This is a genomic window from Spongisporangium articulatum (assembly GCF_044465595.1).
Classification (GTDB): domain Bacteria; phylum Actinomycetota; class Actinomycetes; order Actinomycetales; family Kineosporiaceae; genus Spongisporangium; species Spongisporangium articulatum.
Map to the genome: position 1 here is coordinate 336816 of NZ_JBITLV010000001.1, position 227333 is coordinate 564148.

Here is a 227333-nt window from a genome sequence, read left to right on the forward strand (position 1 = left end):
GAACTGCTCCGCCCGTGGACGGCGCTGGTGATCGTCCCGGTGTTCGCGCTGGCCAACGCCGGGGTCGGGCTGGACGGTGCGGCGCTGCGGGCCGCGGTGCACTCCCCCGTGATGTGGGGCGTGGTGGCGGGTCTCGTGCTCGGCAAGCCGCTGGGCATCGGGCTGACGACGAGTCTGGGCGCCCGGCTGCGGCCCGAGACGATCCCGCCCGGGGTGTCGATGCTGCAGCTGTGGGGCGGCGCGGCGCTCGGCGGGATCGGGTTCACCGTCTCGCTGTTCGTGATCGACCTGGCCTTCGACGGCTCCGAGGCCGCGGACGACGCCAAGATCGGCGTGCTGGCGGCGGTTCTCGCGTCCACGGTGATGAGCTGGGCACTGTTCCGGCTCAGCGCGTGGCGGCACCCCGAGCAGGACGGCGCCCGCCCGATCATCCTGGACCTGCCGGTCGACCCGTCACGCGACCACATCCGCGGCCCGGTCGACGCGCTCGTGACGCTCGTCGAGTACGGCGACTTCGAGTGCCCGTTCTGCGGTCGCGCCACCGGCACCGTGGCGGAGGTCCGGGCCCGGTTCGGCGACCGGCTGCGCTACGTGTTCCGGCACCTGCCGCTGTCCGACGTCCACCCCAACGCGCAGCTGGCCGCCGAGGCGGCGGAGGCGGCCGGTGCGCAGGGCGCGTTCTGGGAGATGCACGACCGGCTGTTCGAACACCAGGGCCAACTGACCGCGGGCGACCTGGTCCAGCATGCGGCCGCGCTCGGGCTCGACGTGCCGCGGTTCGCGCGGGAACTCGGCTCCGGCGTCTACGCCGAGCGGGTCGCGCAGGACCGGGCCAGCGCCGCGGCGAGCGGGGCCGACGGCACGCCGACGTTCTTCGTCGGTGACCGCCGGGTCGTCGGGCAGTACGACGCCGAGACCCTGACCAACCTGTTGCACGAGGCGAAAATGGCCGCGGGGTACCGGATGCCGGCCCGCCCGCCGCACGCCGACGTGGACGACGCCCTCTGGGAGACGTCGCAGCTGACCCCCGGCACGCGCAGCCGGTCGTGGCGCCCGCTGACCCGGGCCGACATGGACGAGCCGATCGCCGAGACGCCCGACCTGCTGGGCTCCTACCCGCGGTTGGACGCCGAGCAGCTGCGCATCCTGGAACGCTACGGGGCCCGCCGACGGGCGGAGGCGGCCGAGGTGCTGGCCCACATCGGCGAAGCCGGCTACGCGCTGTTCGTGGTGCTGTCGGGCATGGCCATCGTGGTCGGCGGCGACAAGAACGACCACCGGCTGGTCTCCGCGCACGGCCCCGGCCGGTTCCTCGGCGAGCTCAGCCTGTTGACCGGTGAGCCGCCGGTCCTGGCCCTGAAGATGCACGACCCGGGCGAGGTGCTCGTCGTCCCCCGGGACCGGCTGCCGCAGCTGTTCGCCGATCACCCGGACCTGGCCGCGCTGATCAACCGGGCGATGCTGCTGCGCCGGGGCCTGCTGCTCGGCGTCGAGGGCGAAGAACCCGCGGCGGAACCGGTTACGCGCTGACCAGCGACTCCAGCACCGAGGTGAAGAACCGCAGGCCGTCGATGCCGGACCCCTCCGGGCCGAACAGCGCCTCGACGGCGTGCTCGGGGTGCGGCATCAGCCCGACGACGGTGCCGGCGGCGTTGCTGATCCCCGCGATGTCGCGGTAGGAGCCGTTGGGGTTGAAACCCTGGTAGCGGAACACCACCCGGCCCTCGCCCTCCAGCTGGTCGAGGGTGCGCTCGTCGGCGACGAACCCGCCCTCGCCGTTCTTCAGCGGGATCGTGATCCGCTCGCCGGGGGCGTACCCGCTCGTCCACACCGTGTCGGTGCGCTCGACGCTCAGCTCCTGGTCACGGCAGATGAAGTGCCGGTGGTCGTTGCGGATCAACGCGCCCGGCAGCAGGTGGCTCTCGCAGAGGATCTGGAAGCCGTTGCAGATGCCCAGCACCGGCAAGCCGCCGCTCGCGGGCGAGGCCGCCTTGACGATCTCGTCCATCACCGGCGCGAACCGGGCGATCGCGCCGCAGCGCAGGTAGTCGCCGTAGGAGAACCCGCCCGGCACGACGACCGCGTCGACGCCCTTCAGGTCGGCGTCGCCGTGCCACAGCGGGACGGCGGTGCCGCCGGCGATCCGGACCGCGCGGGCGGCGTCCCGGTCGTCCAGGCTGCCCGGGAAGGTGACGACCCCGACGCGCATCAGGCCGGGACCTCCGTAGCGGCCCGGACGCTGACGACATCCTCGATCACCAGGTTGGCCAGCAGGGTCTCGGCGGCCTCCCGCGCCTTGGCCAGCATGGCGTCGTCCACCTCGCCCTCGACCTCGAGCTCGAACCGCTTGCCCTGCCGGGCCCCGGCGAACCCGTCGAAGCCGAGCCGGGCCAGCGCACCGGCGACGGCCTTGCCCTGCGGGTCGAGGATCTCCGGCTTCGGCATGACGTCGATGACGACGCGACCCATGACGCTCCAGTCGTTCGGCGGTCGGTAGGCGGGGTTACCCCGCAAAACTACCGGACGCTCAGTACTCGACCTTGTCGGCCTTGTCGTTCCAGTGCTGGAAGGGCAGCGTCGCGCCCGGGCCCCCCAGGTGCTGGACCTGGACCGGCCACTGCTCGACCGGGGTGGTGAACACCTCGTAGAAGGCCCGGTCGTCGAACCCGGCCTCGGCGGCGTCGTGCCGGTCGGCGGCGAAGATCACCCGGTCCATCCGGGCCCAGAGCGCGGCCGACAGGCACAGCGGGCACGGCTCGCACGAGGCGACCAGCAGGCAGCCGTCCAGCTTGAACGTCTGCAGCTTCTGGCAGGCGTCGCGGATGGCGACCACCTCGGCGTGCGCGGTCGGGTCCAGGGTCGGGGTCACGCGGTTCACCCCGACGCTGATCAGCTCGTCGCCCTTGACCACGAGCGCGCCGAACGGGCCCCCGCCGTCCAGCACGTTCTGCGCGGCGGCCGCGACCGCCCGCTCGAGCCATGCCTTGTCGTCCATCGCTCTCCCTTTCCAGGCTCCCGTTCAGAGGTCCCACAGCCGGCGGGCCAGGCGGGCCAGGTCGGCGCGCGCCGCAGCCAGGTCGACACCCAGCAGTTCGCCGTCCTGGACGACGAACTCGCCGTCCACGAGCAGGTGCTTCACCCGCTTGTCCGGGCCCAGCACCAGGGCGGCCACCGGATCGGGGACGTCCTGGACGTCCTCCCCGGCCCAGATCGCGAGGTCGGCCTTGAGACCGACCGCCACCGCGCCCACGTCGTCCCGGCCCAGGGCCCGAGCCCCGCCCCGGGTGGCCAGGTCGAGCACCTGGGCGCAGGTCATCGAGGTGGCGTCGCCGGTGCGCTGGCGCCCGGTGAACAGGGCCTGGCGCAGCTCGGTGAAGAGCGAGCCCGACTCGTTGCTGGCCACGCCGTCCACGCCCAGCCCCACGGGCGCACCGGCGGCGACCAGGTCGCTCACCCGGCAGAAGCCGGAGGCCAGCCGGGCGTTGCTGCTCGGGCAGTGCGCGACCCCGGTGCCGGTGGCGCCGAGCCGGGCGACCTCGGCGTCGTCGAAGTGGATGCCGTGCGCGAACCAGACGTCGTCGCCGATCCAGCCCCACTCCGCGACCAGGTCGAGCGGGCGTCGCCCGTAGCGGGCGAGGGTGTCGCGCTCCTCGTCGAGGGTCTCGCAGAGGTGCGTGTGCAGCTGCGTGCCGAGCCGGCGGGCCAGGTCGGCGCTCTCCTGCATCAGGCGCGGGGTGACCGTGAAGGGCGAGCAGGGGGCGACGGTGACGACGATCCGGTCACCGTCGTGCAGCCGCTCGAAGACCGACTGCGTGCTGGCCAGGATGGCGTCGGTCTCCTCGACCACGCCGTCGGGCGGCAGGCCGCCCTGGGACTCGCCCAGGTCCATCGACCCGCGGGCCACATGGGCGCGGATGCCGACCTGGCGGGCCGCCGCGGCGATCCGGTCGAACACCGAGTCGTCGCCGCGGGGCACCAGGTAGTGGTGATCGGCGGCGGTGGTGCAGCCGGTCATGGCCAACTCGGCGAGACCGACGAGCGCGGCCGCGTGGACGTCGTCCGGGTCGAGCGAGTTCCAGACCGGGTACAGCGTGGTGAGCCACCCGAACAGGCCGTCGTCCACCGCCCGGCCGCGGGTGGCCCATTGGTACAGGTGGTGGTGGGTGTTCACGAACCCGGCGGTGAGGATGTCGCCGTCGGCGTCCAGCACCCGGTCGCCCGGTTCGGCGGGCACGTCGCCGACCGCGGTGATCACGCCGTCCTCGACGGCCACGTCGCCGTACGTGCGGGCGCCGCGGATCACCAGTCGGGAGGTCATGTCCGGGACGGTAACCGGCGGCTGTTGCGAGGACGTGACAGGCTGGGCCGCGTGATCGTCACCCACATCGGCCATTCCTGCCTGCTGGTCGAGGTCGCCGGGGCGCGCCTCCTGATCGACCCGGGCGCCTTCTCGCACGGCTGGGTCGAACTGACCGACCTGGACGCCGTGCTGGTCACCCACCAGCACCCCGACCATCTGGACGTCGAACGGCTGCCGGCCCTGCTGGAGGCCAACCCGCAGGCGTCGCTGCTGACGGAGCCGGAGGCGGCGGCCGAGCTGGAGAAGGTCGGCATCGACGCGGCGGCCCTGCACGTCGACCAGTCGCTGACGCTGGGCTCGGTGACCGTGACCGGCGTCGGTGGGGTGCACGCCGAGATCGACCCGGCCATCCCGCGGGTGGGCAACGTGGGGCTGCTGGTGTCGGCGGCCGGCGAACCGACCCTGTTCCACCCGGGCGACACCTACGAGTACACGCCGGCCGGGGTCGACGTGCTGGCCTTCCCCCTGCAGGCGCCCTGGACGAAGTTCAGCGAGACCTCCGCGTTCGTGCAGGCCGTGGGCGCCTCGTCGCTGTTCCCGATCCACGACGCGCTGCTGCAGCCGTTCGCGCGCAACGTCTACCTGGGCAACCTGGGCCGGGTCGCGCCCGAGCTGTCGGTGACCGACCTGAACGGCGCCGGGCCGAGCGAGTTCTGACCATCCTGGTACGTTCTCGTACCAGCTCGTACCAGGACCGGAGGCGTCGATGGGTTCATTCCAGGGCAAGGTGGCCGTGGTGACCGGCGCCGGGTCGGGCATCGGCCGCGCCCTCGCGCTCGGTCTGGCCGACCGGGGCGCCCGGCTGGCGCTGAGTGACGTGGACGACTCCGGGCTGGCCGCGACGGTCGAGGCGGCCCGCGCGCAGCGGGCCGAGGTGCACTCCGCACACCTGGACGTGGGCGACCGAGTCGCGTTCGAGGCCTACGCCGAGGCGGTGGCCGGGCACTACGGGGTGGTCCACCAGATCTACAACAACGCCGGGATCAGCGGCTCGGGCTCGTCGATCCTCGAGGCCACGTTGGCGGACTACGACCGCCTGCTCGCCGTGAACCTCTGGGGCGTGCTGCACGGCACGAAGATCTTCCTGCCGCACCTGATCGCCTCCGGTGACGGGCACGTCGTGAACATCTCCAGCCTGAACGGCTTCATGGCTCAGCCGATGCTCGGCGAGTACGTGACCGCCAAGTTCGCCGTGCGCGGCTTCACCGAGACGCTGGCCGCCGAGCTGGCGGTCAGCGGCGCGCCGGTGCGGGCGACCGTCGTGCACCCCGGCGGGGTGCACACCAACATCGCCACCGCGGCGCTGGAGGCCCGCGAGGCGCGCGGGGGCACCGTGACGGACGCCGACCGGGCCCGGGTCCGGATGTACAACGAGAAGCTGCTGGTCATGCCGCCGGAGAAGGCCGCCGCGATCATCCTGGACGGCGTGGCCGCCGGCCGGCCGCGGGTGCTGGTCGGGCGCGACGCGAAGGCCGTCGACCTCCTGGTCCGCACGCTGCCGCGGTTCTACCCGCGCCTCGTCGCGCGGGTCACCCGGCGCATGCTGTCGCGGACCGGTTGATCGGCGCCGCAGCCGGGTTCGCGCGAGTTCCGCTCGGCCGTTCCCGGCCGGGTCCGTGATCTTCGCCGAACGTCAGGCGTGCGCGGCGGCCTCGGCGGCGATGTCCGTGCGGTGGTGACCGCCGGGCAGGTCGATCCGGGCGACGGCGGCGTAGGCGGCGTCGCGTGCGGCCGCCAGCGTGGGGCCCGTGCCCACGACCGACAGGACGCGACCGCCGGCGCTGACCAGGGCACCGTCGGCGTTGCGGGCCACCCCGGCCGCCACGACCCAGCTGTTCTCCCCCTCAGCCGCACCGATGCCGGTGATGACGTCGCCGGCCTTCGGGTCCGCCGGGTACCCGGCCGCCGCGAGAACCACCGTCACCGCGGCGGTCTCGCGCCAGATCAGGGGCGGGTGCGCGGCCAGGGTGCCGTTCGCGGCGGCCAGCAGCAGGCCGCCCAGAGGCGTGGCCAGGCGGGGCAGGACGACCTGCGTCTCGGGGTCGCCGAACCGGGCGTTGAACTCGATCACCTTGACGCCGCGCTTGGTCAGCACCAGCCCGCAGTACAGCAGGCCCGCGAAAGGCGTTCCCCGGCGAGCCATCTCGTCGACGGTCGGCTGTGCGACGCCGCGCACGACGTCGTCCACCAGTGAGGCCGGGGCCCACGGCAGCGGCGAGTACGCGCCCATCCCACCGGTGTTCGGGCCGGCGTCGCCGTCCAGCGCGCGCTTGAAGTCCTGGGCCGGGGCCAGCGGGACGACGGTCGAACCGTCGGTGACGCAGAACAGCGAGATCTCCGGCCCGGCCAGGAACTCCTCGACGACGACCCGCCCGCCCGGCTTGGCCAGACACTGCGCGGCGTGGCCCAGCGCCGCGGCCATGTCGTCGGTGACGACGACCCCCTTGCCCGCCGCCAGCCCGTCGTCCTTCACCACGTGCGGAGCGCCGAGCTCGGTGAGGGCGGAGGCCACCTCGTCGATCGACGTGCACACCCGCGCCTCCGCCGTGGGTACCCCGGCGGCGGCCATGACGTCCTTGGCGAAGGCCTTCGACCCCTCCAGCTGCGCGGCGGCCCCGGTCGGCCCGAAGCAGGCGATCCCGGCCGCGCGCACGGCGTCCCCGACCCCGGCGACGAGCGGCGCCTCCGGGCCGACGACCACCAGGTCGACGCCGAGGGAGGTGGCCAGCGCCCCGACGGCCTCGGGGTCGGTGGCCTGGACGGCGTGGCAGTGGGCCAACGCCGCGATCCCCGGGTTGCCCGGAGCGGCGTGCAGCTCGGTGACCTCGGGGTCGGCGGCCAGGGCGCGGGTCAGGGCGTGCTCGCGCGCGCCGTTGCCGATCAGCAGAACCTTCACGCCCCGACCCTACCGACCTCCAGGACCCGGCCGGACGCCCTCGAAGATGACGTTGGCGTCGTACTGGCGGGCCAGCTCCAGGTGCCGCTCGGTCGTGACGGTCCACAGCAGCACCGGGACTTCGAGCAGCCGCCGCCACAGCGCCAGCGAGGCGTCGCGGACGGCCTCGATGTCGTAGCCGATGAACTGGGGGCGGGTCAGTGGGCTGGCGACCATGCTGCGCAGCAGCCACTTCTGTGCGGCCGGTACCGATACGCCGGCGAAGTCACCGGACAGCTGGCCGCGCGGGACGTCGGGGGCGTGCGCCCGCAGCCACAGCAGCACCCGCGGGTCGAACGACTGGACGGCGGTCGGCGCGGACCGGCCGGCCAGCGCCGCCATCACGGCCGGGCCGATCACGTCGGCCGGGATGTTCGGCTTGACCTCGACCAGCAGCGGCGCCGACCCGGCGGCCGCCACGGCCTCAGCCAGGGTCGGGATGCCGAAGTCCGTTCCGTCGAGGCGCAGGTCGCGCAGCACCGAGGCGGGCTCCTCGGCGACCACGAGCCGCTTGCCGGTGACCCGTTCGGTGTCGAGGTCGTGAATCACGACCGGCACCCCGTCGGCACTCAGCCGCACGTCGAACTCGATCGCGTACCCGGCCTCGGCGGCGGCCGCGAACGCACCGAGGCTGTTCTCCGGGAGCTGCGCGTCGTGCAGCCCCCGGTGCGCGACGGGTAACTCCCGCAACCACGTCACAGCGAGGCCTCCACCTCCGCGAGCGCCTCGGCGAGCAGGCCGATGCCGTACCGGGCCTCGTCGTCGGTGATGTTCAGCGCCGGGACGACGTGGGTGCGGCTGCCGTTGATGAACGGCAGCAGCCCGAGCCGCTTGCAGGCGGCGGCCAGAACGCCCATGGCGGGCGAGGTGCCGAACCCGCCGGGGGTCAGCGGTTCCCGGGAGTCCTTGTCCCGCACGAGTTCCAGCGCCCAGAAGCAGCCGAGGCCGCGCACCTCCCCGACGATCCCGCTGTCGGCGGCCAGCTTCACCAGCTCGGGCCCGATCACCTCCCGGCCGAGCCGGTCGGCGTTCTCGATCAGCCGCTCGTCGGTGAGCACGCCGATGTTGGCGACCGCCGCCGCGCAGCCCAGCGGGTGCCCGCTGTACGTGAGACCACCCGGGAACGCACGGGTCTTGAAGGAGTTCGCGATGTCCTCGCTGATCAGCACCCCGCCCAGCGGCACGTACCCGGAGTTCACGCCCTTGGCGAAGGTGATCAGGTCGGGCGCCGTGACCGCGCCGCCGACCGGCTTCCACTCCCCGGGCGTCCCGGTCGGGGCCTCGTCGGCCAGCTCGCACGCGAACCAGCGGCCCGACCGGCCGAACCCGGACATCACCTCGTCGGCGATCCAGACGATGCCGTGCCGGTCGCACAGCTCACGCACCCCGCGCAGGTACCCGGCGGGCGGGACCATGATGCCCGCCGTCCCCGGGATCGACTCCAGGACGAGCGCCGCGATGGTCGACGGGCCCTCCAGGGCGATCGTCTGCTCCAGGTGCTCCAGCGCCCGCGCGCACTCCTCCTCCTCGGAGGTGGCGTGGAACGCCGACCGGTACGGGTAGGGCCCGAAGAAGTGGACGACGCCCTCGGCGCCGTAGTCGTTCGGCCAGCGCCGCGCGTCCCCGGTCAGGTTGATCGCCGTGGTCGTGTTGCCGTGGTAGCTGCGGTAGCGGCTGAGCACCTTGCGGCGGCCGGTGTGCAGCCGGGCCATGCGCACCGCGTTCTCGATCGCGTCGGCGCCGCCGTTGGTGAAGAACACCTGCCGGAACGCATCGCCCGGGGCGCGCTCGACGATCAGCCGGGCCGCCTCGGAACGCGACTCGACCGCGTGCTGCGGGGCGATGGTCCCCAGCGTCGCGGCCTGCTCGGTGATCGCCGCGACCACCCGCGGGTGGTTGAACCCGAGCTGGGTGAACACCAGCTGCCCGGAGAAGTCGAGATGGGCCCGCCCCTCGCCGTCCAGCACCCACGAGCCCTGCGCCCCGGTGGCGACGAACGGGTCACGCCCGTCCTGCGCCAGCCACGAGTGGAAGACGTACTGCAGGTCCAGCTCCTTGGTCCGGGCGGGGGAGCCGGGGCCGGACGACGGGAGCGGCTGCGGGTGCGCCGGTGCGGTGGAGGGGAGGGTGCGTCCGTCGTCCAGGCTCGTCATGTCATCCAGCCTACTTTCGCGGCGTGCGCGAGTCTGTACCCGTGAAGCCGGCGGTCGAGCGGTACGTGCAGGAGCATCTGCGAGCCGGCTTGGGGCGGGTCCGCGACGCCCGCTGGAGCGTGATGCAGTGCGCGCTCGCGGCGATGCTGGCCTGGTCCCTGGCCAGCGACGTGATCGGTCACGCGCAGGCGTTCTACGCCCCCGTCGCGGCGGTCGTCTGCCTCGGGGTGTCGAACGGGCAGCGGATTCGCCGGGTGCTCGAACTGGCCGTCGGGGTCACCGTGGGGGTGGGGATCGCGGACCTGCTCTACAGCCAGGTCGGGTCCGGGACGTGGCAGATCGGGCTGGTCGTGGCGGTGGCGCTGCTGGCCGCCCAGTTCCTGGGCGGCGGGCCGCTGGCCACCAACCAGGCCGCCGTCCAGGCCTCGTTCCTGATCGCCCTGCCGGCGGCGGCCGGGCACGGGCTCGGCCGCTGGGAGGACGCCCTGATCGGCGGGGTCTGCGCCCTGCTGGTCGCGGCGGTGCTGCCGCCCGACCCGATCCCGCCGGTCCGCCGGCACGCCCGCGCGCTGATCACCGAGCTGGCCGAGGTCGTCGAGGCCGCGGCCGCGGCGATCCGGACCGGCGACCCGGCCCTGGCCGACGCCACCCTCGACCGGGCCCGGCGCACCCAGGCCGACGTCGAGCGCTGGACCGACGCCCTGCGCGGGGCCGACGAGATCACCACCCTGTCGCCGCTGCGCCGCCGTCATCGGGCCGAGCTGCGCCGGTACCGGCTGGCCCTGGTCGGGCTGGACCGGGCGACCCGGAACATGCGGGTCGCCGTCCGCCGCGTGGCCGCCGACCTCGACCAGGGGCACCCGCTGCCCGAGCCGCTGGCCGGCGTCCTGCACGACCTGGGCCGCGTCCTGCACGCCCTGCACGACGAGGTGGGCCGCGACCCGAGCCTGGGCCGCACCAGCGACGAACTCGTCGGCCTGGCCGCCCGGCTCGACCCGGCCCGGCTGGAGGCGACGTCGTTCTCGGCGACCGTCGTCCTCGGCCAGGTGCGCTCGGCGGTGGTCGACCTGCTCGGGGCCGTCGGGTTCGGGCTCGCCGACGCCCGGGCCAAGCTGGCCGGGTGAGCCGCGCGACATCGGCGAGGCTGCGTCCGAAATGCGGTTACGTCACACTGGTGATCGGCCGCAACGCTGCGGGACCGACCCACCCGACCGCCGCACCCCGGCAGGTGAGTACCCGTGAGCAGCACGTGAGCAGCCCCCTCGACGGCTTCAGCGTGCTCGTGACGGCCAGCCGGCGGACCGCGGAGTGGGCCGCCGCCTTCGCCCGCCAGGGTGCCCACGTGACGCTGGCTCCGACGCTGTCGATCGAACCGCTGCCCGACCTCGAGGCGATGCTGGCGGCCACCCGCGAACTGATCGCCGACCCGCCCCAGGACGTCGTGGTGACCACGGCGATCGGCTGGCGCGGCTGGCAGGAGGCGGCCGAGACACACGGGCTGGAACCGCAGCTGAGCGAGCTGGTGGGGGCCGCGCGGGTGTGGGCCCGCGGGCCGAAGGTGCGTGGGGCGCTGCACGGCGCCGGGCTGGCCGACTCGGTCGTCGAACCACCCGCCGGCGTGGTCGCGGAGACCGGCGCCGGGGTGGTCAGCCGGCTGCTGGCCGAGGGGGTGCAGGGCCGGCGGATCGCCGTCCAGCTGTACGGCAGCGCCGACCTCGACGCGCTGGAGGCGTTGCGCGGGGCCGGCGCGGACGTCGTCCCCGTGCCCGTCTACCGGTGGGGGCCGGCGCCCGACCCGGCCGCCGTCGACCGGGCGGTCGGGCAGGTCTGCACGGGCGGGTACGACGCGGCGGTGTTCGCGAGTGCGCCGGGCGTACGGGCCTTCCTGGACGCCGCCCGCCGCCTCGAGCGGTACGCGGAGGTCCTCGAGGCCCTGCGCGGGCCGGTGGTGCCCGCCGCCGTCGGTCCGGTCACGGCTGCCCCGCTGCGCGAGGTCGGGCTGGAACCCGTCGTGCCCGAACGGTTCCGGCTGGGGGCCACGGTCCGGGTGCTGGCCGCCCGGCTGGCCGAAGGCGTGCGCTCGCTGGCGTTGCCGGACGGCGGGTGCCTGGAACTGCGCGGCCGGGTCGCCTCCGTGGACGGCGAGAGCGTCACCCTGACACCCGCGCAGCTGGCGCTGCTGCGCCGGCTGTCCGACCGCCCGGGTGAGGTGGTGGCCCGCGAGCAGTTGCTGGACGCCCTGCCGGGCACCTCGGGGGACGGGCACGCGGTGGAGGTGACGGTGGCCCGGTTGCGGGCGGCGTTACCCCGGGCCGAGCTGATCCAGACCGTGGTGAAGCGGGGCTACCGGTTGGCGGTTTCGCGGGGCTGACCCGTAGTCGGGGTCAGCACTCGATCACCAGTTCACCGCCCTCGACCCGGACGTCGTAGGTCGTCAACGGTTCCTGACCGGACGTCGAGCAGCCGGTGGCCAGGTCGAAGGCGTGCAGGTGCAGCGGACAGACCACGACGTGCTCGTCGGCCTGCCCGTCGGCGATCGGACCGCCCGAGTGCGTGCAGCGGGCCGACACGGCCCGCACGGCACCGGATCTCAGGCGGAACACGGCGACCTGCTCGGCGCCCACCGCAAACGCGCGGCCCTCGCCGGGCGGGATCTGGTCCAGCGGACCGAGCCGGTAGGTGGACGTCGTGGCGGTCACTGCTGCCCCGCCGGTTCCTCGGCCCGGACCGGCGCGACGGCCGGCCGGGGCGCCCGAGGGTCGCCGTCCAGGGACTCGGCCGCCCGGCCGCCGAGCGCGGTGGATCCGTCCCGGACCGGCACCTGGGGCAGCGAGATCAACGGCAGCGACGGGCGGAACTGCCCGGGGACCGCCGGGTCCTGGCCCTCCTTCCACGGGTCCCGGTAGGCGTCGACGGCTTCCTGGATGCGCGCGTCGAGACCGGCGGCCGTGCCCTCGGCGTCGTCGACCACGACCGCCTGCACGGTCTGGAGACCGACCCGCGGGACGAAGGCGTACGTGCGCTCCAGCCACTTGGCGTTCTCGCGGTAGTACTGGATGAACCGGCCGACCAGCGTGATCACCTCCTCCGGTGTGTCGACGGTGGTGAGCAGGTCACCCTTGCGGATGTGCGCTCCCGCCGCCCCACCGACGTAGATCTCCCAGCGGCCGCCCGCGACGGCGACCACTCCGACGTCCTTCACGTAGCTCTCGGCGCAGTTGCGGGAGCAGCCGCTGACCGCCAGCTTCAGCTTGCCCGGCCCCTCGATGCCCTGGAACCGGGTCTCCAGCGCCACCCCGAGGGCGGTCGAGTCGCCGAGGCCGAACCGGCAGAAGTCCGCCCCCACACAGGTCTTCACGGTGCGGAAGCTCTTCCCGTACGCGTAGCCCGACGGCATGTCGAGGTCGGCCCACACCTTCGGCAGGTCCTCCTTGCGCAGGCCGAGCAGGTCGATCCGCTGCCCGCCCGTGAGCTTCACCATCGGCACGTCGTACTTCTCCGCCACGTCGGCGATCCGGCGCAGCTGGTCGGGTGAGGTGATGCCGCCCTTCATCTGCGGCACCACCGAGAACGTGCCGTCGCGCTGGATGTTCGCGTGCACCCGGTCGTTGATGAACCGCCCGTCGCGCTCGTCGACGAAGTCGTCGGGCCACATCATCCGCAGCAGCGAGGTGAGGCCCATCTTGCTCTTCGCATCCTCCTCGCCACCGGGGGCCAGGGCGGCGAACACGGCCGACACCGAGTACAGCCGCAGCTCCCGGATACGTTCCATCAGTTCGGGTTTGGCCAGCGGGATGCCGGGCACGTAGTAGTGCTCGGCCGGATCGACCTCCATGTCGTCGCCGGCCGCCCACTCGACGATCTGCGCCACGAGCGACTTGCACGACCCGCAGCCCTTACCGGCCCGGGTCGTGTCCATCACGCCGCCGACCGTCTTGCAGCCGCTCTGCACGCACGCGACCAGATCCCCCTTGCTGACCCCGTTGCAGTTGCAGACCTGCTGCGCGTCGGGCATCTCGGCCGGGCCGACCTCCTCCGTCGGGCCGCCGATGTCGAACATCAGCGCGGCCCGCTGCTCGGGCAGCGGCTGGGAGCCGTCGAAGGCCTGCATGAGGAAGGAGACCTTGGCGCTCTCGCCGACCACGGTCGCACCGATCAGCCGGTCGTCGCGGATCACGATGCTCTTGTAGACCCCCCGCCGGGGTTCGGAGAACACGATGTGCTCGTCGTCGTCGCGCTCGGGGGCCGTGACGCCCATCGAGGCGACGTCGACCCCGGCCACCTTCAGCTTGGTGGCGATCCGCGAACCGTGGTACTCCGCCCCGGGATTCGCGCCCGTCACCACGTCGGCCAGCACGCGGGCCTGGTCCCACAGCGGGGCGACCAGCCCGTAGACCTGGTCGCGGTGCTGCACGCACTCACCGACCGCGAAGACGTGCTCGTCGTCGACGGAACGCATCTGGTCGTCCACGACGATGGCCCGCTCGACCGTGAACCCGCTGGTCTCGGCGACCGCCACGTTGGGGCGCACGCCGGCGGCCACGACCACCATGTCGCACGGGATGGTCCGGCCGTCGGCCAGTTTCACGCCCTCCACCCGCTCGTCACCGTAGATCTCGGTGGTCATCGCGTCGGTGAGCACCGTGATGCCGAGCTTCTCCACGCTGGCCTGGAGGATCTCGCCACCGGCCGGGTCGAGCTGCATGTTCATCAGGTGGCCCATGGCGTGCAGCAGCGTGATCTGCAGGCCGTGCCCTTGCAACCCGCGGGCCGCCTCGAGCCCGAGCAGGCCGCCGCCGATCACGACGGCGCGCTCGTGGTCGCGCGCGTAGGCGACCATGCGACGCGTGTCGTCGATCGTCCGGAATGCGAAGACGCCCTGGTGGAAGCCGCGTTTCGGGTTGCGCGCGCCCGGGATGGGCGGGACGAACGCGTGCGACCCGGTCGCCAGTACCAGCGTGTCGTATGACGTCACCGACCCGTCGTCGGCGTGCACCTGCCGGGCGTGCCGGTCGATCCGGACGATGCGGCGCGGGGCGTGCAGCGTGACACCGTTGTGCTCGTACCAGGCCAGGTCGTTGAGGAAGATGCCGTCCTCGGTCTCCTCACCGGACAGCACGTGGGAGAGCATGATCCGGTTGTAGTTGCCGTACGGCTCGTCGCCGAACATCGTGATGTCGAACTGGTCGCCGCCGCCGCGGGCCAGGATCTCCTCGACCGTGCGGGCGCCGGCCATCCCGTTGCCGACCACCACCAGCCGGCGCTTCATACCTCCACCAGCCCCAGGTCGATCACCACGGTGCCCGAGACACCCTCGGGCGCCGCCAGGTACAGCTCGATGACGGTTCCGCCGGGCAGGTCCTCGACCACCCGCAGCGGCACGTGCACATCGCCCTTGGCGCTGATCGGGAAGTAGCGCATCGGCACCCCGTCGCGGGTCAGCACGAGGGTGACGAGCTCGTCGCTGGAGTTGCCGCCCCGGAAGTACAGGGCCTGGGCCACGACGCCGGGGGCCACGACGTGGCGCAACGACTCGTGCAGCGGTTCGGCCTTCTCGAGACCGGCCCCACTGAACGGGAAGACGCCTTGCAGGAAGCGGGGTCTGGTGTACACGAAGGGCTCCTCGGAGTGGGTCACGGGCACGGGCCGGCGGTCATGCGGGGTCGAGTTCGCGGGAGGGGTCGTCGTCGGACGGCTCGATCGGGGTGACCGCCACGGCACAGACCTCGGGGGCCCGTATCCGCGAGAACCGTTCGGGGGCGCGGTCAGTCAGGGCGTCGACGCTCGAGGCGTCCTCCCAGTGGGCCGGCGCGAACACCGTGTCGGGCCGCACGGCGTCAGTCAGGCGGGCCCGGAAGACGGCCGACCCACGCCGGGTGGTCAGCCGGACGAGGCCGTGGTGGGCCACTCCCTCCCGCCCGGCCAGGTCGGGGTGCAGTTCGGCGAAGGCGTGCCGCTGAGCGTGAGTCGGCGACGCGACCCGGTGGATCTGGGCGCCGCCGTGGTCCGGCTGCATCCCCCCGCCCGTGGTCAGCAGGTAGGGGTATTCGCGGTCGGGTCGCTCGGCGGGTCCGCTGTGCTCCACCCCACCCGGTGCCGCTGCCGTCGTCTCACCCATGCCCTCCAGCCTGGACGTCGGTCCGCACGGACCGGTTTCGCCGACGTGATACTCCGGTTAGCAGTTCCTCTCCTCGCCCCGGCGCGGTTGTGAGGTCGCCGCAGAATTCGGTCCAGCCCCAGCGATATCTCTGACCCACAGTGTCTTTCAGCACCTCTTCGACTTACGGCGAGGGGCCACGGGCGCGCCGGCCGGGCGGGCCCGCGGGAGTCCCGCGGGCCCGCCCGTTGCGATGCGGCGCGTTCAGACGCCGGCCTCCCCCATCCGGGTCCCCCGGCGGACGTAGGAGATCCAGGTCACCGCGAGGAGCACCACGAAGAAGGCGATGTAGAACTTCAACGCCGGCTGGATGTTCCCGTAGTGGTCCTTCGACCAGGCGTAGGCCAGAGGTACGACGAAGCCACCGAAGGCGCCGACCGAGGAGATGATGCCCAGCGCACCGGCCGCCTGGCGGCGCATCTGCACCATCGTCTCCGGGGCCCCACCGGCGTCCTGACCCTTGATCTGGAAGATCCGGGAGATCATCCGGTAGGTCGAACCGTTGCCGATGCCGGTGGCGACGAAGAGAAACATGAAGCTGACGAAGAAGACCGTCAGGCTCTTGTTCTGCACCGACCACAGTGCCGCCGAGGCGCCGAGCGCCAGCATCAGGAAACTGACCAGCGTGACGCGGGCGCCACCGATCACATCGGACAGTCGACCACCGAGGGGGCGGGCCACCGAGCCGATCCCGGCACCGAGAAAGGCCCAGGTCAGGGCGATGTCACCGCGATCGAAGACGGCCTTCAGCAGCGAGGGGAACGCCGCGGAGTAGCCGATGAACGAGCCGAAGGTACCGATGTACAGCAGCGACATGATCCACGTGTCGCGGTGACGCAGGGACTGCAGGACCGGCTTCACGTCGGCCTTCGCCTCGGACAGGTTGTCCATGAACAGCCAGGCCCCGACCGCCGCCAGGATCGCGAAGGGGATGTAGAGGTACCCCGCACGGGCCAGGGCCAGGCCACCTCCCGCAGCCACCACCAGCGGCACGACCTTCTGGGCCACCGCGACGCCGACGTTGCCGCCGGCCGCGTTCAACCCCAGGGCCCACCCCTTCTCCTTCTCCGGGTAGAAGAACGAGATGTTGGCCATCGAGGAGGCGAAGTTGCCCCCGCCGAAGCCCGCGGTGGCGGCCACCAGGACCAGCGCCCAGAAGGGGGTGTCCGGGTTGCCGACCGCCCAGGCCATCAGACCGCACGGGATGAGCAGAAGCAGCGCGGAGACGACCGTCCAGTTGCGCCCCCCGAAGATCGGTACGGCGAAGGTGTACGGCAGACGCAGGAAGGCCCCCACCCCGGAGGCCACCGCGGTCAGGGTCAGCGCCTGCGAGGTGCTGAGGGCGAAACCGGACGGGGCGGCGGCACCGGTGGCGGACACGGTCATCTGGACGACGACGATGCTCCAGAGCAGCCAGACCGAGAAGCCGATGTGCTCGGCGAAGATGGAGAAGACGAGGTTTCGGGTCGCGATGCCCTTGCCCTGCTCCTTCCAGAAGGTCGGATCCTCCGGCTCCCAGTGTTCGATCCAGTGCGAACCATGATGGCTGGCAACGATTCTCGACTCTGTCGCGGCGTCGCTCTCGGAAGTGGTCGCGGTGTCGGCCATTTCAGGCTCCAGGTGTGGTCGGGGCGCCGGCCCTCGCCGGACGCTGCCCCACGACCGTAGGAACGCTCCGTTACCCGACCGCTAGGGCCCAGTTACCCGACCGCAACGTTGTCCGCACAGAGCTCGCCGGGCCTTGTGAGAACTTCGGCGATCAGCGCGTCGGGACCTCCGGACCCCGGCCGGGTTCGTCGTCCCCCGGCAGCAGGTGAGCCAGCGGGTCGCCGAGCTCGGCCACCCGGTCGAGCACCTCGTAGAACTGCAGCTGGCGTAGGCCGCCCGCCTCCAACTCCGCCCAGGTCCGCGGGGCCGCCACCGTCGGCAGCTCGCGGCCCCGGGGGGAGAACGGGCAGATCGTGGTCTTGGCGCCGTTGTTCTGCGACCAGTCCAGGAACACCTTGCCGTGCCGCAACGTCTTGGTCATCCGGCTGACCACCAGCCTGGGCAGCCGCTTCTCGAGTTCCGCCGCGACCCGGTGCACGTACCCGCTGACCACCTCGGAGCCCTGCGTCCCGGCGATCGCCGCGTACAGCTGCATGCCCTTTCCCCCGCTGGTCACCGGTAACGGTTCCAGGCCGTCGTCGGCCAGCAGGTCACGGACGGCGAACGCCGCCTCCGTGCACTCCTCCAGCCCGGCCGGCGGCCCCGGGTCGAGGTCGATCACCAGCAGGTCGGGGTCGCGGGCCACGTCGTCCGGCCCGACCCGCCACTGCGGGACGTGCAGTTCCAGCGCGGCCAGGTTCGCGGCCCACACGAGCGAGGCGACGTCGTCCAGGAACGGGAAGTCGATCGTCTCGCGGTTCTTCGTGCTGCCCGGCACCGGCAGGGTGACCCGGCGCAGCCACGCGGGCGCCCCGCGCGGGGTGTTCTTCTCGAAGAAGACCGTCTCGGCCTCGACGCCGTCGGGCCAGCGCTTCCGCGTCACCGGGCGGTTGCGCAGGTGGGGCAGGATCAGGTCGGCGACCCCGGTCAGGTAGTGCAGCAGCTCGCCCTTGGTGGTGTCTGTGGCCGGGTAGAGGACCTTGTCGAGGTTGCGCAGGGTGATCCGGTGCCCGTCCACCTCCACCCGCTGGTCCACGTCGCTCAGGCTGCCACACCTGCGATGATGCGCCGCGTGACCCACACGGACGTGACCCTCCAGACCGCCCGCCGCTGCTGGGGGATGACCGAACCCGTGCACGTGGTCGTCTACCTGACGCCGAAGCCGTGGGAGGCGCTGTCCGGCCTCGGCCTGGAGGGACCCGGTGTCTACGTGGCGTCCCGGTCGGCCCCGCTCGGGCCGGTGCCCGCCGAGACCGTGGAGGCGCTGTTCTACGTGTTCGCGCCGCGCCTGATCCGGGCCGCGGTCCCGGGCGCCTGGGACGTCACGACGCCCCAGAAGGTGATCACGACGCGGTATTCCGCGGTGTCGGAGGTGCTGCGCGGCGCGGTCGGCGACCTGGACGTCACCGAGCTGGCCGGGCTGGCCCGCACCGCCACCGAAGCGCTCACGGCCCCCGGCCGCCCCCTCTACGCCGCCCACGCCTCGCTGCCGTGGCCGGACGACCCCCTGATGCAGCTGTGGCACGCGGCCGTCCTGCTGCGCGAGCACCGCGGCGACGCGCACATGACCGCCCTGCTGCACGGCGGCTTCGACCCGGTCGAGGCGCTGATCACCGACGGCGTGGTGAGCGGCAACTGGACGTTCGGGAAGAACACCCGCGGGTGGACGGACGACGAGTGGCAGGCCGGGCTGGACCGGATGCAGTCCCGCGGCTGGCTGGTCCCGGACGCCGAGCGCCCCGGCCGCTGGCTGCTCACCGACCTGGGCCGCGAGAAGAAGCAGTGGGTCGAGACCGCCACCGACGCGGCCAGTCTCGAGGGGTGGGGCCGGCTGGGCGAGGACGGGTGCGCCCGCTACCTGGAGTTGATCCGGCCGGTCCGGGCGGCGATCCGGGACACCGGCACCCTGCCGGGCTGGATCTTCGGCCGGTAGCCGGCGCTACTCGATCCGCAGGTCGCCGGGGTCCAGGTCCGTCCGGATCCCCCGGTAGACCGGCTGCCGCAACCGGCCGTCCTCGGTGCGGCCCAGGTACCGGACCTCGACCACCACCTCGGGGCGTACCCAGTGGGTGCCGCGCGCGTCCTCCCGCGGGACGTCGTCCGCGAACGGGTGCACCTCGACGGCCAGGGGCGTCAGGAGGTCGCGCAGCGCGGTCTGCGCGGCACCCGCGGCCAGGCCCGAGCCGACCCGGCCCGCGAAGGCCAGGCTCCCGTCGTCCCTCGGCACGGCGAGCAGCAGCGCGCCGATCCGGTTGCGGTCCCCGGTCTCCGGTCGCCAGCCGGCCACCAGGCAGGCCTGGAGGTGCTTGAAGGGCAGTTTCAGCCAGTCGGGGCTGCGGGTACCGGGCCGGTAGCGGCTGGTCCGGCGCTTGGCGACCACCCCCTCGAGCCCGTGCTCGCGGGCCGCGGCGGTCAGAGCCGGCAGGTCGTCGTGCACCGGGGAGAGCTGCCAGGCGCCGCCGGCGTCGAGCCGTTCCAGCGTGTCCCGGCGCTCCTGCCAGGGGCGGGGCATCAGGTCGACGCCGTACATCCGCAGCGCGTCGAAGACGATCAGGGACGCCGGGGCGCGGGCCGCCAGCGCCGCCGCCTTCCGGGCGTCGCGCACGCTGAACCGCTCGGCCAGCGCGGCGAAGCTGGGCACCCCCTCGGCCAGGACGACGACCTCGCCGTCGAGCAGGAGGTCGGGGTGGGCCCGGGCCAGCCCGGCGAGTTCCGGGAAGGCGATGGTGACGTCACGCTCCGTTCGGCTGAACAGGTGAACGGCACCCTCGTGGATGTCGGCGAGGATGCGCATCCCATCCCATTTGACCTCGTAGGCCCAGGTGGCGGGATCGTCCGGGAGCCCCTGGTCGGGGTCCGCCGGTGTCGCAAGCATCGGTCGCACCCGGTAATGGTGACCCACCGTTAGCCCTACCGTCGCCTACCAGGCAGTAGCGAAGGACTGACGAAACGGGCTTCCCGTGACTAAGCTCACGGCTCATGGTCCACACCGAGCACGCACCGTCGCCCCTCGCCCAGGCCGGGCGCGCCGCGTGGGCCGCTCTCGAGCCGCTGCACAACTACATGTACTTCGTGCCCTATGCGGCCCAGCTCTACGCGACGGAGGGGGTCACCGACCCCCGGGACGCCTACTTCGCCGCCCGGGCGAGCGTTGTGGGCCACCTGGGCCCGACGCCGGTGACCGCCATGTTCTACAACTTCGCGCCGGCCTCGGTGAGCCGATCGATCCCACGGGTCTGGACGCTCATCTCTCCGGAGCGGGCCCGCGAGGTGCGCGCCCAGGCCGTCGAGGAGGCCCTAACCGAGGTGCTGGGCGAGTCCGCGGACTCCCCGCAGCTGCACGAGGCCCTGGCGCTGGCCCGCCGGGCGGCCGAGGCGGCCACCGAGCACGCGCAGGGGCGCCCGCTGTTCTCCGCGCACGCCGAACTCCCCTGGCCCGAGTCGCCGCACGCCCAGCTGTGGCACGCCCAGACGCTGCTGCGCGAGTTCCGCGGCGACGGGCACACGGCGACCCTGCTGCACAGCGGGGTCAGCGGCCTGGAGGCGCTGGTCCTCTACACGGCCACCGAGAAGGTCGACGGCGACCAGCTGCGGTTGACCCGCGGCGTCAACCGGAACGACTGGGACGCCTGCGTGGCCTCCCTGGTCGACCAGGGACTGCTCGAACCGGACACCCGGTGGGACGTCACGCCGGCGGGCGCCGCCCTGCGGAAGAAGATCGAGGACACCACCGACGTGCTGGCGGAGGTCGCCTACGCACCCCTCGGGGTGGCCGGCGCCCAGCGCCTGGCCGAACTGTCCACCGCGCTCAACAAGCCGGTCGTGGAGGCCGATGTGATCCCCTGGCTGCGCAAGCGGCCGATCGTCACCCGGCGGTCGCGGGTCCGCGGCCGCACGGTGTCACTCGGCGGCAACCTGGAGTCGCGCAGCGCCGTCTGAGCGGGCCATGCTTGCCTGAGACGACGGATCACGAGGACGAGCACGGTTCCACCGGGAGGCTGCGATGCCGGCGATGCGGGCGATCTGGAAGGGCGCGGTGTCCTTCGGGCTCGTCAACGTGCCCGTGCGGCTGTTCTCGGCCACGCAGGAGCACGACATCCGGTTCCACATGGTGCACCGGGCCGACGGCGGCCGGATCAAGATGAAGCGCACCTGCAGCCTGGACGGCGAGGAGATCAGCTACGACCAGATCGCCAAGGGCTACGAGTCCGAGGACGGCCGCCTCGTGGTGCTGACCGACGAGGACTTCGAGAACCTGCCCCTGGCCAGCGGGCACGAGATCGACGTCGTCGAGTTCGTCCCGTCGGAGCAGGTCGACCCGATCTGGCTCGGCCGCACCTACTACCTGGAGCCCGAGAACCGGGCCGCCAAGCCGTACTCCCTGCTGCGTGAGGCCCTCGCCTCGACCGACCGGGTCGCCGTCGTGAAGGTCGCGCTGCGGCAGCGGGAGTCGCTGGCCGTGCTGCGGGTGCGCGACAAGGTCATCGTGCTGCAGACGCTGCTGTGGCCCGACGAGGTGCGCCCGGCCGAGTTCCCGATCCTCGAGGAGGACGTCGAGCTGCGCCCGCAGGAGCTGCGGATGGCCGAGTCGCTGGTCGAGAGCATGGCCGCCGACTTCGACCCGGACGACTTCGAGGACCGCTACGCCGTGGCCGTGCGCGAGCTGGTCGAGGCCAAGCTCGAGGGCGCGGAGCCGGCCCCCGTCGAGGTCGAGGAGGCCGACACCGGCGAGGTCGTCGACCTGCTCTCGGCGCTGCAGGCCAGCGTCGACCGGGCCCGCGCCAACCGCGGCGAGGAAGCCCCCGCGAAGAAGGCCCCGGCGAAGAAGGCCGCAGCGAAGAAGACGGCGAAGAAGGCGGCGACGAAGGCGGCGACGAAGACCACCGCCAAGAAGACGGCGGCCAAGAAGTCCGCCTAACCCTCATACTCCCGTTGGCCACCGCCCAACGGGTCGCGGACGCCCCTTAACGGTGGACAACGGGAGCATCAGCGGTTGTCCACAGGGGCTCGACGCCCAGTTGGTCGATTTCAGCCATCCTGGCCGGCATGTCGAACGGTCCACCCCGTACTCGATCGGAGCATCTGCGCGATCCGCGGCTGCCATCCGTGTTCAGTCGTGCGGAGGCGCGTGAGGCGGGCATGTCCGATCGCCAGATCGACCGGCGACTCGCCGCCGGCGTGTGGAAGCGATTGCGCCGGGGTTGTTTCGAGCTCAACGCCGCGCCCGCGTCATCCGAACCTGCTCGCGCGCAAGATGACTCGGCCAAAGCCTCACTCGTCGCCACGGCCATGGCCTTGAAGGACCGCGAGGTCGCGGTAAGCCATCAGAGCGCCGCCCTGCTCTACGGCCTGCCCAACCCTCTAGGTGGCCGTCCCACGCCCACCTTCACCGGCGGCGACGGACCGGTTCGCCTGCGGACGGGCGCACATGTGCTGGTCGCCCCGTTGCCGGCCGTGGATCGGACGACGACAGCGGACGGTTTCGCGATCACGACCCCGGAACGCACGGTCGCCGATTGCCTGCGCGTGTCACCCCCGGCCGACGGTCTGGCGATTGCGGACGCCGCGCTGCGTCGTGGGATTCGACGCGAAGGACTTCTTCAAGTCCTGGACCGTCAGAAGGGTTGGCCGGGAATCGTTCTCGCCCGGAGACTGGCGCAGCTGGCCGATCCTCGGCGGGAGACACCACTCGAATCCTGGTCAGCCTGGACCTTCGACCAGGGCGCCGTGCCCAGACCGATCTGGCAGGCGGAGATCTACGGCTGGGACGGCGAGTTCTGCGGGCGGGTCGACTGCTGGTGGCAGGCCGGCCTGGTCGGTGAGGCCGACGGGCGCGCCAAGTACCTGTTGGCCGCCGCCGAACGAGGTGGGGCCGATGCGAAACGCCTGGGCCAGGTGTTGGACCTGGAACGCCGACGCGAGCAGAAGATCCGGTGGACGCGGGCGGACGTGGTCCGGTGGGGGCCCTGGCAGGTCCGAGGACACGCCTCGGGCGAACTCGCCAGCGAGGTGATCGGCCGGCTGGCGGAAGCCTCCCTGGCCCGACGCTTCCGCGGAACGATCGTCGTCCCGCCGCTCCCGCTCCCGCAAACCACGGTTAAGGCCGGTCCCTTGCTGCTCAAGCGGTAGCCGGCGGGAGTATGAGCGTTAGAGGAGCGAGTGCCGGACCACCGTCTGGTCGCGGGCCGGGCCCACGCCGATCGCGCTGATCCGGGCGCCCGAGATCTCCTCCAGGGCCAACACGTACGACTGGGCGTTCTTCGGCAGGTCGTCGAACCCGCGCACCCCCGAGAGGTCCTCGGTCCAGCCGTCGAAGTACTCGTACACCGGGCGCGCATGGTGGAAACCGGTCTGCGTCAAGGGCATCTCGTCGACCCGCTCGCCGTCGACCTCGTAGGCCACGCACACCGGGATGCGCTCGATGCCGGTCAGCACGTCGAGCTTGGTCAGCACGAAGTCGGTCACGCCGTTGATGCGGGCGGCGTAGCGGGCCACGGGTGCGTCGTACCAGCCGCAGCGGCGCGGACGGCCCGTGGTCGTGCCGAACTCACCCCCCACGGAGCGCAGCCGGTCGCCCCACTCGTCGTGCAGCTCGGTCGGGAACGGGCCCTCGCCGACCCGGGTCGCGTACGCCTTGACGACCGCGACGACGCGGTCGATGCGGGTCGGCGGCACCCCGGAGCCGGTGCAGGCGCCACCGGCCGTCGCGTTCGACGACGTGACGAACGGGTAGGTGCCGTGGTCGACGTCCAACAGGGTGGCCTGGCCACCCTCGAACAACACCGTCTCGCCGCGGTCGAGCGCGCGGCCCAGCTCCAGTGCCACGTCGGCCACCATGGGCCGCAGCCGCTCCGCGTGGGCCAGCAGCTCGTCGACGACCTCGTCGACCGTGCTGGCCCGGCGGTTGTACACCTTCACCAGCAGCTGGTTCTTCTGCTCCAGCGCGCCTTCGACCTTCTGCCGCAGGATGTTCTCGTCGAACAGGTCCTGGACGCGGATGCCGACCCGGTTCATCTTGTCCGCGTAGGTCGGGCCGATGCCGCGCCCCGTCGTGCCGATCCGGCGCGACCCCAGGAACCGCTCGATCACCCGGTCGAGCGTGCGGTTGTACGGGGCCACGACGTGCGCGTTGGCGCTGACCAGCAGCTTCGAGCAGTCGATCCCGCGGGCGGTGAGCCCGTCGATCTCCTGGAACAGGACCGACAGGTCGACCACGACGCCGTTGCCGATGACCGGGGTGCAGCCGGGCGTGAGGATGCCCGAGGGCAACAGGTGGAGGGCGTACTTCTCACCGTCGACCACGACGGTGTGCCCGGCGTTGTTGCCGCCGTTGTACTTGACGACGTACTCGACGTCCTTGCCCAGGGCGTCGGTCGCCTTGCCCTTGCCCTCGTCGCCCCACTGGGCACCGACCAGCACGATCGCGGGCATGCGTGTGCCACCTGCTTTCCCGACGATCCGATGACGTGCGAGAGCCAGCCTACCTGGCCAGATGCTCGACGAGCGCCGCGCCCAGCGAGTTCCCCGACATCCAGGCCTGCTCCACCCGGGAGCGCGGGCCCCAGGCGTCCCCGCACACCCCGACGGCCAGCCCGGCGCCCGTGGCGGCCAGCGCGAACGGCTTCGCATGGGGGTGCCGGGCCGAGGCCAGCGACCACCGGTGCACGCGCGTCCACTCCGGTTCGGGCATCGGTCCCGCCCCCAGCACGCCCGGCAGCGCGGCGAGCATCTGTCGCCCCGCCGCCTCGACGTCGTCCAGGTGCGCGGCCGCGAAGTCAGCCGTGCTGTGCACGACCAGGACCGGCGCCGAGTCACCGCGGCTGCGCCCGTCGTCCGACACCCAGGCCAGGCTCGGCGAGCCGTCGACGAACGCCCCGTCGAAGGCCGGCCACCAGCGCTCCCGCCACGCACCCCAGGCGGCGAGCACCGGCGTCCAGCCCTGCTCGGCCACGCCCAGTTCCGTGGCCAGCTCGGCGGGCAGCAGCCGGGCGGCCTGCGGGTCGGGCATGGCCAGGACGACGGCCGCGGCGTCCCCGAGATCCGGCGGAGCGTCGCCGACGTGCGGGACGCCGTCCGTCCCGAGCGTCACCGCGCCCACCTCGACCCGCAGCCGGACGTCGAGCCCGCGGGCCAGGTCGTCGACCAGGATCCGCTGCCCGTACGGCGAGGACCACCGGTCGGGGCTGGTGGTCGAGCCGATCCGCCCGTCGGGGCTGCACAGGATGAAGGTGTCGGTCCACGGCCGGGCCAGGCCGCGACGCCGCCACGACTCGACCACCTCGCCGAAGTCGTTCTCGCGCACCGTGAAGTACGGCGCGCCGACGTCGACCGGGTGCGACCCGGAGGTCAGGTGCTCGGTGCGCACCGCCATCCGACCACCCAGCCGGTGGCTGCGTTCGAGGACGACCACCCGGTGCCCCGCGTCGTGCAGCCGCCGCGCACACGCGACCCCGGAGATCCCGCCCCCGACGACGATGACGGCCTTCCCGGCCGCTGTGCCCACCATGCCCTCAGGCCTCGGTGGGCGGCACCGCCCAGACCTCGATCTTCTGCTCCGCCGCGGCCACCGGGTCGCAGTCGGTCACGAAGGCCGCGATGCGCCGCACCTCGACCTCCTCACCGATGCCCGCCGCCGCCCGGCCGAGCGCCGCGAGCGCCCGCAGGAACCCGCGGTTCGGCTCGTGCGACCACGGCACCGGGCCCTGACCGCGCCAGCCGGCCCGGCGTAGCGCGTCCAGACCCCGGTGGTACCCGGTACGCGCGTAGGCGTACCCCTCGACCGTGCGCCCGGCGTCCAGCGCGGCCTCGGCGAGCACCGCCCACGGTAGGCAGGCGGCCGGGTCGGTGGCGACGACCTGCTCGGGCGGGGTCCCGGACTCCAGAGCCTGGCGGACGACGGCGTCGTCCGGCAGCAGGGTCGGGGCCGGCCCGAGCAGGTTCTCCGGCGGCGTCATCGGGCGGCCGTCACTTGATCGCGGTGCCGGCGCTGCGCAGCTGCTGGCACGCCTCGACGACGCGGGCGGCCAGGCCGGCCTCCGCCTTCTTGCCCCAGGCGCGCGGGTCGTAGGCCTTCTTGTTGCCGACCTCACCGTCGATCTTCAGCACGCCGTCGTAGTTGGTGAACATGTGGTCGACGACCGGCCGGGTGAAGGCGTACTGGGTGTCGGTGTCGATGTTCATCTTGATCACGCCGAAGTCGACCGCCGCCGAGATCTCCTCGGGCAACGAGCCGGACCCGCCGTGGAAGACCAGGTCGAACGGCTTGTCCTGGCCGTACTGGGCACCGACCGCGTCCTGGATCTCCTTGAGGATCTCGGGGCGCAGCTTCACGTTGCCGGGCTTGTAGACGCCGTGCACGTTGCCGAAGGTGAGAGCCGTCATGTACCGGCCCTTCTCGCCGACGCCGAGCGCCGCGGCGGTCTTCAGGCCGTCCTCGACCGTCGTGTAGAGCTGGTCGTTGATCTCGTTCGCGACGCCGTCCTCCTCGCCACCCACGACGCCGATCTCGACCTCGAGGATGATCTTGGCGGCCGCGGCGCGGGCCAGCAGTTCCTGGGCGATCTCGAGGTTCTCGTCGAGCGGGACCGCCGAGCCGTCCCACATGTGGGACTGGAACAGCGGGTTCTCGCCGCGCGCGACCCGCTCCTCGGAGATGGCCAGCAGCGGCCGGACGAAGCCGTCGAGCTTGTCCTTCGGGCAGTGGTCGGTGTGCAGGGCGATGTTGATGCCGTAGTTCTTGGCCACCTCGTGCGCGTAGGCGGCCAGCGCCACCGCACCGGTGACCATGTTCTTCACGGTCGGCCCGGACAGGTACTCGCCACCACCGGTGGAGACCTGCACGATGCCGTCGCTGCCGGCCTCGGCGAAGCCCTGGATCGCGGCGTTCAGGGTCTGCGACGACGTGACGTTGATCGCCGGGTAGGCGAACGACCCCGCCTTGGCGCGGTCGATCATCTCGGCGTAGACCTCGGGCGTTGCGATCGGCATGGCTCTTCTCCTGGGGCGCGGACCGGTCCTCGCAGGCTCCTTACCCGGAACCTGCGAGGCCGATCCTTGCACGTCCGGATGCTGTACGTACCTCCGGACAGGTGTGACTCAGCAGCCCAGGGCGTCCCGGTAGGCGGACTCGACCGTCGGGCCGTCCGGGCCTCCGTACAGGACGTGGCTGCCGTTCACCGCGTCGGCCAGCTCCCAGAGCACCTCGGGGTAGTCGCCGTCGGGGTTCATCTTCAGCAGCACGGACCAGTCGTGGCTGCTCGCCAGCGCCTGCGCGGCCTGCTTCCGCTCGGCCTTGTCGCCGTCCCGGCCGGCGTCGATCCAGTCCTTGATCCATCCGCAGGCGACCTGACCGGCCACGTGGGCGCCGAACTGGTAGTAGTCGCGGTCGTAGCCCTCGGCCAGCTTCTTCGCGGTCAGCCCCTTCGGCAGGGGCACGCCGATCAGCATCTGCTGCGCGGTCTCGACCTCCGCGCCCGGGGTGACGAAGTCGTCGGGCAACTGCTTCTCCCACGTCGTCCGGTCGGCATACTTCAGCGCGGCGAGGATGTCGAGGGCGTCGGCCCGGCTCGCCCCTTCGACGTCGATGTACATGAACAGGCCCTGGACGGGCGGCAGGATCAGCTCGTACCGCTCGTTCTCCCCGTAGGTGTAGAGCGGCCCCTCCTGGCCGAGCGCGCTCGCCGTGGACGTCTCCATGTCGCCGGCCTCGCGGTCGTCGACGTAGCCCTGGTGGTCCTTGGCCGGGCCGCGGTTGATCTCCACGGACTGGGACCCCTTGGCGTACCGGGTGTCCTGGTAGCCGTTGCTCTCGCTGCGCATCGTGGTCCGCCACCCGGGTAGGTCGACGACGACGTAGTCACCCCCGAGCTCACCGGCCCCCGGGACGACGCTCGCCGGCTGGTCGCGGCCGGCCCACCAGGTGGGCACGGCGACCGCGGCCACTACCGCGGCGGCGGCGGCCAGCACGACGAGCGTCCGCCGGCGACGACCCACCACGGCGGTAACCACCTGCTCGGTGTCGAATTCCGTTTCAGCCAGGTCGTTCTCGGTGGCCGGCAACTTCATGATCCCCTCCATCAACTGGTGCTCGACCATCCGGAGGTCGCCGAGATCATCCGTCGCCTGACGGGGCTGCGCGGCGCGCAACAGAGCGTCGAGCCGGTCGTCGTTCATGAGACCTCCTTCGGGTCTCGCAGGTGCGTGACGGAGCGTTCATGTCCGGTCGGGGGGGCTCCGTTACCGGTTGCGGGAGAATCGAGTTCGGCGCGCAGTCGGGCGCGCGCCCGGGACAGTCGGGTGCGTACGACCCCCGGCTCGAGACCGAGCACCGCCGCGATCTCGCGGGGCTCGAGTTCTTCCCAGGCGCTGAGCGTGAGCAACTCGCGGTCGTCGTCCGACAGCCGCGCCAGCGCCGTCCGGACCTCCAGGACCCCGACCGCCTCGGCCGGGTCGCCCGCCCGGGCCGCGCTCGCGGCCCGGTGCTCGAGGGCCTGCCGGAGCCGGTCGGCCAGCCGTTCGCGGCGGGCCTCACCGCGGGCCCGGTTGGCCAGCACGTTGCGCGCGACGCCGTACAGCCACAGCCGGGCCTCGTTCCCCGGGGGGACGTCGCCGATCCGCCGCCAGGCGGTCAGGAACACCTCGGCGACGACGTCGGCCGCATCCTCCGGCGACGGCACCCTGCGCAGGGCGTACCGCAGGAGCGGCTCGACGTCCGCCGTGTACAACCGCCGGAACTCCTCGGCCGGCGACTCCCCTCCTGGCCCGCTCACGTCACCCCCATGTCCGGCCTCCCGCGCATCGTTACACCCCTCCCTTCGTCGTGATCATGCAGAAACGCCCCCTGGCGCACGACGACCGAGGGGCGTCAGACCTCGGAGGGGCGTTTCTGCATGATCACGACCGGAGCGGGGGCTGTCCGGACCAGGCGTCCTGCGGGCCGCGTGCCAGGCTGGGGGTCATGAGCACGCGCGAGATCCGTTGCTGGCTGACCGACATGGACGGCGTCCTGGTGCACGAGGGCCAAGCGCTGCCCGGGGCCGCCGAGTTCCTGGCCCGGCTGAAGGAGAAGGGCCGACCGTTCCTGGTCCTGACCAACAACTCGATCTTCACGGCGCGCGACCTGCGGGCCCGGCTCGCGTCGTCCGGGCTGGACATCCCGGAGGAGGCGATCTGGACGTCGGCCCTGGCCACCGCCCAGTTCCTGGCCGACCAGACGGACGAGCAGGCCACCGGGACGGCCTACGCGATCGGCGAGGCCGGGCTGACCACGGCCCTGCACGAGGTCGGGTACGTGCTGAGCGACACCAACCCGGACTTCGTGGTGCTCGGCGAGACCCGGACCTACTCGTTCGAGGCCATCACCAAGGCGATCCGGCTGATCGAGGGCGGCGCCCGGTTCATCGCCACCAACCCCGACCCGACCGGCCCCTCGGCCGAGGGCCCGCTGCCCGCGTGCGGGGCGGTCGCGGCCCTGATCGAACGGGCCACCGGCCGGGAGCCGTACTTCGTGGGGAAGCCGAACCCGATGATGTTCCGGTCCGCGCTGAACAAGATCGACGCGCACTCCGAGACGACCGCGATGATCGGCGACCGGATGGACACCGACGTCGTGGCCGGGATCGAGGCCGGGTTGGAGACCTACCTGGTGCTGACCGGAGTGATGACCCGCGCGGGCATCGGCCGGTACCCGTTCCGCCCCTCGCACGTGGTCGACTCGATCGCCGACCTCGTCGAACTCGTCTAGAGGAGCTGGTCTTTCGCTGCCGCCGCGACGGCGGCCGCGACCAGGTCGAGCGCCGGGGTGCGCAGCTTGGGCTGCTGCCAGTACAGCGGGACGTCGATCGCGGCCTGCTCGTCGAGCCGCACCAGGGCGCCGGGCACGGTGTCCTGCAGATCGGGCAGCATGCCCCAGCCGAGGCCCAGTCGCAGAGCCTCGGCGAAGTCCCACGAGCCGGGGACGTAGTGCTCGGGCGGCGTCGCGGCTGGGCCGGAAACCGAACGTAGATAACGGTTCTGGAGATCATCCTTGCGGTCGAAGTGGACGACGGGCGCCCGGGCCAACGAGGGGGCGTCCACCCCGTCGGGGAACCAACGGGCGACGAACGCGGGCGCGGCCCGGGGGCGGTAACGCATCCGGCCGAGCAGGGTGCTGGTGCAGCCGGGAACGGGTTCGGCCTGCGAGGTGACGGCGGCCGTGGCCGTCCCGTCGCGCAGCAGCTGGGCGCTGTGCGCCTGGTCCTCCCGGCGCAGCTCGAGCAGGACCCGATCGCCGAGGGCGGCCAGCGCCGGGAGCATCCAGGTGGCCAGCGAGTCCGCGTTGGCGACCACCACCAGGGGCACGGCCAGCGGGCCGGCGCCGGTGTCGGCGGCCAGCCCGGCGGCGGTGTCGGCGATCAGCACGTCGAGCTCGCGGGCCAGGCGGAGGACGGCGGCGCCCGACTCGGTGACCCGGGCCGGCTTGGTCCGCAGCAACAACACCCGGCCCACGGCCGTCTCGAGCGCCTTGATCCGCTGGCTGACCGCCGAAGGGGTGACCCGCAGCGAACGGGCCGCGGCGTCGAACGTGCCCTCGTCGACCACCGCGGCCAGGGCCCGGAGCTGGTCGAGCTGCAGATCCATGTTCAGAAATGCTAATGGTTCTTCACAATCATTAGCTGGACTGCTCGTCCCGCATGGCTGGATGGTGGCGGCCATGGAACTCTCGTCAGCCACGGCCGGGTTCGGCCTCGGTGCCTCGCTGATCCTGGCCATCGGCGCCCAGAACGCCTACGTCCTGCGCCAGGGCCTGCGCCGCGAGCACGTGCTGACCGTGGTGGGGATCTGCGCGGCCAGCGATGCCTTGCTGATCGCACTGGGTATCGCGGGGATGGGCGCGTTGGTCACGTCGCTGCCGGGGTTGATGACGGCCATCCGGTGGGTCGGCGCGGCCTTCCTGACCGGCTACGGGCTGCTGGCCCTGCGTCGCGCCGTCCGCCCGGACGCCCTGGTCGCGGACGACGCGGCGCACGGCAGCGCGTGGGCGGCGGTCGCGGGCACGACGGTGGCCCTGACCTGGCTCAACCCGCACGTGTACCTCGACACCGTCGTCCTGCTCGGATCGGTGGCCCGCTCGCACGGCGACCCGTTCGCGTTCGGGGTCGGCGCGGCGTGCGCCAGCCTGGTCTGGTTCACCGGGCTGGGTTTCGGCGCCCGCCTACTGCGCCCGCTGTTCGCCCGGCCCGCCGCGTGGCGGGTGCTCGACGTCGTGGTGGCCGCTGTGATGCTCACCCTCGCGGTGGGTCTGCTGGTGTGAGCCCGGTGGCCGGGTTCCCTCCGCCCGGCCACCGGGAGCCTTCACTCCCCCAGCCGGCGGACCGGCACCAGCCGCGACCGCACGGTGACGAACCCGAGAACCACAGCCAGCAGGGGAATTCCGAGGCCGAGGGCGGCGGCCTGGTCCCAGGGGATCCGTAACCGCCACAGGTCCGGGTCCTGCCAGTTAGCGTTGGCGGTCGCCTGGAGCCGGACCAGCACCCACGCGCCGGCCGTCCCGGAGACCAGCCCGAGCAGCGCCCCGGGGACGGTGATCGCGGAGGCCTGCGCCGCCCCGAGCCGCCGGCGGGTCGCCGGAGCCGCCCCGACCGAGGCCAGAGTGCCCAGGTCGGCACGGCTCTCGGCGGCCGCGAGGCCGACCGCGGTGAACGTCCCGATCAGGGCCACCAGGGCCGCGGCCGCCACGATGCAGAGGTAGATCCAAGCGTCCGGGGCCCGGTACCCCCGCTCGACGCCGACGTAACTGTCGGGATCGAACTGCTCCACGACGAACCGCACCCGCCCCGCCTGCGCGGGCGTGATCGGCTCGCGGGCGGTGACCGCCAGACCGGTCGGTTCCAGCCGGACGCCCAGTCGGTGCGCGACGGCCGTGGGCACCAGCGCGGCCTGCAACGGGTCACGGGCCCGCACCAGGACGGCGGGCACGTCGACCCGACGGCCGCCCTGGGCGTACTCGTCCTGCCCGACGGTGAGCGCCGCGCGCCCGTTGTGGACGTAGGCGGCGTCGAAGGCCACCACCCGCCCGGCGGCCAGGGCGGCCTGCACGGCGCCGGACCGGTCGGGCACGAGAACCGGGGCCGCCGACGGGTCCACGACCACCGGCTCGTACCCACCGATGCCGCACCCCAGCAGCGTCGCGGGCCGGTCCGGCCCCGAGCACTCCCCCCAGATTCCCAGATCACCGTCCGTCGGCCGGCTCTGCACGGCCGTGGCGGCGCCTGGCAACACCTCGCCGACGACCTTCTGCACCCGCTGCACACTCGCCGCCCGCTCGGCGTCCGTACGCCCGGGCGAGGTGATGCCGACGGACATCGAGCCGACCGGGATGCTCGAGGTGAAGGTGGCGTGGGACACCTCGGCGGAACTGTGGGCGAACACCAGGGCCGTCATCCCGCCGGCCACCGCGGCCAACACGGCGGCGAGCGCCGGGGCCGTACGCGACCGCTGCCGAGCGGCGTCGCGGAAGGCGAAGCGGGCGACGAACGACGCGCGGGCGGCGGCCCGCGCGGCCAGGCCGACGACGGCCGAGGAACCCAGCACCAGGCCGACCTCGGCCAGACCCAGACCGAGGACGGCCGTGAACTGCTGCCCCCACCCGGCGCCCGCCCAGGCCACCGAGAGACCACCGGCTACCAGGACGATTCCGAGCAACGGCACCCGTAGCCGCGGCGCGGTCATCGGACGCCGTCCGGTGAGCGCGGCGGTCACGTCGAGGCGCCCGACCCGCCGGGCCGGGAGCAGGGCGGCGAGCGTGGCCGTCCCGGTCCCGACCAGGACCAGGCCGAGCAGGTCGAGCGGGTGCACGTCGAGGCGGGGGATCGGCAGCTCGTACACGGCCCGCAGCACCGGGATCAGAGCGGCCGCCACCGCGACCCCGAGCGTCGCCGCCAGCGCGGAGGAGACCAGACCGACGACGGCGCTGCCGCACAGCACCACGGCGCGCAGGTGCCGGGGTTGCCCCCCGGAGGCCGCCACGATGGCCAGGGCCCGCTCGTTGCGCCTGGTCCCGACCGCGATGGCCGGACCGGCCATGAGCGCTATCTGGAGCAGCACCAAGCCCACGACCACCGCGGTGGTCCCGACGACCTCCCCGTCGACGATCGTGGGGTCGTGGAAATCGGCCGCCGCGGGCGGACGAGCCACCACGGCCCGACTCAGCACCGCGCCGCCGAAGGCGTTGATCTGCTGTACCTGCGCCCAGGTGACCGGCGTCGGACCGGTCACGAACCAGTTCAGGTCGACGGGCACATCGCCTTCCCGGTCGGCCGCGAAGGTCGAGCGCGGCAGCGTCGACCCGGGACGCGCCACGACCTCGGCCACCCCCAGCTCGGGCAGGCCACCGACCGTGCCCACGACCGTGACGACGCGATTGCCACCCGAGGCGTCGGGCACAGTCAACCGGTCACCGATCGACACGTGCTCCTGTCGGGCCAGCCACCGGGAGACCACCACCTCATCGTCCGTGGTCGGCGCCCGGCCGGTCAGCTGCTCGAGCGGACTGGCAGAACCCATTGCTGCGTAGTCGAACTCGGATACCTCGGCCATGAGTGTCCGGTCGCCCAGGCTGACGCGGGAGTCGCCCCACGCGCGGGCCCTCAGATGCAGCGCGGAACCGGGCAGGACTGCGGCCAGGCGGCGCTGGAACTCGTCGATGTCGAGCGTCCGGTCGTCGGAGGTCGAGCCGGAGGACGTCAGGTCGAAGTTCTGCTCGACGGGCCCTCCGTACGGCGAGGCCTCGACCAGAGCCTGGGCGCCCGGCCCGAGCTGCAGCGCGACCCGGTCCTGAGGGTCGGCCTGACCGGAGCGCAACAACACCCCCACCGTGGAGGCGGCGAGCACCGGCAGCGCCACCATCAGCGCGATCAGGGTGCTGCGCCCCTTGTTCCGCCAGGCGTCCCGGCGAGCGATCCGCAGCGCGGCCCGCCACGCCGTCCAGCGGGCCCTCATCGCTCGACCACCGCGCCGTCGCGCAGGAACACGACGCGGTCGGCCCAGGCGGCGTGCTGCGCGTCGTGCGTGACCATCAGCGCCGCGGCGCCCGAATCCACCCGGGCCCGAAGCAGTTTCATGATGGACTCGCCGGTGATCGAGTCGAGCGCCCCGGTCGGCTCGTCGGCCAGCACCAGGCGGCGGGGGCCGACCAGGGCCCGGGCGATGGCGACCCGCTGCTGCTGACCGCCGGACAGCTCGTCCGGGAACCGGTCGGCGACGTCGGACAGGTCGACGTCGGCCAACGCGGCCTCCGCCTCCCGCCGGGCCTGCCGGACCCGGACGCCGTCGAGTTCCCGCGGCAGCATGACGTTCTCGACCGCGGTCAGCGCCGGCACCAGGTTCAGGTCCTGGAACACGTAACCGACGCTGCGCCGCCGCAGGGCGGCGCGGGCCTTCACCGAGAGCCCGCTGAGGCTCACGCCGTCCAGCAGCACCTCCCCCTCGGTCGGGGTGTCGAGCCCCCCGGCCAGGTGCAGCAGGGTCGACTTGCCGGAGCCGGACGGCCCCATCACGGCGACCAGTTCGCCCGGCGCGACGCTCAGGTCGACCCCGCGCAGCGCGTGCACCGGGACGGGGCCGTCGGCGTTGTGCACCCGCCCGGCCGCCACCATGCTCAGCAATGGACCGCTCATCGTCTGGGTGCCCCCGTCGTGGTCGTGGCGAGCCGTTGCTCGCAGTGGTCGAGCCAACGGATCTCCGCTTCCGCGGAGAAGATCAGGTTGTCGAGCACGAGCAGCCGGGCCAGCTCGCCGTCGCGAGGCGGGTCGGCGAGGGCGGCCTTCTCCCGGGTCCAGGCCTGGAGCGCGGTCAGCACCTCGGAGCGCTGCACCTGGATCACGGCGGCGACGTCGACGCCGGGCGCGGTCAGGGCGAGCGCGAGCTTGATGGCCATCTCGTCGCGGGCCGGGGTCGACCGGTCCACCGGCGTGCGCCACCACCGGGTGACCTCGTCGCGCCCGGCATCGGTGACCCGGTAGACCACCGACCCGTCGTCCCTCTTGCCGACCTCGACCGCCAACCCGTCGCGGACCAGCCGGTTCAGGGTCGTGTAGACCTGCCCGATGTTGACCGGCCAGGTGCCGGCCGTGCGGGCCTCGAAGTCCTGCCGCAGCTGGTAGCCATGACGGTCGCCCTCGACGAGCAGGGTGAGCAGGCTCTGCCGGATCGACACGCTCCCACCCCTTACATACTCGGTATGCTCGGCGAGCAAGCTATACCGGGTATGCAGCGCTTGGCAAGTAGTGATCGTCTACTGATAACTGATATGTTCTCTCAGTGAATGGTTGGGAGCTGCGCGAGCGCCGACGCGCTGCCGGGCTCACTGCTGCCCAGGTGGCACGCGCCGCAGGGACGGCCGAGACGAATGTCGCCGCCTACGAGCGCGGGATCAAGAGGCCTTCGAGTCGCACCCTGTCCCGCCTGGTCGCCGTCATCGACAGCACTGCCGCAGGCGAGGTGCACGCCCATGACCTGCTCACCGTCCCGGCGGCGGCGGCGGCGATTCGCCGCGGACTCCGGGCGACCTGGAGCACTGCCGATCTGCTGAGACTCGTCCGGCAGATGCGCTCCGACTTCGGTCAGACGACGACCATGGCGGATCGGAGCGCCTTCCTCGCCGAACCGTCGACGACCGGTGATCAGCGCTGGGATGCCATGCTCGCCGGCAACGCCGAGGACCTGGCGCTTAGCGCGGGCCTGACCCCGCCGGGCTGGACCGCCGGCCATGGCCTGCCCACCTTCTGGTTCGTCGGGTCGACGCCGAGCCTCGGGGCCTACGCCTTCGCGCGTTCACCCTTCTCACTCCAGATCCGGGGCGTGATGGTCGACCCCGGTGACCTGGAGGCGGTGTGAGCGACCCACTCATCGGTGCCGACCGGATCCGCTCGCTGCTCGTCGAACTCGGTGAGCGACTCGACGCCCGCGGCCTGGAGGCGCGCCTCTTCCTCGTCGGCGGCGCCGCGATGGCGCTCGCCTACAGCCGTGATCGCGTGACCCGCGACCTGGACGCGGTCTTCGAGCCCAAGCGCGAGATCTACGACGAGGCCGAGCGCATGGCGCAAGAGCACCGCCTGCCGGACAACTGGCTGAACGACGCCGTCAAAGGCCTTCTGCCACCCAACGTTCCACCCACCGAGGGCAGCGCGAGCTTCGGTACCCGCGGCCTGCACGTCGGAGTGGCCTCAGCGGAGTACCTGTTCGTCATGAAGGCGGTCGCCGCCCGGCACGAGACCGACGGCGCCGATCTCCAACTGCTGGCCGACGTCCTAGGCATCACCTCGACGGAGGCCGCCCTCGACCTGGTCGAGAGGTACTACGGCAGCGCTCGCGTACCGCCCAAGACCCAGATCCTCCTGGAGGACCTGCTCGGCGGCTGAGGCCCGGCGACGGCGTCGGTCAGGCGTGGGCCCGGACCCAGGCGTGCATCGCGATCGCCGCCGCGGCCCCGGCGTTGATCGAACGGGTCGAGCCGAACTGGGCGATCGACAGCACCACCGAGCACGCCTGGCGGACCGGCTCCGACAGACCCGGCCCCTCCTGACCGAAGACCATCACGCACTCGCGGGGCAGGTCGTAGGTCTCCAACGGCAGGGACCCGGGCAGGTTGTCGACGCCCACGAGCGGCACCCCGGCCGCACCCGCCCACTCGACGAGCGCGGCGGCGTCCGGGTGGTGCTGCACGTGGAGGTAGCGGTCGGTGACCATCGCGCCCCGCCGGTTCCACCGGCGGCGGCCGACCACGTGGACGCCGGCCACGTTGAAGGCGTTGGCCGTGCGCACCACCGACCCGATGTTCAGGTCGTGCTCCCAGTTCTCGATCGCCACGTGCAACGGGTGCCGACGCGTGTCGAGATCGGCGACGATCGCCTCCACCCGCCAGTACCGGTACCGGTCGACGACGTTGCGCCGGTCGCCCTCGCGCAGCAGGTCCGGGTCGTAGCGGGGGTCGTCGGGCCAGGGGCCCGGCCACGGGCCGACGCCGACCACCGGCTCCACCCGGGTGCCCCCTTTCACACGACTCTCATACTTCTCGCAGGAAGGGCAGCCTAGGCTGGCCCTCGTGCTGACCTCGACGCTGGCCTCCGCCGCGCCCCTGGCCCTCGGCCCCGAATGGCTGAGCCCCGACACGATGCTCCACAACCTGGGCGGGTGGGCCCTCGCCGGCGCCGCCGCCGTGATCTTCGCGGAGTGCGGGCTGCTGCTCGGCTTCTTCCTGCCCGGCGACTCGCTGCTGTTCACCGTGGGCCTCTTCATCGGCTCGGGCGACATCACCACGCCGCTCTGGCTGGCCTGCCTGGTGCTGTTCGCGGCCGCCTTCGTGGGCAACGTGGTCGGCTACGAGATCGGCCGGTTCAGCGGGCCACGCATCTTCAACCGCGGCGACTCCCGGCTGTTCAAGCAGGAGTACGTCGACAAGACGATGGCGTTCTTCGAGAAGTACGGCGCGCGGGCCATCGTCATGGCCCGCTTCGTGCCGATCGTGCGCACGTTCATCACCGTCACCGCCGGCGTCGGCAAGATGGACCGGCGCGTCTACCTCACCTACTCGGCGATCGGCGCGGCCCTCTGGGCGGTCGGCGTCACGTTGCTCGGGCACTGGCTCGGCAAGTACGAGTTCGTGCACAAGAACATCGAGACGATGCTGATCCTCGTCGTGCTGGTCTCGGTCATCCCGATGATCGTCGAGTACTGGCGGCACCGTCGGGCCGTGGTCAGGCTCGCCAAGGAGGCCGGTGGGGACCCGGGCAAGGAGACCAAGGGCGGCGGCCGGCACGCCGCGGTGTGAGGTCGTTCGTGATCATGCAGAAAGGCCCCCTGCCCGAGCCGTGCGCCTGAGGGTGCACCAGCCGAGCAGGGGGCCTTTCTGCATGATCACGAACCGGGAGGATTGTTGCCGAAGCTGATCGTCGGGGCGGCGCGCACGGCCGGGTCGTCGGCCTCGAAGTACTCGGCGCGGGACACGTTGAACAGGCCCGCGATGATGTTCGACGGGATGGTCTCGACCTTGGTGTTCAGCTCGCGGACCGTCGCGTTGTAGTAGCGGCGGCCGTTGGCGATGCGGTCCTCCGTCTGGGACAGCTCGTTCTGCAGGGCCAGGAAGTTCTGGTTCGCCTTCAGGTCGGGGTAGGCCTCGGAGATGGCGAGCAGCCGACCCAGCGCCTGGGACAGCACGTTCTCCTGCGCGGCCTGCTCGGCCGGGCCCGCACCCGGCGCCACGGCGGCGGCCCGGGCCCGGGTGACGGCCTCGAGGGTCTCGCGCTCGTGCGAGGCGTACCCCTTGACGGTCTCGACCAGGTTCGGGATGAGGTCGTGCCGGCGGTTCAGCTCGACGTCGATCTGACGCCAGGCCTCCTGCACCAGGTTCCGGAGCTTGATCAGCCCGTTGTAGGACGTGACGACCCACAATCCGATCAGCACGACCAGGACGACGATGACGATCAACGCGATGACCACGCGCCGAACGTAGCAGCAGTTAGAACTGGGTCGGAAGGTTCAGGTCGGTCAACGAGTAGGCCCAGCGGTAGGGCAGGCCCACCGCCTCCACGGCCTCGGCCGCGCCGGTGCCGCGGTCGACGATGACGGCGACCCCCACCACCTCGGCCCCGGCCTCGCGCAACGCCTCGACGGCGGTCAGCACCGAACCGCCCGTGGTGGAGGTGTCCTCGACGGCCAGCACCCGTCGTCCGGCGACGTCGGGACCCTCGATCCGGCGCTGCAGGCCGTGCGCCTTGCCCTGCTTGCGGACGACGAAGGCGTCCAGCGAACCGCCCGACGCGTGCAGCATGGCCGCGGCCACCGGGTCGGCCCCCATGGTCAACCCGCCCACGGCGTCGAAGGACCAGTCGGCGACCAGGTCGAGCATCACGCGCCCGATCAGGGGGGCGGCCTCGCGGTGCAGTGAGACGCGGCGCAGGTCGACGTAGTAGTCGGCCTCGCGGCCACTGCTGAGGGTGACCCGCCCCGGGACGACGGCGAGCTCGCTGATCAGGCCCGACAACCGGGCCCGCGGGTCGGCTCCTGCGGAGGATCCGGCGGAGGATCCGGCGGAGGATCCGGCGGGGACTCCGTCGGAAGGGGTGCTCAGTACCTGCCCGGAGGCTGCTGCGTCGGCCACGCCTGCACCCTATCGACGTGCGGCGTGACGGTCGGCATGGCCGGTGCACCCACGGTCGGGCGGACCACCGGACGGGCGGGACCACCGGTCGGGCGGACCACCGGACGGGCGGGACCACCGGTCGGGGCCGCCGCGGGGGCGGGCGGGCGCTGGGCCACGGGCCAGCCGACCTTGCGGATCCGCTCCAGCAGTACCGGGACCTCCTCGACCGTGATCGGCCGGGAGAACAGGAAGCCCTGACCGATGCGGCAGCCCATCTCCAGCAGGATGCGCCGGGTCGCGGCGTCGCTGACCCCTTCGGCCACGACCTCCATGCCCAGGTTCGCCCCCAGGCCGAGGATCGAGGCCACGATGGCCTGGTCGCGCCCGGAACTGGACACCATCTCCACGAAGGACCGGTCGATCTTCACCTGGTCGACCGGCAGGCGGCTCAGGTAGGTCAACGACGAGTAGCCCGTCCCGAAGTCGTCGACCGACAGGTGGACGCCCATCGTGCGCAGCGCGGTCAGCACCTCCAGCGCGCGGGCCGGGTCGTCCATCACGCTGCCTTCCTTGATCTCCAGGCAGAGCAGCTCGGCCGGCACGCCGTGGCCGCGCAGGGCCCGCGCGATCTGGTCGGGCAGGGCCGAGTTGTTCAGCCAGCGGCTCTCCATGTTCACGCTGATCCGCAGCTCGGTGCCCTGTTCGGCCCAGTACCGGCAGGCGGCCAACGCGTGGTCGAGCACCCGCTGGGACAGCTGCAGCGTGAGCCCCGCGCGGTCGGCCGCGGCGAAGAACTCCTTGGGCGCGATGTCCCCCAGCACGGGGTGCCGCCAGCGGGCCAGGGCCTCCAGCGAGTGCACGTTGAGGGTGTGCAGGTCGACGATCGGCTGGACCAGGATCTCGATCTGGTCGTTCATCAGGGCCTCGCGCAGGTCCGTCGCGAGAGTCAGCACCTCGCTCGAACCGGGCGCGAACTCGGGCGAGTAGACGCGCGCGCCGCCCGCCCCGGACTTGGCCACGTACATCGCGACGTCGGCCATCCGCAACAGCTCGGCGCCCGTGCGCGCGTGCTGCGGGCCGAGTGCGATGCCGAGCGACCCGCCGACCCGCAGGCGGGTGCCGCCCAGCTCGATCGGCTCCTCGAAGCCGCCCATCACCAGATCGGCGATCTCGAGAGCGGCGGCCCGCCCGTCGACCCCGGTGGCCAGGACGGCGAACTCGTCACCACCCAGCCGGGCCACCGTGGCGCGTCCGGCCACGGCCTTCGCGAACCGCCCCGCGAGCACCTTCAGCAGCTCGTCGCCGGCCTGGTGCCCGAGGGTGTCGTTGATCGCCTTGAAGCCGTTGAAGTCGAGCACCATGACGGCGCAGGGCACCCCGGCCGCGAGGCCGGCCGCGGCCTCGTCGATCAGGGTCCGGAACCGCAGCCGGTTGGGCAGGCCGGTCAGTTCGTCGTGCCGGGCCTCGAAGTTCAGCTGCTCGATCAGCCGGCCGTTGCGCAGCGCCACGCCCGCGTGGTTGGCCACCGTCTCCAGCAGCCGCAGGTCGGGGCCGGTGAACCGGCCGTCGTCACCGACCCGGTCGCCGACCAGCAGGTGACCGGTCACCGGGCCGTCGATCCGGATGGGCACCACAGCCGCCTCGCGCAGCTTGCGGGCGATCAGGTACTCGCGCTCGGCCCGGCCGGTGCCGCGCACGACGCGGGGTTCGGGCGGCGGGAAGGGCAGCGTGCGGTGGTGGGCGCCGGGCTCGACCGGACCGTAGACCGGTTGTCCGGGCCGGACCGACCAGAGCTGGACGCCGGACTCCATGCCGGTGAGCATCACCTCGGCGTACTCGGCCCGCAGCAGCTTGGCCGACTCCTGCAGGACCGAGCGGACGACGTCCATCGACCCCTTGGTCACGGCGAGGCTGTCGGACAGCACGTAGAGCCGCTCCAGACTGGCGTGCCGCGAGGCGACCCGCGAGGACGCCCGGTAGATCAGCAGCACAACGGTCAGGAGGGCGGCGGCGGCGATCGCACCGCGGTCCCGGCCGAGGGCGTCCACCGCCCCGATGACGAGCAGCGCGCCGACCACGACGGCCGGCAGCACCTGGAGGAGGACCTGGCCGCTGTTCAGCCGGCTGGTCGACTCGTACCAGCCCTGGGTGCCGTGCAGCAGGAGGGCCTCGACGACGACGGCCAGCGCGGCGCACGCGGCGATGGTCGACATGGTGCCCAGGGCGGGGGTGGTGACCTGCCCGTCAGCGGAGAGGGCGTTGAGTGCGACGGCGGCCAGCGTGACGCCGAACAGGGCGGCAGCGGTCTGCAGCCAGGCCTTGATCAGTGGTTCGCGGCGCCAGAGCAGGGCGGGGACGGCCACCGAGACGACCCGGGCGACCAGCAGGGCCAGGGGGGCACCGGCCAGCAGGCCGATCATCACCGGCACGACGGTCAGGGTGAGGACGATCCTCGTGCGGCCCCGGCGCAGCGTCACCGGGCACGCGTCGGCGATCGCGAACAGCACCATCGGGATCAGCACGGTGGCGAGGGCCTCGACTCCCCCGCCGTGTCCGAGGGCGGCCAGCCGATCGGGGTCACCGGCGATGCCGAGGTGGGCGGCGAGCGCGGAGACGGCGGTCAACGCGGCGGACAGCGCGGAGACCTTGACGACCGCGGTCCGCTGCCAGGGGGTGACGGCGATCATCCGGTCTCACCCGCCGTCCGGGCAGCACGAAGAGCAGTCGTGACGACGGTGGTGGCGTCGCGCGGCTGCATCCCCTGGACCCTTCGCTTCGTAAAGTAATCGAGCATGCACTCGGAGCTACTAGTGCAGCGCAACGGGTGTTTCTTCGTCACGTACCGGGTGCCGAATGCACTCTCTCGGTGCCCGCGTCCCTCGATCGGCGCAAAGCAGGTCCCCCTTGAGGGTGGGGGGATCGTCCGGAGCGGCCCGGTTCGCCCGTGATCCGGGGCACGCGGCGTCGCCGCCCCCCGCCCGTCCGGCCGCACCGGTCCGGGTGATCGGGCCCGGCGCCGGTAACCTCCGGCGGGTGCGAATCGCCACCTGGAACGTCAATTCGGTACGAGCCAGGCACGACCGGGTGCTCGCCTGGCTGCGCCGCACCGACGTCGACGTGCTCGCGCTGCAGGAGACCAAGGCCCGCGACGCCCAGTTCCCGACCGCCTCCTTCGAGGAACTCGGCTACCAGGTCGCCCATCTGGGGCACTCGCAGTGGAACGGCGTGGCCCTGCTGTCGCGGGTCGGTCTGGACGACGTCCGCGCCGGTTTCGAGGGGATGCCCACCTGGGGCGACCCCCCGGTCGCCGAGGCCCGCGCCCTCTCGGCGGTGTGCGGCGGCGTCCGGGTCTGGAGCCTCTACGTGCCCAACGGGCGGACCCTCGACGACCCGCACCTGCAGTACAAGCTCGACTGGCTGGCCGCCCTGCGGGCCGCCGGGGCCGGCTGGCTGGCGGCCGACCCCGACGCCCAGGTCGCGCTGGTGGGGGACTGGAACATCGCCCCCCGCGACGAGGACGTCTGGGACATGCGCGCCTTCGCGGGCGCCACGCACGTCTCCGAGCCCGAGCGGGCGGCGTTCGCCGCCGTGGTCGACGCGGGGTTCGCGGACGTCGTCCGGCCGTTCACCCCGGCCCCCGGCAACTTCACGTACTGGGACTACACGCAGCTGCGGTTCCCGCGGCGCGAGGGCATGCGGATCGACTTCGTGCTCGCCTCCCCCGCCCTCGCCCGCCGGGTGAGGGGCGCGTCGATCGACCGGGAGGAGCGCAAGGGCAAGGGCGCCTCGGACCACGCCCCGGTCGTCGTCGAGCTGGATGACGCCGGAACAACTGGTTGAGCGGGGGCCCCTGGGACTGGTGAGCCGGTTGACCGGGTTGAGCCGGTTGACGGACTGACGGTGACCCGCCGCACGCCTATGCTTGCGGGTCGTGACTGCTCTTGGCCGACGCCGCCCCCTGCCCGCCCTGCTGCTCGCGCTCGGACTGGCGGTGGCGGGCCCGTCGGTCGCGCTCGCGACGCCCACCCCACGTACGCCGGCTCCGCTGCTGGCCTCCGCCGCCGGTGACGCGGTCCCCGGGCAGTACCTCGTCGTGCTCAAGGGGGACGGCGGGAGCGCCGGTTCGCAGCGGGTGGTCGCCGCCGCCGCCGCGCGCGGCCGCAACGCCGGGGCGACCGTGCGGCACCAGTTCCACTCGGCGCTGAACGCCTACTCGGCCGCGCTCAGCCCGGCCGAGCTCGACTCCGTGCGCCGCGACCCGGCCGTCGCCTACGTCCAGCCGAACTACCGGTACCGGGCGACCGGCACCTACACCGACGCGGAGAGCTGGGGGCTGGACCGGATCGACCAGCGGAGCCGGACGCTCGACGACACGTACTACTACACGAGCAACGGGGCCGGCGTGGACGCCTACGTCCTGGACACCGGGATCACCAACGGCCACCCCGACTTCGCCGGCCGGATCGGCAACGGCACCAACACCGTCGACGGCAGCGACACCGAGGACTGCGACGGGCACGGGACGCACGTGTCCGGGACGATCGGCGGCACGTACTTCGGGGTGGCGAAGAAGGTCACGCTGCACGCCGTCCGGGTGCTCGACTGCGACGGCGCGGGTTCCAGCGAGACCGTCATCGGCGGCCTGGAGTGGGTCGCCGCCCAGCACACGAGCGGGACGCCGGCCGTGGTCAACATGAGCCTCGGCAGCGACGAACCGGGCCGGGACACGACGCTGGAGGACGCCGTCCAGGACGTGATCGACGACGGTGTGACCGTGGTGCTCGCGGCCGGCAACTCCTCCGCCAACGCCTGCAACTACACGCCGGGCACGGTGAAGGCGGCCATCGTGGTGGGGGCCACGACGACGTCCGACAAGAAGGCCAGCTACTCCAACTACGGCTCCTGCGTGGACATCTGGGCGCCGGGCAGCGGCATCACGTCCGACTGGACGGCCGCCGCGGACGGCAGCGCGCAGATCGCCAAGGACTCGGGCACGTCCATGGCCGCGCCGCACGTGGCCGGAGCCGCGGCCCTGTACCTGCAGAAGCACCCGACCGCCAAGCCCTCGACCGTGGCGGCCGCCCTGGCCAAGGCCGCGACCGCGAACGCCGTGACGATCACCAGCTCGACCAAGGGGCCGCTGCTGTTCGCGGTGCAGCCGCAGGCCGCCCCGCCGGCCACGACGAGCTCATCCAAGATCCTGCCCGGCACGGCACTGCTGAAGGGCAAGAAGATCTGCAGCCCGAACGGGAAGTACTGCCTCACCCAGCGTTCCAGCGACGGCTACCTGGTGCTCTACAGGGTGTCGTCGAAGAAGACGATCTGGCAGGTGAAGAAGAAGGGTTCCTGGACCACGGCCAAGACCACCGGGAACTTCGCCGAGGTCAGCGGGTACGGCCGCAACCTGTGGTCGAGCGGGACCAGCGGCGTCGGCGCCGCCGAGCTGCGGGTGCGCGACCGCGGCTACCTGGCCCTCGTGCGCCAGGCCGACGGCAAGACGGTCTGGCACACCACCCCGGCTGAATAGCCCGGGGTGGTGGTCGTGATCATGGAAAGTTCTACCGGAGGCGCCCCAGCGCCGTAGGTAGAAGTTTCCATGATCACGACCAGTTGAGCACTTACGGCGCGTGCACGACCGCCCGCCGCACCACCAGCCCCGACCGCTCGCCCGTGACCTCGGCGATCAGGTCGTCACCGGCGACCCGGTCGACGAGAACCGTGTCCCCGTCGCGGATCTCACCGGCGAGCAGGGCCTTGGCCAGCTGGTCGCCGATCTCGCGCTGCACCAGCCGCCGCAAGGGTCGCGCCCCGTAGGCCGGCTCGTACCCGTTGAGCGCCAGCCACTCCCGCGCGGCCGGGGTGACGTCGAGCGTAAGCCGCCGGTCGGCCAGGCGCCGGGCCAGCTGCCCCACCTGGATGTCGACGATCCGCTTCAGCTCGTCCAGGTCGAGCGGGTCGAAGATCACGACGTCGTCGAGCCGGTTGATGAACTCCGGCTTGAAGGCGCTGCGTACCGCGGCCATCACCGCGTCGCGCTTGGCCTCGTCGGACAGCATCGGGTCGACCAGGAACTGCGAGCCCAGGTTCGAGGTGAGAACGAGGATGACGGAACGGAAGTCGACCGTGCGACCCTGCCCGTCGGTGAGGCGGCCGTCGTCCAGCACCTGCAGCAGGATGTCGAAGACCTCGGGGTGCGCCTTCTCGACCTCGTCGAGGAGCACGACGCTGTAGGGGCGCCGCCGGACGGCCTCGGTGAGCTGACCACCCTCCTCGTAGCCGACGTAGCCGGGCGGGGCGCCGACGAGCCGCGCCACCGAGTGCTTCTCGGAGTACTCGGACATGTCGATGCGGACCATGGCGCGCTCGTCGTCGAACAGGAAGTCGGCCAGGGCCTTCGCGAGCTCGGTCTTGCCGACGCCGGTCGGGCCCAGGAACAGGAACGAACCGGTCGGCCGGTCGGGGTCGGACACTCCGGCCCGGGCCCGGCGCACCGCATCGGAAACCGCCGACACGGCTGGCTTCTGGCCGATCAGCCGGGCGCCGAGGAACTCCTCCATGCGCAGCAGCTTCTCGGTCTCACCCTCCAGCAGGCGGCCGGCGGGGATGCCGGTCCAGGCGGCGACCACCTCGGCGATGTCGTCGGGGCCGACCTCCTCCTTGACCATCGGTTCGGAGCCGGCGCTGGCCACCGTGGCCTCGGCGGCCTGGGCCTCCGTGAGTTCCTTCTCCAGGGTGGGGATCTCGCCGTAGTTGAGCCGGCTGGCCCCGGCCAGGTCGCCGGTCTGCTGCAGCCGCTCGGCCTGCCTGCGCAGCGCGTCGATGCGCTCCTTCAGGTCACCGACCCGGTTCAGGCCGGCGCGCTCCTGCTCCCACCGGGCGGTCAGCCCGGCCAGCTGCTCGGACCGGTCGGCGAGGTCGGCGCGCAGCTTCTCCAGCCGGGACACGGAGTTCGGGTCGCTCTCGTGCTCGAGCGCCATCTCCTCCATCTTCAGCCGGTCGACCTGGCGGCGCAGGGCGTCGATCTCCTCGGGCGAGGAGTCGATCTCCATCCGCAGCCGGGAGGCGGCCTCGTCGATGAGGTCGATCGCCTTGTCGGGCAACTGGCGGCCGGTGATGTACCGGTGCGACAGCGTCGCGGCGGCGACCAGCGCCCCGTCGGTGATCTCCACCCGGTGGTGGGCCTCGTACCGCTCCTTCAGGCCGCGCAGGATCGCGACGGTGTCCTCCACGCTGGGCTCGCCGACGAAGACCTGCTGGAACCGGCGCTCCAGCGCCGCGTCCTTCTCGATGTGCTCGCGGTACTCGTCGAGCGTGGTCGCGCCGACCAGGCGCAGCTCGCCCCGGGCCAGCAACGGCTTGAGCATGTTGCCGGCGTCCATCGCCGAGTCGCCGGTCGCGCCCGCCCCGACCACGGTGTGCAGCTCGTCGATGAAGGTGACGACCTGACCCTCGCTGGAGCGGATCTCCTCGAGCACGGCCTTCAGCCGCTCCTCGAACTCGCCGCGGTACTTCGCGCCGGCCACCATGGCGCCCAGGTCGAGGCTGATCACCCGCTTCCCGCGCAGGCTCTCGGGCACGTCACCGGCCACGATGCGCTGGGCCAGCCCCTCGACGACGGCGGTCTTGCCGACGCCGGGCTCACCGATCAGCACGGGGTTGTTCTTCGTCCGCCGGGACAGCACCTGCACGACGCGGCGGATCTCGGCGTCGCGGCCGATGACCGGGTCGAGCCGACCGTCGCGGGCGGCGGCGGTCAGGTCGACGCCGTACTTCTCCAGCGACTTGTAGGTCGCCTCGGGGTTCTCGCTGGTCACCCGGGCGCCCCCGCGGACGGCGGGCAGCGCCTCGAGGAGGCGGGCGCGGTTCGCGCCGGCGGCGACCAGCGCGGCGGCGACGGAGCCCGGAGGAGCCGAGCGGTCGTCGTCCGCCGAGAGCCCGATGAGCAGGTGCTCGGTGGAGACGTACTCGTCACCGAGCTGCCGGGCGGACTCGCCCGCGGTGGACAGGGCCGCGAACGTGGCCCGGCCGAGCTGCGGCTGGGCGACCGAGCTGCCGGAGGCGCTGGGCAGGCCGGCCAGCGCGGCGTCGGCAGCCGTGCCGAGCGCGTTCAGGTCGGCGCCGACCGCGGCCAGCAGGGCGACGGCGACGCCGTCGGCCTGGTCGAGCAGGGCGGCGAGCAGGTGCGCGGGCTCGACCTGGGCGTGCCCGGCCTCCGTGGCGCGCCGGACGGCGTCGGCCATCGCCTCCTGGCTGCGGGTGGTGAGCTTCAGGTCCATGGGTGTCAGTGTCCTCCTGCCGGGGTGTTCTGCTACCAGCAACGCCGACAAACTTGAGTCTGTTCCGCTCAACTATAGATCCGAACCCCTTTTCCGGCAGGATCTGGCCTCATGACCTCACTGGGGGACGTCGACCGTTTCGGCGTGAAGCAGAAGATCACCATGATGGTGAACCGCTACGAGATCCGGGCCATCGCGCCGGACGGGTCGGACGGCGAACTGCTCGCCTTCGCCCAGCAGAAGCGGATGGCCTTCAAGGAGCAGGTGACGTTCTACGCCGACGAGGCCCGCACGGTGCCCCTCTTCGGCTTCAAGGCCCGCCAGCGCATCGACCTCGGGGCGACGTACGACGTCACGGACCCCTCCGGCGCGCCCATCGGCTGGTTCCGCAAGGAGTTCGGCAAATCGCTGCTGCGCTCGTCGTGGCAGCTCGGGACGACGGGCGGCCTGCTGCTGAGCGGCCAGGAACGCAACCCGAACGTGGCCATCGCGCGCCGGGTGTGGGAGTTCGTCCCGTTCCTCGGCGACCTGCCGTCGCCGTTCGTCTTCCACTTCGACTTCGTCGACCCGGCCGGGAGCGTCGTGCTGAGCTCCGTGCGCAAGCGCAGCCTGCGCGACCGGTACACGATCGAGTTGCCGGGACGGCGGATCGACCCGCGGCTGGCCGCCGCGATGGCGGTCGCGCTGGACGCGCTCCAGTCGCGCTGAGGGCTACGTGCCGAGGGCTACTTCAGGACGACGTCGCTCGCCGACGCCTTCAAGGTCACCCCGGTCGGGGCCACGGTGACCTTGTCGGGCGTGAAGCCGAACGGCAGGGGCGGCAGTTCGTAGCTGTCGCCGAGCAGGGCGATCAGCCGGCCGCGGATCACGGAGGGCACCTGGGCGAGCGAGTCCTCGGTGGGGGCGACCACCAGCGACCGGCCCCGGACCGAGATCTCGGCCTCGCCGTCCAGCTGCGCGCTGATGAACCCCGAGTAGGTGCCGGAGATCTTGATGTGCCCCTTCGTGCCCTGGGAGAACTTCACGGTCAGCCCCGGCAGCGTGATCCGTTGCGCCGCCGCTGCGTTCAGCGACGCGTACGAGACGGTGCCGGTCGCGCTCGCCTCGTCGACGGGCAGCTGGGTGACCGACTGGTTCAGCAGCGACGACAGGGGTAGGTGGACGCCGCTCAGGTGCACGTCGAGCCGGTCGATGGTCAGGCCGTCCCCGCCCTGCAGGTCGGTGAAGGTGGTGTCGACCTGGTCGTAGCGGCCGCGCAGGGCCTGGGTCAGCAGCGGGAAGCCGCCGATCGAGACCTCGGGCCGGTTCTTCAGCTTCTGCGCGTCCTGGAGCGTGACGGCGACGCCGCGCTCGGCGGCCACGAGGGCGATCCGGTCCGCTCCCAGGAGCAGCACCAGGACGACGACCACGACGATGATCAGGCGACGCATCTGCCCCACCTTGCCAGCCTCCGCCGGGTGCTGACGACTCCGGCCGACGGAGCGTGGCAGGCTGATCACTCATGGACACCAGACGCGTCGTACTGGTGGTGCTCTTCGCCGGTGCCGCCCTGGCGTTGACCGGGTGGCTGCTCGGGCTGGTCTCGAACGGGCTGGCTCTGCTCGTGTTCGGTCGCGAGGAGCACCTGACCGGGATCGCCGCCGTCCTGCGCACGGTGCTGACCTGCGTCGCGGCCTACCTGGTGACCCGCCGGCTGCAACAGCGCGTCGCCCGCGAGGTGGACACCGAGGAGGAGCCCGTCGGGCCGGTGCTGATCGGGTGCGTCCTGGGCTACGGGCTCGACCCGTTCGCCTGGAGCGGCAAGGCCCTGCTCGGCGAGGCCTTCCTGCATGCGGGCGTCGTGACCTGGGTCATCGACCTGGTGATCTGGACGGCGGTCGCCGGCGTCGCGGTGATGCGGCCGGAGACCGCCCGCTTCTGAGCGCCATCCTGACCGGCCGGCCCGTCAGCGATGCGGACGCCAGACGACGAGCGCCGTGGACGCCGCATCGCGGGAGGGTCGCCGACCGGGCGGCATCGAGACGATGTCCCCCTCCGGAGTGGCGGCAAAAACTCTCGTTCCCGAACGTATTTGAGCTCGAAGAGCGTCGACCTCCTCGAACAGCCGGACCGCCTGATCGCGCAGCCGGTCGACCTCCAGCTCGAGCTCGAGGATGCGCTTGATACCGGCCAGGTTCACGCCCTCCTCCTGGGAGAGACGCTGCACCTCGCGCAGGACCGCGACGTCCCGGGCCGAGTACCGGCGGCCCCGGCCGGTCGAGCGACCGGGCGTGACCAGGCCGAGCCGGTCGTACTGGCGCAGCGTCTGCGGGTGCATCCCGGCCAGCTGCGCGGCCACCGAGATGACGAAGATCGGCGCCTCGGGGTCGACTTCGTAACCGTGGTCAGCCATCCCGCTCACCCGTCGCCGGAGACCTGGTCGAACAGCCCGGCCCGCGGGTTCTCGTCGGCCGTCGCGTCGGCGAACGCCTGCAGCGCGTCCCGCGCGGCGCCGTCCACCCGCTGCGGCACCGCCACCTGGAGGGTGACGAGCAGGTCGCCGGTGCCCTTGGCGGTCTTGGCGCCGCGGCCCTTGGCCCGCAGAGTCCGGCCCGACGGCGTCCCGGCCGGGACCTTCAGCCGCACCCGCCCGCCGTCCGGCGTCGGCACCTCGAGCTGGGTACCGAACACGGCCTCGGGGAAGGTGACCGGCACGCTCACCCGCACGTCCTGGCCGTCGAGCGTGAACACCGGATGGGGCTCGACGTGGACCGTGACCACGAGGTCACCCGGCTCGCCGCCGTGCGTCGAGGGCGCGCCCTTGCCCTTGACCTTGAGCTTGGCCCCGTCCTTGACGCCGGCCGGAACCCGCGCGTTGACCGTCCGGGTGCGGCCGCGGCCCTCCTCGATGGGGACGTTCAGCAGCGCCCCCTCCATCGCCTGCTTGAACGTCAGGGTGACGCGGGCCGGGATGTCGGCGCCCTTGCCGGGCGCGCGAGTCGCACCGTAGTTCTCGTACCCGCCCGGCCCTCCGGCGCCGGTGAACATGCCGTTGAACATCTCCTCGAAGATCGGAGAGTTCTGACCGCCGCCGTACGCGCCGCCCCCGCCGTACGCGCCGGGGCCGCCGGTGCTGAACCGCACCCGGCGACCGCCGGCCCCGCCGGCCCCGGCACCGAACAGGTTCCCGAGGACGTCCTCGAACCCGCCCGCGCCGGCCCCGGCGCCCGGCGTGCCGCCCGCGGTGAACCGGGCGCCGCCGCGCGCCATCGATCGGATCGCGTCGTACTGCTCACGCTGCTCCGGGTCCGACAGCACCGCGTAGGCCTCACCGATCGCCTGGAACTTGCTGTCGGCGTTCGGGTCCGACGTGTTGGCGTCGGGGTGGTGGGTGCGCGCCAGCTTCCGGTAGGCCTTCTTGATGTCCGCCGCCGACGCGCTCTGGGGCACGCCGAGCACGGCGTAGAAGTCCTTCTCGAACCAGTCCTGGCCCGCCATCCCTGTTCTTCTTCCTTCTCAGTTGCTCAGGCCGGGTCCGCGACCGCCACGCGCGCCGCGCGCAGCACCCGCTCGCCCAGCCGGTACCCCGGCTGCAGCACCTGGACGACGGTCGTCACCTCGGTGCCCTCCGGCAGCTCGGCCTCGGTGTGCATGAGCGCCTCGTGCACCGCCGGGTCGAACGGCTCGCCGGGCTCGCCGTAGCGCGAGAGTCCGTACCGCTCCAGGGTCTTCTCGAGCTTCTCGGCGATGGCCGCGAACGGGCCGCCCTCGAGGTCGCCGTGCTGACGCGCGAGGTGCACGTCGTCCAGCACCGGCAGCAGCGACTCGAGCAGCCCCGCGGTGGCCAGCACCGCGGACTGCTCCCGGTCCCGCTCGACCCGACGCTTGTAGTTGACGAACTCCGCCTGCACCCGCTGGAGGTCGGCCAGCCGTTCGGCCGCCGACGACTGCGCCGCGTCGAGGTCGGCGAGAATACCGTCCAGCGAAGGGTTCTCGTCGGCGACCGGCTGCGCCGGGGCCGGGGCGGCGGTCTCGGCCGCCGCCCCGTCCCGGACCTCACCCGTCGCGGGGTCGAGCCGGCGCTTGTCCCGGATCACCGGTCCGGTCGGCTCTTCTCCGTGATTGATGGGTTCAGACATCACTTGCCCTCGTCGACGATCTCGGCGTCCACCACGTCGTCGTCCGCGCCGCTGGCCGAGGCGGAACCGCCGTCGGTGTCACCGGCCGGGGCGCCCTCGGCGTCCGGCGTGGCGTACAGCGTCGAGCCGACCCGCTGGCTGACCTCGGCCAGCGTCTGCTGCTTGGCCTTGACGTCGGCGACGTCGTCACCCTCGAGCGACTTCTTCAGATCGGCCAGGGCGGAGTCGATCTCGGCCTTGCCGTCCTCCGGGATCTTGTCGCCGCTGTCGGCCAGGAACTTCTCGGTCGAGTAGACGAGCTGCTCGGCGCCGTTGCGGACCTCGGCGTCCTCGCGACGCTTGCGGTCCTCCTCGGCGTGCGCCTCGGCGTCCTTGATCATCTGGTCGATGTCCTCCTTGGACAGCGCGCTGCCGCCCGTGATGCGCATCGACTGCTCCTTGCCCGTGCCGCGGTCCTTCGCGGAGACGTGGACGATGCCGTCCGCGTCGATGTCGAAGGTGACCTCGATCTGGGGGATGCCGCGCGGGGCCGGCGCGATGCCGGTGAGCTCGAAGTTGCCCAGCGGCTTGTTGTCCCGGGCCAGCTCGCGCTCGCCCTGGAACACCTGGATGAGCACCTGCGGCTGGTTGTCGTCGGCCGTGGTGAACACCTCGGAGGCCTTCGTCGGGATGGCCGTGTTCCGCTGGATCAGCTTGGTCATGATCCCGCCCTTGGTCTCGATGCCCAGGGACAGCGGGGTCACGTCGAGGAGCAGGACGTCCTTGCGGTCACCCTTGATGACCCCCGCCTGCAGCGCGGCGCCGACGGCGACGACCTCGTCGGGGTTGACCCCCTTGTTCGGCTCCTTGCCACCGGTCAGCTCGCGGACCAGGTCGGCCACGGCGGGCATCCGGGTGGAACCGCCGACCAGGACCACGTGGTCGATCTCGTCGACGGAGATGCCGGCGTCCTTGATGACGGCCAGGAACGGCGCCTTGGCCCGCTCGAGCAGGTCGGCGGTCATCTGCTGGAACTGCGCCCGGGTGAGCTTCTCGTCCAGGTGGACCGGACCGTTCTCGGTCATCGACAGGTACTGCAGCGAGATGTTGGTGCTGGTCGCGGACGACAGCTCCTTCTTCGCCTGCTCGGCCGCCTCGCGCAGGCGCTGGACGGCGATCTTGTCCTTGCTGAGGTCGGCGCCGGTGGTGTTCTTCACCGTGGTGATCAGGTGGTCGACGACGCGCTGGTCCCAGTCGTCGCCACCGAGGTGGTTGTCGCCGTTGGTGGCCACGACCTGGATGGCGGTCGCGCCCCCCTCCTCCACGTCGACCTCGAGCAGCGAGACGTCGAAGGTGCCGCCACCGAGGTCGAAGACGAGGATGCGCTCGTCGGACTTGCCCTTGTCGAGGCCGTAGGCCAGGGCGGCCGCGGTCGGCTCGTTGATGATGCGCAGGACGTTGAGGCCCGCGATCTCACCGGCCTCCTTGGTGGCCTGGCGCTGGGCGTCGTTGAAGTACGCCGGGACGGTGATGACCGCGTCGGTCACCTTGTCGCCCAGGTACTCCTCCGCGTCGCGCTTGAGCTTCTGCAGCACGCGGGCCGAGATCTCCTGCGCGGTGTACTTCTTGCCGTCGATGTCGATCGACCAGTCGGTGCCGATGTGCCGCTTGACGGAGCGGATGGTCCGCTCGACGTTCGTGACGGCCTGCCGCTTGGCGATCTCGCCGACGAGGACCTCGCCGGACTTGCCGAACGCCACGACGGACGGCGTGGTGCGCGCGCCCTCGGCGTTGGCGATGACGGTGGGCTCGCCGCCCTCCAGAACAGCCACGACGGAGTTCGTCGTGCCGAGGTCGATGCCGACCGCTCGTGCCATGAGTTGTTCCTCCTGCTGAGTGCGTCCGTTCCCGTCGACCCTGAGCCGACCGGACTCAAGTCTTAACGGACGACCGGCGCCTGTCAATTCCAGGATCGACAAACTTGAGTCTTGTCGACTCAACCCGTGCTGGAAACGCCCTGTTTCCCCTGGGGCGGATGGGCGGGACGGGTGGCGGGTCGCTACGCAATACCCCCGATACCCCTGCAACGGGTAACGTCCTGGCGTGGCGGTGATTCTGATCATCGAGGACGACTCGGGCATCCGAGGTGCCCTCTCGCGTGCTTTGACCGACCGCGGGCACGCCGTCCAGTGGCAACCGGCCGGTCTCCCCGGGCTGCAGTCCGTGATCGACGACCGGCCCGACGTCGTCCTGCTGGACCTCGGCCTGCCCGACGTGGACGGCGTCCAGGTGCTCACCATGCTGCGCGCGGTGAGCGAGGTGCCGGTCATCGTGGTGACCGCCCGGGACGACGACACCGACGTGGTGCGCGCCCTCGACGCGGGCGCCGACGACTTCGTCACCAAACCCTTCGGCGCCGACCAGTTGGACGCGCGGATCCGCGCGGTGCTGCGCCGCGGCGGCCCGACCAAGGTCGACGGCCCGCTCGTGGTCGGCGGGCTGGCGCTGGACGCCAAAACCCGGCTGGCCACCCTGGACGGCGAGGCGCTCGAGCTGTCCCGCAAGGAGTTCGACCTGCTGCTGGCCCTGGCCCAGCGGGCCGGCGAGGTGGTCAGCAAGCGCGAGCTACTGGCCGAGGTGTGGCAGCAGCCGTACGGGGGCGGCGACCGGACGATCGACGTCCACCTGTCCTGGCTGCGCCGTAAGCTCGGCGAGTCGGCCGCGGACCCCAGGTACCTGCACAGCACGCGCGGGGTCGGCATCCGACTCGTGGCACCCGGAGAAGGTTGATGGCTGAGTCGTGCGCTGGCGGTTGACCCTGCTCGTGGCCGCGACGACGTCGGCCGTCGTCCTGGCCTTCCTGGTCCCGCTGGCCCTGATCGTGCGTTCCCTCGCCGAGGAGCGCTCCCTCGCCGAGGCCAGCAGCCAGGCGCAGACGCTCGCGGTGATCGCCGCCGTCCAGGGCGCGCCCGGCGTCAAGGCCTGGCTCGACGACCCGGCCAAGCGCCCGACCGGCAAGGTCACCGTCTGGCTGCCCGAGAACCAGACCCTCGGCGACCAGGTCTCGGTGCCCCCGACCCCCGAGGCCAAGGCCGGGGTCGCCTCGGCCCAGAAGATCGATGGGCAGGGCGTCATCTACTCCGCGGCGGCCGGCGACGACGCCGACCGCCGGGTCGTCCGGATCGTCCTGTCGGGGGCGGAACTGCACGACGGGGTGGGCCGCCGGACGTTCATCCTGGCGCTGCTCGGCCTGCTCATGCTGGGGTTGTCGGTGGTCGCCGCCGACGCCCTGGCCCGGCGGGTCAGTCACCCGATCCGCGACCTGGCCGGGGCCGCGGACTCGCTGCACGAGGGCCGGTTGGAGACCCGTACCGAGGAGCGCGGGCCGCCCGAGGTCGTGGCCATGGCCCGCGCGCTGAACCGGCTCGCGGCGCGCATCGAACAGCTGCTGATCGCCGAGCGCGAGTCGGTGGCCGACCTGTCGCACCGGCTCCGCACGCCGGTCACGGCGCTGCGTCTGGACACCGAGTCGATCGATGACCCGGTGATCGCCGAGCGGCTTGAGTTGCACGTCGACAATCTTGAGAGAACCGTCGACGCAGTGCTGCGGGACGCCCGGCGTCCGGTCCGTCCGAACATGGCGGCCCGGTGCGACGCCGCCACGGTCATCGGCGAGCGGGTGGCGTTCTGGTCGGCACTGGCGGACGAGCAGGGACGCTCGCTGCGCACCAGACTGCCCGCGATCACCACGTGGGCGCAGATCGATGCCGTCGACCTCACGGACGTGGTGGACGCGCTGATCGACAACGTCTTCGCACACACCGAAGAGGGTGTGCCGCTGGAGGTTTCGGTCACGCTGGACCCGGCCGAGGGGGTGGTGCTGGTGGTCGAGGACGGTGGTCCCGGGCTGCCGGGGTCCGACGTGGTCAACCGCGGGCACAGCAACGCGGGCTCGTCGGGGCTCGGCCTCGACATCGTGCGCCGGGCCGCGATCGCCTCCGGCGGGCGGCTCGAGCTCGGCCGCTCGCGGCTCGGCGGCGCACAGGTGAAGGTCGTCCTCGGGTCGTCCGAACTGCGCCGCAGCGAGCCGACGTTGCGCCGCCGGCGGCAGCGCGGCGCGAAGCAACCGGGCGGGCTGCGGAGCCTTTTCCTGCGCTTAGGATTCCGATGAGTCTGCTGCGGCGGCCGGGGCGCGATATTTCTGCGCATGCTCCCGCCCGAACCCCCCTCGTCGTTTCCCTGTGCCGGGGCGTGAGCCGCCCATGAGCACCGCGGCCGACGCCCCCACCGCCTTCCAGTCGGGTGCGTCCGGCCGCCGTGCGCGCTCGAAGACGCGCGACCGGCCCGGCCCGCCCGACGGTGCCGGTCCGGGGTCCGCGAGCTGGCCGGCCTTCGGCGCCACCGCCCACCTGGTGGTCGCCGACCGCGCGCAGCTCGAGCGGGCGGCCGACGTGGCCCAGCACCTGCTCGCCGACGTCCAGCACCGGTGCGACCCGCGCCGCGGCGACTCCGACCTGAGCCGCGCCAACCGGGCCGCGGGCGAGTGGGTCGAGGTCGACGAACTGCTGATCGCCGCCGTCACCGCGGCCGTCCGGATCGGCGCGGCGACGGCCGGGCTGGCCGGCCTGCCCGACGGTCACCGGGTCGGCCTCGACACCGAGGGCAACCGGCTGCGGGTGCCCGCGGGCACCCGGCTCGACCTCGGGACGACGGTGCGCGCGTTCGGCGTCGACCTCGTCACCGCGCGCCTGCCCCAACAGGTCGGGACGCCGGCCCTCGTCTCGCTCGGCGCGGGCGCCGGCCTCGAGGACGTGGGCGTCGGCACCCTGCCCGACCAGCCGCAGCAGTGGCGGCTCACCCTGGGCGTCGCCCCGCCCGAGGGCTCGGTGCCGGACGGTCCGACCCCGGTGTGCGAGGAGGTGCTGCTGGAGGGCGGTGGGCTGGCGACCGCGTTGCTGCCGTCGCTGCCGCACGCCGATTCGGGCGTACCGCACCCGCTCGACCCGCGTACGGGGCTGCCCGTCGTCCCCCTCTGGCGTGAGGTCACGGTGAGCGCCGCGACCTGTCTCGAGGCTCACGGGGCCGCGGCCGCTGCGCTCCTGATGGGCGAGTTGGCCCCGGCCTGGTTGTGGGAGCACGGCCTGGCCGCTCGGCTGATCGGCACCGACGGCCACACCCTGCGCGTCGCCGGCTGGCCCGACCACCCGTGATCACCCGCGGAGGGCACTGATTCGCCGTTCCCCAGGGGATCGGCGCACTCCGTCGGCGATCCTGCTCAGAACAGGATTCCGGCGGTCGTAGCGGCGACCGCGATGAACAGGCCTCCCCCGATGACCACGGCGTCGGTGGGTTTCAGGACGCTGGGCCGGGCCCAGGTACGTTCGCCGGTCCCGAAACCGCGCGCCTCCATGGCGGTCGCGAGCACCGTGGCCCGGCGGATGGCCAGCACCAGGAGCGCGAACACCTGACCGCCGAGCAACCGCAGACCCGCCGGGGAGAACCCCGCTTGCAGCCCGCGGGCCCGCCGGGCGAGGGTCAGCGCCCACCACTCCTGACCGAGTACCCCGAGCAGACGCAGGGCGGCCAGGGCCGAGAGCACGAAACGTGCTGGGAGACGAGCGATCTGGGCCAGAGCGTCGGCCAGTTCGGTGGAGTCCGTGGTGGCCACCAGCACGACGCCGGGCAGCCCGATGGCCAGCACCCGCAGGGCGATCGAGCCCGCGTCGGTGGCCGACCCGGTGCTCACGCCGAGCACGCCGAGCGACTTCCCGGAGTCGGCGCCGAGCAGGGCCGTGACCAAACCCGCGGAGGTGGCCCCGAACAGCACCAGTCGCCCGGTGCGGACCAGCGCGGCCGGGCCGACCCCGCACCACGGCAGGGCCAGCAGCTCCAGGCCCAGCGCGACCCCGGCCGTCACCGGGTCGATCGTCAGCACCAGTGCGAGCGGGACCAGCAGTGCCACAGCCAGCTTGGCGATCGGGTTGGCCCGCGCGACGAACGCCCGGTGATCACCTTCGCTGCCGGGTTCCACCGAGTCCGACTCGGCCGTACCCGGCAGCCGCCGCGATCTCGCCATCAGGCCGCCGCCAGCCGCACCTGGGCGCCGCGCGTGGAGAGCACCCGAGCCAGTTCGAGGTCGTGGGTGGCGACGAGCAGCCCGGTGCCGCCGTCCAGCAGGTCGAGCAGGGCCGCGACCAACTCGGCCCAGGTGCGGGCGTCCTGACCGAAGGTCGGCTCGTCGAGCACCAGCAGGCCGGGGGCCGTCGCGAGCGCGGTGGCCACCGAGAGCCGACGCTGCTCGCCGCCGGACAGCGTGAACGGGTTGGCCCGGGCCAGGTGTCGCAGCCGGAGCCGGTCGAGCAACTCGTCGGCGCGGACCGGGTCGCGCGACGGCCCGACCAGCAGCTCGTCCCGGACGGTGGCGGCCACGAACTGGTGGCGCGGGTCCTGGAACACCGTGCCCACCCGGGCGGCCAGCTCGGGCGCCCGCCACCGGTAGGGGTCTTCGCCGAGGCCGCGGGCCAGCCCCGCAGCGGCCACGACCCGACCGGCAACCGGCGGCAGCAATCCGGCGAGAGTCAGCGCCAGGGTGGACTTCCCGGTCCCGTTGGGGCCGGTCAGGCAGGTCGCGGCGCCGGCCGACACGGACACGTCGACTCCGGCCAGGACGGGACGGCGGCGGTCGGGCCGGTCGGAGCGGATCCTGCGTTTGCGCATGATCGACGCGGAGAGTCTGCGTTTGCGCATGATCACGGCGGGGCTGACCGCCAGCGCCTCGGCCCGGATCAGCTCGGGGCCGGGCGTCGCCCCCGAGCCGCGCGCGAGCCGCGCGGCCAGGTCACCGGCCAGGCCCGGCGTCCAGACCCCGGATGCGTCGAGTTCGGCTGCGGCGGCGGTGAACACGGCCTCGGGAGCCCCGTCGGCCAGCACCCCGCCGCCCGGGTCCAACACGACCACCCGGTCGACCGACGGCAACCACGGCTCGACCCGGTGCTCCACGACGAGGCAGCCCGCCCCGGTCGCGGCCAGCACCTCGGCGACCGACCCGCGGACCAGCTCGGCCCCGTCCGGATCGAGCATCGCGGTCGGCTCGTCGAGCAGCAGCAGGTCGGGCCGCAGCGCCAGTGCGCCGGCCAGCGCCAGCCGCTGTCGTTCACCACCCGACAGCGACGCCGTGGAATGCGCTCGCCCGTAGGGGAACCCCACCAGCGCCAACGCCGCGTCCACGCGAGCCCAGATCTCGGAGCGCGGCACGCGGTGGTTCTCGCAACCGAACGCCACGTCGTCCCCGCACCGCTCGAGGACGGTCTGCGCGTACGGATCCTGCAGCAGCAACCCGGTCCGGGCGCTGCCCAGCCCGGTGGCGAGCCGCCGCGCCCGCCGCGCCGGGACGCCGTCCAGCAGCAGTTCCCCCTCCTCCTCACCGGAGTTCGCGGGGTCGAGCAACCCGGCGATCCCGGCCAGCAGGGTCGACTTCCCGGCCCCGGAGGCGCCCAGCAGCAGCACCCGTTCGCCGGGCTGCAGCACGAGGTCGACGCCGCGCACGGCCCACGCCTTACGCCCGGCGTGCCGCCAGCCCCAGCCGCGCAGCTCGACGGTGACGCCCATCGAGGGCCGTCAGACGCGTTCGGCGTCGCGCCCGGAGGCGAACGAGGCCAGCACCCCGGTGCGGGCCAGCGCCCGGACCAGGAGCCACGAGGCGAGCCCGGCGACGACCAGCCCGGACACGATCGTGAGGCCGACATACCCGAGCTTCGCCGCGGCCGTGATGGTCGGGTAGTAGACGAAGACGTCGAGCAGGCCGGCCGCGACACCCGCCCCGGCCCCGGCCAGCGCGGCGACGGTCACACCCCAGCGCCGGTACAGGAAGACCAGGAAGACGACCTCGGCGCCCAGCCCCTCGAGCAGGCCGTAGTAGACGGTCGAGAAGCCCCACGAGCTGCCGATCAGGGCCTCGACCGTGGCTGCGACCAGTTCGGTGTAGACCGCCGCGCCCGGCTTCCGGACGATCAGCGCGCCCAGCACGCCGGGGAACAGCCAGACCCCGACGTAGAACGCGGACAGCGGCGGGACCATGGCGTTCATCAGCGGCGCGGCCGCGGTGTTCCACACCGCGAACACCGCGCCGCCGGCCACGGCCACCACGCTGGCCACCAGGATGTCGACCACGCGCCAGCGCGGCCGACGGTCGGACTCTTCCAGCACTTCGGACTCGGACGCACGCGTCGTCACAGTCGACTCCCTACCGCCGGTATGACCCGGATCAGGTTCAAGGGTCTGCGGTCTCCCGCACTCTCAGCGCCCCGCTGGCGCTCCCCTGTCGTTGCCGACACCGTACACCGGGCAAAAGCCCCCCGACAGGGCCGGTGCCACGCGGGCTGCGCGAACCCCGTTCGGGATGCGACCCTGTGACGATGCTGCTGAGGATGCTGCGGGCGCCCGAGGGCGGCGGTCCGAGCCCGCTGGCCCGGCTGACCGCGCTCCTGCTCGTGATCGGGCTCGTCGGCCTCTCCGCGCCGATCATCGTGGTGCTGGCCCGGAAGCTTGCCGCTCTGCTCTGACGTGGGATGGTTGGGAACGTGAAGTCCGTGCTCTGGAAGCTGCTCGCCGCCCTGTCCGCCGTGGCCGCCGCCCGCGCCGCCGACCAGGCCCTGAACCTGACCTGGAAGGGTGTCACCGGCAACCAGCCCCCGACCGTCCCGGAGGACCCGGAGACGACGTGGGCCGAGGCGCTGGCCTGGGCTGCGCTGTCCGGTGCGGTGATCGGCGTGGCCCGGATGCTGTTCGTCCGGCAGGCCGCCGCCTACTACGTGAAGTCGACCGGCGAGATGCCGAAGGCGCTGGCCCGGGACCTGCCCGAGGACTGATGTATCAGTTCGCCGACGCGCTGGCGCGTGGGCCGGTGGTGCTGGACGGCGGGCTCGGTGTCGAGCTCGAACGCCGGGGGCACGACCTGTCCGGGGGCGACTGGTCGGCCCGGATCCTGCGCGACGACCCCGACGCGCTGGTCGAGCTGCACGCCGACTTCCTCGCCGCCGGCGCCCAGGTCACCTCCACCGCGACGTACCAGGCCGGCGACGGCGGGCTGATCCGCGCGGCCGTCGACGCGGCGCGGGCCGCGATCGAGAAGGCGGGCCGGCCGGCCTGGGTGGTCGGGGCGCTCGGTCCCTACGGCGCGCTGCTCGGCGACCTGTCGGAGTTCACGGGCACCTACCTGGACGACGTGAGCCCGGCCTCGCTCGCGGCCGTGCACCGGCCGCGGGTGGCGGCCCTCGTCGACGCCGGGGCGGACGTGATCGGGTTCGAGACCCTGCCCGCGCGGGCCGAGGCGGAGGTGGCGGCCGCGCTGCTGACCGAGACCGGGGTGCCGGGCTGGGTCTCGCTGACGACGGTGACGACGCCGGCCGGTGAGGTGCTGACCCGCCGCGGCGAACCGGCGGCCGAGGTGTACGCCGCGCTGGCCGCCGTCCCCGAGGTCGTGGCCGTCGGCGTGAACTGCACCGACCCGGCCGGGGTGCCCGCCGCGGTGCGGGTGGCGGCCGCGTCAGGGGTACCGGTGGTCGTGTACCCGAACGGCGGGCAGGACTGGACGGACGGCACCCCGCGGGGCGACGCCGGCGTCGCCGGGACCGCCGCCCGCGAGTGGTTGGCCGCGGGCGCCCGCGGGGTCGGCGGCTGCTGCGGGGTCGGGCCCGACCTGCTGGAGCTCATCGCCCGGGAGGTCAGCTGAACAGCAGGCCGGCGTCGTCCTTCGATGCGGTGTAGTCGTCGGTGCCGGCGAACGTGGCGGTGGCCTTCGACAGGGTGAACAGGTACGTCCGCGCACACGTCGCGACGCCCCGGCTGTTCGTCACCGCCGAGCACACCCGGCTGCCGCCCACCGTGAAGGTGACCGTCTGCCCGGCGATCCCGGCGCCGGTGTCGGTGCGGGTGAGGGTGGCCGTCGGGTGCAGGAAGCCGAACACCAGGGGGGTCATGTAGACCGAGGTCGTGGCCTTGTCGACGCTCAGGGTTCCGCCGACGTACTTGACGACGTAGTTCGGTCCCGCATCGGCCCCGGAGCAGGTGACCGCGTGGAGCCCGGCCAGGAGGCCACCGGCCACGCTGCAGGTGGGGGCCTGCAGCAGCTGGTCGTCGCCGACCAGACCGCTGACGCTGTAGGTGAGGGACGGCAGGCCGAGACCGAAGACGGCGGCCTTGTTGTCGGCGGTGACGGTCAGCGGCGCGGGTTTCACCGTGAGGCGGCCCGCGACGGTGGTCAGCGTGTAGTTCCCCCCCGCGTCGGCCCCGGCGCAGGTCACCGGGTAGGTACCGGCGTCCGCGTGCGCACCGGCGACCGCGCAGGTGGGCGCCGTGACCAGCGCGTCCCCGGGCTGCAGTCCGGAGACCCCGTAGGTGAACACCGGGTCCGCGTCGCCGTAGGTCGTGGCCCGGTTGTCGGCGGTGAGGGTGGCCGCCGCCCGGTTCACCGTCAGAGTCCCGGCGACGTAGGCGATGTCGCCGTTCCCGTCGTCGGTCGGGCCGGTGCAGGTGATCGGATAGTCGCCCGCGTCGGTGTGGGGACCGGCCACGCCGCAGGTCACCGGGCCACCCGTCGTGCCGTCCGCCAGCGTGCCGCCGGTGGTGTAGGTGAACTCCGGGTCGGGGTCGCCGTACGTGATGGTCTGGTTGTCGGCCGTCACGGTGGCGTGGGCCGCGGTGACGGTGAGCGTGCCCGGGACGGACGTCACGGTGTAGTCGGGCCCGGCCTCGGCGCCCGTGCAGACGATCGGGTACTCGCCCACGCCGTCGTGCGGCCCGGCGACGGCGCAGACCGGCTCCGCGGTGAGGGTGTCACCGCGCACGAGACCGCTCGTGCTGTACGTGAATCCGGGCAGTTCGGCGCCGAGGGTGACGGTCTGGTTGGCAGCCGCGACCACCACCGCCGACGGCTTCACGGTCAGCGTGCCGGGTACGTAGCTCACCGCGTAGTCCGGGCCGAGGTCGGCGCCGGTACAGGTGATGGCGTACGAGCCGGCGTGGGCATGGGCCGCGCTCACCCCGCAGGTCGGCTCCTGCACCGGCCGGTCCTGACCCAACAGCCCGGTGACCGTGCCCGCGAACGCCGGGTCGTCGTCCCCGTAGGTGACCGACCGGTTGTCGGCGCTCACCACCGCGACGGCCCGGCGCACCGTGAGAGTGCCTGCGGCGTAGGCGATCTGGTAGTTGCCTCCGGCATCGGCGCCGGTGCAGGTGATCGGGTAGGTGCCGGCGGCGGAGTGCTCGCCCGCGACCCCGCACACCGGGGCCTGCAGCAGGTGATCGGCGGCGCGCAGACCGGTCGTGGTGAACGTGAACGCCGGGTCGTCCTCGCCGTAGGTGACCGTCTGGCTGTCGGCCTGGACGGTGACGGGGGCCTGCGTGACCGTCAGCGTGCCGGGGGCGTAGTTCAGCACGTACTTCGGGTCGGCGGCGGCCCCGGCGCAGGTGATCGGGTAGCTGCCGACCGCGGTGTGCGGGGTGGGGACCGTGCACGTCGGTGCCGCGGTCAGCCCGTCGTCGCCGTCGAGGCCGGCCACGGTCCAGCGGGGCGCGGGCTGTTCGGCGCCGAAGGAGACGGTGTAGCTGGTGGCCGCCACCGTGACGTCCTTCAGCCAGTTCACCCCGGCCGAGGCGAACGCCACGCAGGCGTCGCCCTCGGCCGGGCGGTAGCAGGCCGACACCTGGTCGGCGCCACCGGCGGTGCCGCTCAGATTCACCGTGGCCAGCCCGGCCGGGTCGGTGGTGACGGTCGTCGTCTGCGGGTTGACCCCGGTCACCGTCGCCGAGACGGGCGCCCCGGCGACGGGCGCGTGGGTCTTCGCGTCGGTGAGCCGGAACTGGGCCGTGGCCGGCCGGCCGACCTTCACCGGGGCCGTCGGCGACGACACGAGGTCGAGCGTGGCCCCGGCGACCCGCGCCCCGGCCCGGCAGTTCGCCGCCGCATCGGCGACGTACCCGGTGCGCAGGTTGTCGACGAGCGCCGTGCTGTCGTACTGGCCGTCACCGTTGTCGAAGATCGAGAAGTAGACGGAGTGCTGGCCGGGCGTCACCGGCGTCGTGGCGCGCAGCAGGCCCGTCGCACCGTGGCCGCGGTACATCGTGCCGGCCGCATTCGCGGCGCTCATCCCACCGACACCGAGCGCGTTGACGCTGACCACATGGCCCGACGCGTCGAAGGCGAAGTTGTCGGGCGCGGCGATCGTGGTGCCGCTCGTCGTCCAGGTGGTGCGGTCGAGCTCCGCCACGAACCCGTCGTTGTAGGCCTGGCCGACGAAGTCGGGGTACTCCCCCGACAGGAACGTGAAGTCGAACGCCAGGCAGTTCGCCCCGGCGGGCACCGTCACGTCCGCGCGCAGGACGCTGACGTCGAAGGCCTTGTCGCCGCGCCCGGCCACGGGCGTGCTGCTGTAGAGCGTGCCCGGGCCCGGGTCGGCGTTGACGTTCGGGACGTTGAGCGCCGACCCGGTACTGAGCAGGGCGTAGCTCGGACCGTCGGACGGGAACCCGGCGAGCGGGGTGGTCGACGCGGCGTCGGCGTTACCCGCGGCCGGGCGGGTCAGCAACGTCGAGGAGGTGACCACCGTCCCGGGCCCGGCCAGGGCCGGTCCGAGGGTGGCGCCGGTGGGGTCGAGGGTCAGGACGGCGTGAGCGGTCGCGGCCGTGCCGACCACGAGACCGGCGACCAGGCCCGCGAGGACGGCGAGCCGGACCGGACGTAGCGGTCTGGAGGGCATGACGGGATTCCTCTCGGCGCAGCGGGAGCCGCGTTTCCTTGACGTCGCTGAGGGGAATCTGTCCCGATCGTGGCGGTTGAAACCTGATCGGCCGCGAATGTTCTGACGAGTTACCACCACCCGCCCCACGGATCACAGAGGGCCGCAGGTTCCCCAGATCAGCCGGCGTCGGAGCCCACCGGAGGCGGGCCGTCCGGGGCCGGGGTCCGGGCGGGCGCGCGCACCCCGAAGATCGCGAACGCGGCGAGGATGCACAGGCCGCCGGCCAGCCACCAGGCGTCGTCGTAGGAGCCGCTGACCTCGCGGCTCCAGCCCGCCACCTCGGCCGCCACCCCGGCGCCGACCATGTGGGCCGCGAACACCCAGCCGAACGCGATGCTCGAGCGTTCCAGGCCGAACACCTCCCGGCACAGCGCGACCGTCGGCGGCACGGTGGCCACCCAGTCGAGGCCGTAGAAGACGATGAACAGGCCGAGCGGCATGCTCAGGCCGGGGCCCATCAGGGTCGGACCGGCCAGCAGGGCCAGCCCGCGCAGGCCGTAGTACATGAACAGCAGCAGCCGCGGGTCGACGCGGTCGCTCAGCCAGCCCGAGCCGATCGTCCCGACGATGTCGAAGACGCCGACCACGGCCAGCAGCCCGGCCGCGGTGGTGGCGGGCATGCCGTGGTCGTGGGCCATGCCCACGAAGTGGGTCTGGATCAGCCCGTTGGTCGACCAGCCGCAGATGAAGAACGTCCCGGCCAGCAGCCAGAACGCCGGGCTGCGGGCGCCCAGCTTCAGCTCGTTCCAGGCGGCGCGGCCCGCGCCGAGCGCCGGTCCGGCCGGGACGGCGGGCGCCTCGCTCGCGCCGTAGGGCAGGGCCCCGACGTCGGCCGGTCTGTCGATCAACCAGGCCAGGGTGAGCGGGACGAGCACCAGCGCCAGGACGGCGGTCAGCGCGGCCGCCGCCCGCCACCCCTCGTGGGTGGCCAGCCAGGCGACGGCGGGCAGGACGACGAGCTGCCCGGTGGCGTTGGCCGCGGAGAACACGCCCATCACCAGGCCCCGCCGTTCGACGAACCAGGCGTTGGCCACGACCGCGCCGAGCACCAGCGCCATCGATCCGGTGGCGAACCCGATGACCAGCCCCCACAGGACGACGAGCTGCCAGACCTGGGTCATCAGCAGCGTCGCGCCCGACCCGACGGCCACGAAGCTCAGCGCGACGGCGACCACCCGGCCGACACCGAACCGGCCCATCAGGGCGGCGGCGAACGGCGCGGTCAGCCCGAACAGGACGAGGTTGATGCTGACCGCGCCGGAGATGGTGGTCAGGCTCCAGCCGAACTCCTCGTGCACCGGGTCGATCAGCACGCCCGTGCTCGACCGGAATGCGGCGCTGGCCACCAGGGCCAGCAGGGTCACCGCCGCGACCTTCCACGCCGGGTGCAACCCGGTGCGGCTCGGGGTCTCCTGGACGGCGGTCACGGGACGATCCCCGCGGCCAGGACGGCCGCGGCGCAGCCGCGGTCACCGCTGGAGGTGAGGCGGTCGTCGTCCAGCCCGATGCGGTTCCAGAGCAGCAGCAGGACGGCGTCGGGCGGGCCCTCGACGGCGGCCGCCGGCTCGCGGCCGACGGTCCACTCGTGGCCGGCGGTACGCACGGTCAGGCCCGGATCGGGTTCGGCGATGCGGCCGAGGCGGACCTGCCGCGGGTAGAACATCGTGAGGGCCTCGTCGACGGCGTCGAGGGCCGCGGCCGGGTCGAGTTCGTGCTCGAGGCCCTGCGAGTGCGCGGCGTCGTACAGGTGGACGGCGGTCTCGTGGGCCTGGCGACGCGACCAGAAGGCCGCCGTGCGCGGCTTGGGCCCGAAGTGCCAGACGGGGGCGTCCGGGTCGGTCGTGCGCAGCGTCTCGGCGAGGGCGCTCGCGTGCTGCGCGTACCAGGCCGCGAGGTCGCCGTCCGGCGGGGTGTACGGGCCGTCGGGAGAGCCGGCCAGGACGGCGTGCCGGGCCCACTGGTGGATCTCGCCGACGTGGGCGACCAGGTCGGCGAAGGTCCAGCCCGGACAGGCGGCCACGGGCGCGTCGAGGTCGGCCTCCGGGATCAGCGCGGTGAGCGCGGCGGCGTTGCGCTCGAACTGCGCGAGCCCCTGCGCAGGGGTGAGCAACGGGACGGTCGTCGGCATGCGCTCATGGTCGCCCATCGCGGTCCTGAGTTCGAAGCCGATTTCCTGCCACGCTCCCGTCGTCCAAAAGCCCCCGGCCCGGCCTCCCTGGTGAGGGAGACCGGGCCGGAGGGTTCTCGCGTGGTGCGGCTACCTGATCAGGGTGTCGATCAGAAGTTCGCCGCGGTGTAGGTGGCGCTGCGGGAGATCACCGTGGTGACACCGCCCGTGGCGACCTTCGCCAGGTCCGAACCCGCGGTGGTACCGCGCTTCAGGATCTGGATGCTGTAGGCACCGGACAGGTTGCTGGGCGTCCGGCAGGACAGCGTGGTGTCGTTCTCGATCACGATGTTGGTGCACAGCGCCGCCGAGATCGTGTCGGCCGCGGCGCGGGTGGTGCCACCGGGGACGAACTCGATCACGTAGTTGCTGTCGGCCGCACCGAAGGTCATCGAGGAGAAGCCCTTACCGACGAGCTCGACGCCCACGGCGGTGCTGGCCTTGCCGAAGCTCGGCGACGCCTTGAGGACCGACTGGTAGGTGACGGTCTGGTCGGCCGAGGTGACCCCGCCGTACTCGGTCGTGACCTTGATGGCCTTGCCGGAACCGGCGGCGCCCGCCGGGATCGACGCGGTCACCTTCGTGTCGCTGACGAACTTGGTCACCGCGGCGGTGCCGGCGACGCTGACCACCGTCTTCTTGGTGAAGTTGGTGCCCTCGACGGTCAGCGTCGTGCCACCGAACGTGGAGGTGGACACGGCCTGCGCGCCGCCACCCTCGGTGTTGCCGTTGACCTTGGTGATGGTCGGGGCGTCGCCGACCGTGTACTTGGCCGAGCCGACGATCGTGTTGGCCGAACCGACCGCGGCGTCACCCAGGCAGACGTAGCCGGCGCCCGCGGCCAGGCTCAGGCTGCCCGGGACGACGAGGACGGCCTTGGTCGCCGAGACGACGGTCAGGCCGGTGGTGAAGTTCGAGTAGCCCGCGGCGCTGGAGGGCGTGCCGTCCGCACAGGCGGCGGTCGTGTAGTAGGCGGAGACCGCGACGGCCGTGCCGTCGGCGTCCGTGAGGCCCTTGCCCTTGATGGTCAGGGTGTCGCCACCGGCGGTGGAGCCGGACGCGGGGGTGATGGTCATCGCGGGGACGGTCGCGGCCGACGAGTTGCCCGCGAGGGCGACGGTACCGGCGACGACGAGACCAGCGGCCAGGGTCGCACCCAGGACGCGCTTCGTGGTGATGCGAGGCTTGCGCATGAGGAACTCTCTTCCGTGAGATGGGCGGGCCGTTCCGTGGCCCTCGTACCGAGTCCGTATGGACCCATCGGGAGAGCCCATCGGCGGCCGCCCCCGGGTGTTGATGAAGGTCCCGGTGCCCTCACCCGGTTGGCTCACGCGGCGTGCGGGGCGGATTGCTGTGAGCGACTCAGGCACCCGTTCGAGGCCGCCACTCGCTCCGTTTCGTGTTGATCGGGGTAGATCTGCACCCCTCCAGGGGCCTGGAAACGACCCACTGTGGGTTATCCACAGGCGTCCTCCGGCCCGACGCTCCATCAGCGTCAAGCTGGACCTCGTGCTCAGACCGTGTGACCGCGCGCTCGGTCTGGCCTCCGACCAAGCAGGCGCCGTCAGCGCGAGCCAGCTGTACGCGGTCGGGGTCACGGCCAAGCAGGTTCGGGTAGCCGTGCGGGCCCGGCGATGGCGGCGGGTGCTGCCCGGCGTGTTCGTCGTATTCACCGGCCCCCTACCGGACCTGACCCGGGTGTGGTGCGCCCTGCTCTACGCAGGGGCCGGGGCGACGGCGTCCCACGGCACCGCCCTCTGGCTGCACGACGGCGCCGAACGCGGTACACCACTGCCCCGCCCGATCGAGCTGAGCGTGCCGCACGAGCGGAAGGTCAAAGCCCCGGCCGGCGTCGTCGTCCACCGTCGCCGGAAGCTGCCCGACTCATGGGGTTCGCCACCGCGGCTGCGAGTCGAGCCGACCGTTCTCGACCTCGCCGAGGCGGCCCACGGGGAAGATGCAGCCCTCGAGCCGGTGCTTCGCGCGATCCAGCGACGACTGACCAAAGCGTCCCGGCTCCGAACCGAACTCGGCCGCCGGGGCCGCCACCGCTGGCGAGGTCTGCTCACCGAGGTGCTCGCCGAGGAAAACGACGGGGTGACCACTCCCCTCGAACTGCGGTACGCCCGCGATGTCGAACGCGCCCACCGGTTACCGAAGGCGGAGCGCAACCGACCGGAGGGCGCGAACGGACGACGGCGGTATCGGGACAACCGGTACGTCGAGTTCGGACTGGTGGTCGAGTTGGACGGCGAGGAGGCTCATCCGCGCGACGACGCCCACCTCGACCGGCGCCGGGACAACGCGGTCACCGTGATGCAGCAGGGCACGCTGCGCTACGGATGGCGCGAGGTGACCGGTCTGCGCTGCGCGACGGCCGACGAGGTCGCCCGCGCGCTGCAGCACCGAGGCTGGACGGGTCGGGCGCATCCCTGCGGGCTGGGTTGCCGGCTACCGGGCACCTGGACACGTCTGGGGTAGTTCCGGGCCCCCATGAGGGCCCGGGCCTTCCCCACTCGCTCAGCGGGTACGGGGGAAGCCCAGGTCGACGGTGGACGTGGCCGGGTCGGGCCAGCGGGACGTGACGACCTTGCCGCGGGTGTAGAAGTTCATCCCCTCCGGCCCGTACATGTGGGTGTCACCGAACAGCGACGCCTTCCAGCCGCCGAACGAGTAGTAGGCGACCGGGACCGGGATCGGCACGTTGATGCCGACCATGCCGACCTCGATCTCGAACTGGAACCGGCGGGCCGCACCGCCGTCGCGGGTGAAGATCGCGACGCCGTTGGCGAACGGGTTCGAGTTCACCAGCTCCACAGCCTCGTCGTAGGTCTCGGCCCGCACCACGCTCAGCACGGGGCCGAAGATCTCGTCGGTGTACACGCTCATCGACGGCGTCACCCCGTCGACCAGCGTGGGCCCGACGAAGAAGCCGGACGACGGGAGGTCCCCCTCGCGGCCGTCGACCACCACGGTCGCGCCGGCCTGCGCCCCGGCCTCGATGTACGACAGGACCCGGTCGCGCGACTCGGCGGTGATCAGGGGGCCCATCTCGGAGTCGGGGTCGGTACCCGCACCGACGCGCAGCTTGGGCAGCCGGGCGGCGATCGCCTCGACCAGCGCGTCGCCGATGTCGCCGACCGCGACGGTCACCGAGACGGCCATGCAGCGCTCGCCCGCGGAACCGTAGGCGGCGCTGACCGCGGCGTCCGCGGCCAGGTCGACGTCGGCGTCGGGCAGCACGACCATGTGGTTCTTGGCGCCGCCGAGCGCCTGCACCCGCTTGCCGTGGGCGGTGCCGCGCTCGTAGATGTACCTCGCGATCGGGGTGGAGCCGACGAAACTGATCGCGGCGACGTCGGGGTGCTCGAGCAGGCCGTCGACGGCGACCTTGTCACCGTGCAGCACGGTGAACACGCCGTCGGGCAGGCCGGCCTTCTTCCACAGCTCGGCCAGGAAGAGCGACGCGCTCGGGTCCTTCTCGGACGGCTTGCAGATGAAGGCGTTCCCGCACGCGATGGCGTTGGCGCACATCCAGATCGGGACCATCGCGGGGAAGTTGAACGGGGTGATGCCGGCCACCACGCCGAGCGGCTGCCGGATCGAGTACACGTCGACGCCGGTCGCGGCCTGCTCGCTGAACCCGCCCTTCAGCAGCTGCGGGACGCCGCACGCGAACTCGACGTTCTCCAGCGCGCGGGCGATCTCGCCGGCCGCGTCGGACAGGACCTTGCCGTGCTCGGCCGTCACGATCCGCCCGAGTTCCTCGGCGTGATCGTGCAACAGCTGGCGGAACGCGAACAGGACGGCCGAGCGGGTCGAGAGGGACGACGTCCGCCAGGTCTTCGCCGCCGCCTTGGCCGAGGCGACGGCCGCGTCGACCTCGGACGGCGAGGCCAGGTCGACCGCGCCGGTCACCTCACCCGTGGCCGGGTCGTAGACATCGGCCGTACGGCCCGAGGTTCCCGCCACCGGGGCGCCGTCGATCCAGTGGGTGATGCGCGTGACCATGTCCTGCTCCTCGACCTTCGGTGCGTGGGTCCGGCCCGCCGCCCGCCCGGAGACGGGCGGCGGACCGGTCGTACTGCGCCTACCAGTGTGCGCCTCGAACCGAGGGGCGACTACGCCCCACCGGCCTCCAGGGTCACCGTCTCCGGCTTGTACGAGGAGCCGGTGGTGTCGACCCCGTCGGCCTTCAGCTCGGCCAGCGCCTTGGTGACGTAGTCGTTGGTGTAGGCGTCGGCGTCGGGGGCCTTGGTGAGAACCGTCTTGCCCTCGGCGTTCTTGGTGTCCTGGGCGATCTTCACGGTCTGGTCCCAGGCGGCGGTGTCGATCGTGCCCGCCCCGTTGGTGGCCGGCCAGATCAGCTTGTTGATCTCGTTCATCTGCCAGAGCTGGTGGCTGGCGCCCAGCTTCGAGCCCTTGGCCACGACGATGTCACGGCACTTCTCGACGTTGTCCCGGCAGTAGGCCCAGCCCTTGAGGCTCGCGGCGATGAACTTCACGGTCTGGTCCTGGTAGGCCGAGTCGCTCTTCAGCTTCTCCGTGTTCGCCCAGATGGCGTCCTGGAGCATCGCCGTGCCCTCGTCGTTCCAGTTGATCGCGTTGAAGTCGTCGGCGGTGTAGAGCTTTCCGGTCTTCGGGTTCTTCGCCTCGAGCACCTGGGCGTACTCGTTGTAGATCATCGCCTGGGCCGCGTCGATGTCGCCCTTCAGCAGGGCGTTCATGTCGAACTGCTGCTGCACGAGCTTGACGTCCTTGCCCGGGTTGAGCCCGGCCTTGGTCATGCCCGCGAACAGCTCGTACTCGTTGCCGAAGCCCCAGTTGCCGACCTTCTTGCCCTTCAGGTCGGCCGCGGTGGTGATGTTCTTGTCCTTGAACGAGACCTGCAGCGTCCCGGAGCGCTGGAAGACCTGCGCCACGTCGGTGATGCCCGCACCGGCCTCCCGCGAGGCGAGCGCCTTCGGCACCCACGCGATCGCGTAGTCGGCCTTGTTCTGGGCCAGGACGGTCTGCGGGACGATGTCGACGCCGCCCTCGAGGATGGTCACGTCGAGCCCGGCGTCCTTGTAGTAGCCCTGGTCGAGGGCCGCGAAGTACCCGGCGAACTGGGCCTGGGTGAACCACTGCAGCTGCAGCTTGACGTCGGTCAGGGCGCCCGGGTCGGTGGCGGCGGTGTCACCTCCCGAGGAGGTCGTGCTGCAGGCGGCGAGGCCCATCACGGTCAGGGTGGCCCCGAGACCCACGAGGGCCCGGCGGCGGAGACTGCTTCTCACGGATTTCCTCTTTCCGTAGAACGGTTTTCGTAGGAGAACTCAGGCCTGCTCGACCGCACGGCCCCGCGTCGCCAGTCGCTCGGCACCGAGCGAGACGACGTAGAACACCAGCCCCAGACCGATGGCGGCCACCACGTACGCCCAGGCGCGGGCGTAGGCGGTGTTCGACGCGGCGGAGGTGATCCTGCTGCCCAGGCCGTTCTGCAGGCCGCCGAAGTACTCGGCCACGACCGCGGAGATGACAGCAAGCGAGGAGGCCACGCGGACGCCGGTGAACAGGTACGGCACCGCACCCGGGAGCCGGACCACGCGGGTCGTCTCCCAGGCGCTCGCGGCGTAGCTGCGCAAGAGTTCGGCGTGCACGGGCTCGATCCGGGTCAGGCCGCGGACCGTGGTCACGAAGACCGGGAAGAAGGCCACGACGGTCACGACGATCCGCCGGGGCAGGTCGCTGTCGGCCGCGAACATGATGAACAGCACCGGGGCCAGCGCGACGATCGGCATCGCGGCGACCCCGGAGGCCAGCGGGGTGAGCAGGCGCTGCAGCACCGGCACCCACACGGCCAGGACCGCCACGACGACGGCCAGGACGATGCCCACCAGCAGCCCGATCAACGCGTTGAGCCCACTGGCGACGGTGACGTCGAGGATGTCGGATGCGTTCTCGTGCACCTGTTCCCAGATCGCGGTCGGGCTGGGCAGCAGGTAGCCGGGGATGTCCTGCAGGTCGACGGCCAACTGCCAGACCAGCAGGACGAGCGCGCCGAAGGCGACCGGCGTCAGGACCCTCCGCAGCAACGTCATCGCAGGTCCACCCCGCGCAACGGCGCATCCGGGTCGCTCGGATGCCCGCGCAGCGCCTCACGGACCGCGGTCACGGCGGCGAAGAAGTCGCCCGCCTCGCGGGTGTCCTCGGTGCGCTCGCCCAGGCTCACCGGCACGATCTCGGCGATCCGGCCCGGCCGCGGCGACATCACGACGACCCGGTCGGACAGGTAGACCGCCTCGGGGATGGAGTGGGTCACGAAGACGACCGCGCAGCCGGTCGCGGCGGCCAGCCGGAGCAGCTCGCCCTGCATGCGTTCCCGGGTCATCTCGTCGAGCGCGCCGAACGGCTCGTCCATCAGGAGGAGGCGTGGCTGCTCGGCGAGCGAGCGGGCGATGGCGACACGCTGCTGCATGCCGCCCGACAGCTGCTCGGGACGGTGGTTCGCGAAGTCGGTCAGGCCGACGGTCTCCAGCAGTTCGTCGGCGCGGGCCCGGCGCTGGGCCTTCTTCGTCCCGTGCAGTTCCAGCGGCAGCTCGATGTTCGCGCGCACGGTGCGCCAGGGCAGCAGGCCGGCGGCCTGGAAGGCGATGCCGTAGTCCTGGTCGACGCGGGCCTGCTTCGCGGTCTTGCCGAACACCGCGACCGTGCCGGACGTCGGCTGCTCGAGGTCGGCGACGATGCGCATCAGCGTGCTCTTGCCGCAGCCGGACGGCCCGATGAGCGAGACGAACTCACCCGGCGCCACCGTCAGGTCGATGCCCTCCAGCGCGGTGACCGATGCGCTCGTGCCGGCCCCGAACGTCTTGTCCACCGCGCTCAGGTGGACGGCGGGGATCGGGGCTTCCTCGGTCATCGGGCTCCTGCCGGCTGGAATCGGGAGAGGGAGAGGTCGAGCAGTCCGACCAGGCCCGCGACCACCAGACCGAGCACGGCCGCGCCGAGCAACGCCGTCCACGGCTTGGCCGGATCACCGGTCGCGGACTGGGCGTACTCGATGATGAGACGCCCGATGCCGCCCCGCGTCCCGGTCGAGATCTCGGCGACGATCGCGCCGATCACCGACGCGGCGGCGCCGAGCCTCAGGGCCGGGATCAGGTGCCCGACGCTGGCCGGCAGCCGCAGGTGCAGCAGGGTCTGCCAGTAGGAGGCCGCGTAGCTGTGCATCAACCCGAGCTGCGCGGCCTGGGGCGACTCCAACCCGCGCAGCAGGCCCACCGCGACCGGGAAGAAGGCCAGGTACCCGGAGATCACGGCCACCGACATCCACGGCTGCCACGGCTGCCCGAACACGGCGAGGTTGCCGCCCCAGCCGACGACGACCGGGGCGATGGCCACGAGCGGCACCGTCTGGCTGACGATCACGTAGGGCAGCAGGGCGTCCTGGGCGGTGCGGAACCGCTGCATCAGCAAGGCCAGCAGCCCACCGACGAGGACACCCCCGACCCACCCGGCGAAGGCCACGCGGAACGAGAACCAGCCGGCCAGCAGCACCGCCACGAACACGGAATGGCTGCCCGGGGTGGAGATCTCGGGCTGGGTGAAGCGGTCCAGGATCTGCCAGACGTGCGGCATGGAGACGTCGTCGGCGCGCGGCAGCAGCCGGACGTCGTGCACGGACCACCCGTCGGGCGAGCCCACGGCCTTGTACCCCTCCCACAGGAGGACGAGCAACGCCACCGCCAGCAGCCCGTACCCGAACGAGACCAGGGCGGGCAGGGCCCGACCCCGAAGGGTTCTCACGACTTGGCCGTCACGGTGTCGCGCACCGCCGGGATCACCGTCTCGCCGTACGCCTCGAGGGTCTGGGCCTTCCCGTCGTGCTGGAGGTAGACCGCGAACTGGTCCACGCCGAGGGCTTTCAGCTCCTCGAGCCGCTCGATGTGCGCCTTCGCGTCGCCCAGGATGCAGAACCGGTCGACCACCTCGTCGGGGACGAAGGCGGCGTGCGTGTTCCCGGCCTGACCGTGCTGGTTGTAGTCGTAGCCCTCCCGGGCCTTGATGTAGTCGGTCAGGGCGGTCGGCACGCCGCCGCCCTCGCCGTAGCGGGCCACGATGTCGGCCACGTGGTTGCCGACCATGCCGCCGAACCAGCGCGTCTGGTCGCGCATGTGCGCCATCGACTCGGGGCTGCCGTCCCCCACGTACGCCGGTGCGGCGACGCAGATCTTGACGGACGCCGGGTCGCGGCCCGCCGCTTCGGCGGCCCGGCGGACCGCGGAGATGGTCCACTCCGCGATCGCCGGGTCGGCCAGCTGCAGGATGAAGCCGTCGGCGACCTCACCGGTCAGGGCCAGCGCCTTCGGCCCGTACGCCGCCACCCACACGTCGAGCCGGGAGTCCCGACCCCACGGGAACTGCAACGTCGACCCGTTGATGTCGACCGCCCGCCCGTTGGCGAGTTCCCGGATCACGTGGATGCTCTCGCGCAGCGTCGCCAGCGTCGTGGGCTTGCCGTTCAGCACCCGCACGGCCGAGTCGCCCCGGCCGATCCCGCAGATCGTCCGGTTGCCGAACATCTCGTTCAGCGTGGCGTGCAACGACGCGGTCACCGACCAGTCCCGGGTGGCCGGGTTGGTCACCATCGGCCCGACCACCACCTTGCGGGTGGCGGCCAGGATCTGGCTGTAGATGACGTACGGCTCCTCCCAGAGCAGGTGGGAGTCGAACGTCCAGACGTGGCTGAACCCGAGAGTCTCCGCCTGCCGGGCGAGTTCGACCACCCGCGAGGCGGGCGGGTTGGTCTGCAGGACGACGCCGATATCCACTGTCGATGACCTCTCAGAGCAGGTTCTGCGAGAGGGCGCGCTTGACGAACCGGCCGTGCCCCTTCGTCCCCACGTAACCGGACTCGTCCTTGATCACCGTGCCGCGGGACAGCACGACGTCGACGTGACCGTCGATCTCGTACCCCTCCCAGGCCGAGTAGTCCATGTTCATGTGGTGCGTGTCGACGCTGATCGACGTATGGCCGTTCGGGTCGTACACCACGATGTCGGCGTCGGCGCCCGGGGCGATGACCCCCTTCGGGCCGTACAGCCCGAACATCCGCGCCGGGGTGGTGCAGCAGACGTCGACCCACTTCTCCAGGCTGATCTTGCCGTCCTTGACGCCCTGGAAGAGCAGGTCCATCCGGTGCTCGACCGACCCGATGCCGTTGGGGATCTTCGAGAAGTCGCCGATGCCCAGCTCCTTCTGGTCCTTCATGCAGAACGGGCAGTGGTCGGTGGAGACCGTGGTGACGTCGCCCGTGCGGATGTACTTCCACAGCTCGTCCTGGTGGCCCTCGGCCCGCGAGCGCAGCGGCGTCGAGCAGACCCACTTGGCGCCCTCGAAACCGGGGGCCCCGAGCTGCTCCTCGAGCGACAGGTACAGGTACTGCGGGCAGGTCTCACCGAACACGTTCATCCCGGCGTTGCGGGCCTCGGCGATGCGGGCGAGGGCCTGCTTGGCCGACACGTGCACGACGTACAGCGGGGCGCCGGTGATGTCGGCCAGCATCACCGCGCGGTGGGTGGCCTCCTGCTCGGTCTGCCAGGGCCGGGTGACGCCGTGGTAGTACGGGTCGGTCTCGCCGCGGGCCAGCGCCTGCTGGACGAGAACGTCGATGGCCGAACCATTCTCGGCGTGCATCATGATCAGGCCGCCGTTGCCGGCGGCGGTCTGCATGGCCCGTACGATCTGGCCGTCGCTGGACAGGAAGACCCCCGGGTAGGCCATGAACAGCTTGAAGCTGGTGACCCCCTCGCCGATCAGCTCGTCCATCGCCTTGAGCGACTCGTCGTTCACGTCGCCGATGATCTGGTGGAAGGCGTAGTCGACGGCGCAGTTGCCGGCCGCCTTCTCGTGCCAGACGGCCAGCTGGTCCTGGACGCTCTGGCCGTAGGTCTGCACCGCGAAGTCGACGATCGTCGTCGTCCCGCCCCAGGCCGCGGCCCGGCTGCCCGTCTCGAAGGTGTCGGAGGCGAAGGTGCCGCCGAAGGGCAGCTCCATGTGGGTGTGCGCGTCGATGCCGCCCGGGATCACGTACTTCCCGGTCGCGTCGATCACCTGCGCCGCGCCGGCCGCGACGTCACCCAGCACCGACGTCCCGGGGGCCAGCAGCGCGACGATGCGTTCGCCGTCCACCAGCACGTCCTGCAGGCTCGACCCGGTCGAGCTCACCACGGTGCCGCCGCGGATCAGTGTGGTGCTCATGCCTGTCAGCTCCTTCGCGTCACGGCTTGGGGATGGACGTGTAGCTCTCCGGACGGCGGTCGCGGTAGAACTGCCAGTCGTTGCGCACCCTACGGATCATGTCGAGGTCGAGGTCGCGCACCACCAGCTCCTCGGTCTCCGACGAACCCATCGGCCCGACGAGATTGCCCTGCGGGTCGACGAACTGGCTGGAGCCGTAGAACGTGACCGCCAGGTCGCCGTACTCGTTGTCCTCGGTGCCGACCCGGTTCGGCGCGGCCACGAAGTAGCCGTTGGCGGCCGCCGCGGCCGGCTGCTCGATCTCCCAGAGCCGGTTCGACAGGCCGGGTTTGGTGGCGTTGGGGTTGAACACGATCTGCGCGCCGTTGAGGCCCAGCTCGCGCCAGCCCTCGGGGAAGTGCCGGTCGTAGCAGATGTAGACGCCGACCTTGCCCACCGCGGTGTCGAACACCGGGTAGCCGAGGTTGCCGGGGCGGAAGTAGAACTTCTCCCAGAACTTGTCGAGGTTCGGGATGTGGTGCTTGCGGTACTTGCCGAGGATCGAGCCGTCGGCGTCGACCACCACCGCGGTGTTGTAGTAGACGCCGGGCATGTCCTCCTCGTAGATCGGGAGGATCATCACGATGCCCAGGTCCTTGGCCAGGGCCGCGAACCGCTGCACGATCGGGCCGTCGGCGGGTTCGGCGAAGTCGTAGTACTTCGCGTCCTCGGTGATGCCGAAGTACGGCCCGTAGAACAGCTCCTGGAAGCAGACGATCCGCGCCCCCTGCGACGCCGCGTCGCGTGCGAAGCCCTCGTGCTTGGCGATCATCGATTCCTTGTCGCCCGTCCACGTCGTCTGGCTGATCGCCGCCCGCACCACTGTCATGACCACTCCTCTCGCGAACGATGTGTGATTCTGCTGGCTGAACATTTCGGACTCATCAACGACGCACCGCTGCCGTGTCGACCTGGTTAACCCTTGCCGCCAGCTCTCGCCCAAGGCAAGGGCCCTGACCAAGACTGTCGTACGTGTCGATCGCCTCGGGGGGTTCAGCGACCGGCCCCTGGACGGCGGCCGCCCTGGCCGCGACCATCCCCGACCGCTCGGCCGCCGGGATCGCCGCGACCGTGAACCGCCTGATCAGCACGGGTCGTCTGGGCCACGGCGAGCGCCTGCCGACGGTCCGGGACCTGGCCGCCGCCCTGGGCACCAGCCCCGCCACGGTCGCCGAGGCGTGGCGGGCGCTGAAGCAGGCGGGCGCGATCGTGCCACGGGGTCGGGCCGGGTCGTTCGTCGACACCCCGACGCGTTGGATGTCCCGCTACCGCGAGATGCCGGCCGCGCCCCGGGCGCAGCTGACGCTCGACCTGAGCACCGGCGTCCCCGATCCCGCCCTGCTGCCGGACGTCGGTCCGGCCCTGGGCCGGGTGTCCCGCCGCGCCACGACGTCCAACTACCTGGACCCGGCCGTCCTGCCGCCGCTCGAGGCGCGCCTGCGCGCGGACTGGCCGTACGACGTCCAGGCCCTGACCGTCGTCGACGGGGCGCTCGACGGGCTCGAGCGGGTCCTGCGGCTGACCGTGCGGCTCGGCGACCACGTCCTGGTCGAGCACCCCGCCTTCCCGCCGCTGCTGGACCTGCTCGACGGGCTGGGGGCGGTCGTCGTCCCGGTGGAGCTGGACGCGCGGGGGCCGCGCCCGTCGTCCCTGACCGAACGGCTCGCGCAGCTGCGGCCCGCGCGTCCCGTCGCGATGGTCCTGCAGCCGCGCGCGCACAACCCGACGGGCGCCTCGCTGACCCCGGCCCGAGCCGGGGCGCTGGCCCGCATCCTGCGTCGCGACGGCGGTGACGTGCTGGTCGTCGAGGACGACCACTCCGGCGCGATCGCGGCGGCCCCCGACGTCAGCCTCGGCCGCTGGCTGCCGGAGCGCACCGTGCACGTGCGCAGCTTCTCGAAGTCGCACGGACCGGACCTGCGGCTGGCCGCGCTGGGCGGGCCGCGGGACGTCGTCACCGCGGTCGAGCGGCAGCGGCGCCTCGGGCCGGGCTGGACGTCGCGGATGCTCCAGGAGGTGCTGCTCGACCTGCTCACGGAAACCGTTGCGGTGGAGGCGGTCCGCAACGCCGGCCGGGTCTACGCACGGCGCCGGTCGGGACTGGCCCAGGCGCTGCTGGAGCACGGGGTGCGGGTGGCGCCGGGTGACGGGTTGGCGATGTGGCTGCCGGTCGCCGACGAGCGGCGCGCGGTCGTGACGCTGGCCGGGGCGGGCGTCGGGGTGACGCCCGGGGCTCCGTTCCACGCCTGCCCGGACGGCGGCTGCCTCGAGGTGGGCGGGCGGGTGCGGCTGACGATCGGGACGCTCCCGGACGACGCCGCGCAGGTCGGCGAGCTGGCTCGCCTGGTCGCCGCCGCGGCCTCCTGATTGGCATGCGGGAGCGAGCGCGCTGCGCCATGCTGGTGCGCCTATGACCACGGCATTCGTCTTCGGCGGCGGCGGGCTGCTCGGCGCCACCGAGGTGGGCATGGTCCGGGCCCTCATGGAGGCGGGGTACCGGCCCGACCTCGTGCTGGGCACCAGCATCGGGGCCATCAACGGGGCCGTCGTGGCCGCCGAGCCCACGCCGGCCGCCGTCGAGGCCCTCACCGAGACGTGGCAGAACCTGGGCGACAGCGAGATCTTCGCCAGCCCGTGGAAGCGGCTGCGGGTGGCGGCCTCGACCCGCACGCACCTGCACTCGATCGAACCGCTGCGCAGGCTGATGCTCGACGCACTCGGCCCCCTGAACATCGAGGAGCTGGTCACCCCCTTCCAGTGCTGCGCCGCGAGCATCGAGCGGGCGGCCGAGACCTGGTTCAGCACGGGCCCTCTGGCCGACGCGGTGGCGGCCAGCTGCGCCGTCCCGGGGCTCTTCCCCCCGGTGGCCATCAACGGCGAGCACTACCTGGACGGAGGTCTGGTCAACTCCATCCCGCTCAGCCGGGCCGTCTCGCTCGGCGCGACCCGGATCTTCGTCCTGCACGTCGGGCGTATCGACCAGCCGCTCAAACCACCGCGGCTGCCCTGGGACGTGGCGACGGTCGCCTTCGAGATCGCCCGGCGGCACCGCTTCTCGTCCGACCTGGCCGCGGTCCCCGAGGGGGTGAGCGTCCACGTGCTGCCCGCGGGCGACGTCCACAGCCCGAGCGCCAACCTGCGCTACCGCGAGGTGCGGCACGTGCGCGGGCGTATCGACGAGGCCTACCGGGCCTGCGTCGAGTACCTCGACGGGCTCGAATAGTGTTACCCCCGAAGCTCATCCGGCGCCTGGTGCTGTTACCGGGGATGGTCGTGTTCGCCCTCCTGGCGATCATCACGTTCCCGGTCACCGCCGCCCTGGCCGCGCTCGGCAGCCTGGTCTGGCCGCCGCCGACCGGCTGGCCGCCCGCCCGCCCCTACCTGCGCTCGTACCTGCGCGCGCTGGCCCAGCCGCGGCCCCGCAAGTGGCGGCTGCTGCGGGTCCTGCTGGTCGCCGTCGTCTACCTGGCCGCCGAGCTCGTCGCGCTGAGCGCGCTCGGCTGGCTGTGGGTCCGCTCCGGGTTCGGCCGGCACCTGCGCGAACCGGCCAGCGAGCGGCGCCACTACCTGCTCGTGGCCTGGCTCCTCGACACGGTCTACCGGCTCGCGGAAAGCGTCCTGCACGTGCGGGTCCGGATCGAGGGCCCGTCCCCCGACGAGTACCTCGGCCGACCCCTCGTGGTGTTCTGCCGGCACGCCGGGCCGGGCGACTCGCTGCTCATCGTGCACGCGCTGCTGAAGCGCTACGACCGCGAACCGCGCATCGTCCTGAAGGACCTGCTGCAGCTCGACCCGGCCATCGACATCGTGCTGAACCGGTTGCCCAACCGGTTCGTCCGGGCCGGGCGCGACCGGCCGGTGGAGGCCATCGCCGACCTGGCCACCCGGCTCGACGGGAACGACGCGCTGGTCCTGTTCCCCGAGGGGGGCAACTTCACGGCCCGCCGGCGGGCCCGGGCCATCCTCAAGCTGCGTCGCCGGGGGATGCTCGCGCAGGCCGAGAAGGCCGAGCGGATGCGGCACGTCCTGCCACCCCGCACCGCCGGGGTGGTGGCCGCGCTGGGGGCCCAGCGCGACAACCCGGACCCCCCGGACGTGGTCTGGGTCGCGCACACCGGCACCGACCACCTGTTCTCGGTCGGCGACGTGTGGCGGGCGCTGCCGATGGACGTCGAGATCACGATGCGCTGGTGGCGGGTGCCGTTCGACGAGATCCCGGCCGACCCGCAGGCCCAGGGCGACTGGCTGTACGCCTGGTGGCGGCTCATCGACGACTGGATCGAGCAGAACCGGCCCGTGTGATCGATGCGTGTTCAACCGTCGGCAACGCATGAGGCGCCCCGGCGGTCCATACTGGTATGCCGACTTTTCCAGTCGACAGCCAGTCCACGAGGAGGCCGCGGTAATGGGTGCGGGCGAGCCCGAGCGCCAGATCGCGCTCGAGCAGGCCGTGGTGGGGGGCCTGTACGCCAGGCTCGACGAGCTGCGGGAACGCGCGGCCGACTCCCTGGAGCGGCTGCGGCGCGCCCCCGTCGTCCCCACGCCGGCCGGGCGGGCCGAGCGCGACGCGTTCGACGCGCTCTACACCGAGCGCCTCACCACGCTGCGCGCGGTCGAGGAGCGGCTCTGCTTCGGGCGGATGGACATGGCCGCGGTCGACGGCGTCTCCGAGCGCCGCTACGTCGGGCGCCTGGGCATGTCGGACGACGACCAGCTCCAGCTGCTGATCGACTGGCGGGCGCCCGCCGCGGCCGCGTTCTACCAGGCCACGGCGGCCGCCCCGAACGGCGTGGCCCGGCGCCGGCAGATCGCCACCCGGGGCCGGTCCGTGACCGGGGTGGACGACGAGATCCTGGACGACTCGGGGCTGGACGACGACACCCGGCAGAGCGTGACCGGCGAGGGTGCGCTGATGAGCGCGCTGACGGCGCGGCGCACCGGGCAGATGCGCGACATCGTGGCCACGCTCCAGGCCGAGCAGGACGCCATCGTGCGGGCCCCCATGTCGGGCGTGCTGGTCGTGCAGGGCGGGCCGGGCACCGGCAAGACCGTCGTCGCGCTGCACCGGGCCGCGTACCTGCTCTACACCTACCGTGAGCGGATCGCCCGCAGTGGCGTCCTGGTGGTCGGGCCGTCGCCGGTCTTCCTGCGCTACATCGAGCAGGTGCTGCCCTCCCTGGGCGAGACCGGCGTCCTGCTGTCGACGCCCGGCCAGCTCTTCCCGGGGGTCGACGCGAGCGGGCCGGAACGGCCGGAGGTCGTGGCCGTGAAGGGTGACCTGCGGATGGCCCGGGTGCTGCGCAACGCCGTGCGCGACCGGCAGCTCGCGCTCGACGCCCCGGTCAAGCTGTCGCTGGACGGCGACGGCCTCACCCTCTCGCCACGGCTGGTGGCTGACGCCCGGGGCCGGGCCCGCCAGACCGGGCGGCCGCACAACGAGGCCCGGACGACGTTCGTCCGGCATGTGCTCGACGACCTCACCCGGCAGCTGGCCCGGGCCCGTCGGATCGACCCCGACGAGGAGACCCGGCTCGAGCTGCAGGCGGAGTTGCGGGAGAGTGTCGACGTCCGTCGCGAGATCAACCTGCGCTGGATGCCGTTGTCCGCCACGGGTTTCCTGGCCACGCTGCTGAGTTCCCCGACCCGGCTGCGCGCGGCGGCCGCGGGGGTGCTGAAGCCGGCCGAGATCGATGCGCTGGTGCGGCCCCCGGGCTCGCCGTGGACGCTGGCCGACGTGCCTCTGCTCGACGAGGTGGCCGAGCTGATCGGCGCCGACGTCACGTCGTCCGTGCGGGACGCCCGCGCCGCGGCGGCCGCGGCCGCGGAACGGCAGGAGGCCCTGGAGCACGCCCGGCGGGTGCTGGAGAGCGCCGGTGAGGCGGGTTCGATGATCAGCGCCGAGCAGCTGGCCGACCGGTTCGCGGGGTCGGGCCCGACGATGACCGTGGCCGAGCGGGCCCGCGACGACCGCACCTGGACGTTCGGGCACGTCGTCCTCGACGAGGCCCAGGAGGCCTCGCCGATGTTGTGGCGGCTGCTGGCCCGGCGGGTGCCGTCGCGTTCGATGACCGTGGTCGGAGACCTGGCCCAGACCGGCTCGGCGGCGGGCGCGTCGTCCTGGGAGGAGATGCTGGACGGCGTCGCGCGCGACCGCTGGGAGCTGCGCGAGTTGTCGGTCAACTACCGGACGCCCGGGCTGATCATCCGGCCGGCCACCGAGATGCTGCGCGCGGCCGGGGTGCCGGTGCGTCCGGCCCGGGCCGCCCGCGAGGGCGAATGGGCGCCGGTGCTCGTCGCCGTGCCGGATGCCGGTTACGCCCAGGCGGCCGCGCACGCCCTGCGCGACGACGACGCCCTGCTACCCGGGGGTCGCTTCGCCGTCGTCACGCCCCGAGGCCTGGACGGCTCGCTCGGTGCCGAGGTGCTGGCGCAGCTCGCGCCCGAGTTGGCGGAGCGGGTCTCGGTGCTCGACGTCGACGCGGCCAAGGGCCTGGAGTACGACACGGTCGTGGTGGTCGAGCCCGCGGCGATCGTGGAGGGCTCGGCGCGCGGCGTGAACGACCTGTACGTGGCGCTGACCCGGCCGACCCAGCGGCTGACCGTCCTGCACGCGCGTCCCTTGCCGCCGGGGCTGGCCTGATCACGACTATTGCCGGGATTCCTCGAGCGGAACTCGCCCGATCCCGGCATCCGCGGTGATCTCGGCCCGAGGCGGGGAATAGGCGTGGGGTCGCTGCCGCTCAGATAGTTGTGACTTCAACTACCTCGCGCCTCGCCGTCGTCATCGCCAGCGCCCGTCCCGGCCGCGTCGGGCACCCCGTCGGCACCTGGATCGCCGAGCAGGCCCGCGCCCACGGCGGCTTCGACGTGGACGTGGTCGACCTGGCCGAGCTCGACCTGCCGCTGATGAACGAGCCCAACCACCCCCGGCTGCGCGACTACGTGCACGACCACACCAAGGCCTGGAGCGCGACCGTCGACGCCGCCGACGCCTTCGTCTTCGTGTTCCCCGAGTACAACCACGGCATGACCGCCCCGCTGAAGAACGCGCTGGACTACCTGCACGAGGAGTGGGCGCACAAGCCGGCCGGGCTCGTCAGCTACGGCGGGGTCAGCGCCGGACTGCGGGCCGCCCAGCAGGTCAAGCAGGTGCTGGCCGCGCTGAAGATCACCCCGCTGACGGACGCGGTCATGATCCCGTTCGTGGGCGGCATGATCGACGGCGAGGGCGCCTTCGCGCCGAGCGACATGGTCGCCGGCAGTGCCAAGACCATGCTCGACGAGCTGGCCCGCCAGGCCCCGGTGCTGGCCCAGCTCCGCGCCTGACCCGATGCTGCGTTCGCGCATGATCACCGAGACATCGCGGTGATCATGCGCGAACGCATGATTGCCGCCGTGATCATGCACAAACGCATGATGGCGGTGGCAGGCTGAGCCGCATGGTCGAGCTGGTGACGGCGGCGGACGTCGAGGCCGCGAACGAACTGCTGGCGGGCATCGTCCGGCGCACGCCGACGGTGCACAGCCGGGCGCTGTCGGAGCGGCTCGGCGGCGACGTCTGGCTGAAGTGCGAGAACCTGCAGCGGGCCGGGTCTTTCAAGATCCGAGGGGCGTACACCCGAATGTCCCGCCTGGGCAACGCCGCCCGGCACGGCGTGGTCGCGGCCAGCGCCGGCAACCACGCCCAGGGGGTGGCCCTGGCCGCCCGGGAGCTCGGGCTGCCCGCCCGGGTGTTCATGCCGCACGGCGCCCCGCTGCCGAAGCTCGACGCCACCCGGGGCTACGGGGCCGAGATCGAACTCGCCGGGTACTCCGTGGACGACGCGCTCGTCCACGCCCAGGCCTACGCCGAACGCACCGGCGCGGTGCTCATCCACCCGTTCGACCACGCCGACGTCGTGGCCGGACAGGGCACGGCGGGCCTGGAGATCCTCGCGGCCCGACCCGATGTGCGGACCGTGCTGGTCCCGGCCGGGGGCGGTGGGCTGATCGCCGGCATCGCCACCTACCTCGCCGAGCGCGCGCCCCACGTGACCGTTCTCGGGGTCCAGGCCGAACAGGCGGCGGCCTACCCGACGTCGCTGGCCGCCGGACGTCCCGTGCCGCTGGAGACCGACGGCCGCCCGATGCCGACGATGGCCGACGGCATCGCGGTGGCCCGGCCCGGCGACGTCCCGTTCGCGCTGATCGAGCAGCACGTGGCCGAGGTGGTCACGGTCAGCGAGGAGCTCATCTCGCGGGCCATGCTCGTCCTGCTCGAGCGGCAGAAGCTGCTGGCCGAACCCGCCGGCGCGGTGGCGGTGGCCGCCCTGCTCGACGAGAAGATCGCCGACCGACTGGAAACCCCTGTGGTGGCGGTGGTCTCGGGCGGCAACGTCGACCCGCTGCTGCTGATGCGGCTGGTCCGGCACGGCATGGCGTCGGCCGGCCGGTACCTGCGGGTACAGGTGCGGGTCCCCGACCAGCCGGGCTCGCTGGCCGGGCTGCTGGCCACCCTGGCCGAGACCGACGCGAACGTGCTGGAGGTCGAACACGTCCGCACCGGGCCGCAGCTCGCGGTCAACGACGTCGAGATCGCCGTGTGGGTCGAGACCCGCGGCGACGCGCACTGCGCGACGGTCGTCGAGACCCTCCGCACCGCCGGGTACGAGCCGCGCACCGAGTGACCGTTCAGAGGTACTTCACCGCCTCGCGCCGCGTCACCCCCGACATGCGCTCCAGCCGCGGTTCCACCCAGGCCCGCACCAGGTCGGGCCGCCGCTTCGACGCCGAGCGCAGCACCCACCCGATCGCCTTGCGGATGAAGAACTCCCGCTCCTCGAGCATCGCGTCCGCGTAGCGGGTGAACCGGGCCCAGTCGCCCGCACCGGCCCGCAACGCCCGCTCGTGCACCAGCAGCGCGCAGCGCCGCACCCAGAAGTCCTCGTCGACCGCCCACCGGTCGAGCACCGGCGTCAGGTCGGCGCCGTCCGCCTCGAGCCGGGTGACCAGCGGCCCCGCGCAGTCCCCGGCCAGGACGTCGACCAGCGCCCACGTGTGCGACTCCCGCACCAGCCCCTCGACCACGGCGAGGTCGCGCGCCTCGAGCTGCGGGACGGCGTCCACCAGCACCAGCGCGGCGGCCAGCCGCAGCTCGAACACCGGCCGCGCCCACAGGCCCTCGACCAGCGCCAACGCCTCGGACCGGGTCGTCGCCTCGCGCCGGGCCCGGCGGGCGGCGGCGCGCACGGCGGCCACCGTCGCCCCGAAGAACTCCAGCTCGGAGTGCAGGTAGGCCTTCGAACCCTCGGCCCGCTCCGGCGTCCCGGCCGCGCGCAGCTCCGCGGCCACCTGGTCGACGGGCTCCAGCATGCGGACATCCTGCTGCAAGACTGGTCCTCGTGACCTCCCGACTCGGTGCTCGTGAACTGGTGGAGCGCGTGCTGGACGCCGGGAGCTGGGTCGCGTGGGACGAGCCACCGGTCGTCGTGGGCGAGATCTCCGACGGCTACGCCGCCGACCTGGCCAACGCCCGCGCGAAGACCGGGCTCGACGAGGCGCTGATCACCGGCGAGGGCCTGCTCGGCGGACGGCGGGTGGCCCTGGTGCTGGGCGAGTTCGACTTCCTGGCCGGGTCGATCGGGGTGGCCACGGCCGAGCGGTTCGTCCGCGCGGCCGAACGGGCCCGGGCCGAGGGCTTGCCGCTGATCGCCTCGCCGACGTCCGGCGGCACGCGCATGCAGGAGGGCACCGTCGCGTTCCTGCAGATGGTGAAGATCTCGGCCGCGGTCGCCGCGCACCGGGCCGCGGGCCTGCCGTACCTGGTCTACCTGCGCCACCCGACCACCGGTGGGGTGATGGCGTCGTGGGCGATGCTCGGGCACGTCAGCGCGGCGCAACCCGGTGCGCTGCTCGGCTTCCTCGGGCCGCGCGTCTACAAGGCGTTGCACGGGGAGGACTTCCCCGAGGGCGTGCAGACCGCCGAGAACCTGTTCGCCAACGGGTTGATCGATGCGGTCGTCGACCCGGAACACCTGCGGGAGATCGCGATCGAGGCCCTGGCCGTGCTGGCCCGGCCCGAGGGCGCCGCTGCGCAACCGCCGCCGCTGCCGCCCGGTGACACGGTCGACGACCCCGCCGAGCTGCCCGACGTCCCGGCCTGGGACTCGATCACCCGGACCCGGAACCCGCGCCGCCCCGGCGTGCGGGGCCTGCTGAAAGTCGCTGCCAGTGGCGTGGTTCCGCTGAACGGGACCGGGCGCGGCGAGAGCGACCCCCTCATGTTGCTGGCTCTGGCCCGGTTCGGCGCGGCCCGCTGCATCGTGCTCGGCCAGGACCGGCGCGGGGGTGCGGACCGGGCGATGGGGCCGGCCGGGCTGCGGGAGGCGCGGCGCGGCCAGCAGCTGGCCGCGGAGCTCGGCGTCCCACTGGTCTCCGTGGTCGACACGGCCGGGGCGGCCCTGTCGCGGGAGTCGGAGGAGGGTGGTCTGGCGGCCGAGATCGCCCGTTCGCTGGCCGGTCTCGTGATGCTGGACGCGCCGACGGTGTGCCTGCTGCTGGGCCAGGGCGCGGGCGGCGCGGCCCTGGCCCTGCTGCCCGCCGACCGGGTACTGGCCGCGCAGCACGCGTGGCTGTCGCCGCTGCCGCCCGAGGGTGCGTCGGTGATCGTGCACCGGACCACCGAGCACGCCGCCCAGGTGGCCGCCGACCAGGGGGTGCGCTCCCGGGACCTGCTGGCCCACGGCATCGTCGACCGGGTGGTGCTCGAGAAGCCTGACGCCGTCGACGAACCCGAGGACTTCCTCACCCGCGTCGGCGCCGTGCTCGAGCACGAGCTGCTCACCCTCACGGCCCAGGACGACGCCATGCGCCTCGCCGCCCGGCTGGGCCGCTACCGCACCCTCGGCCTCTGATGCTCATGCTGTCGAAATGCACAGCCCGGGGTCGGCTCCGGCCGCTCGGAATGTCCATTCCGACAGCATGAACGTAGATGCCTACTGTCGCACCGAGTCCCGGCCCGGACCGCCGGAGATCGTGTCCCGGCCCGGGCCACCGCTGATCGAATCGTCGCCCGAGTTGCCGAAGATGATGTCGTTGCTCGAGTTGCCGTAGATCACGTCGTCACCCGGGCCGCCAGCGATCTGGTCACCGCCGCGGCCGCCCGCGATCCGATCGGCGCCCTCATCACCCCGTAGGTAGTCCCGTTCCGGACTGCCCAGGAGCATGTCGGCGCCCGGGCCACCCACGAGCGTGCTGCCGTGCCCACGAGCGCCCAGGACGTCGTCACCCGCGCCGCCGCGCACCGTGGCCAGCGCCTCGGTGACGGCCAGGTCGTCCTCGTCACCCAGCTCCACCACGAGATCCGGCCCCCCGTCAGGGGACTCATAGGTGTCGCACACGACGACCGTCGGGTCAGCGGCGTCGGGGTGGGAACAGAGCCGCCCCGTTTCGATCGGCACCACGTCGTCGATGCGGTAGTGGGCGATCGAGAGGCCGGCGTCGGTCCAGGTTACGGTCACGGAGACGTCGTTCGCCTGACCGGGAGCCGCGCGGTAGGCCGCGACCGTGGCATCGTCCGACACTGCCGCGATGGCCGTGTCGTCGACCGCCTCCGCCCCTGGAACCGCGAAACAGCCGGCCAGGAACGACCCGGCGATCGCGCCCCACATCACCGCACCGGCTCGCACCGGCGTCGAGGTGATGGCCCGGCCCCGCCGCATGTCCATGACGTTAATCGCGTCAGGCACCGCAGGACACCCCTGCCGCCGACGTTCGCCGGATGTTCACCACGCCGAGCCACACGGGCCGGAGTCACCCGCCCCTACTGCTCATGCTGTCGGAATGCACACCCTTCAGGCCGTTTCCGCCCCTCGGAATGTGCATTCCGGCAGCATGGGCATTACTTGCGCAGGCTGAGCGACCCGCCGCGCATGACGGTGCGCATCTTGCGGTTCACGACCTCGAAACGGAGGTCGACGCCGCCTTCGGCCTCGTCGACGTCGTACTTCACGGTCAGCTTGTCCCCCGGGAACACCGGCCGGGTGAACTCGATCACCAGACCGGTCGAGTGCACGAACTCCGGGAACTTGGCCTCGAGCGCGTTCGCCGACATCGCCAACGTGCACATGCCGTGCAGGATGGTGCCCGGGAACCCCGCGTTGCGCGCGTAGGCGGCGTCGAGGTGGATCGGGTTGCGGTCGCCCGAGGCGTCCGCGTAGCGGGGCGCCAGGTCGCGGTCGATGGACAGCGGGATGCTGCCGGCCGGCGGCTTGCCCACCCCCGCGGGCGGCTCGCCCGGCGCGTACGCATCGTCGATGATGGGGTTCTCGCAGGTGGAACCGACCAGCAGGGCGGTGACCAGCTGGCTGTTGACCTCGACGCCGTCGGCCCGCACGGTGCTGGCCAGGATGGTGCACACGGTGCCGAACGGGCCGCCGCGCAGGTCCGCCACCGACGCGGTGACGGTCAGCTCGTCACCCGCCGCGATCGACTCGTGCACCGTGAACCTCTGGTGCGTGTGGACGACGCCGGTCGGGCCGACATCACCCGCGACCTCGTCGACGACCTCGAACAGCAGCGGCGTGAGCGGTACGAAACCGAAGGCGGGAGAGGCAACCTCACCGGCGATCCGGTCGGTGCGGGTGTCACCGGTGGCCGCCGCGTAGGCCGCCAGCTCCTCGGCCGACACGGAGTAGTGCCGGACCCGCGACTGCCCGCGGATCTCGTCGCCGTTCACCACGATGGGCTCCTGCCCGGTGGCCGAGGCGATCATCGACATTGCGTCACTCATCAGGTACTCAGTCCTTCCAGAAGCAGACGGCGGCGAACATGTGACCGTCCTGCGTCAGATAGCTTCCTGCACCGCGGATCTCACCCGGGCCCGGGAGCAGCCGGGCCGCCCGTTCGGCGCTGCGCCCGGCCAGCGTGCAGCTCACCTCCACGGCGAGTTGTGAGCCGGCCCCGACGTCGCGGACGAAGTCGTCGAGCAGGCGACGCGCCTCGGCGGGCACCGCGTGCGCGGGCGCGTCCGCCGTGCCGATCGACTGCCAGCGGAACCCCGCGGGCCGTCCACCCATCGCCTTGATGGCCGACTCCTTCAGCGCGAAGACGGCGGCCAGCCGGGCAGGTTCGAGCCCCACCCGGCCGATCTCCGCGTCGTCGCACACCCGACGCACGGCCGCCGCGCCGTACCGGTCGATCAGCTCGGCCACGCGACCGACCTCGGTCACGTCGACGCCGAGCAGCACCGGAACCTGCACGAGCGTGCCGATCACCGCCGCCTCACTGCCCGGTCGAACCCTGCTCGATCGCGTTGACCTCGGCCGCCGCCTGCTCGATGGCCTGCTTCTGGGCCTCGGCCTGAGCGAGCTGCTCGGGTGTCATGTTCGCGACCAGCTCGTTCAGGAAGGTGACCAGCTCCCGGTAGAAGTCGTCGGGCTTCTCGAACATCGGCGCGTGGCCGCACTCCTCGAACGAGACCAGGCGCGCGTTCTTCATCCGCGGCAGCGCCCGTTCCCAGTCCTCGACCGGGGTGATCTCGTCGTGCTTGCCCCAGATGAACAGCTTGGGAGTGTCGATCTCCATCACGATCTTGCGGGAGTTGTACCGACTGATCGCCCGCACCGCGCTCATCATCGAGGTCAGGTTGTCGGGCTCGGCGAGCTCCTCGACGACCTTCTCGTACCGCTCGGGGTCGATGTCGTGCGCGTTGGGGTCGTAGAGCAGCTTGCCGAGGAACTTGTCGGCGAACTCGGTCGGCGACGTGACGTCCTGCGCCAGGTTGCGCGCGAACTCCTGCACCTTCAGGTTCAGGCCGGGCGCACCGGAGGCGACCAGGCCGGCCGTCTCGTCGGGGAAGGACCGGGCGAACTCGAAGGCGATCAGCCCGCCCAACGAGTCACCCGCCACGACCAGCGGCTGCGAGGTGTGCTGCCGGGTGGCCTCGAGCAGTCGGGCCGCGACCCGGTTGATCGAGCGCGCGGTCTGCCGGTCGATCAGGGAGATCGACTCGGTGAACTGGATGACCGGCCAGCCCTCGGCGTTCAGCCGGTTGTAGATGCCCTCCCACATCCAGTCGCCGACGAACAGCGCCGGCAGCAGGACGACGGTCAGCGGCTTCGTGCCGGGCGTGTAGTTCCCGGTGAAGACCTGCGTCTCCTCGTTGACCGGGTTCTCGGCGTTCTGTTTGGCTGCCTGGTTGATCACCTGGTTGATCGCCTTGTCGCGACCGTAGGCCTGCCACCACGTCATGGGAGGTTCACCGTTCCTTCGCTGTACCTGGCGACGAGCGCCATGGCCCGACTCCGGGTGTGACTGATGCTGAGCTGCCAACGACCCTCCACCCCGGCGAACGCCGGAGACCCGAGGTGGAGTGCCGGTGGATGAGGACCCAGACAGCCGGGGCCGTCGGGGCAGTCCCCGCGGTCGGGGAGCACCTCGAGGTGCGCCAGACCGATGTCGCGCCGTTCCCGCAGTGCGGCAACGGGTTCCAGGTCGAGCAGGGTGGCGACGGCCAGTTTCGCGGCCAACCGGCCCGCCCACCCGGTCAGGTCGTCCCGCATGCCGCACAGCCGCTGCTCGGCGTTGGAGAAGACCAGGCCGGTCGGGCAGCCGTGCAGCAGGTCGCCGAGACTCTTGGCGCCGTCGACGGCGACCACCTCGGTCCGGGTGGCCAGCAACGAGCCGGCCGGGGCGAGCGCGCCCGCCAGGCCCCGGGCGTCGACGGCGGACGCCGTCATCGTGCCCATCAGCCGGCCCGCTCCGTGCGCAGCCGGCGCAACGCCCGCGGGTCGTGCATCGCGACGCACGACAGGTCGGGCTCGATCGCGCGCACGAGCGCGGTGAGCACCTTGCTGTCGCCGGCCTCGACCATCAGGTCCACGCCCTGCGCGACCGCCGCCCGCACGTCCTCGACCCAACGCACGGGGCCGGTGAGCTGGTCGACCAGGGCCTGCCGGGCGTCGTCCGCACCCGTCGCGACCGCGCCGGTGGTGTTCAGCACGACCGGGAACCGCGGCTCGTTCATGGTCGCCGCCGCGACCACCTGCTCCCACTCCGGCACGGCCTCGGCCATGAGCGGTGAGTGGAACGCACTGCTCACCGTCAGCCGGGTCGCCTTGCGGGCCCCGGCCTCCAGCGCCAGCTTCTCGACGGCCTCGACGCCGGCCACCTCGCCGGACACGACGATGTTCTCGGGGCCGTTCACCAACGCCGGGACGACGACGTGACCGGACCGCTCGCACAACGCGCGGACGTCGTCCGGCGCCAGCCCGAGGATCGAGGCCATCGTGCCGGGGGTCTCGATCAACCCCATCAGCCGCCCGCGGGCGGCGACCAGGCGCAGCCCGTCCTCCAGGCTCAGGACGCCGGCCGCCACCAGGGCGTTCAGCTCGCCGACGCTGTGGCCCATGGCCAGGACCGGTTCGTGCCCCTCCTCGCGCAGCGCGGCCAGGGCGGCCGCATTGCTGGTGAAGATGGCGACCTGGGCGTTCTGGGTGAGCGTGAGTTCGGGCGTCGGGCCGCGGAAGCACAGCCCGCGCACGTCACGCTCGAGCACGGCGTCCGCGGTGTCGAACACGGCCGACGCCGCCTTCGAGCCGCGTTCCAGCACGCGGCCCATCCCGACCTTCTGGGTGCCCTGGCCGGGGAACATCACGCCCAGCACAGTCATTCGCGCGTGCCCTCGAAGGTGTTGTACGACAGCTTCGACGCCAGGGGCTGGCGCAGGGCCGGCTTGAAGGTGCGCTTCGTCGTGTAGGCGACCGGCAGCAGACAGGCCTGCGTCACGCCGCCGGGCAGTTCCAGGATCTCCGCGGTGAGGTCCTCGTTGGCGAGGTGGTTCACGGTCAGGGTGCTGCCCAGACCGCGGGCCCGCAGGGCCAGCTGGAACTGCCACACGGCGGGGTAGATGGTGGCGAAGAAGCCGCTGTAGATCCACAGTGCGGAGGGCACCCGGCCCTCCAGCCCGGTGGCCGGCCCTCGGGCCGCGGCCTCCATCGCCTGCACCCACTGCCGCCCGACCATCGCATCGTCGTAGCGCACGCCGGTCACGCACGGCACGACCATCAGCGGGACGCGGTGCATGTTGTCCGCGAACCACTGCGTGGAGTCCTCGATCTTGCTGTACTTCGCGTTGCTCTCGGTGGACGCCTTGAACCGGCGGCCCGGCCGCTTCGCGCCGCGGGTCGTCTGCAGCCAGGTCCGGCGGTAGACGTCGGCGATGGCCTCGATCTTCTTCCGGTCGTCGACGACGATCCAGTGCCACCGCTGGGTGTTGTGTGCGGTGGGGGCCTGGAGGGAGATCTCCAGGCACTCCTCGATGACGTCGAGGGGCACCGGCCGGTCCATGTCGAGGGTCTTACGGTTCGACCGGGTGGTGGTCAGGAGCCAGTTCGTGACGTCGAGCTCCTCCGGGGTGGGGGTGCCGTCGTCCCAGATGCTTCCGCCCGGTGGGCGCGAAACGGCCGGCGGGCTGCTCGGCTCCTCGCCGGGCAGCACCAGCCGAGCGTTCGTGTCAGTACTCATGGAGAGTGAGCTCCTCCGATGTCCTCATCGAGAGCCGGTTGGTCAGACCGACGTGAACAGCGCCGCGCCGAACGCCGCGGACGGCGTGGTGGCGGTGGCGATCGCCTTGTTCACGTCGGCACCGGTCTTGGGCTCGGTGACGTGCGCGAACGGGTACTGCGACGAGGGGTTGGTGAGGTTGGCCGTGGCCGGCACGACGCCCTCGGCCACCGCGAGGATGGCCGTGAGCATGTTGATGCCGCCCGAGGCCGCCTCGCACTCGCCGGTCAGCGACTTCGGGGCGGTCAGGTTCAGCTCGGGGCCGAACACGGAGCTGAGGCCGGCCAGTTCGGCGTCGTCGCGGTCGGCACCGGTGCCCGAACCCGCGACCAGACCGATCTCCGCCGCGTCGGTGCCGCTGCGCGAGAGCAGGTTCTTCAGCACCCGCTCGGCGGTGGCGGCGTCCTGCTGGTGCGAGACGCCACCGTGGGCGACGCCGCCGACCTGCGCGTAGGCCTTGCCGCCCCGCGCCTCGACGATCTCCTCGGCCTCCAGCAGGATCGCGACGGCCGCCGAGCCCAGCACGGTGCCCGAACGGTCCTGGTCGTAGGGCCGCACGACGCCCTCGGCGGACAGCTGGTCGTGCTTGCTGCGCTCCATCATGACGGCCTCGCAGAAGTCGTCGATGGCCAGCAGCACCAGACGGTCGGCGTGGCCGGTCTTCAGCAACTGCAGGGCCGAGTCGAGCGCGATCAGCGCCGACGCACCGCCGGAGGCGATCGTCGTTGTCGGGCCGCGCAGGGTCAGGGCCTGGCAGACCGCACCGGCCGCGGCGTTCACCGTGGCGTTGGCGAAGCTCAGGGCGCTGGCCCCCTCGGGGCTCTGCATGCCGATCATCAGCTCGACCGCGGTCTCGATCGGGCCGTAGCCGGTCGCGAAGATCAGGCCGACGTTCTCGCGGCCCGGGCCGTTGGTCTTGAGACCGGCGTCCTGGAAAGCGAAGGTCGTCGCGGCCAGGGCCTGCCGGCCGTAGCCCGCCAGGTGTCGCCACAGGCTGGCGGCGGCCAGCGGCTTGGCCCCGAGCGGGAACGGCTCGACGCCGAACTCGGTGCCGTACTTCGCCGCGTCGAACGAGGTGATCTTGCCGATCGCGCTCTCGCCCTTGGCCACACCCTCACGCCAGGCGTCGACGCCGAGACCGAAGCCGGACACGACGCCCAGCCCGGTGACCAGGATCTTCCGGTCGGTCGTGGTCTCCTCGGCCCGGTTCAGCCGGCCCGGCTTGGCCAGCACCAGCGAGCAGTTGTTGCCGCCGAAGGCGTAGTTGTTCGACAGCGTGATCTGCACGTCGGCCGCGCGACCCTTGTGCGGGATGAAGTCGTAGTCCTCGGGAGCCTCGCCGTGGAAGTTCACCGTGGGCGGCACGACGCCGTTCTGGATCGCCATCACGCAGGTCACGGCCTCGATGGCCCCGGAGGCACCGAGGCTGTGGCCCAGCGCCGCCTTGGTCGCGCTCATCGGGACCTCGCGCACCCGCTCGCCGAAGAAGGAGCGCATCGCCTTGCGCTCCATCCGGTCGTTGGTCGGGGTGCCGGTGCCGTGGCCGTTGACGTACGAGACGTCCTCGGGGGTCAGGTCGGCCTCGACCAGCGCACGGCGCACGGCGCGCAGCGGGCCCTTGCCCGTCGGGTCCGGCGCGGTGGCGTGGTAGGCGTCGGCCGAGAGCCCGTACCCCGCGACCTCGGCGAGGATCTTGGCCCCGCGGGCCTCGGCGCTGGCCTTCGTCTCCAGCACCAGGAAGGCCGCGCCCTCGCCCAGGCTCAGGCCGTCGGAACGGCTGTACGGCGCGGTCGGCTCGTCGGAGATCGCGCCCAGCAGCTCGAAGCCGAGGTGCGAGCCCTTCTGCAGGTCGTCGACGCCACCGGCCAGCACGATGTCGGCGGTGCCGTCCCAGAGCATGTCGCGGCCGGTGCCGACGGCGTTGCCGCCCGCGGCGCAGGCGGTGGAGATGAGGACGCGCGGACCGGTCAGGCCGAAGTGGTTGGCCACCTTGTCGGTCGCCTCGTGGAAGGGCAGGTAGGTGCCGACGGTCGGCCCCGCCGTCGCCTGGCACTGACCGACGACCATGCCGAACTCCTTGTCGGCGATCGTCGACAGGTCGAGGCCGCTGTCCTCCAGCGCCTGCTTGGCAGCGACCAACGCGAGCGCGTTCATGCGCACGCCGCCGGTGTCGGCGCCCTCGGGGAGGCCCTCGGCCACCCATTCGTCCTCGACCTCGCCGAGGTACACGCCCTCCATGCCCACGAACTCGTGGTCCGTGGCCAGCCGGACGCCCGACTTGCCGTCGACGAGGTTCTGCCAGTACTCGTCCTTGTTACGGCCCAGCGCGTTGATCACGCCGATGCCGGTGATGACTACCGGGACCTTCTTCATCTCACGGACCTTCCTTGAGCCGCGGCGGCGGTGCCGTCAGAGGGGGGCTCTCGTCTGAAGCTGTGGAGGGGTGCGGTGCAGGGCCGGTGCGCCCGGCCGTCGTGGGGACGACGGCCGGGACGCCCCGGGGTGGATCAGCGCCGGTTCCAGCTCACGGGCAGGACGTACGGGGCCGCCAGCGTGGTGAGCTGCGCACCGCCCGCCGCGGTCAGGTTGAGGTGGGGGGCGACCAGGTCCTCGCGGAGCCGGACGAGACCCACGTAGTCCTTACGACCCGGGGAGTAGAGGGAGTTGACGACGGTGCCGACCTCGGTACCGCCGATGCTCACCGGGGTGCCGACCTCCTGCGGGGCGGAGGTGGCGTAACCGACCACGTCGGCCCGGCCGCCGGCCTCGAACGCCTCGAGGACGGCGTCGCGGCCGAAGAACTCCTCCTTGGTGATGTCGATCAGCCAGGCGTAGCCGTTGGCCAGCGCGGAGGCGGAGGTGTCCTCGATGTGGATGACCGGCTGGCGGATCTCGAACATCGCGGCCTCGAGGGCGGTCTGACCCGCCGCCTGGATCTCCAGGCCGTTCCAGACCGCGGCCACGTCGTCGACCGACACGAAGATCTTGTAGCCGTACTCGCCGGTGAAGCCGGAGCGGGAGACCAGGAGGTCGGCGCCCGCGAACTCGACCTCCATCAGGCCGGACAGCGGCAGCGCACCGAGGTCGGGCTCGATGGTCTCCTCCAGCGTCGCGGCGCCCTGCGGCCCCTCGACCAGGATGATGGTGAGCCGGTCGTTGATGACGCTGACCTCGGCGTCCAGGCCCTGCTCGTCCTTGAGGGCGGTCAGGTGCGCGGCGGTGGCCGGACCGGTACCCGTGCTGGTCTCGAGCCGGAAGCCCTCCTCCGCGTAGTAGGCCACGACCACGTCGATGGCCTTGCCGTCGGCGTCGAGCAGCAGGCTGGACAGCGACTGCTCGGGGGTGACGAACTCCAGGTCGCGGGCGAGCGCCATCTGCAGCAGGTCGTAGGCGTCGGCACCCGTGATCTCGAGCAGGCCCGCACCCGAGAGGTCGAACTTGGCGACGTTCTCGCGGATCGCGGCGTACTCGGCCTCGAGGTCACCGAAGGTGGTGGCCACCTCGGCGGCACCGATCGTGGCGTACTCGGTGGTGTCGGGGAACTGGTCCTTCAGCGGGGAAACCATGGGAAACCTCGTCGTTCTCGTGGAAAGGGTTCGGGGGGAAGGGGGGCTCAGGCCTGCAGGGCGCTGGCGTCGATGCCGGTCTTCTCGAGGATCATGGCCTTGATCCGCGCGGCCTCCTCGGGCGGGAGCTCCGACTGCTTCTCGAGCATGTAGCCGAGGAAGGCCGAGACGGAGCCGAAGAGGGCGGTGTTCTCCTCGTAGACGGGGGTACCGAACTCCTGGTCGATGGCCATCGACAGCTCGAGCGCGTCCAGGCTGTCCAGCTCCAGACCGCGGCCGAACAGGGCCTGGTCGTCGGTGATCCAGTTGGCCGGGATCGGCAGCTCCAGGCGGTCGACGAGGACCTCCTTGATGCGGTCGGTCATCTGTCGCCACTCCGCGGCCTTCGCGATCGCAGCGTCGAGCTCCGCGGTGGCGGGGGCTTCGGTGGAGGTGGTCATCGGACGTTCCCTTCAGTGGCTGATTCGGTGCTGGGGCTGCTGTCACCGGCGGGGGCGCCGGGTCGCTTCATGGGCTTGACCGGACGGCGGGTCGCTCCGCTGCCGCCGGACATCCGGCGCCGCTTGGTGTCGTCCTGACGGGCGAGCAGGCCGGTCTTGGGGATGACCATGCCGAGCGAGGCGCCGCCGTCGACGGCGATGTCGGCGCCGGTGATGAAGGACGCCTTGTCCGAGGCGAGGAAGGACACCACGTAGGCGACCTCCTCGGGCTCGGCCCCCCGGGCCAGCGCCGTCCCGTCGATGAAGGCCTTGCGGGCGTCGGGGACCATCTTCTTCGTCATCGCGGTCTCGATCAGCCCCGGCGACACGGTGTTCGCGCGCACGTTCCCGAGCGCCAGCTCGGTGGCGATGCTCTTGGTGAACGAGGCGATGGCCGCCTTCGACGCCGAGTAGTTCGAGACCGCCGGATAGCCCCGCGCGGTGATCGACGAGAGCGTGACGATGGAGCCCTTGCGGTTGAGCGCCATCAGGCGCGCCGCCTCCTTGCAGCACAGGAAGGTGCCCGTCACGTTCGTCTGCATGACGATCTCGAAGTCGGCGGTCGTCATCTGCAGCATCGCCTTGTCGACCGTGATGCCCGCGTTGGCGACGAGGACGTCGAGCCGGCCGTAATCACGACGGATGGCGCTGAACATGGCGCGCACGGAGGCCTCGTCGCCCACGTTGGCCTGGATCGCCACCGCCTTGCCACCGGCCGCCTCGATGGTGGCGACCACGGACTTGGCGCCGACCTCGTCGCTGTTGTAGTTCACGAGGACCGTGGCGCCCTCGGCCGCCAGGTCGATGGCGCACGCCGCACCGATGCCCTTGGAGGCACCCGTGACCAGCGCGATCGTCCCCTCAGAGAACAGCATCGGTCACACCTCCGACCTCGACCGGCCGCTCCGTCCACCCGGTCTGCGGGCAGGTTTCAGGGGCTGTCACAGAACCTCCGTTGGTCTGCAGCGGGCCTGCGGATGGTCACGGCGACGCTGCCGTGACGAGGCCCACCGGTGTGTGGCGTGGAACACTACGGTTCGGTAACTTAACCGCACCACGTGCTCCGCGTCACCCCTTTCCCCGGAACACCGCCCGGCGGCACCACGACTTGTTACCGGAACGCTGATTCGCATCTTCGTGCGCAACCGGCTGATTACACTCCGTAGCTATCAGGAAGCCCGCCGACCCGGCGACGGGCGGTCTCGTTACCGGCTAGTAGCATGCGGCCAGGTCCCGAGGCATGAGCCAGGCCACAGCGAGGCGACGACGGCACGGCGACGCATACTGCGACACTTGCGACTCGTTCACCTCGCCCGCGCGCGTACCGATAGATACGGCTACGACGACGTGGCCCCGAGCAGCAGGAGCACAGCATGCAAGCCGTTCGCATCACCATCGGCATGGCGATGGTCCTGGTCGCCTTCGCCGTCGCGGGCCGCCGCGTCGGCTGGCTGGTGCAACTGATCCGCTCCGGGCAGCCCGAGCCGGGCCGGCTCGAGAACCTGGGCAAGCTGATCCGCACCCAGACCGCCGAGGTCGTCGGTCAGAAGAAGCTGCTGCAGTGGAGCGTCCCGGGCCTCGCCCACGCCTTCACCTTCTGGGGCTTCAGCGTCCTCTTCCTCTGCATCATCGAGGCCTTCGGCGCGATCTTCGACGAGGACTTCGCGATCCCGGTCATCGGGCACTGGGCCGTCGTCGGCTTCATCGAGGACTTCTTCACCACGGCCGTCCTGCTGGCGCTCATCACGTTCGCGATCATCCGCGTCGTCAAGGCGCCCGACCGCCTGCACCGCGGCTCCCGCTTCTTCGGCTCCCACACCGGCCCGGCCTGGGTCATCCTCGGGATGATCAGCCTGGTCATGATCACGCAGACCCTGTTCCGGGCCGCGTCGGTCAACACGGGGGTCTTCCCGTACAACAAGGCGGCCTTCCTGTCGCACCTGACCGCGTGGCCGCTCGACCAGCTGAGCGAGCACACCAACGAGGTCCTCGAGACGGTCTTCCTGCTGAGCAACGTCGGCATCATCCTGGGCTTCCTCGTGCTCGTCGTGCACTCCAAGCACCTGCACATCGGCCTGGCCCCGATCAACGTCTCCGCCAAGCGCGAGCCCAAGGCCCTCGGCGCCCTGCTGCCGATCCAGATCAAGGGCGAGCCGCTCGACTTCGAGAAGGTCGACGAGCTCGACGAGGACGCGGCGCTGGGCGTCGGCAAGGTCGAGGACTTCACCTGGAAGGGCCTGCTCGACTTCGCCACCTGCACCGAGTGCGGCCGCTGCCAGTCGCAGTGCCCGGCCTGGAACACCGAGAAGCCGCTGTCCCCCAAGCTGCTGATCATGGGCCTGCGCGACCACCTGTTCGCGAAGGGTCCGTGGCTGCTGGCCGACGAGGCGCTGCGCGAGAAGGCCGAGAAGGGCGAGAAGACCGGAATCCCGGCGTCCGCCGTGGCCGCCGCCCAGACCCCGCTGGTCGGTGACACCGGCTACGCCTCCCACGGCGGCCCGGACGACCCGCACGGTGACGTGCTCGGCTCGCTGGCCGCGTACAACGCCGAGGGCGGCGCCATCGACCCGGACGTCCTGTGGTCCTGCGTGACCTGCGGCGCCTGCGTCGAGCAGTGCCCGGTCGACATCGAGCACGTCGACCACATCGTCGACATGCGCCGCTACCAGGTCCTGATCGAGTCGGCGTTCCCGAACGAGCTCAACGGCCTGTTCAAGAACCTGGAGAAGAACAGCAACCCGTGGGGCATGAGCCCTCGGCTGCGGATGGACTGGGCGAAGGACCTGCCGTTCGAGGTCAAGCAGGTCGGCACCGACATCGAGGACCTCAGCGAGGTCGAGTACCTGTTCTGGGTCGGCTGTGCCGGCGCCTACGAGGACCGCCAGAAGAAGACGACCCGGGCGATCGCCGAGCTGCTGAACACCGCGGGCGTCAGCTTCGCCGTCCTGGGCGACGGCGAGGCCTGCACCGGTGACTCGGCCCGCCGCTCCGGCAACGAGTTCCTGTTCCAGCAGCTGGCGATGCAGAACGTCGAGGTGCTGAACGAGGCCGGCGCGAAGAAGATCGTCGTCTCCTGCGCCCACTGCTTCAACACGTTGTCCAAGGAGTACCCGCAGGTCGGCGGCAACTACGAGGTCGTCCACCACACGCAGCTGCTGAACCGCCTGGTGCGGGACAAGAAGCTGATCCCGGTGGCCCCGGTCTCCGGCTCGGCCGACTCCACGGCCGGCAAGCTCACCACCGAGCCGGTCACGTACCACGACCCCTGCTACATCGGTCGGCACAACGGCATCTACGAGCCGCCCCGCGAACTCATCGGCGCGCTGCCGTACGTGGAGTTCAAGGAGATGCCGCGCAACCAGTCCCGCTCCTTCTGCTGCGGCGCCGGCGGCGCCCGCATGTGGATGGAGGAGACCATCGGCAAGCGGATCAACAACACCCGCGCCCAGGAGGCCATCGACACCGGGGCCGACAAGATCGCCGTCGGCTGCCCCTTCTGCAACGTGATGCTCTCCGACGGGCTGACCAACTCGCAGTCCGAGGGCAACGCCCGCCAGGAGGTCGAGGTCCTCGACGTCGCGCAGCTGCTGCTGGCTGCTGTGAAGCGAGGCTAAGCCCAGCGGTCGCTCGGGAGGAGGCGCCGCCAGGCGCCGACGGGCATGGAAGAAAGCGCGGCCCTCGTGCCTGTCACCGGAAGGTGACGGACACGAGGGCCGCGCTTTCTTCCATGATCACGACTAATTAGGGCGCAGGTCTCCGCGGCGGGACGTCGGCGGGCGTGATCCGGCCGGGCGGCCGGGGTTTCGGCGGGACGCCGCCCTCCGGGCTCGGCTTGGGCGCACCCGCGGGTTGCGGCACGGCTTCGGCTGCGGGCTCCCCGGACGGCGGTGCGCCCTTCTCGCCCGAGCCGGCCCCCCGCTCACCGGCAGGCTTGCTGGGGCGAGGGATGCGTCGTCCACCGACCGGCCGCGCGAACCGGCGCAGGCGCTCCGCGAGCTCCTCGGCGTCGGCCGGCGACGCGGCCGCGGCGTTGGCCGCCTGCACCTCCGCGTAGACCTCGGCGCGGTGCACCTGGATGCTGCGCGGAGCCTCGATGCCGAGGCGCACGGTGTCACCCCGCACGTCCAGCACGACGACGCGGACGTCGTCCCCGATCACGATGCTCTCGCCGGCACGCCGGGTGAGTACGAGCATTCGCAGGCTCCCTCCCTGGACCCCACCCGCCGGTCAGTCCGACGGAGGCAACACCGAGCCTAATAGCAGCCCGTGTCCAGAGAGTAGCGTTTAGTTACAAGGGATCAACCCAACGGCGCGTGAACCGGCCATTCCGACCCCGACAGGATCACCTGGGCGGCTGACCTGTTCTTGCCGTTCACGACGACCGGGGCCAGCAGGTTGGCCGTGGTCGAACCGATGTCCTGGCCCAGCGTGAGGATCACCAGCACCAGCGCGTCGGCCGCGTCGGTCAGAGCGAGGTTCTCGCAGACCTGGTCGTCGAGCTCGATGTTGTAGTCCGGGAAGAAGGCGTAGGCGGTGGCCACCATGAACCGGATGTCCGGCTGATCCAGGCTGCGCAGCTCGTGCAGCACCGGGTCGACGACGGCCGGGTGGCCGGTCGGTTCACCGTCGGCCCGTGGCGCCGGGACGCCGTCCCCCGCCTCGGGTGCCTCGCTCCCCTCGGTGTCGTCCTCGTCCAGGTCCAACCCGACCAGGGCGAACTTCCGCAGGCCGGGGAACCCGGGCACGGAGTGGACGAACGTGATCGAGGGAAACTCCTCGCCCACACCGTCGTCGGAGGAGTTCGCGCCGCGCTCGGCGACATCCACGGAAGAGTTCACGTCGGCCCCCACTGCACCTTTCGTCGAGCGACCACCAGGGGTCACTACCGCAAGTAGTCCAGCAACGACGTCTGCATGATCTTCCCGGCCGCCCCGAGGGCAGACTGGTAGGAGGTCTGCGCCGAGGTCAACTCCATGATCGTCTCGGCCAGGTCGATGTCCTCCAGGCCGGAGATCCGCGCAGTAAGGTCGGTCGTCTCGGCGGTGATCCGGGTCTTCGTGCTCTGGAGCTGGTTGACCCGGGCACCGATGTCGCCGAGCGACGTGGTGACCTTCTTCATGGCAGCGTCGAGCTGGTTCTGGTCGTCCGTGACGTCGGTGGATCCGGACCTGATGTCGGCCGCGGTCTTGGCCAGCAGGTCAGGAAGTACGTCGGCGCCCACGGTCGATCCCTTGACGTCCACGCGCACATTGACGTTGCGACCCGCGCGGACCGAGATGTCCTCGTCGTTGCCGACGTAGGCGCCCGTGTCCGGGTCGACGGCCTGGGAGCCCGCGATCGTCCCACCGAAGACCGGCCGGCCCTGGTACGTGGCGTTGAAGTTCGAGATCACGCTCTGCCGGATGGCGTCGAGCTCGGTCGCGATGGCGTTGCGACCGGCGTCGTCCAGCGAGGCGTTCTGCGAGTTCACGATCAGCGCCTTGGCGCGGTTCAGCAGGGAGCTGGTGTCCTGCAGCGCCGAGTCGGCGGCCTGCAGCCGGTCGGATGCGTCGCCGATGGTGTCCAGGTACTGGTTGTCCTGGGCCAGCTCGGTGCGCAGCTGCATGGTGTTGGCCAGGGCGGCCGGGTCGTCGCTGGGCTTGGTGAGCTTCTTGTTGGTGGACAGCTCGTTCTGCAGGTTCGCGGCCCGCAGCTGGCTGGCCTGCAACCCGCGCAGCGTCGAGTTGGTCATCGTCGTCTGGGTGACGCGCGAGAGTGCCATGACTGATCTCCCCTACCCCTAGATCCCGGTCCGGTTGATCAGCGTGTCCATCATCTCGTCGATGGCCGAGATGACCTTGGCCGCCGCCTGGTACGCGCGCTGGTACTGCAGGAGGTTGGTCATCTCCTCGTCGAGGTTCACACCCGCGTTGGACTCGATCGCCTGGTCCGCCGAGCTCAGGATCGACGACTGCACGTCGCTGGCCGTCTTCAGTCCGTTGATCTTGCTGCCCAGCGAGGTGGCCAGGGAGCGGTACTGCTGCAGCGCGCCCGGCCCACCGAGCACCGCCTCGGCGTCGGCGTCGTTGACCAGGTCACCGAGCTTCTGCGCGACCGAGCCGTCGACGCCCGCGGCCGAGTTGAGGGCCAGCTCGTCGGTGCCGGACACCGCGACCGACAGGTCGAGCGCGCTGGAGCCGGTGAAGAAGTCGCCACCGGGCGCCCCCGTGGCCGTGAAGCCGGTGGCGTGCAGAGCGTTCACCGAGTCGCGCAGGGCGGCGGCGATCGAGTCGAGCTGATTGGCGAACTGCGGCAGGTCGGCGGTGAGGCTCGACATCAGCCCGGCCGCCTTGCCGGACGTCACGCCCACAGCCTGGCCGCCGATCTCGATCCGCGGCGGGTTGCCCCCGTTGACGTCGGAGACCGCGCCACCGCCGGCCACCGACAACGCCAGCGACTGGTTGCCGAACACGATCGTCGCACCCCCGACGGCCACAGTGGCGGTGCCGTCGGTCTGGATCGCCGCCACCCCACCCGACAGCTCGGCGATGCTGCGGACCAGCTGGTCGCGCTTGTCGAGGAGCTCGTTCACGGGTGCGCCGTTGCCGGTGCTGGCCGCGCTGGTCACGATCTGCTGGTTCAGCTGGGCCAGCTGGGTCGCGTAGTCGTTGATCTGCCCGACCGTGGTCTTCAGGTCGGCGAGCTGGGTCTGGTACTGCTGGCTGACTCCCGCGGCCAGCGTGTTCAGCTGGGAGACCACGTTCTTGGCCTGGCCGATCACGTTGGAGCCGGAGGCCGCGGCGGCCTCGCTACCGGCCTTCGTGGACAGGCTGGACCAGGCGCCGAAGAAGTCGGTCAGCTTGGCCTGCAGCGCCGAGTCGCTCGGCTCGTTGACCAGCGTCTCGATGCCCTGCATGGCGGTGCTCTGCGCGTCCAGCGCCGCCTTGGCGCCGCCGGCCTGGGCCCGTGTCGACTCCAGGAACTGGTCCCGCACGCGAACCACCGACTCGACCGTCACGCCGCCGACCGTGGTCTCGTTGCCGCCCGTGTGGACGCTCGCCACCAGGGCCGGCGCGACCGCGCTCTGCTTGAGGATCTGCCGGCTGTAGCCCGGGGTGTTGGAGTTGACGATGTTCTGGCTGGTGATGTCCATGCCGCGCTGCGCGGCGGTGAGGCCGCTGACGGCCGTGCTGAGTACGGAGTAGCCGGTCATGCGTCTGCCCTCACAGTGCCCGGTCGACGAAGGCTCGACCTTCGCCGGCGATGATGTCGACGCGACCCCGGGCGTCATATCCCTGAGACGTGGTGCCGACCCGCCCCCCGAGCGAGGACAGCGTCGTCTCGACCGCGGCCAGACCCGCGGCGGTCATGCTCCGGCTCGCCTCGGCCATCATCGCGAGCTCCGCGGAGCTGGACAGCAGGGCGTTCCGGTGGTCGAGCAGGACGTCGGTCCACGGCGGCGAGGCCGCGGCGGCGACGTCCTCCAGCGTGGCCTCGGGAGGCAGCCCGAGCTCCCGTGTGACGACCTGGTTGGTGGCGGCCCGGTGGATCTCGGTGACCTGGAGCTCGTCGAGCAGGGCCTCGACCTCGGCGGTGGCCGAGGCGAGCCAGCGGGTGCGACCCCCGGCGAGCAGCAGCTGCTCGCACTCGAGGCGGTAGGTCAGGCGCTCCAGCAGCTCACGCTGGCGCCACAGGACGGCGGCGAGATCAGAGAGGCTCATGATCTTGCTCCTCGGGTCGCTGCGGATGCCGGGCTCTGGCACTGGATGCATCACCTGTCGGCAGGGGGCTGGGGAACCTGAGTGATTCACCGGTGCGAGTCGCGTGCCGGCCCCGTCGTCAAGCCCGCGACCATGATCCCGCGCCCGACCGGGTGAAATCCGCCTCCGGCGCCTAATCCCGCAGGTCAACGGCTTTCAGCCCGGTCGGGCCCGGGCCGATGACTGCACCGTGCTGGACTCCCGCGACGCGATCGCCACGCTGATCACCGAGCATCTCCCGTTGGTGGGCCACGTGGCCCGGGAGACCGCTGCCCGGTTGCCGCGCCACCTGGGTACCGACGACCTGATCGGCGCCGGTTCCCTGGCCCTGGTCCAGGCCGCGCACGCCTTCGACCCGGCGCTCGGCGTCCCGTTCGCGCGGTTCGCGAACACCCGGGTGCGCGGCGCCATGATCGACCAGATGCGCCAGCGCGACTGGGCCAGCCGCACGGTCCGCTCCCGCGCGAAGGCCATCGAGGCCGCGGCGGAGACCCTCACCTCCGGGCTGGGCCGCCGGCCCACCGACTCCGAACTGGCCGCCGCCTGCGGGTTCACCGAGGCGGAGATCCGGGAGGCGCGCAGCGGCGCCGACCGGGCCGTCCTGCTCAGCCTCGACCCGCTCACGGCGGACGACGAGGGGCTGGGGACCAGCGTCGCCGACAGCGCCCCGCGCCCCGAGGAGGCCCTGATCGCGGCCGAGCGCCTCGGCTACCTCCGCGACGCCGTGGCCGAGCTGCCCGAGCGGCTGCGCCTCGTCGTCACGCAGTACTACCTGGAGCAGCGGCCGCTGACCGAGATCGCGGAGACCCTCGGGGTGACCCAGTCCCGCGCCTCGCAGCTGCGCAGCGAGGGGCTCGACCTGCTGCGGGAGGCCCTGGAGCGGCTGTGGGTCTCCACGCCGGGCGTGCCGCGCCAGCGGGCGGGCGGGACGACGCCGGGCGCCGACGGCGCGGGGGCGCGGGCCCGGCGGCGCGAGGCCTACGTACAGGCCGTGGCCACCCGTTCGAGCGCCGGGCGGCGGGCCGACGTCCAGGCCTACCTGGACGGGCAACCCCTTCACTACACCAGTTACTAGGACGCCGGAAACAGCGGTTGACCTGCAGTTTCACGGACGATCAAGGTCAACCGGCCAGCTGCCGAAAAAGGCCCTGAAGAAACTTCTCAAGACCGTTCCTGACCGACCGAGAGGTAAGCCAACGCCGGTCCACGGACGGACCGGTACCGGACCCGAACCAAGGAGGAAATCATGGGTCTCTACGTCACCAGCAACGTCGCGGCACTCAACGCGTACCGCAACCTGAGCATGACCCAGTCGTCTCAGAACAGCTCGCTGGAGAAGCTGTCCAGCGGCTACCGGATCAACCGCGCGGCGGACGACGCCGCGGGGCTCGCGATCTCCCAGGGCCTGCAGGCTCAGATCGGTGGCCTCCAGGTCGCCGTGACGAACGCGCAGGACGCCATCTCGGTCGTCCAGACCGCCGACGGTGCCCTGACCGAGACGCAGTCGATCCTGCTGCGTATGCGCAACCTGGCCGTCCAGGCCGCCAACGGCGGTTCGCAGGACACCCAGGCGCAGGCCGCGTCGCAGACTGAGTTCTCTCAGCTGCAGTCGGAGCTGGACCGGATCTCGTCCTCGACGAAGTTCGGCAACCAGAACCTGCTGGACGGCACGTACACCGGCACCTTCCAGATCGGTGCCAACGCGGGTGAGACGATCAACGTCGACCTCACCGGCAGCAAGATGGACTCCGCCACCCTCGGGGTGGACTCCGGGACCATCAACGTCGGGGACACGGCGTCCGCCGCCGCGTCGATCTCGGCGATCGACACCGCCATCCAGTCGGTGTCGACCACCCGGGCGACTCTGGGTGCCTACCAGAACCGCTTCCAGCACACCGTCAACAACCTGAACGTCGCGGTCGAGAACCTGACCGCGTCGAACAGCCGGATCCAGTCGACGGACATGGCCAGCGAGATGGTCAAGTTCACCTCGGCGCAGATCCTGTCTCAGGCCGGTACCGCGATGCTGGCTCAGGCGAACCAGCAGCCGCAGTCCATCCTCAAGCTCCTCCAGTGAGCTAGACGCCGGGTGGCGGCCCTTCACCGGGCCGCCACACCGGCGCTCGAGACCTGACCGCAGGGCTCGAGAACGGCAGCGGGGGAACGCATTCCGGGCTTGTGCCGGCCAGGGCGCCGCTCGGTGACACGAAAGAGCATGGGGAGCCAGAGAAATGTCTTCCATCACCATCGGCGGCATCATGTCGGGGTTGGACACGACCTCGATCATCGACAAGCTCGTCGCGGTCGAGGGGAACTCCCAGACCCTGCTGAAGAACCAGCAGACCGCGCAGCAGTCGGCGGTCACGGCCTACACCGGGTTGCTGTCCAGCGTGGGCAACCTCGCCCAGCAGGTCGGTGACCTCGCCAAGACCTCGGCGTGGGCCACCGTCTCGGCCACGTCGACCTCCAGTTCGGTGACCGCCACCGCAACGGGTCGCACCGCATCGTCCCTGACCTTCGACGTGACCGGTCTGGCCGCCGCTCACACCCTCATCTCCGGCTCGACCTCCTCGTCGACGGGCGCCACGGTGGCCTCGTCCGGTTCGCTCACGCTGACCAACACGGCCACCGGTAAGGCCACCGCGATCGACGTCGGCAACGGCACGCTCGCCGAGGTCGTCTCCGCCATCAACGGCGCCGGCGCCGGCGTGACCGCGACCGCCGTGCAGACCTCGCCGGGCGTCTACCGGTTGCAGGTCGCCAGCTCGACCACCGGCGACGCGTCCAAGTTCTCGCTCAGTGGTTTCGACAACGGCTACGCCATGAACACGCTCACGGACGGTGCGAACGCCAAGATCCAGGTCGGGTCGGGTCAGTACGCCTACACCGTGGAGTCCTCGACCAACACGTTCAGCAACGTGGCCACGGGCATCAGCTTCACCGTCTCGAAGAAGGAGGACGGCGTCACCGTGTCCTCCACCGTGGACGGGTCATCGGTGGCGGACAAGATCAGCTCGATCGTGACCAACGCCAACAACCTGTTGGCCAGCATCGCGAAGAACACCGCCTGGGACTCGACCTCGAAGACCGGCGGACCGCTGCTGGGCAGCAGCACCGTCCGGTCGCTGCAGCAGAGCGTCCTGAGCATCGTCGCGGGCGCCGGCGCGCCCGGGCTGTCGGTGACCGCGCAGGGTCAGCTGAGCTTCGACGCCGACGCGTTCAAGACCGCCTTCGTCAAGGACCCGACGGGCACGGCCGCCTTGTACGGCCAGAGTTCCACCTTCGACGCCAACGGTCCGATCTCCTCGACGGCGACCGTCAGCAACGCGACCTCGAAGACCAGGGCCGGCACCTACGACGTCACCGTCAGCAGTTCGGCCAAGGCCGAGACGTGGCAGCTGGTGCAGCCCGGCACGGGCATCGTCGGCCGGCTGCTGACCCTGAACCAGGGTGCGAAGTCGGTCAGCTACACGGTCACCGCCGACGACACCGACATGGCCGGGGCGGCGGCGAGCTTCAACAAGAAGCTGGCCGAGGCCGGGATCAACGTCAGCGCGTCGGTCGACGGCAACGGGAACATGGTCCTGACCTCCACGGTGGCCGGCAGCCGGAACACCTTCACCGCCTCGATCGACGGCGGCGGGACGGCCACGCGGACCCTGGCGGGCGCCGACATCGCGGGCACGATCGACGGTCTCGAGGCGAGCGGGATCGGCAACATCCTGACCCTGCCCCCCGACGCCGACTCCGGCGCCGCCGGGCTGTCGATCGACGTCGAGGCGACGCAGGCGGACATCAACTCCGTGGGGGGCGCGATCGGCTCCATCACCTACAAGCCGGGCGTGGCCCAGCAGCTGGAGTCGCTCTTCGAGCAGATGAGTGACTCCTCCAACGGTGAGCTGGTGCAGGCCCAGAACACGGCCAACAGCGCCGTGAAGACCCTGCAGACCCAGATCGACAACTGGACGACCCGGCTCGACGCCTACAAGGAGACGCTGACGAAGAAGTTCACGGCGATGGAGACCGCGCTGGCCTCGCTGAAGGCCCAGTCCACGTCCCTGAGCCAGTACTTCAACTCCAGCAGCTCCAGCAGTTCCAGCAGCTCTTCGAGCTGATCCACCGGGTGTTTCCGCACCGGGTGACCTGACGAACAGTTCGAAGAAGCCGAGCTAAGGAGAGACGATGGCCTACGGAGTAGCGGTGGCGTACGCGAGCGTCACAGCCGAGACCGCCTCCCCCCAGCGGCTTCTCACGATGCTGTACGACCGGCTGATCACCGACCTCAGCGTGGCCGAGGCCGCGATGCGCACGAACGATCACGAGACGACGGGCAAGCGCCTGCAGCACGCGCAGGAGATCCTGCTGGAGCTGTGGGCCAGCCTCGACGTCTCCGTCTGGCCCGCAGGCGAGCAGTTGCGGGCCCTCTACCTGTGGATGGTGAACGAGCTGGTCAGCTGCCGGCTGCCCGCGCAGCCCGAACGCCTCGCCGCCGTACGTGAACTCGTGGAGCCGCTGCGGGACACGTGGAAGCAGGCCCTGGAGCTGCAGGCCCAGACCACCCCGACCGACCCGACCGTGACAGGTGCTGCGTGAGTCAGATGACCGGACCCGAGACCGACCAGCCCGTCGGCGACCTCGCCGAGTGGAGCCGCTACTTCGACCAGCTCGAGATCGCGATGCACGACTTCGAGGCGGCCCTGGCCCAGCGGGACGTCACCCCGCTGGCCGAGATCGCCGTGCCGTTCGGTGCCCCGCCGGAGGCCCTGCGCGACCGCTGGGCCGCCGACTACGCGCGCCTCGGCGAACTGGAGTTCCGGGCCCTCGCGCTGCGCGAGGACCTGCGGGCCGAGTTCTCCCGCCTGCACGGCCCACGCCGTCCGGACGGGTACGGCGGCTACGGCTCGTCGATCGACATCAGCGGCTAGACCTTTCGTTCGTGATCATGCAGAAACCTCGCGCCCTTCAGAAGCCGGTCAACGGCTTCCGGAGCCTGCGCGAGGTTTCTGCATGATCACGACTAGATGCCGAGTCTGACGACGATCGGCTCGACCACCCCGACGCTGGCGGCGAAGTTCTCCAACCGCAGCACGACCGCGTCCGTGATCCGGTCGCCCCGGCGCACCAGGGTCAGCCCGGTGCTGGTCAGCACGTCGTCCTCCAGCACCATGCCGGGGCGCACCGCGGCCAGCGGCAGCACCCGGCGCTCGCCCTGCTGGGCCAGGTCGACGGCGGCCTCGTCCAGCGCCTCGAGCACCTCGGGCGGGTACCCGCCGATCGTCTCCAGGCGGCGCAACGCCCGGGTGGGGCTGCCCAGCCGGTCCAGCTGTTCCAGGTAGGCCAGCACGGTCTCCAGGAGGCGCGCGGCGGGCTCGTCCGAGCCTCGGCCGCCGACCCAGGCGGCCACCTGCTCCAGCCGCGGGATGCGCTCCAGCAGGTGCTGGGCGACGTCCCGCCGGGCGTCGTAGGCGGCCTGCTCCTCGGGGCTCAGCCCAGCGCCGGTCCGCCCTCGCCGCAGTACCTCGGGAGGGACTGCGAGACAACCGATCTGGCTGAGCATCGCGGCCAGGGGCAGCCGCCAGTCCTCGATCTCGAGCAGCTCCGCCACCCGCTCCACGAGGGTCCGCAGCCGCTGCGTCCAGGCGAAGGCGTCGGGGTTGGCCATCGAGAGCAGCTCGGTCAGCACCTCGACCGCCCCGCCCAGCGTGCTCTCCAGCAGGTCGCGTTCGGCCCGCAGCAGCCGGTGCTGTTCCAGTGCGGCGCTCAGCGCCTGCGCAAGGTCGTCGGCCGCGCAGGGCTTGGTCAGCATCCGGAACAGGTTGCCGTCGTTGACGGCCGCGATCGTCGACTCCAGGTCGGCCTGGCCGGACAGCAACAGCTGGACGGCGTCGGGCTCCAGGGCGCGGACCGCACCGAGGAACTGCGCCCCGTCCATCTGCGGCATCTTCATGTCGGAGACGACCACCGCGAACGGCTCGCCCCGCGCGGCGGCCGCGCGCACGGCGTCCAGACCCTGTTCCCCGGAGCCGGCGGTGGCGATCTCGAACCGGCCGTGCAGCGCGCGGCGGTAGCCGGACAGGACGCTCGGGTCGTCGTCGACCATCAGGATCTGCGCCACGAGATTCACCCATTCGCCTGGTTCTCGGCGCTGCGGATCAACGCCGCCTCCCCACCGGCCGACGACACACTAACCATGGCACGGGTCCTGTTCGTCGACGACGAGCCGCACATGCTCGCCGGGCTGCGCCGCACGCTGCTCACGCAGCACAGGGTTCGCGGCGGCACCGGCGACCCGGCCACGCCCGATCTCGAGTACGCCTTCGCCGGCTCCGGCACGGAGGCCCTCGAGGCCATGGCGGCCGAGCCGGCCGACGTGATCGTCTCGGACATGCGGATGCCGGGAATGGACGGGGCCACGTTGCTCGGCCACGTGCAGCGCCGCTGGCCGGCCTGCCTGCGGATCGTGCTGTCCGGCGACGCGGACCGCGCCTCGGTGCTCTCGGCGGTGTCCACCGCTCAGCAGTTCCTGGCCAAGCCCTGCGATGCGGCGACCCTGCTGCGCGTCATCGACCGGGCGCTGGACGTCCGCAGCACCCTGACCGCCCCGGGGCTGCGCGAACTGATCGGCGGCACCGGCACCCTGCCCACCCTCCCCGACGTCTACGACCGGCTCGTCGCCGCGATCGACTCCCCCGACGTGCCGCTGGCCGACGTGGCCCGCATCCTGGCTCAGGACGTCGCGACCAGCGCGGACGTGCTCCGCCTCGTCAACTCCGCGTTCTTCGGGATGCCGCAGGAGGTCTCGCGGGTCCAGACGGCGGTCGCCCTGCTCGGCGCCGACAACATCCAGGCCCTGGTGCTGGCCGGCTCGGTCTTCCAGGTGGACGACGACCTCGCCACGGTGCTCGGCGGTGAGTTGGCCGGACCACGGCTGCGCGACCACGGTCTGCGCCGGGCCGCCTTGAGTCGGCGGCTGGCCCGGGCCGAGGGGTGGGACGAGAAGGTGGTCGACCAGGTCGGGTTGGCCGGGATGCTGCACGACGTGGGTCTTCTCGTGCTGGCGCGCGGCCGCCGGGCCGAGACGGCCACCCTCGTGGCCTCCCTCGCGGTCGACCCCGAGGCCGCGCTGGATCCCGTGCGCCGGTGCGCGCTCGAAGCGGAGGCCTTCGGCTGCACCGTGCCGCAGGCCGGCGCCTACCTGCTGGGACTGTGGGGTTTCGCGCCGGCCGTGGTGTTCTCGCTCGCCGCGCAGCCGAAGCCGACGACGCCGCGGGACCAGGTCGTCGACTTCGCCCACCGGCGCACCCTGGCGCCGACCCGACGGGTGGCGGTCGACGACGTCCCGCCGCTGGACGCGACCCAGGTGGAGCGCTGGAACCGGGTCTGCGACGAGTTCCTCGGCGCCGGCGAGACTCTCGACGAGGCAGCGTCGTGAGCGTCGCGCGGGAGGAGACGGCCTCGGCCGAACGGTGGCGCCGGACGTTGCTGCTCAACCGCGAGCTCGAGGACCGGGTACGGCAACTGGGCGAGGCCGAGGAGCTGATGCGGGCCGTCATCGACTCGCTGGACGCGCGGTTGGTCATCCTCGGCGTCGACGGCGTGATCATGGGCGCGAACCGGCACTGGGACACGTTGGCCCGCCAGTTCGGGTGGAGCGAGGCCGAGTCGGGCATCGGGGGCGACTTCTTCGCCCTGCTCACCCAGTTCGGACCGGCCCTCGACGGTCCGGTGGCCGCCGCCCTCACCCGGGCCCTGAACGGGACGCCGGGCGACCAGGCGGTGAAGGGGCCGACCGTGATCGGCACGCGGCACGAGCACGTGATCTTCCGGGTCCACCCCGTCCTCGACCACCACACGGCCCGGGCCGTGGTCGCCATCGTCGACATCACGTCCGCCGACCGGACCCGCCGGCAGCTCGACCTCATCACCGAGGAGGCCACCCTGCTGGCCATGGTCGCCCAGCACACCGACCACGGCGTGGTGATCACCGACCCCGAGGGCCGCATCGAGTGGGTCAACGAGTCGTTCTGCACCGGAACGGGTTACAGCCGGGCGGAGGCGCTGGGCCGGTTGCGCGGCGAGCTGATGAACATTCCCGGCGAGCCCGGGCCGGAGGTCGAGAGGTTCAGCGCCGACGTGGCCGCCGGACGCGACGCCGAGGTGCAGCTGCCGTCCCTGACGAAGGACGGCCGGTTGCGTTGGCTGCACGTGCAGGTGAAGACGATCCAGCGGCACGGCCGCCCGCCCCAGCGGGTCGGGATCGAGCTGGACGTGACGCAGCTGCGGCAGGCGGAACAGCAACTGGCGCAGGCGAACCGGCTGGAGTCGATCGGTCAGCTGGCCGCCGGCATCGCACACGAGATCAACACGCCGGTCCAGTTCGTCGCCGACAACACGCAGTTCCTGGCCGACAGCTTCGGGCACATCATGCGGGTGCTGAACGGCGACGAGCGGGTGGAGGACCTCGACCTCGACTTCCTGGCCGCCGAGATCCCCGACGCCCTCGCGCAGACGCAGGAGGGCCTGCAGCGGATCGCCCTGATCGTCCGGGCGATGAAGGACTTCGCGCATCCGGGCACCGGCCGGGCTCCGGCCGACGTGAACCGCGCGGTGGACACGACCGTCCAGGTCTGTCGCAACGAGTGGAAGTACGTCGCCGAGGTGACCCTCGACCTCGACCCCACGGTCGGGCTCGTCCCCTGCTACGAGGGCGAACTGAAGCAGGCCCTGCTGAACATCGTCGTCAACGCGGCCCAGGCGATCGGCGAGAGCCCGCGCGAACCGGGCGCTCTCGGGCACATCACGGTCTCTACGGAGCGCGGCGCCGACTCCGTGACCATCGAGGTGCGCGACGACGGCCCCGGCATCACCCCCGAGGTCCAGCAACGCATCTTCGACCCGTTCTTCACGACGAAGCCGGTCGGCAAGGGCACCGGGCAGGGCCTGAGCATGGCCTACGCGAGCATCGTGACCAAGCACGGCGGCTCGCTGCGGGTCGACTCCACGCCGGGGTCCGGCACCACCTTCACGATCGAGCTCCCGGTGGACCCGGACGCCGAGGCCTGAGGGAGCCCTAGAAGGGCATGCTCTCCAGCATTTGCAGGGCCTCGTCCATCCGGGTTCCGAGCTCGTTCATGTCCATCTGCGGATGGGTGTGGGCGTGCCGGGTCACCGACAGGGCGACGCCGATGATGGCCCCGGCCTGGGTGCGGGTGACCGGGTCCTCCGGGTCACCGCCCTTGCGCAGGGCGATCATGCCGGCCAGCTCGTCGACGCCGGAGGCCATCTGCTCCATGAGGGCCGAACGCAGCGCGGGCTCGGTGCGGTAGAGGGCCTGGCGCTTGTGCTCCTGCTCCCGGTCGGCCGCGTTGGCGGCGCCGAGGGTGTCGCGGACGGCGAGCCGGAAGGCGGTCACGGGGTGCACGTCGGGGGGTTGGGCCATGAAGGTCTCGAACACCCGGGGGTCGAACTCGTCGGTGATGACGGTGGCTTCCTTGGTCGGGAAGTACCGGAAGAAGGTGGACGGCGAGACGTCGGCCGCCGCCGCGATCTGCTCGACCGTGGTGGCCGCGAAGCCCTGCTCGGTGAACAGCCGGATCGCCTCCGACCGGATCGTCGCGCGGGTCCGGGCCTTCTTCCGCTCGCGAAGGCCCGGACCCTGGGGGGTCGCGGTCAGTTCCTCACGCGGGGACGACGTCATGCGCCGATTCTGTCTCAGCCGGCGTCGCCTCGGGCGTCGTGGTCCGGGCGGGCAGCAGCGCCACCGCGATCACGGCGCCGAGCAGGGCGACCGCCGCGCAGACCAGGTACATCGCGTCGCTGCCGTGCACGAACGCCGAGCGGACGGCGTCCACCAGCTCGGGCGAACCGGTGGCCCGGGCCACAGCGAGCCCGGTGGCCGGGCCGTCCTGCACCGCGGCGCGCGCCGGGCCGTCGAGCCCGAGCCGCGCCAGGTCGCCGTCCACCGCCCCGCGGTACCCGGCATTGAGCACGGCGCCCAGCACCGCGACGCCGATGGCCCCGCCGACGTTGCGCAGCGACATCAACAGCCCCGACCCCAGGCCCGAGCGGTCCTTCGGGATGCCGCCGAGGGCGGCGTCCATCGCGGTCGGCAGGCCGAACCCGAGCCCCAGCCCGAACACGGCCAGCCAGGTGGCGGCCAACCCGTACCCGTCGTCCAGATCGGTGGTCGCCGCGATGACCATGGCCACCGCCATCAGCGAGAAGCCCTTGGCGGCCACGATCTTGGCCCCGAACCGTTCCGCCAGGGTGCGGCCCAGGCGGCCGCCGACCAGCAGACCGCCGATCATCGGCAGCAAGCGGACGCCGGTGCCCAGCGCGTCGTGACCGAGCACGTTCTGGAAGTACTGCGGGGTGGCGAACAGCATGCCGAACATCGCGAACGTGCTGATCACGCCGAGGGCCGTCCCCCACGCGAACCCCGGCAACCGGAAGATCGACAGGTCGATCAGCGGGCTCTGCCCGGCGACCAGGCGACGCAGCTGCACACGCTGCCGGAGCGCGAAACCGGCCAGCAGAAGCGGGAACCCGACCAGCGCGGCGAGGACCACGCCGTCCGACCAGCCCCGCTCGCCGCCCTCGATCAGCCCGAAGGTGAGCGCGAGCAGCGCGCCCGCGAACAGGGTGAGGCCCCCGACGTCCAACCGCACCGGCTGGGGGCTGCGTGACTCGGGCACGAGCGAGGCGACCGCCGTGACGGCCACGACCACGACCGGCACGTTGATGAGAAAGACCGAACCCCACCAGAAGTGGTCGAGCAGCAGGCCGCCGACGATCGGGCCGAGAGGGAAGCTGGCGAACATGGCCGTCATCCAGGCGGTCAGCGCCCGGCTGCGTTCCGCCTCGCCGAACAGCCGGGGCAGGATCGCGGCGGGCAGCGTCATCAGGGCGGCGGCACCGAGCGCGAGCAGCACCCGGCCGGTGATCAGCACCTCGGCCGAGCCCGAGTAGGCGCACAGCGCGGAGGCCACGCCGAACAGTACGAGCGCGCCGAGCAGGAACCTCTTGTGACCGAAGCGGTCGCCGAGCAGGCCGACCGGCAGCAAGACGGCGGCCAGCACCAGGTTGTAGCTGTCGACGAACCACTGCAGCTGGCTGGTGGAGGCGTGCAGGTCGGTGGCGAGGGTGGGCAGGGCGACGCTGAGCACGGTCGCATCCAGGCCGACGGCCAGGGTGCTCATGACCAGCGCCGCCAGCGCCCACCACCGGGCGGGGTTGGGAGTCGTGTCCATAGCGGGCTCCATAAATATGAGAGTGACTGTCAGAAGTATGGAACTACTTTCTGACAGTCACTGTCAATAAGTTCTGCGACGGGGCCGGCCGAGGGGGCGATTCGTGATCACTGCGCCGAATGATTGAAGTCTCACGCCGCCACCCCCGGCATTCCTCAAGCACCCCCTCCCCCGGTCGAGAAGCCATGTGAGCCAGGAAGGCTCGGCATCGCCAGGGAATGGCGACCGGCACGTCGGTCAGCTACGGCCGCGGTCACCCGCGCCCGCCCGTAAAGGGGTTCCCTGAACATGCTCAACGATCTCTCGATCAGCGCGCTCCAGTCCGCACTCGACGGGCTGTCGCAGCGCCAGCAGGCCATCAGCGACGACATCGCCAACGTCAACACGCCGTACTACCGCGCGCGCTCGGTCGCCTTCGAGGGCAGCCTGAAGCAGGCCCTGGCCAACGGCGACGACCCGCTGTCCGCCAACGCGACGGTGACCTTCAGCAACGCCCAGCCCGGTCTCAACGGCAACAACGTCAACCTGACCCAGGAGACGGTGGACAGCGCCAAGACCGAGATGAGCTACGAGCTCGCGCTGCGCGCCGTCTCCGACCGGTTCTCCCTCACCCGCACCGCGATCAAGGGGGCCTGACCTAGATGTTCGACTCCCTCAACATCAGCGGTTCCGGGATGACCACCCACCAGACGTGGATGGACGCCATCTCGGACAACATCGCCAACATCAACACGGTCAAGTCGACGAACGAGAGCGCCTTCCAGGCGCGCTACGTCGTGGCCGTGGCCCAGGAGGACGGCAAGGTCGGCTCCGGGGTCGCCGTCGGCGGGGTCGAACTCGGCAGCGCCCAGGGCGTTCTCACGTACGACCCCGAGAACCCGTTGGCCGACGCCCGGGGCTACGTGCGCCGTCCGGACATCGACCTCGGTGACCAGATGTCGCAGATGATCATGGCCCAGCGCGGGTACCAGGCGAACATCTCCCAGATGGACCGGGTCCGGTCCGCCTACCAGGCCGCGATCCAGATGGGTCGTGGCTGATGGCGATCAGTGGCATCGGAGGTGTGGGCGGCATCAACCTGAACCAGCTGGCCCAGCAGTACCGCCAGCAGGTCCAGGGGGCCGACGCCACCTCGGGCGCCGGCGCCGCCACGCAGGTCACCGGCGGCGGGGCCGCGAACCAGGCCGCCGCCACCCGGGGGGCCGACTTCGCGAAGTCGATCGAGAGCAGCCTGAACAACGTCGCGCAGCTCGACCAGACCGCGCAGAACAAGGCGATCTCGGCCGCGACCGGTGACCTCACCGACGTCCACGACTACGTCATCGCCGCCACGCAGGCCCAGGTCGCGACCGAACTGACCACCACCGTGCGCAACAAGGCCCTGGACAGCTTCAACGAGATCATGAGGATGCCCCTGTGAACGCCCTGAACGCGGCCCTCGGCAAGGCCAAGACCATGCTGTCCGGTTTCACCACCGGGCAGCGTGCGGTCGTGGCCGTCGGCGTGATGCTCTTCCTGCTGGGCGCTTTCGCGCTCTCCCGGTGGGTGGCGCAGCCGACGATGACGCCGATGTACTCGGGCCTGTCGGGCACCGACGCGAGCGCCGTCGTCGACGAGCTGAACAGCGAGGGCGTCAAGTACGAGCTCGCCGACGGCGGGACGACGATCATGGTGCCGCAGTCGCAGGTCTACAACCTGCGGGTCGCGTTGGCGGGCAAGGGGATCCCCGCCAACGACGGCAACGGCGACAGCCCCGGCTGGTCGCTCCTGGACGACCAGGGCATCACCGCCACCGACTTCCAGCAAAACGTCGCCTACCAGCGCGCGCTGGAGGGTGAGCTGCAGAAGACCCTCAAGGCGATCAACGGTGTGAACTCCGCCGTCGTACACATCGCCGTCCCGACCAAGGACGTGTTCAGCGACGAGCAGGAGAAGACCACCGCCTCGGTGCTGGTCTCCACCCGGGCCGGCGCCACGCTGACCAACGACCAGGTCAACGCCATCACCAACCTGGTCGCGGGCAGCGTCACGGGCCTCGCCCCCGAAGACGTCACCATCACCGACCAGACCGGCAAGCTGCTGTCCGGCGGCACCGCCGGCGGGGCCGGCGGCGCGGCGCAGGCCAGCTCCGCCGACCAGCAGACCGCGCAGTACGAGCAGCGGCTCTCCGACGCGGCCCAGGACGTGCTCGACCGGGTCGTCGGCACCGGCAACAGCGTGGTCCGGGTCAACGCCCAGCTGAACTTCGACAGCAGCAACGTGACCAGCCAGAAGTTCACCGCCCCCTCGCCCAGCGTCCTGCCGCAGAGCGTGGCCACCGTGAGCGAGCAGTACTCCGGCGGCGGCAACACCGCCGGCGGCACCCTCGGCCAGGTGGCGCCGTCCGCCCTGGCCGGCAGCGGCGGCTCCGGCGCCTACAACCGGCAGCAGAGCACCGTGAACAACAACGTCGACCAGGAGGTGGCGCAGACCAAGACCGCGCCCGGCAAGGTCGAGCGGCTCACGGTCGCCGTGGTCCTGAACCAGGCCAAGGCCGCCAGCCTGAACAGCACCCAGATGCAGACCCTGGTCGCCAACGCGGTGGGCCTCGACCCGACCCGCGGCGACGCCGTCCAGGTCGACATCCTGCCCTTCGACAACACCGCCTCCGCGGCCGCCGCCAAGCAGCTGGCCGACGCGGACAAGGCGGCCAAGACCGCCTCGTACGTCGACATGGGCAAGAAGGCCGGCATCGGCCTGCTGGTGCTGATCGCGCTGATCATCGCCATGCGCCGCGGCAAGAAGGACAAGACCGTCGAGGGCACCGCCTCCGACCTGCCCGGCACGACCTCGGGTCTGGTGCTCCCGCCGTCCAACGCCCTGAGCGCCGGGCCCAGCGACGCCGCGATGGCCGAGCTGACCGCCCAGATGGCCGACCGCGGCCGGGTCCGGGACGACGTCGCGGCCCTGGTCGACAACCAGCCGGACGAGGTGGCCGCCATGTTGCAGGGCTGGCTCGGCGAGCGGAGCAAGTAGGCCATGCCGGCCGCGATCAGCGCCGGCCCGGAACTGACCGGGCTGCGCAAGGCTGCCATCTTCCTGGTCCAGATGGGCCGGGAGAAGGCCGCGAAGGTGATGGCCCTCCTGCCCGAGCCCCTCCTGGAGGAGCTCGTCGCGGAGATCGTGAAGCTGCGCGAGATCTCGCCCGAAGAGGCCGACGCGGTCCTCAACGACGCCCACGACAAGCTGGTGGCCGCCGAGGGCGCGCGCGGCGGTTTCGACCTGGCCCGTCAGCTGCTCTCGCAGAGCCTCGGCGCGTCCCGGGCCGGCGAGATCATGGAGCGGTTGGGCGCCAGCCTGGCCGACATCCCGTTCGAGGGCATCCGCCGGGCCGACGCCCGACAGCTGCTCACCTTCCTGGACGGCGAGCACCCGCAGATGATCGCCCTGGTGCTGGCCCACCTGGCCCCGCAGCAGTCGGCGACCGTGCTGTCCGGCCTCGACCAGGCCGTGCAGGCCGACATCGCCTACCGGATCGCCTCGATGGAACGCGCGTCGCCCGACGTGATCCGGCTCGTGGAGCGGGAACTCGAACGCCGGATGACGACGGTGCTCGGCCCGCAGGAGATGTCGAGCGTCGGTGGTGTCGCCCCGCTGGTCGCCATCATCAACCGGGCCGACCGTTCGACCGAGCGCATGATCCTCGAGGGTCTGGCCACGGTGAACGCCGAGCTGGCGGAGACCGTGCGCGCCCAGATGTTCATCTTCGAGGACATCCTCCAGCTGGACGACAAGGCCATTCAGATGGTGCTGCGCAACGTGCAGTCCGGCGACCTCGCCCTCGCCCTCAAGGGCGTCAGCGCGGAGGTCAAGGAGAAGATCACCCGCAACCTGTCCACCCGCGCCGCGGAGAATCTGGTCGAGGAGATCGAACTGCTCGGCGCCGTCCGGCTCGCACAGGTCGAGGAGGCCCAGGCCAAGGTCGTCCAGGAGATCCGGGCCCTCGAGCAGTCCGGCCAGATCATCATCCAGCGCGGCGGCGACGAGGAGATGGTCGTATGACGCCTCCCGCCAACGTGATCCGCGGCGGCGGCAGCCGGGTCGTCGCCCGGGGGGCCCGGCTCGGCACCCCGGTCGTCGACGCGTCCACCACCGAGGTACGCCCGGCGAACCTCGACCACCCGTTGCGCCGCACGGCGATCAACCCCACCTACAGCGACCCGGTGCTCGACGACATCGTCGCCGAATCGGCCCGGGCCGCCCGGGACGACGCGCGCGCGCAGGGGTACGCGGCGGGCTGGGCCCAGGGCCGGCAGGCCGCCGCCGTCGAGGCCGCCCAGGTCGCGGCCGCCACGGCCGCGGCCGAGCAGCAGCGTCGCGACAGCGAGACCGCTCAGTTCAACGGGCTTCTGGCCCGACTCGCCGACGCCGCCCGGGACGCCCGGACGGTCCAGGTCGCCGAGTGGCAGGACGTGGCCGCGGCTCTGGCCGAGACCGCGGTGCAGCTGGCCGTCGCCCTGCTGGACCGCGAGCTGGCCGCGACCGACGACGCCGTCCTGGAGGGCGTGCTCGCCGCCCTGGCCCGCGTCGCGGACCCGGACGCGGCCGTCGTCCACCTGAACCCGGCCGACCTGCGCCTGGTGACCGAGCCGCCCGCCGGCGTCCGGCTGGTGCCCGACGCCGCGGTGAACCCCGGCGACGTCCTGGTCCTGACCCCGGCCCAGCGACTGGTCCGCAGCCTGCCCGAGGCGCTGGCCGCCGCGCGGGAGGTGCTGGCCGAGTGACGATCTCGATCGCGGACGAGTTGCGCGGGCGCATGCACCGCGTGGTCGCCGCCGCCCGCCCGCGCCCGCAGGGTCTGGTCACCCAGGTGGTCGGGCTCGGCGTCGGCGTGCGCGGGGTACGCGCCGCGGTCGGCGAGCTGCTCACCCTGCACACTCCTTCCGGACCGCTTCCGGCCCAGGTGATCTCACTGCACTCCGAGGGGGTCACGTGCATGCCGCTGGGCACCACCACGGGGATCAGCGCGGGAGACCCGGTCTCGGCGTCCGGCGACGTGCTGCGCATCCCCGCCGGCCCCGGCCTGCTCGGGCGGGTCGTCGACCCGCTCGGGCGGCCCATCGACGGGCAGCCGCCGGCCCTCGACGTCGAGTACGTGCCCGCCGACGCCTCGGCGCCGAACCCCCTGCACCGCCGCCGGGTCGAGACCGCGCTGCCCACCGGCGTGCGGGCGATCGACACCCTGATCCCTGTCGGGGCCGGACAGCGCGTCGGCATCATGGCCGGTTCCGGCGTCGGCAAGTCGACCCTGCTCGGGATGTCCGTGCGCGGCACCTCGGCCCCCGTGCGGGTGGTGGCCCTGGTCGGCGAACGTGGCCGTGAGGTGCGGGAGTTCATCGAGGACACCCTCGACGCCGAGGCGCGCGCGCACACCGTCATCGTGGTCGCCACCGCCGACGACCCGGCCCTGCTGCGGGTGACCGCCGCCTTCACCGCGACCCGGATCGCCGAGTGGTTCCGCGACGCCGGCCACGACGTCCTGCTGGTCGTCGACTCGGTCACCCGGACGGCGATGGCCCAGCGCGAGGTCGCCCTCGCCGCGGGCGAGGCACCGGCCACGCGCGGCTACCCGGCGTCCGTGTTCGCCATGCTGCCGCGGCTCCTGGAGCGTTCCGGCCCCGGGGTGAACGGCAGCATCACCGCGATGTACACGGTGCTGGTCGAGGGCGACGACCTGAACGACCCGGTCGGCGACACGGTCCGGGGCATCCTCGACGGCCACATCGTGCTGTCCCGCGCACTGGCCACGTCCGGACACTTCCCGAGCATCGACGTCCTGGAGTCGGTCTCGCGCGTGGAGCGGGCCGTGCTCGGCGAACCGCAGCGGCAACTGGCGGGCGCCGCCCGACAGCTGCTGGCCGCCTGGCGCGACGTGCGTGAACTCGTCGAGGTCGGCGCCTACGCGGGCGGCAGCGACCCCATCACCGACCTCGCGATCCGGTTGCGCCCCCAGCTCGACGCCTTCCTACGGCAGGCCCCCGACGAGGTCGTCCCGTACGAGGAGTCCTGGCAGTCGTTGCAGGCCGTGCTGTCGCCGCCCGCCCCCGGCACCCCGGTCGCCGGCGGGCCCGTCGGCATGCTCGGGGGTGGCCAGGCATGAGCGCGACGTTCCGCCTGGGCACGCTCGAACGACTGCGCGAGGACCGCGTCGACGAGGCCGCGAAGGCCCTGGCCACCGCCGCCGCGGCCGTCGAGGAGGCCGTGGGCAGGCGCGACCTCCTGGCCGCGCAGCTCCAGCGAAGCAGCGGGCCCGCCGTCGGACAGCGGTACGCCAACGCGCACGACCTGGTCACCGGAGCCCTGTTCCGCGAGCGGCTGCGCGACATGGTCCGGGCCGCGGCCGGCGAGATCGCCCGGTTGGAGGAGGCCCGCGAGGCCGCCCGCACCGACTGGCTGGAGGCGCGGGCCCAGCTGCGCGCCGTCCAGATGCTGCACGACCGGCACCGGGCCACAGTGGCCAAGGAACGGATCCGCAAGGAGCAGATCGAGCTCGACGAGTTCGCCCTGCGGAACCGGGAACTCGTCGGACCGGGGGGTGACGACCGATGACCGACACCGGGTTCGCGGCGGTCCAGTCGCGCGTCGCCCAGTTGCAGGCCCTGCTCAGCCCGACCGGGACGTCGTCCGCGTCGAACTCCTCCAGCGCCTTCGACAAGGCACTGGCGGCGGCCGGCGCCACCGACGGCACCGACGTCCGCCAGCAGGCGATCGACATCGCCAAGAAGTACCTGGGCGTGCCGTACAAGTGGGGCGGCACCGACCCCAGGACCGGGCTCGACTGTTCGGGTTTCGCGCAGCTGGTGATGAAGCAGGTCGGCGTGAACCTGCCCCGGACCAGCGCCGAGCAGGCCAAGGTCGGCACCGAGGTGTCGTCACTGGACGACGCGCAGCCCGGCGACCTGGTGTTCTTCGGTTCGCCCGTGCACCACGTCGGCATCTACGTCGGGGACGGCAAGATGATCGACGCGCCGCACACCGGCAGCGAGGTGCGGATCGAGAAGGTCTGGGGCACGCCGAGTCACATCCGGCGGGTACTTCCCGAGAGCACCGGGACGGCGACGGCCTCCTCGGCCGCGTCGGTCTCCGGCCTGCTGGGCACGCAGTCCGTCGGATCCGCCGGTGGCACGGGAGCGCTGTCGGGTACCCCGTACGCCGACCTGTTCGCCCGCGCCGGCCGCAAGTACGGCGTCGACCCGTCGCTGCTGTCGGCCATCGCCAAGGCCGAGAGCAGCTACAACCCCTCGGCGGTCAGCCACGCCGGGGCCCGCGGCCTGATGCAGCTGATGCCCGGTACGGCCAGGGGCCTCGGTGTCGACCCCGACAACCCGACCCAGGCCGTCAACGGCGCCGCCAAGCTGATGGCCGACAACCTGCGCACCTTCAACGGACGGGTGGATCTGGCGCTGGCGGCTTACAACGCGGGCCCGGGTGCCGTCCGGAAGTACAACGGCATCCCGCCCTACGAGGAGACCCAGAACTACGTGAAGCGCGTCAGCAGCTACTGGAAGGACCTGCGATGAGCCCCGTTTCGAGCGTTCCTGCCGCGGCGCCGAGCCCGCAGAGCACGCCCGCCCCGGCGCCGGGCCCGAGCAGGGCCGGTCGGTCCGAGTTCGACGACGTGCTGGCCGGTGAGCAGCAGTCCGCGCGCGCCGAGCGTCGCGACCCCCCGGCCCGCAGCCGCCGTGCGGAGCGGCCCGAACGGGCGGAGCGGCCCGAACGTCCCGAGCGGGCCGAGCGCGTCGACCGTTCAGAGCGGGCCGGCCGGCCGGACGCCACCGACGGCGCCGACGCACGGGTGCAGGACGAGCAGCCTGCAGACGGCCCCGCCGACCAGTCGGCCACCACCGGCGCCGAGGTGGCGGTCGCGGCCCAGGTCGCCGGCCAGACGCCGGTCGCCGCGCCGGCTCCGACCACCGAGGGCACCACCGACGGCGCGACGGGCGTCGACAGTGCGCAGGCCACCATCCAGGACTCGCCCCGGCCCGGCGCTGCTCCCGTGCCCGGCGCGCAGGCCGGGCCGGGCGAGGCCCGGGCGGCCACTCAGCCGGGCACGCCGGGCACGTCGGGCACGCCGGGCACGGCACAGCTCGACGCGCAGGCTCTCCCACCCGTCGCCGAGAACCCCGCCACCACCGGTTCGGCGCCGGGCACGGCGTCCCCGGCGCAGCTCACCCAGGTCGAGCAGGCCCTACCCGGGTCGGGCGCGACGGCCGGCCCGGCGACCGAGGGCGAGCCGCGCACCCGCCGGGTGGCCGTCGTCCCCGGGGCACCGAAACCGGTGCTCTCCGCGGGCGACCGGGTCGCCGTGGACCGGGCCACCACCCCCGCCACGGCGGGCGGCGAGGCCACCGACCCGACCGCGGCGGGCGTCGTCCAGCCGACCCTGGCCGCGGACCTCGCCGTCCAGGGCGCTGCCCAGCAGAGCCTGCAGAACGCCCAGGTGCAGCCGGTGCCACCGACCTCGTCTGCGGGCCGGCCGGTTCCGGAAGTCGAGGCGGTCGCGGCCGGCGCACCGTCCCGGGTGGATGCTCAGGACTCGGGTGACGACCCCGGGTCGGGCATCGATCCGGCCGCGGGGCAGGCCTTCTCGGCCCTGTTGAACCAGCAGAGCACGGCCCTGACCCGGGCCGAGGCGGCGTCGTCCACGCAGGCCCAGCCGGCCACCCCCGCACCGCCGGTGACCGACCAGGTGGCCGCCCAGCTCGGGAAGCACCTGTCCGGGACGCGGCGCCTCGCCGACGGCTCGCACACCACGGTGATCAAGCTGTCCCCGGAGCAGCTGGGCGACGTGACGGTCAAGCTGGACGTGCGCGAGGGCGGCGTGCGGATGGAGCTGATCGCTGCGCCGCAGGCCCTCTCGGCCCTCCAGAACGACCTGAACCAGCTGCGCGACCAACTGGCGCAGTCGGGCCTCGACCTCGGCGACGTGACGTTCAGCCAGCCCGACCTGAGCCAGGGCGGCCCGCAGCAGGACGGCGCCGCGCAACAGCCCGCCGCCGACCGCGGCTCCGACGGCCCGCGCGGGCGCGAGACCGGTGCCCGGGAGCGTCGCCCCGAACCCGCCGCCCCGCTCGCCCCGCCGGTCCAGGGGGGTCGATTCGACGTCCGCGTCTGAGCCCTCGAACTGACCGACAATCCCCCCACGAGAGGCGAATCAGCACATGGCTACCGCACCCATCGGCTCGTTGACCAACACCACGCCGGCGAGCACGGCCGACAAGTCCACCGCCAAGACCAGCAATGACCAGATGAATCAGGACACGTTCCTGAAACTGCTCGTGGCCCAGCTCAAGTACCAGGACCCGAGCAACCCGACCGACAGCAGCCAGTTCATGGCGCAGACGGCTCAGTTCACCCTCGTCGAGAAGATGGAGGCGCTGGCCAAGTCTCAGGAGACGCTCGTGCAGAGCAGCCAGCTGTCATCCGCGACGTCCCTGGTGGGCGCCCAGATCACCTACCTCCAATCGGGTGTTTCGCAGACCGGGATAGTCACCGGGGTAAGCATTTCCGACGGCACGCCGACCTTGATGGTTGGAGACACGAAGGTGGATCTGAGCACGGTGCAGACCGTGACCCGCGCCGGTTCCTGACCCAGGCGCACCACCACAACTGAAGACCTACCAAGGACCGCGGGTCACGGACCAGAACCCGCCCTCCACGGCACGGATGCCGACCTCACGAAGCCCAGGAGGCTCCGGCATGCTCCGCTCCCTGTTCTCCGGCATTTCCGGCCTGAAGGCCCACCAGACGATGATGGACGTCGTCGGCAACAACATCGCCAACGTCAACACCAACGGCTTCAAGGCGAGCAACGTCGTCTTCGAGGACACCCTCAGCCAGATGGTGCGCGCCGCAGCCGCTCCGAGCAGCGCGGCCGGCGGCCTCAACCCGACCCAGATCGGTCTCGGGGTCCAGACGGGCACGATCCAGACCAACTTCCTGCAGGGGTCGGCGCAGACCACGAACAAGGCGACCGACCTGATGCTGCAGGGCGACGGCTTCTTCGTGCTGAAGGACGGCAACCAGGAGGTCTACTCCCGGGCCGGCTCGTTCACCTTCGACACCGACGGCTATCTGATCAACAGCGACGGCAACTACGTCCAGGGGTTCCCGGCGACCAACGGCGTGGTCGACCCGTACGGCAACCTGACCAGCATCCGGCTCCAGGTCGGGACCACCATCGCCGGCACCCCGAGCACCAACGCCGTGGTCTCCGGCAACATGAAGAACGGCGACGCCTCGACCCGGACCCTGAGCACCGAGGCGTTCGACACCCTCGGTGCCGCACACAATCTCACCATCTCGCTGGACGACGACGGCAGCGGCGGCTTCAACGTGACCGTCACCGACCAGAGCGACGGGACGACCGGCTCGGGCGCCGTCACGTTCACGGCGGCCGGCGCCAACGCCTCGGGCGCGGCGACGATCACGCTGGCCGACGGTACCCAGGTGGACATCGACCTGACCGGCATCACCAACTACGCCGGCGTCGAGTCGGTCGAGGTGAAGTCGCACGACGGTGCGGCCGCGGGCACCCTGCAGTCGTTCCAGATCGCGCCCGACGGAACCGTGATCGGCATCTACAGCAACGGTCAGAAGCGCAACGAGGCCCAGCTGGCCGTGGCCAACTTCAACAACCCTCAGGGTCTGGAGAAGGTCGGCGACAGCCTCTACCGCTCCAGCACCAACTCCGGCCTGGCCCAGGTCGGCGTCCCGGGGGCGGGCGGTCGCGGCACCGTCACCTCCGGCTCCCTGGAGATGAGCAACGTCGACCTCGGTGCCGAGTTCACCAACCTGATCATCGCCCAGCGCGGTTTCCAGGCGAACTCGAAGGTCATCACCGCCAGCGACGAGATGCTCCAGGACCTGGTCAACATCAAGCGCTGATGAGGCGTGACGCCTCGGCGTGAGGCTGCGCCCGTTCCGGGTCGGTCGGGGGACCGGAACGGGCGTCGCTTTGCCCACCGAAGGTGCCGCCGGGGTCGGTCAATGCTCCTCACCCGTTCGGCGCAGCGCTCCCCTCAACTTCACCCGGCAGCATCCGACCGGATCCGTGGGACCACGGACGGTCCTCTTCACCCCAGGGACGGAACACCGTGATCACTTTGACGAGATTGGGTGCGGGACAGGCCATAGCGGTCAATCCCGACCTCATCGAACGGATCGAGGCGACTCCTGACACGGTCGTCACGCTCGTCGACGGCCACAAGCTGGTCGTCGAGGAGCCGCTGGACGACGTGATCGAGCGGGTCCGTACCTGGCGCGCCTCCGTGGCGGCGCAGGCCGTCCAGATCTTCCGTCAGACCGAGTTCGACGACGACTCGCTGACCGAGCACGACATGTCAGAGGTGGCACTCGCGGACAAGGCCGGCGCGCATGCGCAGGTCGGCCGGGTGCTGCGGATGCCCACTCGGGAGGTATGAGCCGTGGATCCGGCAACCATAATCGGCCTGGTCGTCGCCTTCGGCGCGATCGTCGGGTCGATGGTCATGGAGGGCGGCAACCCGGCTGTCCTGTTCGCCCCGCCCGCCCTGGTCCTGATCTTCGTCGGCACCATGGGCGCCTGCATGGCGGGCAGCAACCTGCCCTCCACCATCGCCGCGATCAAGTGGCTGATCTTCGCCTTCACGGCCAAGAAGACCGACCCCGAGACGGTCGTCGAACCGCTGGTGAAGATGGCCGAGAAGGCGCGCAAGGAGGGCCTCCTGGCGCTGGAGTCCGAGATGGAGACCATCGAGGACCCGTTCATGCGCAAGGGCCTGCAGATGGCCGTCGACGGCACCGACCCGGACGACCTGTTCGAGATCCTGGCCGCCGAGGTGAAGGCCAAGAAGGCTTCCGGGGCCATCGGTTCCGGGTTCTGGACCGACGCCGGTGGCTACTCCCCGACGATCGGCATCATCGGCACCGTCATGGGTCTGATCCACGTGCTCGAGAACCTGTCCCAACCGGACAAGCTCGGTGAGCTCATCGCCGCGGCGTTCATCGCGACCCTGTGGGGCGTGCTCTCGGCGAACGTGATGTTCCTGCCCTGGGGCAAGCGGATCAAGTTCATGGTCGGCCAGGAGACGGCGAAGATGGAACTCATCATCGACGGCGTGCTGTCCATCCAGGCCGGGGCCAACCCGCGCGTGGTGGCCACCAAGCTGAAGTCGAAGATGACCCCGGCCGGCCCCGGTGAAGTCAAGGAAGCGGCATGAGCGACGGCGGCGGTGGGGGCGGCAAGAAGCGCCGCGCCATCGAGGAGGAGCACGAGGAGCACGAGAACCACGAGCGCTGGCTCGTCAGCTACGCCGACATGATGACGCTGCTGATGGTTCTGTTCATCGTCATGTTCGCCATCAGCCAGGTGGACACGCGGAAGTTCGCCGCGCTGAAGACCGGTCTGTCAGCGGGTTTCGGTGCACCGGTGGCCCTGCTGGCGGGCGGCGACACGATGCTCGACTCGGGGGGTGCGGTCGCGCCCGACAGCATCAACCTGGCCGGCAACGCGGGCAACGACCGGAGCAAGAGCTTCACGCCGAACACCACCGCCAGCGAGGAACAGGTCGCGAAGCTGGCCAAGGCCACCGAGCAGGCGCAGGTCAAGCGGGAGGTCGAGAACCTCCAGAAGGCCGAGCAGCAGCTGAAGGAGGCCCTGCAGAAGGCCGGCATGTCCAAGAAGGCTGAGTTCCGTTTCAACGAGCGCGGTCTCGTGGTCACGGTGGCCACCGACAACGTGCTGTTCCCCAGCGGCAGCGCCGACCTGCAGCCGCAGGGCCAGGCGGTGCTGAACGTGCTGGCGCCGACGTTGAAGAAGCTGCCCAACAACCTGAGTATCGAGGGGCACACCGACTCGAATCCGATCAGCACGGAACGCTTTCCGTCGAACTGGGAGCTGTCCGGCGACCGGGCGAGCGGCGTGCTGCGCTACCTGCACGCGCAGGACGGCATCCCCTACAGCCGGATGTCGGCCACCGGGTACGCGGACACCGAGCCCCGGGTGAAGGGGACCAGCGCCGCCGACGACGACAAGAACCGGCGCGTCGAGATCATCGTGCTGGCCCGGGTGGACAACTCCGCCGGGCGCGCCGTCGCCGAGCTCGGCAACGACGACTCGGGCACGTCGTCAAGCAGCTCCACGAGTGAAACCACCCAGGACACCGAATCTTCCGACTCGCCCTGACGACAGGAACGCGAGCGGTACCGGCAGGGAAGCCACCACCACGACACGGACGTAGAGAAGGAGCAAGGCCATGGCCAAGGACGACGAGAAGCCTGAAGAGGAGAAGAAGGGCGGCAAGGGCAAGCTCATCATCATCCTCGTCGCGGTCCTCGCGATCGCCGGCGGCGCGTACTTCTTCGTGCTGAAGCCGAAGGACTCGGCCGAGGCGACGACGAAGCTGCCCGAGCCGGTGCCGGGCGCCGTCGTCACCCTGGACTCGATCACGATCAACCTGGCCGGCGGGCACTTCCTGAAGCTCGGCCTGGCCCTGCAGCCGACCGCGTCGGCCGGCGAGGAGGTCAGCGGTTCCAAGGCCCTCGACCTGGCCATCGACGAGTTCAGCAACATGAGCATCGACGACCTGTCCACCACCGCGGGCCGCCGCGAGGCCAAGGACGAGCTCATCGCCCGGATCAAGCTGACCTACCTGCCCGAGGGCACGACCCTGGCCGACGCCACGGGTGCGAAGTCCGACTCGAAGGACTCCCACGCGGACTCCGAGTCCTCCGACAGCGAGTCGTCCGACTCCGAGTCCGCCGACAGCGAGTCGTCCTCCGACGAGGCCGACTCCGGCGGGGGCGGCACCTCCGAGGAGACCAGCGTGACCGAGCTCAGCGCCACCGAGGCCAAGAAGCTGGCCGCCAAGCTGACGGTGCAGCCGCTGGTCTACGACGTCTACTTCACCGAGTTCGTCATGCAGTGATCTGGACTGGAGGCGAAGTCCTCGCAACGACGCGAGTAGGACGGCCGCGGACCTTCGGGTCCGCGGCCGTCCGGCGTTGCGAGCCGGCTCGTCCGCGGTGCGGCGCCATCATGGAGCGGGAGGTGTGATGGGAGCCCAGGTACCCCGGCCCCGCTCGGCCGACGACGTGGCCCGGTGGCTACGCACCAAGCCGTCCCTCGCGGAGATGCGCGCGGCCTTCCCGCAGGAGTGGGCGCACGTGGAGGGTCAGGTCGGGCAGCTCGCCGTCCGGAACGACCCCGGGGCCGTGACCGCGCTCCTGGCCGAGGTCTCCCGCCCACGCCGGGCCACACCCGACCGGATGCGGACCCGCCCGGTGGTGGTGGCCGAGGCGGTCCGCCGTCAGATGCTGATCGAGGCGCTGCGCCAGACCCTCGTGTCGTCCCAGACCCGGACGGAAGGCACCACCCTCCGGCTCGGCCGGATCAACGGGACCGTGCTGCAGCGCCTGCTCTTCCACCGCGGCCTGCAGCGGAAGGCGGCCGGCTACCGACTCTTCCGGCTCGTCTGGCCCCTCCTGACCCAGCGCCGGCGGCTGATGCCGCTGGTCGCCGCACAGGGCATCTACTGCTTCTGGTCGGACCGGCTCGTGCGCGGCCTGGCCCGGCTCATCGACGACCGCCCCTGCATCGAGATCGCCGCCGGGGACGGAACTCTTGCCGCCCTGCTCACGGCCTGGGGGACGCCCGTCGTCGCCACGGACGACGGCAGCTGGGGCATCGAGGACCGCACCGGCGCCGAGGTCGAGCCCCTGGACGCGGCCCAGGCCCTGCGCCGCTACGACCCGGCGGTGGTCGTCTGCGCCTGGCCCCCACCGGGAAACTCGTTCGAACGGAAGGTGTTCGAGGCGCCCGGCGTGGAGATGTACATCCTGATCACCAGCCGGCACCGCTCGGCCGCCGGGAACTGGGCCGACTACGAGGCCCAGGCCGCCTTCGAGATGCGCGAGGAACCCCGGCTGAGCAAGGCCCTGCTGCCGCCCGGAGCCGACGGCATGGTGCTCGTGTTCCGGCGCCGCTGCGAGCCGGCCGAATAGCTCCGGCGGAGTCAAGGGACGCGGCGCTGCAGCCGACCGGTGAGGAGCAGCGATCGGCCCGACCACGAGTCCGGTACATCGGGACCCCGCGGAACCACCCGGACGGCCCTTGCCGGAACGGACTTCGCTGACCCTGGGTCACCGCGCCTAAAGAACAGCCCCCGAGGGTCCGATGAGGGCACGTGGGCTACTCCGATCAGGCTACCGAGCCCGCCGCCGGCACCGGCCGGACGGTCGGTGACGTCAGCGTGCCCGGGCCCCGCCCCGACGCCCGCAGCTACGACTTCCGCCGCCCCAGCCGGCTGACCCGCGAGGACGCCCACCTCCTAAAGGTCGCCTTCCAGACCTTCGGCCGCCAGGCCACCACCGTGCTCACCACGGGTCTGCGCGCGCTCAGCCACCTCAGCCTCCAGCAGGTCGAGGAGATGAGCTACGACGAGTACCTGTCGGGCATCCACGAGGGTGCGGTGTGCGCCGTCCTGAGCATGGAACCGCTGCAGGGCAAGGCCATGTTCACGACCAATCAGCAGGCCATGCTGGCCATGGTCGACCACCTCCTCGGCGGGCCGGGCGGGCAGAACCAGCCCGAGCGCCCGCTCAGCGAGATCGAGCACGCCCTCGTGCGGCACCTGTTCGTGCGGGTCCTGCGCGAGCTGGCCTACGCGCTGGAGCCGATCGCTCAGACCTCGCCCGAGCTGACCACTCTGGAGAACAACGCCCAGTTCGTGCAGGCGGCCGCGCCGACCGACCCGGTGGTCGTGGCCCGCATGCAGCTGACGGTCGGCGACGTCAGTTCGGCCACCGACCTGTGCTTCCCGTACGCGATGCTCGCGCCGGCCCTGCAGTTGTTGGCCAAGACCGAAGACCTGACCGAGAAGGACCGGCTGCGGGTGGCGGCCACCGCCCGGACCAGCCGCCGTCTCAACGACGTCGAGGTCGACGTCTCGGTCCGGTTCGACACCCAGAGGCTGCACTCCTCGGAGATCGGCCGCCTGAAGGTCGGGGACGTGCTCACCCTCGGCCACCGCACCACACACCCGTTGTCGGTGATGGCCGCCTCCAGCGTGTTCGCGCTCGCCGTGCCCGGGACCTCGGGCAAGCACCTCGCCGCACTGATCGTCGACGGCGGCTGACCGCCCGGCCGACCGCCGTCCAGTTCAGAACCCCACCTGCAGAGGAAGTTCCGATGTCGTTCTCAGCCTCACCGCTCATCCCGGGCCAGCGCACCGGGGAAGAAGGCGACTGGGCCGCCCTGGCCCAGCTCGCCGTCGAGGCCGTGACCCAGGCGATCCCGCAGATCCCGGCCGCCGGCGCACTCGAGGTGGGCGAGCCCGGCCAGGACCCGGCCGCGGTCACCGGCCCCGAGCCGGTGGGCGCCGCGATCGTCGCCTCGATCTCGGGCGGCCCCGAGGGCAGCGTGCTGCTGGTCGTCGGTCAGGAGTTGGTCGCCGCGCTGAAGGACACGCCGTTCGGCGACCTCGAACCGGCCAAGGCCATGCAGCCGGCCCTCGAGGCGATCGCCGCGAACCTCGGCGGCCGGCTCGACGGCGAGCCCACCGCGATCGAGGCGGCCGATGCCCACTCGGTGCTCGAGGCCGGGACGTCGGTCACGATGCAACTGAGCACGGCGGGCGCGGTCAGCGTGCTGGTCGGGATCTCCCTGCGGGCCATGCCCGAGTCGGGACCGTCCGGGACGCGCGGGAACTCGCGCAGCTGGGGCATCGAGATGCTGCGCGATGTCGAGATGGAGGTGACCTGCGAGCTGGGTCGCACCCGGATGTCCGTGCGCAGCCTGCTGGCGCTGGCCCCCGGTGACGTCGTGGAGCTCGACCGGCTCGCCGGGTCACCCGCCGACCTGCTGGTCAACGGCACGCTGCTGGCCCGCGGCGAGGTCGTCGTGGTGGACGAGAGCTTCGGCCTGCGGATCACCGAGATCGTCACCCGGGACGCGACATGAACACCGGTGACGGCCTGATGCTGGCCGCACGGACGGTCGGCGGGCTCGTCATCGTCCTGGTGCTGGTTGCCCTGAGCGCGCGGATCGCCCGGCGCAGCAGGCATTTCGGGCACGGCGACGGCCTGCGGGTGGTCGAGCGGGTCGGCCTGTCCCGCGACGCCCAGCTGGTCGTGGTCGAGGCTGCCGGTCGGCAGTTGCTGCTCGGCGTGGGCCCGTCGGGCGTGCGCCTGGTCACGCACCTGGACGACCGCCCGGACGACCGCCCGGACGACGGAGCGCGCGCGGCGCTCGACGCGGCGGTCGAGGCCGTGGAGACTCCCGCCCCCGAGCCGGTGCGGATCCCCGTGGTCGAGCAGATCTTCGGGCCGGTCCCGGCCCCCGAGCCTGCGCCGCAACCGGTCTTCGCACCCGAGGCGTACGAGGAACCTCAGGCCGAACCCGGCCCCTCCCCGGAGCCTTTCGAGGAACCGGTCACCGAGGCGTCGTCCCCACGGCGTGGCCGGCGGGCCAAGGACACCCCCGTCGACCAGGGTCGGCAACCGATGACCCGGGCCGAGCGTCGGGCCATGGAACGCGCCCTGGAGCAGGTGGACTCGCCCGAGCCGGCACCGCCCACCGAGGCGCCCGAGCCCTCCGACGACCGCGATCGCGTCCACGTCCCGGCCGCCGACTACAACGGCTATCCCGACCTCGCCTCGGCGTTGCGCGCGATGGGCCGGACCACGGACCGGCCGGCCGAGCCCACGGACGCCGACGCCCCGGCGTCCGCCGCAGGCTCGGCCGTGCAGGGTCTTCCGACCCAGCGGCGGTCGCCCGAGACGGACCTGAGCCACGCGACCAGCTCGGCCCCGCAGCCGCCCTCGGACGACGAGGCCGACGGGCCGGAGAGCCGGCGGGACCGGCGGCGCCGCCGCGTCGTCCAGCCCCGCCAGCAGCAGGCCTCGGGTTCGGTGCTGTCCCCCGCCACCTGGCGGCAGGGCATCGACGCGCTGCGCGACCTCACCGCGAGGCGCGGATGATGGTGCACGCGACGGCCGCCCTGCTGGCCGCGAACGACGTGACCGTGAGCGTGCCCGGCCAGCGCAGCCAGGTGCTCCAGATCATCCTGCTGATCACGGTTCTCGGTGTCGCGCCCGCAGTGCTGCTGCTGTGCACGAGCTTCACGAAGATCATCGTCGTACTGTCGCTGACCCGCAGCGCACTGGGTACGACGTCCATCCCGCCGAACCAGGTACTGGTCGGGCTGGCCCTGTTCCTGAGCCTGTTCATCATGGGCCCGACGATCGATCAGATGCAGCAGAAGGGGATCCAGCCGTACACCGCGGGCGACATCGACGCGACGCAGGCCTACCGGCAGGCGACCGTGCCGCTGCAGCAGTTCATGCTGAAGCACACCCGCGACGAGGAACTTGCGCTGATGACGAAGGCGGCGGGCAAACCGCTGCCCAAGAACCGCGAGGACGTCGACCTGCGCACCCTGGTCCCGGCTTTCACGCTCAGCGAGCTGCGCAGCGCGTTCATCATCGGGTTCGTCATCTTCATCCCGTTCCTGGTGATCGACATCGTGGTGAGCGCGATCCTGATGTCGCTGGGCATGGTCATGCTGCCGCCGTCGCTGATCTCGCTGCCGTTCAAACTGCTGCTGTTCGTGCTGGTCGACGGCTGGTCGCTGATCATCACGACCCTTATCGGCAGTTACAACACATGACGGGAAACCGGCTCAAGAGCACCCACGCGTCTGCCGAGGACTGACGCGTGGAGGACGGCATCATCCAGATCGTCGCCCAGGCCCTGCTGACCGCCACCAAGGTGTCCGGTCCCATCCTGGTGGCGACGCTCGCCATCGGTCTGATCCTCTCGATCCTCCAGTCGGCCACCCAGATCCAGGAGTCGACGCTGACCTTCGTGCCCAAGCTCGTGGTGGCGGCCGTCGTCCTGGTGCTCACCGGGTCGTGGTGCCTGCACGTGCTGGAGGGCTTCACCCGGGAGATCTTCGCGGCCGTCCCCGCCCTGCTGGCGAGCTGACCCGTGGACCTCAGCTTCGGGGCTGACGTCGTGGCGGCCTTCCTCCTGGCGACCGCCCGGACAGCGGGTTTCGTCCTGGTCGCACCGCCGTTCAGCACCCGCACGGTGCCGCAGCAGGTCCGGGCGGGCGTGGCGCTCACGCTCGCCATCCCGCTGAGCGGCCTGCTGGTCGACAGCGCGCCCGCCCTCGGCTCCTCAGCCCTGATCAGCGGCCTGCTGCTGCAGCTGGTGCTCGGCGCGGTGCTGGGTTTCGTGGTGCTGCTGGCCGTGGCCACCGTCCAGACGATCGGCGACCTGATCGACATCACCGGTGGCTTCTCGGCCGCGGTCGGGATGGACCCGCTGGGGTTGAACCAGTCGTCGGTGATGGGCCGGATCCACAACCTGCTGGCCGTCACGCTGCTGTTCATCGGCGGCGGTCACCTGATCGTGCTGCAGGGGCTGGCCCGCGGCGTCGAGACGATGCCGAACCCGAGCTTCGACCGGGAGGGCCTGGCCCACACCATGGCCGACGGCGTCGCCTCGATGATCCTCTCGGCCGTACAGATCACGGCGCCGATCATGGCCGCCCTGCTGATCGCCGACCTGGCGCTGGGTCTGCTCACCCGGGCCGCGCCCGCGCTGAACGCCTTCTCGCTGTCGTTCCCCCTGAAGATCATGCTGACCCTGCTGATGATCGGTCTGGTGCTGCACCAGATCCCGGGCCTGCTCGACCGGCTCGTCAACCACGCCGGGATCACCATGGTCCAGATCGCCGGGGGGTGAGACGTGGCCGGCGACGAAGCGGACAAGACAGAGGACCCGACTCCGAAACGCCTGCGCGAGGCCCGCCGGGAGGGTCAGGTCGCGCGCACCCAGGACGCCCCGACGTGGGTCGCGATCGCCGCGGGCGCGGCCATGGTGCCGCGCAGCGTCTCGGCCACCGGCGAGCAGGCCCGCCTGCTGCTGGCGAAACTGCCTGCCGTGGCTGCGGATCCGTCGCCGGCCCAGTGTCTGCAGGTCCTCGCCGACCTGCCCATGGCCGTCATCCGGGGCGCCGCCCCCGTGTGCCTGGCGGCGGCCCTGGGCGCCATCCTGGCCACCGCCGCGCAGGGCGTGTACCCCAGCGGCAAGGCGCTGAAACCCAACTTCAAGCGGATGAACCCGAAAGAGGGCGTCAAGCGGATGTTCGGGCCGAAAGCGGCCTGGGAGGCGGTCAAGTCACTGGCCAAGGTGATCGTGATCGGCGCCGTCGTGACGATCATGGGCCGCAATCTCGTACCCGACCTGGTGGGCCACGGCGTGATGACCCTGTCGGCCACGGTCGACTACGCCCGCCGCGGGCTGGAGACCACCGTCTGGGCGGCCGCCGTGGCGGGTCTCGTGCTGGCCGTCTTCGACTACGCCTACCAGCGCCGCACGGTCATGAAGCAGCTCAAGATGAGCAAGTACGAGATCAAGCAGGAACACAAGCAGCAGGAGGGCGACCCGCACCTGAAGGGCGCCATCCGGTCGAAGCAGATGGCGATGAGTCGCAACCGGATGATGGCCGCGACGGCCTCGGCCAGCGTCGTCCTGGTGAACCCGACCCACATCTCCGTGGCCATCCGGTACCTGCCCGGCGGCGGCGCCCCGAAGGTCGTCGCCAAGGGCGCGGGCGGCACCGCCCTGAAGATCCGGGAGGTGGCGCGGGAGAACCGGATCCCGGTCGTCGAGGACAAGCCGCTGGCCCGGACCCTGTTCCGGATCTGCGAGCTGAACGACGAGATCCCCGCCGAGTTGTACCTGGCCGTGGCCCGCATCCTGGCCTTCGTGATGGCGGCCGGGCGGCCCAGCCGGACGGCCCGCCCGACCCGCCCGACGCCCACCCAGGTCCCGGACCTGCCGACCCGCGCACAGCTGCGCCGGCGCCGCCGCAACGAGATCAAGGCGGCTCGAAGTTCGTGATCAGATGGGCTGGGCGGGTGGGCATTCCGGACACGCCTCAAGCGGTCAGGTGACCCGGACGAGATACAGAGGGCCACGGATGGCGGTGCAGCACCCCTTTGCCTGCTCGTCCGCTCCGTGGAGGTCCTCCCCCGATGTCGTCCACCCGGCTGGTACGCCTGGCCGTGCCGGTCGCCATCGTGATCGTCGTCCTGATGATGGTCGTGCCGTTGCCGGCCGCCCTCCTGGACGTCCTGATCGCGGCGAACATCGCCACCAGCCTGCTGGTCCTGCTGGTCTCCCTGCAGGTGCGCAAGCCCCTGGACTTCGCGGTCTTCCCGACGATCGTCCTGGTCGCCACCCTGTTCCGGCTGGCCCTGAACGTGAGCTCGACCCGGCTGGTGCTGCGCGACGGCTACGCCGGGCACGTGATCGACGCCTTCGGGCACATCGTGATCGGCGACTCGATCATCATCGGACTGGTCGTGTTCGCCATCCTGATCGTCATCCAGCTGACCGTCGTCACCAACGGTGCGGCCCGCGTCGCGGAGGTCGGGGCCCGGTTCACCCTCGACGCGATGCCGGGCAAGCAGATGGCGATCGACGCCGACCTGAACTCGGGCCTGATCGACGAGGACACCGCCCGGGCCCGGCGCAAGGAGGTCGCCTCCGAGGCCGACTTCTACGGCGCGATGGACGGTGGCACGAAGTTCGTCAAGGGCGACGCGATCGCGGCCATCATCATCACCCTGGTCAACCTGGTCGGCGGGTTCGCGGTCGGCATGATCCAGCGGGGCATGGCTCCCGGCGAGGCGATCGCCCAGTACAGCCTGCTGTCGGTGGGGGACGGCCTGGTCTCCCAGATCCCGGCGCTGCTGATGTCCGTGGCGACCGGCGTGATCGTGACCCGCTCGACGTCTGAGGGCGACCTCGGTGGCGACGTGATGAGCCAGCTGGCCAAGCACCGCGACGCGCTGCGCATCGGCGGCGCCGCCGTGCTGGGGCTGTGCCTGATCCCGGGCCTGCCCAAGCTCCCGTTCCTCATCGTCGGCAGCCTGGTGCTGCTGGCTTCGACCCGCGCCAACGACCCCGAGACCGAGCTCGCAGCGCTGCCCGGCGGCGCCATCGCGATGCCCTCCGGCCAGCCCGCCCTGGTCGAACCCGAACGCGACCCGGTCACCGAGTCGCTGCGGGTCGACCCGCTCGAGCTGCTGCTGGCCCCCGACGTCGTCGACCTGGTCGACCCGGCCCGCGGCGGTGACCTGCTCGACCGCGTCCGGGCCCTGCGCCGCAAGACGGCCCTGGACCTCGGCGTCGTCCTGCCGCCCGTGCGCACCCGCGACGGCGCGATGCTCGCGCCCGGCACCTACGAGATCCGGATCGGCGGGATCAGCGTCGCGACCGGCGAGGCGCCGTCCGGCTGCCTGCTGGCGATCGGCGATGCGATGGACGGGCTGCCCGGCCGGCACACCACCGAACCGGTCTTCGGGCTGCCCGCCGTCTGGCTGCCGGTCGAGTACCGGGCGTCGGCCGAGCTGACCGGCGCGACGATCGTCGAACGGGCGGCCGTCGTCACCACCCACCTCGCGGAGATGGTCCGGCAGCACGCTTCGCGGCTTTTGAGCCTGGATGACGTACGGGAACTGCTGGAGGTGCTCAAGTCGGACCGTCCGGCTGCCGTCGAGGAACTCGTGCCGTCTCTTCTGCCGCTGTCCGGAGTGCAGCGGGTGCTGCAGGGCCTGCTCGACGAGCAGGTCAGCATCCGCGACCTCGCACGCGTGCTGGAGGGCGTGGGCCAGCGGGCCCGCACGACCACCGACCCGGACGCACTGCTGGAAGCCGCGCGCGCCTCGCTCGGCCCGGCGCTGACCCAGGCCTACGTCCGGGACGGCGTGCTGCGCGCCATCACGCTCGAACCGGCCGTCGAGTCACAACTGGCCGAGGCCCTGCGGGCCGGTGAGCAGGGCGTCGTGATCGCGCTCGACCCGGTGACCGCGCAGCGCCTGGTCTCCGACATCGCCGCGCTGATGACGGCGTCCGAGCAGCGGGGGGAGCTGCCGGTCGTCCTGGTGTCCGGGCCGTTGCGGCTGCCCCTGCGCCGGCTGCTGAAGGGCTCGCTGCCCCAGCTGCCGGTGATCGGGTTCGCCGAGGCCTCCGGTCTGCACCAGATCGAGACCGTCGGGCAGGTGAGCAGTGGCCGCGAGTTTGCTGCTTGAGGGTCCTGACCTGCGCGCGCTGCTGGAACAGGCGCACCAGCAGGGTGGCCCCCAGGCGCGCATCGTGCGCGCCGAGAAGGTACGGCACGGCGGCGTTTTCGGGTTCTTCGCACGAGAGGTCTTCGAGGTGGCGGTAGAGATTCCGGGTCCCGACGAGGACACGACCGAGCAGCCGGACGCCGTCGCGCCCGCTGCGGGCGCGACCTCCGCGGGCGCCGGGGAGACTCCCGCCCGGGAAACCGGTGCGCCGCAGCCGGTCCCCGACCCGCCGGCCGCCGGGCCGGTGAAGGCCGAGATGACCCCGATCCCGACCGGGCTGATGGACCTCGCCGCGCGCGTCGAGGCGCAGGAGCGCGCCGCGGCCGGCGAGGCCGTGGCGCACGCCGCCCAGACCGAGGCCCAGCTGCACGACGTCCCCCTGGCCGTCGGCGGGGTGATCGGGCACGAGCTGTCGGCGCCGATGATCCGGATCGAGGGCGAGTTCGACGACGTCGACGAGCCCGACGGACGCCACGACGAGCCCGAACCGGTGCGCCCCCAGTTCACGGCGCTGATCGACCAGCTCCGGACCGGGGTGCGGGACGGCCGGCACCGCGAGGACGGGTACCGCCACACCACCGACCACCCGGTGGTCGCGGCCCTGCACGCGGGCCTGAACGACGACCCCGAAGACCTGGACGGCGTGCCGCACGGCCTGGGCTCGCAGCACACCGTCTCCGCGCTCGAGGCCGAGGCCTGGGCGCACGTGATGACCGAAAATGACCCCGCCAGCGAAACGGACGGTTCGACCATGTCGGAACCCACAGCGACCGGTGACGTCGAGGCCCTGTACGCGGACCTCGACCCCCACCCGTTCGCCGCGACGAGCCACCGGCTCGACTCCGACGACGACCACGGTCTCGGTCTGCCCCCTCTGCCCGACTTCCACGACGGGCACGACCTGCTGGACGAGCACGGCGCCTCGCACGCGCTCGACGCGCTCGACGCCGAGGACGGCGACGGGCCCGTGGAGCACCCGGAGCCGCTGCCGGCCGCGCCCAGCAACCGGGCGGCGTCGATCCTGCCCAAGGCCGCCAAGCCCGCCAAGGCCACCAAGGCCCCGAAGTCCGGCCGCCGGCGCGGGTTCACACCGCTGCGCGGCCAGGTCGACGAGATCGACCTCCACCTGGACGGCGGGCACGACCACGGCGCGGATGCGCCCGTCGCGCCGGCCACGGCCGAGGCCACTCGGGCCATGGTCGAGGAGGCGGTCGCGGGTCGCGCCGCCGAGCGTTCCGCGGCGCGGGCCGAGAAGGGCGCCCGGCTGTCCGCGGAGGCCACGCGTCCGGTGCCGGGCGGCTCGCGGCGCTCCGACGCCCCGCTGACCCGTAACCCGGAGCCGCAGGCCGACCAGCCCGCGACGACGATGCCGACGACGATGCCGACGACGATGGCGACCCCGCCGGCCACCCCGGAGATGCACACCGAGTCGCACCCGGACCACGAGTCCCGCGGCGAGATCCTGCCCAGCACGCCCACCGACCGGCGGGCCAGCTGGTGGCGGCTGGGCCGCAAGCGCCGCACCCCGGTGGAGCCGATGCACTGGATGCACCCCGAGGGTGAGCCCGGCACCGGCGACGCGAGCACCGCCGGGCCGGAGACCGCGGTGTCGAGCACGTCCTCCGCGCCGGCTGGCGGGTCCACCGGTGGGTACCCGGCGATCGACGAGCCCGTGGACGAGGAGACCTCGGCGTCGGCGTTCGGCCCGGCCTCGGCGTTCGACGCCCAGTCGGCCTTCGGGTCGTCGTCCGCGTCGGCCTTCGCGCACAGCGCGGCCATGCCGACCCCGATGCCTCGCCCGAGCTTCCCGGCGGCCATGCCGACGACGGACGCACCCGTCGTCCCGGCTGCGCCTCCGGTGGCGACGCCCGCCCCGGCCCCGGTGGCGATGCCCACCCCGCCGGCCGCCACTCCGCCGGCCGCCCCCGCGCCGGCCGCCTCCCCACCCGTCGCGATGCCGCCCGTGGCCATGCCGCCGGTCGCCATGCCGACCCCGGCGGACGAGCCCGAGGACTTCGCGCCCGTCTGGCACGAGCCCGCTCCGGTCGACGACGCGCCCGAGCCTCCGACGTCCGAGGACACGGAGCCGGCGGTCGAGCCCTTCTGGCACGACGAGGGCCCGCTGGCTGCGGACGCCGAGCCCGCGCCCGCCGTCCCCGCGGCCATGCCCGAGCAGCGCACCGGCGGCTTCACGGCCGCGGTGACCGACGGCCCGGTCGGCTCCGCCACGGCCGGCGTGATCGAGAACGTCGACGAGCTCGCCGACGACCGGCAGGCCCTGCGCGACCTCGGCCTGCCCGCCGCGTGGACCCGCCGGCTCGTGGCCGGTGACCGGTTCACGTCGGTCCTGGGCATCCTCGACCGGCTGCCCGAGCTGGAGATCGACGGGGACGACCCGGTGATCGTCGTCGTCGGCCCGTCCGACGTCGTCGAGCTGGAGGCCCACCGCACGGCCCTGGACCTGCCGGTCGACGGCCGCCCGCGCGCCGTCGTGGCCCTGCCGGGGACCACCGGCGAGGCCGTGCGTGAGGCCGTGGCGGCCGCCAACGCGACCCGTCCGGTCGTGGTCGCGATCCCGCTCGAGTTCGGCGCGGACGCGACCGAGGTGCGGGCGCTGATCCACGACCTGCGCACCCACTCGGTGATCGCGGTCGTCGACGCCACGCAGCCGCTGGAGGCCATGACCCGCTGGTTCGACTCGCTGGAGCGGGTCGACGCGGTCGCCCTGGACCGGGCGCTGGAGTCGTCGCGGCCCGCGGCCGTGCTCGGCCTCGACGTGCCGGTCGTCCGGCTCGACGGCATCGCCATGGACCGCATCGGCTGGGCCGCCCTGCTGTGCGCCCAGCTGGCCGCCCGCGACCTGGAGCAGCTGGCCGACGCCCGCTGAGCCCTCGCGGCCACCGGCCGGAAGGGCCCGGGCCGCAACGAGACTCGGGGTCTGTCCAGCAGCACGTACGCGCGAGCCGAGGAGGTCGGTCGGTGAATCCGATGGGCATCGGCATTCTCGTCGCCGCCGTGCTGGCCGGGCCCCGGCTCTACGGGATGGTCGAGTCGGGCGAGCTGACCGGCACCGGCGCGTTGCTGCGCGGCGGGGCGGTCGCGATCGCCTGCATCGCCGGGGTCTCGTTCATCATGAGCCTGGCCAAGGGGTACGCCGAGGAACGCCGGCGGCACCACGCGATCGAGGCCCTGACCGCCGCCATCGAGGCCGCGCACGCCGAGAAGGACACCGCCGCAGCGGGTTCCAGCACGGCCTCAGCTCCGCCGGCTCCCCCGGCACCCCCGGTACCACCGGTGCCCGCACCACCCGTCCCGGCGCCTCCCGTCCCGGCCCCCCACGACACAACAAGTCCGTGATCATGCAGAAACCTCACGCCGATCATGCAGAAACCTCGCGTTCCCCCGTGGGGCGCGAGGTTTCTGCATGATCACGGACGTCGTCAGGGGGTGAGGTCGAGGACCATCCGGCGGGCCTCGCGCAGCGACTCCAGGTAGCAGTGCGACACGTCGAACACCGAGAACCCGGTGCTGGCCACACCTTCGTCGTCGTCGCGCTCGTGCGCGAGCACCGCGGTCAGGGCCCGGCCCTGCACGCCGTCACCGTCGAGCAGCGCGGCCCGGGCCTCGCCCCCGATGGCCGCCGCGTCGGCGACCACCTCGGGCTCGACCCCCAGCAACTGGGCGCAGCCGGACAGCAGGCCGATCGTGAACGCGACGTCGTCGCCGACCGCGAGCGCCCGGCAGGCGTGCGCCCGCGTCAGGACGGTCCACAGCGCGTCGGCGGAGACGGCGCTCTGGCCACCTTCCAGCAGCGTAAGCACCACCCAGGAGCGCAGTTTCCGCGGACCGATCATCACCAGCGCCTGGCGCAGCGACGTGATCTGCTCGACCGAACCACTGCCGGCCGAGTTGGCGGTGCGCAGCAGCTGCATGGTCAGGCCGGGGTCACTGGCGACCCGCTGCTCGACCCGCGAGATCGGGACGTCGGGGTCGTTCAGGTCCTTCAGCAGCCGGGCGGAGATGAGCTGGCTGGGCGACAGGATCTGCCGCTCCAGCACCAGCGGCCGCTGCATGATGACACCTTGGAAGAGCTCGAAACCCAGCTCCTGGCAATGATTCAGAAGGTCCTGGTCGTCCAGGCCGACAGCCATCAGGCCGGCGCCGTGGTACTTGCCGCGGGCCACGATGCCCGGCAACAGCTCGACGCCGACGGCCGCCAGGTCGACGGTGACGAAGTCGGCCAGGGCCAGCAGCTCGTCCCGGCCGTCCAGCCCCAGGTCGGCGACGGCGAGGCGATATCCCTCACCGCGCAACGCCTTCAGGCCTTCGATCACCTCGACGTCGGCGTCGACGTCGGCCGGGATCTCCACCACGACCCGGGCCGGCTCGACGGGGATCGGGATGGCACCCGTGAGGAACGAGCGGGTGAAGTCGATGAAGACGGGTCGCCCGCCCGAGATGTTCTCCAGGCCGAACGTGCCGAAGGTCGTCACGATCACCTGCGACGTGGCCCGCTCGGCCGCGACGTCCTCGCCGCGGTTCTGCGCGTCGAAGCGCACCTGGTAGGCGATGAGCTTCCGGGACGCGTCGTAGATCCCCTGGCGCGAGATCCGCACGTTGCGCACGAGCTGCCCACCCGTGACCTGAGAAACCGTCATCGCGCCCTGCCCGTACCCTTCGTCCATCCCCGTCCGCCCGATGACTCGTCCGTCACCGGGTAGTGAAACGTGCTGTCGTACCGTCGATCAGCGGGTGATCAGCGACATCTGCCCCAGGCCGTAGCCCTCGACGGCCAGCTTCAGGTCGATGCGCGACCCGGCCGAGCCGGCCAGCGCGGCGACGTCGGCGGGGATCACCGAGTCCGCGCCGTACATCTCGTACAGCGAGATCTCGGGCTGGTTCTCACCGTTGAACAGCTTCGCCATGTTGTCGAGCAGCGTGTAGAAGTTGCGGCTCAGCACGGGGGTCAGCTCGCGGGAGGCGATCGCCTCCTGGACGGCGTTGCGGGGCACCTCGGCCAGCGCCCCGCCCAGCCGCGCGGCGGCCTCGAGGTCGGTGATCACGAGCGCCGTGGTGGCCAGCTTCGGCGTCACGTAGACGCCGACCAGGTTGGTGCTGCGGGCCGGGGCGGCGATGCCGTCGGCGATGCCGACCTCGATGTTCAGCATCTCCTCGATCAGCTGGCGGATGCGGTGCCGGGTGGGGAGTGGGGTGTTGATCGTGGTGCTCATCTGGGGACCTCCGGGGGAGCCGCGACCGTCACGGTGCGGGCGGATGCTGTGCTGGGGATGCTCCCGACGGCTGTCTCACCGGGCGCGAGCGTGATTGCGGTGACCTTCATCGGCGACCGCCGACCGTCGCGGGGCGCTCCAAAGGCCGGTGCGCGTGCCGGCCCCGGGCGTCGTCCCACTCGTGCAGCGGGACGGCGAGGGTCACCGTGAGCGCGGCGGGCAGGTCCCCCAGCGGGACGAGCCGGTCGGCCTGGCCGGCCAGCGCGACCGCGCCCGGCAGGCCCCAGAGCATGCTGGACTCCTCGTCCTGGGCGAGCACGGTGCCACCGGCCTCGCGCACGGCGCTCGCGCCGCGCACGCCGTCACGGCCGATCCCGGCCAGCACCACGGCCAGCACGCCGTCGGCGAAGCCGCGGGAGGCGGAGAGGAGCAGGCCGTCGAGGACGCCGTCGAACAGTCCCTCGCCGGGGGTGTCTGCGGGCGACGCGCCGGCGGTCACCCAGACGGTGCCGGCGGGCAGGTCGCGCAGCCGGACCCCGGCCCCGGGCAGCAGCCGGACGGGCAACGGGCAGATCCGGTCGAGGACGTCGACCAGGGCGGGCAGGTGCCGGGCGGGCAGGTGCTGACCGGCGACGACGGGGACGGGCAGATCGGCGGGCAGGCCCGAGAGCAGGCCGGCCAGCGCGGCGAGGCTGCCCCGGCCGGAGGCGATCGACAGCATCCGGAACGGCGCCTGCAGCGACCAGGAGTTGAGCAGCGCGGTCGGGGTCAGCGGGCCGGGCAGCGGCGTGCACCGCGCCACGGGCATCCGGGCGACGCCGAGCGCGCGCATCATCGGGACCAGCCGGCTGCGCACGGCGCCCTCGACCGCGACCAGGGCGGTCGCGTCGTCCAGGTCGCGGGCCGACGGCAGGGGGACGACGTCCAGCGCGCCGCGGGGATCGATCAGGGCCCGGACCAGGTCGGCCGACTCGGGCGCCTCCTCGGGCGCACCGTGCACGGTCTCCAGCAGGACGACGGGCAGCAGCGGGTTCGCGGCGCGTACGGCGTCCAGGCGGTTGGCGCCCGTGGCGTCGAGGAGCAGCACCCCGGCCTCGAGCGGCTCGGCGCAGGAGCTGGGGACGAAGGCCTCGAACGCGGGGTCCGCGCCGAGCTCGTCCAGGATCACCTGCCTCGTCCGAGGACAGGCGTGAGCGACGGCGACGCGCAACGCGCGCCGTCCCGAGGAGTACACCGGACCGACCTGCCCCGACATGGCGATCGCCCTTCCCGTTCCGTACGGACTTCGACAGTCCAGTCATCGGAAAGGGGGTGGGATTTCTAAAGCCCGGACGGGCTAACACCCTGCGGGGGATGTTCGCTGCGTAACCGCCGTTAGCCCGACCGGGTAGGAAAACCGAGGCGGGCGCGGCCATCCGGGCCGAGCTCACCGGGCACCGGAAGGCACCTGGTGGACGCAAGATCACCAGCGCAGCCGGGGCCGGACGAGTTGAACTCGCCCTATCCCGGCTCGAGCGGCGATCTCCGCCGCGAGCTGCTGGTCGGCACGACCGGGGTCAGCGGCTGACGGAGCCGGCCGCGGCCAGGACCGAGCGGACGACGAGCGAGCGGAACTGCTCCTCGTCGACCGGCACCGCGTCGGGGTAGCCGCGGCCCGAGTCGCGCACGATGAAGCCGGTGCGGGCCAGGTGCAGGGCGCCCAGGGTCTGCAGGTAGATCATGTTCGCGGTGAGGTCGGCGTCCTCGACCTTGAAGTCACCGGTGGCGGTGCCGTCCCGCAGCACGCGGGCGATGATCGACAGGCAGTTCACCAGCCGCTGGCCCAGGTGCTGCAGGGCCGCGTCGCTCAGCTCGTTGAGCAGGTAGTTGCCGGGCTGGCGCAGGATGGCCAGCGCGCAGTCGATGAAGGCCGGGTAGCGCAGGCAGAAGTCGGCGTAGGCGCCGGCGATGACGGCCAGCCGCTGCGGGGCGGCCAGCGCGGCGTCGTCCACCTCGGTCAGTTGCGCCGTCAGGTCCTCCAGGTACTCCGACAGGGTGAGCGCGAACAGCTCGTCCTTGCTGGAGAAGTGCCGGTAGATGATGGCCCGGTTCACCCCGACGGCCCGCGCGATGTCGTCGATGTTCGCGTCCCGCATCTCACGCTGGTCGAACAGCGCACGGGTGGCCGCGACGATCTCGCGGCGCCGTTCCCGGTGCCGGGCGGCCGCCCCGCCGCGGCGGCCGCGACCTGCGCTTTCCTCGCCGCCCGCCGCGCTCTTGCGGCGCGACGAACCCTTGCCCCGACCGGCGCGGGCCGCCCCTTGGGCGCCCTCGTCGTCGGGCGGCGGCACGGCTTCGCGTACCACCGAGGGGTTGGAGGTCATATCCACAGCATAGCGGGACTGTACTTTCGTGTGTAACTTGTAGTTACACTGCTCGGTAACAGCGCCGACCCCGGGTCGCACGCGTGCCTGCCCATCGCACGGGCAGCTCGTCCGGACGGCGTCCACCTGACCACGAGACGCATGTACGGGAGCGAACCAGTGACCGACACCACGATCAGCACCAAGGAGGCAGCCGTGGCGGAGCAGCAGTTCGAAGCCCCGACCGCTGAGGTGGCTGCCAGCAAGATGGCCTCCATGGTGGCCGAGATCTCGGCCGAGCGGTCGAAGCCGGGCTGGGCCACCTTCAGCCTCGAACTCAACGACGAGCAGCGCGAGCTGCAGGAGTGGGTGCACGACTTCGCGGAGAACGTCATCCGCCCGGCCGCGCACGAGTACGACGAGGCCGAGACGACCCCGTGGCCGATCATCCAGGAGGCCGCCAAGATCGGCCTGTACTCCCTGGACTCGACCGTCAACTTCTTCATCGACCCGTCGGGGCTGCTGCTGCCGATCGTCTCGGAGGAGCTGTTCTGGGGCGACGCCGGCATCGGCATGGCGCTGTCCGGCACCCAGCTGGCCAGCTCGGCCATCTTCGCCAACGGCACCCAGGAGCAGATCGTCGAGTTCATCCCGCGCTGCTACGGCACCGAGGCCGAGCCGCAGGTCGCCGCCTTCTGCTCGTCCGAGCCGGACGCCGGGTCCGACGTCTCCTCGATGCGCACCCGCGCCCGCTACGACGAGGCCACCGACGAGTGGGTGCTCTCGGGCCAGAAGGCCTGGGCGACCAACGGTGGCATCGCCGACATCCACGTCATCGTCGCGGCCGTCGAGCCGGAGCTGAAGGCCAAGGGCCAGGCCGCCTTCATCGTGCCGAAGTCCGAGGTCAAGGGCCTCGAGCAGGGCAAGAAGCTGAAGAAGCACGGTCTGCGCGCCTCGCACACCGCCGAGCTCTTCCTCGACGAGGTCCGCATCCCCGGCCGCTACCTGCTGGGTGGCAAGGAGAAGCTGGACAAGCGCATCGCCAAGGCCAAGGAGGGCTCGACCGGCGGCAAGAACGCCTCGATGTCCACCTTCGAGCTGTCCCGCCACGTCGTCGGCGCCCAGGCGCTCGGTATCGCCCGGGCGGCGTACGAGTACGCGCTGGACTACGCCAAGGAGCGGGTGCAGTTCGGCCGGCCGATCATCGACAACCAGGGCATCGCGTTCAAGCTCGCCGACATGAAGGTCGAGCTCGACGCCGCCCGCCTGCTGGTGTGGCGGGCCGGCTGGATGTCCGCGGGGCTCATGCGCGGCAAGCCGGTCCCCTACAACGCGGCCGAGGGCTCGCAGGCCAAGCTGAAGGCCTCCGAGGTCGCCGTGCGGGCCACCGAGGAAGCCATCCAGATCCTGGGCGGCAACGGCTACACCCGCGAGTACCCGGTGGAGCGCATGCACCGGGACGCGAAGATCTACACGATCTTCGAGGGCACCTCGGAGATCCAGCGCCTGGTGATCTCGCGCGCGATCTCGGGTCTGCGCATCCGCTGACCCCACCGGGCGCTCTGCGCCCGGTCGCACGACCCGCTCGGCGCCGTCCCCCATGCACTGCCAGGGGGACGGCGCCGAGCCCGTTCGGGGGACCGGCGGGAGTTTTTCCGCCCCGACGCCTCATGCCCCGGGCGTGATCGGGGACAAACCGCCGGGGTTGGGCCGAGCGGGTGACAGCGGTGCGCAGATGTCCACCCGCCTGCCGGGGTGCCGACGTGGATCATCGTGGCAGACACGATCCGGCGCGGAGCCGCCCACCACGGGCGGACGGGGGCGCTCCTGGCGCTCAGCCTCCTGATCGTGATCCTGGCCGTCAGCCTGCTCGAACCCGGCTGGGCGCACGGCGCCGACGACGGTTCGAACTCCGCGTTCGCCGGCGACGACCCGAACGCGACGGCCGCCGCGACCGCCACCCCGGTCACCGTGCAGTACGGGAAGGACGCCCGGCAGTACTACCTGGCCTGGATCCCGCCGCAGCCCACCACCCGGACCGCCGTCGTCGTCGTGCACGGCGGCTACTGGATCGGTGGGTCCCCGACCAGCGTGAGCGGCCTCAACAAGAAGTTGTACGCGGACGGGATCCCGTCCTTCTCGGTCGGCTACCGGCTGGCCGAGGAGGCGAAGTGGCCGGCCCAGCGCACCGACGTCCTGGCCGCCATGTCGGACATCAAGAGCAAGGCCGACTCCTACGCAATCAGCCCGCGCCGGGTGGCGTTGATCGGTTCGTCGGCCGGTGGGCACATCGCCCTGGCCATCGCCAGCACCGAGGGGGCCAAGGCCACCTGCGCGGCCATCTCGTACTCGGCGCCGACCTCCATCGACCTGGCCCAGAGCGACGCCGGCGGTGACGCCCGCCGCGACCGGCTCGCCACCGCGGCCCAGCGACTGGCGCCCACGGTGAAGCAGAAGAAGACCGCGAACCTGCCGGTGTCGCCGTCCAGCAGCGACGCGCCCGCGCTCCTGTTCGCCGGGCAGCGGGAGTGGCTGCCGTACGTGAACTCGTCGTTGTACGTGAACGCCTACAAGGGCACGGGGCTGGCCGTGCAGCCGGTGATCCTGTCCGCGGTGAGCGAGCACGCCCAGGCCTACGCGCTGAACATGCCGCTGGTCTGGCGGATGACCACCAAGTTCCTCGACGAACACTGCTGAATCCCTCGGTGATCATGCGCAAACGCATGATTCACCCCGTCCCATCGCCCGAATCATGCGTTTGCGCATGATCACCGAGGGATGAGGGGTTGCTTCCGTAAAGCGGCGTCCAGGCGTTAATGTCGGGTTTCGCCGTGTGCCGGGACCCGACCGCGCCACGGGCGGCGCGGAGGTGGGGATTGGCGGGCCCGGGAGGCGTGCGGCTGCAGGACGTCGAGCCGCCCACTGAGCAGGCGCCCCCCGGCGAGCTGGTCCAACAGTACGACGACGACTACCGGCACTACCGCGCCGGTCAGCACCGCGTCGGGCGCCTGGGCCGGTTGGACGCCGCCCCCGGCCTCCGACGCCGGCTCGGCCGGGCCGGGCGGTTGGAGTTCGGGGCCCGCGCGGCCATCGTGGTCGGAACCGTGGCGGCCGCCGTCCTGGCCGGCTGGCTCGTCGCACCCGGCCTGACGTCGGACCGCTCGGCACCGACCAGCGCCGTCGGCCCCGTGGTCCCGGCCGCGACCACCGCCCCGAGCCCGTCACTGGCGATCGGGAGCCCGCTGGCCACGAGCGACGCGGTGGGGGCCACCGCCGCGATCCCGTTCGAACTCACCTACGGCAAGCACCGGCGGCAGAACTACCTCGCCTACCTGCCGGAGCGGCGGACCTCGCAGCTGGCGGTCGTCGTGGTGCACGGCGGCGGTTGGGTGGCCGGGGACGCGCAGGCGGTGTCGGCGTTCAACCAGCGCTTGTACGACGCGGGGATCGCCTCGTTCTCGATCAACTACCGGCTGGCCACCGACGCGCGCTGGCCCGCCCAGCGCGAGGACCTCGCCTCGGCGCTGGCCGACATCCGGTCGCACGCCCGCACGTGGGGTTTCAACGTCAACACCGTCGCCGTGATGGGGATCTCGGCCGGTGGCCACATCGCGCTCGATCTCGCCAGCGGGCCCCGGGCGAACGAGACGTGCGGGGTGGTCTCGTACTCGGGGCCGACCTCGATGGACCTCGTGCTGGAGGACGCCGGGCAGGGGCCGAAGCAGCGCGACCTGGCCGCCGCCGTCCGGAAGCTGACCCCCACCAGGGCCCTGCGCGCGTCCGCCACCGTGCCGCACACGCCCGGCCCGGACGACGCCCCGGCCCTGCTGTTCGCCGGCCAGTACGACTGGGTCGACGCGCGCAACACGTCGCAGTACGGCGCGGCCTACGCGGGCGTCCCGCTCGAGGTCGACGCCGTGGTGCTGCCGGGCGAGCAGCGGCACGCCAGCGCCTACGCGCTCACCGTGCCGTCGGTGTGGAACCGGACGATGGACTTCCTGACCCGCAACTGCGCCTGACCCCTCGGTCGTGATCATGCAGAAGTCCCCCGACCACGACCCTGACCGCAGGCCGGGGCGCGCAAGCCGCGGGGACTTTCTGCATGATCACGACGGGAAGGTGGTCAGGGCCAGGACGAACCGCTGGGAGTCGGCACCGGCGATGACCTTCAGGGTCGGGCGGCCGTTGGCGCTGGTCCCCGTCTGGGTCGAGAGGGGCGCGTCGGTGGGGGCGATCACCGTGGTCACGCTCGACGTGGCGCCGCCCGCCTTCGCGACGAGCGGCACGGTGACGACGGTGCCGTCGGCCTTCTTGCCGTAGGTCGTGCCGAACACGCCCAACGTCGAGCCGGCCGGGGAGACGCTCGCGTCGCCGGTGGTGATGAACGAGCCGGTGCGCTTCAGCCCGGTGGCGGTGACGCCGTCCAGCCGCAGCTGCGCACCGCCGGCCACGGCCGTGGAGGTGACCATCGGCGACAGCACCCACTGCTGCTTCACGGCCGAACTCCCCGTCGGCGCCGGACCGGTGGTGCGGACGAAGTCCTGCACGACGAGGGCGTCGAGGCTGCGCAGGTAGTAGACGCAGCGCAGCAGCTGGACGCCGGTCGTCGCCTGGTAGGCGGTGTCCAGCACGCACGTCTTGTCGACGAGATCGGAGCTGCTCGAATACTTCACGACGCCCGGCGCGTTCGTGGTCATGGAGCCGGTCGGGACCAGGGCACTGTGCGCGCCGCGCTTGGTGATGAACCCGCGCAGCGCGCTGCCGTCGTAGCGGTAGGGGCCCGGATCACCGATCCAGCTGACGCCCTTGCTGAAGAAGGTGACGGACGTCGTGTCGAGGTGGCGGTGCGCGGTCAGCGGGGCCTGCGTCGAGGTACGCAACGAGTAGAACGACGAGAGCCCGTCGCGGTTGCCGGCCCGCCAGCCCGAGTGGCCGAAGACGTACCCGCCCTGCCACCGGCTGTACAGGGTGCTGGGTCTCGTCCCCTCCGCCCCCTTGGTGGCCAGCCAGTTCGCCGAGCTCGTCGACGGGTAGACCCCCGTGCGGATCGTCTTCAGCTCACCGTCGCCGATGGACTCGATCCGCCGGTCGGGCCGGCTGGCCTGGGTCAGGAAGTCGGCCTGCCGCGAGATGAGCGTCCGGGTCGCGTCGGCGTCGCCCGAGAGCCCGTACGCGGTGAGGACTTTCGCCGTCCGGACCAGGATCTCGCCGAGGTAGGCCCCGTACCCGGGGGCGCCCTCGATGTCGGAGCCGTCGGGGTTCATCAGGGTCGAGCGCAGGGCGGCCACGTTGGCGACCGCCGCGGCCCGCTGGCTCGTCGTGCCCGCCTCGTAGGCCCCGGCCAGGGCCGCCAGCTGGGCGTTCAGCATCGTGTTGTTGGCCCCGGTGGTGGTGAAGGCCGCGAGCAGGACCCCCAGGTCGATCTTGATCTGGGCCGCCATCCAGGCCTTCTCGGACTTGTCGGTGAGCAGCCGGTGCGCACAGACGAAGGTCCCGAGCCGGAACCCGGCGTACTGGGGGTGGTTGATCCACTTCGTACGGTCGGCCACCGGGTGGTCGGCGACCCAGTCGTGCAGCAGCGCGACGAACCGGGCCGTCTGGGCGGCCGCCTGCTTGTTGCCCGGCCGGGTGCCCTCGCGCAGCAGGGGCAGCGCCCAGTGCAGGGAGTTCATGTACCGGTCGCCGGCGGTGTCGAGGCCGGCCTGCGGCTTCCAGTTCGGGTTCTTGGCCAGCTTCATGGTGCCGTACATGCCCATGTCGACGGTGCCGGCCATGATGGCCGTCGCCTTCGCCGACTCGTCGGTGGGCACCTTCAGCGTGTGCATGCTGTTGCAGATGGCGTCCTCGGCCCGCACGCCGGTGGCCCCGGTCGCCGCCGAGGACGGCCCGACCAACAGGGCGATACCGGACAGCAGGGCGAAAACGCTGACGGGTATGGCTTTTCGTGCACAGGAGCGGCCACGCATGCGGCCAGTCTGGCCCGGCGGTCCGTGAACGGCGTGCAACCGGGAGTGGGGTGATTCCGGTCAACCGGAGCCCGGATCACCCCACCACCCGGCGGCCGCGTGCTCAGGTCAGGACCGGGCGGGACAGGTAGTTGCGCCAACTGCCGAACGACGTGATGTCCCGGGCGCCGACCTCCGCGAAGCCCTCGCACACGAACCCGTGGACCAGGCTCCCGTCGTCCAGCACCACGGACCCGATGGCCAGCGGGGAGGCGACGGTGACCATCAGCGCGCCCAGCCCGGCCACCGGCAGCCGGTAGAGCTCGACCTCCACCGAGGCACCGCCGTCCGGGCACCGGATCAGACCGGGGCGGTCGTGGTCGCCGCCGGCGGCGGCCAGCAGGACCATCCGGTACACCGGCGCCGTACGGGTCAGCGAGACCAGCACCGCCCCGAGCGATTCCAGCACCGGGTGCAGCGGCTGCCCCTGCAGATGAGCCCCGCACACCGCCAGCAGTGCGGTGTGTTCGGGGCCTGCCGTCACGCGACTCCTACGGTGACGGACCGCAGGGCGGCGATGAGCGCCGCCGAGGTGGCGACGGCGCCGAACACGCCGCCCTGCATCGTGACCATCTTGAGGGCGGCCTCGTGGTTGCCCGGGTCGGTGGCCCCGGTGGCGTCGGACAGGATCAGGCACTCGTACCCGCGGTCGTTGGCGTCCCGCATCGTCGTGTGCACGCAGACGTCGGTGGTGATGCCCGTGAAGATCAGGTGCGTAACCCCTTTCGTGCGCAGCAGGAGGTCGAGGTCGGTGGCGTAGAACGACCCCTTGCCGGGTTTGTCGATGATCTCCTCGCCCGGCCCCGGTGCCATCTCCGGGACGATCTCCCAGCCCGGCTCGCCGCGCACCAGGATGCGGCCGCACGGGCCGTCGTCACCGATGCCGGCGCCGATCTGCTTGCTGCGCCACAGCTTGTTGGGCGGGCAGTCGGCCAGGTCGGGCCGGTGACCCTCGCGGGTGTGGAAGATGTGCAGGCCCGCGGCCCGGGCGGCCGCCAGTACTTCGGCGGCCGGCCCGAGCGGGGTGCGCGTCAGCGACAGGTCGTACCCCATGCGATCGACGTAGCCGCCGACACCGCAGAAGTCCGTCTGCCAGTCGATGTTGATCAGCGCGGTGGTCCCCGCGGTGAAGCCACCGTCGTACGGCCAGCCGTACGGGGCGGACTCCACCGCGGGGAACGTCGTCGTCGTCATGAGTTCGACAGTCTCGTCTCGACTACTTGGCGATCTTGCCGACGACGCCGTCCACGAACCAGTCCATGCCCTCGATGCCGGGGTCGCCGTACTGCAGGGACTCGCCCTCCTTGATCTTGACCTTGCCGTCCTGGCCCTTGATCGGACCGGTGAACACCGACGCCCCGTCGGCCTTCAGCTTGGTCAGGTCGTCGGCGATGATCGCCTTGGTCTCGTCGGTGACGCTCGGACCGTACGGCGACTGCACGAACGGGTTCTCGCCGTTCTGCAGGCCGACCCGGTAGTTCGCGTTGTACTTGCTGCCGGTGAACTTGCCGTCGATCGCGGTCTGCACGATGTCGTCGTAGAGCGGGCCCCACTTCCACTGCGACCCGGTCAGCCAGCCCTTGGGGGCGAGGCTGGAGGCGTCGGCGTGGTACCCGACGGTGTAGGCCCCCGCGGCCTCGGTGGCCGTGATCACCGTGCTCGTGCAGTCCTGGTGCTGGGTGACGACGTCGATCTTCTGCGACAGCAGCGAGTCGACCGCGGTCTTCTGCTTCTGCGGGTCGCACCAGCTGCCGGTGTTCACCGCGTAGGTCTTGGCCTTCGGGTTCACCGACTGGGCGCCGAGCTCGAAGGCGTTGATGTTGTTGATGGTCTGGGGGATCGGGAAGGCGTAGACGTAGCCGAGCTTGTTGCTCTTGGTCGCCTTGCCGGCCGCGACGCCCGCCAGATACACGGGCTCGTACACGGTGCCGAAGTAGGTGCCGATGTTCTTGCCGACCGTGCCGGTGATGACGTTGCCCTGCTGGACGACGACGACGTCCGGGTGCGCGGCGGCGACCTTCTCGGCGGCCTGCAGGTGGCCGTAGCTGGTGGCGAAGATGATCTTCGCGCCGCGGCCGATCATGCCCTCCATGACCCGGGCGGCATTGTCGTCCTCAGGGACGTTCTCCTGGGTGAGCACCTTCAGGTCGGGGAACTTCTTCGCGACCTCCTGGCTGCCCTCGTAGGCGGCCTGGTTGTACCCGAAGTCGGTCTTCGGGCCGACGAAGATGAAGCCGACGGCGCTGCCGCCCTGGCCCGGGGCGGACCCGGTGGACGACGTGGTGCTGGTGGCGCTGGAGCAGGCCGCGAGCGCGAGGGCTGCGGCGGTCGCCACGAAGGTGGCGGCGAGGCGGCGGCGGGATGCCATGACTGGTTCCTCTCGTCGATTGTCGACAATTGCTGAGCTGGGTTGCGGATGGACAGGGAGACTGAAAGCCGTTCAGGAGGCGGTGTTGTCGAACACCTTCCGGAGCTCGTCGGGGGCGGCGAGCAGCGTGCGCTTGCCGAGGAAGGCGAGGACCAGGAGCGTCACGACGAAGGGCAGGACGTCGAGCGCGAACTGGTTGTTCAGCACCGGGAGGTCGACCCCCCGGGCCTGCAGCGCCGGGCTCAGCGCGAGCGCCGCCCCGAACAGGTAGGCGCCGGCCATCACCCGGATCGGCTGCCAGCTGGCGAAGATGACGAGGGCGACGGCGATGAAACCCCGCCCCACGATCATGTTCTCGAACCACGACTGGGCGTAGGCGATGGACAGGTGCGCACCGCCGATGCCCGAGAGCATGCCGCCCCCGATGACCGCGGCGTAGCGCACCGTCGAGATGCGGTAGCCGTGCACGGTCAGCACCTCGGCCCGCTCACCGGCCGTGCGCAGCAGCAGTCCGGGCCGGGTCTTGACCATCAGCAGGAACAGTGCGGGTGCGGTGAAGTAGGACAGGTAGGTCAGGGCGTCCTGGTCGAACAGGATCGGGCCGAGGAACGGGATGTCGCTGAGCCCGGGGATGGCGATCGGGTTGAGCGCGTGGATCTCCTTGCCCACGTAGCCGGCCCCGTACAGCGAAGTCAGGCCGAGGGCGAAGAACAGCAGGGTCAGGCCGGAGGCGAACTGGTTGGCCCCGCGGCCGATCACCAGCACCGCGTGGATCGCGGCGAGGAGGCCACCGGCGATCGCGGCCACCAGCACCCCGAGCCACGGGCTGCCGGTGCTGTACGCGGTGGCGAACCCGCCGAGCGCCCCGACCAGCATGCAGCCCTCGGTGCCCAGGTTCACGACCCCGGCCTTCTCCGAGACGGTCTCCCCGAGACCGGCGTACATGATGGAGGTTCCACCCCGGACGGCGCCGCTCAGGACGTCGGCAACCAGGCTCATCGGGTGCTCGCCTTCTTCTTGGTGCCGGTCCAGCCGAGGACGGCGATGAGGATGAGACCGGCCAGGATGTTGGAGGTCGCGGCGGGCAGCCCGGAGTCGAGCTGGAGGCTGTCACCGGCCACGGCCAGCCCGGCCAGCACCGTCGCGGCGGCCAGCACGGCCCCCGGCTTGTGCATCGCCAGCCAGCTGGCCAGGAAGCCCAGGTACCCGATCTGGGCGCCGAAACTGGGCCGCAGCTGGTACTCGACGCCGGTCAGGTGGATGGCCCCGCCGAGGCCGGCGAGCGCGCCGCCGACGAGCATCGCCGTGAGCAGCAGCGTGGTCACCGGCAGGCCGGCACGCCGGGCCGCCTCGGGGTTGCCGCCGACGGCCTGCAGGTTGTAGCCCCAGGCGGTGTACTTGAAGAGGGCCCACACCGCGACGGCGGCCAGCACGGCGATCAGCAGCCCGTAGTGCACCTTCGTCCCGGTGAAGACGGGCAGTTTCACGGCGTCGCCGATCTGGGCCGTCGCCGGTTGTCCGGAACCGTTCGGGTCCTTCCAGGGCTGGTAGATCAGGGCCAGCAGCAGGTCCAGCGCGACGTAGTTGAGCAGCAGGGTGGTGACGGCCTCGTTGACGCTCACCGTCAACCGCATCGCCGCCGCGATCCCGGCCCACAGGGCGCCCGCGACGACGCCGCCGAGCAGCATCACGAGGAGCATCAGCCCGCCGGGAAGCGTGGCCCCGAGCCAGATGTAGAGCCCCGCGGCGGCCACCCCGCCGATGATCGTCTGACCCTCGCCCCCCACGTTCACGAGACCGGCCCGGCTCGGCACGACCACGGCCAGCGCCGCGAGCGCGAAGGGCGCCGCCTTGATCAGGATCTGCTGGACGCTGTAGCTGTTCATGACGGTCTGCTCCCACGCGGTGGAGAAGACCTCGAACGGGTTGGCACCCTTGGTCAGCAGGATGGCGCCGAAGATGATGATCGCGCCGAGAACGGCTGCGACCCACCGGACGGCGACCTCGCCGATCGCCTTCCAGTCGACGCCCGGGCGCTCGGGCTCGGGGGCGGCGGCCGGCTCAGCCGGTTCCGTGGGAGCCTCGACGGTGGCGGTCATGCCGCAGTCCCTTCTTCGTCCTCGACGGTCGGGTTCTCGGCGCCGCCGAGCATGAGCCGGCCGATCGCCATCCGGTCGGCGCCCTCGGCGTCGACGACCCCGGCGAGGTGGCCGTCGTGCATGACGGCGATGCGGTCGCACAGCGAGATCAGTTCGTCCAGGTCCTCGGAGACCACCAGGACGCCGGCGCCCTCCTTCGCCTTCTCCAGCAACAGTTCCTGGGTGCGGCGGGTGTTGGCGATGTCGAGGCCCCGGCTCGGGTAGGCGGCGACCACGAGGGTCGACTCGCCGCCCAGGGCGCGGGTCAGGACGACGCGCTGGATGTTCCCACCGGACAGCTCCGCCACCTTGCGGTGCTGCGGCGCCATCCGCAGACCGGCCCGCTCGTCGTCGGCCCGGGTGCGCAACGAGAGCTTGGCCCAGTCGATGCCGAACCCCTTCTTGGGCACGGGACGCCCGCCCAGCGGCATGTGCTGCAGCACGCTCAACCCGTGCACGACCGAGTCGGCCACCGGGTCCTCGGGGACGCCGACCGCACCCGCCTTCAGCGCGCCGGTCACCGTGTTCCCGCTCAGGGCCTGGCCGTTCACCGTCACGGTGCCGGAGGTGTTGACCCGCAGGCCGAGTGCCACCTCGCAGAGTTCCTTCTGCCCCGACCCGGCGACTCCGGCCACGCCGACCACCTCGCCCGGGTGCACGGTGAGCGTGACGCCGTGCAGCGCCTCGTGCCCGCGGTCGCCGTCGGCGCTCACGTCCTCGAGAAGCAGGGCGGGGGTGGTCTCCTCGGCGATCTCGGACTTCGGCCGGGCCAGCGGCGGGACCTTGCGCCCGACCATCGCCTCGACCAGCGCGGCGTCGTCGTGCTCCTTCGGGTCGGCGCCCACCAGGACCGTCCGCCCGCCGCGCAGCACGGTCACCCGGTCGGCGATCGCGCGCACCTCGTTCAGCTTGTGCGTGACGATGACGACGCCGTAACCGTTCTCGCGCATCCGCCGGACGACGCCGAACAGGGCCTCGACCTCCTGCGGGGCGAGCACGCTGGTCGGCTCGTCGAGGATGACCAGGCGCGCACCCGTCATCAGGACCTTGAGGATCTCGGTGCGCTGCCGCTCACCGATGCTGAGATGCCGCACCAGCTGGTCGGGGTCGACCTGCAGGCCGTGCTCCTCCGAGGCGGCGCGGATCTTCGCGGCCAGGGCCGGCAGGCCGAGCGTGAACCGGCCGCCGAGGGCCAGGCCGATGTTCTCGGTGACCGTCAGGGCGGGCACCAGGCGCAGGTCCTGGAAGACCATGCCGATGCCGAGCGCCCGGGCGTCGGCGGGCGAGCCGATCACGACCTGCTTGCCGTCGGCCATCACCTCGCCCGAATCCGGCTGGTACACACCGTAGATCAGCTTCAGCAGGGTCGACTTGCCGGCGCCGTTCTCGCCGACCAGGGCGTGCACCTCGCCGGGCAGGACGTCGAAGTTCACGTTCTGGTTGGCCTTCACCTCGCCGAAGGTGATCGAGTAGCCGAGCACCTCGAGCAGGGGGTGCACCTTGGTGGTCATGGCGCAGGAAGGTAGGAACGAGCTGTGTCGAGGCAAGGGGCTGCTCGTTAACGGGAGGTAACTTGTCGACAATCGACGCTACGTTCTGATGTCGTCGGCGTTGGGCCGGACGGGCTAACCTGCCGGAGCCCCCTTGATCGTCGGAGGTGTTCGCCGACTGGTTCACCCGTGAGGAGCAGGAGCCGGGGACGGCACCGGGCCGCGGCCGCGGCACTGAGTGCGGCGTTCGTCGTCCAGGCCGTGCTCCTCGGGTGGGCCGGGACCCCGGCCCGCGCGGACGTCTCCGCCTCCCTGCCCGGGTTGTCCGTGACCCTGGCCAAGGCCGGGATGCAGGCCTACGGCGGGCAGGCCAAGCAGCAGTACTCGACCTGGATCCCGGCCCAGCCCACGACCGACATGGCCGTCGTGACCGTGCACGGCGGCAGCTGGATCTACGGGGACGCCACCAAGATGTACGCGTTCAACCGGAAGCTGTACGCGGCCGGCATCCCATCGTTCTCGATCGACTACCGCTCCGCCTTCGACGCCGAGTGGCCCGCTCAGCGCACCGATCTGCTCACGGCCCTGGCCCAGATCCGTTCCCAGGCCCCGCAGTACGGCATCGACCCGGCCAAGATCGCCCTGATCGGCTCGTCGGCCGGTGGGCAGATCGCCCTGTCGGTGGCCAGTTCCGAGGGGCGCAAGGTGAGCTGCGCCGCCGTGGCCTACTCGCCGCCGACGTCTTTGAGGTACGCGCTCAACCTGCGGCGCACGGGGGTGACCACCGAGCAGAAGGCGCTGTCGACCGGCGCCCGGTGGCTGACCCCCACGAAGGCCCAGGTCGCCTCGGCCACCGTGCCGAAGAGTCCGTCCAAGGCCGACACCCCGGCGCTGCTGTTCGCGGGGGCCGACGAGTGGCTGAGCTTCCGGAACTCCACCCGGTACGTGCAGGCGTACGCCGGGAAGGGGCTCGACGTGCGGGCCGTCGTCCTGAAGGGCGAGCAGCGCCACGCCAGCGCCTACGCGGCCAAGTCGGCGTCGGTCTGGAAGCAGACCCTGGCGTTCATCGACAGGCATTGCTGAGCCGTCCGGGCTAGATCCGCCCGGTTGCCGGACGCGGACGGCCGCGGTGACGGACGCTGAGGCATGCAGTTCCTCGAATGGCTCCGCCGCGACGACCCGCAGCTGGCGCACGACGTCGACTGGGTCCTCGACCTGCGCGACAACGCCGCGACCGAGGACCTGACCGAGCTGCTGCCCATGATCGTGGACGTCGAGAAGCGGCTCCAGGGGGCCGTCGCCGTCTTCGAGGCCGAGCTGTCCGTCCAGGAGTTCTGACTCCTTTGCGGTGAACGCCGATCGGCGTTCAGGCCAGCCGGGCGCGGAACTGCTCGTCGAACCCGTTCACCGGTTCGTCCTCGAGGTCCGCCACGAAGAAGGCGAGGAACCCGCTGCCGGGGCCCTCGTCGTCCAGCAGCTGCCAGACCGATGCCGCTACCGTAACCCTACACATGATGTAACTTACGTCCGACGTTAGTTACATCATGCGTAAGTTACTGGTGGCGACAGAGTGAGGCACAGGTGTTCGTCAACCGAGTACGTGAACTGGCCGATCTGCACACCTGGGCCGAACGTACCGACGCGCGACCGGGGTTGGTCTGGGGGCGCCGACGGGTCGGCAAGACGGCTCTGCTGCAGGAATTCGCACGCGGGAGGCGATCGGTCTTTCACACCGGCGCAGGTCGAGCAGCCCAGGGTGAGCTGCTCCAGCTGAGCCGCCAGGTCGCCGCCGAAGGGCTCAGCACTCTGCGCGACCTCACCGCTCGTCCGTTCCACGACTGGGACGACGCGCTCGAGCACCTGGCCGGTGCCGCTCGCAACGAACCCTTGCTCGTCGTCCTGGACGAGTACCCGGAACTCGAGCGCTCCTCTCCGGAGCTCCCGGGCGTGATCCGCGCCTTCCTTGACCGCGCCGGATCCTCGACCAAGTTGCGACTGCTGCTGTGCGGATCGGCGGTCCGGAGCATGCAAGCCCTCCAGGAGGAACGGGCCCCGCTCTACGGACGCTTCGACCTCAACCTCCAGGTGCACCCGTTCGAACCATGGGAGGCCGCGCTCATGCTGCCCGGGATGGAACCGGCGGATCGGGCTGCGGTGTATGGCCTGGTCGGCGGGATGCCGTTGTACTTGTCCTGGTGGGACGCGGCGAAGAGCCTGCGGGAAAACGTCGAGCACCTGGTCTGCCGGCCGGGGGCCCTGCTGCTGAACGAGGGCGATCTGGTCATGGCGACTGAAGCCGAACCGGGTGAGCAACCGGCCGCTGTGCTGCACGCCATCGCCAACGGCCGGACCCGCCACAACGAGATCAAGGACTGGGTGGGCACCGAACCGACCCGGACGCTGGACCGCCTCATCGCGCTACGCCTCGTCGAACGGGTGGTCCCGGTGACCGAGGATCCTCGGCGGTCGAAGCGGCGGATCTACCGGCTGGCCGACAACTTCCTGGCCTTCCACCTGGGCCTGGTCAGCCGCTACCGGGCCGAGATCGACCGTGGTCTCGGCGATTCCATCCTGCCGGTCCTGCTGCAGGGGCTGGACGACCATCTGGGCGGGCCGTGGGAGGAGGTGGTGCGCTCGTACGTGCGACGTGAGTGCGCCGCGGGTCGCCTCGCCGAGGACGTCGTCGCCGTCGGACGATGGTGGTCGCCCGACAACTCGTCCGAGGTCGATGTGCTCACCCTCAGCGGGCGTAGTCGGACGCCGTCTCTGGCCGGCGAGGTGAAGTGGGCGAAGTCCGTGGACGCCGGCCGCCTGGCCCGGGAACTCGACCACTCACTGAGCGCTCTGGGTCTGCACCCGGAAGACGCCGTTCGTCGGTTGATCGCCGCTCGCGAGCGGGTCGACCACCTGCCCGAGGGCGTCGTGGGCGTGACGGCGGCGGACGTCTTCTCGGCACCGGCCTAGCCAGCCCACGTACAGGGCGACCGCCGCGTCGCCGGCGTCGTAGTCGCGGAACCGTCGCGGCAATGTCTGGGTGGCATCAGCGAACTGAATGCCCTTGGCCAGGCGATCGGCCAGGTAGTCGACGTCCATGGTGCGACCCTGGCGTAGAGCCGGGAGCGGTGGAAGATCGCATCCTGAGGATGAAGATCCGCGACAAGCCAGCAATGTCCTCTTAGTTCCGTGCCACTTGATCATCGGGCCGCACGAGTGATGTCGATCAAGGACTGTTTCGGTGCTACCGATGACAACGTCACGCCGGGCAGCGCGCGTTCTCCGTTGAAGACGAGAAGTCATGACTCCCACCCGTACGGATCGACGAGACGGCGATACCTACTCAACGATCAGAAGTCCCTTTCGTCGCGACCGCGACCGCATCCTCTACAGCCCCGCGTTCCGGCGATTGGCTGGTGTCACACAGGTTGTTTCGCCTTACCACGGTCAGTCCAGCCACAACCGCCTGATCCACACGATCAAGGTCGGCCAGGTCGCTCGGGGAATCGCTGATCAATTGCATTACACTCATGGCGGCAGACCGCTTTCTCCGGACCTGTTAGACGTCCTCGACCCGGATGTTGTCGAAGCGGCAAGTCTCGCGCATGACCTCGGCCATCCACCCTTTGGGCACGCTGGCGAGAGTCAGCTGCAAGAATTGTTTCCGGGCGGCGCAAGAGATAGTTTCGAGGGAAATGCACAATCATTTCGAATCGCTACGCGACTCGTCGCACGCAAAGGCGACGAGCGAGGGCTCAATCTGACCCGAGCAACCCTGCGGGCATTGCTCAAATATCCTTGGTTATATTCGGAGACACCTGAAAACGGCGAGAAAATGAAATGGGGCGCCTATGAGGACGACAGGGCCGCTTTCCATTTTGCCATGACATCGACGTCTTCTAGTCCAGCAACTCCGCCAATTAAATCACTCGAGGCGGCAGTCATGGATTGGGCAGACGATGTGACGTACGCCATTCACGATGTCGAAGACTTCTTCCGCGCAGGACTCATCCCCCTGGACGAGATCCGGAGGCGAACCGGTCGATGGCCAGCATTCGCGAGGTGGTATGTGAAGGAGCATCCAAGGAATAGTCAGCTTCACTTAGATCAGGCTCGGGATCTTCTTGGTGATCTCCTTCCGTCAGATCAAGACTTGAACGGACGGAAGACTCGACGAGATATTGATCTCGCTTTATTCGTTTCACGAGGGATAGATCAATGCATCAAAGAGACAACGCTTGAATCAAACTATTCCACTGGAGAATTTAATCTTAAGCCTCCAGACCATTTGAGAGGGGCCGTTGACGTACTCAAGCAACTGGTTCACTACTTCGTGATCTCAGGCCCAGAGTTGTGCGCGGCACAGACTGGTCAGCGCAAGATGATCGAGGCCGTTTTCGACTATTTCTGCAGGCAGGCCAATAAGGTCGAAGACCATAACAAGGCGCATTTGCCGGTCCTCGCGCTTGATGCAGCAAAGAAGGCTCGGAAAAAGGGACGTCTAAAGGCCGCTCGAGTCGCCTGCGATGCCCTGTGCGAGTTGACCGACACACAGGTCATATCGCTATACGGGATGTTGACAGGAAACGACAATTCGATGCGAGATCTACACCGAACCAGCACGTGGAGCGTTTGAACGGGATCCAGGCCATCTGTGTGCGCAGCTAACGCCGCCTCACGAATAGGGTTGGCGCGCCATCGCCACTCCGATCGCAGTGATCACCGAGGCGCTCCCTGCGAGGACCAACCAGACTAGACGTGACCCTCTGACCTCTCTGGGCACGAACCAGATGGACCAAGCAAGAAGTGCGATCAGGGCGAAAAACATGAGAACGGCCAGAACGACGCGATCAGAGAGATCATGCATGGCGGCCTCCGGAGAAAGGGCGGCCTTCCGTGGCTGGCGGTGAGGACGCTGCTTTCTACTGAGTCGCAAGATGCTCATGAGGCGCGACACGCCGACTCGCGCCCGGACCACCGATACTTCCACCCGACCGGAGCATCGGGGCAGCCCAAAGTGGCTGATCACCTCGGGGGAAGATCCGATGGCAAACGGCTGAGGGGCCGACACCCTCGCGGGTGCCGGCCCCTCGCCGGATGGTGCGTCTCAGCTAGGCCGAGATCACTTCACCTTGGCGTAGTCGGTGTCCGAGCCGCTGTAAGTACCCGGGGCCTGGAAGACCACCTTGAACTTACGGTTGCCCGAGGGCGCCGAGAACGTCTTGGAACCGTTGCCGTAGCTGGAGCTCGTCATGCTGCCCAGCTTCTTGGTGTGACCGTCCGCGTAGACCCGGTAGAAGGTCAGCGTGCCCTTCGCGTTCGGGCCGCCGTTGGCGGTCAGCGTGACGTGGTCCGCCGAGTTCGACTTCGCCGACAGGCTCACCGCGGAGTAGACCTTGGTGAGGCTGCTGGCGCTCGTCTTGCCGTCCGACTTGGCGATGAACCAGACGCTCCGGGCGATCTTGATGGTCGTCCCGAACTCGCCGTTGTCGTCAGCGGTGGCGGTGTCCATCAGCTGGTAGCTGCTGGAGGTCGTCTTGCCCCAGATCTCGACGGTCGCGCCGGCGTCGGCGGTCCCGCTGATCAGCGCACCACGGGCGTAGTACTTGCTGCCGTAGGTGAGCCGGCCCGACGAGGAGATCGTGAGTGCGGTCTCCCCGACCGAGATGGTCGACTGGTCCATGTACTCGCCGTGAGCGTAGGTCAGACCCGCCGTGGCCCAGAGAGCGGCCGGGGTGGCGTTCTGCGTCTGACCGTTGATCACCGCGGTGACGGTGACGTCGCCCTCCTGGTTGGTCGCCGGGCTGATCGTCGTGCTCCAGACACCGTTGCTGTCCGTCTCCGGGTGGGCGTCCGCCAGCACACCGACGCTGTTGTCGCTGAGCGTCAGGTCGACGGTCTGGTTGACCACCGCGTTGCCGAACATGTCCTTCACGTTGCCGGTGACGGCGATGGTCGTGCCCGGCTTCCCCTTGGCGTCGATCGCCACGATCTTGTAGGGGTCGCTGGCGTCGTCCGTGGTGACCGAGACCGTCTTCGTGGCCGAGCCGGAGGTCAGCGTGATGGTCGCAGTACCCGACTTGGTGAAGAAGGCGTAGACACCCGAGAGGGCGCCGCTGCCGTTGGTGACCGCGGTCCAGCTGGTGGCCAGCTGGTGCGTGGCCGACGGGGTGGCCGCGTCCGTGAAGTACACGCCCGTGCTGCCCGTGATCGTCACCGACTTGTAGGCCAGCGGGGTGTTGCCGGCGTCGTAGACGGTGCCGGTGATCTGACCGTCGGCGTCACCGAAGTCGTCCGTGTCGGCACCACCGGTCGCACCGGTGGTGGCGTTGCTCTGACCCGGCACGACGGTGTCGTCGTCGGACAGGTTCACCTTGGTCGCGCCCGCGTTGGGCGTGGCGGCGGTGATGCTGGCGGCCGCCGTGCTGCTGGCCCAGTTGATCGTGTCGACATCGGCCTCACCCGCGGCGATGGTGCCACCGGTGTTGGCGTCGTAGCCGACCCCGAACGAGGTGCAGGTACCCGCCGACGGCGTGCTGGCCGGCGTGTAGCTGTAGCTGAAGGTGCCGTTCGACAGGACGATGTTGGCGTCCGTCGTGTTGGTGGCCTTCGGCGCCGCGAACGACACGGCCGAGCAGGACGCCGCGTTGGTGCCCAGGAACAGCTGCACCGACTGCGGGCTGCTGACCGCCGGCACGTAGGTGCCGTCGAACTGGTCGAGCAGCTTGCCCTTCAGAGTGACGCTGCTACCCACCGTCGGGGTCAGCTCGACCGCCGTGTTGGTGATCGACAGCGAGCTGAACGCCGCCGCCGCGTAGGTCGCCGTCAGGTTGGCGCTGGTGGCCGCGTTGGACTTGGCTCCCACGGTGTAGGTGGTGTTGGCCGTCGTGTCACTGCTGGTGACCTTCAGGGTGGCGACACCGTCGGAGTTGGCCGTGGCCGAGTAGACCTTCACACCCGAGGTGTTGCTGACCAACGTGCCGTCGGCGGTGAGCGTCGGGGTGTTGGTGCCCGGGGTGAGGGTGAAGAACACGACGTCGTCGGTCTTCGTGCCCGCGTCGGTCACGGTGGCCGTGTAGGTCACCTGCGAGACACCGGTCTTGATGGTGGCCGCGTTCGCCGCGCCCTTCACCGAACCGGTGACGTCCGTGACGACGGTGTCGGCCACGGCGGTGACACCGTTGCTGGTGACCGTCGTGTTGGTCGACTGGCCGGTCGGGATGTAGTCAGTCCCGGAGAAGGTGCCCGAGGCGTTCTGGTCGAACACCGGCTGGATCGCGAACGAGCCGGCCGCACCCGAGGTGGTGAAGTTGTGGGTGAAGTTCGTCCCGTCGAACGTCGGCGAGGCGTCGGCCGACACCGTGGTCGTGGTAGCCGTCCCGTCGAACTGCGTGGCCGAGGCGACCTTGGTGCCCAGGACACCGACGCCGGAGCTGGTGCCCCGGGTGTCCTGCGTGGACAGGCCGCCCAGGGTTGCCGTCGCCGTGATGTTGTTGCCCAGTGCGACCGAGGTGTCGGCGGTGAGGCCGAAGCTCAGGTCGTCGCTGGTGCTGGTCGTCGCCGCCGTCACGTCCTTGACGTTGAGCGTGAAGACCGAGGTGCTGTCGTCCTGGGCCGGCTCGTAGGCGCCGTTGCCGTTGTGGTCCTGGAACAGGCGGAACGTGTACGCGCCCGGGGTCACCGCGCCGAAGTACACGTTGTCGCCGCTCGCGTACCCCGGAACGACGCTCGTCGCGCTCTCCGCCACCGGGACGAAGAAGTTGTTGCTCGCAGCGGCGCCCGCGCTCGCGAACGTCGTCGTCGTCTGGCTGTACTTGGCGGGAGAGGCCAGGGTCAGGGTCGTACCGCTGGAGCTGGCGACCTTGTACTCCGTGCCCGAGGCACCCGTAAGCCGGATCAACGCGCTGGCGAGCGGCGAGGCCGGGGTGTTGCTGATGGTGGCCGTCGTGCTGCCCGCCGTCGTGGTCACCTGGACGTTGGCGGGGCCGCTGTCCTGCACCTGCGTGAACGTGGCGTTGGCAGTCGGCGCGCCGTTGTTGGCCACCCGCTCGAAGTAGGCGGAGGCCGAGGTGGGCGCGCTGATCACGGACGCGTAGACCGGGTCACTGCCCGACATCCCGGTGACCTTGACACCGTAGGTGAGACCAGCGCTGACCGAGTTGGTACCCGGCGTGGTGACTGCATCGACGATCGTCGCGGAGGTCCCGGTAGGACCGAACGCGAGCGTCTCTCCGGCACCGATCGCCGTGGAGGCCAGCCACCCCCCTCCGACGACGAGGGTGCACGCACCCAGCGCGGCGATGCTCGCCCGCGCCTTGTTGGACTTGAGGTTCATCAAGGAGTTCCTTCCTCGGAGCGACCACTTCGGGTGTCGCCGACCTGTTACTCGTGTGCCCGCCCGGCTCGTGCTGAACCTGACGCGAATGAAGCGCCCCCCGAGACACGAGGTCTTGGACGGGCACGGGCCGACTTTCCCCGACCCGGCCACGAACAGTAATAGATCCACTACTCAGAGCTAGTAGTCGGGCGAGTCGGCGCGTCCCAGGACGCAAAGGGTCAGAGAACGCGAAGGAGTCGTTCGCGGACACGCTGCGCGACAGCGATCGATCCGGGCGGCGATCATGACCACTCGTGGTGGTCGGCTGGGCCACGCGAGGGAAGCCCGGGGATGTGGATCAACCCTCCGTGACGGGAAGTAGTTGCGGGTTTTTTCCCGATCTTCACCCGTGTGAGTGGCGGGCGACTCAGGACCGACCGACGTCCGATTACGCCGCGTATATCGCGACATTCGGCAGCAGCCTTGTGGCACGTTCCCTGTGGGACCACAAGATGTGGGAGTGATTTCGGGGTTTGCCGAGGCCCTCGAGTCGGTCGGTGCACCGCGTGGCGACGGGTCCATCAGGCGCCCCGAAGGGCGCTTTCCCGGCCCGTCCCTCAACCGGGGGCGAGGCGCTCACGCCCGGCAGGCGTCGTCCCGCCCAATCAGGTCACGAAAAGGTCACAGCTCTGTGTTTCATCACTTCAGTCCCAGGGGGCTCGACAGAACTGCCGACGTCCACCGTGTAACGCACGCCCCGTCGTCCACGGGGACCGGAATGTCCGGCGCTTGGGCGGCTGCGGCAAGCCGGGCGCCCGGCGTCCCGGAGATGGACGAACGTGGGTATTCGGGTTCCGAGTCGGACGAACACCGCCTCATTTCGTCCGGACGTGACTCCTGACGGCCCGGTAGGTCAAGGTCAGCGCCGCTGCGGCTGAGTTCGTCCAGGTCGTCGACGGCTCGCCAGGTGTCCCCCGCGCGCCGGTAGCCCGCACACCTCGGCGTCCACATCTCCGAGGACGGGCGCCTTGTCCACAGACCGAGCGGCTGCCGCCCGCGTCCGCCCCCCGACGACCCACGCTTGGCGCCATGCGTCGCCCTCGACCCGCCCCTCACGCCCTCGCTTCCGGACCGTTCACCCTCGCCACCGGCCGCGCCCACGAGACCGTGGACCGCCTGGCCGGGCCGGCGTACCGGTCGTTGGGACGGGGCCTCCGACAGGCGGCGCACCTGCCGGTCACCTTCGAGACGCGGATCGCGGCCATGCGTCAGGTCCTGCCCGCCGAGGCCGTCCTCGCCGGTCGCGCCGCGGCCTGGGTGCACGGGGTACGCGATGCGTCGGCGGAGCAGCGCGTCGAGGTCATCCTGCCGAGGCCGGGGCAGGTGCGGGCCCGCCCGGGGCTCGTAGTCCGCGCGGAAGTTCTTGCCCCGCAGGAGGTTCTGATGACGCGGTTCGGGCCCACGACCACCGCGGCCCGGACCGCGTACGATCTCGCGCGCGTCGCCCGGCTTCCCCCGGCCGCCGCCCGGTCGCTGCACCGGCGTCCGCCGGTCGAAACAGTGCCCTCACGACCACCCACCGGGCCCGCCCTGTACGGCTTCCCCGACCCGTCGGTCCTGCGGGGCGAGCACCCCGCGGCCGTCGCGCGCCGGCTGATCGGCGCCGTCACCGCCGTCGACCGGCTTCTGTTCGCATGCAAGCTTTCTGCGAGTCACGTCGACCAGGTGCTCGACCGGCACGGCAGGTCCCGCGGAGTGGGTTCGGCCCGCGTGGTGCTGGCCCTGGCCGATGCGCGAGCCGAGTCCCCGCCCGAGAGCGTGCTGCGGTGTCGCTTCGTCCTCGCCGGCCTGCCCGCTCCGCAGCCGCAGTACGAGATCTACGACGGCACGAGGTTTGTGGCCCGCCCGGACATGAGCTGGCTGAAGTGGAGACTTGCGGCCGAGTACGACGGCATCTACCACGACGAGGTGGAGGGCATGCCGGCGAAAGACCGCTCACGGGACGTCGATGCGCACGGGGTCGGCTGGGAACTGTTGCACTACGACCGGTTCAGTCTGCGCGACGTCGCAAGACTGATCGACCGCACGCACCGCGTGATGCTGCGGCGGGCCGGGTGAACCCCGACGGTGTCCAGCCGCGGCCGAGTTGGACGTTGCGCGGGTTCAACGCCCCGACCTGGACGAATCACGGCGCATCGACGGCGAGCAACGACGAGTCCGCCCCGGAAGGTCCAACTCGAAGCCCCAGACCCGAACGACGTCCAACTCGACACCGGAGGTCAGAGCAGGTAGCGGTCGACCCTAAACCCGTCCTCGTCGAGCACCACACCGTGGGTCGCCTCGACGATCGAGCGCGTCACGGTGGCGATCAGCGGCGCCACCCGGGAGCGCGCCACCCGGAACGCCTCGCTCGGTACGCGCTGCTCGCGCTGGGCCGGGTCGGGATTGATCCAGCGCACCTCGTACGTGTAGAACTCCCCGGCCGCCCACGGTTCTCGCCACACCGCCGGCTCGTCCCCGTCGCTCAGGTGGGTGAGCACCTCGATCGTTCCGTCGTGCCCCATGTCGGCGACGATGGCGAACGCATCGATGACCGGCGGCTGGCTGAGCACGGCCATGTCGAACGAGTCGGCGTACGCGTGCACATACTCGAGTTGGGCTGCCGTGAGCGGAGTTTCGCGGGTCTCGTGCTCGATGATCGCGCCCGAGTACGCCTCGTCGGACGGGCCGTTCCAGTCCTCGCTGTCGATGGCCAGGACGGCGCCGGGCAGGTCCCGCTGGACCAGGCCGAGGAGCACACCCGGTTCGAGCCAGTCGGGCGCGTGCACGACATGGTCGACCGCCCGCTGCGGGTCGGGCTGGATCAGCTCGAGCGACCCGGCACACCGGACGGCCCCACCGATGCGGCGGGCGATGCTGACCAGCATGTGCAGGGCCCGGCCCTCGTCCCGCCAGGGCAGGCCGTCGGGGAACGCGAACGCGAACCCGTCGCGGTCGTCGACGCCCGGCAGCGGCGGCGCCTCCCGCTCCACGGGTGCCTCGAGGCAGTAACAGACCGTCCACGGCATCGGCACCCCCGCCTCGACGGCGTCCTCGAGCGACAGCGCGTAGGGGCCGGTCAGGCGGCAGTGCCGGCCGAGCAGCAGCTCCCCGGCCGTGTGCAGGTCGGACGACGGGTGCCGGTCCTGCACGAGCGAGCCGACCAGCTCGGGGTCGGTGGTCGTGGGCACGAGCAGGAGATGCCGGTACACCAGGTCGGTGACGGCTATGCCCTCCTCGACCTGCGCCGACTCCTCGGAACCGCGGTTCCTCCGCCCGAAAAACGCCACGCCGTCACGCTACCAATGCAGCCTGAACGCCGGCCGGGGCGCGGCTCACTCCGACCTGTGCAGCCCGGCTTCGCCGACCAACCGCTCCAACCCGGCCAGGCCGAACGCGGCCACGGGACCGAGCGCGCCGACGTCCTCGAAGCCGTGCTCGGCCACGTGCGCCGCGGCCACCGCGAGCATCCGGCCGGTGAAGTCGTACGGGTTCACCCCCTGGACGACGGCGCGGCCCACCTGGCGCCCGGCGGCGTCGGACGCCTCCGCGACGACCAGGGTCTTGTAGGTCTCTCGCTGCTGCAGGTCCGGGCCGCCGCTGGAGCCCTTGGCCAGCCGGGCGAACACCCGAGAAGTGGTGCGCCGCACGACGGGCAGAGCGGTGACCGCCCCACCCGTCCGGGAGAGCAGGCTGACGGGCCGGGACGCCGGGCCGAACCAGCCGAGGTAGGTGTCGACATCGCGAACCTGCGGAAAGGCCTGCGGCACACCGAAATGCTCGGACATCCCGACGCTCAGAGCGTCGCGCCGACGCCCCTCGACCGAGAAGCGGGCGGCCCGCAGACCGGCGCGCTCGTCGTCCAGCCGTCCGTTGCGCCAGGCGAAACCCGGCTCGAACAACGCACCCAGCAACGAGGCTCGCGTGCCCCCGCTGATCCCGCTCGGGCGCATCGGCCCCTTGACGAAGTAGCCGACCCGCACGGACGTCGCGCGACCCTCGGAGTCGGCCAGGGCGAGCCCGGCGGCGAGGTTGCCGGGCACGTAGTCGTACCCCATCGCGGTGACCAGGCCCACCCCGGCGGTGCGGGCCGGCGGCCCCCAGGTGCGGAAGACCTCGCGGATGAAGGGCGGCTCGCCGGTCGAGTCGAGGTAGTGGGCCCCGGCCCGCACCGCGGCCTCGACCGCGGGCGTGCCCCACCGGGCGAACGGCCCGACGAGCGAGATCAGGACGTCACCCGGCCCCACGAGCGCCTGCACCGACTGCGGGTGGTCGACGTCGGCCACCGCGGTCTCCAGACCACCCAACCGGTCGGACAGCTGCGTCAGCTTGGCCTGGCTACGACCCGCCAGGACCGGCTTCTGGCCCAGGTCGACGAGCGCCTGCGCCGTTAGCTCGCCCGAGTATCCGGTGGCGCCGAAGACCACTATCCGACCGGTCATGTTCAGCGGGTCTCCTTGTCGATGCGCTTCATCATCCAGCCGAAGATGGCCTGCTGGACGAACTCGCCGTACCCCGAGTTCAGCACCGGCCGGCCGGTGTTCATCCAGCCCGACGAGCGCGGCACGTGCCGCTTGCGGGCCCGCTTCTCGACCATGTCGGCCATCACCTCGCCGATCTCCTCCGGGCTGAGGGTCAGCCCGATCAACCCGACCGGCCCCGGGATCCGACCGAACGGCGCCAGTCGCTTGCGGGTCTGGGCGAACGTCGGCATGGCCGCCTCGCCGGTGTGCAGGAGGGCCGTATCGGCGAACCACGGGTGAACGGCACCGATGGTGACCCCCAGGTGCGCGGTCTCCATGCGCAGGGTGTGCGCCATGCTCTCGATGCCCGCCTTGCTGGCCGCGTAGGCAGTCTGGCCACCCAGACCGACGGAGGACGCGATGGAGGACATCAGCAGGATGTACCCCTTCGACGCCTCGAGCGCCGGCCAGAAGGCGTGCAGCGTGCGGTAGGAGCCGATCAGGTTGGTCTCGATGATGGTGGCGAACGTCTGGTCGGCGGCGGGCGACCGCACCGTCCCGGGCAGGTTCAGGCCGGCGTTCACGACCAGGCTGTCGACCTGACCGAACCGGTCGAGGACCTGCTTGGCGGCGGCCGCCGTCGACTCGGAGTCCGTGACGTCGGCGACGAACCACGCGGCGCGACTGCCGAGTTCGGCCGTCACGTCGGCCAATGCCGCCTTGTCACGACCGAGGAGAGCTACCGTCGCCCCCCGGGCGTGCAGTGCACGGGCCGCGGCGGCCCCGATACCTCGAGAGGCACCGGTGACTACGACGGTCTGGCTTGTCAGCGACATGACACCGCTCCCTCTTGCGGAGATCGAACTCGGACCAGTACTGATGAGTAACGACGAGGGATTGTGACACGAAGCACAGGGTCAGCGGAAAGGGTGGCAATGGGGCGTTTCATCCTCCGCCGGCAGGATCGGGTTCTGGTGGCCGTGTACGACCGGCCGCCGCACGGGTTCCTCGACGACGCCGGCGTCCAAGAACTCGAGGCCCTGGTCCGTCGCGCGGACCGGGACCCGGAGATCGGCGCGGTGGTCCTGACCGGCGCGCGCTCGGCGTCCGGCAGCCACTTCATCACCCACTTCGACGTCGCGGAGCTGACCGAGCTCGCCGAGACCCGTGCGCCGCGGTTGGGGCCGCGGATGGCGCACCTGGCGGCCTGGGCCGGGCTCATCCTGACTGCTACGGGGGCCGGGCGAGCCGTCGCCGCCCGATCAGGCCCGGTCGGACGTTCGCTGGTCACGCTGAGCCGGCTGCACCGGATCATCCGCGACATGCACGCCTCGTCCGTCGTGTGGATCGCGGCGATCAACGGCCCCTGCCTGGGCGGGGGGCTGGAGATGGCCCTGAACTGCGACATCCGGATCGCCTCGGACTCCCCCGACGTCCGGTTCGGCCAGCCGGAGATCCTCGGCGGCATCCTCCCCGGCGCCGGCGGCACCCAGAACCTCACCCGGATGCTGGGCACGGCCCGGGCCGTGCACCTGCTCCTGGACGGCGGGCAGCTGAGCGCCGAGGAGGCCCTCGCCGCCGGGCTGGTCAGCTCGGTCGTGCCGGACGACGAACTCGCGGCCGTCGCCGAAGGCCTCGCGCACCGGATGGCGGCCCGCCCGCCCGCCGCGGTGGCGGCGATCAAGCGGGCCGTCTACGTGGGAGCGGCCCGCACCGCGCAACGCGGACGGATCGTGGAGGCCGGTGGCCTGATCTCGGCCGGGAAGACCCGGCTGACGGCCCGTCTGGCGCGACGGTTGCTCGACGACCTCGAGCGCACCGGCCGCCCGCCGTTCCTCGCGGACCCACAGCTCTGGGAATCGGGCACCCTCGTCCGGGAGCTGGCCACCGACGAGGTCTGACGACCCGCCCGAGGCTTGATAGGGTGTGTGGGCCCGACCGGGACGAGACGCCTCAATTTCGGTGTTTCCGCTGGTCAGGCGCCATATGCGGGTGTAGTTCAATGGTAGAACATCAGCTTCCCAAGCTGACAGTGCGAGTTCGATTCTCGTCACCCGCTCCACCGTTCCACCGCAGGTCAGGCGGGTTCTGACCGGTCATCCCGACTGCCTTCCTCTTCCGAGGTGGGCTTGTCGTGCCCGTTGCGTGCCCGATCGGATGCGGGGATCAGTTCCGAGAGCCGGTCGGCGATGAGCCGGTCGCGGGTCGAGTTCGTGTGGATGTAGATCAGCGCGGCCCGGGTGCTGGCGTGTCCCATCCGGGCCATCAGGTCGGGCAGAGTCGCGCCGGACTGAGCGACCAGGGTGTTGCCGGTGTGCCGTAGGTCGTGGAAGTGCACGCCCTCGATCCCGGCGGCCTGGAGCGCGTTGCGCCAGTACTTCTGGAAGTTGCTCCGTCGCAGGGTCGCGCCCTTGGGCCCGACGAAGACGAAGGCGTCGGGACGGTCGCCGGTGAATTCGTCGAGGTGGGCGATGACGTCGGCGAGCATCGCGCCGGGGATGCCGACGACGCGGCGCCCGGCGGTGGTCTTGGGCTCCTTGAAGATTAGCGAGCCGTCGCCCAGCTCGACCAGGCTGCGCCGCACGTGCAAGAGCCCCTTGTCGACGTCGACGGCCCCCCGGGTGAGCGCGCCCAGCTCGCCGAAGCGGAGCGAGCAGAAGGTGGCCAGCAGGATCATGAGCCGGAACCGATCGGGCATGGCGTCGGCGATCGAGTAGACCTCGGGCACCGTGAGTACCGGGCGCTCTGGCGAGCGTTCGACCGAGGCACCCTTGATCTGGCAGGGGTTCGACCGGATCACCCGATCATCGACGGCCGTTTGCATGATCGTGCGTAGCAGCCGGTACGCCTTGGCCACCGTCACCGGCCCGAGGCCACCGTCGAGCAGCGTCGCCCGCCACGTTCGGACGCGGGCGGGGGTGAGGTCGGCCAGCGGGAGATCACCCAGGCCCGGACGGATGTGCAGCCGGACCAGGCCCTCATAGAGCTGCTTCGTCTTCGGCGTCAGACCCGGACGCTCCTTCACCCACCGAGCCGCGAAGTCCCCGAGCGTCGTCCGGCCCGCCTCCGGGTCGATCCACTCCCCGGTGCGTAGCTCGGCCTCGCGGTCAGCCAGCCAGATCGTGGCGTCGGTCTTGTTGCTGAAAGTCTCCGGCGCGGGCCGGTCGATGCCGTCGGGACCGAGGTAGCGGGCCTGCCAGCGACCGGACGGCAGCTTGCGGACGCGACCGAAGCGCCTCTTGCTCGGCACTAGGCAGCCCTCCCCCGGGCCCGCTGGTCACGGCGTGGGGTGGGTTCGACGGTGCCGGTGGCGATGTATTCGATCAGCGCGGATTCGGGGATCCGCACGTGGCGGCCGAGGCGCACGAACCGGATGCGTCGTTCGGCGATGAGTCGGCGCGGGAATCGGGGGCCGGTGCCGAGTAGCTCTCCGGCCTGGTCGACGCTGAGCAGGGGGTCACGGCTGTTCTGTTCCATGGATGGCGCTCCTTCCGTGGTCGGGGTTGAGAGGTGTTGCTGAAAGAAGTTCGGGGGGTGGTGGTTTGCCGTCGCGGGCGGCTTCGTAGGCGGCGCGCCATCCGGAGCGTTGGGCGATCGCGGTGAGCAGCCGGTGCGCCAGCGGTGGGATGGGTGTGTTGCGTTCGACGGGTGCCCACGAGTAGCGGTCGCGGGTCTTGTCCCGAGGCCGAGCGGAATCGGCAGGTGCCTTGTTGTCGTCCTCCTGGTCCGCAACGACGCCGAGGGTGGCGAGGACCCAAGCGCGGCGGTCGTGCCGGTGGTCGGCCAACGTCTTGCCGGTCCATTTGCGGGAGACCAGGATTCGCCGCCCGGCGTAGCCGAGGTACTCGGACTTGTGGGCTTTGGAGCGGCAGCCGCCGGGGGTCATGCCTGCGTGGGCGCCGCGGGGTTGGATGCCGTAGCGCAGCCAGTTCGCACAGCCCGGCCCGCACGGTTCGACCTTCGCCACCGCGGCGAGCCGGGCCAGGTGAGCACGCTGGCGGGCGGCGTTCGGGTCGGTGTCGTCGATGGCGTGGGCGTCGGACATGGCCTTGGTCAGATACTTGGCCAGGTAGCCGATCCGGCGTTCGCTGTCGGGGGTTCCGGCGAGCAGGCCCTGAAGGTCGACCTGGGCGCCGAAGCGCAGGACGTGGAACGGCTGCGCGGCGAGCTCGGGGGCACTGAGCTCGTCGGCCAGGTCGTCGGCGTGATCCAGCTCAGCCAGCGCGTCAGCCCACGAAGTGAGCGGCACGCCCGTGGCCGGGTCGACATACCCGGCCAGGTCGTCGTCCCAGACGGGCGGGTTGTCGTCGTCGTGGACGGGTGAGCCGGTGGTGGGCCACCACACCTGCCGGTAGGTGGCCGCGACGACCTGGCGGACGAGGGCGCGCGGGATGGTGCCCCGGATGGCGAAGTGCGCGTGAGGGGCGAGCCGTCGTTGGGGTTCGACGGTGGCGAAGTACTGGACCTCGAACCCCGCGACCCGGCGTAGGTTCTGCACCAGCCGGTCGAGCAGCCCGGCGAACCCAAAGGAGTCGCGGACCTGCCGCACGTAGTCGTAGGAGTCGGCGTCCCTGGGTGTGCCGTCGGTGTTCACCTTCCCGTAGCTGGGGAGGGTGACGGTCATGAACATCGAGGGCCGGAACACCTCCCCGTCCCGACCGAGGAAGGTGCGTCCGAGGGTGGTCGCTTCCATCGGCCGTTTCGGCAGGTCGGGCACGTCGGTGCGGCGCCGGGTGGAGCGAGTGGCCCGCTGGACCTTGGCCGGGTCGACCTGACCGCGGACACCGGCGTGGCGGAGGGCGGCGTCGACGTCGGTTAGCGCTTCGGAGTGGGCGAGGGCTTCCAGCTCATCCCCCGCGCTCAGGGCGTGGTCCCTGGCGGCGGTGATATCGGCCCGCTCCACCATCAGCGCCTGCTGGACGTCGTTCGGCGCGTCGGGGGTGAGGTCGGGTTCCTCGACCAGGTGCCAGCCCTCCCGGCACTGATGGACCCGCAACCGCCGGGCCCGCTCAGCACAGGACGGGCACTTAGACGCCAGGGTCGCCCCGCAGGGGACGTCGACGTAGGACAAGGCGCCGGTGGTGGTGTCGGTGACCTGCATCGGCACGGGCCGGATGCACACGCCGTGGGAGACCGCGACCGCTTCGACGACGTCCTGAGCTAGGGGCATCTTGGCCCGCTCGACCCGTGACATCCGCCCCGAAGCACGGTGCAGGGCTTCACTGCTCTCACGAACCTGCTCGGGAGTCGGACCCGTCGAAGCGACTGGAGTGGTTGTGGTGCGGGGGTTCTCGTCGAGGGCGGTCACGCGGCCTCGTCCTCCATGAACTCGGGCTGATGGTCGGGGTGGTCGGTGAAGTCGTGGCGTTGGGCGGCGGTGTCGGCGGCTTCCGGCGTGGAGGTGGTGACGGTCCAGAGGCAGCCCGGCCGGAGGCAGTCGGCCGCCCATAGGCCGGTGGAGCCGACCAGCACCCACCCCGGGGAAGAGAGGCGGGTGCCGGTCGGATCGGTGGTGTCGTCCATCGGTCGTCGAGCCGTCGGGTGGTTCAGCGGCCGGGGACGTAGCCGGGCACGTGCCCGTTGCTGCTGGCCTGGTGGTCGCGCAGGACCTCCCGGTTGTAGGCGGCCCCGGCCCGCTGCCCCGCGTACTCCGGATCCACGTACGGCTCGCTGTAGGGCTCGGAGTAGCCGAGGTCGTCGGCCTCCTGCGGGGTGTGCCAGGACACCGGCTGGTCACCGTCCTTCACCCCGACCATCCCCACGCGGGAGTCGCTCGGGGCGGGCTCGGGCTGAGCGACCGGAGCCTGAGCGGGAGCGGTCTGGGCCTGCTGAACCGGCTGGACCTGGGCCGGGATCTGAGCAGGCTGGGAAGGGGTGAGGGCGCGCAGCTGGGGCACGGCGTCCTCGACCGCGAGGCCCCGGTCCCGCCGGACCGGCACCGGGAGTTCCTTCGGCTGGGGCCGGGTGTGGATGATGCCGAGCTTCATCGCGTCGTCCGCGCCGAGGGTCCGGTCGATGAGCGCGAACTTCTTGGCCTCCCACGCGGCGCCGAAGAACCGCAGCCACAGCGCGGGCTCGATCGTGGCGGCAGGCTGGGCGACGGTTCCGGCGGCGCGGCCGCGGAGGCGGAAGAAGCGCCGCATTTCGATCACCCACAAGGTGATGGCCGCGATGGGGGCCATAGCCATGACGACGCCGAACAGGACGCCCTTGCCTTCCTGGATCGCTGCGGTGAACTGCACCCCCGCGGCCAGGAGCGCGATGAGGGTGATCCCCAAGTTGAAGGGGAACGGGCTGTCGCCGTCCTGGGCGACCTTCACGGCGTGGATGCCGAGGCCGACGGCGAACAGTTCGAGGATGGCGATGCTGATGACGCCGATGAAGCCGGGCGCGTGCCCGATCTCGGTCATCATCGTGTAGAGGCCCCACCCACCGACGACGGCTGCGAGGCTGCCGAGGGCGAGCATGATCGGGTTGAGCCGGATGTTCAGGTTGCTGTTCATGACGGGTGTTCCTTCCTGATCGGTTGTGCTGTTGGGTGTCGGGATGACGTGGACGGGGTGGAGCGGGTGGTTCGGTCCGTGGTGGCGGCACTGGCAGCAGTCGCGGCCGGTCCCGAAGGTGCTTTCGGTGCTCCTTGCGGTCGGGGCGGTGTTGAACGTCGTGGGCGGCGTGGCGCGGTGCGTGATGGGCGACTACGGGCGAGCAGGTGGAGATCTCGCGTGGGCCGCCGTTTTGGTTCTGCTGGTCGTGGGTTTGAGTCACCCGGCTGTAGCCCGCTTCGGGCAGCGACGAGCACAAGCCCGAGCCCAGCGACAATCAGGTCGAGCAGTTGGCGGTCAGGCTCCCGGCGGTGAGTCCGACTCGATCCCCGACACGGGCCGCTGACCCGGCAGCCCCGACCCGGCGGTCCTGTCCCGTGCGGCGAGGTCGATGACCCGAGCACCCGGTGAGACCGGCGCAGGGGCGGGCCAGCGGGTGGCCATGTCGGTGATGTCGTCGTCGCTGATCCAGGAGAACCGGACCCGCACCGGTTCGTTGGCGCTCTCGGTGCGGACGTAGCCGACGCCGGGCAGGGTGTCGGGGATCAGGTGACAGGCGGCGCCGAGGTCTTGGGCGCCGTCGCCGAGGACCATGTCGGTGTGGGAGTCCTCCGCCAACCTGAGGGCGATGCGGGTGGGGAACAGATCCCGGAACGGGAGCGTCTCCTTGCGGGGGTCCTGCAGGGACGCGATGACGGAGAACCCGGGTGCCCGGCCCTGCGACAATAGCAGCGAGAGCGCGGCTTTGACGCGGTCGCGGATCTTCCGGTCGGGGTGGTAGGCGGTCAGGAACGCGACCTCGTCGATCACGATCACCTCGCACGGGTCATCCACGGTCGGGACGTGCTTACGGAGTCCGGCGTCGCGTAGCCGCTTGGCGCGGGCGGTCATCCGGTCGGCGGCGGCCTCGATGACCTGAGCCATCTGTTCGCCGTCCTGGTCGCCGTAGTAGGCGAACAAGGCCCGGCCGGGATACAGCTCCATCCCGCCCTTCGGGTCCAGCCCGGTCACGCAGACCAGGCCGGAGGCGATGCCGGGGCCGAGGGCCCGCAGAATCGACCACTGCACCGAGCCCTTCCCGGCGCCGGTCTTCCCGGCGATCAGCTTGTGATCCCCCAGCAGCGGCACCCGATACACCTCCCCCGCCTCGGTCAAGCCCACGGGCAGGGACAGCAAATCCGGCACGGCCGAGATCCGCTCGATCGGGGTCGCGGGAATCGGGCGGGTGAGTGGGTCTTTCGCGAACACCCGCAGCTCCACAAGACCCGGTGCCGTCTCCACGACCGTGAGCCGGTGGGCGCGGAAGGCGTGGCGTAGGCCCTCGGCTTGGGTGTGGAAGTCCTCCGGGGTGTGGCCGTGGATCAACCGCAGCCCGATCGTGTCCACCACCCGCGTCGACGACACCGACGTCACGGTCGGGGTGTAGATGGTGCGGTCCGGGGTCGTCCGGGTGAGACCGGTTCCGTGCATCACCGGATACCAGACCAGCCGGTAGAAGGTCAGCCACCGCCACCAACCCCGCACCGGCCTGACCACCCGCCGGTCGAAGGTCGCGGGTGACCTCCACAGCCAGGCGGTAAGCGACAGCATGGTCAGGCCGAGGACGCCGAGCAGGCCCTGGCGGCCGAACTCGACCCAGACCAACGCGACCGCGAACAGAGCGGCCGTGGTCAGCGGATGCCGCCACAAGGTGCGGACCAGCCGGGCAGCGAGGCGGGCGAGTCGCTTGACCGAGGCCGACAGGGCCAGAGCCCAGAACGGGATCACGGCCCGCTGCTTGGCGAAAATGCCATCGTTGGTGAGGTCTTCGGCGCGGGTGCCGTTGATGAACTGCATCAGGCCGCACCCCCACCCTGAGCCACGGGGCGGGCCGTGAAGCTGATGAACCGGCCGCCCTGGCCCCGCAGCGGCAACGTCTGGAGGCCGATGCACTCCGGGCACTGCCCGTGGACCAGTCGGGACGACAGCTCCGGGTCACCGCAGGTGCGGCACTTCCGCAACCGCGGGCCAGCCACCGCCGATCGGGCGGCACGAGCCGGGCGGGCCGCGCGGACGGTCGACACCGGGGTCGGGATCAGCAGGTCATCCAGACCAGTGCCGATGTCGGGTTTACTCTTTCGGGGCATGGCGAAGCTCCCTCGTGAACTTTGAGCGGTGAGCGAGAAACCGAGCTATTCGTGATGTGCGGCCCCCGGCCCGGCGGCAACCAGGCCGGGGGCTCCCTCCACTACCGGGAGGGACCAGTCAGGCGGCGGACGCCTGCCCGCCCGAACGACCCTGCCCCGGACCCCGAGGGGCCGAGGTTGCCGAACCAGCGGGGGCCCTGCCCGCACCGTCCTGACCGGACGCACCGATAGAGGCGGCGCTTAGGCCGGTGGCGCGCATCGAGTACGCCAGCCGCGCACGGCCCCGGCCCTCGTCGATGTACGGGGTGATCGTCATCCCCGAGAACGCGATCGGTCGCAGCCCGGAGCCGGGCACGATCTCCGGGGGAAGCTCCGGCATGTACGGGGCCAGGAGCTTCACCTTGACCTCCTTCACCCGCGCCTCCGGGTCCCGGTCGATGCACGTCACCGACCAGACCAGCGAACCCGTCTGCTTGTCCTTGGACGGCGTACGCGCCCGGGTCTTCTCGTCGAAGTCCTGCGCCTGATCCACGCTCATCGCGTACAGACCGTGCGGGAACACCTCATCCATCGACACCGCGAACCGGTGCCCACCCTGCAGAGCCATCGCTCTCTCCCTGTCTTCTTGCGGTCGGTTATGACCCGATCCGCTCTAGTAACGAAGCTACCCGCAGAATCTCTGCGGGTCAACAGTTCTACTGCGTGTCTTACAGATCGACTAAAGTTTCAGCTAACGGTGCAGTTCAAGTGGGTAGGAGTGACTGATGTTGGGTTTCGGACTGGTAGTTCGGTTCACGATCAAGGCCGGACGCATGGCCGAGTTCGACGCGCTGGTCGAGCGCACCCTGACCGGCATCCGCGCCCACGAGCCCGGAACGCTGATCTACGCCTCGCACGCCGTCGACGGCAGCCCGGACGTGCGGGTGTTCTACGAGCTGTACCGCGACCGCGACGCCTTCGAGACCCACGAGCAGCAGCCTCACACGCGCGAATTCCTCGACCAGCGAAGCGAATTCGTCGAGAGCTTCGAGGTGACGTTCCTGGAGGCCGTCGACGTCAAGAGCACCGCCTGGGGCGCTCAGTGAGCAGTCTCGGAGAGCGCGTCTCGGAGTACCGTGCCCGCCGCGGGATGTCGCAGCGCGAACTCGCTACCGAGGTCGGCCGGTCTGAAAGCTGGGTTTCCCAGGTAGAGCGTGACGTCCTCCAGGTCGAGCGCGTCCCGGTCCTCCAGGCACTAGCCGACGCCCTCGGCGTCACGGTCCGGGACCTACGACCCGACGCGGCTGCCCTCCCGCACACCAGCAGCGAGCACAAGGTCAGCGACCTCGAGGCACTGCGCATGGTCATCACCGGACACCCCGCCCCGACCCTGGTCCTGGCGCCCCCACGCCAGCTCTCCGCCGACCTGGACGACCTCACCCGCCGCGTCGCCGACGCCTGGACCCTGACCCACGCCTCAGCGTTCAGCGAAGCGAACGCCGTCCTCGTCGAACTCGTCCCCGACCTCGAAGCAGCGTGGCGGCAGGCCAAGCGCGGACAACGCCAGCAGCTCGCACGACTCCTCGCCGACGCCTACCAAGCCGCATCCTCAGCCTTCGCGCGGCTCGAAGAGGCCGACGCGGCATGGGTCGCCGCCGACCGGGCCGTGACCGTCGCCGAGCTGGGCGGAGACCCGCTCGGAGCCCTCTCCGGGCTCTTCCGGATGGCGCACGCCTTCATCACCCTCCAGCGACTCGACCAGGCCGAACACGTCGCCCAGACCGGCATCGACGCCCTCGCCGAGACCGCCGAGTCAGACACCGCCACCCCTGAACAACTCTCCGTCTACGGCGCCCTCCACCTCGTGCGAGCGATCGTCTACGCCCGCGCCGGCCAACGCGCCCAGGCCCACGACATGCTCGAAGCCGCCCGCCGAATCGGCCAGCGACTCGGCGAAGACCGCAACGACTACGAGACCGAATTCGGCCCCACGAACGTCGAGCTACACGCCATCGCCGTAGCCGCCGACCTCGGCGACGCAGGCCAAGCCCTCGACATCGCCGCCAACGTCGACCCCTCCGCCCTGTCTGCGGAGCGCCAGTCCCGGTTCTACATCGACGTGGCCCGCGCTCACACCCAGCGACGCCATACCGGCGAAGCACTCAACGCGCTTCTCCAGGCTGAGGCCCAGGCTCCCGAGCAGACCTACACCCACGTCCTTGCCCGCCAGCTCATCCGCGACCTACTCGCCCTCGCAGGACGCCGCGCACCCGAAGAGCTGGTCGAGCTTGCTCGGCGTTCGGCGGCGCTGCCCTAAGTGCCTCTGCCAGATTTGCCTAGGCGGTTCCAGAAGCGGGAAGGCACTTGAACCTAGGCCAAGGAGCAAGATGTCTTATGGGCGCGGATTAGACACGCACGGCAAGCTGATACAGCTAGTCTCTAGCCCATGGACAACGGGGATGAGGCAGCGAACGAGGATCCCGATCGATCCGACGTAGATACCTACTATCATTTGTCATTGGCCGAAAGGCGCCTGATGTGGCGCAATTCTCCCGAGTTCACGGAAAGCCGCGCCATCGTTCGCAAAATACTTATTGCGGCCGCTGCCCTTGGCATCACCGTCGGTGGCGTGAGTGGACTCTTGATACCACTGTCCGAACCTCAGCCTAAACCCGTTGATTGGATCTTCGGCCCACTCGTAGGAATCCTCGTTGGCATCCTGGTCGCCGAGTACCTCGCCTCCGCGGTCGCGGTGGCCATCCGTAACCGTTTCCGGAGGAATTTCCGTGACGGTCTTATGCTAGGCGTTGCCCAATCCCAGCTTCAGCGGGCAGATGAGCGGGTTGCAGAAGGGGCCACCGACTTTGGGTCACTATGGGAGGCCACTCAGAAGCGCCTCGATTACTACCATCAAATTGCGACATCACAAGCGCGCAGAAGTTTCATCTACGGACAAGTGGCAGCCGGACTGGGATTTGTAGTCGTGCTCATTTCAGCCATCCTTGCCACTCTTGCCGATTCGACGGCGTCCGCGGTATCGGCTGGAATTACAGGCATTTCCGGTGGCGGGCTTGGAGCCTTCATAGGTACGACTTTTATGCGCTCACAGGAAGCGGCCTCACAGCAACTACGGGACTACTTCGCCCAACCTCTCGAATTCTCAAGAATGCTCGCCGCAGAAAGACTCCTGGACAAATTGAGCGGCCAAGATAAGGCAGAGGCAACAGTTGCCATTATTCGCTCTATGACGGGCGAGGTTTCGGCGGCAACTCCTCAGAACAAAGCCAGGCCGCGGACTGGACCGAAGAAGCCAAGAAATCAGGACCAGGCACCCGAAAGAACATCAGCAGAGCAGTAGCCGCCCATTCAGCCATTTGGAACGAGACCAAGTCCAATAGCGATAGCTGCTGAATTGACCTCTTAGACATCAAGGGCCGCGCTGCGCGCGGCCTCCCGCCGGGCGCGGCCCGGCGGGGCCCCCCGAGACCTCCGGCCCCGGACCCCACCGGGCGCGCCGGGCGGAAGAGGGAGTGAGGGGCGGCGGGGATTTCTGAAGTCGTGGGGTCGTGTGGGTGGCTGGGTTGGGGGACCCCGGTTGGTGCGGCCCGCGCGGGAGTTCGCAGTTAGTTGGTTAGGGGTGACGCGCGAGGCCGGATCACCGAGGGTGCCGGGGCTCGCCTTCCGGTATCACGCCCGGACTCACCGTCCAGCCCCAAGCAGCTTCGTCAAGTGATGCAGGGACGTGCTCCGCACCTGCGGATGACCGGCTTCCAGCGTCGGGGGCCTGGACCGCGAGCCTCCCCGGGCGCGACACCTCCGCTGCGACGGCAGGCCGGGAACACCACCGGCCAGCCGCCACAACCCAGCTTGCGAATCAGGCTGACTCTGCATCAGAAGCAAGCCTCTGCCAGGGAAAGGCTTCCGGGGCGGGGTCCATCCGGGCGGAATAGTGTTCAAATTCTTCGCGATTAAGGGGGTACCACTCATCATAGGGATACCTGCGGTAAAATTCTGCGATGCGTTCGCGGAAATGACTTGCGGCTACTTCATTCAGGCGCCCAACGCGTCGGGTAGGAATCATCCGCAATATATCTTCTAACTCAATTGAGAGCACCACGCGCAGGTCTGCTGCACTTCTCTCCTCAATCTTGAATCCAGGATCGGGAGGAAGATAAAACCATTTCTGATTCTTGCGCGCCTGCTGCGTTATGAGGCGAACCCATTTCTTTGGAGTGTCCGTTTGGGCATTACCATCGCCTTCAACGTCATGAAAAGGTCGAATCTCGCAGAAGCTAATATCATTTGCTCGGGTAGCATCACAATCTTGACTTGTAACAATCGCATTCACTGATCGGAGAGTAACCACAGCCTGGACTTCATCCTGACCCAGCGATTGCCAGTCTGCATGTTCGATCCCCGCATCACTAAAGATAGCCAAGTCACCGAGAGATACTTCGACCCGGGGAACACCTACGAAGATATCGCCCTGCCTTACCGGCTCCCCCGGATCTACCGGCTCATAGATCACTCTCCGGTACCCCATCCATCTAAATACTCGCTCATCTTGGCCTCCCTAATGGCCAATGCTCGTCGGCGAGCCTGGGCCCGTTGGGAGGCGCGAGCGGCGAGGCGACGTGCCTGAGTGAGAGTCAGGGGACGACGTTGAGCACGAGCCAGGCTACTAAGTTGCAGCCCCTCGACACTTCGAGATCCGTAGACAGACTCCACAGCTGGAACGGTCGACACGGGAAGCGGACTGCTTAACGCCGAGCCTGCAAGGAGCAACCCGATGGCCCTAAGCGCCAACGGCGGGCGCTTCGGGTTCGACCGGCGAGTAACCGGCTCATCAAAAACGGGGACGACCTGCCCGACCGTCGTAGGCGCCTCAATCTGCATCCCCCCGCCCAGGAGCCGAAGGATGCTGCCGTCTTGGACGACCGCTGTGTCGATGAGGACGGAACCGAGGCTCGTTGCGCTCAACCTAGGACCTCCTGATCAAGCTTGCGAAAGCCATCGAGGAGTTCACCATCTATGAGAGCAAAGAACCATGTCTCGATGCTCTGATGAGCAGAATCGAGCCAATTTCCGACTTCATCAAGATCTGGCATTAGATCCGAATCCGAGCACACAACTTGCAATTCCAAGCCAATGATAGGTTGGCCTTGATTTATGCCTGATCCAACACCGATGACACCGGAACTTCCATAAGCATCGTCGACATCAGGCGCGAAAGTAAGAGTCGCCTTGCTCGATGCGGGCTGAAAGACCGCAGGCAGCGATACAGAGATATGGAGCTTCTCCGCGAGAAACTTCATCCCAGGCTCGTCGGCGGAGTTTGGTATCGAGTTGATGAAACGCAGCATCAAGTTATTGGGGCGAAGCGGGGATTCAACATGGCGCGAATACGCGTCACGCAAGTCAGCCACGACGCGTGCCGCCCTCTCCGCAAAAATTTCCCATGAGTACTCGGACGTGAAGTTGAGCGAAACAATTCCTGGCCCCACCTGCACTACCGGCCATTGATTTGGACCCGTCCGGAAGCGATGTTTGACCACATATGGGGTCATGTCATCAGGGAAATCTGCGGCAGGTAGCCGTTCATAGTGTGGGTAAAGGTCTTTGACACGTTCCTGGAAAGAGCCGACCATCAAGGGGAACCCAGGATCACGAAGGTTCCCCTCAACCTCGCTGGGCTGCAGCGCCCAGCGGATCTCCAAGAGGGCCTCCACCAGGGGCTTCTGGGGAAGCTGCTCCATGGTCGACTCGATTCCCTTCATAGGTGGGCCAGAACATCGTTGTCCAACGAGATCATAGCTGGGTCAGCTTGGATGAGAGATGAGAAGCTTCGCCTCACGTGGCGAAGCGGTGAGCACACCCCTCGACGGGGCCTCACCCCAGAAGCAAGGCGGCAGGCCGCATGCTCAGTGGAGGCGTCGCCGGGCCCCCGAAAATCAGCGCGGACCACTCTGGGATCCTCGACAGCCGAGCGTCACACGTGCCCGTTCCGTGCCCGATCGAGCGGTCATCAACGGTCAACTTCGGCCGATAGCGGACCCCGCCACTCACCCCGGGCGTGCTCGGTTCCTTGTCCCTGACCCGAAGCAAGCTTGTTCCCAAGCTGACAGTGCGAGTTCGATTCTCGTCACCCGCTCCAACTGCGAAAGGCCCCTCCACGCACTTCGGAGGGGCCTTTCGCAGTTCTATCGGCCCGCCGAGAATCGGGAGGAGGTCTCGACGTGCTGAGGGACGAAGCACTTCGAGACCGACGGCTCTCGTCACCCGCTCCAACGCGGCTAGGTCCGCACCGGGCCGCCTTCACAGGTCGAGCGACCCGGGGTGGGCCGGATCAGCGACCGGTGTCCGGCGCCGCGTCCGAGTCGCCGCCTGGCGCCTGAGAATCGTTACGCGGCTCCATGTCTCGCCGAACAAGGTACGTCGCACCGCAGTACAGGACCGCGAAGAAGACGCCACGGGCCAGGTAGTACCACCACGCCTTGGACTGGCCGTCGAGGAATTGGTCGATCGCCGCTGACAGGCCAGCGAACAAGACCGCCACCAAGACGAGATACACGGCCCAGCTGCGAACCGGCCACCGCCGCCACGCCCGATCCGTCCACAACCGGAACCGCTCCACGCCAACCCCCGACAAGTCATCCCTATGAACAGCGATCTGAACGTCCGGGTCAACCCCATCATGGTCGTGCTCGGTTCGCTCGCCGCCGTGGTCGGCGCCTGGGCGAGTTCGGTTCTGCTCACCCGCTCCACCGTCGGCGACGTCTTGACCCGCCGATCCGCTCCGACTGTGAGGCCCATGCGCAACACTCGGCGTCACAGCGGTCATTACGGTGCATCAGGTCCACACTCGGTACCGATTCAGGGTCCGCTCGGCTTGGCACCGGCGGACGGGGGAAGGCGCGGAGTGCTGACCCAATTCAGCCTGCTCAAGCGAGGCACTGCGACCCGAAGAGCTTCTCGCCCACGAGCGGGCGAGCACCTACCGCCTGGCGCCCCCACTGGCGGCACAGGTACGTCCGCAGGGTCTCTTGTGGCCCATGGACTCCCGAGGAAGTCCCGATCGTCGGCGACCTCCTGGCCAAGGCTCGACAGGGGCGGGCGGGCCGAGATCCGAGCCAACCGATATCTGCTGCTCATCAGTGCCTTTCACCGGTTCAGGAGCCTTCTGGCCACAGTCCGACGGGTCTCGCGCAGGCCGCGGCCAACACCGTCTCCGAGGCATCGGACTTCGGGCGGCGCCACGAGTACCGCGCGGTCGCCCTCCGCACCCGCACGCGGGCCCGACTACAGGCGCTCGACAAGGCGGTGGAGGCGGTGTTCACCCCCCGGGTCGACGGGGCCGACTACACGACCCCGGCCCGCGCGACTGGTGGCACCCCTAGAGGAGAGCGGCGGTCAGGGTCTCCCGAGCGCGCTCGTACCGTTCCCGCAGGGCGGCGGACGTCTCGGGGTCGACCTGCGCCAGCGCGGCCTGCCCCTGCAGGTTGTGCCAGTTGTCGGCCAGTTTCACCAGCCGCCCGAGCGGGTGCGCGGCGGCCCGGGCGATCAGTGCCTCGTACGGTTCACCCTCGACCCGGGTGACGGACCGCACCGCCGAGACGACGGGCTCCGGGATGCCGGCGGCCCGCAGGTCGTCGTAGGTGGTCGCGGTGTCCTCCACGATGTCGTGAAGAACGCCTGCGGCGGAGGCGTACTCGCCGAAGGGGCGCAGCAGCTCGGCGATCGGGCGCAGGTGCGCCTCGAAGTAGCCGTCACCCAGCTTGTCGACCTGGCCGGCGTGCGCCCGCCGGGCCAGTTCCTCCGCACGTTCCCCCAGGCCGGACGTCATGGTCCCGATTGTGCCTGAATTCCTTGATCACGCAGATGTCCATGATCACGAGTGGCGGGGTCGGGCTCAAGGTGGCCCGAGCGGGCGCCGATGTGCCGGACGATGGCCGAGAACCGGGAGACCCGCGAGCGCGGGTTCAGTCTGATCGAGCTGCTGGTCGTGATGATCATCATCGCGGTCCTGGCCGCCATCGCCGTGCCCGTCTTCCTGAACCAGCGGCAGAAGGCGCGCGACACCGCCACCATCGCCGACATCGGACGGCTCGGGAAGGCGATGACCGGCTACTGGGTGGACGGGACGACGACCGCGCCCACCATCGCGGTCACGAACTCGCACTACTTCGTCGGCGGGGACGACGCGGGCACCGCGACCTCCGGCGTCTCGCTGCTCGACTACACGAACGCGGCGGCGACCAGCGTGACCGTCACCGGGGCCAGCGCCACGGCCTGGTGCATCCAGATGAAGAACACCACGGGCAGCTCGACGACCTACAAGTACTCGGCCCAGGCCGGGCTCGAGAAGGGGTCGTGCACCAGCGCGACGGCGCCGTGAAGACGTTCTAGGGTGCCGAAATGGCCCTCCTGCGTTGCGACTTCTTCTCCGAGGCCCTGTCGCTGAGCACCTCGATGACGGTCGTCCTCCCGCAGCAGACACAGCACCAGATCGGCATGACCGGCGCCGCGCCCGACGACGGGCAGGGTTTCCCCACCCTGTACCTGCTGCACGGTCTCAGCGACGATGCCACGATCTGGACGCGCCGGACGTCGATCGAGCGCTACGTCGCCCAGCTCGGCCTCGCGGTCGTGATGCCGCAGGTCGACCGCTCCTTCTACACCGACGAGAGGGTCGGCAACGCCTACTGGACCTTCGTCTCCGAGGAGCTGCCGCAGATCGCGCAGTCGTTCTTCAACCTGTCCCCGGCCCGCGAGGACACGTTCGTGGCCGGGCTGTCGATGGGCGGCTACGGGGCCTTCAAACTCGCGCTGCGCCGGCCGGAGCGGTTCGCGGCGGCGGCCAGCCTGTCCGGCGTCCTCGACATCGCGGGCCGCGAGACCCGCGGCGACTGGCCCACCGACTTCCGGGACCGGATCTTCGGCGGCAGCGCCGCCGGCACGGACGACGACCTCCTGCACCTGCTGGGCCGCAGCGACCCGTCGTCCCTGCCCCGGCTGTACCTGTGCTGCGGGACCGAGGACGAGCTGCTGGCCGACAACCACCGGTTCGTGGACGCCGCCGGCCGGCGCGGGGTGCCGCTCACGACGTCCTTCACACCGGGAGCGCACGAGTGGACCTACTGGGACCGCACGATCCAGGACGTCCTCGCCTGGTTGCCCCTGCGCCGCGAGGGACGCGAGTGACGTAGGGGAAAGCCGACAACTCGGGTTGCGAGCGCGCCCATCCAGGTGACGCTTGGATCATCGGCCGCACGGGCCGTCCCGCATCCGGAGGTCATCATGGTTGGTCTGATCATCACCCTGCTCATCGTGGGCCTCATCGCCGGCGCCGTCGCCCGGCTGCTTGTCCCGGGCAAGCAGGACCTCAGCATCGGCGCCACGATCGTCATCGGTGTCGTCGGCTCCTTCGTGGGTGGTTTCCTCGGCTACGTGCTGTTCGGTCACGACTTCGACGAGGGCGCCTTCCAGCCGTCGGGTCTGCTGGGCTCGATCATCGGCGCCGTCATCGTGCTGCTGCTGTGGCTGCGTCTCGGCAGCCGCGGCCGCGCCCACGTGTGAGCCACCGGTATATGAGCTGAGTCGCGCGATGCCCGGTCCTGAGGGGCCGGGCATTGCTGCGTTTGCGCATGATCGACGGCGAGAAGGGAGCTTGGGGTGGCCCTGGCCGGTTACCGCGCGGTACCCTAGTAACTAAGCGCTTGCTTAGCGAACCGGCCAGGAGGGTCCGAGGATGAGCCACTACAAGCCGAACCTGCGTGACATCGAGTTCAACCTGTTCGAGGTCTTCGACCGCGGCCAGGTGCTCGGTGCCGCGCCCTTCGCCGACGTCGACGTCGACACGGCCAAGGAGACGCTGCGCGAGCTGACCCGGCTGGCCACCGACGACCTGGCCGACTCGCTGGTCGAGTCCGACCGCACCCCGCCGGTCTTCGACCCCCAGACCTACAGCGCCACCGTCCCGGCAAGCTTCAAGAAGGCCTACCAGACCTGGATGGACTCGGGCTTCTGGGCGCTCGGCCTGCCCGAGGAACTGGACGGCACCCCGGCCCCGAACAGCCTCCTGTGGTCGATGCGCGAGCTCGTGCTCGGCTCCAACCCGGCCATCTACATGTACGGCTCCTGGCCCGGCTTCGCCCACATCCTTCACGAGAAGGGCACGCCGGAGCAGAAGAAGCTCGCCAAGATCATGATCGAGCGCCAGTGGGGCGCCACGATGGTGCTGACCGAGCCCGACGCGGGCTCGGACGTCGGCGCCGGCCGCGCCAAGGCCGCGCAGCTGGACGACGGCACCTGGCAGGTCACGGGCGTGAAGCGGTTCATCACGTCGGGCGAGCACGACATGAGCGAGAACATCATCCACTTCGTGCTGGCCCGCCCCGAGGGCGCGAAGCCGGGCACCAAGGGCCTGTCGCTGTTCATCATCCCGAAGTACCACTTCGACCTCGAGACCGGTGAGCTGGGCGAGCGCAACGGCGCCTTCGTCACCAACATCGAGGACAAGATGGGCCTGAAGGTCTCCACCACCTGCGAGATCCGGTTCAGCGAGATCGACGGCCTCCCCGCCACCGGCACCCTGCTGGGCGACGAGCACGACGGCATCGCGCAGATGTTCCTGGTCATCGAGAACGCCCGCATGCTCGTCGGCACCAAGGCGATGGCCACGCTGTCGACCGGCTACCTGAACGCGCTGGAGTACGCCAAGGAGCGCGTGCAGGGCGGCGACCTGGCGCAGATGGCCGACAAGGCCGCGCCGCGCGTCACCATCACCCACCACCCCGACGTGCGCCGCTCGCTGATGACCCAGAAGGTCTACGCCGAGGGCCTGCGCGCCCTGTGCACCTTCACGGCCACCCAGCAGGACGCCGTCGAGATCGCCCAGGCGCGCGGCGAGCACGACGACCTGGCCGAACGGATCAACGACTTCTTGCTGCCGCTGGTCAAGGGCTGCGGGTCGGAGCGTGCGTGGACCCTGCTGGGCACCGAGAGCCTGCAGACCATCGGCGGTTCCGGCTTCCTGAAGGACTACCCGATCGAGCTGTACATCCGGGACGCGAAGATCGACACCCTCTACGAGGGCACGACGGCGATCCAGGGCCAGGACTTCTTCTTCCGGAAGATCGTCCGGGACAAGGGTCAGGCGCTGGCCGCGCTCGGCCAGCAGATCGCCGAGTTCGCGAAGGCCGTTCCGGGCGACGGGTTCCTGGCCACCGAGCGCGAGCTGCTCGGCAAGGCGCTGGACGACGTGCAGGGCATCGTCGGGTACCTGGTCGGCCAGCTGATGGCCTCCGACACCCGGCAGGAGGGCACCGACGCCCGCAACATCTACAAGGTCGGCGCCAACACCACGCGCCTGCTGATGGCCACGGGTGACCTGGTGATCGGCTGGCTCCTGCTGCGCCAGGCCGATGTCGCGCACGCCGCGCTGGAGAAGGGCGGCCTCTCGGACGCCGACACCGCCTTCTACCAGGGCAAGATCGCCGGGGCGTCGTACTTCGCCACGCAGTTCCTGCCCAAGATCGCCGCCGAGCGGACGATCGCCGAGGCCACGGACAACTCCCTCATGGACGTGCCCGAGGCGGCCTTCTAGCCCTGGTTCGCTCGGGAGGAGGCGCTCCAAGCGCCGACGGACATGCAGAAACGCACCCTCTTCGGCGAGGTGGGCTTCGCGCCCACTGCACCGGGAGGGTGCGTTTCTGCATGATCACGAACTAGAGAGGTCAGTACTGCGGGGGGCCGCCGACGTTGCGGCGCTCGACCACCTCGGTGTGCGAGGTGTTGTTGCGCTGCGTCGCGAGCACGAGCGACAGCAGGATGGCCAGCACCCCGCCGCCCATGCAGATCCAGCCGATCATCTCCAGGTCGACACTGCCGATCGACTGGTCGTTGACCGCGAATGCGAGGATCGCGCCCACGACCAGCAGGAATATGCCGCCGCCGATGTACATGGCTTGCCCTTCCTAGAACAGGTGGACCCCTTCCGGCGGGCCCGGGGGTGCCAGTGTCGACCGCTCAGGTGCGGTCTGCACGTCGAGCGGATTCGTCCCGGCGGGCCAGGGCGGCCAAGTAGTCGTTGTAGGCGTTCAGCTCGGCGTCGCCGTCGCGGTCGGCGGCGCGGTCGGACCGTTTGGCCTCGCGCTCGTCGGTGCGCACCCACTGCAGCATCAGGACCAGGGCCAGGAGCAGCGTCGGGGCCTCCCCGATGCCCCAGGCCAGGCCGCCGCCGAACCGCTGGTCGGCGAGCAGCGTCTGGCCCCACGGTCGGCCCACGGCGCCGAAGTAGTCGGCCTCCAGCACGGCGTCCCCCTGCAGCAGCGCGACGCCGAAGAAGGCGTGGAAGGCCATCGTCGCGAACAGCAGGACCAGCCGGATGACGTGGCTCGGGCGGGGCGGGCCGGGGTCGATGCCGATCAACATCCAGGCGAACAGGTAGCCGGCCAGCAGGAAGTGCACGTGCATCAGCTCGTGCCCCACGTGCGTGGTCAACGCCAGCCCGAACAGGGGCGTGTAGTAGAACGCGATCAGGCTGCCCGCGAAGATCGTCACCGCCACCGGCGGGAAGGCCAGCACCCGCAGGAACGGGGAGTGCAGGACGGCGAGCAGCCACTCCCGCGCCCCGCGCGTGCCGTCGGCCCGGGCCGGCAGCACCCGCAACGCCAGGGTCGCCGGGGCCCCCAGCACGAGCAGCGGCGGGACGATCATCGTCAGCACCATGTGCCCGACCATGTGGGCGCTGAACGTGACCCGCCCGTACACCGCGAGCCCGCCGCTCGTCGTCCAGGCCAGCAGCGCCAGCCCCAGCAGGAACGGGACGGTCCGCAGCCACGACCAGGAGTCGCCGCGCCGGCGCAGCGCGCGGACCCCGGTCAGGTAGCCGACCGCGCCGAGCCCGGTCGCCAGCAGCCAGAGCAGGTCGGGCTGCCAGCCGAACAGGATGCGCGACAGGTCGGGCGCCGGGGGCAACGGGTAACCGCTGACGGTGAGGGCCTCCGTCGTCCGCCCGCCCTCCGGCCGGGCGCTCTGCGCGAGCGCCACCCCGAGGCCGACCGCCGTGGCCATCAGCACGATCTCGACCACGGCCAGGCGCAGGAAGCTGCGCGGCAGGCCGGCGTCGAGGCGGCCGAGGGTCACCTGGCGGTGCATCCAGCCGAACCAGCCCAGCACCAGCAGGAGCACGGTCTTGGCCAGCAGCAGGACCCCGTACCGGGAGCCGAGGCCGCTCCACGAGGGCACCTGCAGGTAGGCGCTCACGACACCGGAGAAGGCGACCGCGGCGAACGACCAGCCGGCCAGCGTCGAGTACCGGCGGGCCGCCGCGGGCAGCCCGGAACGCACCAGCGGGGCCAGCGCGACGAGGGCGAGCAGTCCACCCAGCCAGACGGTCACGCCGAACAGGTGCAGCCCGATCGCGGTGACCGCGGTGTCGTGGTCGCCGGTCCCGGCGGCGTGCCCGGACAGCGACTCCGGCACCAGCGCGGCGAACGAGGCCAGCGTCAGGAGCCCGGTGGTGCGCAGGGTCACGGCGCCCGCCGCGACGAGCCCGATCAGCCCGGCGACGATCGTGGTGAAGGCCAGCCCCTGACCGGCCGGCACCTCGCGCGCGTAGTCGGCCAGCTGCGCGAGCACGCTCCGCCCGGTCGCCGACGCCCCCAGCGGGGCGCCGAGCGCGTCGGCGTAGGTGAGGACCAGGAGCGCGAGACTGCCTGCCGCCCAGACGGTTGCGCCGACCGCGACCAGCGTGAGCGCGGGCCGGGAGGCCCGCGGCGGCCCCGCCGTCGCCCCGGGCCGGACGACGGGCAGCGCCAGCGCGGCCAGCACCAGCGTGCCCACGGTCACCGCGGCGGCGAGGTTGGTCACGCCGCGGACGACGACCAGCCCCCAGCGCACGACGGGGCCCGGGTCGTTGATCAGGAACGGTTGCGTCGCACCGGAGAACGCGGCGGCGAGCGCCGCGACCGCCACCGCGATCAGCAGCGTGGCCAGCACCAGCCCCGAGGCGACGACTGCCCCGGGAACGGGCCCGGCGCCGTCCGGGAGCCCCTCCGGTTCGGTGGGCCGCGCGGCGGGCCCCTCGTCCAGCGTGGTCACAGCCGACGATCCGCCAGGACCGGGAAGTCCGCGCGCCAGCGCCGGGTGACGTCGAGGTCGACGTCGACCACCAGGACCTCCTCGCCGTCACCGGCCTCCGCGAGCACCACCCCCGTGCCGTCGACGACCTGGCTGTGGCCGCCCATCGCGACGCCCGCGTGGGTGCCGGCGGTGTTGCACTGCACCACCGTGCACTGGTTCTCGACGGCGCGGGCCCGGCCGAGCAGCGTCCAGTGCGCGACCCGGCGCGCAGGCCACGCCGCGGGCACGACGAACACCTCCGCCCCGGCGTCCAGCAGGCGGCGGAACTGCTCCGGGAACCGGATGTCGTAGCAGGTGGCCAGGCCGATGCGGACGCGCCCGTCGGGCAGGTCCAGGTCGGCGGTGACTAGCTGCTCACCGGCCTCCATCAGCTGCGGCTCGCCGGAGGCGAACCCGAACCGGTGCACCTTCCGGTACGTGGCGAGGGTGTCACCCTCGGGCCCGATCAGCACCGACGTGTTCCACAGGCCGCGCCCCTGCGGACCACGGGCCTCGGGTGGGGCGTCCGGGCCGGCGGTCTCGACGATCGACCCGGCGTGCACGTAGGCACCGATCGCCTTGGCGGCCTCGGCGACCGCCGCGACGGTGGGCCCGTCGACCGACTCGGCGTGCGCCGTCCACAGGTCGTAGTTCATCCCCGTGGGGGCCCAGAGCTCGGGCAGGACGACGAGGTCGGCGTCGCGCTGTCCGCTCACCAGCGCCGCGGCCCGCTCGACGCGGGCGGCCACCGGCTCGTCGTCGTCGTAGGCCAGCTGCAACACGTGCACGCGCATGGGTCGAGCGTACGACCCCGTGCGGGCGGTTTCGTCCGCCGCCCCCGCCCCGCGCGTGACCACCCTCACGGCCTAGTTGTGTGCCGGAAGCAACTAGTTGCTGCTAGCATCTATTCTCGTGTCCACCGGATCCCTGCCGACAACTGAACAGGCGTCGGTGGAGTCCGAGCTGCACCATGAGCTGTACCGCAGCACCCGGGTCGCCCAGGTGGCCTTCAGCCAGCTGAGCGGCCTGCTCCCGCCCGGCCTCGACCCCGCCGCCGCCCACCTGCTCGCATGGCTGGTCAAGAAGGGGCCCGCCCGACAGGGCGAGCTGGCGCAGAGCACGATGCTGGACCCCTCGACGATCTCCCGCCGGGTCGGCCAGCTCGTCCGGCACGGCCTGGTGGAACGGGCCGCCGACCCGCTCGACGGCCGGGCCGTACGCCTGGTCGCCACCGCCGCCGGGCGCGAACTGCTGCTGCGGATGCGGGACGCCCGGGACGCGATCACCCGGGACCTGCTGGCCGACTGGCCCGAGGGGGAGGTCGAGAGGCTCACCGGCCTGCTGCGCCGCTACAACGACGCGGTCGACGGCTTCCGCCGCCAACCACCGAGCACCACGAACGACTGAGGAGTCCCATGACCACGACCGATCCCGACGCCGCTGCGGGTCAGGTCATCCCCAGCACCCCGACGCAGTCCGAACCCGGAGCCGCCGGGGTGTTCACCCACCGGCAGATCCTCGTCATCCTCAGCGGGCTGATGAGCGGCATGCTGCTGGCCGCGCTGGACATGACCATCGTGTCGACGTCGATCCGGACGATCGCCGACGACCTGAACGGGCTGAGCCTGCAGGCCTGGGCGACCACCGCGTACCTGATCACCTCGACGATCGCGACGCCGTTGTACGGCAAGCTGTCCGACCTCTACGGGCGCCGGCCGTTCTTCATCACCGCGATCTCCGTGTTCGTAGCCGGCTCGCTGCTGTCCGGGTTCGCGACGTCGATGTACCAGCTGGCCGCCTTCCGCGCCGTGCAGGGCATCGGGGCCGGCGGGCTCTTCTCCCTGGCCCTGGCCATCATCGGCGACATCGTGCCGCCGCGGGAGCGGGCCCGGTACCAGGGCTACATGCTCGCGGTGTTCGGCTCGGCCAGCGTGCTCGGGCCGCTGGTCGGCGGGTTCTTCGCCGGTCAGAGCAGCCTGCTGGGGATCACCGGCTGGCGTTGGGTCTTCCTGATCAACGTGCCGATCGGCGCGCTCGCGCTCGTCCTCGTAGCCCGCGTGCTGCACCTGCCGCACACCCGCCGCGACCACGCCATCGACTGGCCGGGCGCGGTGGCGCTGTCGATCTGCCTGGTGCCGCTGCTGCTCGTCGCCGAGCAGGGCCGCACGTGGGGCTGGCTCAGCGGCGGGGCGATCGCCTGCTACGCCGTGGGCGCCGTCGGGTTCGTCCTGTTCCTGCTGTCGGAGCGGCACTACGGCGACGACGCGCTACTGCCCCTGCGCCTGTTCACCGGACGCACCTTCGCGATCGGCTCGCTGATGAACCTGTTCATCGGCATGGGCATGTTCGGCGGGATGGCGGCGCTGCCGCTGTACCTGCAGATCGTGCGCGGGCACACGCCGACCGAGTCGGGCCTGCTGATGCTGCCGCTGACCGCCGGGGTGATGAGCGGTTCGGTGCTGTCGGGCCAGTTCATCGCCCGGACCGGCCGCTACAAGATCTTCCCGGTGATGGGTTGCATGCTGCTGGTCACGGGCATGCTGCTGTTCTCCCTGGTGCACCTCGACACCTCGATCTGGGCGGTCGCCGGGATCTCGGTCGTCTTCGGCCTCGGGTTGGGCTTCAACATGCAGACCCTCGTGCTGGCCATCCAGAACGCGGTCCCGCCGCAGGACATGGGCGTGGCCACGGGGTCGGCGACGTTCTTCCGGCAGATGGGCGGCACGCTGGGCACCGCGGTGTTCCTGTCCGTGCTGTTCAGCACGGTGGGCGGCAACATCAAGGACGCCATCGGCTCGACCGTGAAGGCGAACCCGTCACTGGCGCCCGACTTCGCCAAGCTGCAGGGCGCCTCGCTGGACGACTCGTCGTTCATCAACAAGCTGTCCGACCAGCTGGCGGCCCCGTTCAAGAAGGGCTTCACCGACTCGATCGACCTGGTCTTCACGCTGGGCGCGGCCGTGCTGGTGGTCGCCCTGATCACGGTCTTCTTCCTGCCGGAGGAGCCGCTGCGGACCAAGTCGGGCCTGGCCGCCCGCGAGGACGCGGCCCGGGAGAACGAGGCAGCCGCGCAGCGCGGTGCCACTTCGTGATCATGGAAACTTCTAGTCGCCCCAGGCGGGCGGCAGGGAGCCCGCCCTCTCACCACGCACTAGAAGTTTCCATGATCACGAACTAGAGGTGGCGGTCCCGGGCGTTGGCGCCGAGGGCGATCAGACGGTCGTTGGCCTCGGGCTCGGCGATCGTGACGCGCACGCCGTCGCCCGGGAACGCCCGCACGACGAGCCCGGCCGCCTCGCACTCGACCGCGAACGCCTCGGTCGCCGCGCCGAGCGGGAACCAGACGAAGTTGGCCTCGGTGTCCGGGACCGGCCAGCCCTGGCCCCACAGCGCCGACAGCACCCGCTCCCGCTCGGCCACCAGCGCCGAGACCCGTTCCAGCAGCGCCGGTTCCGCGGCCAGCGACGCGACGGCGGCGGCCTGGGCCACGCCCGAGACGCCGAACGGCAGGGCCGTCTTGCGCAACGCCTCGGCGATCCGCGGGCGGGTCACCGCGTAACCGACCCGCAGCCCGGCCAGCCCGTAGGCCTTCGAGAACGTCCGCAGCACGACGACGTTCGACCGGTCGCGGTACCGCTTGGCCGGGTCGGCCGCGGGATCCATCGCCCCGCCGAACTCGCGGTACGCCTCGTCGATCAGCACCAGCACGTCACGGGGCACCGCGTCGAGGAAGTCGTCGAGCTCGGCCAGGCCCACGCTCGGCCCGGTCGGGTTGTTCGGCGTGCAGACGATGACCAGCCGCGTCCGCTCGGTGATCGCCTTCAGCATGGCGTCGAGGTCGTGCCGGTGATCGGCGGTGAGCGGCACCTGTACCGAGACCGCGCCGGCCAGCTGGACCATGATCGGGTAGGCCTCGAACGACCGCCAGGCGTAGACCACCTCGTCGCCCTCGCCGGCCACCGACGCCAGGATCTGCTGGAAGACGCCCACACTGCCCGGGCCGACGGACAGCTCGTCGGTCTCCACGCCCAGGCGCTCGGCCAGCGCCGCGACCAGCCGGGTGGCGTTCGGGTCGGGGTAGCGGTTCAGCTCGGTCGCGGCCTGCGCGACGGCCTCCAGCACCCCGGGCAGCGGCGGGTACGGGTTCTCGTTCGACGACACCTTGTAGGCGGGTGAGCCGTCCTCGCGCGGGGCGGCGGGCCGCCCGGCCCGGTAGGCGGGGACGCCGGACAGCGCCTCCCGCAGCTTCGGCACCTCACCGGTGCGGCCGTCGTCCGACCCGGACTGCCCGTCTGATCGACCCTGAACGCGTGTCACCCCCGCACCCTAGAAGGTCGGGTGCAGGGGTGACACGGGGGTTACTGCGGTGAGGGCGGTCGGGCCGCGCTCAGTTCTGCGTGGCGCCGATCGCGTTCATCATCAGCGGCCACGACTTCTTCAGCTCGACGTTCCACTCGGCCCAGGCGTGCTCGCCCAGCGGGTAGAAGTCGGTCGTCACCGGGACGCGGTTCAGCCGCAACTGCAGCACGAAGTCCTGGTTGACGAGGTACGTGGCGGCCTCGATCGTCTGGTCCGGGGTCCAGCCGAGCGTGCTGACGTTGGACGGGAAGCCGGTCATACCGCTCGAGACGAACAGCCCGGTGCCCTTCAGGTACTTGGCCATGTAGGACGGGTCGTGCGTCTGCCAGTTCTTGGCGTTGACGAGCGGGACGCCGAAGCGAGCGCTCGGGTCCTTGTCGCCGGCCTCGTAGTAGACGGCCCACTGGACGGCGGGCAGCCGGATCGAGGTCAGACCGCTGTAGGAGGCGGCGTACTTGAACATGCCCGGGTTGCGGGCCGCGTAGATCATCGAGCCGTAGCCACCGGCCGACAGGCCGGCCACCGCGCGCTGGCCGTTGCCGTGGAAGGCCTTCTCCACGATCTGGCGGACCTCCTGCGTGTGGAAGGTCTCCCACTGCGGCGGGCCGCCCTTGCCGCCGTTGAAGTAGTTCGTGTACGTGCCCTTCGGACCCGCCTCGGGGCAGATCACGATGACGTTCCACGGCTTGGCCACCGAGCGCAGGTCGGTCGCACCGGCCCACGTCAGGTAGGTGTCGCCGCCGCCGCCCGGCAGCATCATGATGGTCGGCCACTTCTTCGTCGTGTCCGGCGTCCAGCCCTGGGGCAGGAGCAGCGCGACGGGCAGCGTCTGCCCCACGGCCGGCGACGCGATGTTCATGATCAGGTAGTTCTCGGCCTGATTCCACTCCGTCGACACGACGGTCGCCCCGTCGTCCGCCTTGACCCCGACCAGCGGGCCGGCGGGCGTCGGGTCCGCGTGCGCGGGACCGGCGAGCACCGTCGTCCCGAGCAGAGCGACCGACGAGACCAGCCCGGCCACGATCAGCTTGAGCCGACCGTTCCTCATGAGCTTTCACCCGTTCCTGTCTGCGACGCGGGCACCTGCATCAGGGCAGGCGCGAAGTCTTTCCGTCAGGGTGACGCCGCGATCCGGGTCCGATGATGGCGGGCTCAGGCGTTTTGCGCAGCCCGAATGGTGAAGCCTGTGTGAAGTGTGATGCAAAATTCAGTTCGCGTCGGGCGTGGCCCCGATGGCCTGCATCATGACCGGCCACGAGCGGTGCAGCTCCCTCTGCCAGGAGACCCAGTCGTGCTCCCCGAGCGGGTAGAAGTCGGTGGTCACCGGGATGCCCAGGGCCCTCAGCTTCAGCACCAGCGCCGAGGTGTTGGCCGCGGACGCCGGCTCGACCGCCTGGATCGGCGTCCAGCCGACCGTGTCGGCCGGCGACGGCAGGCCCGTGTAGCCGCTGGACAGGAACACGCCGGTGCCCCGCAGGTTGGCGGCCAGGTACAGCGGGTCGTGCTGCTCCCAGTTCCGCTCGTCCCGGAACGGGACGCCGAAGCGGGCGCTCGGGTCGGCGTCACCCGAGGAGAAGTAGACGAACCAGCGGACCAGCGGCATCCGGATCGCGACCAGACCGCTGTAGGAGGCCATGTACCGGAACATCCCGGGATTGCGGGTCGCGTAGGCCGCGGCGCCGTAGCCGCCGGACGACAGCCCGGCGACCGCGCGGGTCGTGTTGGCCCGGTAGGCGCGCTCGACCAGCTGAAGGACCTCCTGGGTATGGAAGGTCTCCCACGCCGGCTTACCGAACGCCCCCTTGTTGTAGTAGTCCGTGTACAGGCCGTGCGGGCCCGCCTCGGGGAATACGGTGATGACCTGCCAGGCCGTGGCCAGGGTGTCGATGTCCGTCTTCCGGCTCCACGTGTCGTACGTGTCGCCGCCGCCGCCCTGCAACATCATCATCACCGGCCAGGTGCGGGCGGCCGCGAACGACCACCCGCGGGGCAGGATCAGCTTCACGGGCAACGTCTCCCCCATCGCGGGCGACCTCACCTGGACGACGACCTGCCGGCCGTCCGCACTCCAGCTCTCGCCGACGATCTCGGCCCCGTCGTCCGCCCGCGTGCCCACCCCGGTGGCCGCCTGCGCGGAGGCGGCCGCGACCGTCGTCCCCGCCACCAGGGCGACCAGGACCGAGAACCGGGCCACCGGCCGTCCGAGCCGACCGATCCTCTTCATGTCAGCATCCCTCCCGCTGAGGAGGACCCCCCGGCCCGGGCGGAAGGTTGCCCAGGGCGCCTCAGGGGTTGGGGCCGGCGCCGATCGCCTGCATCATCAGCGGCCACGACCGGTGCAGTTCCCGCTGCCACGAGGGCCACTGGTGCTCACCGCGCGGGTAGTAGTGCACGGTGACCGGGATGTTCAGCGCGTTGAGCTTCTTCTCCAACGCGATCGACAGCGTGGCCGCGATCGGTTCGGCGAACTGCTGGGGGCTCCACGCGACCGTGTCGTCCTCGGCCGGGATGCCCGTGTAGCCGCTGGACAGGTAGATGCCGGTGCCGCGCAGGTTCCCGGCCATGTACAGCGGGTCGTGCAGCTCCCAGTTGCGCTCGTTCACGAACGGGACGCCGAAGCGCCTGCTCGGGTCCGCGTCGCGGGAGGCGAAGAAGGCGGCCCAGCGGATGATCGGCAGCCGGATCGTCACGAGCCCGCTGTAGGAGGAGGCGTACTTGAACATGCCCGGGTTGCGGGCCGCGTAGATCATCGAGCCGTACCCGCCCGAGGACAGGCCGGCCACCGCGCGGTTGGTGTTGGCCCGGTACGTCTTCTGCAGGATCTGCAGGACCTCCTGGGTGTGGAAGTCCTCCCAGGCCGGCTTCCCGAACCTCCCGCCGTTGAAGTAGTTCGTGTAGGTGGCGTTGTCGCCCGCCTCGGGGAAGACCGTGATGACCTGCCACTTCTTGGCCAGCGCGTCGACGTCGGTCTTGGCGCCCCACGTCGTGTAGTCGTCGTGGCCCCCGCCCTGCAACATCATCATGACGGGCCAGCGCCGACTCGACTCGAACGACCAGCCGACCGGCATGATCAGCTTGACCGGCAGCGTCCGGCCGACCGCGGGCGACCTGATCTCGATCGTCAGCTCACGCAGGTCCCAGCTCCAGCGCTCGCTGACCACCTCGGCGCCGTCGGCGGCCCGGGTGCCCACCCCGGTGGCGGCCTGCGCGGGCCCCGCGACGACCGCCGTCCCGGCCAGCAGCGCGAGCAGCGCGACCAACACCCCCGCGACCGCCCCCCGACCCAGCTTCATCCCTGGTTGTCCCCTTCTCGCGACGCCTGCACCCCGGGTGCGCATGCTGCTCAGGCGGAGGTGCTGCTCACAAGAGCACCCTCCCGGGGTACCGGCGGGCACGGAACCACGTCCACCCCACCGGGGCCACGTCACTGCGGGACGATCCTCGCCCGACGGGAGCAAAGGTGCAGTCCGAAACGGTGAAACTCCTGGGGCCTGCGCCCGGAATGTCCCACCTCGGCGTGGCAGGATGCCCCCGTGCAGATCCTGATCAAGATCGTGGTCAACGCCGTGGCCATCTGGGTGGCCGCGCAACTGCTGGACGGCGTGCAGCTGGCCGAGAGCGGCTCCACCAGCGACAAGGTCGTCACCGTGCTCGTCGTGGGCGCGATCTTCGGCCTCGTGAACGCGGTGATCAAGCCGATCGTGCAGATCTTCTCGTTCCCCTTCTACATCCTCACGCTCGGCCTGTTCGCCCTCGTCGTGAACGCGCTGATGCTCGAGCTGGTGGCCTGGCTGGCGGACAGGTTCGACCTGGCCTTCTCGATCGACGACTTCTTCTGGTCGGCGATCCTCGCGGCGATCATCGTGTCGCTGGTGAGCATGGCGTTGAACCTGGTGCTCTCGGACGACTAGGGCGTGACTCCCGACCCGCCGCCGTAGCGAGCAGGCGGCCGGCGGAGTGCCCGCCGGGCGTCGCGCAGTAGGCGGGGGGTCGGGAGTCACGCCCTCAGGTTCACCCGGGCGGGTTGTTCTCCCGCTCTGCGCCGGGTTGGGTGGACACGCCCGACTCGGCGGTCGTACGCGTCCGTGCCACGATCGTGACCTCCGGTGCGACTCGGCGCCGGGCGTCCGGGCACGAGCGAGGTAGGGGTTGGACGACGACCAGCAGGGTGCGTGGTGGACCAAGCCACCCAGCCCACCCACGCCGACCCGTCCGCTGAGACCACCCACCGCCCGGGCGACGGGCGGGTCCGCGGGCGGCACGTCGTCGTCCCCGGCCGCCCCCCAGGGACCGGCCGACGGCGACCTGGACGACGGGGTCGTCGACCGCTTCGCCGACCGACGCGAGGAGCCGATCGGGCGGGCCGGGCCGCCCGAGGACCCGATCGAGATCTACGACCGGGCACCGCACCGGCCGCACCCGGGACCGGTGTCGGGCCTGAGCACGCACCCCGACCCGCCGACGCGGCCGATGGAGTACCTGACCGTCCGCCTCGACCCGGACTCGCCCGCGAACGGGTTGAGGCCGATCAGCGGCGACACGATGGAGGTGCCGGCGGCGGCGATGCCGCGACTGCGCCAGGGACCGCCTTCCGAACCGCGACCGGCGCCCACCGTGCAGCGCGGGCCGGTGATCCTGCTGGCCGCCGGCGTGCTGCTGGTCATCGTGACCGTCGCCGTGATCGCCAGCCGAGTGGCCACCGGGGCCGGGCCGCGGACCACGCTCGGCCCCGCCACGTCGGCGACCCCGGCGCCGGCCGTGTTCAGCGGGACGCCGCCGCGCAACCTCGAACAGGTCAACCGGGCCAAGGCGACGCAACTGCTGGCCCGGGCGCACCGGTCGGCGGGCGGCACCATCAAGCGGGCCTTCACCTGGACCGACGGCAACGGGATGAACCTGCTGGTCACCGCCTCCAACCGGACCAGCGCCGGGACCAGCCTGCGGGTCACCCAGCTCGCCCGGCTGGACGGCAAGCCGCAGGTGCTGCGCGTGATGATCGAGCCGGACCTGCCGGAGTGCTCGGGCGACGACCCGAAGGCCGGGTTCACGGCCGGGTCGATGTTCGTGCGCGACCTGGACGGCGACGGCGTGGCCGAGGCGACGGTGGGCTGGTCGTCGCGGTGCGGGTCGGGCCCGAGCGTGGCCAAGCTGGCGCTGCTGTCGGACGGGCAGAAGTACATCATCCGCGGCGAGGGCGACGTCGGGAACGCCGGCTCGGGTTCCGGGGTGCCCGACCCGGTGGCCGCCCGCTGGCCGGCGAAGTTCCTCGGCCCGCTGACCACGCTGTACCGCTCGCTCTACTTCTGAGGCGGCCCGGCTTCCGGGGGCTCGCCATGGCGGCCCGTTCCGGGGTGGGTGTACCGCGCGGCGGACCCACCAGGGACCATGGCGCGATGAGCGTGGTGGACAAGGACTCCGTCGGGCGGGGTGAGCGGCAGTTCCACATCGGCGTCGCGCCCGGTGAGGTCGGCAGCGTCGTGCTGATGCCCGGAGACCCGTTCCGGGTACCGATCGTGGCCGAGTTCCTGACCGACGTCCGCGAGGTCGCGCACCGGCGCGAGCACCGGACGATGACCGGGTACTACCAGGGCAAGCTGATCACGGCCACGTCCACGGGGATGGGCTGCCCGTCGACGGCGATCGCCGTGGAGGAACTGGCCCGGGTGGGCGTGACGTCGTTCATCCGGGTCGGCAGTTCCGCGGGCCTGCAGCCCGGGATCGAGCCCGGGGACCTGCTGGTCAGCGAGGGGACGCTGCGCAACGACGGGACGACGGCCGCCTACGCGCACCCGGGGTTCCCCGCCGTGCCCGACCTGGAGATCGCGCTGTCGCTGCGCCGGCAGGCCGCGCGCCTCGCGGAGGGGGCCGGACTCGGCTGGCACAGCGGCATCAACGCCAGCGACGACGCCTTCTACGCCGAGACCCCCGAGTGGATCGCGGAACTCAACCGGCTCGGGGTCCTCAACGTCGAGATGGAGAGCTCGGCGATGTACGTCGTGGCGCGGCTGCGCGGCCTGCGCGCGGGGATGATCTGTGCAGCCTCCAGCAACCTGGTGACGGGCGCCTCGGTGTACGACGAGGGGACGTCGCGGTTGCCCGACGGGTGGCGCTGCTCGATCGAGGCGGCCCTGGCGACGTGCGTGGAGCTGGACCTGTGAGCGTCCCGGTGAACCTGCACACCCACCTCGAAGGTCGGGTGCGACCCTCGACCGCGGCCGAACTGGCCTCCGCCGCAGGCGTTCCGGAGCCGACGGACGGGTGGGAGGCCGCGCTGTCGCTGGACGGCCCGGCCGACCTGACCACCTACCTGGACAAGGTCGCCGCCTCGTACCCGTTCTTCGGCACGCCCGAGCTGCTGGCCCGGATCGCCTGCGAGGCGGTCGAGGACGCGGCCGCCGACGGGTGTGCCTACCTGGAGCTGCGGTTCGGCCCGGCCACCCACGTGCGGGACGGCTGGTCCGTGGACGACGTGGTGCGGGCCGCGTGCGAGGGCGTGCGGCTCGGGGTGGCCCGGTCGGGGATGCCGGCCGGGATCGTCGTCGCGGCGCTGCGGAAGCGGTCGGCGGAGTCGAACCTCGCCGTGGCGCGGGCCGCGGCCCGGTTCGCGGGGGACGGTGTGGTCGGCTTCGACCTGGCCGGGGACGAGTCGGTGGTCCCCCAGATCGCCCCGTTCGTCGACTGTTACGCGGTGGCCCGAGCCGCCGGACTGGGCCTGACCTGTCACGCGGCCGAGGCGGCCCCGGGGTTCCGGGCCCGGGAGGCGGTCGAGCTGCTCGGCGTGACCCGGATCGGTCACGGCGCCCACCTGGCCGCCGACCCGGAACTGCTGCGCTGGGCGGCCGGTTCCGGGGTGACGGTCGAGGTCTGCCCGACGTCGAACTGGTTCACCGGTGCGATCGGGTCGGTGCGGGCGCACCCGGCGCCGGTGTTCGCCGCCGCCGGGGTCGGCCTCGTGCTGGGCGACGACAATCCCGTGCAGACCCGGTCCCCGCTGTCGGCCGAGCGTGAGGTGCTCACCACCGCACTGGGTTTCGCCCCGGACGACCTGGCCGCGCTGGACGCCCGAAGCGTCGAGGTCGGCTTCATGCCTGACTCGACCCGGGCCGCCCTCCGGGCCCGTGCTGCCGAGATGCACAGTAACGAGGGCCCGGAACCCTCGTGAGATGTGCATTCCGACAGCATGAGCATCAGGGGCGGGTGACGGTCGCGTTGAACGCCTCGACCTCGTCGCCCGGGCGGGCCAAGAAGGCCGCGGCCCCGGCCCGCCAGTGCGCGAGCGACGGGTCGGTCGAGGCGTCGAGCGCGGTCGCGGTGCTCCCGTAGACCGCCTGGTGGTGCGCGATCAAGGGGCGCCGGCCGTGGGCGGCCTCGACGAACGGGTCGGCGCTCAGGTCGCGCTCGACCGTGATCCAGTTCGGCCGGTCGGGGTTGTCGGCGCCGTCGAGCCGCGGCGTCGGGTCCTGCTGGTGCTCGAGGGCGAGGACCTGGACGTCGTCGGGCACGTCGAACTGCGCCACCGGCGCCCCCGACACCACGACATGGGTCACATGGAACTCCTTGCGCAGCAATGGATCCGCAGCTAATGACGCCGCGGTGATACCACCCAGCGAGTGCCCGACCAGCATCACCGGCTCCCCCGGCCGGACCCCGGCCCGGCGCATCGTGAGCAGCACGCCCTCGGCCGCGTCGGTGCGCCGCCCGGCCATGGCCCGGACGTCGGAGCTCAGGTCGAACGGGTTCGTACCCGCCTTCGGGCTCCACTGCGAGGTGCCCGGCACGCTGACCACCCAGGACACCTTCCCGTCGGGCGCGACGATGCGCTCGGCGTGCACCCGGGGTGCGGCCTCGTCGGTGGACGGCGAGCGCCGCAGCAGGTCGGCCACTCCGGCGGGGGCGGTGGCCGGGTTGAGCGCGGGCCGGACGACGACGCTCGGTGGCCCGGCCGGCTCACTCAGGTACGGGCCACGACCGGTCAGGCGGGTCAGCCCGGCGCCACCGAGCGCGAGCAGCGCCGCAAGCTCGGCCGACCCACCGGGCGGGTGCCCCGGCAGCCAGAGCCCGGGTGGCCCCGACCCGGCCGGGCTCAGCACCCCGGGCGCGGCGCCGACCACGGTCTCGACGAGCGCGTCGTTCGCTGTGAACCGCCACAGCAGGTCCGCGCCCACCTCACCGACCGGCGCGGGAACACCTTGCGGACCGGTCGCTTTCACGGCCAGCGCCCCGCCGGCCAGCAGCACCGGGGTCAGCGGGGACACCACGAGCCCGACGCCGGCGGCCAGGACCGCCAGCCCGGCCACCCGGCCCAGCTCGAGCCGGACCGCCCGCACCGACGCATCGGCCGCCGCGTCCGCCGCCCGGTAGGCCGCCACCGCCCCGGCCACCCCACCGGCCAGCAGCTCGGCCCGGGCCGTGACCGCGGCCAACCCGTGCGGGCCCAGGGTCGCGGCGGCCAGCGACCCGGCGGCGGGACCGAACGTCCCCGGGGACACGAGGGCCCCGGCCACCCAGTCGACGTCCGCGGCGGCCAGCGCCAGCCGCGCGCCGCCCAGGGCGAGCCGCTCGGCGGTGCGGTGCAACAGCCCGGCGGCCCGGTCGAGGTCGTCGAGCCGGGCGGTGGTGCCGCCGACCCCGCCGTGCACGGTCAGCTCCGGCGCGCGCGTCACGAGAACCGGCCCAGGAGGCCGCCGTCGGCCACCGCCCGCGCATGCCGGGCCACCGCGCCGGCCGCCTCGTCGAGGGCGCTCGCGACCGCCAGCACCCGCGTCACCTCAGCGGCTAACTCGGCCCGAAAGGCCTCGGCGGCCAACGACTCCCAGTCGACGGCGGCCGCGGCGCGCAGCTCGTCGGCCGCCGAGCGCACCTCCCCCGCGACCGCCCGGACCGCCCCTTCCAGCCGCCACGCACCCGAGCTCAGCCCGTCCACCCCAACCACCTCCGTCACCCGCGGTCCCGCCACGATGACAGCGCCGGCCGACCCCGACGGGCGACCGGCGCCTCGGCTGTGGACAACTCGGACGTCTTGCCGGGTGTGGGTCGCGCGGTGAGGCCGTGATGGCGGACGATGGGTCAATGCCGACCGCGTACCGGATCTGCTTCGTCTGCTCCGGGAACATCTGCCGCTCCCCCTCGGCCGAGGTGGTCTTCCGCAGCCTGGTCGAGCAGGCCGGGCTCGGCGACGTCGTCGAGGTCGACTCGGCCGGCACCGGAGAGTGGCACGTGGGCGAGCGGGCCGACGTCCGGGCCCTGCGGGCGTTGAGCGCCGCCGGCTACGACGGTTCGGCCCACCGGGCCCGCGTCTTCGACCCGGCCTGGTTCGCCGGGCGCGAGCTGGTGATCGCGCTCGACCGTGGCCACGCGCGCACGCTGCGGGCCTGGGCGCCGGACGACCCGAGCCGGGCCCGGGTACGCCTGCTGCGCTCGTACGACCCGGGCCTGGCGGTCGACGAGGACAGCCCGCTCATCGACGTGGCCGACCCCTACTACGAGGACGACCGCGCGTTCACGACGATGCTCGAAGAGATCGAGGCGGCCGGCGCGGGGCTGCTCGCGTCGGTGCAGGCCCGGCTGGAGCGCAGCCGCAGCTCGTGAGCCCGTTCCGCAAGCACGACCAGCACGCACCGGCCGGGTTCTACGCCACCGAGGCGGCCGGACTGCGCTGGCTGGGCGCCGCCGCCGGCGGCGTCCCCGTGGCCGAGGTGCTCGCCGTCGACGACGTCTCGATCGAGCTGACCCGCTACCCGACCACATCCGTGACCGCTTCCGCCGCAAGGGAGTTCGGCGAGCGCCTGGCCCGCACCCATCGCGCCGGGGCGCCTCATCACGGCGCCGCCGCCCCGGGAGCCGACCCGGCCGGCGGCTTCATCGGCCCGCTGCCGATGCCGCACCTGATCGATCCCGACCCGGCCGGCTGGGGCGGCTTCTACGCCCGCTGCCGGGTACGCCCGTTCGCCGAGGCGGCCACCGCGAACGGCGCGCTGAGCGCGGCGGGGGCGGACGTCGTCCACCAGGTCTGGGAGCGTCTGGAGGCCGCGGAGGCCGACCTCACCGGACCGCCCGGGCCAGCCGCGCGGCTGCACGGCGACCTGTGGAGCGGCAACGTGCTCTGGACCGCCGAGGGAGCCCGGCTGATCGACCCTGCCGCGCACGGCGGGCACCCCGAGACCGACCTCGCGATGCTCACCCTGTTCGGGCTGCCGTACCTGGACGACGTCCGCGCGGGGTACGAGCGCGTCTCGCCGCTCGAAGCGGGCTGGGCCGGGCGCGTGGGGTTGCACCAGCTGCACCCGTTGCTCGTGCACGCCGTGCTGTTCGGCCCGTCGTACGGGGCGCAGGCCGCGTCGGTCGCCGCGCGCTACGTCTGACGGCCTGTCGGGTGCGCTCAGTCGCCGGTGACGCCGTCGATGGCCTCACGCAGCAGGTCGGCGTGCCCGTTGTGCCGGGCGTACTCCTCGATCATGTGCACGTAGACCCACCGCAGGGAGATCGTCTGTGACTCGCCCCGGCGGGTTCGCGTGGCCACGTCGTCGAGGTCGCGGGTCGCGGCGGCCGCGCGGCACAGGTCGAGCTGCTCGACGTAGCGGGCCAGGTCCTCGTCGGCGCGGGCCGGGTCGGTGTCGTTCAGGTCGACGTCCACGTCGTCGGTGTCGTCGTACAGCGGCGCGATCGACGGGTCCCAGACGCTGCGGAACCAGCCGTTCTCCACCTCGGCCAGGTGCCGGACCAGCCCGAGCAGGGACAGCGAGGACGGCGGCACCGACCGGAGGGCGAGCTGCTCACCGGTGAGGCCGGCGCACTTGTTCAGCAGCGTGGCCCGGTGGAACTCCAGCCAGGCCTCGAGCATCGCGCGCTCGCCGGCGACGTACGGCGGTTCGGCGCGGTCGACGGTGGGCCAGACGGTCATGCCGGTCATGATGCAGGAATCCTGCGTTTGCGCATGATCGACGACCGGAGCATGCGTTTCCGCATGATCAACTCGGGGAGGGGTCGGGTGGGGGCTGCAGGACGTAGGTGAGGCGGTTGGCGACGTCCTCCCGGCCGGTGCCCCGGGCCTCGTCGATCACCCGGGCCGCGACGCTCGGCGGGACGAACTCGCGCGGGGTGTTCTGGAACAGCGCGATCAGCGCGTCCCAGTCGTGGGCCAGGGCCTGGCTCAGCGCCGCGAGCGCGATCGGGGTGACGTCGCCGGGCCGGCGGGCGATCTCCTGGGACAGCACGGCCCGGCCCTGCTCCGCATTGCCCGCGTCGCCGGTGAGGGCGAGCACCGCGCCGTGGATCGCCGGGTCGACCTGCTCCCCCTCGGGGCGATCGGCGAGCACGGAGCGGGCGCCGGCCGGGTCGCCCTGCCAGAGCTTCTCGATCACCGCCTGCTCGGTCGCGCTGCCCAACCCGGCCGGGCGCGGGACCCGGGTGCCGCCGGGACCGGACACCGTGCGGCCGCGCGACTCGCGGATGGCCAGGAAGTTCGTCAACGCGAAGAAGAGCAGGAACACCGCCAGGAAACCCTGCTGGTAGAGCCCGTAGGCGGCCGCGGCCGCCAGCACCGCTACGACGACCGACACGTAGGCGGCTCGCAGGGAACGCACCTCGGGGTCGCCGGGCAGCAGCTCGCGCATGGCCTGTCCGCCGTCCAGCGGCAGCACCGGCAGCAGGTTCAGGATGCTCCAGCCGAGGCACGTCCAGATCCCGGTCCGGAAGGCGACGTACTGCCACGACGCCTCGTCCGGGGCGACGTACGGGTACAGGAGGATCAACCCGACGCCGAACACGATGCCCACCCCGGGACCGGCCAGCGAGATGGCCAGCGACCGGAGCCGACTGACCGGGCCCTCCGGCATCCAGCTGGTGACCCCGCCGAATCCGGCCAGCGCGATCTGCGGCCGCGCACCCGTCGTCCGAGCCACCACGGCGTGGCCGAGCTCGTGCACGAGCACGGCGACCGGGGTGATGGCCAGCCAGATCAGCATGTCGCGCAGCGAGATGCCCGGGTACCACCCGAGCAGCCCGACGATGATCACGAACGAGAGGTCGAGGTGCACGGGGAACCCGAGGATCCGGCCGCGCAGGAGCGGTCGCCCGCCCTCGATGGACGGCATGGTCACGTGGTCCTCCCGTATCCGGTCACGGACCCATTGTTCAGGTCCGGCTGTGAATCGCCTGGACGAGGAGCACGAGCGCCGGACGGGTGGCCGGTTCCCGGGCTCGCGGGCCGTCCCCTACCCTGGGACCAGCGAAGGGGAGTAGCCCCCTCACCGTGGCGTCGACATGCTGACCCTCCGGCCTCTCGGGCCGGGCCCAGGGTCCGGCCCACGGGCCCGGTCCGGTAAGCCCAGGGACCGGGTGGGCGAGACCTTCGACCAGGCACCCGCACAGGTGCCGGTCGAAGGCGTGCCCGGACCCCCGGCCCCTCTCGGCCGGCACCGCCATCGAGAGGAACCCCGTGTACGCCTTCCTGCTGAGCTTCGGCGTCATCTTCGTGGCCGAACTGGGCGACAAGTCGCAGCTCATGGCCATGACCCTGGCCACGAAGTACAAGGCGCTGTCGGTGCTGACCGGCATCACGATCGCCACCGCCACCGTGCACCTGATCTCCGTCGGCGTCGGCGCCGGACTGGGGGCGAGCCTGCCGACCGACTGGATCACGCTGGTGGCCGCGCTGGCCTTCATCGGCTTCGCCGTGTGGACCTACCGCGGTGACGAACTGACCGAGGACGACGAGGCCGCGGTGAACCGGTCCACGCGCTCCGCGATCGTCGCCGCGACGCTGATCTTCTTCGTCGCGGAACTGGGCGACAAGACGATGCTGGCCACGATCACCCTGGCCACCCGTGAAGGATGGTTCGGAACCTGGCTAGGGTCGACGCTGGGGATGGTGGCCGCCGACGCGCTCGCCATCGGCGTCGGCGCCCTCCTCGGGCGACGGCTCCCGGAGCGCACGATCCGGATCGGCGCGGCATTGTCGTTCGTGGTGATCGGCGTGCTGCTGCTCATCGATGCGCTGCACGCTCTGATCTGATCCACAGACTCGACCGTTAGAAACCGTGAGACCTGCTAGACCCTGACAGACACCCAGAAGCTGGACCTGAGGCCACCGGCCATTCGGCCGGGGAGGAGTACCGACCGTGACGACGACGACAGGCGGCACCGGCGAGCCCGAGGACGCGAAGCCGGACGCCACCGAGACCGACCCCGCGCCCGAGACGACGGAGGTCGAGGCCACGGAGGCCGAGGAGACCACCGAGGTCGAGGCCGAGGCGAGCGCCGAGGAGGAACCGGCGGACGACGTCCCGGCGGCTGCCGAGCCCGACGCACCTGAGACGGCGGTCGCCGAGCCCGACGCACCCGAGGCGACGGTCGAGGAACCGTCTGCCGAGGAGTCGGCGGACGACGTCCCGGCGCCGGCCGCCGTGTTCGCCGACCCGGTCGAGGTCAGCGAGTCCGAGGACTCCGACGACGAGGACGACGAGGACGACGAGTCGTTCGAGGAGCTGGCCGTCGGCCCGACCGGCCCGACCGGCCCGGGGGTGCTCAGCGTGCTGGGCGCCGTGGTGGCCATGGTGCTGGTCGCGTCGGTCGCGCTGCTGACCTACGCGTGGCCCGTCCACGACACCAAGCCCCACGACGTGCCGTTCGGCATCGCCGGCCCGGCCGAGATCACGGGTTCGGTGAAGAACCTGTTCGCCAACGGCTCGTCGCACTCGTTCAAGGTCTACACGTACTCGGAGGAGTCGCAGCTGCGCGCGGCGATCCAGGACCGCAAGGTGTACGGCGGGCTCGCGCTCACCCAGAGCAGCGCGTCGATGCTGGTGGCGAGCGGGGCGAGCCCGACCGTGGCCCAGACGCTGAACGCGGTGGCCCAGCAGCTGGGTGCGAGCAACGGCATCCAGATCCCGGTCGACGACGTCGTGCCGCTGCCCGACAAGGACTCGCGCGGTGCGGCCTTCGAGGCGACCGGCCTGCCGCTGCTGCTCGCGGGCCTGCTCCCGGGGCTGCTGCTGGCCTGGCGCCGGTTCGCGGGATCGACGTCGGCGGCGCTGGCCGTCGCGTTCGTGACGTCGCTGGCCGGCGGCTTCGCGCTGGCGGCGATCCTGCAGTTCTGGATCGACGCCTACACCGGCAACTACCTGCTCAACGCGCTGAGCGTGGCGCTGGGGATCGCGGCCGTCGCGTTCCCGCTGACCGGGCTGGCCGCCATCGGCGGGCGGATCGGGCTGGGCATCGGGGGTGCGCTGATGCTGCTCGTCGGCTACCCGCTGTCGGCTCAGGCCAGCGCCCCCGAGTACCTGCCGAGCATCCTCGGCGACCTCGGCCAGGCGCTGCCGCAGGGCGCAACGGCCACCCTGCTGCGCTCGACCGTGTACTTCGACGGCAGCGGTTTCTCCACGCCGCTCGTCGTGCTCGTGGCCTGGACGGTCGGCGGGCTGGTGCTGGTCGGGATCGGGACGCTGCTCAACCCGAACCTCGACGACCTCGAGGACGACGAGCCGTTCCTGCCGGCCGAGGAGCCGGTCCCGGTCGGCTGAGACTCGCACGGCCAGGACGACGACGGCCCGGGCCCCGCGTGGGGGTCCGGGCCGTCGTGCGTCGTGGGTCGATCCGGTGGGTGGTTCAGCTGGGACGCAGCGGGCGGCCCTGCGCGTCGGTCGGGTTGCCGGCCAGGATCACGATGCCGTCGATGAACGGCCAGATCGCGCCGATACCGCAGGTGATCAGCGTGACCACCAACTGCGCGACGCCCATCCCGGTGTGGCCGGTGTAGAACCGGCCGATGCCCAGCGGCACCAGGATCTGCAGGAGGCCGGCCACCAGCTTCGACTTGTCCGAGTACGGCTGCCCGGTCACCGGGTCGAACTGCTGGGGCCCGGCGGCGTAGTACTGCTGCTGCGGGTACGCGCCCGGCGGGTACCCGGGCTGCTGCCCGTACGGCGGCTGACCCGGCTGCCCGTACTGCGGCTGCCCGTACTGCGGCTGCCCCGGCTGACCGGGTTGCCCGGGCTGGCCGTACGGCGGCTGGCCCGGCTGGCCGTACTGCGGCTGGTTGGGGTCGCCGTACGGCGGCTGACCCGGCTGCCCGTACTGCGCCTCGCCCTGCGGCTGCGGCTGCGTCGGGTGGGTGGGCTCGTAGGGCTGCTGATCGTCCCCGCTCGGCGTGGTCACGGGCATGATCCTGGCGCAACCCGGGTGCCGTCCGCATCCACCGGGCCAGGATTGGTCGCGTGACCCTCACCCTCGTGCGCCACACCGCAGACCTGTCGCCGGAGCAGCTCGCCGAGGCGCGGGCCCTGCTGTTCACCGTGTTCGCGGGCGACGACCCGATGACCGATGACGACTGGGAACACTGTCTCGGCGGGCTGCACGTCCTGGTGCACGACGGTCCCGAGCTGGTAGCGCACGGTGCGGTGGTGATGCGGCGCCTCCTGCACGCGGGCCGCGCCCTGCGCTGCGGGTACGTCGAGGGTGTCGCGGTGCGGGCCGGCCGCCGACGCCGGGGGCTGGGCGGTGTGGTGATGGCCGAACTCGAGCGCGTCGTCCGGGCCGCCTACGACCTCGGGGCGTTGGGCGCTACGGACGACGGCGCGCCGTTCTACGCGAGCCGCGGCTGGCGACCGTGGCCGGGGACGACGTCCACCCTCACCACGTCGGGGCTGGTCCGGACGCCGGGCGAGGACGGATGGATCTACGTGTTCGGCGGGACGATGCCGCTGGAGGCGCTGGACCTGACCGGGGATCTCGCCTGTGGACCGCGTCTGGGTGATGCCTGGTAGGTACGCCACAATTGGCCCGTGACCACCGCTGACACGCCCCGCTTCGACGCACCGCTCGGCCCGCTCGACGGCCGCTACCGCCCGACCGTCGCCCCGCTGGCCGGCCACCTCTCGGAGGCGGCGCTCAACGCGCGGCGCGTGCACGTCGAGGTCGAGTGGCTGATCCACCTGACGGCGAGCGGCGCCGTCCCGGGGCTGCGGACCCTCACGGACGCCGAGGTGGCGCTCCTGCGCTCCGTCGCCGCGGACTTCGACGACGCCTCCGTCGCCGAGCTGGCCGAGACCGAGCGGGTCACGCTGCACGACGTCAAGGCCGTCGAGTACTACGTGAAGAAGCGGATGGAGAACGGGTCGCTGGCCGACCTGCTCGAGATCGTGCACCTGTTCTGCACCAGCGAGGACGTCAACAACCTGAGCTACGCGCTCATGGTGCGCGACGCCGTCCACCAGGTCTGGCTGCCCGCGGCCACCGCGCTGGTCGAGCAGGTCGAGGGCATGGCCCGCGACCTGCGGGCACTGCCGATGTTGGCCCGCACGCACGGGCAACCGGCCACGCCGACCACGCTCGGCAAGGAGCTCGCCGTCCTCGCGCACCGGCTGCGCCGGCAGCTCAAGCGCATCGCCGCCGCCGAGTTCCTGGGCAAGCTGAACGGCGCGACGGGCACCTTCTCGGCGCACGTCGTCGGCGCCCCCGACGCCGACTGGCCCACTGTCTCGCGCACTTTCGTCGAGGGCCTGGGCCTGACCTGGAACCCGCTGACCACGCAGATCGAGTCGCACGACTGGCAGGCCGAGCTGTACGCGGACGTCGCGCGGTTCAACCGCGTCCTGCACAACCTGTGCACGGATGTGTGGACGTACATCTCGATCGGCTACTTCGTCCAGGTCCGCGGGCAGGGCACCGTCGGCTCGAGCACCATGCCGCACAAGGTGAACCCGATCCGGTTCGAGAACGCCGAGGCCAACCTCGAGGTGTCGAACGCGCTGCTCGACGTGCTCGGCTCGACGCTCGTGACCTCGCGCCTGCAGCGGGATCTCACCGACTCGTCCATGCAGCGCAACATCGGGACGGCGTTCGGCCACTCGCTGCTGGCCCTCGACAACGTGCGACGCGGGTTGTCCGGGCTGGACGCCGACCCGGCCGCCCTGGCCCGCGACCTCGACGAGACCTGGGAGGTGCTCGGCGAGGCGGTGCAGACGGTCATGCGCATCCACGGGCTCGACCAGCCCTACGAGCGACTCAAGGAGCTGACCCGGGGCCGGCGGATCGACGCGGCCGGGATGCGGGAGTTCGTCGAAGGGTTGGGCCTGCCGGGGGACGTCGAGAAGCGGCTGGTGGAGTTGACCCCCGGCACCTACACCGGGATCGCGGACGAGCTGGTGGATTTCCTCGACTCCTGAAGTCGATTCCTGTGGCTTAGGGGTGATTCACCCCATCGATCACTCGTGTCCCTTAGGGTCCCGGGGTGCGCCGAGCCCTGCGCCTCACCGTCGAGGCTGTGACCGTGCTGGCTTGTTCGCTCCTGGGCGGCGCTCTCCCCGGGGCGGTGGCGGCCACGACGCCGGTGAAGGCCGACACGGTGCTGTCGAGCAAGCCGAAGGCGTTCAGCAGCACGGACGGCGACATCCTGACCGTCGTCCCGGTGCGCGGGGCGAGCGTCGCCTCGATCGCGATCGGCGGCAACTTCCGGCACGTCCGCCAGCCGGACGGGCGCTCGGTCGCGGCCCGGAACTTCGCGATCCTGGACGCGAAGACCGGAGCGGTGCGGTTCGCCGGGCAGGTCGACTCCTACGTGCGGTCCATCACCAGCCGCGACGGCGTGACCTACCTGGGCGGGGACTTCACCTGGGTGGGCGGGAAGTACCGGCCGCGGGCCGCCGCGGTCTCCGCGACCGGATCCGTGACCGCCTGGAACCCGAGGCCGCCCGGTCGGGTGCGGGCCCTGGCCGCGGACAAGACCGGCGTCTACCTGGCCGGTGACTTCAACGCGGTGCGCAAGGTGTCGCTGTCCACGGGCGGCACCCTGTGGGCCAAGACGACGACCGCGGGTCTCAGCCGCACCCTCCTGCTGACCGGCGGTTCGCTGTACGTGGGTGGGCTGTTCGAGAGCTACGACGGGCTGGTCCGGCACGGTCTGGTGAAGGTCGCACCCGGTTCGGGGGCCGTGGACGCCGGATTCGACGCGAAGCTGCGGGCCGACTCGGGCACCGGCCCCTACCCCGACTACGACGGCGAGGGCGTCGCGTCCCTGGCGGCGGCGCCGACGAAGGGGAACATCGTCGTCGGGGTCGGCGGCCACGCCCCGCCCGGCCCGCTGGTCTCCAACGAGGTCTTCGAGCTGAAGGCCGCCACGGGCGGCAAGGTCTGGCGGAAGGGCCTGATCGGCGACGGGCAGGCGGTGGCCGCGGTCGGGAAGACGGTCGTCGTCGGGTATCACCGCAACCTGCCCAACACGACGGTCCCGTGGCCGTACTTCGCCGCGCAGTTCAACGACGCGAAGGGTTCGCTGACGACGTGGGACCCGAAGCTGACCGGCGACCAGTCGAACGCCGACGGCGGCAACAACGGCGTGCAGGCCATGTACGCGAACGCGACGGCCAAGCGCCTGTTCGTGGCCGGCGCCTTCACCGCCTGGAACGGGAAGGCGGGCTACCAGTCCCTCGCGGTGTTCAGCTGGACGTAGTGCGGGTTCCGCGCCGCTGCCTTGACGTTGTGCCGTTCGCCCCGCCGGCGCCAGGGCGCCCAGGCCCGCAGTGCGTCAAGACAGTCGCCACGAACCCGTCGAACGTCCAGGCAGTGGCGATCGCGCGACGAATTCGCTGAAGGAGCCAAGCGGACGTAGGCTCCGGTTATGGCTAAGACATGGTTCATCACCGGGGCGTCCAAGGGATTCGGCCGCGAGTGGGCGGAAGCCGCCCTGGAGCGCGGCGACCGGGTGGCGGCGACGGCCCGCGACCTCAGCACAATTGAGCCGCTGGTCGCGAAGTACGGCGACGCGGTGCTGCCCCTCCAACTCGACGTGAACGACCACGACGCCGACTTCGCCGCCGTCGCCCAGGCCCACGAACACTTCGGCCAGCTCGACGTCGTGGTGAACAACGCGGGCTACGGCCACTTCGGGATGATCGAGGAGATCTCCGAGGCGGAGGCCCGGGCGCAGATCGAGACCAACCTGTTCGGCGCCCTCTGGGTGACCCAGGCGGCGTTGCCGTTCCTGCGCGCGCAGGGGTCCGGGCACATCCTCCAGGTGTCGAGCATCGGCGGGATCAGCGCGTTCCCCAACGTCGGCATCTACCACGCGTCGAAGTGGGCGCTCGAGGGGTTCAGCCAGGCGCTGGCCCAGGAGGTGGCCGGCTTCGGCATCAACGTCACCCTCATCGAACCGGCCGGGTTCAGCACCGACTGGGCCGGGCCGTCGTCCAGCACCAGCGCCAAGCTCGAGGCCTACGACGAGGTGCGTGAGCGCCGGCAGAAGCAGCGCAGCGCCATGCCGGTGGGCGACCCGCACGCCAGCGCGGCCGCCGTGCTCAAGCTCGTGGACGCCGAGAACCCGCCGCTACGCGCCTTCTTCGGCCTCTCCCCGCTCGGCATCGCGACCGCCGACTACGAGTCGCGGCTGAAGTCGTGGAACGAGTGGCAGTGGCTGGCCGAGGAGGCGCACGGCACCGCCTAACCCTTCGGCGTGCCGCTTCAAAGCACAGGAATCCGGCCCTTCGTGGCCGGATTCCTGTGCTTTGGCTGGGCACGCGGCACCCTCCCGCGGTCGACCTAGATACCCTAGGGGGGTAGGGTGTGGCGCATGAACGGGTACAGCGGGAGCAAGGACGACTACCTGAAGCGGCTGCGGCGCATCGAGGGCCAGGTCCGCGGGCTGCAGCGGATGGTCGAGGAGGACACGTACTGCATCGACATCCTGACCCAGGTGTCCGCGGTGACGAAGGCGCTGCAGGCGGTCAGCCTGGGCCTGCTCGAAGACCACCTCGACCACTGCGTGCGTGACGCCGCCGTGGCCGGCGGCCCGGAGGCGGACGCCAAGATCCGCGAGGCGGCCGACGCGATCGCCCGGCTGGTGCGCTCATGAGCCCGCTCGAGCTGAACCTGACCGACGTCTCCGGTCAGGCCCCCCGCGGCGCGGGCGCCGGTCAACGCGAGGTGACGCTCGACGTCCAGGGCATGACGTGCGCCTCGTGCGTGGCCCGGGTGCAGAAGAGCCTGAACGGCGTGACCGGCGTGCGGGCCAGCGTGAACCTGGCCACCGAGACGGCGCACGTGGTCGCGGCGCCGGACGTCACCGACGACGCGTTGATCGCCGCGGTCGAGCGCACCGGCTATCACGCCAGCCTGCCCCAACCGCCCGGCGAGCAGCAGGACCCGGAGGAGGCACCGGACACCCTGCGGACGAGGCTGCTGGTCGCCGCCGTGCTCACCGTGCCCGTCGCCGCGATCTCGATGGTCCCGGCGTGGCACTTCGACGGGTGGCGGTGGGTCGTGCTGGCCCTGGCCACCCCCGTCGTCACGTGGGGCGCCTGGCCATTCCACCGCGCGGCCGCGGTCAACGCCCGGCACCTGGCCTCCACCATGGACACCCTGGTCTCGATCGGCATCGTCGCCGCCTACCTCTGGTCGCTGGTCGCGCTGTTCACCGGCGGTGAGTTGTACCTCGAGGTCGCCACCGTCGTCGCCACGTTCCTGCTGGCCGGGCGCCACCTCGAGGCCCGCGCCCGCCGCGCCTCGGGCGCCGCGCTGCGCACGCTGCTCGACCTGGGCGCCAAGCAGGTGACGCTCGTCGACGGCCGCACCGTCGGGCTGGAGACGCTGCGCGTGGGCGACCGGTTCGTCGTCCGGCCCGGCGAGAAGATCGGCACCGACGGCGTCGTCGAGGACGGCGACAGCGAGGTCGACGAGTCGATGCTCACCGGGGAGGCGGTGCCGGTCGACGTGGGGCCCGGCGCGACCGTCACCGGGGCCACGGTCAACGGCGGCGGGCGGTTGACGGTGCGGGCGACCCGCGTCGGCGCCGACACCCGGCTCGCCCAGATCGGGCGTCTGGTCCAGGCCGCACAGAACGGCCAGGCCCCGGTGCAACGCCTGGCCGACGCCACCTCCGCCGTGTTCGTGCCGGTGGTGCTCGGGCTGGCGCTCGTCACGCTCGTCGCCTGGCTGGCGATCACCCGCGATCCGTCGGCCGCGTTCACCGCGCTGCTGGTCGGCACCGGCCGCGGGGCGCAGGCGGGCATCCTGATCCGCGGGCCGCAGGTGCTGGAGGACGCGCGTGCGGTGCGGGTCGTCGTCCTCGACAAGACCGGCACGGTCACCACGGGCGCGATGCGCGTCGCGGGCGTCACCACCACCGGCGGCCTGACCGAGCACGAGCTGCTGCGCTTCGCGGGAGCGGTCGAGGCCGCCTCGGAACACCCTGTCGCGCGGGCGATCTCGCAGGCGTCGGGTGACGTCGAGGTGGCCACCGGCGTCCGGCAGGAACGCGGCCTCGGCATCGAGGGGACGGTCGACGGGCACCTCGTGCGCGCCGGACGTTCCACGTGGATCATGGGGACGATCCCGACAGAGCTGACCGAAGCGCTGGCGGCCTACGAGCGGGACGGGCGGACCGTCGTCCTGGTCAGCCTCGACGGCGAGCCCGCCGGGCTCGTCGCGGTCGGCGACACGGTCAAGCCCGGGGCGGCGGACGCCGTCGCGCAGCTCGTGCGGCTCGGCCTCACCCCCGTGCTGCTCACCGGGGACAACGAACGCGCCGCGCGCGCGGTCGCGGCGGCGGTCGGCATCGACGAGGTCGTGGCCGGGGTCATGCCCGAGGGCAAGGTGGACGTCGTCCGCCGGCTCGAGCGCGAACGCGGGCCGGTCGCGATGGTCGGGGACGGCGTGAACGACGCGGCCGCGCTGGCCGCGGCCCGGCTCGGGCTGGCCATGGGGACGGGCACCGACGCGGCGATCGAGGCGAGCGACGTGACCCTGGTGCGGGGTGACCTCACGACCGTGCCACAGGCGGTGCGGCTGTCGCGGGCCACGCTGCGGGTGATCCGGCAGAACCTGGCCTGGGCCTTCGGGTACAACCTGGCCGCGCTCCCGCTGGCCGCGTTCGGCCTGCTCAACCCCATGATCGCGGGCGGCGCGATGGCGTTGAGCAGCGTCGCGGTGGTGACGAACAGCCTGCGGCTGCGGCGGGTCAGCCTCTAGCCGCGAGGGCGGCGAGCAGGAGGCGTTCCACCTCGTCGTGCGCGGACGGGTCCTCGTACTCGGCCCGGCCCTGCCGGCACAGCGCGAGCGAGTCGCGGCCCTCGTCGTCCCGCAACGTCGGGTCGGCCCCGCGCGCGAGCAGGTGCCGGACGGCGTCGGGCCGCCCCTCGCGCGCGGCCAGCCGCAGGGCCTGGCGCCCCCAGACCGGCTCGACCGCGTCGACCGGGGTGCCGGCGTCGAGGAGCACGTCGAGGACGGTGAGCCGCTGGTGGTGGGCCGCCATCATCAGCGCGAGCAGCCGGGTGCCCTCGTCGGCAGGGGCCGTGGTGAGCGTCCCCGCGGCCGCCGCCAGCACGTCGTCCGGCACGCGCGCCCCGGCCCGGACGAGGAGGTCGACGACGTCCGTCATCCCGAACACCGCGGCGTGCAGCAACGCGGTCCCGCCGGGGACGCCACCCGAGTCCGCCGCCGCGCGCGCCTCGAGGTCGGCGCCCGCCTCGATCAGGACCAGCGCGACCGCGGCGTCGCCGTAGCTCGCGGCGGTGATCAGAGGCGTCTCGACCGGCGGCGGCTGGTCGCCGTCGACCGGCGCCCCGGCCGCCAGCAGCTCGCGGGCCAGGTTCGCCGCGCCGGGCACGTCCCGCCACCGATTGGTCGCGGTGTCGTACCGCAGCATCGCGACGTAACCGAGCGGTGAGGCGCCCAGCGGGTGGTCGCGCCAGTTCTCCAGTCCGGCCGTGGCCGACGCCGGGTCGGCCGTGAGCAGCGCACGCAGCGCCGTCACGTCACCGTGGTCGAGCATGCCGCGACGCTCGACCTCGGCCTGACGGCGCGACGGGTCGGGATCGGGGTGCCGGGGCAGCGATGGCATGGTGTGCGAGCAGGGTACGCCGGCGACGGCCGGATTCCGCCGTCACACTTCCGTCCATGATCACGAGTGCAGGGCGTGGTCGAGCGTGCGCAGGGCGAGGAGCGGGTTCGTGCCCCGCACCGGGATGCCGGCCCGGGTACCGACGGTCCCGCCGAGCGCCGTGGCCGTCGCCGTCGATCTACGGAAGTAGGTGTACCCGTACGACTCCGGGGTCGGGTCGGGCAGCGCGTTGCAGGTGTAGCCGTCGGCGGGCAGCGTGCCGTGCACCAGGTAGGCCTCGACCACGCCGTCGACGCAGCGGTTGCCGCCCGCGTAGAGCGCGTGGTCGCCCTCCCCCTTGACGACGACCATTCTCGAACCGGGCAGGGCCGCCGCTGTGCGTCGGGCACCCTCGATCGGGGTGGCCGGGTCCTTCTCGGACTGGATCATCAGCACCGGCGGCAGCCCGGCGCCCGTCACCGCGGGGAGGGTCAGCGAGGGACGGTTCCAGAAGTAGCAGGGGTCGGACGGCGCCGCGTAGCCCAGCAACGGGTACTGCTCGCCCCAGGCCGTCGACAGCTGCACGAGCTCGGCGCGGTTCCGGTTCCAGACGCTGTCGTTGCAGGTCACCGCCACGAAGGCGGCGTCCCCGGCGTCCGAGGACATCGGCCTACGGGCCAGCGAGCTCGGCGCCGAGTCCGAGCCGACCAGGGCCGTGGCCCGCTGCTCGGCCCGGGCGTAGGCCCGCGCGGCGGTCGCGTCGTGGCCGGCGTCGGTCGCGGCGATCGCCGTCGCGAAGTCCTGCAGCACCATCGCGGCCAGCGGGAACATCGCCTTCGCGTACATCGCGCTGGTCAGCAGTTGGTCCAGCAGGACGGCGCTGTCGACGGGCCGGTCGGGGCTCAGCCCGGCGCGGATCGACTCGTAGCTCGCCTCGACGGCGGCCGGCGTCGTCCCCAGCCGGTACTCCTTGTCGTACTTCGCCGCCCACGGCAGGAAGTCCTCGCGGAAACGGCGCTGGAAGCCCATCGGCTGCAGTTCGAAGGCCTGCTCCCAGCCGTTGGTGACGTCGACGTTCGAGTCCAGCACCAGGCGCTGGACCGCGGCCGGGTAGGCGGTCGCGTACCGGGCCCCCAGCCAGGTGCCGGCCGAGTAGCCGAGCCAGTTCACGGGGCCGGCGCCGATCACGCGGCGCAGCAGTTCGAGGTCCTGCACCGTCTGCGCGGTGTTCACGTACCGGGTCAGGGAGCCCGCCTGGCAGGCGCGCGCCTGGAACGCGGCGCCGTCCATCATCAGGTCGAGGTTCACGGCGCTGCGGTCGCGCGGGTCGAGCAGGTTCGCCGACACCCCGCCGCACGTGACGTTCGTCGACAGGCCGGTGCCCCGCACGTCCATGCCGTAGACGTCCTGGCTGCGGGTGATCGCCTTACGTCCGTCGCTGAGGAACACCATCGGCAGGTTCAGGCCCGATGCGCCCGGCCCGCCGGGGTTGGTGAAGAGGACGCCGGTCCGGGTGCCGGTCGCGGGCAGCTTGCTCACCGCGACGCGGATGGTCCGACCGTTGCCGGGGTCGTCCCAGTTCAGCGGGGCGGTCAGGTAGGCGCAGAGTTCCTTGTAGTAGGCCGACGGCAGGCCCGGGTCGAGCTCCTCGTCGATGCAGGGTCGCCACGTGAGGGTCTGGGCGCGGAAGGCGGCGGCCGAGTCGGCGTCCACGCCCGTGCCGTAGGTGGCCGCTCGCAGGTGGGTGGACCGATTGCCCCGGGCCCCTTCGGCCACCTGGGGAACGCTCGCCACCAGACCGAGCGTGACCGCGGCGACGGAAGCCGCGACGAACACGCGTCGGCCGGGACCACCTGACATTGCGGGGAACTCCCGGGGTCTCGTCGCACCTGCTGCCGGTTCCGACCCAGCGAGCGGAGCAAGTGCTGGTCAGTGCCGGCCAAGCATGGCGGTGTTACGGATGGTTACGTGGCAGGACACTCCGTAGCCTATGCCAGGCCCTGAGGCTGGCATCCCCGGCCGCCGCCCGGGCCATCGGCCACGCCGGCGTCGACCGCATCACAGCAAGTTCCTCGGAGTATGTGGTCGCGCCGTCCAGGAACCGCGTCACCCGCTGCGGCGGCTGGGCCGCGAACAGCCCGCTGAACAGCGCCGGACCGTCGACGCCGCCGGTACGCAGCGCCCGCAGCAGCACCGCGTCCATCCAGCGGTGCCGGGCGGGGTAGGCGGGCGGGGGCAGCGGAGTGCGTCCCGCCTGGAACAGCCGGACGACGTCCGCGGCCTGCCGCTGCATCGCGGCGAACGTGTAGCCGGTCGAGCCGCGCGTCGCCCCTCCGGCGGTGCCGATCCGGAAGGCGCGCGGGCCGGCGGCGCGCGCGAAGACGGCGTCGGTCATCGGGATCGCCCCGTCCTCGACGTGCTCGACGGTGTGGTCGATGACGCCGAGCGCGTTCAGGTAGGCGCGCAGGGCGATGTCGTACGCGGCCGGATCGAGCCGGGCCGGGGAGAACTCGGTGTACTCGACCAGCGCCTCCGTGCCCGACGTCGGCAGCAGGTAGGCGAAGGCGACCCCGACCTCCGGCTGCGGGACGGTGAAGTCCATCAGCGTCGCGACCCCCGGGTCGAACTCCGGGCGCGGGGTGCGGACGAACCAGCCGCGGAAGTGCTGCAGGAGCACCGTGCGACCGGGCCGGACCGGCGGGGCGGGGCGGGAGTCGAACGTCCACCGCGCACCCAGCCGCGCGGACGCCGTGGTGACGGGCACCCGGCCGGGCGCACCCGTCGTCCCGGAGACGTCGAGGCCGGTGACCGGCTCCTGGATCCACACCGCGCCCAGGCGCTCGGCCGCCCGCTCGGCCTCGGCGTAGAGGGCCGACGAGCGGAGCATCACGTACCGGGCGCCACCGAGGTCGTGCTCACGGGCGGTGCCGTGACCGTCGACCAGGCGCAGGAAGCGCCACCGGGCGGTGATCAGGTCGTCGAGGGGCGCGGGCCCGTCGGTCCACCAGCACCAGGTGCGGTCGTCGGTGACGTGCCGGACGGGGTCGATCAGGGCGATGCGCGGCTTGTCGCCGGCGCCGGCGTAGGCGCGGTCGAAGGCCAACAACAGGCTGAGCCCGGCTCCCCCGGCCCCGATGATCGCGACGTCGACGTCCATTGGGTCCAGTGTGCCGGGCAACGGCGCCGATCCCTTGGGATGCACCCCTGAGGGGATGCAGCGCACCCCACGCCGCCGCCCGGCGACCCACGGCACTCTACTCAAAGTAGTCGAATCAGTGCATCCCGTGATCACCAGCTGAGGCCAGTGGGTGGTCGCACTGCTTTGCCGTGAAGGCCGATTGGCGTTCGGGCGTGAACGCCAATCGGCGCTCACGGCAAACGAGGCAACAGTGACAGCCGGACGGGCTGGCCGGGGCGCAGCTGGGCGGCGCGGTCGCACGACGCTTCGGTGAGCACGGCGACGACGGGGTAACCCCCGGTCACCGGGTGGTCGGCGAGGAAGACCACCGGTTCGCCACCGGGCGGCAGCTGGACGGCGCCGCGCACCAGGGGCTCGCTCGGCACGTGCGCGCCGGCCCGGGTCCGGACCGGTGCTCCCTCGAGCCGGAGGCCGACCCGGTCGCTGCGTCCTGACACCCGCCACACGTGACCCGGGAGTCGTTCGCCGTCGGCCAGCAGGTCGTCGCGCGGGCCGGGCAGGGCCTCGAGGGTCACGAGGCCGGTCGGCGGGGCGGCCAGGGCGACGGCGTCGAGGATCGGCCACCCCGCGGCGGTGCCGACGGGGCCGGCGGGCAGCACGTCGCCGGGGCGCACCGGCTCCGGGCCCAACCCGGACAGCAGGTCGGTCGAGCGTGAGCCGAGCACCGGCGGCACGTCCCAGCCCCCGTGGACGGCGAGGTAGGCGCGCAGGCCGGCGGTCGCCGTCCCGAGCCGCAGCGTCGTGCCCGACCGCCAGGTCAGCACCGCCCCGGGCGGGTGCTCGACCCCGTCGACGAGCACCGGGACGGCGGCCCCCGTCACGGTGACGAGCAGGTCGGCGAGCGCGGTGGCGGCGAACCCGCCGAGCAGGACCTCCAGCCCGGCCGCGCCCTCGGGGTTGCCGAGCAGTCGGTTGGCCAGCCGCAGGGCGCCCAGGTCAGCCGCCCCGGAACGGGGTACGCCCAGGTGTGCCCACCCCGCGCGGCCCAGATCCTGGACGCACGTCAGCGGGCCGGTCGCCGTCACCTCGATCGCGCGCATCAGACCATCCGGAAGCGCACCCGCACGCCGGGACGCAGCAGGGCGGGCGGGTCGCGGTCGAGGTCCCAGAGACGCGCGTCGGTGCGGCCGATCAGCTGCCAGCCGCCGGGCGACGCGGTCGGGTAGACACCGGAGTAGCCGGCCGCGAGCGCCACGGACCCGGCCGGTACGCGCGTGCGGGCGGTGTCCCGGCGCGGGACGTCGAGCCGGCGGTCGTCGCAGCGCAGGTACCCGAACCCCGGCGCGAACCCCGAGAACATCACCCGCCAGGTCGCGGCCGCGTGAGCCGCAACCAGCGCGGGGACGTCGAGCCCGGCCAGTGCGGCGGCCTCGGCCAGGTCCTCGCCGTCGTAGACGACGTCGAGGGTCACGGTCTCGTCCGAGAGGTCGACGGCGGCGGTCGTCGTGGCGCGGACCGTCGCCTCGAGCGTGCCGGCGTCGGTGCGCCGCGGGTCGAAGCGCAGCAGCAGCGTGCGCTCGGCCGGCACGACGTCGCTCACTCCCGGCAGGTCACGCTCGGCCAGGGCGGTGGCGAGGTGCAGCGCCGGTTCGTCCACCTCGACCAGCAGCCCGGTCTCACCGACCCGTCGGAAGTTCACGCGAACCGGGTCGGCGGGAAACCGGCGTCGACCAGGGCCCGCCTCACCCGCCGGGCCAGATCGACGGCGCCCGGGGAGTCGCCGTGCACGCAGATCGACTCGGGCCGCAGCGGGACGACGGTGCCGTCGTCGGCGACCACCTCGCCGGCCGTGACCATGCGTGTGACCTGCTCGGCGACGGCGTCGGGATCGGTGATCACGGCGTCGGGGCGGGAGCGCGGGACCAGACCGCCGTCGGCGGTGTAGCGGCGGTCGGCGAAGGCCTCGGTGACGCCCCGCAGGCCCGCGTCCGCGGCCGCGGCCAGCAACTGCGAGCCGGGCAGACCGAGGACGGCCAGCGACGGGTCGAACTCGGCCGCCGCCTCGACCACGGCCTGCGCCTGCCCCGCGTCGTCGCGGGTGGCGTGATACAGGGCGCCGTGCGGTTTCACGTACGTGACGCGCCCGCC

213 protein-coding genes, 1 tRNA gene and 1 riboswitch (2 of these 215 cut by a window edge) are annotated in these 227333 nt (G+C 71.4%); of the genes, 100 read left to right on the forward strand and 114 right to left on the reverse strand.

Going from position 1 to position 227333, the window contains the following annotated elements:
• Positions 1-1530, forward strand: the 3' portion of a protein-coding gene (gene nhaA, locus ACIB24_RS01630; protein WP_398274187.1) for a Na+/H+ antiporter NhaA. It extends 903 nt beyond the left edge of the window; only the last 1530 of its 2433 coding nucleotides appear in the window; its start codon lies off the left edge, out of view; it ends in the stop codon at positions 1528-1530.
• On the opposite strand, the gene purQ is transcribed toward nhaA, so the two are convergent.
• From purQ to ACIB24_RS01650, 4 genes are read right to left on the reverse strand one after another with little or no spacing between them, the layout of a single operon-like run.
• On the reverse strand, positions 1520-2209 hold the full coding sequence (gene purQ / locus ACIB24_RS01635) for a phosphoribosylformylglycinamidine synthase subunit PurQ (RefSeq protein WP_398274190.1): 690 nt from the start codon (positions 2207-2209) through the stop codon (positions 1520-1522). The two genes, nhaA and purQ, sit on opposite strands and share 11 nt — an antisense overlap.
• On the reverse strand, positions 2209-2469 hold the full coding sequence (gene purS / locus ACIB24_RS01640; protein ID WP_398274192.1) for a phosphoribosylformylglycinamidine synthase subunit PurS: 261 nt from the start codon (positions 2467-2469) through the stop codon (positions 2209-2211). Before purS ends, purQ begins: the two co-directional genes overlap by 1 nt.
• 58 nt (positions 2470-2527) lie before the next feature.
• A complete protein-coding gene (locus ACIB24_RS01645) occupies positions 2528-2995 on the reverse strand; it encodes a nucleoside deaminase (RefSeq protein WP_398274194.1) in 468 nt (155 codons plus the stop codon).
• Between the two features lie 24 nt (positions 2996-3019).
• Positions 3020-4318, reverse strand: a complete 1299-nt coding sequence (locus ACIB24_RS01650; RefSeq protein WP_398274196.1) for an 8-oxoguanine deaminase — start codon at positions 4316-4318, stop codon at positions 3020-3022.
• A 51-nt stretch (positions 4319-4369) separates the two neighbouring features.
• Here ACIB24_RS01650 and ACIB24_RS01655 point away from each other — a divergent pair, with 51 nt between their 5' ends.
• Both ACIB24_RS01655 and ACIB24_RS01660 read left to right on the forward strand, forming a co-directional pair.
• A complete protein-coding gene (locus ACIB24_RS01655; RefSeq protein ID WP_398274198.1) occupies positions 4370-5017 on the forward strand; it encodes an MBL fold metallo-hydrolase in 648 nt (215 codons plus the stop codon).
• 49 nt (positions 5018-5066) lie between these two features.
• The gene (locus tag ACIB24_RS01660; RefSeq protein ID WP_398274201.1) at positions 5067-5921 is read left to right on the forward strand and encodes an SDR family NAD(P)-dependent oxidoreductase; all 855 of its coding nucleotides are present in this window, start codon (positions 5067-5069) and stop codon (positions 5919-5921) included.
• A gap of 72 nt (positions 5922-5993) precedes the next feature.
• Here ACIB24_RS01660 and purD read toward each other — a convergent pair whose 3' ends face one another.
• The 3 genes from purD to ACIB24_RS01675 are packed head-to-tail and all read right to left on the reverse strand — an operon-like array spanning position 5994 to position 9448.
• A complete protein-coding gene (gene purD / locus ACIB24_RS01665) occupies positions 5994-7256 on the reverse strand; it encodes a phosphoribosylamine--glycine ligase (RefSeq protein WP_398274204.1) in 1263 nt (420 codons plus the stop codon).
• Positions 7257-7265: 9 nt separating this feature from the next.
• Positions 7266-7994: a glycerophosphodiester phosphodiesterase family protein gene (locus ACIB24_RS01670; protein ID WP_398274207.1), complete on the reverse strand. Its 729-nt coding sequence runs from the start codon at positions 7992-7994 to the stop codon at positions 7266-7268.
• Positions 7991-9448, reverse strand: a complete 1458-nt coding sequence (locus ACIB24_RS01675; protein WP_398274210.1) for an aspartate aminotransferase family protein — start codon at positions 9446-9448, stop codon at positions 7991-7993. The genes ACIB24_RS01670 and ACIB24_RS01675 overlap by 4 nt, the downstream gene beginning before the upstream one ends.
• A gap of 23 nt (positions 9449-9471) precedes the next feature.
• Between ACIB24_RS01675 and ACIB24_RS01680 the strand changes: the two genes are divergently transcribed.
• Positions 9472-10572: an aromatic acid exporter family protein gene (locus ACIB24_RS01680; RefSeq protein ID WP_398274212.1), complete on the forward strand. Its 1101-nt coding sequence runs from the start codon at positions 9472-9474 to the stop codon at positions 10570-10572.
• A 125-nt stretch (positions 10573-10697) separates the two neighbouring features.
• Positions 10698-11819 (forward strand): uroporphyrinogen-III synthase, encoded by a 1122-nt coding sequence (locus ACIB24_RS01685; protein WP_398274215.1) that lies wholly within the window; start codon positions 10698-10700, stop codon positions 11817-11819.
• Positions 11820-11832: 13 nt separating this feature from the next.
• On the opposite strand, the gene ACIB24_RS01690 is transcribed toward ACIB24_RS01685, so the two are convergent.
• The 6 genes from ACIB24_RS01690 to ligD (ACIB24_RS01715) all read right to left on the reverse strand — a co-directional run bounded on the left by ACIB24_RS01690 (position 11833) and on the right by ligD (ACIB24_RS01715) (position 18288).
• Positions 11833-12147, reverse strand: coding sequence for a Rieske (2Fe-2S) protein (locus tag ACIB24_RS01690; RefSeq protein WP_398274218.1), 315 nt, complete (start codon positions 12145-12147; stop codon positions 11833-11835).
• Positions 12144-14717, reverse strand: a complete 2574-nt coding sequence (gene nirB, locus ACIB24_RS01695; RefSeq protein WP_398274220.1) for a nitrite reductase large subunit NirB — start codon at positions 14715-14717, stop codon at positions 12144-12146. The genes ACIB24_RS01690 and nirB overlap by 4 nt, the downstream gene beginning before the upstream one ends.
• The gene (locus tag ACIB24_RS01700) at positions 14714-15061 is read right to left on the reverse strand and encodes a molybdopterin oxidoreductase (RefSeq protein ID WP_398274223.1); all 348 of its coding nucleotides are present in this window, start codon (positions 15059-15061) and stop codon (positions 14714-14716) included. The genes nirB and ACIB24_RS01700 overlap by 4 nt, the downstream gene beginning before the upstream one ends.
• 40 nt (positions 15062-15101) lie before the next feature.
• The gene (locus tag ACIB24_RS01705; protein ID WP_398274226.1) at positions 15102-15566 is read right to left on the reverse strand and encodes a molybdopterin dinucleotide binding domain-containing protein; all 465 of its coding nucleotides are present in this window, start codon (positions 15564-15566) and stop codon (positions 15102-15104) included.
• Positions 15567-15809: 243 nt separating this feature from the next.
• On the reverse strand, positions 15810-17213 hold the full coding sequence (locus tag ACIB24_RS01710; RefSeq protein ID WP_398274229.1) for a NarK family nitrate/nitrite MFS transporter: 1404 nt from the start codon (positions 17211-17213) through the stop codon (positions 15810-15812).
• 151 nt (positions 17214-17364) lie between these two features.
• Positions 17365-18288, reverse strand: coding sequence for a non-homologous end-joining DNA ligase (gene ligD / locus ACIB24_RS01715; RefSeq protein WP_398274232.1), 924 nt, complete (start codon positions 18286-18288; stop codon positions 17365-17367).
• Between the two features lie 36 nt (positions 18289-18324).
• Between ligD (ACIB24_RS01715) and ACIB24_RS01720 the strand changes: the two genes are divergently transcribed.
• The gene (locus ACIB24_RS01720) at positions 18325-19185 is read left to right on the forward strand and encodes an SCO6745 family protein (RefSeq protein WP_398274234.1); all 861 of its coding nucleotides are present in this window, start codon (positions 18325-18327) and stop codon (positions 19183-19185) included.
• Between the two features lie 6 nt (positions 19186-19191).
• Here ACIB24_RS01720 and ligD (ACIB24_RS01725) read toward each other — a convergent pair whose 3' ends face one another.
• Positions 19192-20127, reverse strand: coding sequence for a non-homologous end-joining DNA ligase (gene ligD / locus ACIB24_RS01725; RefSeq protein ID WP_398274237.1), 936 nt, complete (start codon positions 20125-20127; stop codon positions 19192-19194).
• Positions 20128-20231: 104 nt separating this feature from the next.
• Here ligD (ACIB24_RS01725) and ACIB24_RS01730 point away from each other — a divergent pair, with 104 nt between their 5' ends.
• From ACIB24_RS01730 to ACIB24_RS01740, 3 genes are all read left to right on the forward strand, one after another.
• Complete coding sequence (locus ACIB24_RS01730; RefSeq protein ID WP_398274240.1) at positions 20232-21191, forward strand: SCO6745 family protein; 960 nt, start codon at positions 20232-20234, stop codon at positions 21189-21191.
• Between the two features lie 64 nt (positions 21192-21255).
• A complete protein-coding gene (gene ku, locus ACIB24_RS01735; RefSeq protein WP_398274243.1) occupies positions 21256-22170 on the forward strand; it encodes a non-homologous end joining protein Ku in 915 nt (304 codons plus the stop codon).
• 128 nt (positions 22171-22298) lie between these two features.
• The gene (locus tag ACIB24_RS01740; protein ID WP_398274245.1) at positions 22299-23381 is read left to right on the forward strand and encodes a type IV toxin-antitoxin system AbiEi family antitoxin domain-containing protein; all 1083 of its coding nucleotides are present in this window, start codon (positions 22299-22301) and stop codon (positions 23379-23381) included.
• An 18-nt stretch (positions 23382-23399) separates the two neighbouring features.
• Here ACIB24_RS01740 and ACIB24_RS01745 read toward each other — a convergent pair whose 3' ends face one another.
• The 6 genes from ACIB24_RS01745 to ACIB24_RS01770 form a co-directional block, all read right to left on the reverse strand.
• Positions 23400-24683, reverse strand: coding sequence for an adenylosuccinate synthase (locus tag ACIB24_RS01745; RefSeq protein ID WP_398274248.1), 1284 nt, complete (start codon positions 24681-24683; stop codon positions 23400-23402).
• Between the two features lie 49 nt (positions 24684-24732).
• Positions 24733-25758, reverse strand: a complete 1026-nt coding sequence (locus ACIB24_RS01750; RefSeq protein ID WP_398274251.1) for an NAD(P)/FAD-dependent oxidoreductase — start codon at positions 25756-25758, stop codon at positions 24733-24735.
• Positions 25759-25762: 4 nt separating this feature from the next.
• Positions 25763-26206, reverse strand: coding sequence for a DUF3151 domain-containing protein (locus ACIB24_RS01755; protein ID WP_398274253.1), 444 nt, complete (start codon positions 26204-26206; stop codon positions 25763-25765).
• Positions 26207-26216: 10 nt separating this feature from the next.
• Positions 26217-27239, reverse strand: a complete 1023-nt coding sequence (gene fbaA, locus ACIB24_RS01760; protein WP_398274256.1) for a class II fructose-bisphosphate aldolase — start codon at positions 27237-27239, stop codon at positions 26217-26219.
• 108 nt (positions 27240-27347) lie between these two features.
• Entirely contained in the window at positions 27348-28424 is a 1077-nt protein-coding gene (locus ACIB24_RS01765; RefSeq protein WP_398274259.1) for a hypothetical protein, read from the reverse strand.
• Positions 28421-29020 (reverse strand): RNA polymerase sigma factor, encoded by a 600-nt coding sequence (locus ACIB24_RS01770; protein WP_398274262.1) that lies wholly within the window; start codon positions 29018-29020, stop codon positions 28421-28423. The genes ACIB24_RS01765 and ACIB24_RS01770 overlap by 4 nt, the downstream gene beginning before the upstream one ends.
• A 188-nt stretch (positions 29021-29208) precedes the next feature.
• Here ACIB24_RS01770 and ACIB24_RS01775 point away from each other — a divergent pair, with 188 nt between their 5' ends.
• The gene (locus ACIB24_RS01775; RefSeq protein ID WP_398274265.1) at positions 29209-29994 is read left to right on the forward strand and encodes an HAD-IIA family hydrolase; all 786 of its coding nucleotides are present in this window, start codon (positions 29209-29211) and stop codon (positions 29992-29994) included.
• On the opposite strand, the gene ACIB24_RS01780 is transcribed toward ACIB24_RS01775, so the two are convergent.
• Positions 29991-30869: a LysR family transcriptional regulator ArgP gene (locus ACIB24_RS01780; protein ID WP_398274268.1), complete on the reverse strand. Its 879-nt coding sequence runs from the start codon at positions 30867-30869 to the stop codon at positions 29991-29993. The genes ACIB24_RS01775 and ACIB24_RS01780 overlap by 4 nt on opposite strands.
• Positions 30870-30942: 73 nt before the next feature.
• Here ACIB24_RS01780 and ACIB24_RS01785 point away from each other — a divergent pair, with 73 nt between their 5' ends.
• The gene (locus ACIB24_RS01785) at positions 30943-31542 is read left to right on the forward strand and encodes a LysE/ArgO family amino acid transporter (protein WP_398274271.1); all 600 of its coding nucleotides are present in this window, start codon (positions 30943-30945) and stop codon (positions 31540-31542) included.
• Positions 31543-31583: 41 nt separating this feature from the next.
• On the opposite strand, the gene ACIB24_RS01790 is transcribed toward ACIB24_RS01785, so the two are convergent.
• Genes ACIB24_RS01790 through ACIB24_RS01800 form a run of 3 tightly spaced genes read right to left on the reverse strand, consistent with a single transcriptional unit; the run spans position 31584 to position 35445 of the window.
• Entirely contained in the window at positions 31584-34229 is a 2646-nt protein-coding gene (locus ACIB24_RS01790) for an FtsX-like permease family protein (RefSeq protein ID WP_398274274.1), read from the reverse strand.
• Positions 34226-34906 (reverse strand): ABC transporter ATP-binding protein, encoded by a 681-nt coding sequence (locus tag ACIB24_RS01795; RefSeq protein ID WP_398274277.1) that lies wholly within the window; start codon positions 34904-34906, stop codon positions 34226-34228. The genes ACIB24_RS01790 and ACIB24_RS01795 overlap by 4 nt, the downstream gene beginning before the upstream one ends.
• On the reverse strand, positions 34903-35445 hold the full coding sequence (locus tag ACIB24_RS01800) for a PadR family transcriptional regulator (RefSeq protein WP_398274280.1): 543 nt from the start codon (positions 35443-35445) through the stop codon (positions 34903-34905). The genes ACIB24_RS01795 and ACIB24_RS01800 overlap by 4 nt, the downstream gene beginning before the upstream one ends.
• A gap of 104 nt (positions 35446-35549) precedes the next feature.
• On the opposite strand from ACIB24_RS01800, the gene ACIB24_RS01805 reads away from it, so the two are divergent.
• Together ACIB24_RS01805 and ACIB24_RS01810 are read left to right on the forward strand one after the other, a co-directional pair.
• Complete coding sequence (locus tag ACIB24_RS01805) at positions 35550-36125, forward strand: helix-turn-helix domain-containing protein (RefSeq protein ID WP_398274283.1); 576 nt, start codon at positions 35550-35552, stop codon at positions 36123-36125.
• On the forward strand, positions 36122-36649 hold the full coding sequence (locus ACIB24_RS01810; RefSeq protein ID WP_398274286.1) for a hypothetical protein: 528 nt from the start codon (positions 36122-36124) through the stop codon (positions 36647-36649). Before ACIB24_RS01805 ends, ACIB24_RS01810 begins: the two co-directional genes overlap by 4 nt.
• 19 nt (positions 36650-36668) lie before the next feature.
• Here ACIB24_RS01810 and ACIB24_RS01815 read toward each other — a convergent pair whose 3' ends face one another.
• Complete coding sequence (locus ACIB24_RS01815) at positions 36669-37268, reverse strand: TrmH family RNA methyltransferase (RefSeq protein ID WP_398274289.1); 600 nt, start codon at positions 37266-37268, stop codon at positions 36669-36671.
• Positions 37269-37401: 133 nt separating this feature from the next.
• On the opposite strand from ACIB24_RS01815, the gene ACIB24_RS01820 reads away from it, so the two are divergent.
• The gene (locus ACIB24_RS01820) at positions 37402-38058 is read left to right on the forward strand and encodes a DedA family protein (RefSeq protein ID WP_398276697.1); all 657 of its coding nucleotides are present in this window, start codon (positions 37402-37404) and stop codon (positions 38056-38058) included.
• Between the two features lie 86 nt (positions 38059-38144).
• Here the strand turns inward: ACIB24_RS01820 and ACIB24_RS01825 are convergent, their stop codons facing one another.
• The 3 genes from ACIB24_RS01825 to ACIB24_RS01835 form a co-directional block, all read right to left on the reverse strand.
• Positions 38145-38726 carry a LemA family protein gene (locus tag ACIB24_RS01825; RefSeq protein WP_398274292.1) on the reverse strand — a complete coding sequence of 194 codons (582 nt, stop codon included), beginning with the start codon at positions 38724-38726 and terminating at the stop codon, positions 38145-38147.
• Positions 38727-38745: 19 nt separating this feature from the next.
• Positions 38746-39270 (reverse strand): orotate phosphoribosyltransferase, encoded by a 525-nt coding sequence (gene pyrE, locus ACIB24_RS01830; RefSeq protein ID WP_398276700.1) that lies wholly within the window; start codon positions 39268-39270, stop codon positions 38746-38748.
• Between the two features lie 83 nt (positions 39271-39353).
• Positions 39354-42056 carry a putative bifunctional diguanylate cyclase/phosphodiesterase gene (locus tag ACIB24_RS01835; RefSeq protein WP_398274295.1) on the reverse strand — a complete coding sequence of 901 codons (2703 nt, stop codon included), beginning with the start codon at positions 42054-42056 and terminating at the stop codon, positions 39354-39356.
• Between the two features lie 346 nt (positions 42057-42402).
• On the opposite strand from ACIB24_RS01835, the gene ACIB24_RS01840 reads away from it, so the two are divergent.
• Together ACIB24_RS01840 and ACIB24_RS01845 are read left to right on the forward strand one after the other, a co-directional pair.
• Positions 42403-43209, forward strand: coding sequence for an exodeoxyribonuclease III (locus ACIB24_RS01840; protein WP_398274298.1), 807 nt, complete (start codon positions 42403-42405; stop codon positions 43207-43209).
• A gap of 91 nt (positions 43210-43300) precedes the next feature.
• Positions 43301-44896 carry a S8 family serine peptidase gene (locus ACIB24_RS01845; protein ID WP_398274301.1) on the forward strand — a complete coding sequence of 532 codons (1596 nt, stop codon included), beginning with the start codon at positions 43301-43303 and terminating at the stop codon, positions 44894-44896.
• A gap of 91 nt (positions 44897-44987) precedes the next feature.
• On the opposite strand, the gene clpB is transcribed toward ACIB24_RS01845, so the two are convergent.
• Positions 44988-47645, reverse strand: a complete 2658-nt coding sequence (gene clpB / locus ACIB24_RS01850) for an ATP-dependent chaperone ClpB (RefSeq protein WP_398274304.1) — start codon at positions 47643-47645, stop codon at positions 44988-44990.
• A 111-nt stretch (positions 47646-47756) separates the two neighbouring features.
• On the opposite strand from clpB, the gene ACIB24_RS01855 reads away from it, so the two are divergent.
• A complete protein-coding gene (locus ACIB24_RS01855; RefSeq protein ID WP_398274307.1) occupies positions 47757-48353 on the forward strand; it encodes a hypothetical protein in 597 nt (198 codons plus the stop codon).
• A gap of 17 nt (positions 48354-48370) precedes the next feature.
• Here the strand turns inward: ACIB24_RS01855 and ACIB24_RS01860 are convergent, their stop codons facing one another.
• On the reverse strand, positions 48371-49075 hold the full coding sequence (locus ACIB24_RS01860) for a DUF2993 domain-containing protein (protein WP_398274310.1): 705 nt from the start codon (positions 49073-49075) through the stop codon (positions 48371-48373).
• A 71-nt stretch (positions 49076-49146) separates the two neighbouring features.
• Between ACIB24_RS01860 and ACIB24_RS01865 the strand changes: the two genes are divergently transcribed.
• Positions 49147-49566 carry a hypothetical protein gene (locus ACIB24_RS01865; RefSeq protein ID WP_398274313.1) on the forward strand — a complete coding sequence of 140 codons (420 nt, stop codon included), beginning with the start codon at positions 49147-49149 and terminating at the stop codon, positions 49564-49566.
• A gap of 24 nt (positions 49567-49590) precedes the next feature.
• Here ACIB24_RS01865 and ACIB24_RS01870 read toward each other — a convergent pair whose 3' ends face one another.
• Genes ACIB24_RS01870 through dnaK form a run of 4 tightly spaced genes read right to left on the reverse strand, consistent with a single transcriptional unit; the run spans position 49591 to position 53619 of the window.
• The gene (locus tag ACIB24_RS01870; RefSeq protein ID WP_398274316.1) at positions 49591-50037 is read right to left on the reverse strand and encodes a heat shock protein transcriptional repressor HspR; all 447 of its coding nucleotides are present in this window, start codon (positions 50035-50037) and stop codon (positions 49591-49593) included.
• Between the two features lie 5 nt (positions 50038-50042).
• The gene (locus ACIB24_RS01875; protein ID WP_398274319.1) at positions 50043-51122 is read right to left on the reverse strand and encodes a DnaJ C-terminal domain-containing protein; all 1080 of its coding nucleotides are present in this window, start codon (positions 51120-51122) and stop codon (positions 50043-50045) included.
• 26 nt (positions 51123-51148) lie between these two features.
• Positions 51149-51763: a nucleotide exchange factor GrpE gene (gene grpE, locus ACIB24_RS01880; RefSeq protein ID WP_398274322.1), complete on the reverse strand. Its 615-nt coding sequence runs from the start codon at positions 51761-51763 to the stop codon at positions 51149-51151.
• Positions 51763-53619 (reverse strand): molecular chaperone DnaK, encoded by a 1857-nt coding sequence (gene dnaK, locus ACIB24_RS01885; RefSeq protein WP_398274325.1) that lies wholly within the window; start codon positions 53617-53619, stop codon positions 51763-51765. The genes grpE and dnaK overlap by 1 nt, the downstream gene beginning before the upstream one ends.
• A gap of 226 nt (positions 53620-53845) precedes the next feature.
• On the opposite strand from dnaK, the gene ACIB24_RS01890 reads away from it, so the two are divergent.
• The 3 genes from ACIB24_RS01890 to ACIB24_RS01900 all read left to right on the forward strand — a co-directional run bounded on the left by ACIB24_RS01890 (position 53846) and on the right by ACIB24_RS01900 (position 56952).
• Positions 53846-54532, forward strand: coding sequence for a response regulator transcription factor (locus ACIB24_RS01890; RefSeq protein ID WP_398274328.1), 687 nt, complete (start codon positions 53846-53848; stop codon positions 54530-54532).
• Positions 54533-54542: 10 nt separating this feature from the next.
• Positions 54543-55913, forward strand: coding sequence for a HAMP domain-containing sensor histidine kinase (locus ACIB24_RS01895; protein ID WP_398274331.1), 1371 nt, complete (start codon positions 54543-54545; stop codon positions 55911-55913).
• A 91-nt stretch (positions 55914-56004) separates the two neighbouring features.
• The gene (locus ACIB24_RS01900) at positions 56005-56952 is read left to right on the forward strand and encodes an FAD:protein FMN transferase (RefSeq protein ID WP_398274334.1); all 948 of its coding nucleotides are present in this window, start codon (positions 56005-56007) and stop codon (positions 56950-56952) included.
• A gap of 65 nt (positions 56953-57017) precedes the next feature.
• On the opposite strand, the gene ACIB24_RS01905 is transcribed toward ACIB24_RS01900, so the two are convergent.
• The 3 genes from ACIB24_RS01905 to ACIB24_RS01915 form a co-directional block, all read right to left on the reverse strand.
• Positions 57018-57818, reverse strand: a complete 801-nt coding sequence (locus ACIB24_RS01905) for an energy-coupling factor transporter transmembrane component T family protein (RefSeq protein ID WP_398274337.1) — start codon at positions 57816-57818, stop codon at positions 57018-57020.
• Positions 57818-59350 (reverse strand): ATP-binding cassette domain-containing protein, encoded by a 1533-nt coding sequence (locus ACIB24_RS01910; protein WP_398274340.1) that lies wholly within the window; start codon positions 59348-59350, stop codon positions 57818-57820. The genes ACIB24_RS01905 and ACIB24_RS01910 overlap by 1 nt, the downstream gene beginning before the upstream one ends.
• 9 nt (positions 59351-59359) lie before the next feature.
• Positions 59360-59974, reverse strand: coding sequence for an ECF transporter S component (locus tag ACIB24_RS01915; protein ID WP_398274343.1), 615 nt, complete (start codon positions 59972-59974; stop codon positions 59360-59362).
• Positions 59965-60071, reverse strand: a riboswitch (TPP riboswitch). (Overlaps the previous gene by 10 nt.)
• An 85-nt stretch (positions 60072-60156) precedes the next feature.
• Here ACIB24_RS01915 and ACIB24_RS01920 point away from each other — a divergent pair.
• From ACIB24_RS01920 to mmuM, 3 genes are read left to right on the forward strand one after another with little or no spacing between them, the layout of a single operon-like run.
• Complete coding sequence (locus tag ACIB24_RS01920; protein ID WP_398274346.1) at positions 60157-60303, forward strand: hypothetical protein; 147 nt, start codon at positions 60157-60159, stop codon at positions 60301-60303.
• An 18-nt stretch (positions 60304-60321) separates the two neighbouring features.
• Positions 60322-60609 carry a DUF4235 domain-containing protein gene (locus tag ACIB24_RS01925; RefSeq protein ID WP_398274349.1) on the forward strand — a complete coding sequence of 96 codons (288 nt, stop codon included), beginning with the start codon at positions 60322-60324 and terminating at the stop codon, positions 60607-60609.
• Entirely contained in the window at positions 60609-61472 is an 864-nt protein-coding gene (gene mmuM / locus ACIB24_RS01930; RefSeq protein ID WP_398274352.1) for a homocysteine S-methyltransferase, read from the forward strand. The genes ACIB24_RS01925 and mmuM overlap by 1 nt, the downstream gene beginning before the upstream one ends.
• Here mmuM and ACIB24_RS01935 read toward each other — a convergent pair.
• From ACIB24_RS01935 to ACIB24_RS01950, 4 genes are all read right to left on the reverse strand, one after another.
• Positions 61465-64497 (reverse strand): MBG domain-containing protein, encoded by a 3033-nt coding sequence (locus ACIB24_RS01935; RefSeq protein ID WP_398274354.1) that lies wholly within the window; start codon positions 64495-64497, stop codon positions 61465-61467. The two genes, mmuM and ACIB24_RS01935, sit on opposite strands and share 8 nt — an antisense overlap.
• 158 nt (positions 64498-64655) lie before the next feature.
• Positions 64656-65966, reverse strand: coding sequence for an MFS transporter (locus ACIB24_RS01940; RefSeq protein ID WP_398274357.1), 1311 nt, complete (start codon positions 65964-65966; stop codon positions 64656-64658).
• Positions 65963-66667 (reverse strand): maleylpyruvate isomerase family mycothiol-dependent enzyme, encoded by a 705-nt coding sequence (locus ACIB24_RS01945; protein WP_398274360.1) that lies wholly within the window; start codon positions 66665-66667, stop codon positions 65963-65965. The genes ACIB24_RS01940 and ACIB24_RS01945 overlap by 4 nt, the downstream gene beginning before the upstream one ends.
• A 149-nt stretch (positions 66668-66816) precedes the next feature.
• Positions 66817-67899 (reverse strand): IPT/TIG domain-containing protein, encoded by a 1083-nt coding sequence (locus tag ACIB24_RS01950; RefSeq protein ID WP_398274363.1) that lies wholly within the window; start codon positions 67897-67899, stop codon positions 66817-66819.
• 316 nt (positions 67900-68215) lie between these two features.
• Here ACIB24_RS01950 and ACIB24_RS01955 point away from each other — a divergent pair, with 316 nt between their 5' ends.
• Positions 68216-69187 carry a hypothetical protein gene (locus ACIB24_RS01955; RefSeq protein ID WP_398274366.1) on the forward strand — a complete coding sequence of 324 codons (972 nt, stop codon included), beginning with the start codon at positions 68216-68218 and terminating at the stop codon, positions 69185-69187.
• Between the two features lie 39 nt (positions 69188-69226).
• Here ACIB24_RS01955 and ACIB24_RS01960 read toward each other — a convergent pair whose 3' ends face one another.
• The 8 genes from ACIB24_RS01960 to ACIB24_RS01995 form a co-directional block, all read right to left on the reverse strand.
• Positions 69227-70717 (reverse strand): CoA-acylating methylmalonate-semialdehyde dehydrogenase, encoded by a 1491-nt coding sequence (locus tag ACIB24_RS01960; RefSeq protein ID WP_398274368.1) that lies wholly within the window; start codon positions 70715-70717, stop codon positions 69227-69229.
• Positions 70718-70827: 110 nt separating this feature from the next.
• Entirely contained in the window at positions 70828-71925 is a 1098-nt protein-coding gene (locus ACIB24_RS01965) for an ABC transporter substrate-binding protein (RefSeq protein ID WP_398276704.1), read from the reverse strand.
• A gap of 96 nt (positions 71926-72021) precedes the next feature.
• Positions 72022-72786 carry an ABC transporter permease gene (locus tag ACIB24_RS01970; protein WP_398274371.1) on the reverse strand — a complete coding sequence of 255 codons (765 nt, stop codon included), beginning with the start codon at positions 72784-72786 and terminating at the stop codon, positions 72022-72024.
• Complete coding sequence (locus tag ACIB24_RS01975) at positions 72783-73604, reverse strand: ABC transporter ATP-binding protein (RefSeq protein ID WP_398274374.1); 822 nt, start codon at positions 73602-73604, stop codon at positions 72783-72785. The genes ACIB24_RS01970 and ACIB24_RS01975 overlap by 4 nt, the downstream gene beginning before the upstream one ends.
• Positions 73601-74491 (reverse strand): ABC transporter permease, encoded by an 891-nt coding sequence (locus tag ACIB24_RS01980; protein WP_398274377.1) that lies wholly within the window; start codon positions 74489-74491, stop codon positions 73601-73603. The genes ACIB24_RS01975 and ACIB24_RS01980 overlap by 4 nt, the downstream gene beginning before the upstream one ends.
• Positions 74488-75516 carry a TIGR03842 family LLM class F420-dependent oxidoreductase gene (locus ACIB24_RS01985; RefSeq protein WP_398274380.1) on the reverse strand — a complete coding sequence of 343 codons (1029 nt, stop codon included), beginning with the start codon at positions 75514-75516 and terminating at the stop codon, positions 74488-74490. Before ACIB24_RS01985 ends, ACIB24_RS01980 begins: the two co-directional genes overlap by 4 nt.
• Positions 75517-75529: 13 nt before the next feature.
• Complete coding sequence (gene hydA / locus ACIB24_RS01990; protein WP_398274382.1) at positions 75530-76945, reverse strand: dihydropyrimidinase; 1416 nt, start codon at positions 76943-76945, stop codon at positions 75530-75532.
• Between the two features lie 19 nt (positions 76946-76964).
• Positions 76965-77813 carry a nitrilase-related carbon-nitrogen hydrolase gene (locus ACIB24_RS01995; protein ID WP_398274385.1) on the reverse strand — a complete coding sequence of 283 codons (849 nt, stop codon included), beginning with the start codon at positions 77811-77813 and terminating at the stop codon, positions 76965-76967.
• 143 nt (positions 77814-77956) lie between these two features.
• Between ACIB24_RS01995 and ACIB24_RS02000 the strand changes: the two genes are divergently transcribed.
• The 6 genes from ACIB24_RS02000 (at position 77957) to ilvA (ending at position 85650) form a co-directional block, all read left to right on the forward strand.
• Complete coding sequence (locus ACIB24_RS02000; protein ID WP_398274388.1) at positions 77957-79351, forward strand: aminotransferase class I/II-fold pyridoxal phosphate-dependent enzyme; 1395 nt, start codon at positions 77957-77959, stop codon at positions 79349-79351.
• A gap of 43 nt (positions 79352-79394) precedes the next feature.
• Positions 79395-80207 carry a patatin-like phospholipase family protein gene (locus ACIB24_RS02005; protein WP_398274391.1) on the forward strand — a complete coding sequence of 271 codons (813 nt, stop codon included), beginning with the start codon at positions 79395-79397 and terminating at the stop codon, positions 80205-80207.
• A 44-nt stretch (positions 80208-80251) separates the two neighbouring features.
• Entirely contained in the window at positions 80252-81286 is a 1035-nt protein-coding gene (locus ACIB24_RS02010) for a 1-acyl-sn-glycerol-3-phosphate acyltransferase (RefSeq protein ID WP_398276707.1), read from the forward strand.
• A 103-nt stretch (positions 81287-81389) separates the two neighbouring features.
• On the forward strand, positions 81390-83624 hold the full coding sequence (locus tag ACIB24_RS02015; RefSeq protein WP_398274393.1) for a HelD family protein: 2235 nt from the start codon (positions 81390-81392) through the stop codon (positions 83622-83624).
• Between the two features lie 110 nt (positions 83625-83734).
• On the forward strand, positions 83735-84310 hold the full coding sequence (locus ACIB24_RS02020; RefSeq protein WP_398274396.1) for an NADPH-dependent FMN reductase: 576 nt from the start codon (positions 83735-83737) through the stop codon (positions 84308-84310).
• A 113-nt stretch (positions 84311-84423) separates the two neighbouring features.
• Positions 84424-85650, forward strand: coding sequence for a threonine ammonia-lyase (gene ilvA / locus ACIB24_RS02025; protein WP_398274399.1), 1227 nt, complete (start codon positions 84424-84426; stop codon positions 85648-85650).
• A gap of 4 nt (positions 85651-85654) precedes the next feature.
• Here ilvA and ACIB24_RS02030 read toward each other — a convergent pair whose 3' ends face one another.
• Entirely contained in the window at positions 85655-86335 is a 681-nt protein-coding gene (locus ACIB24_RS02030) for a DNA alkylation repair protein (RefSeq protein ID WP_398274402.1), read from the reverse strand.
• Positions 86336-86364: 29 nt separating this feature from the next.
• Between ACIB24_RS02030 and ACIB24_RS02035 the strand changes: the two genes are divergently transcribed.
• Positions 86365-87876, forward strand: a complete 1512-nt coding sequence (locus ACIB24_RS02035) for a carboxyl transferase domain-containing protein (RefSeq protein ID WP_398274405.1) — start codon at positions 86365-86367, stop codon at positions 87874-87876.
• A gap of 81 nt (positions 87877-87957) precedes the next feature.
• Here ACIB24_RS02035 and ACIB24_RS02040 read toward each other — a convergent pair whose 3' ends face one another.
• From ACIB24_RS02040 to ACIB24_RS02090, 11 genes are all read right to left on the reverse strand, one after another.
• Positions 87958-88710, reverse strand: a complete 753-nt coding sequence (locus ACIB24_RS02040; protein WP_398274407.1) for a calcium-binding protein — start codon at positions 88708-88710, stop codon at positions 87958-87960.
• 152 nt (positions 88711-88862) lie between these two features.
• Complete coding sequence (locus ACIB24_RS02045; RefSeq protein ID WP_398274410.1) at positions 88863-89753, reverse strand: MaoC/PaaZ C-terminal domain-containing protein; 891 nt, start codon at positions 89751-89753, stop codon at positions 88863-88865.
• A gap of 7 nt (positions 89754-89760) precedes the next feature.
• A complete protein-coding gene (locus ACIB24_RS02050) occupies positions 89761-90237 on the reverse strand; it encodes a 4'-phosphopantetheinyl transferase superfamily protein (protein WP_398274413.1) in 477 nt (158 codons plus the stop codon).
• A gap of 7 nt (positions 90238-90244) precedes the next feature.
• The gene (locus ACIB24_RS02055) at positions 90245-91213 is read right to left on the reverse strand and encodes an alpha/beta fold hydrolase (RefSeq protein WP_398274416.1); all 969 of its coding nucleotides are present in this window, start codon (positions 91211-91213) and stop codon (positions 90245-90247) included.
• On the reverse strand, positions 91210-91710 hold the full coding sequence (locus ACIB24_RS02060; RefSeq protein WP_398274419.1) for a hypothetical protein: 501 nt from the start codon (positions 91708-91710) through the stop codon (positions 91210-91212). The genes ACIB24_RS02055 and ACIB24_RS02060 overlap by 4 nt, the downstream gene beginning before the upstream one ends.
• Entirely contained in the window at positions 91710-92633 is a 924-nt protein-coding gene (locus ACIB24_RS02065; RefSeq protein WP_398274422.1) for an ACP S-malonyltransferase, read from the reverse strand. Before ACIB24_RS02065 ends, ACIB24_RS02060 begins: the two co-directional genes overlap by 1 nt.
• On the reverse strand, positions 92630-93487 hold the full coding sequence (locus tag ACIB24_RS02070; protein WP_398274425.1) for a nitroreductase family protein: 858 nt from the start codon (positions 93485-93487) through the stop codon (positions 92630-92632). The genes ACIB24_RS02065 and ACIB24_RS02070 overlap by 4 nt, the downstream gene beginning before the upstream one ends.
• A 42-nt stretch (positions 93488-93529) precedes the next feature.
• Positions 93530-95899 (reverse strand): beta-ketoacyl synthase N-terminal-like domain-containing protein, encoded by a 2370-nt coding sequence (locus ACIB24_RS02075; protein WP_398274428.1) that lies wholly within the window; start codon positions 95897-95899, stop codon positions 93530-93532.
• Between the two features lie 134 nt (positions 95900-96033).
• On the reverse strand, positions 96034-97092 hold the full coding sequence (locus ACIB24_RS02080; RefSeq protein ID WP_398274431.1) for an aminomethyl transferase family protein: 1059 nt from the start codon (positions 97090-97092) through the stop codon (positions 96034-96036).
• Between the two features lie 47 nt (positions 97093-97139).
• A complete protein-coding gene (locus ACIB24_RS02085; RefSeq protein ID WP_398274433.1) occupies positions 97140-97532 on the reverse strand; it encodes an acyl carrier protein in 393 nt (130 codons plus the stop codon).
• The gene (locus ACIB24_RS02090) at positions 97529-98446 is read right to left on the reverse strand and encodes an SDR family NAD(P)-dependent oxidoreductase (RefSeq protein WP_398274436.1); all 918 of its coding nucleotides are present in this window, start codon (positions 98444-98446) and stop codon (positions 97529-97531) included. The genes ACIB24_RS02085 and ACIB24_RS02090 overlap by 4 nt, the downstream gene beginning before the upstream one ends.
• Before the next feature lie 498 nt (positions 98447-98944).
• On the opposite strand from ACIB24_RS02090, the gene ACIB24_RS02095 reads away from it, so the two are divergent.
• Positions 98945-101185 (forward strand): heterodisulfide reductase-related iron-sulfur binding cluster, encoded by a 2241-nt coding sequence (locus tag ACIB24_RS02095; protein WP_398274440.1) that lies wholly within the window; start codon positions 98945-98947, stop codon positions 101183-101185.
• Between the two features lie 127 nt (positions 101186-101312).
• Here ACIB24_RS02095 and csrA read toward each other — a convergent pair whose 3' ends face one another.
• The 5 genes from csrA to ACIB24_RS02120 form a co-directional block, all read right to left on the reverse strand.
• The gene (csrA, locus tag ACIB24_RS02100) at positions 101313-101765 is read right to left on the reverse strand and encodes a carbon storage regulator CsrA (protein ID WP_398274442.1); all 453 of its coding nucleotides are present in this window, start codon (positions 101763-101765) and stop codon (positions 101313-101315) included.
• Between the two features lie 104 nt (positions 101766-101869).
• Positions 101870-102409: a flagellar assembly protein FliW gene (gene fliW, locus ACIB24_RS02105; RefSeq protein ID WP_398274445.1), complete on the reverse strand. Its 540-nt coding sequence runs from the start codon at positions 102407-102409 to the stop codon at positions 101870-101872.
• 44 nt (positions 102410-102453) lie between these two features.
• Complete coding sequence (flgL, locus tag ACIB24_RS02110) at positions 102454-103332, reverse strand: flagellar hook-associated protein FlgL (RefSeq protein ID WP_398274448.1); 879 nt, start codon at positions 103330-103332, stop codon at positions 102454-102456.
• Positions 103333-103350: 18 nt separating this feature from the next.
• On the reverse strand, positions 103351-104763 hold the full coding sequence (gene flgK, locus ACIB24_RS02115; RefSeq protein WP_398274451.1) for a flagellar hook-associated protein FlgK: 1413 nt from the start codon (positions 104761-104763) through the stop codon (positions 103351-103353).
• A 10-nt stretch (positions 104764-104773) separates the two neighbouring features.
• Positions 104774-105271 (reverse strand): flagellar protein FlgN, encoded by a 498-nt coding sequence (locus ACIB24_RS02120; protein WP_398274454.1) that lies wholly within the window; start codon positions 105269-105271, stop codon positions 104774-104776.
• A gap of 229 nt (positions 105272-105500) precedes the next feature.
• On the opposite strand from ACIB24_RS02120, the gene ACIB24_RS02125 reads away from it, so the two are divergent.
• The 5 genes from ACIB24_RS02125 to ACIB24_RS02145 all read left to right on the forward strand — a co-directional run bounded on the left by ACIB24_RS02125 (position 105501) and on the right by ACIB24_RS02145 (position 110235).
• Positions 105501-106385, forward strand: coding sequence for a sigma-70 family RNA polymerase sigma factor (locus ACIB24_RS02125; RefSeq protein ID WP_398274457.1), 885 nt, complete (start codon positions 105501-105503; stop codon positions 106383-106385).
• 171 nt (positions 106386-106556) lie between these two features.
• On the forward strand, positions 106557-107387 hold the full coding sequence (locus tag ACIB24_RS02130; protein ID WP_398274460.1) for a flagellin N-terminal helical domain-containing protein: 831 nt from the start codon (positions 106557-106559) through the stop codon (positions 107385-107387).
• A 154-nt stretch (positions 107388-107541) separates the two neighbouring features.
• The gene (fliD, locus tag ACIB24_RS02135; RefSeq protein ID WP_398274464.1) at positions 107542-109425 is read left to right on the forward strand and encodes a flagellar filament capping protein FliD; all 1884 of its coding nucleotides are present in this window, start codon (positions 107542-107544) and stop codon (positions 109423-109425) included.
• A gap of 67 nt (positions 109426-109492) precedes the next feature.
• Positions 109493-109903 (forward strand): flagellar export chaperone FliS, encoded by a 411-nt coding sequence (gene fliS / locus ACIB24_RS02140; RefSeq protein ID WP_398274467.1) that lies wholly within the window; start codon positions 109493-109495, stop codon positions 109901-109903.
• 5 nt (positions 109904-109908) lie between these two features.
• Positions 109909-110235 carry a hypothetical protein gene (locus tag ACIB24_RS02145; RefSeq protein WP_398274470.1) on the forward strand — a complete coding sequence of 109 codons (327 nt, stop codon included), beginning with the start codon at positions 109909-109911 and terminating at the stop codon, positions 110233-110235.
• A gap of 92 nt (positions 110236-110327) precedes the next feature.
• Here ACIB24_RS02145 and ACIB24_RS02150 read toward each other — a convergent pair whose 3' ends face one another.
• Positions 110328-111425, reverse strand: a complete 1098-nt coding sequence (locus ACIB24_RS02150) for a response regulator (RefSeq protein ID WP_398274473.1) — start codon at positions 111423-111425, stop codon at positions 110328-110330.
• A gap of 75 nt (positions 111426-111500) precedes the next feature.
• Here ACIB24_RS02150 and ACIB24_RS02155 point away from each other — a divergent pair, with 75 nt between their 5' ends.
• Together ACIB24_RS02155 and ACIB24_RS02160 are read left to right on the forward strand one after the other, a co-directional pair.
• Complete coding sequence (locus tag ACIB24_RS02155) at positions 111501-112742, forward strand: HDOD domain-containing protein (protein ID WP_398274476.1); 1242 nt, start codon at positions 111501-111503, stop codon at positions 112740-112742.
• On the forward strand, positions 112739-114373 hold the full coding sequence (locus ACIB24_RS02160) for a sensor histidine kinase (protein ID WP_398274479.1): 1635 nt from the start codon (positions 112739-112741) through the stop codon (positions 114371-114373). Before ACIB24_RS02155 ends, ACIB24_RS02160 begins: the two co-directional genes overlap by 4 nt.
• A 7-nt stretch (positions 114374-114380) precedes the next feature.
• Here the strand turns inward: ACIB24_RS02160 and ACIB24_RS02165 are convergent, their stop codons facing one another.
• Both ACIB24_RS02165 and ACIB24_RS02170 read right to left on the reverse strand, forming a co-directional pair.
• A complete protein-coding gene (locus tag ACIB24_RS02165) occupies positions 114381-115007 on the reverse strand; it encodes an acyl-CoA-like ligand-binding transcription factor (RefSeq protein ID WP_398274482.1) in 627 nt (208 codons plus the stop codon).
• The gene (locus ACIB24_RS02170; RefSeq protein WP_398274485.1) at positions 114988-116559 is read right to left on the reverse strand and encodes an MFS transporter; all 1572 of its coding nucleotides are present in this window, start codon (positions 116557-116559) and stop codon (positions 114988-114990) included. Before ACIB24_RS02170 ends, ACIB24_RS02165 begins: the two co-directional genes overlap by 20 nt.
• A gap of 288 nt (positions 116560-116847) precedes the next feature.
• Here ACIB24_RS02170 and flgB point away from each other — a divergent pair, with 288 nt between their 5' ends.
• From flgB to ACIB24_RS02305, 27 genes are all read left to right on the forward strand, one after another.
• A complete protein-coding gene (gene flgB, locus ACIB24_RS02175; RefSeq protein WP_398274488.1) occupies positions 116848-117195 on the forward strand; it encodes a flagellar basal body rod protein FlgB in 348 nt (115 codons plus the stop codon).
• A gap of 5 nt (positions 117196-117200) precedes the next feature.
• The gene (gene flgC, locus ACIB24_RS02180; RefSeq protein ID WP_398274491.1) at positions 117201-117599 is read left to right on the forward strand and encodes a flagellar basal body rod protein FlgC; all 399 of its coding nucleotides are present in this window, start codon (positions 117201-117203) and stop codon (positions 117597-117599) included.
• Entirely contained in the window at positions 117599-117979 is a 381-nt protein-coding gene (locus ACIB24_RS02185; RefSeq protein WP_398274494.1) for a flagellar hook-basal body complex protein FliE, read from the forward strand. The genes flgC and ACIB24_RS02185 overlap by 1 nt, the downstream gene beginning before the upstream one ends.
• Complete coding sequence (gene fliF / locus ACIB24_RS02190) at positions 117976-119574, forward strand: flagellar basal-body MS-ring/collar protein FliF (RefSeq protein ID WP_398274497.1); 1599 nt, start codon at positions 117976-117978, stop codon at positions 119572-119574. The genes ACIB24_RS02185 and fliF overlap by 4 nt, the downstream gene beginning before the upstream one ends.
• A gap of 3 nt (positions 119575-119577) precedes the next feature.
• A complete protein-coding gene (fliG, locus tag ACIB24_RS02195; RefSeq protein ID WP_398274500.1) occupies positions 119578-120600 on the forward strand; it encodes a flagellar motor switch protein FliG in 1023 nt (340 codons plus the stop codon).
• Positions 120597-121322 (forward strand): FliH/SctL family protein, encoded by a 726-nt coding sequence (locus ACIB24_RS02200; protein WP_398274503.1) that lies wholly within the window; start codon positions 120597-120599, stop codon positions 121320-121322. Before fliG ends, ACIB24_RS02200 begins: the two co-directional genes overlap by 4 nt.
• On the forward strand, positions 121319-122698 hold the full coding sequence (locus ACIB24_RS02205) for a FliI/YscN family ATPase (RefSeq protein ID WP_398274506.1): 1380 nt from the start codon (positions 121319-121321) through the stop codon (positions 122696-122698). Before ACIB24_RS02200 ends, ACIB24_RS02205 begins: the two co-directional genes overlap by 4 nt.
• Positions 122695-123147 (forward strand): flagellar export protein FliJ, encoded by a 453-nt coding sequence (gene fliJ / locus ACIB24_RS02210; protein ID WP_398274509.1) that lies wholly within the window; start codon positions 122695-122697, stop codon positions 123145-123147. The genes ACIB24_RS02205 and fliJ overlap by 4 nt, the downstream gene beginning before the upstream one ends.
• Entirely contained in the window at positions 123144-124118 is a 975-nt protein-coding gene (locus ACIB24_RS02215) for a transglycosylase SLT domain-containing protein (protein ID WP_398274512.1), read from the forward strand. The genes fliJ and ACIB24_RS02215 overlap by 4 nt, the downstream gene beginning before the upstream one ends.
• A complete protein-coding gene (locus tag ACIB24_RS02220; protein ID WP_398274515.1) occupies positions 124115-125713 on the forward strand; it encodes a flagellar hook-length control protein FliK in 1599 nt (532 codons plus the stop codon). The genes ACIB24_RS02215 and ACIB24_RS02220 overlap by 4 nt, the downstream gene beginning before the upstream one ends.
• A gap of 46 nt (positions 125714-125759) precedes the next feature.
• Complete coding sequence (locus tag ACIB24_RS02225; RefSeq protein ID WP_398274518.1) at positions 125760-126188, forward strand: flagellar hook capping FlgD N-terminal domain-containing protein; 429 nt, start codon at positions 125760-125762, stop codon at positions 126186-126188.
• A gap of 109 nt (positions 126189-126297) precedes the next feature.
• The gene (locus tag ACIB24_RS02230; RefSeq protein ID WP_398274521.1) at positions 126298-127485 is read left to right on the forward strand and encodes a flagellar hook protein FlgE; all 1188 of its coding nucleotides are present in this window, start codon (positions 126298-126300) and stop codon (positions 127483-127485) included.
• Positions 127486-127694: 209 nt separating this feature from the next.
• A complete protein-coding gene (locus ACIB24_RS02235; RefSeq protein ID WP_398274524.1) occupies positions 127695-128021 on the forward strand; it encodes a flagellar FlbD family protein in 327 nt (108 codons plus the stop codon).
• Positions 128022-128024: 3 nt separating this feature from the next.
• The gene (locus tag ACIB24_RS02240) at positions 128025-128798 is read left to right on the forward strand and encodes a flagellar motor protein (protein WP_398274527.1); all 774 of its coding nucleotides are present in this window, start codon (positions 128025-128027) and stop codon (positions 128796-128798) included.
• The gene (locus ACIB24_RS02245; protein WP_398274530.1) at positions 128795-129763 is read left to right on the forward strand and encodes a flagellar motor protein MotB; all 969 of its coding nucleotides are present in this window, start codon (positions 128795-128797) and stop codon (positions 129761-129763) included. Before ACIB24_RS02240 ends, ACIB24_RS02245 begins: the two co-directional genes overlap by 4 nt.
• A gap of 70 nt (positions 129764-129833) precedes the next feature.
• Complete coding sequence (locus tag ACIB24_RS02250; protein WP_398274532.1) at positions 129834-130505, forward strand: flagellar basal body-associated protein FliL; 672 nt, start codon at positions 129834-129836, stop codon at positions 130503-130505.
• Between the two features lie 127 nt (positions 130506-130632).
• The gene (locus ACIB24_RS02255; RefSeq protein ID WP_398274534.1) at positions 130633-131580 is read left to right on the forward strand and encodes an SAM-dependent methyltransferase; all 948 of its coding nucleotides are present in this window, start codon (positions 130633-130635) and stop codon (positions 131578-131580) included.
• A 182-nt stretch (positions 131581-131762) separates the two neighbouring features.
• Positions 131763-132713, forward strand: coding sequence for a flagellar motor switch protein FliM (locus tag ACIB24_RS02260; RefSeq protein ID WP_398274537.1), 951 nt, complete (start codon positions 131763-131765; stop codon positions 132711-132713).
• Between the two features lie 53 nt (positions 132714-132766).
• Positions 132767-133537, forward strand: a complete 771-nt coding sequence (gene fliN / locus ACIB24_RS02265; RefSeq protein WP_398274540.1) for a flagellar motor switch protein FliN — start codon at positions 132767-132769, stop codon at positions 133535-133537.
• Entirely contained in the window at positions 133534-134556 is a 1023-nt protein-coding gene (locus ACIB24_RS02270) for a flagellar biosynthetic protein FliO (protein ID WP_398274543.1), read from the forward strand. Before fliN ends, ACIB24_RS02270 begins: the two co-directional genes overlap by 4 nt.
• A complete protein-coding gene (gene fliP, locus ACIB24_RS02275) occupies positions 134553-135245 on the forward strand; it encodes a flagellar type III secretion system pore protein FliP (RefSeq protein WP_398274546.1) in 693 nt (230 codons plus the stop codon). Before ACIB24_RS02270 ends, fliP begins: the two co-directional genes overlap by 4 nt.
• A 47-nt stretch (positions 135246-135292) precedes the next feature.
• The gene (locus tag ACIB24_RS02280; RefSeq protein WP_398274549.1) at positions 135293-135562 is read left to right on the forward strand and encodes a flagellar biosynthetic protein FliQ; all 270 of its coding nucleotides are present in this window, start codon (positions 135293-135295) and stop codon (positions 135560-135562) included.
• A 3-nt stretch (positions 135563-135565) separates the two neighbouring features.
• Positions 135566-136327 (forward strand): flagellar biosynthetic protein FliR, encoded by a 762-nt coding sequence (locus ACIB24_RS02285; protein WP_398274552.1) that lies wholly within the window; start codon positions 135566-135568, stop codon positions 136325-136327.
• A gap of 3 nt (positions 136328-136330) precedes the next feature.
• Positions 136331-137488: a flagellar biosynthesis protein FlhB gene (locus ACIB24_RS02290; protein ID WP_398274555.1), complete on the forward strand. Its 1158-nt coding sequence runs from the start codon at positions 136331-136333 to the stop codon at positions 137486-137488.
• Between the two features lie 134 nt (positions 137489-137622).
• Complete coding sequence (locus tag ACIB24_RS02295) at positions 137623-139683, forward strand: flagellar biosynthesis protein FlhA (RefSeq protein WP_398274558.1); 2061 nt, start codon at positions 137623-137625, stop codon at positions 139681-139683.
• Entirely contained in the window at positions 139661-142609 is a 2949-nt protein-coding gene (locus ACIB24_RS02300; RefSeq protein ID WP_398274561.1) for a hypothetical protein, read from the forward strand. Before ACIB24_RS02295 ends, ACIB24_RS02300 begins: the two co-directional genes overlap by 23 nt.
• A 92-nt stretch (positions 142610-142701) precedes the next feature.
• Complete coding sequence (locus ACIB24_RS02305; RefSeq protein ID WP_398274564.1) at positions 142702-143079, forward strand: hypothetical protein; 378 nt, start codon at positions 142702-142704, stop codon at positions 143077-143079.
• An 83-nt stretch (positions 143080-143162) separates the two neighbouring features.
• Here ACIB24_RS02305 and ACIB24_RS02310 read toward each other — a convergent pair whose 3' ends face one another.
• From ACIB24_RS02310 to ACIB24_RS02325, 4 genes are all read right to left on the reverse strand, one after another.
• Positions 143163-144380, reverse strand: a complete 1218-nt coding sequence (locus ACIB24_RS02310; protein ID WP_398274567.1) for an EAL and HDOD domain-containing protein — start codon at positions 144378-144380, stop codon at positions 143163-143165.
• An 87-nt stretch (positions 144381-144467) separates the two neighbouring features.
• Positions 144468-144953, reverse strand: a complete 486-nt coding sequence (locus ACIB24_RS02315; protein ID WP_398274570.1) for a hypothetical protein — start codon at positions 144951-144953, stop codon at positions 144468-144470.
• Between the two features lie 106 nt (positions 144954-145059).
• Positions 145060-146208 (reverse strand): chemotaxis protein CheB, encoded by a 1149-nt coding sequence (locus tag ACIB24_RS02320; protein WP_398274573.1) that lies wholly within the window; start codon positions 146206-146208, stop codon positions 145060-145062.
• A gap of 301 nt (positions 146209-146509) precedes the next feature.
• A complete protein-coding gene (locus tag ACIB24_RS02325; RefSeq protein ID WP_398274576.1) occupies positions 146510-147316 on the reverse strand; it encodes a TetR/AcrR family transcriptional regulator in 807 nt (268 codons plus the stop codon).
• A 255-nt stretch (positions 147317-147571) separates the two neighbouring features.
• Here ACIB24_RS02325 and ACIB24_RS02330 point away from each other — a divergent pair, with 255 nt between their 5' ends.
• The 3 genes from ACIB24_RS02330 (at position 147572) to ACIB24_RS02340 (ending at position 151314) form a co-directional block, all read left to right on the forward strand.
• The gene (locus ACIB24_RS02330; RefSeq protein WP_398276710.1) at positions 147572-148843 is read left to right on the forward strand and encodes an acyl-CoA dehydrogenase family protein; all 1272 of its coding nucleotides are present in this window, start codon (positions 147572-147574) and stop codon (positions 148841-148843) included.
• A gap of 225 nt (positions 148844-149068) precedes the next feature.
• Complete coding sequence (locus tag ACIB24_RS02335) at positions 149069-149992, forward strand: alpha/beta hydrolase (RefSeq protein ID WP_398274579.1); 924 nt, start codon at positions 149069-149071, stop codon at positions 149990-149992.
• Between the two features lie 197 nt (positions 149993-150189).
• Positions 150190-151314 (forward strand): alpha/beta hydrolase fold domain-containing protein, encoded by a 1125-nt coding sequence (locus tag ACIB24_RS02340; protein WP_398274582.1) that lies wholly within the window; start codon positions 150190-150192, stop codon positions 151312-151314.
• A gap of 87 nt (positions 151315-151401) precedes the next feature.
• On the opposite strand, the gene ACIB24_RS02345 is transcribed toward ACIB24_RS02340, so the two are convergent.
• The 7 genes from ACIB24_RS02345 to ACIB24_RS02375 all read right to left on the reverse strand — a co-directional run bounded on the left by ACIB24_RS02345 (position 151402) and on the right by ACIB24_RS02375 (position 159317).
• Positions 151402-153261: a heparinase II/III domain-containing protein gene (locus ACIB24_RS02345; protein ID WP_398274585.1), complete on the reverse strand. Its 1860-nt coding sequence runs from the start codon at positions 153259-153261 to the stop codon at positions 151402-151404.
• Between the two features lie 103 nt (positions 153262-153364).
• A complete protein-coding gene (locus tag ACIB24_RS02350; protein ID WP_398274588.1) occupies positions 153365-153784 on the reverse strand; it encodes an allophanate hydrolase-related protein in 420 nt (139 codons plus the stop codon).
• On the reverse strand, positions 153781-154494 hold the full coding sequence (gene biuH / locus ACIB24_RS02355; protein ID WP_398274591.1) for a biuret amidohydrolase: 714 nt from the start codon (positions 154492-154494) through the stop codon (positions 153781-153783). The genes ACIB24_RS02350 and biuH overlap by 4 nt, the downstream gene beginning before the upstream one ends.
• Before the next feature lie 22 nt (positions 154495-154516).
• Positions 154517-155668 (reverse strand): BMP family ABC transporter substrate-binding protein, encoded by a 1152-nt coding sequence (locus ACIB24_RS02360; protein WP_398274594.1) that lies wholly within the window; start codon positions 155666-155668, stop codon positions 154517-154519.
• A gap of 72 nt (positions 155669-155740) precedes the next feature.
• Positions 155741-156667, reverse strand: coding sequence for an ABC transporter permease (locus tag ACIB24_RS02365; RefSeq protein WP_398274597.1), 927 nt, complete (start codon positions 156665-156667; stop codon positions 155741-155743).
• Positions 156664-157767 carry an ABC transporter permease gene (locus ACIB24_RS02370; protein WP_398274600.1) on the reverse strand — a complete coding sequence of 368 codons (1104 nt, stop codon included), beginning with the start codon at positions 157765-157767 and terminating at the stop codon, positions 156664-156666. The genes ACIB24_RS02365 and ACIB24_RS02370 overlap by 4 nt, the downstream gene beginning before the upstream one ends.
• Positions 157764-159317, reverse strand: coding sequence for an ABC transporter ATP-binding protein (locus ACIB24_RS02375; RefSeq protein WP_398274603.1), 1554 nt, complete (start codon positions 159315-159317; stop codon positions 157764-157766). The genes ACIB24_RS02370 and ACIB24_RS02375 overlap by 4 nt, the downstream gene beginning before the upstream one ends.
• 168 nt (positions 159318-159485) lie before the next feature.
• Between ACIB24_RS02375 and ACIB24_RS02380 the strand changes: the two genes are divergently transcribed.
• Together ACIB24_RS02380 and ACIB24_RS02385 are read left to right on the forward strand one after the other, a co-directional pair.
• The gene (locus tag ACIB24_RS02380; protein ID WP_398274606.1) at positions 159486-160379 is read left to right on the forward strand and encodes an alpha/beta hydrolase; all 894 of its coding nucleotides are present in this window, start codon (positions 159486-159488) and stop codon (positions 160377-160379) included.
• 63 nt (positions 160380-160442) lie between these two features.
• The gene (locus ACIB24_RS02385) at positions 160443-160634 is read left to right on the forward strand and encodes a hypothetical protein (protein WP_398274608.1); all 192 of its coding nucleotides are present in this window, start codon (positions 160443-160445) and stop codon (positions 160632-160634) included.
• A gap of 28 nt (positions 160635-160662) precedes the next feature.
• Here ACIB24_RS02385 and ACIB24_RS02390 read toward each other — a convergent pair whose 3' ends face one another.
• Complete coding sequence (locus ACIB24_RS02390) at positions 160663-160809, reverse strand: hypothetical protein (protein WP_398274611.1); 147 nt, start codon at positions 160807-160809, stop codon at positions 160663-160665.
• 68 nt (positions 160810-160877) lie between these two features.
• Here ACIB24_RS02390 and ACIB24_RS02395 point away from each other — a divergent pair, with 68 nt between their 5' ends.
• Both ACIB24_RS02395 and ACIB24_RS02400 read left to right on the forward strand, forming a co-directional pair.
• Positions 160878-162260, forward strand: coding sequence for an ATP-binding protein (locus ACIB24_RS02395; RefSeq protein ID WP_398274614.1), 1383 nt, complete (start codon positions 160878-160880; stop codon positions 162258-162260).
• A 331-nt stretch (positions 162261-162591) separates the two neighbouring features.
• Positions 162592-163926, forward strand: coding sequence for a deoxyguanosinetriphosphate triphosphohydrolase family protein (locus ACIB24_RS02400; protein ID WP_398274617.1), 1335 nt, complete (start codon positions 162592-162594; stop codon positions 163924-163926).
• A 486-nt stretch (positions 163927-164412) separates the two neighbouring features.
• Here the strand turns inward: ACIB24_RS02400 and ACIB24_RS02405 are convergent, their stop codons facing one another.
• The gene (locus ACIB24_RS02405; protein WP_398274620.1) at positions 164413-167625 is read right to left on the reverse strand and encodes a beta strand repeat-containing protein; all 3213 of its coding nucleotides are present in this window, start codon (positions 167623-167625) and stop codon (positions 164413-164415) included.
• Between the two features lie 1071 nt (positions 167626-168696).
• On the opposite strand from ACIB24_RS02405, the gene ACIB24_RS02410 reads away from it, so the two are divergent.
• Complete coding sequence (locus tag ACIB24_RS02410; protein ID WP_398274623.1) at positions 168697-169725, forward strand: hypothetical protein; 1029 nt, start codon at positions 168697-168699, stop codon at positions 169723-169725.
• A gap of 161 nt (positions 169726-169886) precedes the next feature.
• On the opposite strand, the gene ACIB24_RS02415 is transcribed toward ACIB24_RS02410, so the two are convergent.
• The 3 genes from ACIB24_RS02415 to ACIB24_RS02425 are packed head-to-tail and all read right to left on the reverse strand — an operon-like array spanning position 169887 to position 172945.
• Positions 169887-170936, reverse strand: a complete 1050-nt coding sequence (locus ACIB24_RS02415; RefSeq protein ID WP_398274625.1) for a hypothetical protein — start codon at positions 170934-170936, stop codon at positions 169887-169889.
• 45 nt (positions 170937-170981) lie between these two features.
• Positions 170982-172088 (reverse strand): saccharopine dehydrogenase family protein, encoded by a 1107-nt coding sequence (locus ACIB24_RS02420; RefSeq protein WP_398274628.1) that lies wholly within the window; start codon positions 172086-172088, stop codon positions 170982-170984.
• A 2-nt stretch (positions 172089-172090) separates the two neighbouring features.
• On the reverse strand, positions 172091-172945 hold the full coding sequence (locus ACIB24_RS02425) for an SDR family NAD(P)-dependent oxidoreductase (protein ID WP_398274631.1): 855 nt from the start codon (positions 172943-172945) through the stop codon (positions 172091-172093).
• Between the two features lie 138 nt (positions 172946-173083).
• On the opposite strand from ACIB24_RS02425, the gene ACIB24_RS02430 reads away from it, so the two are divergent.
• Entirely contained in the window at positions 173084-174010 is a 927-nt protein-coding gene (locus tag ACIB24_RS02430) for an enoyl-CoA hydratase/isomerase family protein (RefSeq protein WP_398274634.1), read from the forward strand.
• Positions 174011-174097: 87 nt separating this feature from the next.
• A tRNA-Gly gene (locus ACIB24_RS02435) sits at positions 174098-174171 on the forward strand.
• Between the two features lie 15 nt (positions 174172-174186).
• Here ACIB24_RS02435 and ACIB24_RS02440 read toward each other — a convergent pair.
• From ACIB24_RS02440 to ACIB24_RS02475, 8 genes are all read right to left on the reverse strand, one after another.
• Positions 174187-175359, reverse strand: a complete 1173-nt coding sequence (locus tag ACIB24_RS02440; RefSeq protein ID WP_398274637.1) for a tyrosine-type recombinase/integrase — start codon at positions 175357-175359, stop codon at positions 174187-174189.
• On the reverse strand, positions 175359-175586 hold the full coding sequence (locus ACIB24_RS02445) for an excisionase family DNA-binding protein (RefSeq protein ID WP_398274640.1): 228 nt from the start codon (positions 175584-175586) through the stop codon (positions 175359-175361). The genes ACIB24_RS02440 and ACIB24_RS02445 overlap by 1 nt, the downstream gene beginning before the upstream one ends.
• Positions 175567-177303, reverse strand: a complete 1737-nt coding sequence (locus ACIB24_RS02450; RefSeq protein ID WP_398274643.1) for a replication initiator — start codon at positions 177301-177303, stop codon at positions 175567-175569. The genes ACIB24_RS02445 and ACIB24_RS02450 overlap by 20 nt, the downstream gene beginning before the upstream one ends.
• A 110-nt stretch (positions 177304-177413) precedes the next feature.
• Complete coding sequence (locus tag ACIB24_RS02455; RefSeq protein WP_398274646.1) at positions 177414-177632, reverse strand: hypothetical protein; 219 nt, start codon at positions 177630-177632, stop codon at positions 177414-177416.
• Positions 177633-177655: 23 nt separating this feature from the next.
• Entirely contained in the window at positions 177656-178612 is a 957-nt protein-coding gene (locus ACIB24_RS02460) for a hypothetical protein (RefSeq protein WP_398274649.1), read from the reverse strand.
• Between the two features lie 336 nt (positions 178613-178948).
• Entirely contained in the window at positions 178949-180487 is a 1539-nt protein-coding gene (locus tag ACIB24_RS02465; RefSeq protein ID WP_398274652.1) for a cell division protein FtsK, read from the reverse strand.
• Positions 180487-180777, reverse strand: coding sequence for a hypothetical protein (locus tag ACIB24_RS02470; protein WP_398274655.1), 291 nt, complete (start codon positions 180775-180777; stop codon positions 180487-180489). The genes ACIB24_RS02465 and ACIB24_RS02470 overlap by 1 nt, the downstream gene beginning before the upstream one ends.
• Positions 180778-180895: 118 nt before the next feature.
• Positions 180896-181384, reverse strand: a complete 489-nt coding sequence (locus tag ACIB24_RS02475) for a hypothetical protein (RefSeq protein ID WP_398274658.1) — start codon at positions 181382-181384, stop codon at positions 180896-180898.
• Positions 181385-181541: 157 nt separating this feature from the next.
• Here ACIB24_RS02475 and ACIB24_RS02480 point away from each other — a divergent pair, with 157 nt between their 5' ends.
• The 3 genes from ACIB24_RS02480 (at position 181542) to ACIB24_RS02490 (ending at position 184114) form a co-directional block, all read left to right on the forward strand.
• On the forward strand, positions 181542-181862 hold the full coding sequence (locus tag ACIB24_RS02480) for a putative quinol monooxygenase (RefSeq protein WP_398274661.1): 321 nt from the start codon (positions 181542-181544) through the stop codon (positions 181860-181862).
• Complete coding sequence (locus tag ACIB24_RS02485) at positions 181859-183073, forward strand: helix-turn-helix domain-containing protein (protein WP_398274664.1); 1215 nt, start codon at positions 181859-181861, stop codon at positions 183071-183073. Before ACIB24_RS02480 ends, ACIB24_RS02485 begins: the two co-directional genes overlap by 4 nt.
• 129 nt (positions 183074-183202) lie before the next feature.
• The gene (locus ACIB24_RS02490) at positions 183203-184114 is read left to right on the forward strand and encodes a TRADD-N-associated membrane domain-containing protein (protein WP_398274667.1); all 912 of its coding nucleotides are present in this window, start codon (positions 183203-183205) and stop codon (positions 184112-184114) included.
• Positions 184115-184630: 516 nt separating this feature from the next.
• Here the strand turns inward: ACIB24_RS02490 and ACIB24_RS02495 are convergent.
• The 3 genes from ACIB24_RS02495 to ACIB24_RS02505 all read right to left on the reverse strand — a co-directional run bounded on the left by ACIB24_RS02495 (position 184631) and on the right by ACIB24_RS02505 (position 188599).
• Positions 184631-185284, reverse strand: coding sequence for a hypothetical protein (locus ACIB24_RS02495; protein WP_398274670.1), 654 nt, complete (start codon positions 185282-185284; stop codon positions 184631-184633).
• Between the two features lie 448 nt (positions 185285-185732).
• The gene (locus tag ACIB24_RS02500) at positions 185733-186512 is read right to left on the reverse strand and encodes a TIGR04255 family protein (protein ID WP_398274673.1); all 780 of its coding nucleotides are present in this window, start codon (positions 186510-186512) and stop codon (positions 185733-185735) included.
• Between the two features lie 1637 nt (positions 186513-188149).
• A complete protein-coding gene (locus ACIB24_RS02505) occupies positions 188150-188599 on the reverse strand; it encodes a guanosine-3',5'-bis(diphosphate) 3'-pyrophosphohydrolase (protein ID WP_398274677.1) in 450 nt (149 codons plus the stop codon).
• A gap of 102 nt (positions 188600-188701) precedes the next feature.
• Here ACIB24_RS02505 and ACIB24_RS02510 point away from each other — a divergent pair, with 102 nt between their 5' ends.
• The 4 genes from ACIB24_RS02510 to ACIB24_RS02525 all read left to right on the forward strand — a co-directional run bounded on the left by ACIB24_RS02510 (position 188702) and on the right by ACIB24_RS02525 (position 192361).
• Entirely contained in the window at positions 188702-189151 is a 450-nt protein-coding gene (locus tag ACIB24_RS02510; RefSeq protein WP_398274680.1) for a type II secretion system protein, read from the forward strand.
• 20 nt (positions 189152-189171) lie between these two features.
• Positions 189172-189957: an alpha/beta hydrolase gene (locus ACIB24_RS02515; protein WP_398274683.1), complete on the forward strand. Its 786-nt coding sequence runs from the start codon at positions 189172-189174 to the stop codon at positions 189955-189957.
• A gap of 96 nt (positions 189958-190053) precedes the next feature.
• Positions 190054-190332, forward strand: a complete 279-nt coding sequence (locus ACIB24_RS02520; protein ID WP_398274686.1) for a GlsB/YeaQ/YmgE family stress response membrane protein — start codon at positions 190054-190056, stop codon at positions 190330-190332.
• A gap of 172 nt (positions 190333-190504) precedes the next feature.
• The gene (locus ACIB24_RS02525; protein WP_398274689.1) at positions 190505-192361 is read left to right on the forward strand and encodes an acyl-CoA dehydrogenase; all 1857 of its coding nucleotides are present in this window, start codon (positions 190505-190507) and stop codon (positions 192359-192361) included.
• A 130-nt stretch (positions 192362-192491) separates the two neighbouring features.
• Here ACIB24_RS02525 and ACIB24_RS02530 read toward each other — a convergent pair whose 3' ends face one another.
• From ACIB24_RS02530 to ACIB24_RS02540, 3 genes are all read right to left on the reverse strand, one after another.
• Positions 192492-192719 carry a DUF6458 family protein gene (locus ACIB24_RS02530; protein ID WP_398274692.1) on the reverse strand — a complete coding sequence of 76 codons (228 nt, stop codon included), beginning with the start codon at positions 192717-192719 and terminating at the stop codon, positions 192492-192494.
• Positions 192720-192783: 64 nt separating this feature from the next.
• Complete coding sequence (locus ACIB24_RS02535) at positions 192784-194859, reverse strand: cytochrome c oxidase assembly protein (protein WP_398274695.1); 2076 nt, start codon at positions 194857-194859, stop codon at positions 192784-192786.
• Entirely contained in the window at positions 194856-195674 is an 819-nt protein-coding gene (locus ACIB24_RS02540) for a nitrilase-related carbon-nitrogen hydrolase (RefSeq protein ID WP_398274698.1), read from the reverse strand. Before ACIB24_RS02540 ends, ACIB24_RS02535 begins: the two co-directional genes overlap by 4 nt.
• A gap of 118 nt (positions 195675-195792) precedes the next feature.
• Here ACIB24_RS02540 and ACIB24_RS02545 point away from each other — a divergent pair, with 118 nt between their 5' ends.
• Together ACIB24_RS02545 and ACIB24_RS02550 are read left to right on the forward strand one after the other, a co-directional pair.
• Entirely contained in the window at positions 195793-196287 is a 495-nt protein-coding gene (locus ACIB24_RS02545; protein WP_398274701.1) for a MarR family winged helix-turn-helix transcriptional regulator, read from the forward strand.
• Positions 196288-196295: 8 nt separating this feature from the next.
• Positions 196296-197972, forward strand: coding sequence for an MDR family MFS transporter (locus ACIB24_RS02550; protein ID WP_398274704.1), 1677 nt, complete (start codon positions 196296-196298; stop codon positions 197970-197972).
• A gap of 82 nt (positions 197973-198054) precedes the next feature.
• Here ACIB24_RS02550 and ACIB24_RS02555 read toward each other — a convergent pair whose 3' ends face one another.
• The 4 genes from ACIB24_RS02555 to ACIB24_RS02570 form a co-directional block, all read right to left on the reverse strand.
• A complete protein-coding gene (locus ACIB24_RS02555; RefSeq protein WP_398276713.1) occupies positions 198055-199134 on the reverse strand; it encodes a histidinol-phosphate transaminase in 1080 nt (359 codons plus the stop codon).
• A 133-nt stretch (positions 199135-199267) separates the two neighbouring features.
• Entirely contained in the window at positions 199268-200287 is a 1020-nt protein-coding gene (locus tag ACIB24_RS02560; protein ID WP_398274707.1) for an alpha/beta hydrolase, read from the reverse strand.
• A gap of 159 nt (positions 200288-200446) precedes the next feature.
• The gene (locus ACIB24_RS02565) at positions 200447-201463 is read right to left on the reverse strand and encodes an alpha/beta hydrolase (protein ID WP_398274710.1); all 1017 of its coding nucleotides are present in this window, start codon (positions 201461-201463) and stop codon (positions 200447-200449) included.
• Between the two features lie 61 nt (positions 201464-201524).
• Positions 201525-202532 carry an alpha/beta hydrolase gene (locus tag ACIB24_RS02570; protein ID WP_398274712.1) on the reverse strand — a complete coding sequence of 336 codons (1008 nt, stop codon included), beginning with the start codon at positions 202530-202532 and terminating at the stop codon, positions 201525-201527.
• A 240-nt stretch (positions 202533-202772) separates the two neighbouring features.
• Here ACIB24_RS02570 and ACIB24_RS02575 point away from each other — a divergent pair, with 240 nt between their 5' ends.
• The 4 genes from ACIB24_RS02575 to add all read left to right on the forward strand — a co-directional run bounded on the left by ACIB24_RS02575 (position 202773) and on the right by add (position 206401).
• Positions 202773-203150, forward strand: a complete 378-nt coding sequence (locus ACIB24_RS02575; protein ID WP_398274715.1) for a phage holin family protein — start codon at positions 202773-202775, stop codon at positions 203148-203150.
• Between the two features lie 238 nt (positions 203151-203388).
• On the forward strand, positions 203389-204546 hold the full coding sequence (locus ACIB24_RS02580; RefSeq protein WP_398274718.1) for a M949_RS01915 family surface polysaccharide biosynthesis protein: 1158 nt from the start codon (positions 203389-203391) through the stop codon (positions 204544-204546).
• Between the two features lie 86 nt (positions 204547-204632).
• Positions 204633-205397 carry a nucleoside phosphorylase gene (locus ACIB24_RS02585; protein WP_398274721.1) on the forward strand — a complete coding sequence of 255 codons (765 nt, stop codon included), beginning with the start codon at positions 204633-204635 and terminating at the stop codon, positions 205395-205397.
• Complete coding sequence (gene add / locus ACIB24_RS02590) at positions 205394-206401, forward strand: adenosine deaminase (protein WP_398274724.1); 1008 nt, start codon at positions 205394-205396, stop codon at positions 206399-206401. The genes ACIB24_RS02585 and add overlap by 4 nt, the downstream gene beginning before the upstream one ends.
• 25 nt (positions 206402-206426) lie before the next feature.
• On the opposite strand, the gene ACIB24_RS02595 is transcribed toward add, so the two are convergent.
• Positions 206427-207902, reverse strand: a complete 1476-nt coding sequence (locus ACIB24_RS02595; protein WP_398274727.1) for a hypothetical protein — start codon at positions 207900-207902, stop codon at positions 206427-206429.
• On the reverse strand, positions 207899-208180 hold the full coding sequence (locus ACIB24_RS02600; RefSeq protein ID WP_398274730.1) for a hypothetical protein: 282 nt from the start codon (positions 208178-208180) through the stop codon (positions 207899-207901). Before ACIB24_RS02600 ends, ACIB24_RS02595 begins: the two co-directional genes overlap by 4 nt.
• 128 nt (positions 208181-208308) lie before the next feature.
• Between ACIB24_RS02600 and ACIB24_RS02605 the strand changes: the two genes are divergently transcribed.
• Positions 208309-208827: a low molecular weight protein-tyrosine-phosphatase gene (locus tag ACIB24_RS02605; RefSeq protein WP_398274733.1), complete on the forward strand. Its 519-nt coding sequence runs from the start codon at positions 208309-208311 to the stop codon at positions 208825-208827.
• Positions 208824-209600, forward strand: coding sequence for a fructosamine kinase family protein (locus ACIB24_RS02610; protein WP_398274736.1), 777 nt, complete (start codon positions 208824-208826; stop codon positions 209598-209600). Before ACIB24_RS02605 ends, ACIB24_RS02610 begins: the two co-directional genes overlap by 4 nt.
• Positions 209601-209617: 17 nt before the next feature.
• Here ACIB24_RS02610 and ACIB24_RS02615 read toward each other — a convergent pair whose 3' ends face one another.
• On the reverse strand, positions 209618-210139 hold the full coding sequence (locus tag ACIB24_RS02615) for a DinB family protein (RefSeq protein ID WP_398274739.1): 522 nt from the start codon (positions 210137-210139) through the stop codon (positions 209618-209620).
• A gap of 67 nt (positions 210140-210206) precedes the next feature.
• Entirely contained in the window at positions 210207-211337 is a 1131-nt protein-coding gene (locus ACIB24_RS02620; protein WP_398274741.1) for a hypothetical protein, read from the reverse strand.
• Between the two features lie 338 nt (positions 211338-211675).
• On the opposite strand from ACIB24_RS02620, the gene ACIB24_RS02625 reads away from it, so the two are divergent.
• Positions 211676-212251, forward strand: a complete 576-nt coding sequence (locus ACIB24_RS02625) for a TMEM165/GDT1 family protein (RefSeq protein ID WP_398274743.1) — start codon at positions 211676-211678, stop codon at positions 212249-212251.
• 106 nt (positions 212252-212357) lie between these two features.
• Positions 212358-213758 carry a hypothetical protein gene (locus tag ACIB24_RS02630; RefSeq protein WP_398274745.1) on the forward strand — a complete coding sequence of 467 codons (1401 nt, stop codon included), beginning with the start codon at positions 212358-212360 and terminating at the stop codon, positions 213756-213758.
• 85 nt (positions 213759-213843) lie between these two features.
• Here ACIB24_RS02630 and ACIB24_RS02635 read toward each other — a convergent pair whose 3' ends face one another.
• Positions 213844-214392 carry a TM2 domain-containing protein gene (locus ACIB24_RS02635; protein WP_398274748.1) on the reverse strand — a complete coding sequence of 183 codons (549 nt, stop codon included), beginning with the start codon at positions 214390-214392 and terminating at the stop codon, positions 213844-213846.
• Between the two features lie 59 nt (positions 214393-214451).
• On the opposite strand from ACIB24_RS02635, the gene ACIB24_RS02640 reads away from it, so the two are divergent.
• The 6 genes from ACIB24_RS02640 (at position 214452) to ACIB24_RS02665 (ending at position 221196) form a co-directional block, all read left to right on the forward strand.
• Positions 214452-215000, forward strand: a complete 549-nt coding sequence (locus ACIB24_RS02640; RefSeq protein ID WP_398274751.1) for a GNAT family N-acetyltransferase — start codon at positions 214452-214454, stop codon at positions 214998-215000.
• A gap of 18 nt (positions 215001-215018) precedes the next feature.
• Complete coding sequence (purB, locus tag ACIB24_RS02645; RefSeq protein ID WP_398274754.1) at positions 215019-216401, forward strand: adenylosuccinate lyase; 1383 nt, start codon at positions 215019-215021, stop codon at positions 216399-216401.
• 65 nt (positions 216402-216466) lie between these two features.
• Positions 216467-217684, forward strand: coding sequence for a hypothetical protein (locus ACIB24_RS02650; protein ID WP_398274757.1), 1218 nt, complete (start codon positions 216467-216469; stop codon positions 217682-217684).
• Between the two features lie 168 nt (positions 217685-217852).
• A complete protein-coding gene (locus tag ACIB24_RS02655; protein ID WP_398274760.1) occupies positions 217853-218674 on the forward strand; it encodes an SDR family oxidoreductase in 822 nt (273 codons plus the stop codon).
• Between the two features lie 126 nt (positions 218675-218800).
• Positions 218801-219082: a metal-sensitive transcriptional regulator gene (locus ACIB24_RS02660; protein WP_398274763.1), complete on the forward strand. Its 282-nt coding sequence runs from the start codon at positions 218801-218803 to the stop codon at positions 219080-219082.
• Positions 219079-221196, forward strand: a complete 2118-nt coding sequence (locus tag ACIB24_RS02665; RefSeq protein WP_398274766.1) for a heavy metal translocating P-type ATPase — start codon at positions 219079-219081, stop codon at positions 221194-221196. Before ACIB24_RS02660 ends, ACIB24_RS02665 begins: the two co-directional genes overlap by 4 nt.
• Here ACIB24_RS02665 and ACIB24_RS02670 read toward each other — a convergent pair.
• From ACIB24_RS02670 to ACIB24_RS02695, 6 genes are all read right to left on the reverse strand, one after another.
• Positions 221186-222067 carry an ankyrin repeat domain-containing protein gene (locus ACIB24_RS02670; protein WP_398274769.1) on the reverse strand — a complete coding sequence of 294 codons (882 nt, stop codon included), beginning with the start codon at positions 222065-222067 and terminating at the stop codon, positions 221186-221188. The genes ACIB24_RS02665 and ACIB24_RS02670 overlap by 11 nt on opposite strands.
• A 60-nt stretch (positions 222068-222127) precedes the next feature.
• On the reverse strand, positions 222128-223840 hold the full coding sequence (locus tag ACIB24_RS02675) for an alpha/beta hydrolase (RefSeq protein ID WP_398274772.1): 1713 nt from the start codon (positions 223838-223840) through the stop codon (positions 222128-222130).
• 160 nt (positions 223841-224000) lie between these two features.
• Positions 224001-225203, reverse strand: a complete 1203-nt coding sequence (locus tag ACIB24_RS02680; protein ID WP_398274775.1) for a lycopene cyclase family protein — start codon at positions 225201-225203, stop codon at positions 224001-224003.
• A 212-nt stretch (positions 225204-225415) separates the two neighbouring features.
• On the reverse strand, positions 225416-226285 hold the full coding sequence (locus tag ACIB24_RS02685) for a biotin-dependent carboxyltransferase family protein (RefSeq protein WP_398274778.1): 870 nt from the start codon (positions 226283-226285) through the stop codon (positions 225416-225418).
• Positions 226285-226884 (reverse strand): allophanate hydrolase subunit 1, encoded by a 600-nt coding sequence (locus ACIB24_RS02690; protein ID WP_398274781.1) that lies wholly within the window; start codon positions 226882-226884, stop codon positions 226285-226287. The genes ACIB24_RS02685 and ACIB24_RS02690 overlap by 1 nt, the downstream gene beginning before the upstream one ends.
• Positions 226881-227333, reverse strand: the 3' portion of a protein-coding gene (locus ACIB24_RS02695; protein ID WP_398274784.1) for a LamB/YcsF family protein. 297 nt of this gene lie beyond the right edge of the window; only the last 453 of its 750 coding nucleotides appear in the window; its start codon lies off the right edge, out of view; its stop codon occupies positions 226881-226883. Before ACIB24_RS02695 ends, ACIB24_RS02690 begins: the two co-directional genes overlap by 4 nt.

Excerpts from the sequence above, each read along its gene's own strand:
- purS (WP_398274192.1), bottom strand. The coding sequence starts at position 2,469 with ATGGGTCGCGTCGTCATCGACGTCATGCCGAAGCCGGAGATCCTCGAC.
- ACIB24_RS02550 (WP_398274704.1), top strand. The coding sequence starts at position 196,296 with ATGACCACGACCGATCCCGACGCCGCTGCGGGTCAGGTCATCCCCAGC.
- ligD (WP_398274237.1), bottom strand. The coding sequence starts at position 20,127 with ATGCTTGCGACACCGGCGGACCCCGACCAGGGGCTCCCGGACGATCCC.
- ACIB24_RS02605 (WP_398274733.1), top strand. The coding sequence starts at position 208,309 with ATGCCGACCGCGTACCGGATCTGCTTCGTCTGCTCCGGGAACATCTGC.
- ACIB24_RS02330 (WP_398276710.1), top strand. The coding sequence starts at position 147,572 with ATGGTGGCCGAGATCTCGGCCGAGCGGTCGAAGCCGGGCTGGGCCACC.
- ACIB24_RS02080 (WP_398274431.1), bottom strand. The coding sequence starts at position 97,092 with ATGGTTTCCCCGCTGAAGGACCAGTTCCCCGACACCACCGAGTACGCC.
- ACIB24_RS02480 (WP_398274661.1), top strand. The coding sequence starts at position 181,542 with ATGTTGGGTTTCGGACTGGTAGTTCGGTTCACGATCAAGGCCGGACGC.
- ACIB24_RS02250 (WP_398274532.1), top strand. The coding sequence starts at position 129,834 with ATGGCCAAGGACGACGAGAAGCCTGAAGAGGAGAAGAAGGGCGGCAAG.
- ACIB24_RS02410 (WP_398274623.1), top strand. The coding sequence starts at position 168,697 with ATGCGTCGCCCTCGACCCGCCCCTCACGCCCTCGCTTCCGGACCGTTC.
- ACIB24_RS02425 (WP_398274631.1), bottom strand. The coding sequence starts at position 172,945 with ATGTCGCTGACAAGCCAGACCGTCGTAGTCACCGGTGCCTCTCGAGGT.
- ACIB24_RS02685 (WP_398274778.1), bottom strand. The coding sequence starts at position 226,285 with ATGCGCGCGATCGAGGTGACGGCGACCGGCCCGCTGACGTGCGTCCAG.
- ACIB24_RS02520 (WP_398274686.1), top strand. The coding sequence starts at position 190,054 with ATGGTTGGTCTGATCATCACCCTGCTCATCGTGGGCCTCATCGCCGGC.
- ACIB24_RS02660 (WP_398274763.1), top strand. The coding sequence starts at position 218,801 with ATGAACGGGTACAGCGGGAGCAAGGACGACTACCTGAAGCGGCTGCGG.
- ACIB24_RS02405 (WP_398274620.1), bottom strand. The coding sequence starts at position 167,625 with ATGAACCTCAAGTCCAACAAGGCGCGGGCGAGCATCGCCGCGCTGGGT.
- ACIB24_RS02505 (WP_398274677.1), bottom strand. The coding sequence starts at position 188,599 with ATGACGTCCGGCCTGGGGGAACGTGCGGAGGAACTGGCCCGGCGGGCG.
- ACIB24_RS02085 (WP_398274433.1), bottom strand. The coding sequence starts at position 97,532 with ATGACCACCTCCACCGAAGCCCCCGCCACCGCGGAGCTCGACGCTGCG.
- ACIB24_RS02655 (WP_398274760.1), top strand. The coding sequence starts at position 217,853 with ATGGCTAAGACATGGTTCATCACCGGGGCGTCCAAGGGATTCGGCCGC.
- ACIB24_RS01750 (WP_398274251.1), bottom strand. The coding sequence starts at position 25,758 with ATGGTGGGCACAGCGGCCGGGAAGGCCGTCATCGTCGTCGGGGGCGGG.
- ACIB24_RS02525 (WP_398274689.1), top strand. The coding sequence starts at position 190,505 with ATGAGCCACTACAAGCCGAACCTGCGTGACATCGAGTTCAACCTGTTC.
- ACIB24_RS01965 (WP_398276704.1), bottom strand. The coding sequence starts at position 71,925 with ATGGGCCTCGCCGCCTGCAGCACGACCTCCTCGGGAGGTGACACCGCC.
- ACIB24_RS02015 (WP_398274393.1), top strand. The coding sequence starts at position 81,390 with ATGGGTGCGGGCGAGCCCGAGCGCCAGATCGCGCTCGAGCAGGCCGTG.
- ACIB24_RS02075 (WP_398274428.1), bottom strand. The coding sequence starts at position 95,899 with ATGAAGAAGGTCCCGGTAGTCATCACCGGCATCGGCGTGATCAACGCG.
- ACIB24_RS02360 (WP_398274594.1), bottom strand. The coding sequence starts at position 155,668 with ATGGCATCCCGCCGCCGCCTCGCCGCCACCTTCGTGGCGACCGCCGCA.
- ACIB24_RS02060 (WP_398274419.1), bottom strand. The coding sequence starts at position 91,710 with ATGGGCACGATGACGGCGTCCGCCGTCGACGCCCGGGGCCTGGCGGGC.
- ACIB24_RS01790 (WP_398274274.1), bottom strand. The coding sequence starts at position 34,229 with ATGAGGGCCCGCTGGACGGCGTGGCGGGCCGCGCTGCGGATCGCTCGC.
- ACIB24_RS02045 (WP_398274410.1), bottom strand. The coding sequence starts at position 89,753 with ATGAGTGACGCAATGTCGATGATCGCCTCGGCCACCGGGCAGGAGCCC.
- ACIB24_RS02165 (WP_398274482.1), bottom strand. The coding sequence starts at position 115,007 with ATGACGTCGTCCCCGCGTGAGGAACTGACCGCGACCCCCCAGGGTCCG.
- dnaK (WP_398274325.1), bottom strand. The coding sequence starts at position 53,619 with ATGGCACGAGCGGTCGGCATCGACCTCGGCACGACGAACTCCGTCGTG.
- ACIB24_RS02455 (WP_398274646.1), bottom strand. The coding sequence starts at position 177,632 with ATGGACGACACCACCGATCCGACCGGCACCCGCCTCTCTTCCCCGGGG.
- ACIB24_RS02200 (WP_398274503.1), top strand. The coding sequence starts at position 120,597 with ATGACGCCTCCCGCCAACGTGATCCGCGGCGGCGGCAGCCGGGTCGTC.
- ilvA (WP_398274399.1), top strand. The coding sequence starts at position 84,424 with ATGGTCGAGCTGGTGACGGCGGCGGACGTCGAGGCCGCGAACGAACTG.
- ACIB24_RS02365 (WP_398274597.1), bottom strand. The coding sequence starts at position 156,667 with ATGAGCCTGGTTGCCGACGTCCTGAGCGGCGCCGTCCGGGGTGGAACC.
- ACIB24_RS02465 (WP_398274652.1), bottom strand. The coding sequence starts at position 180,487 with ATGCAGTTCATCAACGGCACCCGCGCCGAAGACCTCACCAACGATGGC.
- ACIB24_RS01755 (WP_398274253.1), bottom strand. The coding sequence starts at position 26,206 with ATGACGCCGCCGGAGAACCTGCTCGGGCCGGCCCCGACCCTGCTGCCG.
- ACIB24_RS01875 (WP_398274319.1), bottom strand. The coding sequence starts at position 51,122 with ATGGCGGGCCAGGACTGGTTCGAGAAGGACTTCTACGCCGTGCTCGGC.
- csrA (WP_398274442.1), bottom strand. The coding sequence starts at position 101,765 with ATGCTCGTACTCACCCGGCGTGCCGGCGAGAGCATCGTGATCGGGGAC.
- ACIB24_RS02270 (WP_398274543.1), top strand. The coding sequence starts at position 133,534 with ATGAACACCGGTGACGGCCTGATGCTGGCCGCACGGACGGTCGGCGGG.
- mmuM (WP_398274352.1), top strand. The coding sequence starts at position 60,609 with ATGTATCAGTTCGCCGACGCGCTGGCGCGTGGGCCGGTGGTGCTGGAC.
- ACIB24_RS02445 (WP_398274640.1), bottom strand. The coding sequence starts at position 175,586 with ATGGAACAGAACAGCCGTGACCCCCTGCTCAGCGTCGACCAGGCCGGA.
- ACIB24_RS02065 (WP_398274422.1), bottom strand. The coding sequence starts at position 92,633 with ATGACTGTGCTGGGCGTGATGTTCCCCGGCCAGGGCACCCAGAAGGTC.
- flgK (WP_398274451.1), bottom strand. The coding sequence starts at position 104,763 with ATGACCGGCTACTCCGTACTCAGCACGGCCGTCAGCGGCCTCACCGCC.
- ACIB24_RS02670 (WP_398274769.1), bottom strand. The coding sequence starts at position 222,067 with ATGCCATCGCTGCCCCGGCACCCCGATCCCGACCCGTCGCGCCGTCAG.
- ACIB24_RS01765 (WP_398274259.1), bottom strand. The coding sequence starts at position 28,424 with ATGAACGACGACCGGCTCGACGCTCTGTTGCGCGCCGCGCAGCCCCGT.
- ACIB24_RS01945 (WP_398274360.1), bottom strand. The coding sequence starts at position 66,667 with ATGCCGACGACCGTCCCGTTGCTCACCCCTGCGCAGGGGCTCGCGCAG.
- ku (WP_398274243.1), top strand. The coding sequence starts at position 21,256 with ATGCCGGCGATGCGGGCGATCTGGAAGGGCGCGGTGTCCTTCGGGCTC.
- ACIB24_RS02665 (WP_398274766.1), top strand. The coding sequence starts at position 219,079 with ATGAGCCCGCTCGAGCTGAACCTGACCGACGTCTCCGGTCAGGCCCCC.
- ACIB24_RS02400 (WP_398274617.1), top strand. The coding sequence starts at position 162,592 with ATGACTCCCACCCGTACGGATCGACGAGACGGCGATACCTACTCAACG.
- ACIB24_RS02255 (WP_398274534.1), top strand. The coding sequence starts at position 130,633 with ATGGGAGCCCAGGTACCCCGGCCCCGCTCGGCCGACGACGTGGCCCGG.
- ACIB24_RS02325 (WP_398274576.1), bottom strand. The coding sequence starts at position 147,316 with ATGACCTCCAACCCCTCGGTGGTACGCGAAGCCGTGCCGCCGCCCGAC.
- ACIB24_RS02320 (WP_398274573.1), bottom strand. The coding sequence starts at position 146,208 with ATGTCGGGGCAGGTCGGTCCGGTGTACTCCTCGGGACGGCGCGCGTTG.
- ACIB24_RS01740 (WP_398274245.1), top strand. The coding sequence starts at position 22,299 with ATGTCGAACGGTCCACCCCGTACTCGATCGGAGCATCTGCGCGATCCG.
- ACIB24_RS02185 (WP_398274494.1), top strand. The coding sequence starts at position 117,599 with ATGGCGATCAGTGGCATCGGAGGTGTGGGCGGCATCAACCTGAACCAG.
- ACIB24_RS01745 (WP_398274248.1), bottom strand. The coding sequence starts at position 24,683 with ATGCCCGCGATCGTGCTGGTCGGTGCCCAGTGGGGCGACGAGGGCAAG.
- fliG (WP_398274500.1), top strand. The coding sequence starts at position 119,578 with ATGCCGGCCGCGATCAGCGCCGGCCCGGAACTGACCGGGCTGCGCAAG.
- ACIB24_RS01785 (WP_398274271.1), top strand. The coding sequence starts at position 30,943 with ATGGAACTCTCGTCAGCCACGGCCGGGTTCGGCCTCGGTGCCTCGCTG.
- clpB (WP_398274304.1), bottom strand. The coding sequence starts at position 47,645 with ATGGACCTGAAGCTCACCACCCGCAGCCAGGAGGCGATGGCCGACGCC.
- ACIB24_RS01855 (WP_398274307.1), top strand. The coding sequence starts at position 47,757 with ATGACCTCACTGGGGGACGTCGACCGTTTCGGCGTGAAGCAGAAGATC.
- ACIB24_RS01900 (WP_398274334.1), top strand. The coding sequence starts at position 56,005 with ATGAGCACCGCGGCCGACGCCCCCACCGCCTTCCAGTCGGGTGCGTCC.
- hydA (WP_398274382.1), bottom strand. The coding sequence starts at position 76,945 with ATGAGCACCACACTGATCCGCGGCGGCACCGTGGTGAGCTCGACCGGG.
- ACIB24_RS02245 (WP_398274530.1), top strand. The coding sequence starts at position 128,795 with ATGAGCGACGGCGGCGGTGGGGGCGGCAAGAAGCGCCGCGCCATCGAG.
- ACIB24_RS02385 (WP_398274608.1), top strand. The coding sequence starts at position 160,443 with ATGCAGTTCCTCGAATGGCTCCGCCGCGACGACCCGCAGCTGGCGCAC.
- ACIB24_RS02230 (WP_398274521.1), top strand. The coding sequence starts at position 126,298 with ATGCTCCGCTCCCTGTTCTCCGGCATTTCCGGCCTGAAGGCCCACCAG.
- ACIB24_RS02095 (WP_398274440.1), top strand. The coding sequence starts at position 98,945 with ATGCAAGCCGTTCGCATCACCATCGGCATGGCGATGGTCCTGGTCGCC.
- ACIB24_RS02005 (WP_398274391.1), top strand. The coding sequence starts at position 79,395 with ATGACCACGGCATTCGTCTTCGGCGGCGGCGGGCTGCTCGGCGCCACC.
- ACIB24_RS02030 (WP_398274402.1), bottom strand. The coding sequence starts at position 86,335 with ATGCTGGAGCCCGTCGACCAGGTGGCCGCGGAGCTGCGCGCGGCCGGG.
- ACIB24_RS01650 (WP_398274196.1), bottom strand. The coding sequence starts at position 4,318 with ATGACCTCCCGACTGGTGATCCGCGGCGCCCGCACGTACGGCGACGTG.
- fliD (WP_398274464.1), top strand. The coding sequence starts at position 107,542 with ATGTCTTCCATCACCATCGGCGGCATCATGTCGGGGTTGGACACGACC.
- ACIB24_RS02145 (WP_398274470.1), top strand. The coding sequence starts at position 109,909 with ATGACCGGACCCGAGACCGACCAGCCCGTCGGCGACCTCGCCGAGTGG.
- ACIB24_RS01865 (WP_398274313.1), top strand. The coding sequence starts at position 49,147 with ATGGACACCAGACGCGTCGTACTGGTGGTGCTCTTCGCCGGTGCCGCC.
- ACIB24_RS02155 (WP_398274476.1), top strand. The coding sequence starts at position 111,501 with ATGGCACGGGTCCTGTTCGTCGACGACGAGCCGCACATGCTCGCCGGG.
- ACIB24_RS01950 (WP_398274363.1), bottom strand. The coding sequence starts at position 67,899 with ATGCGCAAGCCTCGCATCACCACGAAGCGCGTCCTGGGTGCGACCCTG.
- ACIB24_RS02310 (WP_398274567.1), bottom strand. The coding sequence starts at position 144,380 with ATGACGGTTTCTCAGGTCACGGGTGGGCAGCTCGTGCGCAACGTGCGG.
- ACIB24_RS01705 (WP_398274226.1), bottom strand. The coding sequence starts at position 15,566 with ATGGGTGAGACGACGGCAGCGGCACCGGGTGGGGTGGAGCACAGCGGA.
- flgB (WP_398274488.1), top strand. The coding sequence starts at position 116,848 with ATGCTCAACGATCTCTCGATCAGCGCGCTCCAGTCCGCACTCGACGGG.
- ACIB24_RS02420 (WP_398274628.1), bottom strand. The coding sequence starts at position 172,088 with ATGACCGGTCGGATAGTGGTCTTCGGCGCCACCGGATACTCGGGCGAG.
- ACIB24_RS02460 (WP_398274649.1), bottom strand. The coding sequence starts at position 178,612 with ATGAACAGCAACCTGAACATCCGGCTCAACCCGATCATGCTCGCCCTC.
- ACIB24_RS02070 (WP_398274425.1), bottom strand. The coding sequence starts at position 93,487 with ATGAGTACTGACACGAACGCTCGGCTGGTGCTGCCCGGCGAGGAGCCG.
- ACIB24_RS01660 (WP_398274201.1), top strand. The coding sequence starts at position 5,067 with ATGGGTTCATTCCAGGGCAAGGTGGCCGTGGTGACCGGCGCCGGGTCG.
- ACIB24_RS02220 (WP_398274515.1), top strand. The coding sequence starts at position 124,115 with ATGAGCCCCGTTTCGAGCGTTCCTGCCGCGGCGCCGAGCCCGCAGAGC.
- ACIB24_RS02450 (WP_398274643.1), bottom strand. The coding sequence starts at position 177,303 with ATGTCACGGGTCGAGCGGGCCAAGATGCCCCTAGCTCAGGACGTCGTC.
- ACIB24_RS02530 (WP_398274692.1), bottom strand. The coding sequence starts at position 192,719 with ATGTACATCGGCGGCGGCATATTCCTGCTGGTCGTGGGCGCGATCCTC.
- fliN (WP_398274540.1), top strand. The coding sequence starts at position 132,767 with ATGTCGTTCTCAGCCTCACCGCTCATCCCGGGCCAGCGCACCGGGGAA.
- ACIB24_RS02470 (WP_398274655.1), bottom strand. The coding sequence starts at position 180,777 with ATGCCCCGAAAGAGTAAACCCGACATCGGCACTGGTCTGGATGACCTG.
- ACIB24_RS02510 (WP_398274680.1), top strand. The coding sequence starts at position 188,702 with ATGGCCGAGAACCGGGAGACCCGCGAGCGCGGGTTCAGTCTGATCGAG.
- flgC (WP_398274491.1), top strand. The coding sequence starts at position 117,201 with ATGTTCGACTCCCTCAACATCAGCGGTTCCGGGATGACCACCCACCAG.
- ACIB24_RS02130 (WP_398274460.1), top strand. The coding sequence starts at position 106,557 with ATGGGTCTCTACGTCACCAGCAACGTCGCGGCACTCAACGCGTACCGC.
- ACIB24_RS02370 (WP_398274600.1), bottom strand. The coding sequence starts at position 157,767 with ATGACCGCCACCGTCGAGGCTCCCACGGAACCGGCTGAGCCGGCCGCC.
- ACIB24_RS02170 (WP_398274485.1), bottom strand. The coding sequence starts at position 116,559 with ATGGACACGACTCCCAACCCCGCCCGGTGGTGGGCGCTGGCGGCGCTG.
- ACIB24_RS01780 (WP_398274268.1), bottom strand. The coding sequence starts at position 30,869 with ATGGATCTGCAGCTCGACCAGCTCCGGGCCCTGGCCGCGGTGGTCGAC.
- ACIB24_RS01730 (WP_398274240.1), top strand. The coding sequence starts at position 20,232 with ATGGTCCACACCGAGCACGCACCGTCGCCCCTCGCCCAGGCCGGGCGC.
- ACIB24_RS02615 (WP_398274739.1), bottom strand. The coding sequence starts at position 210,139 with ATGACCGTCTGGCCCACCGTCGACCGCGCCGAACCGCCGTACGTCGCC.
- ACIB24_RS02090 (WP_398274436.1), bottom strand. The coding sequence starts at position 98,446 with ATGCTGTTCTCTGAGGGGACGATCGCGCTGGTCACGGGTGCCTCCAAG.
- nirB (WP_398274220.1), bottom strand. The coding sequence starts at position 14,717 with ATGAAGCGCCGGCTGGTGGTGGTCGGCAACGGGATGGCCGGCGCCCGC.
- ACIB24_RS02295 (WP_398274558.1), top strand. The coding sequence starts at position 137,623 with ATGTCGTCCACCCGGCTGGTACGCCTGGCCGTGCCGGTCGCCATCGTG.
- ACIB24_RS01970 (WP_398274371.1), bottom strand. The coding sequence starts at position 72,786 with ATGACGTTGCTGCGGAGGGTCCTGACGCCGGTCGCCTTCGGCGCGCTC.
- ACIB24_RS01710 (WP_398274229.1), bottom strand. The coding sequence starts at position 17,213 with ATGGCCGACACCGCGACCACTTCCGAGAGCGACGCCGCGACAGAGTCG.
- ACIB24_RS02120 (WP_398274454.1), bottom strand. The coding sequence starts at position 105,271 with ATGAGCCTCTCTGATCTCGCCGCCGTCCTGTGGCGCCAGCGTGAGCTG.
- ACIB24_RS01795 (WP_398274277.1), bottom strand. The coding sequence starts at position 34,906 with ATGAGCGGTCCATTGCTGAGCATGGTGGCGGCCGGGCGGGTGCACAAC.
- ACIB24_RS02010 (WP_398276707.1), top strand. The coding sequence starts at position 80,252 with ATGGTCGTGTTCGCCCTCCTGGCGATCATCACGTTCCCGGTCACCGCC.
- ACIB24_RS02490 (WP_398274667.1), top strand. The coding sequence starts at position 183,203 with ATGGACAACGGGGATGAGGCAGCGAACGAGGATCCCGATCGATCCGAC.
- fliS (WP_398274467.1), top strand. The coding sequence starts at position 109,493 with ATGGCCTACGGAGTAGCGGTGGCGTACGCGAGCGTCACAGCCGAGACC.
- ACIB24_RS02500 (WP_398274673.1), bottom strand. The coding sequence starts at position 186,512 with ATGGAGCAGCTTCCCCAGAAGCCCCTGGTGGAGGCCCTCTTGGAGATC.
- ACIB24_RS01835 (WP_398274295.1), bottom strand. The coding sequence starts at position 42,056 with ATGATCGCCGTCACCCCCTGGCAGCGGACCGCGGTCGTCAAGGTCTCC.
- ACIB24_RS01860 (WP_398274310.1), bottom strand. The coding sequence starts at position 49,075 with ATGCGTCGCCTGATCATCGTCGTGGTCGTCGTCCTGGTGCTGCTCCTG.
- ACIB24_RS02515 (WP_398274683.1), top strand. The coding sequence starts at position 189,172 with ATGGCCCTCCTGCGTTGCGACTTCTTCTCCGAGGCCCTGTCGCTGAGC.
- ACIB24_RS01995 (WP_398274385.1), bottom strand. The coding sequence starts at position 77,813 with ATGACAGTGGTGCGGGCGGCGATCAGCCAGACGACGTGGACGGGCGAC.
- ACIB24_RS01960 (WP_398274368.1), bottom strand. The coding sequence starts at position 70,717 with ATGGTCACGCGCATCACCCACTGGATCGACGGCGCCCCGGTGGCGGGA.
- purQ (WP_398274190.1), bottom strand. The coding sequence starts at position 2,209 with ATGCGCGTCGGGGTCGTCACCTTCCCGGGCAGCCTGGACGACCGGGAC.
- ACIB24_RS02540 (WP_398274698.1), bottom strand. The coding sequence starts at position 195,674 with ATGCGCGTGCACGTGTTGCAGCTGGCCTACGACGACGACGAGCCGGTG.
- flgL (WP_398274448.1), bottom strand. The coding sequence starts at position 103,332 with ATGGCACTCTCGCGCGTCACCCAGACGACGATGACCAACTCGACGCTG.
- ACIB24_RS02565 (WP_398274710.1), bottom strand. The coding sequence starts at position 201,463 with ATGAAGAGGATCGGTCGGCTCGGACGGCCGGTGGCCCGGTTCTCGGTC.
- ACIB24_RS02570 (WP_398274712.1), bottom strand. The coding sequence starts at position 202,532 with ATGAAGCTGGGTCGGGGGGCGGTCGCGGGGGTGTTGGTCGCGCTGCTC.
- ACIB24_RS01910 (WP_398274340.1), bottom strand. The coding sequence starts at position 59,350 with ATGGGCGTCACCGTCGAGCTGCGCGGCTGGGGCTGGCGGCACGCCGGG.
- ACIB24_RS02345 (WP_398274585.1), bottom strand. The coding sequence starts at position 153,261 with ATGCGTGGCCGCTCCTGTGCACGAAAAGCCATACCCGTCAGCGTTTTC.
- ACIB24_RS01920 (WP_398274346.1), top strand. The coding sequence starts at position 60,157 with ATGCTGCTGAGGATGCTGCGGGCGCCCGAGGGCGGCGGTCCGAGCCCG.
- ACIB24_RS01935 (WP_398274354.1), bottom strand. The coding sequence starts at position 64,497 with ATGCCCTCCAGACCGCTACGTCCGGTCCGGCTCGCCGTCCTCGCGGGC.
- biuH (WP_398274591.1), bottom strand. The coding sequence starts at position 154,494 with ATGACGACGACGACGTTCCCCGCGGTGGAGTCCGCCCCGTACGGCTGG.
- ACIB24_RS02225 (WP_398274518.1), top strand. The coding sequence starts at position 125,760 with ATGGCTACCGCACCCATCGGCTCGTTGACCAACACCACGCCGGCGAGC.
- ACIB24_RS02585 (WP_398274721.1), top strand. The coding sequence starts at position 204,633 with ATGAGCGTGGTGGACAAGGACTCCGTCGGGCGGGGTGAGCGGCAGTTC.
- fliJ (WP_398274509.1), top strand. The coding sequence starts at position 122,695 with ATGAGCGCGACGTTCCGCCTGGGCACGCTCGAACGACTGCGCGAGGAC.
- ACIB24_RS02215 (WP_398274512.1), top strand. The coding sequence starts at position 123,144 with ATGACCGACACCGGGTTCGCGGCGGTCCAGTCGCGCGTCGCCCAGTTG.
- ACIB24_RS01645 (WP_398274194.1), bottom strand. The coding sequence starts at position 2,995 with ATGGACGACAAGGCATGGCTCGAGCGGGCGGTCGCGGCCGCCGCGCAG.
- grpE (WP_398274322.1), bottom strand. The coding sequence starts at position 51,763 with ATGTCTGAACCCATCAATCACGGAGAAGAGCCGACCGGACCGGTGATC.
- fbaA (WP_398274256.1), bottom strand. The coding sequence starts at position 27,239 with ATGCCGATCGCAACGCCCGAGGTCTACGCCGAGATGATCGACCGCGCC.
- ACIB24_RS01870 (WP_398274316.1), bottom strand. The coding sequence starts at position 50,037 with ATGGCTGACCACGGTTACGAAGTCGACCCCGAGGCGCCGATCTTCGTC.
- ACIB24_RS02315 (WP_398274570.1), bottom strand. The coding sequence starts at position 144,953 with ATGAGCACCACGATCAACACCCCACTCCCCACCCGGCACCGCATCCGC.
- ACIB24_RS01775 (WP_398274265.1), top strand. The coding sequence starts at position 29,209 with ATGAGCACGCGCGAGATCCGTTGCTGGCTGACCGACATGGACGGCGTC.
- ACIB24_RS02560 (WP_398274707.1), bottom strand. The coding sequence starts at position 200,287 with ATGAGGAACGGTCGGCTCAAGCTGATCGTGGCCGGGCTGGTCTCGTCG.
- ACIB24_RS02375 (WP_398274603.1), bottom strand. The coding sequence starts at position 159,317 with ATGACCACCAAGGTGCACCCCCTGCTCGAGGTGCTCGGCTACTCGATC.
- ACIB24_RS01675 (WP_398274210.1), bottom strand. The coding sequence starts at position 9,448 with ATGACGAGCCTGGACGACGGACGCACCCTCCCCTCCACCGCACCGGCG.
- ACIB24_RS02390 (WP_398274611.1), bottom strand. The coding sequence starts at position 160,809 with ATGTGTAGGGTTACGGTAGCGGCATCGGTCTGGCAGCTGCTGGACGAC.
- ACIB24_RS01905 (WP_398274337.1), bottom strand. The coding sequence starts at position 57,818 with ATGGCGAGATCGCGGCGGCTGCCGGGTACGGCCGAGTCGGACTCGGTG.
- ACIB24_RS01820 (WP_398276697.1), top strand. The coding sequence starts at position 37,402 with ATGCTCCACAACCTGGGCGGGTGGGCCCTCGCCGGCGCCGCCGCCGTG.
- ACIB24_RS02475 (WP_398274658.1), bottom strand. The coding sequence starts at position 181,384 with ATGGCTCTGCAGGGTGGGCACCGGTTCGCGGTGTCGATGGATGAGGTG.
- ACIB24_RS02680 (WP_398274775.1), bottom strand. The coding sequence starts at position 225,203 with ATGGACGTCGACGTCGCGATCATCGGGGCCGGGGGAGCCGGGCTCAGC.
- fliP (WP_398274546.1), top strand. The coding sequence starts at position 134,553 with ATGATGGTGCACGCGACGGCCGCCCTGCTGGCCGCGAACGACGTGACC.
- ACIB24_RS01975 (WP_398274374.1), bottom strand. The coding sequence starts at position 73,604 with ATGACCGAGGAAGCCCCGATCCCCGCCGTCCACCTGAGCGCGGTGGAC.
- ACIB24_RS02055 (WP_398274416.1), bottom strand. The coding sequence starts at position 91,213 with ATGACGTGGTGGCAGGCCTACGGTCGCGACAAGGCGATCAACCAGGTG.